The organism is Microbacterium sp. P5_B6, from assembly GCF_056400345.1.
In genome coordinates, this window is record NZ_JBFULL010000001.1 from 1 (window position 1) to 227,680 (window position 227,680).

At 70.2% G+C, this 227,680-nt stretch carries 193 protein-coding genes, 1 pseudogene and 1 riboswitch (1 of these 195 cut by a window edge); of the genes and pseudogenes, 87 read left to right on the forward strand and 107 right to left on the reverse strand.

The window, feature by feature from the left end:
• Nucleotides 1-2,354, forward strand: a 2,354-nt coding sequence (locus AC1DP3_RS00005; RefSeq protein ID WP_477290001.1) for an ATP-binding protein, incomplete at its 5' end; no start/stop codon positions are given.
• Nucleotides 2,351-5,260: an ATP-binding protein gene (locus AC1DP3_RS00010; RefSeq protein ID WP_477290003.1), complete on the forward strand. Its 2,910-nt coding sequence runs from the start codon at nucleotides 2,351-2,353 to the stop codon at nucleotides 5,258-5,260. The genes AC1DP3_RS00005 and AC1DP3_RS00010, both read left to right, overlap by 4 nt.
• Nucleotides 5,261-5,293: 33 nt before the next feature.
• Here AC1DP3_RS00010 and AC1DP3_RS00015 read toward each other — a convergent pair whose 3' ends face one another.
• Complete coding sequence (locus AC1DP3_RS00015; RefSeq protein ID WP_477290005.1) at nucleotides 5,294-6,940, reverse strand: 5-oxoprolinase subunit B/C family protein; 1,647 nt, start codon at nucleotides 6,938-6,940, stop codon at nucleotides 5,294-5,296.
• A 56-nt stretch (nucleotides 6,941-6,996) separates the two neighbouring features.
• Nucleotides 6,997-7,752, reverse strand: coding sequence for a 5-oxoprolinase subunit PxpA (locus AC1DP3_RS00020; RefSeq protein ID WP_477290007.1), 756 nt, complete (start codon nucleotides 7,750-7,752; stop codon nucleotides 6,997-6,999).
• A 634-nt stretch (nucleotides 7,753-8,386) separates the two neighbouring features.
• On the opposite strand from AC1DP3_RS00020, the gene AC1DP3_RS00025 reads away from it, so the two are divergent.
• The 3 genes from AC1DP3_RS00025 (at nucleotide 8,387) to AC1DP3_RS00035 (ending at nucleotide 10,412) form a co-directional block, all read left to right on the forward strand.
• Nucleotides 8,387-9,253: a spermidine synthase gene (locus AC1DP3_RS00025; protein WP_477290009.1), complete on the forward strand. Its 867-nt coding sequence runs from the start codon at nucleotides 8,387-8,389 to the stop codon at nucleotides 9,251-9,253.
• 112 nt (nucleotides 9,254-9,365) lie between these two features.
• Complete coding sequence (locus AC1DP3_RS00030) at nucleotides 9,366-9,890, forward strand: hypothetical protein (RefSeq protein ID WP_477290011.1); 525 nt, start codon at nucleotides 9,366-9,368, stop codon at nucleotides 9,888-9,890.
• Between the two features lie 30 nt (nucleotides 9,891-9,920).
• Nucleotides 9,921-10,412 carry a SprT-like domain-containing protein gene (locus AC1DP3_RS00035; RefSeq protein WP_477290013.1) on the forward strand — a complete coding sequence of 164 codons (492 nt, stop codon included), beginning with the start codon at nucleotides 9,921-9,923 and terminating at the stop codon, nucleotides 10,410-10,412.
• A 30-nt stretch (nucleotides 10,413-10,442) separates the two neighbouring features.
• Here the strand turns inward: AC1DP3_RS00035 and AC1DP3_RS00040 are convergent, their stop codons facing one another.
• A complete protein-coding gene (locus tag AC1DP3_RS00040; protein WP_477290015.1) occupies nucleotides 10,443-11,045 on the reverse strand; it encodes a 2-phosphosulfolactate phosphatase in 603 nt (200 codons plus the stop codon).
• A gap of 76 nt (nucleotides 11,046-11,121) precedes the next feature.
• Here AC1DP3_RS00040 and AC1DP3_RS00045 point away from each other — a divergent pair, with 76 nt between their 5' ends.
• Complete coding sequence (locus AC1DP3_RS00045; RefSeq protein WP_477290017.1) at nucleotides 11,122-11,640, forward strand: hypothetical protein; 519 nt, start codon at nucleotides 11,122-11,124, stop codon at nucleotides 11,638-11,640.
• Nucleotides 11,641-12,026: 386 nt separating this feature from the next.
• On the opposite strand, the gene AC1DP3_RS00050 is transcribed toward AC1DP3_RS00045, so the two are convergent.
• Nucleotides 12,027-13,493, reverse strand: a complete 1,467-nt coding sequence (locus AC1DP3_RS00050) for an ABC transporter permease (RefSeq protein ID WP_477290019.1) — start codon at nucleotides 13,491-13,493, stop codon at nucleotides 12,027-12,029.
• Nucleotides 13,490-14,287 carry an ABC transporter ATP-binding protein gene (locus tag AC1DP3_RS00055; RefSeq protein ID WP_477290021.1) on the reverse strand — a complete coding sequence of 266 codons (798 nt, stop codon included), beginning with the start codon at nucleotides 14,285-14,287 and terminating at the stop codon, nucleotides 13,490-13,492. Before AC1DP3_RS00055 ends, AC1DP3_RS00050 begins: the two co-directional genes overlap by 4 nt.
• Before the next feature lie 313 nt (nucleotides 14,288-14,600).
• Here AC1DP3_RS00055 and AC1DP3_RS00060 point away from each other — a divergent pair, with 313 nt between their 5' ends.
• Nucleotides 14,601-15,290, forward strand: a complete 690-nt coding sequence (locus AC1DP3_RS00060; RefSeq protein ID WP_477290022.1) for a hemerythrin domain-containing protein — start codon at nucleotides 14,601-14,603, stop codon at nucleotides 15,288-15,290.
• 50 nt (nucleotides 15,291-15,340) lie between these two features.
• Here the strand turns inward: AC1DP3_RS00060 and AC1DP3_RS00065 are convergent, their stop codons facing one another.
• From AC1DP3_RS00065 to AC1DP3_RS00080, 4 genes are all read right to left on the reverse strand, one after another.
• Entirely contained in the window at nucleotides 15,341-15,988 is a 648-nt protein-coding gene (locus AC1DP3_RS00065; RefSeq protein WP_477290024.1) for a response regulator, read from the reverse strand.
• The gene (locus AC1DP3_RS00070; protein WP_477290026.1) at nucleotides 15,985-17,133 is read right to left on the reverse strand and encodes a sensor histidine kinase; all 1,149 of its coding nucleotides are present in this window, start codon (nucleotides 17,131-17,133) and stop codon (nucleotides 15,985-15,987) included. Before AC1DP3_RS00070 ends, AC1DP3_RS00065 begins: the two co-directional genes overlap by 4 nt.
• A 230-nt stretch (nucleotides 17,134-17,363) precedes the next feature.
• A complete protein-coding gene (locus AC1DP3_RS00075) occupies nucleotides 17,364-18,344 on the reverse strand; it encodes a diacylglycerol/lipid kinase family protein (RefSeq protein ID WP_477290027.1) in 981 nt (326 codons plus the stop codon).
• A 9-nt stretch (nucleotides 18,345-18,353) separates the two neighbouring features.
• Complete coding sequence (locus AC1DP3_RS00080) at nucleotides 18,354-18,881, reverse strand: Lrp/AsnC family transcriptional regulator (RefSeq protein WP_477290029.1); 528 nt, start codon at nucleotides 18,879-18,881, stop codon at nucleotides 18,354-18,356.
• 126 nt (nucleotides 18,882-19,007) lie between these two features.
• Between AC1DP3_RS00080 and AC1DP3_RS00085 the strand changes: the two genes are divergently transcribed.
• Nucleotides 19,008-20,483, forward strand: a complete 1,476-nt coding sequence (locus AC1DP3_RS00085; RefSeq protein WP_477290031.1) for a DUF6421 family protein — start codon at nucleotides 19,008-19,010, stop codon at nucleotides 20,481-20,483.
• A 26-nt stretch (nucleotides 20,484-20,509) separates the two neighbouring features.
• Here AC1DP3_RS00085 and AC1DP3_RS00090 read toward each other — a convergent pair whose 3' ends face one another.
• Complete coding sequence (locus AC1DP3_RS00090; RefSeq protein ID WP_477290714.1) at nucleotides 20,510-21,820, reverse strand: MFS transporter; 1,311 nt, start codon at nucleotides 21,818-21,820, stop codon at nucleotides 20,510-20,512.
• A gap of 118 nt (nucleotides 21,821-21,938) precedes the next feature.
• On the opposite strand from AC1DP3_RS00090, the gene AC1DP3_RS00095 reads away from it, so the two are divergent.
• The 3 genes from AC1DP3_RS00095 (at nucleotide 21,939) to AC1DP3_RS00105 (ending at nucleotide 24,476) form a co-directional block, all read left to right on the forward strand.
• Nucleotides 21,939-22,610, forward strand: coding sequence for an SDR family NAD(P)-dependent oxidoreductase (locus tag AC1DP3_RS00095; protein WP_477290033.1), 672 nt, complete (start codon nucleotides 21,939-21,941; stop codon nucleotides 22,608-22,610).
• A gap of 132 nt (nucleotides 22,611-22,742) precedes the next feature.
• A complete protein-coding gene (locus tag AC1DP3_RS00100) occupies nucleotides 22,743-23,810 on the forward strand; it encodes a threonine aldolase family protein (protein WP_477290035.1) in 1,068 nt (355 codons plus the stop codon).
• A 102-nt stretch (nucleotides 23,811-23,912) separates the two neighbouring features.
• Entirely contained in the window at nucleotides 23,913-24,476 is a 564-nt protein-coding gene (locus tag AC1DP3_RS00105) for a CHRD domain-containing protein (RefSeq protein WP_477290037.1), read from the forward strand.
• Nucleotides 24,477-24,554: 78 nt separating this feature from the next.
• Here AC1DP3_RS00105 and AC1DP3_RS00110 read toward each other — a convergent pair whose 3' ends face one another.
• Nucleotides 24,555-25,223 carry an NUDIX hydrolase family protein gene (locus AC1DP3_RS00110; RefSeq protein ID WP_477290038.1) on the reverse strand — a complete coding sequence of 223 codons (669 nt, stop codon included), beginning with the start codon at nucleotides 25,221-25,223 and terminating at the stop codon, nucleotides 24,555-24,557.
• Between the two features lie 67 nt (nucleotides 25,224-25,290).
• Here AC1DP3_RS00110 and AC1DP3_RS00115 point away from each other — a divergent pair, with 67 nt between their 5' ends.
• From AC1DP3_RS00115 to AC1DP3_RS00145, 7 genes are all read left to right on the forward strand, one after another.
• Entirely contained in the window at nucleotides 25,291-25,953 is a 663-nt protein-coding gene (locus AC1DP3_RS00115; RefSeq protein ID WP_477290040.1) for an alpha/beta hydrolase, read from the forward strand.
• Nucleotides 25,954-26,237: 284 nt separating this feature from the next.
• Nucleotides 26,238-28,070 carry an ABC-F family ATP-binding cassette domain-containing protein gene (locus tag AC1DP3_RS00120; protein ID WP_477290042.1) on the forward strand — a complete coding sequence of 611 codons (1,833 nt, stop codon included), beginning with the start codon at nucleotides 26,238-26,240 and terminating at the stop codon, nucleotides 28,068-28,070.
• 101 nt (nucleotides 28,071-28,171) lie between these two features.
• A complete protein-coding gene (locus tag AC1DP3_RS00125; protein WP_477290044.1) occupies nucleotides 28,172-28,357 on the forward strand; it encodes a PspC domain-containing protein in 186 nt (61 codons plus the stop codon).
• Nucleotides 28,358-28,403: 46 nt separating this feature from the next.
• Nucleotides 28,404-33,281 carry an Lhr family ATP-dependent helicase gene (locus tag AC1DP3_RS00130; protein WP_477290046.1) on the forward strand — a complete coding sequence of 1,626 codons (4,878 nt, stop codon included), beginning with the start codon at nucleotides 28,404-28,406 and terminating at the stop codon, nucleotides 33,279-33,281.
• A 77-nt stretch (nucleotides 33,282-33,358) separates the two neighbouring features.
• Nucleotides 33,359-34,132, forward strand: a complete 774-nt coding sequence (locus AC1DP3_RS00135; protein ID WP_477290048.1) for a DNA-formamidopyrimidine glycosylase family protein — start codon at nucleotides 33,359-33,361, stop codon at nucleotides 34,130-34,132.
• Nucleotides 34,133-34,244: 112 nt separating this feature from the next.
• A complete protein-coding gene (locus AC1DP3_RS00140) occupies nucleotides 34,245-34,859 on the forward strand; it encodes a hypothetical protein (RefSeq protein WP_477290050.1) in 615 nt (204 codons plus the stop codon).
• Nucleotides 34,860-35,026: 167 nt separating this feature from the next.
• On the forward strand, nucleotides 35,027-35,434 hold the full coding sequence (locus tag AC1DP3_RS00145) for a transferase (RefSeq protein ID WP_477290052.1): 408 nt from the start codon (nucleotides 35,027-35,029) through the stop codon (nucleotides 35,432-35,434).
• Nucleotides 35,435-35,540: 106 nt separating this feature from the next.
• Here the strand turns inward: AC1DP3_RS00145 and AC1DP3_RS00150 are convergent, their stop codons facing one another.
• Nucleotides 35,541-35,939: a DUF1304 domain-containing protein gene (locus AC1DP3_RS00150; protein ID WP_477290054.1), complete on the reverse strand. Its 399-nt coding sequence runs from the start codon at nucleotides 35,937-35,939 to the stop codon at nucleotides 35,541-35,543.
• On the opposite strand from AC1DP3_RS00150, the gene AC1DP3_RS00155 reads away from it, so the two are divergent.
• Complete coding sequence (locus AC1DP3_RS00155; protein WP_477290056.1) at nucleotides 35,938-36,732, forward strand: LysR family substrate-binding domain-containing protein; 795 nt, start codon at nucleotides 35,938-35,940, stop codon at nucleotides 36,730-36,732. The genes AC1DP3_RS00150 and AC1DP3_RS00155 overlap by 2 nt on opposite strands.
• Nucleotides 36,733-36,796: 64 nt before the next feature.
• Nucleotides 36,797-37,537 (forward strand): glutamine amidotransferase-related protein, encoded by a 741-nt coding sequence (locus tag AC1DP3_RS00160; protein ID WP_477290058.1) that lies wholly within the window; start codon nucleotides 36,797-36,799, stop codon nucleotides 37,535-37,537.
• A 108-nt stretch (nucleotides 37,538-37,645) separates the two neighbouring features.
• Here the strand turns inward: AC1DP3_RS00160 and AC1DP3_RS00165 are convergent, their stop codons facing one another.
• The 7 genes from AC1DP3_RS00165 to xylA form a co-directional block, all read right to left on the reverse strand.
• Entirely contained in the window at nucleotides 37,646-38,479 is an 834-nt protein-coding gene (locus AC1DP3_RS00165) for a tryptophan-rich sensory protein (protein WP_477290060.1), read from the reverse strand.
• A gap of 102 nt (nucleotides 38,480-38,581) precedes the next feature.
• On the reverse strand, nucleotides 38,582-39,070 hold the full coding sequence (locus tag AC1DP3_RS00170; protein ID WP_477290062.1) for a glutaminase: 489 nt from the start codon (nucleotides 39,068-39,070) through the stop codon (nucleotides 38,582-38,584).
• Nucleotides 39,067-40,266, reverse strand: coding sequence for a cation:proton antiporter (locus AC1DP3_RS00175; protein ID WP_477290064.1), 1,200 nt, complete (start codon nucleotides 40,264-40,266; stop codon nucleotides 39,067-39,069). The genes AC1DP3_RS00170 and AC1DP3_RS00175 overlap by 4 nt, the downstream gene beginning before the upstream one ends.
• Before the next feature lie 33 nt (nucleotides 40,267-40,299).
• Nucleotides 40,300-41,163, reverse strand: coding sequence for a transposase (locus AC1DP3_RS00180; protein ID WP_477290066.1), 864 nt, complete (start codon nucleotides 41,161-41,163; stop codon nucleotides 40,300-40,302).
• Nucleotides 41,164-41,200: 37 nt separating this feature from the next.
• A complete protein-coding gene (locus AC1DP3_RS00185) occupies nucleotides 41,201-41,881 on the reverse strand; it encodes a GTP pyrophosphokinase (protein WP_477290068.1) in 681 nt (226 codons plus the stop codon).
• A gap of 431 nt (nucleotides 41,882-42,312) precedes the next feature.
• The gene (gene xylB, locus AC1DP3_RS00190) at nucleotides 42,313-43,641 is read right to left on the reverse strand and encodes a xylulokinase (RefSeq protein WP_477290070.1); all 1,329 of its coding nucleotides are present in this window, start codon (nucleotides 43,639-43,641) and stop codon (nucleotides 42,313-42,315) included.
• A gap of 212 nt (nucleotides 43,642-43,853) precedes the next feature.
• Nucleotides 43,854-45,041 (reverse strand): xylose isomerase, encoded by a 1,188-nt coding sequence (gene xylA, locus AC1DP3_RS00195; RefSeq protein ID WP_477290071.1) that lies wholly within the window; start codon nucleotides 45,039-45,041, stop codon nucleotides 43,854-43,856.
• 170 nt (nucleotides 45,042-45,211) lie between these two features.
• Between xylA and AC1DP3_RS00200 the strand changes: the two genes are divergently transcribed.
• Entirely contained in the window at nucleotides 45,212-46,375 is a 1,164-nt protein-coding gene (locus AC1DP3_RS00200) for an ROK family protein (protein WP_477290073.1), read from the forward strand.
• A gap of 16 nt (nucleotides 46,376-46,391) precedes the next feature.
• Here the strand turns inward: AC1DP3_RS00200 and AC1DP3_RS00205 are convergent, their stop codons facing one another.
• A complete protein-coding gene (locus AC1DP3_RS00205) occupies nucleotides 46,392-47,387 on the reverse strand; it encodes a LacI family DNA-binding transcriptional regulator (protein ID WP_477290075.1) in 996 nt (331 codons plus the stop codon).
• A 169-nt stretch (nucleotides 47,388-47,556) separates the two neighbouring features.
• Here AC1DP3_RS00205 and AC1DP3_RS00210 point away from each other — a divergent pair, with 169 nt between their 5' ends.
• The 6 genes from AC1DP3_RS00210 to AC1DP3_RS00235 all read left to right on the forward strand — a co-directional run bounded on the left by AC1DP3_RS00210 (nucleotide 47,557) and on the right by AC1DP3_RS00235 (nucleotide 54,958).
• Nucleotides 47,557-48,846, forward strand: a complete 1,290-nt coding sequence (locus tag AC1DP3_RS00210) for an ABC transporter substrate-binding protein (protein WP_477290077.1) — start codon at nucleotides 47,557-47,559, stop codon at nucleotides 48,844-48,846.
• A gap of 17 nt (nucleotides 48,847-48,863) precedes the next feature.
• Nucleotides 48,864-49,862, forward strand: coding sequence for a carbohydrate ABC transporter permease (locus AC1DP3_RS00215; RefSeq protein ID WP_477290079.1), 999 nt, complete (start codon nucleotides 48,864-48,866; stop codon nucleotides 49,860-49,862).
• Nucleotides 49,863-49,876: 14 nt separating this feature from the next.
• Nucleotides 49,877-50,755, forward strand: coding sequence for a carbohydrate ABC transporter permease (locus tag AC1DP3_RS00220; RefSeq protein ID WP_477290716.1), 879 nt, complete (start codon nucleotides 49,877-49,879; stop codon nucleotides 50,753-50,755).
• The gene (locus tag AC1DP3_RS00225; protein ID WP_477290081.1) at nucleotides 50,752-53,049 is read left to right on the forward strand and encodes a beta-xylosidase/alpha-l-arabinosidase; all 2,298 of its coding nucleotides are present in this window, start codon (nucleotides 50,752-50,754) and stop codon (nucleotides 53,047-53,049) included. Before AC1DP3_RS00220 ends, AC1DP3_RS00225 begins: the two co-directional genes overlap by 4 nt.
• A gap of 64 nt (nucleotides 53,050-53,113) precedes the next feature.
• Nucleotides 53,114-54,523 carry an aspartate aminotransferase family protein gene (locus AC1DP3_RS00230; RefSeq protein WP_477290083.1) on the forward strand — a complete coding sequence of 470 codons (1,410 nt, stop codon included), beginning with the start codon at nucleotides 53,114-53,116 and terminating at the stop codon, nucleotides 54,521-54,523.
• 75 nt (nucleotides 54,524-54,598) lie between these two features.
• Nucleotides 54,599-54,958, forward strand: coding sequence for a DUF7882 family protein (locus tag AC1DP3_RS00235; protein ID WP_477290085.1), 360 nt, complete (start codon nucleotides 54,599-54,601; stop codon nucleotides 54,956-54,958).
• A gap of 4 nt (nucleotides 54,959-54,962) precedes the next feature.
• On the opposite strand, the gene AC1DP3_RS00240 is transcribed toward AC1DP3_RS00235, so the two are convergent.
• The gene (locus AC1DP3_RS00240) at nucleotides 54,963-55,280 is read right to left on the reverse strand and encodes a DUF7882 family protein (protein ID WP_477290087.1); all 318 of its coding nucleotides are present in this window, start codon (nucleotides 55,278-55,280) and stop codon (nucleotides 54,963-54,965) included.
• A gap of 60 nt (nucleotides 55,281-55,340) precedes the next feature.
• Nucleotides 55,341-55,919: a TetR/AcrR family transcriptional regulator gene (locus AC1DP3_RS00245; protein ID WP_477290089.1), complete on the reverse strand. Its 579-nt coding sequence runs from the start codon at nucleotides 55,917-55,919 to the stop codon at nucleotides 55,341-55,343.
• 52 nt (nucleotides 55,920-55,971) lie between these two features.
• Between AC1DP3_RS00245 and AC1DP3_RS00250 the strand changes: the two genes are divergently transcribed.
• A complete protein-coding gene (locus AC1DP3_RS00250; protein WP_477290091.1) occupies nucleotides 55,972-57,039 on the forward strand; it encodes an SDR family NAD(P)-dependent oxidoreductase in 1,068 nt (355 codons plus the stop codon).
• A gap of 114 nt (nucleotides 57,040-57,153) precedes the next feature.
• Here AC1DP3_RS00250 and AC1DP3_RS00255 read toward each other — a convergent pair whose 3' ends face one another.
• Nucleotides 57,154-58,713: an SLC13 family permease gene (locus AC1DP3_RS00255; protein WP_477290093.1), complete on the reverse strand. Its 1,560-nt coding sequence runs from the start codon at nucleotides 58,711-58,713 to the stop codon at nucleotides 57,154-57,156.
• Nucleotides 58,714-58,931: 218 nt separating this feature from the next.
• Here AC1DP3_RS00255 and AC1DP3_RS00260 point away from each other — a divergent pair, with 218 nt between their 5' ends.
• On the forward strand, nucleotides 58,932-59,297 hold the full coding sequence (locus AC1DP3_RS00260) for a PadR family transcriptional regulator (protein ID WP_477290095.1): 366 nt from the start codon (nucleotides 58,932-58,934) through the stop codon (nucleotides 59,295-59,297).
• A gap of 22 nt (nucleotides 59,298-59,319) precedes the next feature.
• Nucleotides 59,320-60,672 carry a permease prefix domain 1-containing protein gene (locus AC1DP3_RS00265; RefSeq protein ID WP_477290097.1) on the forward strand — a complete coding sequence of 451 codons (1,353 nt, stop codon included), beginning with the start codon at nucleotides 59,320-59,322 and terminating at the stop codon, nucleotides 60,670-60,672.
• Here AC1DP3_RS00265 and AC1DP3_RS00270 read toward each other — a convergent pair.
• The 7 genes from AC1DP3_RS00270 to AC1DP3_RS00300 form a co-directional block, all read right to left on the reverse strand.
• Nucleotides 60,669-61,067: a PRC-barrel domain-containing protein gene (locus AC1DP3_RS00270; RefSeq protein ID WP_477290099.1), complete on the reverse strand. Its 399-nt coding sequence runs from the start codon at nucleotides 61,065-61,067 to the stop codon at nucleotides 60,669-60,671. The two genes, AC1DP3_RS00265 and AC1DP3_RS00270, sit on opposite strands and share 4 nt — an antisense overlap.
• A complete protein-coding gene (locus AC1DP3_RS00275; protein ID WP_477290101.1) occupies nucleotides 61,054-61,470 on the reverse strand; it encodes a hypothetical protein in 417 nt (138 codons plus the stop codon). Before AC1DP3_RS00275 ends, AC1DP3_RS00270 begins: the two co-directional genes overlap by 14 nt.
• Entirely contained in the window at nucleotides 61,467-62,696 is a 1,230-nt protein-coding gene (locus tag AC1DP3_RS00280; protein ID WP_477290103.1) for an NRAMP family divalent metal transporter, read from the reverse strand. Before AC1DP3_RS00280 ends, AC1DP3_RS00275 begins: the two co-directional genes overlap by 4 nt.
• Nucleotides 62,693-63,124: a hypothetical protein gene (locus AC1DP3_RS00285; RefSeq protein WP_477290105.1), complete on the reverse strand. Its 432-nt coding sequence runs from the start codon at nucleotides 63,122-63,124 to the stop codon at nucleotides 62,693-62,695. The genes AC1DP3_RS00280 and AC1DP3_RS00285 overlap by 4 nt, the downstream gene beginning before the upstream one ends.
• A gap of 1 nt (nucleotide 63,125) precedes the next feature.
• Nucleotides 63,126-64,007, reverse strand: a complete 882-nt coding sequence (locus tag AC1DP3_RS00290; protein WP_477290107.1) for an SDR family oxidoreductase — start codon at nucleotides 64,005-64,007, stop codon at nucleotides 63,126-63,128.
• A 42-nt stretch (nucleotides 64,008-64,049) separates the two neighbouring features.
• On the reverse strand, nucleotides 64,050-64,442 hold the full coding sequence (locus AC1DP3_RS00295; RefSeq protein ID WP_477290109.1) for a hypothetical protein: 393 nt from the start codon (nucleotides 64,440-64,442) through the stop codon (nucleotides 64,050-64,052).
• A 376-nt stretch (nucleotides 64,443-64,818) separates the two neighbouring features.
• Nucleotides 64,819-65,169: a DUF7882 family protein gene (locus AC1DP3_RS00300; RefSeq protein WP_477290111.1), complete on the reverse strand. Its 351-nt coding sequence runs from the start codon at nucleotides 65,167-65,169 to the stop codon at nucleotides 64,819-64,821.
• A gap of 209 nt (nucleotides 65,170-65,378) precedes the next feature.
• Between AC1DP3_RS00300 and AC1DP3_RS00305 the strand changes: the two genes are divergently transcribed.
• From AC1DP3_RS00305 to AC1DP3_RS00320, 4 genes are read left to right on the forward strand one after another with little or no spacing between them, the layout of a single operon-like run.
• Entirely contained in the window at nucleotides 65,379-66,257 is an 879-nt protein-coding gene (locus AC1DP3_RS00305; RefSeq protein WP_477290113.1) for a hypothetical protein, read from the forward strand.
• Complete coding sequence (locus tag AC1DP3_RS00310; RefSeq protein WP_477290115.1) at nucleotides 66,235-66,696, forward strand: phage holin family protein; 462 nt, start codon at nucleotides 66,235-66,237, stop codon at nucleotides 66,694-66,696. The genes AC1DP3_RS00305 and AC1DP3_RS00310 overlap by 23 nt, the downstream gene beginning before the upstream one ends.
• Complete coding sequence (locus tag AC1DP3_RS00315) at nucleotides 66,693-67,307, forward strand: DUF3618 domain-containing protein (RefSeq protein ID WP_477290117.1); 615 nt, start codon at nucleotides 66,693-66,695, stop codon at nucleotides 67,305-67,307. The genes AC1DP3_RS00310 and AC1DP3_RS00315 overlap by 4 nt, the downstream gene beginning before the upstream one ends.
• A 3-nt stretch (nucleotides 67,308-67,310) precedes the next feature.
• Nucleotides 67,311-67,778: an SRPBCC family protein gene (locus tag AC1DP3_RS00320; RefSeq protein ID WP_477290119.1), complete on the forward strand. Its 468-nt coding sequence runs from the start codon at nucleotides 67,311-67,313 to the stop codon at nucleotides 67,776-67,778.
• 94 nt (nucleotides 67,779-67,872) lie between these two features.
• On the opposite strand, the gene AC1DP3_RS00325 is transcribed toward AC1DP3_RS00320, so the two are convergent.
• The gene (locus tag AC1DP3_RS00325; protein WP_477290121.1) at nucleotides 67,873-68,988 is read right to left on the reverse strand and encodes an ROK family transcriptional regulator; all 1,116 of its coding nucleotides are present in this window, start codon (nucleotides 68,986-68,988) and stop codon (nucleotides 67,873-67,875) included.
• Nucleotides 68,989-69,102: 114 nt separating this feature from the next.
• On the opposite strand from AC1DP3_RS00325, the gene AC1DP3_RS00330 reads away from it, so the two are divergent.
• The 5 genes from AC1DP3_RS00330 (at nucleotide 69,103) to AC1DP3_RS00350 (ending at nucleotide 75,724) form a co-directional block, all read left to right on the forward strand.
• The gene (locus AC1DP3_RS00330) at nucleotides 69,103-71,277 is read left to right on the forward strand and encodes an alpha-galactosidase (protein ID WP_477290123.1); all 2,175 of its coding nucleotides are present in this window, start codon (nucleotides 69,103-69,105) and stop codon (nucleotides 71,275-71,277) included.
• A 30-nt stretch (nucleotides 71,278-71,307) separates the two neighbouring features.
• Entirely contained in the window at nucleotides 71,308-72,597 is a 1,290-nt protein-coding gene (locus AC1DP3_RS00335) for an ABC transporter substrate-binding protein (protein ID WP_477290125.1), read from the forward strand.
• Nucleotide 72,598: 1 nt separating this feature from the next.
• The gene (locus AC1DP3_RS00340) at nucleotides 72,599-73,537 is read left to right on the forward strand and encodes a carbohydrate ABC transporter permease (protein WP_477290127.1); all 939 of its coding nucleotides are present in this window, start codon (nucleotides 72,599-72,601) and stop codon (nucleotides 73,535-73,537) included.
• On the forward strand, nucleotides 73,537-74,445 hold the full coding sequence (locus tag AC1DP3_RS00345) for a carbohydrate ABC transporter permease (protein WP_477290129.1): 909 nt from the start codon (nucleotides 73,537-73,539) through the stop codon (nucleotides 74,443-74,445). The genes AC1DP3_RS00340 and AC1DP3_RS00345 overlap by 1 nt, the downstream gene beginning before the upstream one ends.
• A 115-nt stretch (nucleotides 74,446-74,560) precedes the next feature.
• Nucleotides 74,561-75,724 carry a YihY/virulence factor BrkB family protein gene (locus AC1DP3_RS00350; protein WP_477290131.1) on the forward strand — a complete coding sequence of 388 codons (1,164 nt, stop codon included), beginning with the start codon at nucleotides 74,561-74,563 and terminating at the stop codon, nucleotides 75,722-75,724.
• Nucleotides 75,725-76,387: 663 nt separating this feature from the next.
• Here AC1DP3_RS00350 and AC1DP3_RS00355 read toward each other — a convergent pair.
• From AC1DP3_RS00355 to AC1DP3_RS00370, 4 genes and pseudogenes are all read right to left on the reverse strand, one after another.
• Nucleotides 76,388-77,530: pseudogene (locus AC1DP3_RS00355) on the reverse strand (acyl-CoA dehydrogenase family protein).
• 212 nt (nucleotides 77,531-77,742) lie between these two features.
• Entirely contained in the window at nucleotides 77,743-79,809 is a 2,067-nt protein-coding gene (locus AC1DP3_RS00360) for a cytochrome b/b6 domain-containing protein (RefSeq protein WP_477290133.1), read from the reverse strand.
• 6 nt (nucleotides 79,810-79,815) lie between these two features.
• Complete coding sequence (locus AC1DP3_RS00365) at nucleotides 79,816-80,790, reverse strand: electron transfer flavoprotein subunit alpha/FixB family protein (protein ID WP_477290135.1); 975 nt, start codon at nucleotides 80,788-80,790, stop codon at nucleotides 79,816-79,818.
• 11 nt (nucleotides 80,791-80,801) lie between these two features.
• Nucleotides 80,802-81,578: an electron transfer flavoprotein subunit beta/FixA family protein gene (locus AC1DP3_RS00370; RefSeq protein WP_477290137.1), complete on the reverse strand. Its 777-nt coding sequence runs from the start codon at nucleotides 81,576-81,578 to the stop codon at nucleotides 80,802-80,804.
• Nucleotides 81,579-81,701: 123 nt separating this feature from the next.
• Between AC1DP3_RS00370 and AC1DP3_RS00375 the strand changes: the two genes are divergently transcribed.
• The gene (locus tag AC1DP3_RS00375; RefSeq protein WP_477290139.1) at nucleotides 81,702-82,238 is read left to right on the forward strand and encodes a MarR family winged helix-turn-helix transcriptional regulator; all 537 of its coding nucleotides are present in this window, start codon (nucleotides 81,702-81,704) and stop codon (nucleotides 82,236-82,238) included.
• A 112-nt stretch (nucleotides 82,239-82,350) separates the two neighbouring features.
• Here AC1DP3_RS00375 and AC1DP3_RS00380 read toward each other — a convergent pair whose 3' ends face one another.
• Both AC1DP3_RS00380 and AC1DP3_RS00385 read right to left on the reverse strand, forming a co-directional pair.
• Entirely contained in the window at nucleotides 82,351-83,127 is a 777-nt protein-coding gene (locus AC1DP3_RS00380) for an enoyl-CoA hydratase (RefSeq protein WP_477290141.1), read from the reverse strand.
• Between the two features lie 120 nt (nucleotides 83,128-83,247).
• Nucleotides 83,248-84,420 carry an acyl-CoA dehydrogenase family protein gene (locus AC1DP3_RS00385; protein WP_477290142.1) on the reverse strand — a complete coding sequence of 391 codons (1,173 nt, stop codon included), beginning with the start codon at nucleotides 84,418-84,420 and terminating at the stop codon, nucleotides 83,248-83,250.
• A 180-nt stretch (nucleotides 84,421-84,600) separates the two neighbouring features.
• Here AC1DP3_RS00385 and AC1DP3_RS00390 point away from each other — a divergent pair, with 180 nt between their 5' ends.
• Entirely contained in the window at nucleotides 84,601-86,211 is a 1,611-nt protein-coding gene (locus AC1DP3_RS00390; protein ID WP_477290144.1) for a choice-of-anchor I family protein, read from the forward strand.
• 56 nt (nucleotides 86,212-86,267) lie between these two features.
• Here AC1DP3_RS00390 and pulA read toward each other — a convergent pair whose 3' ends face one another.
• The 4 genes from pulA to AC1DP3_RS00410 form a co-directional block, all read right to left on the reverse strand.
• On the reverse strand, nucleotides 86,268-92,051 hold the full coding sequence (pulA, locus tag AC1DP3_RS00395) for a pullulanase-type alpha-1,6-glucosidase (protein ID WP_477290146.1): 5,784 nt from the start codon (nucleotides 92,049-92,051) through the stop codon (nucleotides 86,268-86,270).
• A gap of 277 nt (nucleotides 92,052-92,328) precedes the next feature.
• Entirely contained in the window at nucleotides 92,329-92,556 is a 228-nt protein-coding gene (locus tag AC1DP3_RS00400) for a hypothetical protein (RefSeq protein WP_477290148.1), read from the reverse strand.
• A gap of 10 nt (nucleotides 92,557-92,566) precedes the next feature.
• A complete protein-coding gene (locus AC1DP3_RS00405; RefSeq protein ID WP_477290150.1) occupies nucleotides 92,567-93,757 on the reverse strand; it encodes a DUF222 domain-containing protein in 1,191 nt (396 codons plus the stop codon).
• A 322-nt stretch (nucleotides 93,758-94,079) separates the two neighbouring features.
• On the reverse strand, nucleotides 94,080-95,261 hold the full coding sequence (locus tag AC1DP3_RS00410) for a thiolase family protein (protein WP_477290152.1): 1,182 nt from the start codon (nucleotides 95,259-95,261) through the stop codon (nucleotides 94,080-94,082).
• Between the two features lie 194 nt (nucleotides 95,262-95,455).
• Here AC1DP3_RS00410 and AC1DP3_RS00415 point away from each other — a divergent pair, with 194 nt between their 5' ends.
• A complete protein-coding gene (locus tag AC1DP3_RS00415) occupies nucleotides 95,456-95,953 on the forward strand; it encodes a type VI secretion system tube protein Hcp (protein WP_477290154.1) in 498 nt (165 codons plus the stop codon).
• A 57-nt stretch (nucleotides 95,954-96,010) separates the two neighbouring features.
• Here the strand turns inward: AC1DP3_RS00415 and AC1DP3_RS00420 are convergent, their stop codons facing one another.
• From AC1DP3_RS00420 to AC1DP3_RS00440, 5 genes are all read right to left on the reverse strand, one after another.
• Nucleotides 96,011-96,469: a hotdog fold thioesterase gene (locus AC1DP3_RS00420; RefSeq protein ID WP_477290156.1), complete on the reverse strand. Its 459-nt coding sequence runs from the start codon at nucleotides 96,467-96,469 to the stop codon at nucleotides 96,011-96,013.
• On the reverse strand, nucleotides 96,466-97,641 hold the full coding sequence (locus AC1DP3_RS00425) for a bifunctional 2-methylcitrate synthase/citrate synthase (protein ID WP_477290158.1): 1,176 nt from the start codon (nucleotides 97,639-97,641) through the stop codon (nucleotides 96,466-96,468). Before AC1DP3_RS00425 ends, AC1DP3_RS00420 begins: the two co-directional genes overlap by 4 nt.
• A gap of 20 nt (nucleotides 97,642-97,661) precedes the next feature.
• Nucleotides 97,662-98,561, reverse strand: coding sequence for a methylisocitrate lyase (gene prpB, locus AC1DP3_RS00430; protein WP_477290160.1), 900 nt, complete (start codon nucleotides 98,559-98,561; stop codon nucleotides 97,662-97,664).
• Nucleotides 98,562-98,691: 130 nt separating this feature from the next.
• Complete coding sequence (locus tag AC1DP3_RS00435; RefSeq protein WP_477290162.1) at nucleotides 98,692-100,218, reverse strand: MmgE/PrpD family protein; 1,527 nt, start codon at nucleotides 100,216-100,218, stop codon at nucleotides 98,692-98,694.
• Nucleotides 100,215-100,910: a GntR family transcriptional regulator gene (locus AC1DP3_RS00440; protein WP_477290164.1), complete on the reverse strand. Its 696-nt coding sequence runs from the start codon at nucleotides 100,908-100,910 to the stop codon at nucleotides 100,215-100,217. The genes AC1DP3_RS00435 and AC1DP3_RS00440 overlap by 4 nt, the downstream gene beginning before the upstream one ends.
• Nucleotides 100,911-101,368: 458 nt before the next feature.
• Between AC1DP3_RS00440 and AC1DP3_RS00445 the strand changes: the two genes are divergently transcribed.
• The 5 genes from AC1DP3_RS00445 (at nucleotide 101,369) to AC1DP3_RS00465 (ending at nucleotide 106,672) form a co-directional block, all read left to right on the forward strand.
• Nucleotides 101,369-102,892, forward strand: a complete 1,524-nt coding sequence (locus AC1DP3_RS00445; protein WP_477290166.1) for a hypothetical protein — start codon at nucleotides 101,369-101,371, stop codon at nucleotides 102,890-102,892.
• Between the two features lie 174 nt (nucleotides 102,893-103,066).
• Nucleotides 103,067-104,005, forward strand: a complete 939-nt coding sequence (locus tag AC1DP3_RS00450) for an ABC transporter ATP-binding protein (RefSeq protein ID WP_477290168.1) — start codon at nucleotides 103,067-103,069, stop codon at nucleotides 104,003-104,005.
• Nucleotides 104,005-105,642: an ABC transporter permease gene (locus AC1DP3_RS00455; RefSeq protein ID WP_477290170.1), complete on the forward strand. Its 1,638-nt coding sequence runs from the start codon at nucleotides 104,005-104,007 to the stop codon at nucleotides 105,640-105,642. Before AC1DP3_RS00450 ends, AC1DP3_RS00455 begins: the two co-directional genes overlap by 1 nt.
• A gap of 2 nt (nucleotides 105,643-105,644) precedes the next feature.
• The gene (locus AC1DP3_RS00460; RefSeq protein WP_477290172.1) at nucleotides 105,645-106,145 is read left to right on the forward strand and encodes a GbsR/MarR family transcriptional regulator; all 501 of its coding nucleotides are present in this window, start codon (nucleotides 105,645-105,647) and stop codon (nucleotides 106,143-106,145) included.
• Complete coding sequence (locus AC1DP3_RS00465) at nucleotides 106,142-106,672, forward strand: ribonuclease H family protein (RefSeq protein WP_477290174.1); 531 nt, start codon at nucleotides 106,142-106,144, stop codon at nucleotides 106,670-106,672. Before AC1DP3_RS00460 ends, AC1DP3_RS00465 begins: the two co-directional genes overlap by 4 nt.
• Before the next feature lie 110 nt (nucleotides 106,673-106,782).
• Here AC1DP3_RS00465 and AC1DP3_RS00470 read toward each other — a convergent pair whose 3' ends face one another.
• The 5 genes from AC1DP3_RS00470 to rlmN form a co-directional block, all read right to left on the reverse strand.
• Entirely contained in the window at nucleotides 106,783-107,145 is a 363-nt protein-coding gene (locus AC1DP3_RS00470; protein WP_477290176.1) for a VOC family protein, read from the reverse strand.
• 74 nt (nucleotides 107,146-107,219) lie between these two features.
• On the reverse strand, nucleotides 107,220-107,699 hold the full coding sequence (locus AC1DP3_RS00475; protein WP_477290178.1) for an NUDIX hydrolase: 480 nt from the start codon (nucleotides 107,697-107,699) through the stop codon (nucleotides 107,220-107,222).
• A 114-nt stretch (nucleotides 107,700-107,813) separates the two neighbouring features.
• Nucleotides 107,814-108,827, reverse strand: a complete 1,014-nt coding sequence (locus AC1DP3_RS00480; RefSeq protein ID WP_477290180.1) for an aldo/keto reductase family protein — start codon at nucleotides 108,825-108,827, stop codon at nucleotides 107,814-107,816.
• A 112-nt stretch (nucleotides 108,828-108,939) separates the two neighbouring features.
• On the reverse strand, nucleotides 108,940-110,523 hold the full coding sequence (locus AC1DP3_RS00485; protein WP_477290182.1) for a DUF4407 domain-containing protein: 1,584 nt from the start codon (nucleotides 110,521-110,523) through the stop codon (nucleotides 108,940-108,942).
• Nucleotides 110,524-110,578: 55 nt separating this feature from the next.
• The gene (rlmN, locus tag AC1DP3_RS00490; RefSeq protein WP_477290184.1) at nucleotides 110,579-111,853 is read right to left on the reverse strand and encodes a dual-specificity RNA methyltransferase RlmN; all 1,275 of its coding nucleotides are present in this window, start codon (nucleotides 111,851-111,853) and stop codon (nucleotides 110,579-110,581) included.
• Between the two features lie 279 nt (nucleotides 111,854-112,132).
• On the opposite strand from rlmN, the gene AC1DP3_RS00495 reads away from it, so the two are divergent.
• The 6 genes from AC1DP3_RS00495 to AC1DP3_RS00520 are packed head-to-tail and all read left to right on the forward strand — an operon-like array spanning nucleotide 112,133 to nucleotide 126,214.
• Nucleotides 112,133-115,828 (forward strand): adenylate/guanylate cyclase domain-containing protein, encoded by a 3,696-nt coding sequence (locus AC1DP3_RS00495; protein WP_477290186.1) that lies wholly within the window; start codon nucleotides 112,133-112,135, stop codon nucleotides 115,826-115,828.
• Nucleotides 115,825-123,534 carry a hypothetical protein gene (locus tag AC1DP3_RS00500; RefSeq protein WP_477290188.1) on the forward strand — a complete coding sequence of 2,570 codons (7,710 nt, stop codon included), beginning with the start codon at nucleotides 115,825-115,827 and terminating at the stop codon, nucleotides 123,532-123,534. The genes AC1DP3_RS00495 and AC1DP3_RS00500 overlap by 4 nt, the downstream gene beginning before the upstream one ends.
• Nucleotides 123,531-124,097 carry a Pycsar system effector family protein gene (locus AC1DP3_RS00505; RefSeq protein WP_477290190.1) on the forward strand — a complete coding sequence of 189 codons (567 nt, stop codon included), beginning with the start codon at nucleotides 123,531-123,533 and terminating at the stop codon, nucleotides 124,095-124,097. The genes AC1DP3_RS00500 and AC1DP3_RS00505 overlap by 4 nt, the downstream gene beginning before the upstream one ends.
• Before the next feature lie 39 nt (nucleotides 124,098-124,136).
• Nucleotides 124,137-124,616, forward strand: coding sequence for a GNAT family N-acetyltransferase (locus tag AC1DP3_RS00510; protein WP_477290192.1), 480 nt, complete (start codon nucleotides 124,137-124,139; stop codon nucleotides 124,614-124,616).
• 12 nt (nucleotides 124,617-124,628) lie between these two features.
• Nucleotides 124,629-125,549 carry a hypothetical protein gene (locus AC1DP3_RS00515; protein ID WP_477290194.1) on the forward strand — a complete coding sequence of 307 codons (921 nt, stop codon included), beginning with the start codon at nucleotides 124,629-124,631 and terminating at the stop codon, nucleotides 125,547-125,549.
• A gap of 26 nt (nucleotides 125,550-125,575) precedes the next feature.
• Nucleotides 125,576-126,214, forward strand: a complete 639-nt coding sequence (locus tag AC1DP3_RS00520; RefSeq protein WP_477290196.1) for a LysE family translocator — start codon at nucleotides 125,576-125,578, stop codon at nucleotides 126,212-126,214.
• Nucleotides 126,215-126,233: 19 nt separating this feature from the next.
• On the opposite strand, the gene AC1DP3_RS00525 is transcribed toward AC1DP3_RS00520, so the two are convergent.
• From AC1DP3_RS00525 to AC1DP3_RS00535, 3 genes are all read right to left on the reverse strand, one after another.
• The gene (locus AC1DP3_RS00525; protein ID WP_477290198.1) at nucleotides 126,234-127,088 is read right to left on the reverse strand and encodes an SDR family oxidoreductase; all 855 of its coding nucleotides are present in this window, start codon (nucleotides 127,086-127,088) and stop codon (nucleotides 126,234-126,236) included.
• 100 nt (nucleotides 127,089-127,188) lie between these two features.
• The gene (locus tag AC1DP3_RS00530) at nucleotides 127,189-127,971 is read right to left on the reverse strand and encodes an enoyl-CoA hydratase/isomerase family protein (RefSeq protein WP_477290200.1); all 783 of its coding nucleotides are present in this window, start codon (nucleotides 127,969-127,971) and stop codon (nucleotides 127,189-127,191) included.
• Between the two features lie 136 nt (nucleotides 127,972-128,107).
• Nucleotides 128,108-128,869: an SDR family NAD(P)-dependent oxidoreductase gene (locus AC1DP3_RS00535; protein ID WP_477290202.1), complete on the reverse strand. Its 762-nt coding sequence runs from the start codon at nucleotides 128,867-128,869 to the stop codon at nucleotides 128,108-128,110.
• Between the two features lie 276 nt (nucleotides 128,870-129,145).
• On the opposite strand from AC1DP3_RS00535, the gene AC1DP3_RS00540 reads away from it, so the two are divergent.
• Nucleotides 129,146-129,658, forward strand: a complete 513-nt coding sequence (locus tag AC1DP3_RS00540; protein WP_477290204.1) for an SRPBCC domain-containing protein — start codon at nucleotides 129,146-129,148, stop codon at nucleotides 129,656-129,658.
• 155 nt (nucleotides 129,659-129,813) lie between these two features.
• On the opposite strand, the gene AC1DP3_RS00545 is transcribed toward AC1DP3_RS00540, so the two are convergent.
• The 3 genes from AC1DP3_RS00545 to AC1DP3_RS00555 form a co-directional block, all read right to left on the reverse strand.
• A complete protein-coding gene (locus AC1DP3_RS00545; protein ID WP_477290206.1) occupies nucleotides 129,814-130,602 on the reverse strand; it encodes an energy-coupling factor transporter transmembrane component T family protein in 789 nt (262 codons plus the stop codon).
• Nucleotides 130,599-132,071: an ABC transporter ATP-binding protein gene (locus AC1DP3_RS00550; RefSeq protein WP_477290208.1), complete on the reverse strand. Its 1,473-nt coding sequence runs from the start codon at nucleotides 132,069-132,071 to the stop codon at nucleotides 130,599-130,601. Before AC1DP3_RS00550 ends, AC1DP3_RS00545 begins: the two co-directional genes overlap by 4 nt.
• A gap of 1 nt (nucleotide 132,072) precedes the next feature.
• Nucleotides 132,073-132,708, reverse strand: a complete 636-nt coding sequence (locus AC1DP3_RS00555) for an ECF transporter S component (RefSeq protein WP_477290210.1) — start codon at nucleotides 132,706-132,708, stop codon at nucleotides 132,073-132,075.
• A riboswitch (TPP riboswitch) is annotated at nucleotides 132,700-132,808 on the reverse strand. It overlaps the preceding gene by 9 nt.
• Nucleotides 132,809-132,844: 36 nt before the next feature.
• On the opposite strand from AC1DP3_RS00555, the gene AC1DP3_RS00560 reads away from it, so the two are divergent.
• Complete coding sequence (locus AC1DP3_RS00560; RefSeq protein ID WP_477290212.1) at nucleotides 132,845-134,362, forward strand: D-alanyl-D-alanine carboxypeptidase family protein; 1,518 nt, start codon at nucleotides 132,845-132,847, stop codon at nucleotides 134,360-134,362.
• A 79-nt stretch (nucleotides 134,363-134,441) separates the two neighbouring features.
• Here AC1DP3_RS00560 and AC1DP3_RS00565 read toward each other — a convergent pair whose 3' ends face one another.
• Both AC1DP3_RS00565 and AC1DP3_RS00570 read right to left on the reverse strand, forming a co-directional pair.
• Nucleotides 134,442-135,371 (reverse strand): J domain-containing protein, encoded by a 930-nt coding sequence (locus AC1DP3_RS00565; protein WP_477290214.1) that lies wholly within the window; start codon nucleotides 135,369-135,371, stop codon nucleotides 134,442-134,444.
• A 13-nt stretch (nucleotides 135,372-135,384) separates the two neighbouring features.
• Nucleotides 135,385-136,455, reverse strand: a complete 1,071-nt coding sequence (locus AC1DP3_RS00570; RefSeq protein WP_477290216.1) for an enoyl-CoA hydratase/isomerase family protein — start codon at nucleotides 136,453-136,455, stop codon at nucleotides 135,385-135,387.
• Between the two features lie 139 nt (nucleotides 136,456-136,594).
• On the opposite strand from AC1DP3_RS00570, the gene AC1DP3_RS00575 reads away from it, so the two are divergent.
• Together AC1DP3_RS00575 and AC1DP3_RS00580 are read left to right on the forward strand one after the other, a co-directional pair.
• A complete protein-coding gene (locus tag AC1DP3_RS00575; RefSeq protein WP_477290218.1) occupies nucleotides 136,595-138,838 on the forward strand; it encodes an ATP-binding cassette domain-containing protein in 2,244 nt (747 codons plus the stop codon).
• The gene (locus AC1DP3_RS00580; RefSeq protein WP_477290220.1) at nucleotides 138,835-139,653 is read left to right on the forward strand and encodes an ABC-2 transporter permease; all 819 of its coding nucleotides are present in this window, start codon (nucleotides 138,835-138,837) and stop codon (nucleotides 139,651-139,653) included. The genes AC1DP3_RS00575 and AC1DP3_RS00580 overlap by 4 nt, the downstream gene beginning before the upstream one ends.
• A 36-nt stretch (nucleotides 139,654-139,689) precedes the next feature.
• Here AC1DP3_RS00580 and AC1DP3_RS00585 read toward each other — a convergent pair whose 3' ends face one another.
• The 6 genes from AC1DP3_RS00585 to AC1DP3_RS00610 all read right to left on the reverse strand — a co-directional run bounded on the left by AC1DP3_RS00585 (nucleotide 139,690) and on the right by AC1DP3_RS00610 (nucleotide 143,869).
• Nucleotides 139,690-140,139, reverse strand: coding sequence for a hypothetical protein (locus AC1DP3_RS00585; protein ID WP_477290222.1), 450 nt, complete (start codon nucleotides 140,137-140,139; stop codon nucleotides 139,690-139,692).
• An 85-nt stretch (nucleotides 140,140-140,224) separates the two neighbouring features.
• Nucleotides 140,225-141,025 (reverse strand): uroporphyrinogen-III synthase, encoded by an 801-nt coding sequence (locus AC1DP3_RS00590; RefSeq protein ID WP_477290224.1) that lies wholly within the window; start codon nucleotides 141,023-141,025, stop codon nucleotides 140,225-140,227.
• Nucleotides 141,026-141,217: 192 nt separating this feature from the next.
• Nucleotides 141,218-141,523, reverse strand: coding sequence for an RNA-binding protein (locus tag AC1DP3_RS00595; protein ID WP_477290226.1), 306 nt, complete (start codon nucleotides 141,521-141,523; stop codon nucleotides 141,218-141,220).
• The gene (locus AC1DP3_RS00600) at nucleotides 141,513-141,914 is read right to left on the reverse strand and encodes a phage holin family protein (RefSeq protein WP_477290229.1); all 402 of its coding nucleotides are present in this window, start codon (nucleotides 141,912-141,914) and stop codon (nucleotides 141,513-141,515) included. Before AC1DP3_RS00600 ends, AC1DP3_RS00595 begins: the two co-directional genes overlap by 11 nt.
• Nucleotide 141,915: 1 nt before the next feature.
• Complete coding sequence (locus AC1DP3_RS00605; protein WP_477290230.1) at nucleotides 141,916-142,305, reverse strand: hypothetical protein; 390 nt, start codon at nucleotides 142,303-142,305, stop codon at nucleotides 141,916-141,918.
• Nucleotides 142,306-142,408: 103 nt separating this feature from the next.
• Nucleotides 142,409-143,869 carry a protoporphyrinogen/coproporphyrinogen oxidase gene (locus AC1DP3_RS00610; protein ID WP_477290232.1) on the reverse strand — a complete coding sequence of 487 codons (1,461 nt, stop codon included), beginning with the start codon at nucleotides 143,867-143,869 and terminating at the stop codon, nucleotides 142,409-142,411.
• Nucleotides 143,870-143,950: 81 nt separating this feature from the next.
• Between AC1DP3_RS00610 and AC1DP3_RS00615 the strand changes: the two genes are divergently transcribed.
• Together AC1DP3_RS00615 and AC1DP3_RS00620 are read left to right on the forward strand one after the other, a co-directional pair.
• Nucleotides 143,951-144,535, forward strand: a complete 585-nt coding sequence (locus AC1DP3_RS00615; RefSeq protein ID WP_477290234.1) for an HhH-GPD-type base excision DNA repair protein — start codon at nucleotides 143,951-143,953, stop codon at nucleotides 144,533-144,535.
• Nucleotides 144,536-144,898: 363 nt separating this feature from the next.
• On the forward strand, nucleotides 144,899-147,781 hold the full coding sequence (locus tag AC1DP3_RS00620; RefSeq protein WP_477290236.1) for an ATP-binding protein: 2,883 nt from the start codon (nucleotides 144,899-144,901) through the stop codon (nucleotides 147,779-147,781).
• A gap of 18 nt (nucleotides 147,782-147,799) precedes the next feature.
• Here the strand turns inward: AC1DP3_RS00620 and AC1DP3_RS00625 are convergent, their stop codons facing one another.
• Complete coding sequence (locus AC1DP3_RS00625) at nucleotides 147,800-148,609, reverse strand: ABC transporter permease (RefSeq protein WP_477290238.1); 810 nt, start codon at nucleotides 148,607-148,609, stop codon at nucleotides 147,800-147,802.
• The gene (locus AC1DP3_RS00630) at nucleotides 148,606-149,607 is read right to left on the reverse strand and encodes an ATP-binding cassette domain-containing protein (protein WP_477290240.1); all 1,002 of its coding nucleotides are present in this window, start codon (nucleotides 149,605-149,607) and stop codon (nucleotides 148,606-148,608) included. Before AC1DP3_RS00630 ends, AC1DP3_RS00625 begins: the two co-directional genes overlap by 4 nt.
• A gap of 190 nt (nucleotides 149,608-149,797) precedes the next feature.
• Between AC1DP3_RS00630 and AC1DP3_RS00635 the strand changes: the two genes are divergently transcribed.
• From AC1DP3_RS00635 to AC1DP3_RS00695, 13 genes are all read left to right on the forward strand, one after another.
• Complete coding sequence (locus tag AC1DP3_RS00635) at nucleotides 149,798-150,565, forward strand: FHA domain-containing protein (RefSeq protein WP_477290242.1); 768 nt, start codon at nucleotides 149,798-149,800, stop codon at nucleotides 150,563-150,565.
• A complete protein-coding gene (locus AC1DP3_RS00640; RefSeq protein ID WP_477290244.1) occupies nucleotides 150,562-151,662 on the forward strand; it encodes a DUF6177 family protein in 1,101 nt (366 codons plus the stop codon). Before AC1DP3_RS00635 ends, AC1DP3_RS00640 begins: the two co-directional genes overlap by 4 nt.
• The gene (locus AC1DP3_RS00645; protein WP_477290246.1) at nucleotides 151,662-151,946 is read left to right on the forward strand and encodes a hypothetical protein; all 285 of its coding nucleotides are present in this window, start codon (nucleotides 151,662-151,664) and stop codon (nucleotides 151,944-151,946) included. Before AC1DP3_RS00640 ends, AC1DP3_RS00645 begins: the two co-directional genes overlap by 1 nt.
• Nucleotides 151,943-153,292 (forward strand): EsaB/YukD family protein, encoded by a 1,350-nt coding sequence (locus AC1DP3_RS00650; RefSeq protein WP_477290248.1) that lies wholly within the window; start codon nucleotides 151,943-151,945, stop codon nucleotides 153,290-153,292. The genes AC1DP3_RS00645 and AC1DP3_RS00650 overlap by 4 nt, the downstream gene beginning before the upstream one ends.
• Nucleotides 153,289-154,080 carry a hypothetical protein gene (locus tag AC1DP3_RS00655; RefSeq protein WP_477290249.1) on the forward strand — a complete coding sequence of 264 codons (792 nt, stop codon included), beginning with the start codon at nucleotides 153,289-153,291 and terminating at the stop codon, nucleotides 154,078-154,080. The genes AC1DP3_RS00650 and AC1DP3_RS00655 overlap by 4 nt, the downstream gene beginning before the upstream one ends.
• On the forward strand, nucleotides 154,077-158,195 hold the full coding sequence (eccCa, locus tag AC1DP3_RS00660; RefSeq protein WP_477290251.1) for a type VII secretion protein EccCa: 4,119 nt from the start codon (nucleotides 154,077-154,079) through the stop codon (nucleotides 158,193-158,195). Before AC1DP3_RS00655 ends, eccCa begins: the two co-directional genes overlap by 4 nt.
• Nucleotides 158,185-158,577, forward strand: coding sequence for a hypothetical protein (locus AC1DP3_RS00665; protein ID WP_477290253.1), 393 nt, complete (start codon nucleotides 158,185-158,187; stop codon nucleotides 158,575-158,577). Before eccCa ends, AC1DP3_RS00665 begins: the two co-directional genes overlap by 11 nt.
• A gap of 159 nt (nucleotides 158,578-158,736) precedes the next feature.
• Complete coding sequence (locus AC1DP3_RS00670; RefSeq protein WP_477290255.1) at nucleotides 158,737-159,072, forward strand: hypothetical protein; 336 nt, start codon at nucleotides 158,737-158,739, stop codon at nucleotides 159,070-159,072.
• Between the two features lie 19 nt (nucleotides 159,073-159,091).
• Nucleotides 159,092-159,403 (forward strand): pore-forming ESAT-6 family protein, encoded by a 312-nt coding sequence (locus AC1DP3_RS00675; RefSeq protein ID WP_477290257.1) that lies wholly within the window; start codon nucleotides 159,092-159,094, stop codon nucleotides 159,401-159,403.
• 16 nt (nucleotides 159,404-159,419) lie between these two features.
• Complete coding sequence (locus AC1DP3_RS00680; RefSeq protein WP_477290259.1) at nucleotides 159,420-159,764, forward strand: DUF6507 family protein; 345 nt, start codon at nucleotides 159,420-159,422, stop codon at nucleotides 159,762-159,764.
• Nucleotides 159,765-162,986, forward strand: coding sequence for a hypothetical protein (locus AC1DP3_RS00685; RefSeq protein WP_477290261.1), 3,222 nt, complete (start codon nucleotides 159,765-159,767; stop codon nucleotides 162,984-162,986).
• Complete coding sequence (locus tag AC1DP3_RS00690; protein WP_477290263.1) at nucleotides 162,986-163,654, forward strand: hypothetical protein; 669 nt, start codon at nucleotides 162,986-162,988, stop codon at nucleotides 163,652-163,654. Before AC1DP3_RS00685 ends, AC1DP3_RS00690 begins: the two co-directional genes overlap by 1 nt.
• Before the next feature lie 302 nt (nucleotides 163,655-163,956).
• Nucleotides 163,957-164,628, forward strand: coding sequence for an Imm61 family immunity protein (locus tag AC1DP3_RS00695; protein ID WP_477290265.1), 672 nt, complete (start codon nucleotides 163,957-163,959; stop codon nucleotides 164,626-164,628).
• 134 nt (nucleotides 164,629-164,762) lie between these two features.
• On the opposite strand, the gene AC1DP3_RS00700 is transcribed toward AC1DP3_RS00695, so the two are convergent.
• From AC1DP3_RS00700 to AC1DP3_RS00740, 9 genes are all read right to left on the reverse strand, one after another.
• The gene (locus AC1DP3_RS00700) at nucleotides 164,763-166,151 is read right to left on the reverse strand and encodes a glycine--tRNA ligase (protein ID WP_477290267.1); all 1,389 of its coding nucleotides are present in this window, start codon (nucleotides 166,149-166,151) and stop codon (nucleotides 164,763-164,765) included.
• Nucleotides 166,152-166,401: 250 nt separating this feature from the next.
• On the reverse strand, nucleotides 166,402-167,439 hold the full coding sequence (locus tag AC1DP3_RS00705) for a hypothetical protein (protein ID WP_477290269.1): 1,038 nt from the start codon (nucleotides 167,437-167,439) through the stop codon (nucleotides 166,402-166,404).
• Between the two features lie 14 nt (nucleotides 167,440-167,453).
• Nucleotides 167,454-169,325 (reverse strand): substrate-binding and vWA domain-containing protein, encoded by a 1,872-nt coding sequence (locus tag AC1DP3_RS00710; RefSeq protein ID WP_477290271.1) that lies wholly within the window; start codon nucleotides 169,323-169,325, stop codon nucleotides 167,454-167,456.
• Nucleotides 169,326-169,382: 57 nt separating this feature from the next.
• Nucleotides 169,383-169,751: a DUF4870 domain-containing protein gene (locus AC1DP3_RS00715; protein WP_477290273.1), complete on the reverse strand. Its 369-nt coding sequence runs from the start codon at nucleotides 169,749-169,751 to the stop codon at nucleotides 169,383-169,385.
• 63 nt (nucleotides 169,752-169,814) lie between these two features.
• A complete protein-coding gene (locus AC1DP3_RS00720) occupies nucleotides 169,815-171,143 on the reverse strand; it encodes an alpha-hydroxy-acid oxidizing protein (RefSeq protein WP_477290275.1) in 1,329 nt (442 codons plus the stop codon).
• A 51-nt stretch (nucleotides 171,144-171,194) separates the two neighbouring features.
• Nucleotides 171,195-172,055, reverse strand: a complete 861-nt coding sequence (locus AC1DP3_RS00725) for a hypothetical protein (protein WP_477290277.1) — start codon at nucleotides 172,053-172,055, stop codon at nucleotides 171,195-171,197.
• An 80-nt stretch (nucleotides 172,056-172,135) separates the two neighbouring features.
• Nucleotides 172,136-173,269 carry an o-succinylbenzoate synthase gene (menC, locus tag AC1DP3_RS00730; RefSeq protein WP_477290278.1) on the reverse strand — a complete coding sequence of 378 codons (1,134 nt, stop codon included), beginning with the start codon at nucleotides 173,267-173,269 and terminating at the stop codon, nucleotides 172,136-172,138.
• A gap of 67 nt (nucleotides 173,270-173,336) precedes the next feature.
• Nucleotides 173,337-174,110, reverse strand: coding sequence for an isocitrate lyase/PEP mutase family protein (locus AC1DP3_RS00735; protein ID WP_477290280.1), 774 nt, complete (start codon nucleotides 174,108-174,110; stop codon nucleotides 173,337-173,339).
• Between the two features lie 65 nt (nucleotides 174,111-174,175).
• Complete coding sequence (locus AC1DP3_RS00740) at nucleotides 174,176-174,571, reverse strand: hypothetical protein (RefSeq protein WP_477290282.1); 396 nt, start codon at nucleotides 174,569-174,571, stop codon at nucleotides 174,176-174,178.
• A 200-nt stretch (nucleotides 174,572-174,771) separates the two neighbouring features.
• On the opposite strand from AC1DP3_RS00740, the gene AC1DP3_RS00745 reads away from it, so the two are divergent.
• Nucleotides 174,772-175,581: an SDR family oxidoreductase gene (locus tag AC1DP3_RS00745; RefSeq protein WP_477290284.1), complete on the forward strand. Its 810-nt coding sequence runs from the start codon at nucleotides 174,772-174,774 to the stop codon at nucleotides 175,579-175,581.
• A gap of 13 nt (nucleotides 175,582-175,594) precedes the next feature.
• Here the strand turns inward: AC1DP3_RS00745 and AC1DP3_RS00750 are convergent, their stop codons facing one another.
• Both AC1DP3_RS00750 and AC1DP3_RS00755 read right to left on the reverse strand, forming a co-directional pair.
• Entirely contained in the window at nucleotides 175,595-176,512 is a 918-nt protein-coding gene (locus tag AC1DP3_RS00750; RefSeq protein WP_477290286.1) for a cyclase family protein, read from the reverse strand.
• 263 nt (nucleotides 176,513-176,775) lie between these two features.
• Complete coding sequence (locus AC1DP3_RS00755; protein ID WP_477290288.1) at nucleotides 176,776-177,507, reverse strand: GNAT family N-acetyltransferase; 732 nt, start codon at nucleotides 177,505-177,507, stop codon at nucleotides 176,776-176,778.
• A 133-nt stretch (nucleotides 177,508-177,640) separates the two neighbouring features.
• Here AC1DP3_RS00755 and AC1DP3_RS00760 point away from each other — a divergent pair, with 133 nt between their 5' ends.
• Together AC1DP3_RS00760 and AC1DP3_RS00765 are read left to right on the forward strand one after the other, a co-directional pair.
• Nucleotides 177,641-179,041, forward strand: coding sequence for an MFS transporter (locus tag AC1DP3_RS00760; protein ID WP_477290718.1), 1,401 nt, complete (start codon nucleotides 177,641-177,643; stop codon nucleotides 179,039-179,041).
• 53 nt (nucleotides 179,042-179,094) lie between these two features.
• A complete protein-coding gene (locus tag AC1DP3_RS00765; RefSeq protein ID WP_477290290.1) occupies nucleotides 179,095-180,714 on the forward strand; it encodes a peptide MFS transporter in 1,620 nt (539 codons plus the stop codon).
• 82 nt (nucleotides 180,715-180,796) lie between these two features.
• Here the strand turns inward: AC1DP3_RS00765 and AC1DP3_RS00770 are convergent, their stop codons facing one another.
• Nucleotides 180,797-182,221 (reverse strand): HNH endonuclease signature motif containing protein, encoded by a 1,425-nt coding sequence (locus AC1DP3_RS00770; protein ID WP_477290292.1) that lies wholly within the window; start codon nucleotides 182,219-182,221, stop codon nucleotides 180,797-180,799.
• A gap of 146 nt (nucleotides 182,222-182,367) precedes the next feature.
• Between AC1DP3_RS00770 and AC1DP3_RS00775 the strand changes: the two genes are divergently transcribed.
• On the forward strand, nucleotides 182,368-182,790 hold the full coding sequence (locus AC1DP3_RS00775; RefSeq protein ID WP_477290294.1) for a DUF222 domain-containing protein: 423 nt from the start codon (nucleotides 182,368-182,370) through the stop codon (nucleotides 182,788-182,790).
• Here the strand turns inward: AC1DP3_RS00775 and AC1DP3_RS00780 are convergent.
• Genes AC1DP3_RS00780 through AC1DP3_RS00800 form a run of 5 tightly spaced genes read right to left on the reverse strand, consistent with a single transcriptional unit; the run spans nucleotide 182,779 to nucleotide 188,845 of the window.
• Nucleotides 182,779-185,499, reverse strand: a complete 2,721-nt coding sequence (locus AC1DP3_RS00780; protein WP_477290296.1) for a family 78 glycoside hydrolase catalytic domain — start codon at nucleotides 185,497-185,499, stop codon at nucleotides 182,779-182,781. The two genes, AC1DP3_RS00775 and AC1DP3_RS00780, sit on opposite strands and share 12 nt — an antisense overlap.
• Nucleotides 185,499-186,353: a fumarylacetoacetate hydrolase family protein gene (locus AC1DP3_RS00785; RefSeq protein WP_477290298.1), complete on the reverse strand. Its 855-nt coding sequence runs from the start codon at nucleotides 186,351-186,353 to the stop codon at nucleotides 185,499-185,501. Before AC1DP3_RS00785 ends, AC1DP3_RS00780 begins: the two co-directional genes overlap by 1 nt.
• The gene (locus tag AC1DP3_RS00790; protein ID WP_477290300.1) at nucleotides 186,350-187,225 is read right to left on the reverse strand and encodes a fumarylacetoacetate hydrolase family protein; all 876 of its coding nucleotides are present in this window, start codon (nucleotides 187,223-187,225) and stop codon (nucleotides 186,350-186,352) included. Before AC1DP3_RS00790 ends, AC1DP3_RS00785 begins: the two co-directional genes overlap by 4 nt.
• A gap of 31 nt (nucleotides 187,226-187,256) precedes the next feature.
• Nucleotides 187,257-188,036 carry an SDR family NAD(P)-dependent oxidoreductase gene (locus AC1DP3_RS00795; protein WP_477290302.1) on the reverse strand — a complete coding sequence of 260 codons (780 nt, stop codon included), beginning with the start codon at nucleotides 188,034-188,036 and terminating at the stop codon, nucleotides 187,257-187,259.
• 26 nt (nucleotides 188,037-188,062) lie between these two features.
• The gene (locus tag AC1DP3_RS00800; protein ID WP_477290304.1) at nucleotides 188,063-188,845 is read right to left on the reverse strand and encodes an SDR family NAD(P)-dependent oxidoreductase; all 783 of its coding nucleotides are present in this window, start codon (nucleotides 188,843-188,845) and stop codon (nucleotides 188,063-188,065) included.
• Nucleotides 188,846-188,937: 92 nt separating this feature from the next.
• Here AC1DP3_RS00800 and AC1DP3_RS00805 point away from each other — a divergent pair, with 92 nt between their 5' ends.
• Nucleotides 188,938-189,495: a carboxymuconolactone decarboxylase family protein gene (locus AC1DP3_RS00805; RefSeq protein ID WP_477290306.1), complete on the forward strand. Its 558-nt coding sequence runs from the start codon at nucleotides 188,938-188,940 to the stop codon at nucleotides 189,493-189,495.
• 40 nt (nucleotides 189,496-189,535) lie between these two features.
• Nucleotides 189,536-190,342 carry an IclR family transcriptional regulator gene (locus tag AC1DP3_RS00810; protein ID WP_477290308.1) on the forward strand — a complete coding sequence of 269 codons (807 nt, stop codon included), beginning with the start codon at nucleotides 189,536-189,538 and terminating at the stop codon, nucleotides 190,340-190,342.
• A 373-nt stretch (nucleotides 190,343-190,715) separates the two neighbouring features.
• Here AC1DP3_RS00810 and AC1DP3_RS00815 read toward each other — a convergent pair whose 3' ends face one another.
• From AC1DP3_RS00815 to AC1DP3_RS00830, 4 genes are read right to left on the reverse strand one after another with little or no spacing between them, the layout of a single operon-like run.
• On the reverse strand, nucleotides 190,716-191,606 hold the full coding sequence (locus AC1DP3_RS00815) for an alpha/beta hydrolase fold domain-containing protein (protein ID WP_477290310.1): 891 nt from the start codon (nucleotides 191,604-191,606) through the stop codon (nucleotides 190,716-190,718).
• Entirely contained in the window at nucleotides 191,603-193,855 is a 2,253-nt protein-coding gene (locus AC1DP3_RS00820) for a family 78 glycoside hydrolase catalytic domain (RefSeq protein ID WP_477290312.1), read from the reverse strand. Before AC1DP3_RS00820 ends, AC1DP3_RS00815 begins: the two co-directional genes overlap by 4 nt.
• Nucleotides 193,856-193,869: 14 nt before the next feature.
• Complete coding sequence (locus AC1DP3_RS00825; RefSeq protein ID WP_477290314.1) at nucleotides 193,870-194,643, reverse strand: alpha/beta hydrolase fold domain-containing protein; 774 nt, start codon at nucleotides 194,641-194,643, stop codon at nucleotides 193,870-193,872.
• 4 nt (nucleotides 194,644-194,647) lie between these two features.
• The gene (locus tag AC1DP3_RS00830; RefSeq protein ID WP_477290316.1) at nucleotides 194,648-195,193 is read right to left on the reverse strand and encodes a quercetin 2,3-dioxygenase; all 546 of its coding nucleotides are present in this window, start codon (nucleotides 195,191-195,193) and stop codon (nucleotides 194,648-194,650) included.
• A gap of 266 nt (nucleotides 195,194-195,459) precedes the next feature.
• Between AC1DP3_RS00830 and AC1DP3_RS00835 the strand changes: the two genes are divergently transcribed.
• On the forward strand, nucleotides 195,460-196,155 hold the full coding sequence (locus AC1DP3_RS00835; RefSeq protein ID WP_477290317.1) for a LysR substrate-binding domain-containing protein: 696 nt from the start codon (nucleotides 195,460-195,462) through the stop codon (nucleotides 196,153-196,155).
• Between the two features lie 10 nt (nucleotides 196,156-196,165).
• Here AC1DP3_RS00835 and AC1DP3_RS00840 read toward each other — a convergent pair whose 3' ends face one another.
• Genes AC1DP3_RS00840 through AC1DP3_RS00855 form a run of 4 tightly spaced genes read right to left on the reverse strand, consistent with a single transcriptional unit; the run spans nucleotide 196,166 to nucleotide 201,704 of the window.
• Entirely contained in the window at nucleotides 196,166-197,032 is an 867-nt protein-coding gene (locus AC1DP3_RS00840; protein ID WP_477290320.1) for an ATP-binding cassette domain-containing protein, read from the reverse strand.
• Nucleotides 197,029-199,134, reverse strand: coding sequence for a dipeptide/oligopeptide/nickel ABC transporter permease/ATP-binding protein (locus AC1DP3_RS00845; RefSeq protein ID WP_477290322.1), 2,106 nt, complete (start codon nucleotides 199,132-199,134; stop codon nucleotides 197,029-197,031). The genes AC1DP3_RS00840 and AC1DP3_RS00845 overlap by 4 nt, the downstream gene beginning before the upstream one ends.
• On the reverse strand, nucleotides 199,131-200,072 hold the full coding sequence (locus AC1DP3_RS00850) for an ABC transporter permease (RefSeq protein WP_477290324.1): 942 nt from the start codon (nucleotides 200,070-200,072) through the stop codon (nucleotides 199,131-199,133). Before AC1DP3_RS00850 ends, AC1DP3_RS00845 begins: the two co-directional genes overlap by 4 nt.
• 57 nt (nucleotides 200,073-200,129) lie before the next feature.
• Nucleotides 200,130-201,704: an ABC transporter substrate-binding protein gene (locus AC1DP3_RS00855; protein WP_477290326.1), complete on the reverse strand. Its 1,575-nt coding sequence runs from the start codon at nucleotides 201,702-201,704 to the stop codon at nucleotides 200,130-200,132.
• 245 nt (nucleotides 201,705-201,949) lie between these two features.
• On the opposite strand from AC1DP3_RS00855, the gene AC1DP3_RS00860 reads away from it, so the two are divergent.
• From AC1DP3_RS00860 to AC1DP3_RS00875, 4 genes are all read left to right on the forward strand, one after another.
• Nucleotides 201,950-202,924: an alpha/beta hydrolase fold domain-containing protein gene (locus AC1DP3_RS00860; RefSeq protein ID WP_477290328.1), complete on the forward strand. Its 975-nt coding sequence runs from the start codon at nucleotides 201,950-201,952 to the stop codon at nucleotides 202,922-202,924.
• Nucleotides 202,921-204,162, forward strand: coding sequence for a glycoside hydrolase family 1 protein (locus AC1DP3_RS00865; RefSeq protein ID WP_477290330.1), 1,242 nt, complete (start codon nucleotides 202,921-202,923; stop codon nucleotides 204,160-204,162). Before AC1DP3_RS00860 ends, AC1DP3_RS00865 begins: the two co-directional genes overlap by 4 nt.
• An 88-nt stretch (nucleotides 204,163-204,250) precedes the next feature.
• On the forward strand, nucleotides 204,251-205,030 hold the full coding sequence (locus AC1DP3_RS00870) for an LLM class flavin-dependent oxidoreductase (protein WP_477290332.1): 780 nt from the start codon (nucleotides 204,251-204,253) through the stop codon (nucleotides 205,028-205,030).
• Nucleotides 205,031-205,185: 155 nt separating this feature from the next.
• Complete coding sequence (locus tag AC1DP3_RS00875; RefSeq protein ID WP_477290335.1) at nucleotides 205,186-205,959, forward strand: SDR family NAD(P)-dependent oxidoreductase; 774 nt, start codon at nucleotides 205,186-205,188, stop codon at nucleotides 205,957-205,959.
• Between the two features lie 296 nt (nucleotides 205,960-206,255).
• Here the strand turns inward: AC1DP3_RS00875 and AC1DP3_RS00880 are convergent, their stop codons facing one another.
• The 12 genes from AC1DP3_RS00880 to AC1DP3_RS00935 form a co-directional block, all read right to left on the reverse strand.
• Entirely contained in the window at nucleotides 206,256-206,666 is a 411-nt protein-coding gene (locus AC1DP3_RS00880) for a hypothetical protein (protein WP_477290337.1), read from the reverse strand.
• 883 nt (nucleotides 206,667-207,549) lie between these two features.
• Nucleotides 207,550-209,139: a GMC oxidoreductase gene (locus tag AC1DP3_RS00885; protein ID WP_477290339.1), complete on the reverse strand. Its 1,590-nt coding sequence runs from the start codon at nucleotides 209,137-209,139 to the stop codon at nucleotides 207,550-207,552.
• 17 nt (nucleotides 209,140-209,156) lie between these two features.
• On the reverse strand, nucleotides 209,157-210,656 hold the full coding sequence (locus AC1DP3_RS00890) for an MFS transporter (RefSeq protein WP_477290341.1): 1,500 nt from the start codon (nucleotides 210,654-210,656) through the stop codon (nucleotides 209,157-209,159).
• 128 nt (nucleotides 210,657-210,784) lie between these two features.
• Nucleotides 210,785-211,702, reverse strand: coding sequence for an oxidoreductase (locus AC1DP3_RS00895; RefSeq protein WP_477290342.1), 918 nt, complete (start codon nucleotides 211,700-211,702; stop codon nucleotides 210,785-210,787).
• A 143-nt stretch (nucleotides 211,703-211,845) separates the two neighbouring features.
• Nucleotides 211,846-212,811 carry a fumarylacetoacetate hydrolase family protein gene (locus tag AC1DP3_RS00900; RefSeq protein WP_477290344.1) on the reverse strand — a complete coding sequence of 322 codons (966 nt, stop codon included), beginning with the start codon at nucleotides 212,809-212,811 and terminating at the stop codon, nucleotides 211,846-211,848.
• On the reverse strand, nucleotides 212,808-213,821 hold the full coding sequence (locus AC1DP3_RS00905) for an amidohydrolase family protein (protein WP_477290346.1): 1,014 nt from the start codon (nucleotides 213,819-213,821) through the stop codon (nucleotides 212,808-212,810). Before AC1DP3_RS00905 ends, AC1DP3_RS00900 begins: the two co-directional genes overlap by 4 nt.
• Nucleotides 213,818-214,951, reverse strand: coding sequence for an FAD-dependent monooxygenase (locus AC1DP3_RS00910; protein ID WP_477290348.1), 1,134 nt, complete (start codon nucleotides 214,949-214,951; stop codon nucleotides 213,818-213,820). Before AC1DP3_RS00910 ends, AC1DP3_RS00905 begins: the two co-directional genes overlap by 4 nt.
• A 35-nt stretch (nucleotides 214,952-214,986) precedes the next feature.
• Complete coding sequence (locus tag AC1DP3_RS00915; RefSeq protein WP_477290350.1) at nucleotides 214,987-215,985, reverse strand: cyclase family protein; 999 nt, start codon at nucleotides 215,983-215,985, stop codon at nucleotides 214,987-214,989.
• Entirely contained in the window at nucleotides 215,982-216,953 is a 972-nt protein-coding gene (locus tag AC1DP3_RS00920; protein ID WP_477290352.1) for a fumarylacetoacetate hydrolase family protein, read from the reverse strand. The genes AC1DP3_RS00915 and AC1DP3_RS00920 overlap by 4 nt, the downstream gene beginning before the upstream one ends.
• Before the next feature lie 81 nt (nucleotides 216,954-217,034).
• On the reverse strand, nucleotides 217,035-218,054 hold the full coding sequence (locus tag AC1DP3_RS00925) for a VOC family protein (RefSeq protein ID WP_477290353.1): 1,020 nt from the start codon (nucleotides 218,052-218,054) through the stop codon (nucleotides 217,035-217,037).
• A 107-nt stretch (nucleotides 218,055-218,161) separates the two neighbouring features.
• Nucleotides 218,162-218,947, reverse strand: a complete 786-nt coding sequence (locus tag AC1DP3_RS00930; protein ID WP_477290355.1) for a hypothetical protein — start codon at nucleotides 218,945-218,947, stop codon at nucleotides 218,162-218,164.
• Nucleotides 218,944-219,975, reverse strand: a complete 1,032-nt coding sequence (locus AC1DP3_RS00935) for a Gfo/Idh/MocA family protein (RefSeq protein WP_477290357.1) — start codon at nucleotides 219,973-219,975, stop codon at nucleotides 218,944-218,946. The genes AC1DP3_RS00930 and AC1DP3_RS00935 overlap by 4 nt, the downstream gene beginning before the upstream one ends.
• Nucleotides 219,976-220,081: 106 nt before the next feature.
• Here AC1DP3_RS00935 and AC1DP3_RS00940 point away from each other — a divergent pair, with 106 nt between their 5' ends.
• From AC1DP3_RS00940 to AC1DP3_RS00955, 4 genes are all read left to right on the forward strand, one after another.
• Entirely contained in the window at nucleotides 220,082-221,359 is a 1,278-nt protein-coding gene (locus tag AC1DP3_RS00940) for an ROK family protein (RefSeq protein ID WP_477290359.1), read from the forward strand.
• Nucleotides 221,360-221,494: 135 nt separating this feature from the next.
• Nucleotides 221,495-222,994 carry a hypothetical protein gene (locus AC1DP3_RS00945; RefSeq protein WP_477290361.1) on the forward strand — a complete coding sequence of 500 codons (1,500 nt, stop codon included), beginning with the start codon at nucleotides 221,495-221,497 and terminating at the stop codon, nucleotides 222,992-222,994.
• Nucleotides 222,991-223,866 carry a ThuA domain-containing protein gene (locus tag AC1DP3_RS00950; RefSeq protein ID WP_477290363.1) on the forward strand — a complete coding sequence of 292 codons (876 nt, stop codon included), beginning with the start codon at nucleotides 222,991-222,993 and terminating at the stop codon, nucleotides 223,864-223,866. The genes AC1DP3_RS00945 and AC1DP3_RS00950 overlap by 4 nt, the downstream gene beginning before the upstream one ends.
• A 25-nt stretch (nucleotides 223,867-223,891) precedes the next feature.
• The gene (locus tag AC1DP3_RS00955; RefSeq protein WP_477290365.1) at nucleotides 223,892-224,332 is read left to right on the forward strand and encodes a sugar ABC transporter ATPase; all 441 of its coding nucleotides are present in this window, start codon (nucleotides 223,892-223,894) and stop codon (nucleotides 224,330-224,332) included.
• A gap of 73 nt (nucleotides 224,333-224,405) precedes the next feature.
• Here AC1DP3_RS00955 and AC1DP3_RS00960 read toward each other — a convergent pair whose 3' ends face one another.
• The 3 genes from AC1DP3_RS00960 to AC1DP3_RS00970 form a co-directional block, all read right to left on the reverse strand.
• On the reverse strand, nucleotides 224,406-225,413 hold the full coding sequence (locus AC1DP3_RS00960) for a sugar phosphate isomerase/epimerase family protein (RefSeq protein ID WP_477290367.1): 1,008 nt from the start codon (nucleotides 225,411-225,413) through the stop codon (nucleotides 224,406-224,408).
• A 10-nt stretch (nucleotides 225,414-225,423) separates the two neighbouring features.
• Complete coding sequence (locus tag AC1DP3_RS00965) at nucleotides 225,424-226,581, reverse strand: Gfo/Idh/MocA family protein (protein WP_477290720.1); 1,158 nt, start codon at nucleotides 226,579-226,581, stop codon at nucleotides 225,424-225,426.
• Nucleotides 226,582-226,674: 93 nt separating this feature from the next.
• Nucleotides 226,675-227,680 carry the 3' portion of a substrate-binding domain-containing protein gene (locus AC1DP3_RS00970; RefSeq protein ID WP_477290369.1) on the reverse strand. The gene runs 38 nt beyond the window's last position, so 1,006 of the gene's 1,044 nt are visible here — the last part of the coding sequence; its start codon lies beyond the right edge, outside the window; its stop codon occupies nucleotides 226,675-226,677.

Sequence of the window (227,680 nt, forward strand, 5' to 3'; positions counted from 1 at the left end):
AATACGACCTCGCCCCCGCCACGATGCCGAAACTCATCTACATCAAGGCATCCGACCACCGCGACGAACGCCTCCAGACCCTCATCACCCGCATCCAGACCGACGACCACGCCGCCTACCTCCCCTTCCACACCGCCGAAGAACTCCAAGAACGCATCACCGACGACCTCGCCACCCTCCTCGCCGAACGATTCGACGAGACCCGGCCCGCGCGTGAGCAGCCGGCCGACGAACCGATCGAATCCTCCGAGCCCGCGGCGGGTCGGGTGCCCCTGCCGTACACGCCCACGATCGGCCGGGAGCAGGACATTGCGGCCGTGCGCGCGCTGCTCGCAGGCAAGGACAGGGTTGTGAGCCTCATCGGTCCGGGCGGGATCGGCAAGAGCCGGCTCGCGATCGAGACGGCGCTCGCCAGCGATGACCTGTTCCCCGACGGGATCTACTTCGTGGCGCTCGAGAATGTCCTCGAGCCGCGGCTGCTGCTCACGACCATCGCGTACTTCCTCGGCATCCGTGACAATGGCGAAGCCGCGATCGAAGAGCGCATCGCGCACTCCCTCGCGAACCGGCGGGTTCTCATCGTGCTCGACAACTTCGAGCAGATCGTCGAGGCGGCCGGCGTCCTGGTGCGTCTGTACGACCTTGCGCCCCTCGCGACGTTCCTCGTCACGAGTCGCATCGTGCTGCGCATCCGGGGTGAGCAGGTGTACGACGTCGCAGCCCTCACCACCCCCGAGGACGCCGCCCAGACGAGCCTCGAGCGCGTGCGGCGCTCGACGGCGTGCACCCTCTTCGTCGACCGGGCCGGCGCCGCCAAGCCGGGCTTCGAGCTCACGGAGGACAACGCCGACGCGGTCGCCACCATCTGCCGACGCCTGGAGGGACTCCCCCTCGCGATCGAGCTCGCCGCGGCCAAGGTGCGGGTGCTCACCGCCAAGGCGATCGCGGAGCGTCTCGAGCAGAGCCTTCCGCTGCTCACAGCCGGTGTCCGGGATCTGCCTGAGCGCCACCGGACCATGCGGGCGACCATCGACTGGAGCGTCAGCCTCCTGCCCGACGAGCAGCGCGACCTCCTCGAGGACCTCGGGGTGTTCGCGCGGCGATTCACCCTCGAATCAGCCGAGGCGCTCGGTGTCGGCCGGTCGTGGGAGGGGCAGGCGATCGACGCTCTCTCGGCGCTCGTGGACGGCTCGCTCGTGAAGGTCTCCGAGATCGACGGGCGCTCCGTGTACTCGCTTCTCACCGTCGTCCGCGAATACTCCCTCGACCGGCTGGAGGCCCGCGGCGACCTCGACCTCATGCGCACGGCGCACGCCGAGCACTATGGCCGGATGGTGGCCCGCCTCGCCCCGCGTCTCCGGGGCCGGGGCCAGGCCGAGGCCGTCGCCGAGTTCGGCCTCGAGCTCCCGAATCTGCGCGCGGCGGTGCGCCACCTCGTGCGCTCCGACCGGCTGGACGACGCGGGAGACTTCGCCTGGAGCCTTCTCATCTACTGGTGGATCGCCGGCTTCTTCGGCGAAGTCCGCGCCTGGATGCTGGAGCTGCTCGACAAGCAGGCCCCTCTGACGCCCCACACCCGTGCGGTCGCCTGGTTCTTCGCGCTGTGGGGCGAGATGTGGCAGCGCCCGAGCGAGGAGGTCGTGGCGGGGCTCGGCGAGTGCGTGCGCCTGTTCACCGAGAGCGGGGACGAGGATGCTGCGGCCATGGCGCTCGCCGCGCGCGCCACCGCGCGCGTGCAGTACTCGAGCCAGGACGTCGAGAAGGCGGAGGGGGAGCTCAGCGAGGCGGTCGTCCGGCTCCGCGAGCTCGGCAACAACTGGGCGGAGGCGATCACACTCGTCTCCCTCGCCCGCATCGCGTGGGTCCGTGGCGACACCGACCGGGCACTGAGCCTCTTCGGCGAGGCTCGTGCCGTCGCCGACCGCAGCGGCGACATCTTCACGAGCTCCGTCGCCGCCAACCTGCGGGGGCGCCTCATCTTCCTCCGCGGGCAGACCGACCGCGCAGAGCCGGAGTTCGTCGAAAGCCTCATCCTGTCGATCCGCCTCCACTACGACGAAGGGGTCGCCTACGGCCTCGAGGGGGTCTGCGCCGTCGCCGCCGCCCGCGGCGAGACGCGCCGGGCGAGCGCCCTCTCGAAGGCGGCCGAGTCGATCCGGCACCGCATCGGCGTGTTCGACGTCGAGGCCTTCACCGTGCACACCCCACACCTCGCGAAGCTGCGCGCGAGCGATCCGGTCGCATTCGCCGCGGGCGAGAAGGACGCGGCCGACCTCTCCATGGCCGAAGCGGTCGAGCTCGCCCTTCCGGACGCCGAGGACCCGCGCCTGCAGGAAGCGATGCGCACCTGGTGAGCACACCGGCCATTCGCACCCCCGACCAGCGGCTGCGGGTCTTCGTGTCCTCGACGCTGCGGGAGCTCGAGAAGGAGCGCATCGCCGCGCGGGGTGCCATCGAGCGCCTGCGGCTCGCTCCCGTCATGTTCGAGCTCGGCGCGCGGCCCCACCCGCCGCGGGAGCTCTACCGCGCCTACCTCGCGCAGAGCGACGTCTTCGTCGGAATCTACGGGGAGCGCTATGGCTGGACCGCGCCCGGCGAGGAGATCTCGGGGCTCGAGGACGAATACCGGCTCGCGCCTGCGGCGCTGCCGAAGCTGATCTACCTGCTCGAGCCCGCCGAGCGCGAGGAGCGCCTCGACCAGCTGATCGGACGGATCCGCGCGGACGACACCGCGTCGTACAAATCCTTCTCCACTCCCGAGGAGCTCGCGGAGCTCATCGAGTCGGATCTGGCCACCCTGCTGGCGGAGCGGTTCGACGCGGCCAGGAGCGAACCCGCCGAAGTGGCCGAGCCGACGCGCTCCTCGCCCCGGCTCCCGGCGTCCTTCACGCCGCTGATCGGCCGCGACCGCGAGGTCGCCGAGGTTCTGGCCCTCCTCGCACAGCCCGGAACCCGCCTGGTGACGCTGCTCGGACCCGGGGGCATCGGCAAGAGCCGGCTCTCGCTCGCGGTCGCAGAGGCGGCATCCGAGGCATTCCCCGACGGCACCCTGTTCGTGCCGCTGGAGAACGTCCTCGAGGCGGGGCTGCTGCTTCCGACCATCGCCTATGCGCTGGGGGTTCGGGACACCGGCGAGGTGCCGCTCGCGGAGCGCCTCACGATCGCGCTCGAGGGTCGCCGGATGCTGCTCGTGCTCGACAATTTCGAGCAGATCGTGGATGCCGCGCCCATCCTCGTCGAGCTGTACACCCTGGCGCCCGACGCGGCCCTGCTCGTGACCAGCAGGATCCTGCTGCGCGTCCGCGGTGAGCGCGTGTACGAGGTGCCTCCCCTGGCGTCGCACGATGCGGCATCCCCCTACTCGGTCGCGAGGGCGCGCACCTCCCCCGCCGTCGAGCTGTTCGTCGAACGCGCCCGGGCGGTGAAGCCCGACTTCGCGGTGACCGATGCCAACGCCGCGGCCGTCGTCGGCATCTGCCGAGCTCTCGAGGGCATGCCCCTCGCGATCGAGCTCGCGGCGGCCCGGATGCGGGTGCTGACCCCCTCGTCGATCCTCGACCGGCTCGACCGGCAGCTGCCGCTGCTGGTGGAGTCCTCCCGCGACCTCCCGGAGCGCCAGCGAACCCTCCGCTCGACGATCGAATGGTCGACGGGACTGCTCACGGCGTCCGAGCGCCGGCTGCTGCACGACCTCTCGGTGTTCTCGCGGGGATTCACGCTGGATTCGGTCGAGGCTCTCGGGGTGCGGCGGGGCTGGGACTTCCCGGCATTCGAGACGCTCGCCAACCTGGTCGACTCATCGCTCGTCGAGCAGGAGGACGTGGACGGCGAGTCCGTGTTCTCCATGCTGGCGACCGTCCGCGAGTACGGCATCGAACGACTCCGCGAGGCCGGTGACGAGATCGCCGCGAGGACGGCGCACGCCGAGGTGTACACCGCCCTCGCCCGCCATCTGGAGGTCGGCCTCGGGACAGACCGGCAGATCGAGGCGATCGCGCGGCTGAATCTCGAGCGAGGCAACCTCCGCGCGGCCGTCCGCCACCTCGTGACGGTCGGCGACGCCGAGGCTGCCACGGACGTCGCGTGGCGCCTCTACATCTACTGGTGGGCGGGCGGCTACCTCATGGAGGTCGCCGGGTGGATGGAGGAGCTCATCACCCGATTCCCCGGCGATGCATCCCCCCACGCGACCGCGATCGCGCAGTTCTACGTGTGCTGGCGCGACATGTGGGACTCCCCCAGCCACGCCCTGCCGCAGACCCTCGTGCGCACATCGGCCCAGTTCGCCTCGGTGCACGACGAGCTCGGTGCCGCCATGTGCCTTGCCACCGCGGGAATCGCCGAGCTGAACACCGGCGACCCCGATCTCGCCGCCGCCTCTCAGTGGCTCGTGCAGGCGGCAGAGCGCTTCCGCGGGACGGGCGCGGGATGGGGCGAGGCGCTGGGGCTGGTGGCACTCGGCAGGCTGGCGGTGCTCCGGGGCGACATCGCCGGTGGTACGGAGATCTTCCGGCGCTCGGTCGAGGCATCCGCGCGCAGCGGCGATCTGTTCGCGAGGACCATCGCCACGCATCATCTCGCGCGCATGCTGCTGTTCGGCGGCGAGGTGGATGCGCCGGAGCGGATGTTCCGGGCCGCCATCGAGGGATCCGTCCGACTGCGTCACGAAGAGGGCGTCGCCTACGGTCTCGAAGGCCTGTGCGCGATCGCGGCGCTGCGCGGCGACGTCGAACGCGCGGGAGTCCTCTCCGGCGCGGCCAGTGCGATGCGCAAGCGGATCGCCACGTTCGACAGCCCCGGCTTCGTCTACCACACGCGCTACGTCGAGGCCCTCGTCACCGCTGCGCCGGACCCCGCCCACGCGGCGGAGATCGCTGCGCGACTGAGTGCGGCCGAGGCGCGCGGTGCCGAGTACGGCGCCTTCGAGGCCGCCGAATACGCCCTCACCGGCATGCCGGGTTCCGCGGACGCGGCGGGCTCGGCGGGCTCGGCGGAGCGGTCCGGCGTGCCGGTCTCGCGGGGCTCGGCGGGCTCGGCGCGTTCCGCGGACGCGGCGGGCTCGGCCGGTTCGGCGGGTTCGACGGAGCCGTCGAGCGTGCCGGTCTCGCCGGGCTCGGGGGGCTCGGCCGGCTCGGCGGGTTCGACGGAGCCGTCGAGCGTGCCGGTCTCGCCGGGCTCGCCGGGCTCGGCCGGTTCGACGGCGCCGTCGGGCTCGACGGAGCCGTCGAGCGTGCCGGTCTCGCCGGGCTCGCCGGGCTAGGGCTCACCGGCTGCAGGCAGCCGACGAAGACATTCACTGTGGGCGCGCATGGCGGAAGCGGATGCGCGTCCCCGGCCGGGCCTGCGCGATCGCGTCGAGCGCAGCATCCGTCGCCACGGCGATCACGGGGTATCCGCCCGTGACGGGACCGTCGGCCAGGAGGATCGTGGGCCTGCCCGAGGGCGGCACCTGAAGGGCTCCGGTGACCATGCCTTCGCTGGGCAGCTCTCCGCCGCCGGCGCGTTCGAGGACCGGCCCGTCCAGTCGCACGCCGACGCGATCGGCGTCGTTCGAGACCGTCCACGCGGCCTCGTAGAGGAGGCGGAGGGCGGAGCTGGTGAACCAGTCGGCGCGAGCACCCGAGGCCAGCTCGATCACGAGCTCGTCGTCGTGTGGTGCGCTCCAGGGAGCGATCGTCGAGGCGGGAATGGGACCAGATGCCTCCTCCCGCACGCCGATCGAGGCCCCGGGGCGCAGCGGCCGCGGACCGAGCCCCGCCATGAGGTCGGTCGCCCGGGAATCGAGCACGGCGCGGCCGTCGAGCCCCCCGCGCACCGCGAGATAGGCCCGCGCACCGTGCGCGAACCAGTCGATGTGCAACTCGGCCCCGCGGGGCCAGCGGTGCGGCTCGTACGGGTCTACTTCGTGCCCGTCGAGGAGGATGGGGCCCCACGCCCCGGTGACGGCGAACCACAGGTCGTCGCCGGCGACAGCGCGAAAGCCGCCCATCGTGACCTCGATGCCTGCGGCATGCTCGGGGTTCCCGACCAGGCGATTCGCGGTGCGCAGGGCGCCGCGGTCGAGAGCCCCGGACGGCGCCACGCCCAGCGAGGCCGCCCCCGTCCTTCCGAGATCCTGGATGGTGGCGAGGAGCCCGGGCTGGACGACGCGAATCTCCGTGCGCCCTCGCCCGCCATCCGGCTGCGCCGGCCCTGCGTCACCGGTGCGAGCGCGGCCGCGCACACCGGCGGGAGCCGGGGCGCTGTCGATCGCCCCACTCGCGAGCGCCGACTCATCGCCCGGCGCGGAGGCTCCGAGCGTCTGGGCTCGCACCGGTCTGAAGGAGACCCGCGCTCCCGGCGCCAGGAGGGCCGGGGAGGCGGCATCCGGATCGAAGAGCGGGGCGGAGGTCGCGCCGATCAGGCGCCAGCCGCCCGGCGTCTCCCGCGGATAGGCGCCGGTGAAGGCGGCAGCAAGGCCGATCGCTCCCGCGGGGACCCTCGTGCGGGGACTGTCGAGTCTCGGCACATCGTGGGGCCAGTCAGCGCTCACGAGGTACCCGAAGCCGGGCGCGAAGCCGGTGAAGGCGACGGTCCACACGGCGGCGGCGTGCTGTGCCGCCAGGCCGCCCGGTGTGACGCCGAGCAGCTCCGCCGTCTCGTCGAGGTCCAGGCCGTCGTAGACGACGTCGAGCTCGACGGGGGCGAGGTCCGAGGGGGCGGGGGCGACAGCATCCGTCGCCCGCGCGGTCTTCTCGATCCAGGCGCGGGCAGCGGCGAGCGAGATGACCCGCGGCTCGACGCGGACGAGGACGGTCCGCGCCGCCGGTACGAGGTCGACGACGCCCGGCGGACGGGACGCGGCGAGCGCGCCGTGAAGCGCGAGCACCTCGTCGAGCGAGGCGACCTCGACGAGCACCCCGCGGTCGCCCATCGGGAGCAGCCGCGCGCCGGTCACCACGGCGCTGTCCTCACGGCGCTGTCCTCACGGCGCTGTCACCCTGGCTGTCGCCTCGGTCACCATGGCGCTCTCACCTCGATCTGCGCGGTGTCGAGCGCCGCCCGGACGGCGCGCGCCATCGCGACGGCGGCGGGCGAGTCGCCGTGGAGGCAGAGGGACGCCGCATCCGCCGTGATGTCCGAGCCGTCGGCCGCGTCGACCAGGCCTGTCTGAGCGAGTCGCACGGCCCGGGCCGCGACGACCGCCGGATCGGCGAGCAGTGCGCCGGGCGCGCCGCGCGCGACGAGGGATCCGTCCGGAAGGTAGCCGCGGTCCAGGAACGCCTCGCGCACGAAGGGCAGGCCGGCCTCGGCGGCTGCGGCAGCGATGGCGCCAGGGAGTCCGAGGATCGGCACCGGTCGGCCGAGCGTGGACGAAAGGTCGCTCGCCGCGGCCACGAGGGCGCGAGCTTCGGCGTCGTCCGCGGTGACCGCGTGGTACAGCGCGCCGTGCGGCTTGACGTACCGGATGTGGGCCCCCGCCTCTGCGAGGGCCTCGAGCTGGTCGGCGATCGATGCCCGCAGCGCGCCCGGGGCGAGCGCCATCCGCGAGCGGCCGAAACCCGCGGGGTCGGGGTAGGACGGGTGCGCCCCGATCGCGACCCCGAACCGGGCGGCGCGCTCGACGGATGCTCGCATGGAGGCGGCATCCCCTGCGTGCCCGCCGCAGGCGACGCTGGCGCTCGAGATCACCGAGAACATCGCGTCGTCGTCGGCCGTCGGAACGCCGGCGACCGTCTCGCCGAGGTCCGCGTTGAGGTCGATCGAGGCCATGCGCCCACGGTAGCGCCGGTGGGGGCTCGGCACGGGGGTGGCACCAACTCAGGCTGAGCGGTCCAATCGGACGTCGTGAGGCCCGGATTCGACGAAGCATCCTGAGTTGGTGCACACGGCGGCACGGTAACCGGGGTTGTTGGCCGGCGCGCGACCAGGCGGCACAGCTACCGGCGTTGTTGGCCGACACGCCGCTGGCCGTGGCACCAACTCAGGCTGAGCGGCCCAATCGGACGTCCTGAGGCACGGGATTCGACGAACCATCCTGAGTTGGTGCACACGGCGGCACGGTAACCGGGGTTGTTGGCCGGCGCGCGACCAGGCGGCACAGCTACCGGCGTTCCTGGCCGACACACGGACGGGCGGTGGCACCAACTCAGGCTGAGCGGCCCAATCGGACGTCCTGAGGCACGGGATTCGACGAACCATCCTGAGTTGGTGCACAGCGCGGCACGGTAACCGGGGTTGTTGGCCGGCGCGCGACCAGGCGGCACAGCTACCGGCGTTCCTGGCCGACACACGGACGGGCGGTGGCACCAACTCAGGCTGAGCGGCCCAATCGGACGTCCTGAGGCACGGGATTCGACGAACCATCCTGAGCTGGTGCACACGGCGGCACCGCTACCGTGGGGTGATGGCCAGAGCGCGACGCGATCCCAGCGAGCAGCCACAGACGCGGCTCTCGGACGGGACCATCGCCCGCGTCGCCCCGTCGGACTTCACGACCGGCTTCGAGCTCATCGTCGACGGAACGCCGCAGTCGCACGTGGACCTCGACGATCCCACGCATCTGCACTTCGAGTACGTGGCGCGGATGGGGGCTGTGATCGACCAGCTCCGGATGCCGCGCCAGCCGCTCACCGCCGTGCACCTCGGAGCCGGCGCCCTCACCATCCCGCGATACGTCGAGGCCACCCGCCCGGGTTCGCGCCAGCAGGTGATCGAGCTGGAGCCGGCCCTCGTCGACCTCGTCCGAGAGCATCTGCCGCTTCCTCGCGGAGCGTCGATCCGTGTGCGCATCGGAGACGCGCGGGAAGGCCTCGGGCGACTGCCTGCGGGCCTCGAGGGCGCCGTCGACCTCCTCGTGTCGGACGTGTACTCAGGGGCGCAGACTCCGGCGCACCTCACGACGATCGAGTTCTACACGGCCGCCGCACGCCTGCTCGCGCCCGAGGGCGTGCTGCTCGTGAACGTCGCGGACGGCGCGGGGCTCGCCTTCGCGCGGCGCCAGGTGGCGACGATCCGCGCGGTGCTGCCGCACGTGGTCGTCCTCGCCGAGGTGCAAACCCTCAAGGGGCGCCGGTTCGGCAATCTCGTGGTGGCGGCATCGGCGGCTCCCCTCCCGACGACCTGGCTGCCGCGACTCATGGCCGCCGGCCCTCATCCCGCCAAGGTCGCGCAGGGCGCAGAGCTCGACGAGCTGGTGCGGGGGGCGGTGCCCGCGACCGACGCCGACGCCGTGCCGTCGCCGAAGCCGTCGGCATCCCTCTTCGAACGCTGACGCCACCGATTTCGCAATCGAGGCATGCGGCGACTCGGCGTGCCGGGATGGGCCTGCGCGCCGACCGAGGCACACTGGAACGGCGAGCCGGATCGCAGGGAGAGGAGTCGATGTGAGCTATATCCGCGGGTACGACCCCGACACGCTGCGTGAGCAGATCGACCCTCGTCAGTGCAAGGAGCGGCTCGACGAGATCGGCGAGCAGCGGAGCCTTCCCGCGCTCCTCGAGCGTGTCTGGCTGCTCAAGATGCTCGACCGGCTCGAGGACTCGCTCGTCCTCTCGGAGCAGTCCGTCCGCCTCGCGCGCATGGCCGGCACGCGCAAGGACCTCCTGCGCGCCCGCATCCTGCATGCCTCGGTCATGCAGCAGCGCGGCGCGTCGGCCGCAGCCGAGCAGGAGCTCACGATGTGCGCCGAAGAGGCAGAAGGTCAGGACTGGGGTGCCATCGCGGCGTTCGCGTACCAGCACCGCGGCCGGGTCCACTACGAGATCGAGGAATTCGAGGCGGCGCGCGTCGACTTCAAGCGGGCGCTGTTCCTGCGGCAGGACTCCGGTGCGACCGACGACCAGCTCGAGGCGGCTCTGCTGGCGATCGATGCGGCGGATCGTCGCCGCGCCCGGTCCGTCGCAAGCTGACTGTCGCAGGTCTGTTCTAGTCTTCCCGGCATGTCGGAACTGCAGCGCGTGCGACGGTGGGCGGATGCCCTCATCGCGTCCCACCTCGACGACTCGTGGACGTTCGCGTTCGACAACGCCAAGCGCCGCGCCGGGCTCTGCGACTACACCCGCAAGCGGATCTCCGTCTCGCGCTATCTCGCGGCGCGCTACGACGACGACACCAACCACCAGACACTGCTCCACGAAGTCGCGCACGCTCTTGCGGGGGCGGATGCCGCGCACGGCCCCCGCTGGAAGGCCGTCGCCCGTGAGCTCGGCTACGTCGGCGGCGTGACCCACCAGGGCGAGACAGCGGTCGACCTCGCGCCGTGGGTCGGCGTGTGCCCTGCCGGCCACACGGCTTATCGCCACCGGCGGCCTACGCGGGCGACCTCCTGCGTCAAGTGCGCGCCCCGCTTCGATGCACGGCACCTCTTCACGTGGACGCGCCGCGAGATCACGCCCGCGGTGCGGCTTGCGGCAATGACTCCCCGGGGCTGACGCAGGCGTTCCCTGCGCGGCCGCCGGCGGTCATGCGGTGAAGGCCTGGCCCGTGAGCACCGGTACCGCCACAGAGGAATCGGCGGCGGCTTCCCTGTGCACCGCCTCCGCGGGGCCCGGGAGCGAGCGGCCCGAGCCGCTCGCGGTCAGCAGATGACGGGACGCGCGACGGAGCCCCCGATAGGACTCGCATGCGGCGGCGGCCTCGGGAGAGGAGTGGTCTATCCCCCGCTCGGCGAGGGCGGCGATGACCGCGCCCGCGCCGAGGAGGTCCTCGACGGCGAACCGCAGCGACGCGTCGCGAGCGTCGCCGGCGGCGACGACGGAGACGCTGGTGCGGGCGGCACGCTGCTCCTGCTCGCCGAGCACGGCAGCGGCGACGGCGCCCGCGTTGCGGATTCCCCCGACCAGCACGACGGCTCCGGTGGATGCCGCGGCCTCGACCAGATCTGCGGCGGCCGGATCGGCATCCGTCCTCAGCGTGTCACCGGACTCGACCGCTTCGATCGCCGCGGACGACAGCCCCAGGACGTCCACGAGCACGACGATGTCGGCAGGAGCAAGCCTCGCGAGGCCCTCCGCCCCCCACTCGAAGCGGACCTGGTAGGTGGACTGATCGAAGGGATTCTGCACCTCGACAGCCTAGGCGGGCAGTGTCAAGCCCCGCCCCGGTCGCTGGTCGGCCAGAAGTGCGGTGCCACACTGAAGCATGCGTGTTCTGCTGAAGCTCGTCATCGACTGCGACGCGGATGCCGCGTGGCGCGCCGTCCACTCGCCCCGGGCGGTGGCGGAGCTGTACGGGCCGCTGCTCGCGCTCGACCCTCTCGTGCCGAACGGGCTGCCGACGTCGTGGTCGCCCGGCGACGATGTGCCGGTGCAGCTCAGCGCCCTCGGGATCCTGCCGGTGGGTCGCCAGCTCATCCATATGAGCGAGCGACGGGCACGCGGACCGCAGGGACCCGTGCGGATCTTTCGCGACAGCGGCATCCCCCTCACCGGCCCCCTCGCGAGCCTCGACGTGTGGGATCACCAGATGGCGATCTCGCCGGCGCCGGGCGATCCGACGAAGACGCTGTGGCGCGACCGGCTCGTCATCGGCGGTCCCAGCGCCGCGGCGCTCTGGCCTCTGCTCTGGGCGACGTGGCAGTGGCGGGGAGCCCGCATCCGTGCTCTTGCACCGACGTGGGCCCATGACCTGCCGGTGGAGGAGGCCGACACCGAGGGCTGAACCGCCCGACTCGCGGCTGTTTGGCGGGCACGGGCATCGGTCTCCTATCCCTCATCTCCCCTCTCCTGTACACACGAGCGGGGATCCTGCACGGCACGCCGCCGCACCGGCCGGGGTGACGGGGTGTCGCGAACGAACCCCGCAGCTGTGTACGCCAGGGATACGGGATGCCGCGGCTGAAGCCGGGCCGCGGCATCCCGGCCTCGTCCCCCGTACACACGAGCGGGGATCCTTCGCGGCACGCCGGCTGACCGGCCGGGTGGACGGGGTGTCGCGAACGAACCCCGCAGCTGTGTACGCCAGGGACACGGGATGCCGCAGCTGAAGCCCGACCGCGGCACCCCTTGCCCGCTCGCCGCTCCCGAGGCGGCGGCACGGGCCTCCTTCTACTCGGCGAGAGCCTCCACCGGCGCGACGCGCGTGGCGAGGCGGGTGGGCACGACGGCCGCGACGAGGGTCAGGACTGCGGTGGCGCCGATCACGACGACCAGCGGCCAGAAGGGGATCCCGGGCCACACCAGAGTCCCCGGGCTCGACGTGGCGCTGGGGTCCATCGGGACGGAGCCGAGGAGTGATTGCGCTCCCGCCCAGCCGTAGGCGATCCCGAGCACCAGGCCCGTGGCCAGGGCCGCGATGGTGATGTGCGCGGCCTCGAGCAGTACGACGCGTCGCACCTGCGCGTTGGAGAGGCCCAGCGCGCGCAGCAGTCCGAGCTCGCGCCGGCGCTGCACGATGCCGAGCGTCAGGAGGTTGACGAGGCCGACCGCCGCGATGACGGCCGACACGGCGACCAGACTCATCATGATCGCGGCGAATCCGTCGAGGAGCGCCCCGAGGTCGGCGGGCAGCTCACCCCCGGAGGAGGCGCGCACGACGCCTTTCACGGATTCGAGCGCCACCGCGAACATCGTGACGAGCGTCACCCCCATCACCACGCCGATCGCCATGCGGCTCGAGCGCTCCGGATAGCGCATCGCATTCTCCGCCGCCAGGCGGGCCGTCGGCGACGACCCGAAGGCGCGGCCCACGAGACGCAGGACGGGCGGCATCACGAGGGTCGCGCCCAGGGCGAGTCCAGTGAACGAGAGGATGCCGCCGACAAAGGCGATCACGACCCCCAGCGGCGTGACCAGGCCCGCCAGGACACCCAGCGCGAGCAGGACGCCTCCGATCCCGAGCAGCACGATCGCTGCCGCATTCCGGCCGCTGCGACGGGCGATCGAACCGTGCGATGCCTCGATCGAGCCGCCGAGCGCCTGCAGCGGAGTCACCGAGAGCACGCGCCGTGACCCCGCCCATGCTGCCGCCCACGTGGTGAGCGCGACGACGCCGGCGGGGATCAGCAGCACTCCCCGGACGACGGGGTACTCGACGCCCTCGATTCCCAGAGCTGCGGTCAGGACGAGCACTCCGGCCGCGGCGATCGCCGTGCCGGCGAGGAGGCCCAGCAGCGCCCCGATCGCTCCGACGATGAGCCCTTGCCTCGCCACCTCGCCGCGCTGGGCGCGTGCGGAGGCGCCGATCAGTCGCAGCAGGGCGATCTGGCGCGTCCGACCCGCGACCACGGTCGAGAAGGTGTTCGCCGTCACGATGGCGGCGACGTACACCGCGACGCCGACGAGGAGCGTCGTCACGATGCTGAGGACCACCGCAAGCGTCGCGCTGTCGCCGATGTAGGGGTCGGCCCGGAGCATCGCGGCGATGAAGCCCGTGGCCGAGAGGAGGACCACGCCGAACGCGCTCGACAGCGCCGCCACGAGGATGCTCGCGCCCATGCCCCGCTCACGCATCCACGGGAGGGGGACGGATGCCGCGGGCCGCGGCATCCGGGATTCCAGAGTGAGCGCGCTCATGCCGTCACCTCGGCGCCGGAGCCCGGCGCAGGAGTCGAGCCGAGCTCGGTGGCGAGCATGTAGGCGGAGATCTCTTCGGCGGTCTGCTTCGACTTGTCGGCGACGATCCGCCCGTCGCCGAGGAAGATCACGCGGTCGGCGTGACTCGCCGCGACCGCGTCGTGCGTGACCATGGCGATGGACTGGCCGTGCTCGCGGCTCGCGATCTGCAGCAGCGCGAGCACTTCGCGGCTCGAGCGCGAATCCAGGTTGCCCGTCGGCTCGTCCGCGAACACCAGATCGGGGGCCGTCGCCAGGGCTCGCGCGATGGCGACGCGCTGCTGCTGGCCGCCCGACAGCTCATGCGGACGATGGGTGAGCCGGGCCGAGAGACCCAGCGTCTGCACGAGCCCGTCGATGCGGGCGCGCTCGAGCGCCGTGGGACGTCTGCCGTCGAGATCGAAGGGCAGGAGGATGTTCGCCATCGCGTCGAGGGTCGGCACGAGGTTGAACGCCTGGAACACGAAGCCGACACGCCGCCGTCGAAGGACCGTCAGATCGAGGTCGCTGAGGCCGGTGATCTCGGTGTCGCCGATCCACGCCCGCCCGCTGGTCGGCGCGTCGAGCCCCGCCATGATGTGCATGAGCGTCGACTTGCCCGACCCGGAAGGGCCCATGATCGCGGTGAACTCGCCGCGGCGGATGCCGACCCCCACTCCATCGAGGGCCCGCACCTCGCCTTCTCCGGCCCCGTAGGACTTGGTCAGCTGCTGGACGCGGGCCGCGAGGCCCAGATCGGTGGAGGAGATGTGCATGCTTCGACGTTAGGAATCGGGTGCGGCACTCCGCGTCCCCCGGGAGAGGCATCTGGCGTACATCGCCAGGATGATCTCACCCGTGGACCGTGTCCCCTCGCAGTACAGTCCGGCACCTCCAGGCCGTGTCCCACTTTCTGTCGCCTGGGCCTGCTCCGAGCGATGGAAAGCGGGACATGGACCCGGCGGCTCGACGCGCCCGAGGGTCGAGCGCGCCGGGTCCGGTCGCTGGGGATCGGACGGACCCGGGGTGGGCCCTTCCGCCGGGGCGCCCACCCCGCTAGCCTCGGCGGCGTCTGCCGAAGGAGGACGAATGCCTGCCACTCCCCTGCCCCCGACCGGCGGTGTCCCCGCCGGCCCCACGATCTGCGACGCGAGCGGCATGGCCGACATCCACCGGATGTACAAGGTCGGGTTCGGCGAGGCTCCGGAGCTCGTGCGGCGCGTGGCCGAGGGCGACGCCGCGCATGCAACGGTGGTCGCCGGGCAGCTCGACCTGCTCTCGGTGGCGCTGCACGCCCACCACGAGGGCGAGGATCAGCGCCTGTGGGCGCCGCTCGTCGAGCGCGCGCCGGCGTGCGCCGTGCATGTCGAGCGGATGAAGCAGCACCATGCCGACCTGCTGGTGCAGCTGAACGCGATGGACGCGGCGATCCCGAGCTGGCGGGCATCGGGAAAGGCGCAGGATGCCGCTCCCGTTCTGGCAGCCCTCGACGGCGTGAACGCCGCGCTCACCGTGCACCTGCCCGACGAAGAGGCGACGATCGTCCCCATCATGGAGAAGGTCATCACCCAGGACGAGGTCGAGTGGTTCTCGGAGCACGGCCGCAAGGCCACCCCCAAGGGTCAGACCTGGAACTCGCTCGGACTCATCCTCGCCTCGCAGCCCGACGGCGGCGACGCCTGGATGCGCAAGACGCTCCCGGGCCCGGTCAGGCTGGTCTGGCGGTGGGTCGGCAAGCCGCGCTACGAGAAGCATCGCGCGGCGCTCGAGGGACGATAGACCGCTCGATCATCGCGCGCGGATCGCTGCCCTCGCGGGCACCGGTTGGCTCAGGCGAGGCCGTGCTCGAAGGCGAATACCACGAGCTGCACGCGGTCCCGGAGGGCCAGTTTGGCGAGGATCCGGCTGATGTGGGTCTTGACCGTCGCCTCCGACAGGAACTCCCGCGCGGCGATCTCGGCGTTCGACAGCCCCCGCGCGGCGAGCGCGAAGATCTCACGCTCGCGCTCCGTGAGGTCTCGGTAGCTCGCCGGAACCGGCCGAGGTGCGGCCTCGGCGAAGTGCGCGAAGAGATCTCGAGTGGCGGATGCCGCGATCACCGCCGAACCGGCGTGCACGGTGCGGATCGCGGCGAGCAGGAACTCGGGGTCGGCGTCCTTCAGCAGGAAGCCGCTCGCGCCCTGCCGGATGGCGCGCGCCGCCGCCTCATCGAGATCGAAGGTCGTGAGCATCACGATGCGCGGGGGATCCTCGTCGCGCAGAAGCTCGGCGGTCGCGGCCAACCCGTCGAGCACCGGCATCCGGATGTCCATCAGCACGACGTCGGGCCGGACGTCACGGATGACCGCGAGCGCCTCGCGGCCGTGGGACGCCTCGCCGATGACCTGGAGATCCGGCTGGGAGTCCACCAGCATCCGGATGCCCGCCCGGAACAGCGCCTGATCGTCGACGAGGACGACGCGGATCGCGGCGCTCACGCGGCCGCCCCGATCGGGATCGTCGCCCGGACGACGAAGTCGCCGTCGACCGCCTCGGCCGACAGGGAGCCGCCCGCGAGCTGAGCGCGCTCCCGCATGCCGATGACGCCGTGTCCTGCATTCGGCGCGGCATCCGTCTTCATCGCGTTGGCGACCTCGAGGTCGACGCGCTCCGGCGTCCACGCGAGTCGCACGCCGACCCTGCCGTCGCCGTGCCGGATGGCGTTCGTGAGCGCCTCCTGCAGGATCCGGTAGACGGCGAGCTGCACGGCACCCGGAGGCTCTGCCTGTGGTGCCGGGTCGACGTCCACCCGCAGCTCGATGCCGGCCGCGCGCACGTGCGCGTACAGCTCCTCAAGGTCGGCGAGGGTCGGCTGAGGACCGTCGCCCTGACTGTGCCGCAGCTGAGTGAGCAGCAGTCGCACATCGGCCAGCGCCGACCGTGCGGTCGACGAGATCGTGCCGAGGGCCGCCGTCGCGGCGCCGGGATCGGATGCCGAGGCATATCGCGCGCCGTCCGCCTGCGCGATCACGACCGCGAGCGAATGCGCGACGACGTCGTGCATGTCGCGGGCGATGCGCACGCGCTCCTGCTCGGCGACCCGCTCGTCCTCGGCGCGGCGCTGTGCCTCGCGATTCTCGCGGGCGCGGAGGGCGGTGCGGACGAGGGCGCCGAGCGTCCAGGCGAGCAGCAGGGCGAAAAGTGCCGCGATGAGCACCGCGACCGCCGTGGTGACCGTGGACCAGTCCCACTGCGCGCTCGCGGTCGGGCCCGCGAAGATGTAGAGCGTGATGACGCCGGCGCCTACGATCGCGGAGGCGAAGCCGCCCCAGAACACCAGTCGCGAGCCGTACGCCGCCGTCACGTAGAGCACGGCGAAGATCGCCACGTCGACGGGGCCGGGCGGACGCCCGAAGCTCATCTGGGCGATCGCCCCCAGCCAGGCCAGCCACAGCGAGAGTCCTGGTGAGAGCCGGCGCACGGCGAGTGCGGAGGCGAAGACCGCCGTCACGACCGCCGTGCTCAGCACGGGTGCGGCGTCGCCCGCGCCGAAGCGCAGTTCCAACGGCGCCGCGATCGCCGCGAACAGCCCGGCGACGATGACGTCGACGATGATCTGGTACGGCTTGAGGGGGCGGAACATCCCTCTCACGTTAGGGGAGGGCGGATGCTGCGGCATCCGTCCCGCGATGTATGCACTGCTGCTGCGGCATCCGTCCCGCGATGTAAGCACAGCTGCTGCGGCATCCGTCCCGCGATGTACGTGGAGCTGCTCCGGCATCCGTCCGCGACGTGTGTGCAGCCGCTCCCGGCATCCGTCCCGACGTCTGTCGGGCCACCGTTCGCCCGGCGGTCCTATCCCCGGGGTCGCCGTCAGTCGGCGGCCACCGGTGCCGGTGCGTAGACCTCGAGCCCCGCCGGAAGAATCGTGCAGCGCAGCGTCCAGTTGCCGGGCCGGGCCTGCTCGAGCTCGCCGTCGTGCACGTAGACCGAGGGGGCGCCCTGGGCCGGCCTCACCCGCAGCTCGAGGTCGCGAGCCAGGATGCGCTCGAGATCGGAGCTTTTCGGCATCACGCGGAGGGCGCGCAGGAAGGCCGTCGATCGGCGGCCGAAGGCGAGCGAGGCGACGGCCCGCAGGCGCGAGCCCCTCGCGTGGTGCAGCCGGATGTCGAGCACCGGATCGTCGATGGTCTGACGCTGCATCGTGGCCACCTGGTCGGGGGTGTTGCGGCCCACGCTCACGAACACCGACCACACCCGGGCGCGGCGGCCGTTGCGCTCGACCGTCACGGGAGTCGCTTCCCGAAGCGCCCGCCACGTGGCCGCGACCCCGCCGAGCCATTTGCCGAAGTCGTCCATACGGTCCTCGCGCTCGGCGATGACGTGAGGATAGGTGCCGATCGAGGCCGCATTGAGCACCGTCACGGGCTCGCCGCCGTCGGCCTGGACCTCGGCGACCGCCACCCGGACGCCGGTTCCGGCGGCCAGGGCGTCGAGTGCGATCTCGACGGAGTCGACCCCGACGGCCCGGGAGAAGTGGTTGAACGTGCCGCCGGGAAGCACGAGGAGCGGCATCCTGTGCCGACGCGCGAGGTGAGCCATGCGCGAGACCGATCCGTCGCCCCCGAGCACGCCGAGCACCGCAGGGGGATGCTCGCCGGCCAGCGCCTGGTCGACCGCATCGTCGAGGGTCTCATCGGTGGCGAGTTCGTGCACGACGGCGTCGGGAAGGCGCTCGGCGATCAGGGCGGACGGATCCCGCCGGATCACGTCCTTGCCCGAGCTCGGGTTGCGGACGATGAGCACGCCCTCACCGGTCGGGCGAGCGGTGAGCCCCGTCTGCGCATCTGCCATTGCCCGAGGCTATCCGCCCGCCGCCCTCGCCGATGCGCGGGACTCGTCGGCGGGTGCGATCGGCCGGTGCTCATAGAAGGTCTGCAGGACGACGGTCGTTCGCGTGTTGACGGATGCCGACTGCCGGATGTCGCGAATCAGCGCCTCAAGATCGCGCGGCGTCGCCACCCGCGCGAAGAGCATGTAGCTCGCGTCACCCGCGATCGAGTGGCACGCCTCGATGGCGGTCAGGTGCTCGAGAAGCTCGGGCGCGTTGTCGGGCTGCGCGGGGTCGAGCGGCGTGATCTCTATGAATGCCGAGAGGGGGCGCCCGATGGCCTCGGCGTCCAGCACCGCCCGGTAGCCGACGATCACGCCTCGGGTCTCGAGCCGGCGGAGCCGCGTCTGCACGGCCGAGACCGACAGACCGACGGCCTTGGAGATCTCCGCGAGGGTCGCCCGCGCATCGCGCGAGACCTCGCGGACGATGGCCGCGTCGACCGGATCGTCGAGGCGCGCCGGGTGGGACTCCGCATCAGTGGCGTCTGTGGCCTGCATAGCGGCGAGGATATCAGTGGCCTGCGTTCTGTCCGGATTGTTTCCGGTCGAAGGTCGATTCCGCCGGAACTCTTCCCGTAGAGTGGGGCCTGCTCGCACGTCTCTCGAACCCGATCGGAGGTTCCCATGCCCATCAGCCATGCCCTGCAGACGACGACTCAGACGATCGCCGGCGAACCCGTACTTCGACAGGCTCAGCAACCGGTCGAGGATGTGGATGCCAGGCGCGCGGGTGATGCGGGGACCGTCGAGACGAGCGCGGCGTGGCTTCGCCTGAAGGATGCGGCGACCGCGCTGCAGCCGCTGCAGACGCAGGACGGCTCCATCCCCGAGACGGCCGATCACGCGGAAGCACGCCCGCTGGTCGAGGTCATCATGGCGTCGATCCGTGATCTGGCGCCGCTCTTCCCGCATGAGGCCGACTACCTCGCCGCCTCGATCAACGACTTCGCGCGGTGGATCGACGGAGGCTTCGGCATCCCGGACTTCCTCGACTCGCTCGTGGCCTTCCAGCCACAGCTGCACCGGGTGGACGGCATCCGTCATCTCGTCGTGTTCCCGATGTACACCCAGAACGGCTCGCGCCGCCGTCATGTGGAGGCGCTCGTGGTCGAGGGGATCTGGCCCGAGTTCATCGCGCAGCTCGAGAGTCAGTACACCAACCGGCTCTTCGTGTCGCTGCGACTCGTCGATTTCACGCCCGGGTACGACACCAACTCCGCGGTGCTGTTCCCCGAGACCGTGGCGATGCGCGAAGTGCCGTCCTTCACCTGGGGAGCCATCTTCCAGGACCGCGAGGCGGCCCGGTATCGCCGCGTCGTGCGCGAAGCCGCGGCGATCACGAAGCTGGAACTGCCCGAATGGGCGGCGGAGATGCTCGATGACCAGGAGCTCACCGAGAAGACGTTCGTGATGTGGGACCTCATCCACGACCGCACCCACATGCGGGGCGACCTGCCGTTCGATCCGTTCATGATCAAGCAGCGGATGCCGTACTTCCTGTACTCGCTCGAAGAGCTGCGCTGCGATCTGACCGCATTCCGCGAGTGCGTCGCGCTCGAACGTGACCTGATGGAGCCCTTCTCGATCGGGGTGCCCCTCACGCCGATCGAGTCCGAGACGCTCAAGCAGGCCCAGCTCGTGCAGTACGCCGTGATCTTCGACCGGATCTTCCGGTTCGCGATCACGGGGACGCGGGTGCGCAACTACGACGCCGTCGGAGGTCAGCTGCTGTTCGCGTGGCTGCATCAGCGGGGAGTGCTGCACTGGACCGACACGTCGCTCGCCTTCGACTGGCAGGACGTGCCCGCCGCGGTCGTCGAGCTGAGCGATGCGATCGACGCCCTCTACTGGCTCTCGATCGATCGGCCCAAGATGGCGCACTGGCTGGCCGCGTACGAACTCGTGCGGTCGACGCTGACGCCCCACCCGGCGTCGACGTGGGCGCGGGGCCTGCCGGATGACGTCCTCGCCGGCATTCCCAAGGGGTACACCGACGCGGTGCTGGACGACGAGTTCCCGCTGTCGATGTTCTTCGAGGCGCTCGAGAAGAAGATGCGGCCCGTCATCGAGTCGACAGCGGGCATCCGCGGCACGGACTGACGCAGGGGCCGCCGCCGCCGGCGCACTCAGTCGGCGGCGACGGGCTCCGCCGTCTCGTACTCGGCAGACAGCGTGCGGTAGGCGCGCGTCGTGAACGCCAGGAGTGCGAGCGCGATGGTCACCAGGCCCCCGAACAGGAACACGAGCGCGATGCCGCGCGCTTCGCCCTCACCGAGGAGCCATCCCCACGTCTCTTGGCCGGCGTCGGAGTTCATGTACGGGATGATCCAGAACTGCGCCAGCGGCGCGATGATGAACGCCGTGATCGGCGCGGCCGAGGCCTCGAAGGCCTGCGCGAAGCCGAAGACGCGCCCCTGCGTCTCGTAGGGAACGACCTTCTGGATCACCGTCTGCTCGGATGCCTCGACGACCGGGATGATGCACATGTAGACCCAGATGCCGGCGGCGTACAGCCACCACCACTCCCGGATCGTGAACAGGCTGCCGACCGCGCCCATCACGATCACGAAGATCAGCATGGTGCGGATGGGGTTTCGGCCGAGACCGAACTTCGCGACCAGCGCGCCGCCGATGATGAAGCCGGTCGCTGTGATCCCGAGGATGATCCCCCACCACTCGACGGGGAAGAGCGTGAGACCGTACGGGTCCATGAGCGCCATGTAGACGCCGCCGATGAGGTTGTTGAGCGTCGAGAAGAGGATCAGCGCGAACAGCCCGCCGACGGCGCGGACGGCCCCGATGCTCCCGCGGAAGTCGATGAACGGCTGCTTCCCCGTGACTGTGGCACGCGCGTTCTCGGGGATGCGGATGAAGAGCAGATGCACGAGCGCGGCAGCGGTGAGAACGAGCGCGATGAGGAGCGTCCACCCCATGCCGAGCAGGCCGATCGCGAGCCCGCTGAAGATGCTCGTGACCATGAACGCCATGCCCTGGACCGTCCCGACGAGGCCATTCGCGTTGGCATGGCGGTCGACGGGGACGAGCAGGGTCACGGTCGTGGACAGAGCGATGTTGCGGAGGTTCTCGACGACCGCTCCGAGCAGGATGATCGTCGAGAAGATCCAGAACCACGGACCGCCGAGATCGACCAGCGCCTCCTCGCCGAGGGCCACGAACATCGCACCGGCGATCAGGAACGCGACCAGCGTGGCGAGCCCGGAGAACACCATGACCCGGTGCTTGCGGTGGCGGTCGACCACGGTGCCGAACAGCATCCCGAACAGAGCGATCAGGAGCATGTACGCGCCGCCGATGAGACCTGTCGCGAGTACCGACCTCGTCTCGAGGTATGCCCAGAACGTCAGCGCGAACCAGAGGAAGCTCGTGGTGACGTTGGCGACGGCGGTGTTGATCAGCACCTGCACGAAGACGCGCATGCCACCCGGTGGGGCGAGCGCTCCCCCGTCGATGGAACCCGACGCGTCGGTGTCTTGGGCCACTCTGCGAGGGTAGCCAGCCCCTCCGACATTCGTAACCCGGTGACAGGATGAAACCATGACGATGACGCTGCAGGGCCGCACGATCCTCCTCGCGGGAGGCACGAGTGCCGCCGGCAGGATCGCGGCGCGGACCGCTGTCGAGCGGGGCGCGCGCGTCGTGGTGGCGGGGCACGACCCTGCCAAGCTTGCGACGATCGAGGAGGAGCTGCCCGGGGTTGTGACGGAGACCTGCGACCTCACCGACGAGACAGCCGTGCAGGCTCTCGCCGAGCGGCTGCGCACGCGCATCGGCCCGGTCGACGGCATCCTGCACCTCGTCGGCGGCTGGCGAGGCGGCGGCGGTCTGGCGGGCCAGAGCGAGGAGGACTACCGCTTCCTGGAGCGCTCCCTCACGGCCCTGCGCCACGTCACCCGCGCGTTCGACGCGGACCTCCGGACATCGGATGCCGGGCGCCTCGCCATCGTCTCGTCCACTGCGCTCGCGCGCCCGCTCGCCGGCGGCGCCAACTACGCGGCGATCAAGGCGGCCTGCGAAGCGTGGACGCGCGCGGTGGCCCAAGGCTTCGCGAAGTCGGCCCGGGATGCCGGCGAACCGTTGGCTGCGGCAGCGGTCGTCTTCCGGGTGACGGCTCTCGACGGCCTCGAGCAGACCCTCGCCGACGCGTTCGCCGACTTGTGGGCGCAGGATGCGGCGGCCGTCAACGACACGGTCGTCACGCTTGCGTGAGGCTGGTCTGCACAACTCCTTCGATCTGCGCGCCGCACTGGCCGGAAATCGGTTCGTGATCCCTCTGAGAACCGAACCGACGGAGTTCTGCAGCCCGGACCGCAGTGCGGCACCGAACTAGGCTGGATCCCCGTGACCACGATCCACGACCCCAACGTCCGGGGCTTCGCGTCCGACAACTACTCCGGCATCCATCCCGAGATCCTCGCGGCGATCACCGCCGCGAACCAGGGACACCAGGTCGCCTACGGCGACGACGTCTACACGGCGCGACTGCAGGAGGTCATGGCGCAGCACTTCGGCGACGCCGTGCAGGCATTCCCGGTCTTCAACGGCACCGGCGCCAACGTCGTGGGCCTCCAGTCGATGCTCCCGCGCTGGGGCGCCGTCGTGGCCGCGACGAGCGCGCACATCAACGTCGACGAGGGCGGCGCCCCCGAGCGGGTCGCCGGCATCAAGATCCTCAACGTGCCGACCGATGACGGCAAGCTGACGCCCGAGCTCATCGACCGGGAGGCCTGGGGCTGGGGCGACGAGCACCGCGCACAGCCGCTCGTGGTCTCGATCACGCAGTCCACCGAACTCGGGACGCTGTACACGCCCGACGAGATCCGCGCGATCGCCGACCACATCCACCCGCTCGGCATGCGGCTGCACCTCGACGGGGCTCGCATCGCCAACGCCGCGGCAACCCTCGACCTGCCCCTGCGCGCCTTCACGCGGGATGCCGGCGTCGACGTCCTCAGCTTCGGCGGCACCAAGAACGGCGCCATGGTGGGCGAGGCGATCGTCGTCCTCGACCCCGACGCCTCGGCGGGGCTCACCTACCTGCGCAAGCTCGACATGCAGCTGTCGTCGAAGATGCGCTTCGTCTCGGCGCAGCTCATCGCGCTGCTCGAGGGCGACCTGTGGCTGCGCAACGCCCGCCACTCCAACGCGATGGCCCAGCGCCTTCGCGCCGGAGTCGAGGCCGGCATCGCCGACGGCTCGATCCGCGGCGTCGCCTTCACCCAGCCGACGCAGGCGAACGGGGTGTTCGCCACCCTCCCCGAGGGGGTCGCCGACCGCCTGCGCGAATCGTTCCGCTTCTACGACTGGGATGCTGCGAAGAGCGAAGTGCGGTGGATGTGCAGCTTCGACACCTCCGAGACCGACATCGACGCATTCATCGCCGCGATCGCCCGGGAGACGTCGGCCTAGCCTCCGGACCCCGACAGCGGAAGAGCCTCTCTTGCGGCCGGCCCGGCCGGCGCGTACCGTGCGATCAACCGGCAGTCCGCACACCCGAAGTGAGGATCCTCCATGCGAGCGAGCTCCCGCACGGCGATCGCCCTGGCCGCGGCGCTCGCCCTCGTCATCGGCGGCACGACCTCGGCCCAGGCCGCGCCTCGCATCCCGCTCACTCCCGGCCAGGAGGTCGGCGACGTCGAGAGCGAGGCGCACGGCTTCTTCACTTATCGCATCACCGGCGACGAGTTCTGCTGGACGCTCGATGTGTCGGGCCTCACGAGCGAGGCCGTCATGGCCCACGTGCACGTCGGCGCGAGGAACGCGAATGGTCCGGTGGTCATCCCGCTGACCGTCGAATCGTCGACCTCATTCGAGTCGGAGGGCTGCGCCACGCCGCCCGAGGATGTGCTGGCAGACCTGGCCGCACACCCCCGCGACTACTACGTCAACGTCCACACCACCCAGTACCCGGGTGGAGAGATCCGCGGCCAGTTGAAGCGGGTGAAGCAGCCGAAGGACACGGGGCAGGGTCAAGGCCAAGGCCAGGGCCAGGGCCAGGGGCAGGGCCAAGGCCAAGGCCAAGGCCAGGGCCAAGGTGCCGGGCAGGGCCACCACGGGGATCACCCGAAGAAGTAGCAGGGCTCAGGTGAGCCGCCACGGGGGCGGGAGGGCGACCGCGAACCCGACCCGCTGTGGTGGCCGGGGCATCGGTCCTCAGCGCAGGGCGCCGACGCTGGCGAGGGCGAGGCGCACGAGGGTGCCGCGTCCGCCTTCCATCTCGGCGGCGAGCGAATCGGATGCCGCCTCCTCAGGCGCCATCCACGTGACCTCGAGCGCATCCTGACGCGGCTCGCACGTGCCCGTCACCGGAACGACGAACGCGAGCGAGACGGCGTGCTGCCGGTCGTCGTGAAAGGGCGTGAGTCCCGGCATCGGGAAGTACTCGGCCACCGTGAAGGGCACGGGCTGCGGCGGCAGCAGAGGGAACGCCATCGGCCCGAGGTCGTTCTCCAGGTGACGGAAGAGGGCATCCCGCACTGTCTCGCCGTACCGCACCCGCCCCGAGACGATCGATCGAGTGATCTCGCCGACGGGGGTCGCGCGCAGCAGGATGCCGACCTGCGTCACCGCTCCCACGCCGTCGGTGCGCACCGGAAGGGCCTCGACGTAGAGGATCGGGAGACGGCGGCGCGCCTCGGCCAGCTCGATGTCGGTGAGCCACCCGGGATTCGCCGAGCTGGCGGGACTCGGCGAGCCGAACGATCCGTCACCCATCCGGTGCCCGCCCGAACCGAAGGAGGCCCCGATGCCGCCGAGGGGATCGCGGGGCGTGCCCTGATCGTCGTTCTCATTGGGGTCGGGATCAGGCGTGCGGACCGGCATCCCTCCTGTATACCCCAACTCGCCTCGGAGCCCCCGCCGTGTCGGTGCGGCCTGGCACGATGGGATCATGACCGACCCGTCGACCGAGACTCCGCACCTCGACCCCGACCTCGTGCTGTGGTCGACCGAGCCTGCGGGCCGTCCGCTCCTCGTGCTGCTGCACGGCTACGGCGCCGACGAGCGCGATCTCTTCGGCCTCGCGCCGTACCTGCCCGACGCCTTCGCCGTGGCCGCCGTCCGCGCTCCCCTCACCCTGCCCTGGCCGTCCCCCGGCTACTCCTGGTACCCGATCGAGGGACTCGAGAGCCGCGACGCGGTGAAGACGACGGATGCCGCGTCCCGCCTCCTGCACTGGCTCGATGCCGTGGCGCCCGCGCCGTCCGTGGTGGGTCTGCTGGGGTTCTCGCAGGGCGCGGCGGTCGCGCTCCAGGCGATGCGGCTCGAGCCTCAGCGGTTCGCGTTCGCCGTCAACCTCTCGGGCTACGCCACGCCCGGCGATCTTCCACGCGATGCCGAGCTGGCCGAGCGTCGTCCGCCCCTCTTCTGGGGACGCGGGACGAACGACGAGGTCATCCCCGAGTTCCTCGTGGCGCACACGGTGGAGTGGCTGCCCCGGCACGTCGAACTGAGCGGACGCGTCTATCCCGGGCTGACCCACAGCGTGTCCGAGCCTGAGCTCGATGACGTGCGCGTCTTCCTGGACAAGCAGCTCGAGGCGCTCGAGGTCTAGCGCGAGGCGGGGGACGGCATCCTTCCCCTTCACCGATCCCGTGGCTAGACTGACCAGGTCTTTGTCCCGAGTGTGAGGAATGACGTTGAAGATCGACGCGAACGCGCTGTGACCACGCGCTGATCCGTCGACCCTCGACCTGCGGCCTCAGCCGCTCTCCGGTGACCGATGCGTCTGCGCCAAGACCCGCGCTGACACGTCGATCCGCCGCCTTCCGGCCTGGGCTCCTGCCTGCGCGCCTTGCGGCCCCGCGCTGTCAGCGCACCCGCACACCGAGGACGCTCATGCACGCACGTACTTCACTCCCCTCCGTCGTCCTGGACGACATCACCTTCACGTGGCCCGACGGCTCGGTGGCGCTGACCGGCGTCTCGGGCGCGTTCGGCACCGCCCGCACCGGGCTCGTCGGACGCAACGGCTCCGGCAAGTCGACGTTGCTCCGGCTCATCGCCGGCGAGCTCCAGCCCGATCGCGGACTCATCGCGACGACCGATGTCGCCTACCTGCCCCAGCAGCTGACGCTCGACGTCGAGAGGCCGGTGGCCGAGCTGCTCGGAGTGGGGGCGGTGCTCGGTGCCGTCCGCGCGATCGAGTCGGGCGACGTGGACGCCGCGCATTTCGACACGGTCGGCTCCGACTGGGACATCGAAGCGCGCGCCCACACTGCCCTCGCCGAGGCCGGACTCGCGCCGGAGATGCTCGACCGGCGCGTGGGCGAGCTGTCGGGCGGCGAGGCGATGCTGACCGCGATCGCCGGGATCAGGCTGCGCGGAGCTGCCGTCACGCTTCTCGACGAGCCCACCAACAACCTCGATCGCGACGCGCGGCGGCGCCTTCACGACATGGTGCGCGGGTGGCGGGGAGCGCTCATCGTCGTGAGCCACGACATCGCGCTCCTCGATCGCATGGATGACACCGCCGAGCTCTATGCCAACGAGCTGTCGGTCTTCGGCGGCCCGTATTCCTCGTGGCGAGCATGGCTGGATGCTGAGCAGGGCGCGGCGCGGCGGGCCGAGCGTTCGGCCGAACAGCTCGTCAGGCGGGAGAAGCGCGAGCGGATCGACGCGGAGTCGAAGCTCGCCAATCGAGCCGCGATGGGCCGGAAGGCCCAGGCCGAGAAGCGCGTTCCGCCCATCGTGGCCGGCAACCTCCAGCGAGCGGCGCAGGTGTCTGCGGGAAAGCTCCGCACCGAGAAGGCCGACCGTGAGGCTGCCGCGCGGGCGGCGCTCGACGTCGCGGAGCGCCGGGTGCGGGACGACGACACGGTGCGCATCGACCTCCCCGACCCCGGCGTCCCGGTGGGGCGGCGGATCGCGACGATCGGCGACACCCAGCGGTCCTGGATCATCCAGGGACCGGAGCGGGTGGCTCTCGTCGGCCTGAACGGGGTGGGAAAGACGACGCTGCTCGAGCGGCTCGTGAGGGCCGAGGCGGCCGCCGGGGAGGCGCCGGGTGGAAAGAACTCAGGATCAGCGGGCGCTTTCGGCCGCGGAACAGCCACGAACGGCGGATTTAGCCTGAGCAGCTTCCGCGCCGAGGTGCAGCAGCAGGGTGGAGAAGCGGCGGCCCCACCGGTGCTGGTGGGGGAGGCGGCCGCCGGCGAGGCGCCGGGTGGAAAGAACTCAGGATCAGCGGACGCTTTCGGCGACGAGACGCGCGGGAACGGCGGATTCAGCCTGAACAGTTTCCGGGCGGAGGCCCACACCGACCGGATCGGCTACCTCCCGCAGCGGGTCGACGGGCTCGATGAGTCCGCTTCGGTGCTCGACAACGTGCGCGGGGCCGCACCGGGGGTCACGATCGGGGAGCTGCGCAACCGGCTCGCGCGCTTCCTCATCCGGGGCGATGCGGTCACCCGGGCGGTCTCCACGCTGTCCGGCGGCGAGCGGTTCCGGGTCGCCCTCGCGCGGCTGCTGCTCGCCGACCCGCCGCCGCAGCTGCTCGTCCTGGATGAGCCGACGAACAACCTCGACATCGACACGGTCGACCAGCTCGTCGACGCGCTCGCCGTATACCGGGGCGCGGTGCTCGTGGTGAGCCACGACGATGCGTTCCTCGAGCGTCTGGGCATCGACCTCACCCTCGAGCTCTCGCCGGATGGCATCCGCGAGCTCTGATGCCCCCGGAGGCCGCGGTGCCGGCCTCCGCCGCCGAGCCGGAAGACCTGCGCATTCGCGGAGGTCTTCCGGCGCAGAGGCGATCGCGCCATGATGGGCGCATGGCCGCCCTTGTTCGTCCCCGCACCGGTCGCGTCATCGGCGGCGTCTGCGCCGCGATCGCCAACCGCTTCGAGATGAGCGCGACGATCATCCGCGTGCTCATGGTCGGCTCCATCCTGTTCTTCGGACTGTCCATCGGGCTCTATCTGATCCTCTGGGTTCTCATCCCGCTCGAGTGTCCGTGAGGCGCCGCCCGGCCCCGATGTCGGCGGTGCGGGTGAAGATATGAGGATGGGCGATCGTTCGTCGGGCACCGCCACGCGCGTGCTCGAGCGGTTCGGTCCTGCGACGCAGGACTGGTTCCGCGGCGCGTTCGCTGCGCCCACGGCCGCGCAGATCGGCGCCTGGGACGCCATCTCGGCCGGCAAGCACGCGCTCGTGGTCGCGCCGACAGGCTCCGGCAAGACGCTGTCCGCGTTCCTCTGGGCGATCGACCGGATCTTCCACGAGCCGTTCGATGCGACGCCTGTGCAGGCGACGCCGGGCTCGAGGAAGCGACCGAAGCCCGATCAGAGTCAGCGCACGCGCGTCCTCTACATCTCGCCCCTCAAGGCGCTCGGCGTCGACGTCGAGCGCAATCTCCGCTCCCCGCTCGTCGGAATCGGCCAGTCCGCCCGGCGCCTCGGCATCGCGCTGCCGGAGGTGTCCGTCGGCGTGCGGTCCGGCGACACGACCTCGAGCGACCGGCGCAAGCTCGTCACGGCGCCCCCCGACATCCTGATCACGACGCCCGAGTCGCTGTACCTCATGCTCACGAGTCAGGCCGGGCAGACGCTCGCCGGCGTGCACACGATCATCATCGACGAGGTGCACGCGGTCGCGGCGACCAAGCGCGGCGCCCACCTCGCCGTGAGCCTCGAGCGGCTCGACTCGCTGCGCGAGTCGCTGAGGCCCGGCTCGGCCCCGGCGCAGCGCATCGGCCTCTCGGCCACGGTGCGGCCGATCGACGAGGTCGCCCGCTTCCTCGGCGGCGCCGCGCCTGTCGAGATCGTCGCGCCGAAATCCTCGAAGGCCTTCGACCTCCGCGTGGTGGTCCCGGTGGACGACATGCTCAACCCGCCGCCGCCACCGGGCGCCGACACCACCGGCGCAGCAGACGAGCCCTCCTCACCGTCCCCGACCGACGACGAGGACTGGTTCGCGGCCCCCCGCCCCATGCCCGAGTCCACAGAGATGACGGGGTCGCTCTGGCCCCACGTCGAAGAGGCGATCGTCGACCGCATCGTGCGGCACCGCTCCACCATCGTGTTCGTGAACTCCAGACGCCTGGGCGAGCGCCTGACCGCTCGCCTGAACGAGATCTACTCGGAGCGGCTGGGTCTCGAGCTCCCGGGGGCGACGGTCCCGGCCGGAATGATGGCACAGGCCGGTGCGACCGCGGGCGCAGGTCCGGTGCTCGCAAAGGCGCACCACGGCTCGGTGTCGAAGGAGCAGCGCGCGCAGGTCGAAGAAGAGCTGAAGTCGGGCGTGCTCCGGTGCGTCGTCGCCACCTCGAGCCTCGAGCTCGGCATCGACATGGGCGCCGTCGACCTGGTGATCCAGGTCGAGGCGCCGCCCTCCGCCGCCTCGGGGCTCCAGCGGATCGGCCGGGCCGGTCACCAGGTCGGCGAAGTGAGCCGGGCGGCCCTCTTCCCCAAGCACCGCGGCGACGTGCTCCACACGGCGATCGTGACCGAGCGGATGCTGGCCGGCCGGATCGAGGCGATCTCGGTGCCGCAGAACCCGCTCGACATCCTCGCGCAGCAGACCGTCGCGGCCTGCGCCACCGGACCCGTCGACGTCGAAGGCTGGTACGAGACGGTCAAGCGCAGCGCGCCGTTCCGCTCGCTCCCCCGCTCGGCCTATGAGGCCACCCTCGATCTGCTCGCCGGGCGGTTCCCGTCCGACGAGTTCGCCGAGCTCCGCCCGCGGGTGGTGTGGGATCGCGACCTCGGCGTGCTCACCGGGCGGCCCGGGGCCCAGCGGATCGCCGTGACGAGCGGCGGCACGATCCCCGACCGCGGACTGTTCGGGGTCTTCGTGGCCGGCGAATCGCAGAACGCCCGGGTCGGCGAGCTCGACGAGGAGATGGTCTACGAGTCGCGCGTCAACGACGTCTTCACGCTCGGCACCACGAGCTGGCGGATCGTCGACATCACCCACGATCGGGTCAATGTGGTGCCGGCCTTCGGACAGCCCGGCAAGGTGCCGTTCTGGCACGGCGACGGCCTCGGCCGGCCCGCTGAGCTCGGCGAAGCTCTCGGGGCCTTCGCCCGCGAGGTCTCGACCGCGAAGCCTGAAACCGCCGACGCGCGCCTCCGCGAGGCGGGTCTCGATGCGAACGCCCGCGGCAATCTCCTCGCCTACCTCGCCGAGCAGCGCGAGGCGACCGGGACACTGCCGACCGACCGCACGCTGACCGTCGAGCGCGGACGCGACGAGGTCGGCGACTGGCGGCTCATCCTGCATTCCCCGTACGGGATGCCCGTCCATGCGCCGTGGGCCCTCGCCGTGAACGCCCGGATCCGTGAGCGGCTCGGGGTCGACGGGTCGGCGGTCGCCAGCGACGACGGCATCATCGCGCGGATTCCGGACGCGACGGCAGAGCCGCCCGGGGCGGAGCTGTTCGTCTTCGACCCCGACGAGCTGGATCAGCTCGTCACCGAAGAGGTCGGCGGCTCGGCGCTGTTCGCGTCGCGGTTCCGCGAGTGCGCGGCACGGGCGCTCCTGCTGCCGCGGCTCAATCCCAACCGGCGCAGCCCCCTCTGGCAGCAGCGACAGCGCTCGGCTCAGCTGCTCGAGGTCGCGCGGCGGTATCCGACCTTCCCGATCATCCTCGAAACACTCCGCGAGGTCCTGCAGGACGTCTACGACGTTCCGGCGCTCCTGCGGATCGCCCGCGGCATCGGCGAGCGCCGCATCCGGCTCGTCGAGACCGAGCCGGCGCAGCCGTCGCCCTATGCCCGCGACCTCCTGTTCGGCTACGTCGGCGCCTTCATGTACGAAGGCGATTCGCCGCTCGCCGAACGCCGGGCCGCCGCCCTGTCGGTCGACCCGGCCCTGCTGTCCGAGCTTCTCGGCAAGGTCGAGATGCGCGAGCTGCTCGACCCCGGCATCATCCTGCAGTTCGAGCGCGAGGCGCAGCGCCTCGACCCCGAGCGGCGCGCGCGCGGGATCGAGGGCGTCGCGGATCTGCTCCGGATGCTGGGACCCCTCGATGCAGAGGAAGTGTCGGCGCGACTGCAGCCCGAGGCCCTCCACGACGAGCAGACCAGCGCGTCCGCGGGACGGCCCGAGGCCGTACCGAACGAGCAGACCACGGGGTTCGCGACACCCGCGGCGATCGTGCCGGACGAGCAGACCACACGGTCCGCGACCCGGGCCGAGGCTCAGGCACACCTCGATGCCCTCATCGCCGCCCGGCGCGCGATCCCGGTCACCATCGGGGGTGTCGTCCGCGTGGCTGCGATCGAAGACGCCGGCCGGCTGCGCGATGCGCTCGGCGCGGCGCTGCCCGTCGGCATCCAGACCGCCTTCCTCGATCCGCTCGCCGACCCGATGGGCGACCTCATCGCCCGGCACGCGCGCACGCACGGCCCCTTCCCGGCGGCACCGGTGGCGGAGCGCTTCGGCATCGGCGTCGCGGTCGTGCGCCAGACGCTCCAGCGCCTCGAATCGCAGGGGCGCATCGCGTCGGGGTTCTTCCTGCCCACTGCGGCCGGCGGCGGGGGCGACGACACGGAGTGGTGCGACAGCGAAGTGCTGCGCCGGCTGCGCATGCGCTCGCTCGCCGCCATCCGCGGAAGCGTCGAGCCCGTCTCGCAGGATGCCTACGCCCGCTTCCTTCCGGTATGGCAGCACATCACGCGACCGCTCGAGGGCATCGACGGCGTGGCGGCGGTCATCGAGCAGCTCGCGGGCGTGCCGATCCCGGCGAGCGCCTGGGAGTCGCTCGTGCTGCCCTCGCGCGTCGCCGATTACACGCCCGGGATGCTCGACGAGCTCACCGCGACCGGCGAGGTCCTCTGGTCGGGCCACGGCTCGCTCCCCGGCCGCGACGGCTGGATCGCCCTCCATCCCGCCGACACGGCATCCCTCGCCCTCCTGCCCGCCGAGGACGAGATCGCCCCCGGCTCGCTCGAAGCACAGCTGGTCGCGGCGCTCGCGACCGGCGGCGCCTACTTCGCCGCCCAGCTGCGGCAGCTGACCGGCGCCGAGAACGAGCAGTCGATCGTCGAGGCGCTCTGGAACCTCACCTGGAGCGGTCGCGTCACCAACGACACCTTCGCCCCGGTCCGCACTCTGCTGACGGGCGGATCCCAGGCGCACCGCGTCACCCGACGCGCCCCCCGAGCGCGGCTCTACCGCGGAGCCGCAGTGCGCGCTGTCGCGGCATCCGTCCCCCCGCGACCGCCGTCGATCGGGGGGCGCTGGTCGCTGCTGCCCGAGCCCGAGCCCGACCCGTCCCTGCGAGCCACCGCGACTGCCAGCCTGCTGCTCGACCGGTACGGAGTCGTGACGCGGGGGTCGGTGCAGTCCGAGGGCGTGCCCGGCGGGTTCGCGCAGGTGTACCGCGTGCTGGCCGGGTTCGAAGAGGCCGGGCACTGCCGCCGGGGGTACGTCGTAGAGAAGCTCGGTGCGGCGCAGTTCGCGGCGTCGGCGACGGTCGACCGCCTGCGCGAGTTCGGGCGATCGGCGGCGGACTCCGACGGAGGATCCGCGCCGCGCACGGTGGTGACGCTCGCCGCCACCGATCCCGCGAATCCGTACGGAGCCGCCCTCGCGTGGCCCGCGCTCGAGGGAGTCGGGCACCGTCCCGGGCGCAAGGCGGGGGCGCTCGTCGTCCTCGTCGACGGGAGCCTGGCGCTCTACCTCGAGCGCGGGGGCAAGACGGCCCTCGCCTTCACGGACGACGCCACGGTGCTGAGCACCGCCACCCGCGACCTCGCCGCCACCGCGCGGGCACGGCGGCTCGACACGCTGACGATCGAGCAGGTCAACGGAGAGTTCGTCTACACCTCGGGTGCCGGGCAGGCGCTGCGAGAGGCCGGCTTCGTCGAATCTCCTCGCGGCCTCACGCTGCGCAAGCTCACGGCCGGCGACGCGGCCCGCGAGGCCGCGCGTGCCTGAGCGATTCACCGAGCCCGGGTGGCGGCATCCGGAATCCGTCCCATGGAGAGCAATCGGGTGTCCACGGAGCATCAGGGATGCCTGAGGGCGACACCGTCTTCCGCACCGCGCGGCGGCTCGACGCCGCGCTGGCCGGGCGCGAGGTCACGCGGTTCGAGCTGCGCGTACCCCAGGTGGCGGCCGCCGACCTGCGCGGTGAGACCATCCACGGAGTCGCCTCCCGAGGCAAGCACCTGCTGCATCGAATCGGCGAGTGGACGCTGCACTCGCACCTGAAGATGGAGGGCGAGTGGCACGTCTATCGGCCGGGCGAGAAGTGGCGGCAGCCCTCGTTCAAGGCGCGGGCCATCGTGAGCACGAGCGAGTGCGAGACCGTGGGCTTCGACCTCGCGGACATCGATGTGGTGCCGACGCGCGACGAGGGACGCCTGGTCGACTACCTCGGCCCCGATCCGCTGGCGGACGACTGGGATGCGGCCGAGGCCGCACGCCGAGTGGGGGTCGATCACCGCCCCGTCCACGTGGCACTGCAGGACCAGCGGAACGTCGCGGGGTTCGGCAACGAGTACGCCAACGAGATCCTCTTCGTGCGCGGCATCCTCCCCACGACACCCGCGGATGAGACCGATGCCGCTGCCCTCGTCGATCTCGGAGCGCGCATGATCCGCGCGAATCGCGAGCGCCGCGACCGCACCTTCACCGGCGACGCGCGTCCTGGCCGCACGACCTGGGTGTACGGGCGCAAGGGCAGGCCCTGCCGACGCTGCGGCACGATCGTCCTCGGCGGCGAGCTCGGGGCCGACCCGACGCGCCGACGCATCGTGTTCTGGTGCCCCAGCTGCCAGCGCTGATCAGGGCCGACGCAAGGAGGGCACTCACACGCGGGAGGCGAGCATCCGGAGGGGTCGGCCGCGGGACCGATAGCGTTCTCTCCAACAGCCGCCTCGCCTGAAGGAGAGCGTCATGCTCGCTCCGCACACGTCCGTACGACGCCTGAGCGCGGTCGCCGTCACCATCGCCGCATCCGCCCTGCTGCTCGCAGGCTGCTTCCTGGGCGACATCGAGATCCCGTCGCCGACCGGCACTCTGCCCTCGCCGACGATCAGCCTGCCGTCGCCCACCTTCACGATGCCCGAGCCCACGCGCACCCTCCCCCAGCCCACGCGCACCGCGCTCCTGCCCACGCGCAGTCCCGAGCCGACTGCCGAGCCCTCTCCCACCGCCCCGCCGGTGCCGACGACCGAGCCCACTGCCCCTGTCGTGCCGCAGCCCACGGTCGCGCCCGAGCCGACGATCACCGCCGAGCCTCTGCCGACCGTCGAGCCCACCCCCACCGAATCCGCCACACCCACGCCCACACCCGCGGCGACGCCGACGCCGACGCCCACGCCGACGCTCACCGAGACTCCTTCGCCGAGCCCGACGTCGGATGCGACCGATCAAGCCACCGAACCCGCCGGGTGGGTGCCCTGGGTCGTGGGACTGGCGCTCGCGGGCCTCGTCGCGGCGATCATCTACCTGATCGCGCGACGCCCCCGGAGCAAGACCCCCGACGGGCCGACGACCCCTCAGGTGTGACCCCGCCTTCATCCTTCTCCCCCGGCTTGGCAACCCCCTTAGCGACCCGATTTTCGCGCGCGCACACTATCTCGCATGCGCGGGAATGAATTCCCGTCGGATGGGGTTATTCCATTACTTGGCGCCTGAGGTGCCGTAGTCAGCGCAAGGCGCTGCAGGAGGGGACAGTGGGCAAGAACTACATCGACATCGAGAACGACCGCGGCGAAACGCTTCGCTACCGCAAGCACGTCAACGGCCGAGGCCTCGTCGCGCACGGAGCGAGGGTTCACCCCACCGCCATCGTGGAGTCGGGAGCCTACGTCGAGCCGGGCGTGCAGATCGCCGCGGGCGCACACGTCGGGCGCGGAGTCTGGGTCGAGAGTGATGCCGTCATCGGTCCCGAAGCGGAGATCGCTCCCCACGCCCACATCGGCTTCGGAGCCGCGATCGGAGCGGGCGCGAAGATCGGCGTGCGCACGCAGGTCGGGCGTGAAGCCCGCGTCGCCGTGGGCTCGCTGATCGGCGACGACGAGACGATCGCCGATGGCGAGCAGGTCGCCACCGATCGTCGAGGACTCCGCCTGGCAGCCTGACCCTTCACCGACCGCGCGACCCCGTCCTCAAGGGAGCAATCGAGGCGTCGTCAGGCGGCCGTCCATGCGCGCGGCCACCGGCACGGGACGGGGCCGGCAGGTCACCTCAGGCGAACAGGAACAGCACGAAGCCGATGAGGGGCAGTGTCCCCTGCAGCAGCGCCGCCCGCAGATACTTCGAGCCGGTCGAGATCAGCACGAGCGCCGCGGCGACCATCGACCCCAGTGTGAACAGCACGAGGGTGCGACCCGCGACCTCCGCCACCGTGCCCGGCCCGCCTGCCCAGAACAGCGCCAGCCCGATGATCGCGCCGGCCGCGAGGAACAGGTTGTAGAAGCCCTGGTTGTAGGCCATCGGCTTGACCGCTTCGGCCGTCGCCTGGTCCGGCACCCCGAATCGCCTCCACACCGCGGGCTGCGTCCATCGGACGCTCTCCATGAGGAAGATGTAGACGTGCAGGACGGCGGCGAGCGCGGCGAAGACCGTCGCGAGGATGGCGAGCATGAAGCGAACGATATCGCCCCGCTACGCTGACGACATGGCGAAGGGCGGCGGTTCTCGGGGCGCGTCCCATCGAGGACGGAAGGATGCCGCTCCCCGACGCCCCGGCGCCGGCTCCGCGAAGCCCGTATCGAAGCGTTCGCCGCAGGGCCCGAAGAAGCCGCCGGTCGTCTTCGATGCCCCGGCGGAAGCCGTCGACCTCCCGTCGGTGTTCGTCCTCGGCGTCGTTCCCGGTGCGACCCCGGGCAAATGGATCGACGCATGGCGGGAGCGGATGCCGGACGTCGGCCTCGAGCTCCGCCCCATCGCCGTGGCCGACGAGCGTCGCGAACTGGACGGCGACCGGATCGACGCCGCCATCGTGCGTCTGCCGCTGGAGAGCGAGGGGCTGCACGTCATCCCGCTCTACGAGGAGCGCGCCGTTGTCGTGGTCGCCAGGGAATCGCACCTGACGGCCGTCGACGAGCTCGCCCTGGCCGATCTCGCGGGAGAAGTCGTCGTCGTGCCCGTCGACGACGTGCTCGCGCTCGAGGTGCCAGACGCGATCCGGCCGCGTTTCGCTGCGCCCGAGACGACCGCCGACGCCATCGCGACCGTTGCCGCGGGCGTGGGCGCGGTCATCGTGCCGATGTCGCTCGCACGACTGCATCAGCGGCGGGATGCGGCATCCGTTCCCCTGCGTGACGGCCCGCTCTCGCCGGTGGCACTGGCATGGCGCAGCGACCGCACGACGCCGCTGGTCGAGGCGTTCGTGGGCATCGTCCGGGGGCGCACCGCCAACTCATCCCGCGGCTGATCGTAGGCGACCTCGCGTGACGTCCGAGAGGCGCCGGGCAAGCCCACCGCCCTAGAATCGCGGCATGACGCGTCCGCTGCTGTATGTGTGCGTGCGGCCTCAGCAGCAGGCGGCTTCGGCGGAGTACGAGTCGTTCCAGCGAGCGACCCACCTGGACGAAGCGCAGCTCGCCCAGCACGATCTGGTCCGTGATCCCCTTCCGGCCGACGCGTTCGACCGGTACAGCGGGTTCCTGATCGGCGGCAGCCCGTTCAACACGACCGATCCGGAATCGAGCAAGACCGACGCGCAGCGCCGCCTCGAGACCGACCTCGCCACCATCGCGGGGAAGGCCGCGGATGAGCAGACGGCTGCGCTGTTCACCTGTTACGGCATCGGCGTGGTGACGCGACTGCTCGGCGGCACGGTCAGTCGCGCCTATCCCGAAGACACCGGACCCACGACCGTCGAGCTCACCGCGGAAGGCAGCGCCGACCCCATCCTGGGCGGGCTCGCGACGCGCTTCGCGGCCCTGACCGCCCACAAGGAGGGCGCCGCCACTCCTCCGCCCACCGGGGTGCTCCTCGCGACGAACGAGGCATGCCCCGTTCAGGCGTACCGGGTGGGCGACCGGCTCTATGCGACCCAGTTCCACCCCGAGCCGACCCCGAAGGCGTTCACCGAGCGGATGGCGGTCTACCGAGACGACGGTTACTTCGCGGCCCGCGACTATGAGCACATCGCCGCGCAGGTGCTCGCGGCATCCGTCACCGAACCGGTGCGGCTGCTGCGCGCCTTCGCGCGGACGTTCCGCGAAGACGGCTGATCGCGCCGGATGCCGGGCCGAGTGAACTCGGCCGGCGCCCGGTTCGGGGCCGCGTGACCCGGCTCGCCGCCGGCGCCCGGCCGCGTGACCCGGCTCGCGGCCGGCGGGCTAGGGCCGGAACCACCGGCCTCCGCGGTCGGTGCGGCGCAGGGTCAGGATGATCGGCGCGGCGATGACGACCACGGCCACCACGATCGCCGCGACGCCGATCGCGGTGCTCGCCGGCTCGCCGCTGAGGCGTCCGACCGCCAGCCACGACAGCCCCCAGGCGATGGCGAGCCCCGGGGCGAACCTGCCGCCGCTCAGCACCGCGAAGGTCACGCCGATGACCGCCACCACGACCAGGACGACGACGCCCCAGACATCGGGAGCCTCGACGTCGAATCCGGATGCCGTGAGCCACGCCGCGGTGTTGGCGACGCTCGCGAGCGTGACCCAACCCAGGTGCAGGCCCGTCGTGCCGTCGATCAGGATGGCATCGACAACGCTCTCGGCGGGCACGGCCACCGTGCGCTGGAACGTCACGGCGAGGGCTGCGGCCAGGGCGAAGATCATGAGGACCGTGAGCGGGAGGGTGCTGAACTGCGCGGTGACGAGCCACAACCCGTTCAGGACCATCGTCAGCGCGACCCACCACCCGATCGCTCGCTGACGGTCGGTCGCGCGCTGTCGCGGGAGGGCCTGCCAGACGGTGTAGGCGATCAGCAGCAGGTAGATCGCACTCCAGATGCCGAACGCCGGACGCGCAGGGGCGAGGAACGAGCCGTCCGCATCGAGGGCTCCATCCTGCAGGTTCTGCACGGACGTTCCGCCGAAGGCACCCGTCCCCACGGCGGCGGCGATGATCATGAAGCACATCGCCGAGATGACGGCGATCTGGCGCACGAGATCCGCGGGGCGGGATGCTGCGGTCACGCGCGACGGCGAGGAGGCGACTGTCATGGGAATGACACTACGAAAGCCCGTCGGCCCCCGCGCGGGCTTGACAAGCGCTGAGCACGGTCGGGCCCAGGTCCATGCCCCGCAGTCTGGTCATCGCCGGGTTCAGCCGGCGCCGAGCGGCGGCTGCGCGAGCAGCGCGATGCGCTCGTCGAGATAGCCCTCGAGCTGAACCCATCCGCCCGCTGCGCTCCAGCGGACACTGGGCACGCCGGCCTGCAGACCGAGCGGACCGGATGCCGCGCCGCCCGCGACGGCGTCGAGATCGATGGTGTGCCAGCCGACGTGCACGGTCTGGCCTTCATCGAATCCACCGCGCCGCGCCGCTCCCGCGAGCACTGCACGCTCGCGCTGCGACTCGGCGGTGAAGCCTCGTGGCGCTTCTGCCCGCGCCCGGATGATCTGGCCCGTCGACAGCACGGCGTCGTCGGTCAGCAGGAGCACGCCGAGGTGCCAAGCCGTGCCGCGGGGCTCGATACGTGTCGCCCGCGAGATGCCGAGGATGCGCCGGGGAACGACCACCTCGCCCAGCGCTTCGCGCGGGAGACCCTCGAGACGCACGCGTGCGCCGTCGAGGATCGTGGTCAGGCTCATGCCAGGTCGTCCTCGAGCGGCGCCGTGGCCGTGACGGGCTCCTGGCGCACGAGCGATCCGATGAGCGGGAACAGCAGCACCGACAGCATCCCGGCCCCCACCAGCACCGAGGCCGTCCCGCTCGTGATGATCTCCTCGTCGACGCCGATCGCGGTCACGGCGACGATGATCGGGAGCGCAGTCGCCCCGAAGAACATCACCGCGACGCGATCTCGGCGGCTGGCGTCCTGTGGCGCGGCGAGCATTGCCGGGAGCCCGCGGATGACCAGCAGCACGACGAGCAGCAGCGGGAGCACGAGCAGCAGGATGGGGTCCGCGAGCAGCGCCGCGAGGTCGAATGTCACGCCCGTGTAGATGAAGAAGACCGGCACGAGGAAGCCGAAGGCGATCGCCTCCACCTTGCTCTCCACCGCCTCACGATCCGCCTCCTTGGCGTCGCGCATGATCAGCTTCCAGACGACTCCCGCCGCGAACGCGCCCAGGAGCATGTCGAGGTCGAGCACCATGCTCACCGCGACGAGTACGGCAAGAGAGAAGAACACGACCCGGATGGCGAACTGGCCCGACGTGTGCAGCGACAGGTTGACGGCCCGGTGCAGCGCCCCCTGCGGCACCCGGAACGCCCACCAGATCGTCGCCCCCACCACGGCGATGAACAGCAGGAGGACGACCGTCGCCACACCCGGCTCGCGCCCGCCGAGGAAGAGCGAGATCGCGATGAGGGGCCCGAACTCTCCCACCGCGCCGATCGCCGAGATGGATCGGCCGAACGGGGTGTGCAGCTGGCCGTCGTCGCGGAGGATCGGCACGAGGGTGCCGAGCGCGGTCGAGCAGAGTGCGACGCCGATGACGACGGCGGCCTCGCCGGGCGCGATGAGCCAGCCCGCGAGCACGCCTGCCGCGAGACTGATGAACCATCCCCCGACGGCCCGGCGACCGGTGCGGCCCTGAAAGGCCCCGAACTCGATCTCGGATCCCGCGACGAAGAACAGCATCGCCAGCCCGAAGTTCGACAGGACGTCGACGAAGGGCGTCTCGTGCGCCCATCCGAGCACGGATGGGCCGATGATGATGCCGAGCACGAGCTCGAACACCACGATGGGCACACGCACCCAGCGGCCGAGCGCCCGGGCCAGAATGGGCGCCACCACCGCGAGGACGAAGATCAGGACGAGGGTGACGTTCTGCGGGCTCACGGGATCAGGCTAGCGATGCCGTGGGACCGCGTGTCACCGCGGGGAGCGTTCGTCGCGCTGGGCGCGGGCTCCTTCTGCCTTCTGCTGCGCCGTGCGGACCACGGATGCCGCTTCCGCTCGCTCCTCGTCCACCCGGTCGACCTCGGCATCCGCCCTCTCCGCGTCGGCTTCGAGGCGCGCCGCTTCGGCCCGCAGCTCGTCGAGCCGCTCGTGGAGGTGGTCGGCGCGCTCGCGAGCCTTGCCCAGTTTCGCCTCGACCCGTGCGAGCGTGCGCTGGGCCTCGGACTCCGCCTGCTCGGCTTCTCGGACGGCCTTCTCCGCCTCCTTGCGCGCACGACGCTCGGCGAGGTCGTCCCGAGAGGGCGCCGGGAGTGCCGGAGTGCCGTCCGGCGCACTGCCGCCCACCGCGTCGGTGAGATCGACGGCGTCGAAGCCGGTCGCCTCCAGGGGTCGGACCAGGCGGCCCGTCATGACAGCGGCGGCGGCTCCGGCATCCATCACCGCAGCGTTGATCGTCTTCTCGATGTCGTCACGCGTCGCGGGACTCACCGTCACACCGCGCTCCCCCGACAGGGCCACCGCCTGCTTGGAGAGCGCCGCCACCAGCGAACGGCGCTGTGCGCCCAGGCGGTTGAGTTCGGCCGCGTCGAGGTCGTCCTGTGCTTCGCGCAGCGCGGCGGCAAGCTCGAGGGCGTCGCCCAGCTGCCCCTCGCGCGCGAGCAGGCTGACGGCCCACGCCGCGACCCCGGGCTTGGGCAGGCGCTTGATGAGCGCCCCCAGGGCGCGCTCGGACGCTCCCGCCCGCGCATTGCGCGCCGCAGTGAACTTTGCGGGGGGCAGGGCGTACAGCTCGACGGCGATCGCGTCGAGGTCATCCTGTGCGGGAGCCTTCGGCATCCCGTTCATTCTGCCCCGCCGCGGGTCGGGTGAGGAGTCAGATCGAGACCATACGAGCCGGGCGCGGTCCGTGCAGCTCGCGGTGCAGCCGCTGCATGCGCTGGTCGAGGGCAGCGGCGGAGTGGGCGGCGTCCTTGAGCTCGGCGAGCAGGCGGGCGGGAACCTCGGTGTCGTACTTGTAGTAGATCTTGTGCTCGAGACTCGCCCAGAAGTCCATCGCGATCGTGCGGAACTGCACCTCGACGGGCACCAGCACGCGGCCGGTCGAGAGGAAGACCGGCACTTCGAGGATCGCGTGCAGGCTCTGGTAGCCGTTCGGCTTGGGCTCGGCGATGTAGTCCTTCACGCGGCGGACGGTGATGTCGTCGTGCTGCACGAGCAGGTCGAAGAGGCGATAGACGTCCGAGACGAAGCTGCAGGTCACCCGCACGCCGGCGATGTCGGTGATCTCGGCCCGGATGGTCTCGAAGTCGGGCTCGATGCCCTTGCGGACGACCTTCTCCACCAGGCTGTCGGGCGACTTCACGCGGCTGGAGACGTGCTCGATGGGATTGTACGAGTGGGTGTGCTCGAATTCCTCGCGGAGAATGCTGAGCTTGGTCTCGATCTCGCGCATCCCGAAGCCGTACTGGAGAAGAAACCGCTCGGTCTCATCGCGGAGCTCACGCAGCTGCGAGGCAGAGACTGTGAGAGACCCGTCGTCCGCGGTGATCGCCATGACGACAACCTACGCAGGCCTCCTATACGCCTGCTGTGAAGCGCCTCTTCGGCGGCAGATCGGACGCTACGGCGGTACGTCAGTGGGAGCGCCTGCAGCACGTCGGCGCGGCCCGGGCGGCACGTCGGCGGGCAGCGCCTGCACAACTCCGTCGATTCCGCGCGAAGCGTCGGGAAAACGGCCCGGAGGCCCCGTTTGCGCGCAGGATCACCGGAGTTGTGCAGACGCCTCAGCCCAGTGGCACGCGCCTCGCCTGCCGCGCGACGCCGACCGCGACGTACTTCCCTGGCTCTGGCGCCTCGACCGGCACGCAGCACCAGAGCCGAACTCCCGGGCAGCGCCTGCACAACTCCGTCGATTCCGCGCGAAGCGCCCGGAAACCGACTCGGAGGCCCGGATTGTCGCCGGATCTCCGGAGTTGTGCAGACGACTCAGGCCAACGCGACCCGCGCGGCCTGCCGGGCGGCGCCCAGCGCCACGTACTCCCCCGGCTCAGGCACCTCGACGGGCACGCCGAGCACCTGCGGTGCGATGAGCCGCACCGCCTCGGACTGCGCGCCGCCTCCCACGAGGAGCGCCCGCTCGAGCGAGACCCCGAGCCCCCGGACGGCTTCGAGGCCGGCGCCGAGCCCTGACAGCATCCCCTCCACCGCTGCCCGCGCGAGGTTCTCGCGAGTCGTCGAGGCGAGGGTCATGCCGAGGAGAGACGCCGTCGCGTCGGGAAGGTTGGGGGTGCGCTCCCCCTCGAAGTAGGGCACCAGCGAGAGTCCCCCCGCACCCGGCTGGGCCGCGAGGGCGAGCCGCGAGAGCTCGGTGTGGTCGACGCCCAGCAGCCGACCGATCGCATCGAGCACGCGTGCGGCGTTCAGCGTCGCGACGAGCGGCAGGAAGTGCCCGTCCGCGTCGGCGAAGCCCGCGACGGTGCCGGTGGGGTCGATCGTGCGCGTCTCGCTCACCGCGAAGACCGTGCCGCTCGTTCCGATCGACACCACGACGTCGCCGGGGCCCGCGCCCAGCCCCAGGGCGGCGCCGGCGTTGTCGCCGGCGCCGGGGCCGACACGGCGGCCATCGGAATCCTCGACCCACTCGAGGGGTCCGAGCACACGGGGAAGCAGGGCGTCATGACCGAGCGCGGCGACGAGCAGGTCGCGGTCGTAGCCACCCGTCTCGGGGTTCCAGTAGCCCGTTCCCGAGGCATCCGATCGATCCGTGACGAGTTCTTCGAGCACCGGGCCCCGCGGCGACTCCGCCGCCGGGCCGAAGCCGCGCAGGCGCCACGTCAGCCAGTCGTGCGGGAGCGCCACCGCGGCGACCCGCGCCGCATTCTCGGGCTCGTGGTCGCGCAGCCAGCGGAGCTTGGTGATCGTGAAGGAGGCGACCGGGACGAGGCCGGTGCGCTCGGCCAGGGACTGGGCACCGAACTCGGCGATGAGGTCGCTCGCGGCACCCGCCGAGCGGGTGTCGTTCCAGAGCAGAGCGGGACGGATGACCCGGCCCTCCTCGTCGAGTGCGACCAGCCCGTGCTGCTGCCCGCCGATCGCCCAGGCCGCCACGTCGTCGAGCGCGCCCGCGCCGTTCGCGAGCCCCCGCGCCGAGTCCCCGAGGGCGGACTGCAGTGCGATCCACCAATGAGCGGGATCGACCTCCGTGCCGTCCGGGTGCGACGCGCGCCCCTGGCGCACGACGGCGCCGGTGGCGGCATCCGTGATCACGACCTTGCAGGACTGGGTCGACGAGTCGACTCCCATGACGAGGACCATGCGTTCTTCTCCCGAGTCGGGGCGACCATGTCCCACTTTCCACCGCACCGAGCAGGCTCAGGCGACAGAAAGTGGGACACGGTACGGAGGGATGCCGGGCGAACCCAACGGTGCAGCAACCATGTCCCACTTTCCACCGCACCGAGCAGGCTCAGGCGACAGAAAGTGGGACACGGTATGCAGGGATGCCGGGCGAACCCGACGGGGTCGGGTCAGCGAGCGCCGAGCAGGTGCTCGGTGGCCAGCTGCTGCAGGCGGACGAAGCCGAAGCCCTTGCCCCCCAGGTACTGGCCGGCGTCGAAGTCCTCGTACGCCGAGCGGTCGGCGAGGAAGTCGTCGTACGTCTCGCCCTCGCTGAGCGTCGGGACCGACAGCTCGGGCACGCGCGCGGCTTCGAGCGCCTCCTGCACCTCGGGGTCGGCGCGGAAGGCCGCGGCGCGCTCCTTGAGCAGCAGGTAGGTCTGCATGTTCGCGGCGGCGGACTCCCACACGCCCTTCTCGTCCTCCGTGCGGCTCGGCTTGTAGTCGAAGTGACGCGGGCCCTCGTAGGCCGGGACGCCGCCGGGGCCGCCGTTCTCGAGCAGGTCCACGAGCGCGAAGGCGTTGTGCAGGTCGCCGTGGCCGAACACCAGGTCCTGGTCGTACTTGATGCCGCGCTGGCCGTTGAGGTCGATGTGGAAGAGCTTGCCGTGATACAGCGCTTGGGCGATTCCCGCGGCGAAGTTGAGGCCTGCCATCTGCTCGTGCCCGACCTCGGGGTTGAGGCCGACGAGCTCAGGGCGCTCGAGCGAGTCGATGAACGCGAGCGCGTGCCCGAGGGTCGGCAGCAGGATGTCGCCGCGGGGCTCGTTCGGCTTCGGCTCGATCGCGAAGCGGATGTCGTAGCCCTTGTCGGTGACGTAGTCGCCGAGCAGGTTCACGGCCTCGCGGTAGCGCTCGAGCGCGGCGCGGATGTCCTTCGCCGAGTCGTACTCCGCGCCCTCACGCCCACCCCACATGACGAACGTCTTGGCGCCCAGCTCGGCACCGAGGTCGAGCTGGCGGAAGACCTTCCGCAGCGCGAAGCGGCGCACCTGGCGGTCGTTGGACGTGAAGCCGCCGTCCTTGAAGACCGGCGCCGAGAAGAGGTTGGTGGTCACCATCGGGATGATGAGGCCGGTGTCGGCGAGCACGCCCTTGAGGCGGTCGATCTGCGTCTGGCGCTCAGCATCCGTCGATCCGAAGGCGAACAGGTCGTCGTCGTGGAACGTCAGCCCGTAGGCGCCGAGCTCGGCGAGCTTCTCGACGGCGTGCACGACGTCGAGCGGGTGGCGCGTGGGGCCGCCGAAAGGATCGGTGCCGTTGTACCCGATGGTCCAGAGACCGAACGAGAACTTGTCGGAGGTGGTGGGGGTGGGCATGACGCTCCTCATTCGACGATGAATTAAATGTTGCGGACGACAACCTATCTCATTCTGGATGCCGAGTCCAGCGATCCGCGCCACGGATTGTTGTCGCACGCAACGTATACTGCTCGCGTGTCCTGTCCCGCCACCTGGCCACCCACACGCGCCACTGTCGCGGCTGTCGCATGAATGAGACGGTCGGCAGCCGGCAAGCGAACCTCGCACGGCTACTGCGCCTCGCGCATCTCGACGGACCCGTCTCGCGCGCGACCCTCACGGTTGCCACGGGACTGAATCGCTCGACGATCGCCGATCTCGTGGGCGACCTCGTCAGCCTCGGTCTGGTGGAGGAGCACGCACCCGACCCCAGCCGCCGCGTGGGAAGGCCCTCACCGCTCGTGGGCGCAGACCCGCGGGTCATCGCGATCGCGGTCAACCCCGAAGTCGACGCGCTCACGATGGGTGCCATCGGGCTGGACCGCACCGTCCGCCGCAGGGAGCGCATCGAGATGTCGGGCCTCATCGGCCCCGAGCAGACAGCCGCCCTGATCGGCGAGCGTGTCGACGCGTGGCGCGCAGAGGAGTTCGCGGACGCCGTCATCGTGGGCGTCGGCGTCGCGGTTCCCGGTCTCGTGCGCTCGTCGGACGGGCTGGTGCGGGATGCGCCCCACCTGGCGTGGAGCGACGTCGCCCTGCGCGAGCTGATCGAATCGGCGACCGGGCTGGCCACCGCTGTCGGCAACGACGCCGCCATGGGGGCGCTGGCCGAGCACCTGTTCGGCGCTGCCCGCGGGATCGATGACATCGTCTACCTCAACGGCGGGGCGAGCGGCATCGGCGGCGGACTGATCGTGCAGGGGATGCCGATCGGCGGCGCCTCGGGGTACTCGGGAGAGTTCGGCCAGAACCGGCCCGGCATCGCCTCTCCCGCCGATCGCCGGGCGGGCGACGGCGTGCTCGAGGACGAGGTGAGTCGCGCACGCCTGCTCGCAGCGCTCGGCCGCAGCAACGTCGACGAGCCCACGCTGGAGCAGCTGCTGCGCACCACCCGCACGCCCGATGTGGACGAGGAGATCGCGCGACAGCGCCGCATCCTGGCCACGGCGCTCGCGAATGCGGTGAACGTGCTGAATCCTGCCGTCGTCGTCCTGGGCGGATTCCTCGGGATGCTGGCCTCTCACGATCTCGAGGGCTTCACGCGCACCGTGGTGAGCCAGACCATGCCCGCGAACGGCGAAGACCTTCAGATCTGCCCGGCGGCCCTCGGGGAGGATCGCCTGCTCTTCGGGGCGGCCGAGGCGGCGTTCGCCGAACTCCTGAGAGACCCCGCGGGCATCACGCTGCGCTGACGCCGCCCACGTCCTTTCAGGCTGGTGCCGCCGTCGTTCCCCGGGGAACGAGGCGGGTCGCCAGCTTCAGATGCGTGGCCTTCAACGTCTCGCCGCGCATGAGCGCGAGCAGCATCCGGGCAGCCTCCGCCCCGAGGGTCTGCATCGGCTGACGGACCGTCGAAAGCCCGGGGCTCGCGGCCGATGCCTCCGGCACGTCGTCGAACCCGATGATCGACAGATCCTGAGGGACATCGAGTCCGAGCTCGGCGGCGACCTTCACGATCTCGAGCGCCGAGATGTCGTTCGCCGCGAAGATGGCAGTGGGGCGCTCCTTGCGTCTCAGCATCTCGAGGGCGGCGACCCGCACGGCGTCCTGACGGTAGCTGCCCGCACCGACCAGGGCGGGATCGAGGGGGATGCCGGCATTCGCCAGCGCCCTCCGGTACCCGGCGTCGCGCGCGATCGATGAGCGCAGGTCGGTCCTGCCCGCGATGAAGCCGATGCGGCGGTGGCCCAGCTCGATGAGGTGGCGCGTCGCCTGCAGCGCCCCGCCGAAGCTGTCGCACTCGACCGTCGGCAGATCGGCCGGGCCGGTGTGCGGGTCGATCGCGACGATCGGAACCTCGGTGCCCACGGTCACCACGGTGGGAGTGACGATGATGGCACCGTCGATGAGCGTGCCGCTGAGCCGTGAGAGGGATCGGCGCTCCCAGCCCTCGGCGGTGCCGTGCGAGCCCGAGTAGGCGAGCAGATCGAAGTGCGAGTCGCTCAGCGCGAGACCGACCCCCTTGAGGATCTCTGCGCTGAACGGCTCGAAATCCGCGACGAGCACGCCGATCACGCCCGTGGTGCGCGACCTCATGCTGCTCGCGATGAGGCTCGACTCGTAGCCGAGGTCCTCGACGACGGCGAGCACGCGGTCCACCGTCTCGGGAGCGACGCCGTAGCGTCCGTTGACGGCTTTCGACACGGTCGCCACCGAGACGCCGGCCGCAGCCGCCACATCCATGATCGTCGGACGTCGCTCCATGATCTCGAAATCATAACGGGTTGAAAAACGTTTTCGAAAACGTTTGACAGATATTTGTTGGCATCGGAGACTTTTCCCGCTCGGACAGCACGCCGAGCGGGCGCAGACGGATCGCGCCCCACCGCACCCCGGAGCAGAGGTGCTCCTCAAAGAAGAGAACGGGAATCACATGACGCGCAACAGGATCCTCGCCGGGTCCGCCGCACTCATCGTCGGCGCTCTGGCGCTCGCCGGCTGCAGTGCAGGCGGCTCGAACGAGAGCAGCGACGGCAAGGTCGAGATGACGCTGTGGCAGAACTCCACGACGGGCCCCGGTCAGCAGTTCTGGAAGGATGCCATCGCCGCGTTCGAGGATGAGAACCCGGACGTCACGATCAAGATGCAGTCGGTCCAGAACGAGGACATGGACGGCAAGCTGCAGACGGCTCTGAACGCGGGCGACGCGCCCGACATCTTCCTGCAGCGCGGCGGCGGCAAGATGACCGCGATGGTCAACGCCGGCCAGCTGAAGGACCTGACCGGCCTCGTCTCGGACGATGTCAAGGGCGAGATCCCCGAGGGCTCGTTCGCCGCGGAGACGTATCAGGACAAGGTGTGGGCGATGCCGCTCTCCGTCCTGCCCGGTGGGTTCTTCTACAGCCAGGACGCCTTCGACAAGGCCGGCATCACGGCGACTCCCGAGACCGTCGACGACCTCAAGGACGCGGTGGCGAGCCTCAAGGAGACCGGCATCGCGCCGATCGCCCTGGGCGCGAAGGCCGCGTGGCCTGCCGCGCACTGGTACTACTTCTTCGCCATCCGCGAGTGCAGCCCGAAGGTCATCGAGGAGACGGGCGACACGAAGGACTTCAGCGACGAGTGCTGGCTTCGCGCCGGCGAGGACCTGGAGGACTTCGCGGCGATCGACCCGTTCAACGAGGGGTTCCTCACCACCGAGCCCCAGCAGGGCGCGGGCAGCTCGGCCGGGCTCATCGCCAATCGCCAGGCCGCCATGGAGCTCATGGGCGCGTGGGACCCGGGCGTGATCGCATCGCTGACGCCCGACGAGAAGCCGCTTCCCGACCTCGCATGGTTCCCCTTCCCCGAGGTCTCGGGTGGTGACGGCGAGCCGGGCTCGATGATGGGCGGCGTCGACGGCTACTCATGCTCGGTCGATGCCCCGGACGAGTGCGCGGACTTCCTGAACTTCGTCGCCAGCGCCGATCAGCAGACCGCGTACTACAAGGCCTTCAACTCGCCGCCGGTCAACACCGTGGCGCAGGAGGCCGTCACCGAGCCGTACCTCCAGCAGATCCTCGAGGCGTTCAACAACGCTCCGTTCGTCTCGCAGTGGCTCGACACGGTGCTCGGCCAGAACGTCGGCAACGCCCTGAACGTGGCGGTCGTCGACATGCTCGCCGGCAACAGCGACCCGCAGAAGCTCGTCGACGCGGTCAACGCGGCAGGCAAGCAGGGCTGATCGTGTCCACCCGCGAGATGTCTTCTGACGCTCGCGGCCTTGCAGAGCACAACGGGGGCGGCACCACGCCGCCCCCGTCGGTGCCGCCAGGCCGCCGGCGCCCGCGAGGCCTGGGATGGGCCGGCCGCCTCGAGGTCATGATCCTGGTGGGGCCGGCCGTGATCTTCTTCGTCGGCTTCGTGATCGTCCCCGTCATCATGGCCGGGTACTACGGGTTCTTCCGCTGGTCCGGCTTCGGCCCGGCGACCGACTTCATCGGCCTGCAGAACTACGTCACGATCTTCACCGACCCGATCTTCCAGCAGGCGCTGGGGCACAACGCCTTCATCGTGGTCGCCTCACTCGTGCTCCAGGGCCCGATCGCGATCCTGCTGGCGCTGCTGCTCAACCGGAAGATGCGCGGTCAGTCCGTGATCCGCATCCTCATCTTCGTTCCGTACGTGATCGCCGAGGTCATCGTCGGCACCGGGTTCAGCCTCATGCTGGCCACGAACGGAGCCGTGAACGGCTTCCTCGAGAGGGTCGGCCTCGGCTGGCTCGCCCAGGACTGGCTCTCCGACCCCCGCATCGCGATCTGGACGCTCATGGCGATCCTCACCTGGAAGTACATCGGCTTCGCCGTCATCCTCTTCCTCGCAGGACTCCAGGGGATTCCCCAGGAGCTGAACGAGGCGGCCGCGATCGACGGCGCGTCCTATTGGCAGATCCAGCGGACCATCACCCTCCCGCTGCTGGGCCCCACGCTGCGCATCTGGGCGTTCCTGTCCATCATCGGCGCGCTCCAGCTCTTCGATCTCGTGTACATCATCTGGGGTCAGTACGTCTCATCCGTCGCCGGCACCAACACGATGGCGATCTACATGGTCGCCACCGGGCGCAACTCGGGCAATTTCGGATACGGCAGCGCCGTCGCCGTCGTCATCTTCGTCATCTCGCTGGTGGTCGCGCTGATCTACCAGCGCACGATCCTGCGCCGTGACACGGCGGGGGCCATCACAGAGAGGGGCGTGAAGTGAGCTCCATCGACTCGATGAGCACCCGCACCATCACCACTCGCGAGACGTCGGCGGGACGCCGGCGCGATGTGAACAAGCTCCCCTGGGGCAGCCCGACGGTCTACTTCATCGCCCTGGTCGTCATCGCGCTGATGCTGGGCCCCGTGCTGTACATCATCATCGGCGGCTTCCGCACGAACTCCGAGATCACCGTCGATCCGTCGGGCCTGCCGGTCAGCTGGAACCCGCAGAACTACGTCGACGTCCTGACGAGCGGGGTGTTCTGGCTCGAAGTACTGAACTCGACGATGGTCGCGGTCGCGACCACCGTCGGCGCGGTGGTGCTCGGACTCATGGCCAGCTATGTGATCGCCAGGTACAGCTTCGCCGGGCGCGGGGCGCTGTACGCGCTGTTCGCCGCGGGCCTGATGTTCCCGATCACCGTGGCGATCACGCCGCTGTACCTCGTGGTGCGCAACCTCGGGCTCATGAACACGCTGCCGGGGGTCTTCCTGCCGCAGATCGCGTTCGCGCTGCCGACCACGATCATCATCCTCGTCCCGTTCCTCAAAGCGATCCCGGACGAGATCCAGGAGGCCGCCTACATCGACGGATGCGGTCGCCTGTCGTTCTTCTGGCGGATGGTGCTCCCGCTCGCGGTGCCCGGTGTCATCACGGTGGCCATCCTCGCCTTCATCGGAAGCTGGAACGGCTACCTGCTGCCGCTGTTCATCCTGAACGACGAGGCGCAGTTCACCCTGCCCCTGGGCGTGCAGGCGTTCTCGTCGCAGTACTCGGTGGACACCGCCAAGGTGCTGGCATTCACCTCGCTCTCGATGATCCCCGCCCTGGCGTTCTTCAGCCTCTTCGAACGGCGGATCGTCGGCGGCCTGACAGGAGCGGTCAAGGGATGAGCGACCTCGGACTCCCGCTGGTATCGGAGCGGGTGCAGTCTCTGCACGCGCAGATGACCCTTGACGAGAAGCTCGGTCAGCTCGTCGGCTACTGGGTCGACCAGGGCGACGAGCTCGTCGCGCCGATGGCTGGCGAGATGGTGACCTCGACGCGGTATGAGGATGCGACCGCGCACGGCATCGGACACCTCACCCGGGTGTACGGCACCCGGCCCGTCGATCCCCTCGAGCGCGCGGCGTGGCTCTGGGCCGAGCAGCGGCGGCTGCGAGAGCAGACGCGCCTCGGCATCCCCGCGATCGTGCACGAGGAGTGCCTCACCGGCCTCGCCGCGTGGAAGGCGGCGACCTTCCCGACTCCGCTGGCGTGGGGGGCGTCCTTCGACCCCGCGCTCGTGGAGGAGATGGGCCGGCTCATCGGCGACTCCATGCGGCAGCTCGGCATCCATCAGGGACTTGCTCCCGTGCTCGACGTCATCCGAGACCCCCGCTGGGGCCGGGTCGACGAGTGCATCTCGGAGGATCCGTACGTCGTGGGCACGATCGGCACCGCCTATGTGCGAGGGCTCCAGGATGCCGGCATCCACGCCACCCTCAAGCACTTCGTCGGCTACTCCGGGTCGCAGGCCGGGCGCAATCACGCTCCCGTGCAGCTGGGCCCGCGGGAGCTCGCCGACGTGCTGCTCCCTCCGTTCGAGATGGCCGTCCGCGACGGCGGCGCCCGCTCGGTCATGAACTCGTATGCCGCGATCGACGGCGTGCCGGTGGCGACCTCGGAGGAGCTCCTGACCGGCATCCTGCGCGAGCGCTGGGGCTTCGACGGGGTCGTGGTCGCCGACTACTTCTCCGTGGCGTTCCTGCACTCGATGCACGGCGTGGCGGCCGACCTCGGCGAAGCCGCCGCTCTCGCGCTGATGGCCGGGATCGACGTCGAGCTCCCCACGGGCGACGCCTTCACCGCTCCGCTCGCGGCAGCCGTGCGCGACGGCCGGGTCGACGAAGCCCTGATCGATCGAGCCGTGCTGCGCGTCCTCGGCGAGAAGGAGGAGCTCGGGCTGCTCGACGAGACCTTCGATGAGGCCCCCGCCGAGATCGACCTGGACACCCCGGCCCACCGCGACCTCGCTCGCCGGCTGGCCGGCGAGTCGGTCGTCCTGCTGTCGAACGACGGGACTCTGCCGCTGCAACCCGCTCTCCAGCGCCGCATCGCGGTGGTCGGCCCGAACGCCGACTCCGCCGAGGCGCTGATGGGCTGCTACTCGTTCGTCAACCATGTGCTGGCACACCACCCGGAGGTCGCTCTCGGTCTCGAGATCCCGAGCTTCGTCGAGGCGCTTCAGGGCGAGCTGCCGGATGCCGCGATCGACGTCGCGTCCGGCTGCGAGGTCACCGGCGACGACACCAGCGGCTTGCAGGCTGCGGTCGACGCCGCACGCGCCGCCGACGTCGCCGTCGTCGTGGTCGGTGATCGCGCAGGGCTGTTCGGGCGTGGCACCGTCGGCGAGGGCAACGACGTCGACGACCTGGAGCTGCCGGGCCTGCAGCGCCGGCTCGTCGAAGAGGTCGTGGCGACGGGCGTTCCGACGATCATGGTGGTGCTGTCAGGTCGTCCCTACGCGATCGGGTGGGCGATCGAAGGGTCCGCTGCTCCTGCCGCCGTCCTCCAGTCCTTCTTCCCCGGAGAGGAGGGCGGCGCGGCGATCTCCGAGATCCTGTCCGGGCGCACGTCGCCCTCGGGGCGCCTGCCCGTCTCGCTCCCCCGTTCCGCAGGGGCGCAGCCCTATACGTACCTCCACCCGATCCTGGGCGGCCCCACCGAGATCACGAGCGCCGACAGCACCCCCGCGCTTCCGTTCGGGCATGGCCTGACTTATACGACGTTCCAGCACCTCGGGCTGACCGTCCAGCCCGAGTCGGAGACCGCGGAGGAGTTCGTCGTCACCCTGGACGTCCTCAACACCGGCCCACGCGCTGGGGTGGATGTCGTCCAGCTGTACGCCCGGGATGTCTACGCCAGCGTCGCCCGTCCCGTGGCACAGCTCCTCGGCTACGCGCGCGTCGCCCTGGAGGCCGGCGAGCGCACGGTCGTGCAGTTCCGGGTACCCTCGGCGCGGCTGTCGTTCACCGACCGCCGGGGAGTGCGGATCGTCGAGCCGGGAGACATCGAGCTCTGGGTCGGCGCCTCCTGCGACGAGCGCGAGACGTCGGCCACCCTGCGACTCACGGGGCGTGTGCACGAAGTGACGGCCGCCGACGCCCGTACCGTCTCCGTGGAAGTCGCCACCGTGCGGGCCTGACCGGGCGCGGGGGAGGCGCGGTATGGTCGGGAAGACGCCCGACGGAAGGCACGATATGCCGGCCATGACCGAACGCCGTGCCCGCACCGAGGCGGAGCTCCAGCAGATGGCGAGCGAGCATCTCTGGATGCATTTCGCCCGTCAGTCCGCGATGACCGAGGGTGACGGCATCCCGATCATCGTGCGCGGCGAAGGCCACCACATCTGGGATGCCGCCGGCAAGCGGTACATCGACGGGCTCTCGGGCCTCTTCGTGGTCAACGCGGGGCACGGCCGCCGGCGCCTCGCCGAAGCAGCCGCGCGGCAGGCCGAGCAGCTCGCGTTCTTCCCGATCTGGTCGTACGCGCACCCGAAGGCGATCGAACTCGCCGAGCGACTGGCCTCCTACGCGCCGGGCGACCTCAACCGGGTCTTCTTCTCGACGGGCGGCGGCGAGGCCGTCGAGACGGCGTTCAAGCTGGCGAAGCAGTACTGGAAGCTCGTGGGCCGGCCCACCAAGCACAAGGTGATCTCGCGCGCCATCGCGTACCACGGCACCACGCAGGGTGCCCTCGCGATCACGGGGCTGCCCGGCATGAAGGAGATGTTCGAGCCCGTCACGCCGGGCGGTTTCCGGGTTCCCAACACCAACTTCTACCGTGCGCCCGACATGGGCTTCGTCGCGAGCGGCTCTCCCGCCGAGGATCTCGAGCGCTTCGGCCGATGGGCTGCCGACCGCATCGAGGAGATGATCCTCTTCGAAGGCCCCGAGACGGTCGCCGCGGTCTTCCTCGAGCCCGTGCAGAACTCGGGCGGATGCTTCCCTCCCCCACCCGGGTACTTCCAGCGCGTGCGGGAGATCTGCGACAGGCACGACGTGCTGCTCGTGAGCGATGAGGTCATCTGCGCGTTCGGGCGCATCGGGGAATGGTTCGCGTGCGACGCGTACGGGTACGTACCCGACATGATCACGTGCGCGAAGGCGATGACGAGCGGGTATTCCCCGCTGGGCGCGACCATCGTGAGCGACCGCATCCACGAGCCCTTCGCCCACGGGCAGGTGAGTTTCCCCCATGGCTACACGTTCGCAGGGCATCCGGTCTCGGCCGCCGTGGCCCTGGAGAACCTCGACATCTTCGAGGAGGAGAAGCTCAACGAGCGCGTGCGTGCGAACTCTCCGGTGTTCCGTGCCACGCTCGAGCGCCTTCTCGACCTGCCGATCGTCGGGGACGTGCGCGGAGACGGATACTTCTTCGGGATCGAGCTCGTGCGCGACAAGGCGACGCGCGAGACGTTCGACGCCGCTGAGTCCGAGCGGCTGCTGCGCGGCTTCCTCTCGAAGGCTCTCTACGACGCCGGCCTGTACTGCCGTGCGGACGACCGCGGCGACCCCGTGATCCAGCTCGCACCGCCTCTCACGACCGGGCCGGCGGAGTTCGACGAGATCGAGCAGATCCTGCGCGGTGTCCTGACGGAAGCCGGCACGCTGCTGTGATGGGCTGTCGAATGGCGGCAGAGGGCCGCGGAATCTATGATGACCACACGATCTCAACTGGCTTAGGGTGAATTCATGGGGACGATCTACTACGGCGGCTCGGCGACGCCGATCCACATCGACGACCGCGCACTCGCGCACCTCAAGGTCGTGATCGCCACCAAGCTGCGCCGCGGCGAGAGCTTCACCGTGTCATGGCAGCACCCCGACGATCAGCCTCGCGGTCGCAGCACGATCTGGGTCAATCCGTCGATCCCGCTGCGCTTCGTCTTCGATGAGCCCGAGACGCCCGACCTGAACCGCCGCTGGATCGAAGATCTGGCGAGCTCAGCGAACTCGTCGGGCGGCATCACGCTCGTCGCCGAGCTCTTCGACGTCGAGCCGGTCGGCGTGGGCGACAACGCCCCGCAGGTGGTCGAGCTGCACGACGACTGAGCCCCTAGCTCGCTTCGGCCGCGTCTTCTTCTGAAGGCTCCGGAATGATCGAGAGGCCGTTGGGTCCGCTCGCGGTCTGCATCAGCTCTTCGACCCACAGGCGGTTGATCCGCGGGCTGCGGCCCCCGAAGAAGTGGAACTGAAGCGGCACCGAGGGGTGGATCCAGAAGCTCCGCCGACCGCTGCCGTCACCGACCTCGACGTCGAACATGAACGCCTCGGATCGGCGCAGCTTGTTCATGACGACGATGCGCAGATGCGCAAGCGCCCGATCGTCGATCTCGACGGACTCACTCGTCGCCCCATAGATGAATCTGCCCATGCGCATCCCTCTTTCCGGGGCCAACGATATCAACCTGCGCTGAGCGACCACCACGAGACGTCAGCGGATCGAACCGGCCGAGCGGAATGCGCTGCGAAGGATGCCGCGGGCGCGGGCTGCGGCATCCGCTCTCCGGCTCGGCGGTGTGCGCGCGATGGTGAAGGCGAGCATCTCGGTGGCGAGAAGGACGTCTTCGACCTCGATGGATGCCGCCTCCCCGAGCGCGTGACGGCGCTCGAGCAGCTGGGCGACGACGTCCTGATAGCGGACTCCCAGGTGCACCACTCGCTGATCCTGAGGGTCGACGGTGAGCAGCTCGATGAAGGCGGTGGAGACGATCGCCTGGTCGGCGACGAGGTCGAGAAGGTCCTCGATGGTGCGGTCGGGCTCTGCGGCGAACCGCTCGAGCTCCACGATGTTGTCTTCGAACACCGCGACGGCGAGCGCCGTGCGATCGGGGAAATGCCGGTAGAGGCTGCCCTGGCCGACCCCCGCCCGCTTGGCCACCTGGCTGAACGGCGCGCCGAGGCCCGCTTCGGCATAGACCTCGCGTGCAGCGGCGATGAGAGCGCGCCTGTTGGAGGGTCCGGCAGCGGGACCGCGGTTTGCCCTGGACTCGGTCTCCGAAGTAGTCGGCACGGGAATACACTATTACCGGACAAGGTTGTCCGGTAATGGAAAGGACCCGAACGTGACCACTGACACCCGAACCGCACTCTCTGCGGATTCCTCCATCTCGACCTGGCTCGCCGACCCGGTGGGAGGCGCGCTGCTGCGCAGCATGCTCGCCGAGAGCGGCCAGAGCCCCGATGTCTTCCGCCCCGTCAGCCGGCTCGCCATCAAGCGCCTGGTGAAGATGAGCCGCGGCGCCTTCTCGCAGGAGCTGCTGGACGAACTCGTCCGTCGGGCCGCCGCGGGTGAGGTGCCCGAGGGCGGTGCGCCCGCCGCCGACGCATCGGCCGAGGCTCCGGCATCCGCCCCCTCCGTTCCCCAGCGCGAGTGGAGCGAGCGCATCGACCAGGGCCGATTCACCGGCAAGACCGTCATCGTCACCGGTGCCGGCTCGGGCATCGGGCGCGCCACCGCATCGCGCATCGCCCGCGAGGGCGGCCGCGTCGTCGCCGTGGACGTCAGCCAGGAGCGCCTGGACGAGTTCGTCGCAGCGCACGCCGCCGCCGACGTCGCCTGCATCGTCGCCGACATCACCAGCGACGACGGCATCGCCCGCATCGTCGAGGCGGCCGGCGGCACGATCGACGCCCTCGCGAACATCGCGGGGATCATGGACGACATGACGCCCGTCGGCGAGCTCACCGACGCCGTCTGGGAGCGCGTCATGAACGTCAACGTGACCGGAACCATGAAGATGATGCGCGCCGTCGTTCCCGCGATGCTCGCGCAGGGCTACGGCTCGATCGTCAACACGGCCTCCGAGGCGGCGCTTCGCGGCTCGGCCGCCGGCGCGGCGTACACGGCGTCCAAGCACGCGGTCGTGGGCCTGACCAAGTCGAGCGCCTTCATGTACGGCCCGAGCGGCATCCGCGTCAACGCGGTCGCTCCCGGCCCCACCATCACGAACATCGAGGCGACCTTCGCGTCTCCCCTGGGCGCCGAGCGCGTGCAGCTTGCGATGACCATCCTCCCGGAGGCAGCGGAGGCCGAGGCCCTCGCGGCATCCATCACCTTCCTCCTGAGCGACGACGGCGTGAACATCAACGGCGTCACCCTCGCGAGCGACGGCGGCTGGTCGGCGGCGTAACGACGAGTCTCCCGCCCGCAGCAGGAGATCTGCCGGGGAGAGGGCCTTTCCGCCCGATTCGCCCTCTCTTCGGCAGATCTCCGCTCTTCGGGCAGACGCTGCGGGCTGCTTTCGTCAGAACGGCCAGATCAGCGGAACGTAGAACACGCCCATCGCGAGGAAGAACACCGACAGCGGCAGGCCCAGCCGCCAGTAGTCGCCGAATCGGTAGCCCGCCGGCTCCATCACCATGAGGTTGGCCGGAGTCGCGACGGGCGTGAGGAACGCCGCCGCGGCCACGACCGCGAGCCCCATGAGGAACGGCTGCACCGAGACGTCCATCGCCGCGGCGAGCGATATCGCGATGGGCGCCAGGATCAGCACCGTCGCGGCATTGCTGATCAGCTGGCTCAGCACCAGGGTGAGGACCCCGAGGGCGGCGAGTGCCACGTAGGGCCCCGAGTCCCCGATCATCGACAGCAGGCCCCCGGCGAGGAGATCCGCAGCCCCCGTCTTGGTGAAGGCCGTCGACAGCGGGATCATCCCGGCGATGAGGACGACGGTGGTCCACGAGATCGACCCGTAGGTCTGCGACACGGTCAGGACGCGGCTGAGCACCAGCGCGCACGCGGCGAGCAGCGCGGCGATGGCGGGGGGCACGATGCCCGTCGCCAGGAGCACGACCATCACCGCGAGGATGATCAGGGTGCGCTTCGCGCCGCGGCCGAGGGGCACCGACCGCCGCAGCAGCTGCGGCGAGTCCACGGCGATGACCCCGGGTTCATCGGCGTGGCTGGCCAGATCTTCCCAGCGTCCCTGCATGAGCAGGGCATCGCCGACCTGGATCGTGACATCGCCCTTGAGCTGGGTGTCGCCCCGGCGAGCGGCGAGCACCACGAGGTCGCCCTGGGGCGTGGCCATGCCGGTGAAGATCCGCGTGCCGATGAGCGGAGAGCGGGGAGCGACGAGGATCTCGGTGATGCCGTTCTTGGGTCCGACGAGCGTCCGGGTGTCGAGGTCGACCGAGTACTGGCCGCGAAGAAGGCGGGCGTGGCGCACGAGATCGAGCGGGATGTGCGACCCCACGCGCACCGGCAGGAGCGGCCTCGAGCAGAACGTCAGGAAGAGCACCGTGCCGATCACGAGCGGGATGCCGACCAGCGCGAACTCGAAGTAGCCGAAGCCGCGTGCGCCCGCGGACTCCGCGAAGTCCGAGACGATGATGTTGACGGGCGTTCCGGTCAGCAGGAGCATCGATCCGGCGCTGGCCGCGAACGCGAGCGGCATCAGCATCTGCGACGGCGGCAGGCCGGCGCGGGCGGCGACCACCACGACGAGCGGCAGGAGCGCGGCGACCGCTCCGTTGACGCTGATCAGGGCCGACACGGCGGCGACGAGCAGGCCGATGATGAGCAGCAGGCTGCGCCGTTTCGTACCGGCGCGGGCGATGACCTTCTGCCCGGCCCAGGTGGTGACCCCCGTGGCATCGAGCGACTCGCTCACGACGAACAGCGCCGCGATGAAGATGACCGTCGGGTCTCCGAAACCCGCGAAGGCCTCGGTGAGGGTGAGGACCCCGGTGAAGTACAGCCCGACCGAGACTCCGATCGCGACGATGCCGAGCGGAATGCGATTGCTGACGAAGGCGATGATCGCGAGGACCAGGATCACGAGCGTTGCGACGATGGGGTCCACGTGGCCCACGTTGCCACGTACGGACGGCTGACGCCACGTTCCGGACTGGCGAACCCATCAGTTCCTTCCGAGCCCATGCACTGTTTCACATGGGCTGGGCAACAACTCATGGGTTCGCGAGTCCACCGCCGCGGTATCCACGGCCGGGGTTGGCCTCGGGCACCGTGCCGTGTACCTTGTACCTCTAGGTACATAGCAGCTCAAGGTATGGAGGCGCGATGCGCATCGGCAAGGATCTGGTCGCGGCGACCGCGACGCCGCTCGTGCTCGGCATCCTCGCCGACGGCGAGTCGTACGGCTACGCGATCCTGCGCCGGATCGGCGAGCTCTCGGGCGGCGAGCTCGAATGGAGCGACGGGATGCTGTATCCCCTGCTCCACCGCCTCGAGCGCCTCGGTCACATCGAGTCGACCTGGGGCGTCTCTCCGAGCGGCCGGCCGCGCAAGCACTACCGGCTGAGCGGCAGCGGCGAAGCCGTCCTCGCAGAGCAGCGCCGACAGTGGGCCGTCGTGAGCCGCACGCTGCAGCAGGTGTGGAACGAGCGCGGCGACACTCGTCCCGCGCTGGCGCTCGGGGGCGCGTGAGATGACCCGGAGGGACGACCGCGTGGAAGACCAGATCGAGCAGTGGCGCAGCTATCTCGTCCACCGCGACGCCATCGCCCCGGCCGACGTGGATGAGCTGGAAGGACACCTGCGCGACCAGATCGACGGGCTCGAGGCATCCGGCCTCTCCGGCGACGAGGCGTTCCTCGTCGCGGTCAGCCGGATGGGCAGGATCGACGAGCTGTCGCGGGAGTTCGCCCGCGAGCACTCCGACCGGCTCTGGAAGCAGCTCGTCGCCGACGACGACGAGGCCGGCACCGCCCGCCGGAACGGCCTCGCTCTCGCGATCGGACTGGGTGTCGCCGCCGCACTCGTGGTCAAGATCCCGGCCCTGTTCGGGCTGACGATCCAGGGCGATCCGGAGTTCTACGCGCGCAACCTGGCGCTCCTCATCCTGCCCTTCCTGGCCGCCTACTTCCTGGTCCGCCACCGGTCGGGGATCGCCACGATCGTCTCGGTCGCCGCCCCGTTCGCCGCGACCGCGCTCGTGCTGAACCTCTACCCCTTCACACCAGAAGGGGCGACGCTTCCGCTGGCGGTGATCCACTCGCTCGTGCTGCTGTGGATCGCGACCGGGATCGCATACGTCGACGGGAAGTGGCGCTCCGACCGCGCGCGGATGGACTTCATCCGGTTCACGGGCGAATGGTTCGTCTACCTGGTGCTCATCGCCCTCGGCGGCGGGGTGCTCGCCGCCCTGACGATGGGGGTGTTCAGCACGATCGGAGTGGATGCTTCGTGGTTCGTCGGCGAGTGGCTCATACCGTGCGGGCTCGCGGGTGCCGTGGTGATCGCGGGATGGCTGGTCGAAGCGAAGCAGAGCGTCATCGAGAACATCGCGCCGGTGCTGACGAAGCTCTTCACCCCGCTGTTCACGGCACTGCTGCTCGCGCTCATCATCGCCGCGATCTTCCAGGCCGCGGTCTTCGGCGCCCAGGAGATCGAGTTCGACCAGCGTGACCTGCTGATCATCTTCGACCTCGTGCTGATCGTGGTGCTCGGGCTGCTGCTTTACTCGCTGTCCGCCCACGATCCCACGCGGCCCCCGGGCTGGTTCGAGCGTCTGCAGCTGCTCCTCGTGGCAGCGGCACTCGTGGTCGATCTCATCGTCCTCATCGCGATGATCAGCCGGATCGGCGAGTACGGCGCGAGCCCGAACAAGCTGGCGTCACTCGGCCTCAACCTGATTCTGCTGGTCAACCTCTCCGGTGCCGCCTGGCTCCAATTCCGCTTCGTCCGCGGGAAGGCCGCCTTCGGGCGGGTCGAGCGCTGGCAGACCGCGTACATCCCCGTCTACCTGGCATGGGCGGCGATCGTCGTGGTCGCCTTCCCGCTGGTCTTCGGGTTCGCCTAGCCTCCGAGGCGACTCGGGTCGCCGGCTTCCGGACCGGCTCCGGCGGAGTGATCGTCGATCGGGAGACGGATGTCGAGCGGGATGACGGGCGGTTCCACGCCCAGCCGCACCTCGCCCTCCGACACGCTCTGGATGCATTCCCAGGGCACGATCCGCGATCCGCGATGCAGGCGCCGGATGATGGCCGCGACCACGGCCGGGCCCTTCACCCGCCCTCGCTCGTAGCCGTAGAAGGACTGGCGGCTGTGCGGGCTCACGATGAGCGCGACGAGCTCGAGCTCGCCCTCCTTCCCGCCCCTGCGCGCGGAGCGACGGAATCGCACGTCGACCACCCGTCCGATCTCACCCGTGCGGGGCGCGAGGACCCGGCATCCGAGAAGCTCACTCAGGAGCATGGCGGCCTCCGGGGATGCGCCCGATGATCCGGTCGCGGACCATGCGCTCGACCCACGACGCGTCGAGATCGTCCGCCTTCACTCGAAGGTGCAGCGCCGCGTCGAGTGTGGACACCATCTCCCACGGCACGCGCTCCCATCGCGATCGCGGTACGTGCCCGCCCACGATGCGAGGGAGCACGGCCGCGCCGATGAGGATCGCCGCCACGACCGGCGCGGCGTCGTGGTCGATCGGCGCATCGCGTTCGAGCCCGGTGAGCTCGACGTCATCCACGGTGCTCACCGGTGCGTCGTCCTGATCCAGGATCTGGCGGTCCAGCAGGTGGAGCCGGGCATCGACGGCACGTCCGTCAGGGTCCCGGTACCAGTCGAGCGGATGCTGGGGCCGGCGCGCGCGGGTCATGAGCCCATCCCCGATGCGATCAGGAGCGGGACGGCAGCGACCGCGGCGATGAGGATGATCCCGAGGAACAGCACGCCGAGCGCATTGCGAATCCGCCCGTTGACGCGGTCGCCCATGTAGTCCGGGTCGTTGGCCACCACGAGGATCGGAAAGTAGGTGAGTGGGAGGGCCACCGCGGAGAAGACGACCGATAGTTCTGTCACGGCGATCGGATCCACCCCTGTCAGCAGGATGCCGCCGCCGACGAGCAGACACACGATCATGGCGAGGTGGAAGCGCGCCGCCTGGACGGGCCGGCGGAACTTGCCCCAGCTCCAGCCGAAGAACTGGGCCAGGGTGTAGCCGCTGGACAGGCTCGTCTCCAGGGCGGCGCCGAAGGTCGCGGCGAGGATCCCGACGATGACGAAGGCGAGGGCGAGTTGCCCACCGCCCTCCGCGACGGGGAGCACGATCTGCGAGAGGGTCTCGACCTCGATCGCCTGCGGGAGCAGCACGACCGCGGCGCAGGCCGCGATGGCGATCGACAGGACGCCGCCGAGGGGGAAGCCGATGAACACATTGGCGCGCTCGACGCCCAGGTCCTTCGTCGTCCACTTCTCCTCGAGCGCGCCGGAGGAGAAGAAGAAGACTTCGTAGGGCGTCATCGCCGCGCCGAAGAGGGCGACCGCGAAGTACCAGTAGGAGAGTGGGCTCTCGGCTCCGATGCGCCAGGGCTGGATCGCGCTCGCACCGAGGCTGCCCCAGTCGGGCTTCAGCAGGAACAGCGCGACGATGAAGACGATGAGCGAGAGGCCCAGGAGGCCTGCGACGTTCTCCATGATGGAGAACTTGACGCGCCACAGCACGATCCATACGGCGAAGAGTGCGACGGGGATCCACATCCCCGGTCCGACGCCGGCCGCGAGCTGGAGCGCGAGCGCGATGCCGCCGATCTCGGCGGTCAGGGTCAGCAGGTTGATGAGGAACGAGGCCGAGAGGTTGGCGAGCCCCGCCCGTGGCCCCAGGCGCTCGCGGATGATCTCGAAGGTGGCGCGGCCGCTGATCGCGGCGACGCGGCCGGCCATGTCGGCGTAGAGGCAGATGCCGGCGACGCCGACCAGGACCACCCACACGAGGCCCAGACCGAAGCGCGAGCCGACGACGGCGTTCGTCACGAGATCGCCGATGTCGACGAACCCGCCGATGGCGGTGAGGATGCCGAGTGCGACGGCGAAGACGCGCTTCATGAGCCGTCGCCCAGCCGGGCAAGCCGCTCCGCAGCGGCATCCAGCTCATCGGCCGCCCCGGCGTCACCCGCGTCAGCGGACTGCACTGCGTCGAGTGCGGCGAGACTCGCGTCGAGCAGCTCGTCGCGATAGGCGGCGTCCTCAGCGTCCGCGGGCTGGTGCAGCGCCGCCTCGCGCGTGACGTCTGCGAGCTTCTCCTCCATCCCGGAGAGGAGCGCCGCCGTGGTCGTGGTGAACAGGCGCCCGTCTCCGCGCAGCTCCTCGCCGAGCTGCGCGGAGCGCGTGAGACTGAGCGCACGCTCCTGCAGGGCGACGAGCTGCGGATCGGGCGACACCACCGGCGCACATCCGGAGAGGATGGCGATGAGGACCGCACCCCCGAGGACGGGGATGCGGGGGAACCGGCTGGGCGAGCGCCGGTGGGACATGTCAGAGGCCTTTACCGCCTGTCACCGGGAGCACGGCTCCCGAGACGTACGATGCGGCTTCGGAGGCGAGGTAGACATAGGCCCCGGCCAGCTCGGCCGGCTGCGCCGCCCGCCCGAGGGGCGTGTCCTGGCCGAACGTCTCGACCTTCTCGGCATCCCACCCGGTCCCCACGATGAGGGGTGTCCACACCGGTCCCGGTGCGACAGCGTTGACCCGGATGCCCTTCTCCCCGAGCTGCTGGGCGAGCGCTTTGACGAACGCGACCTGGGCGGCCTTCGTCATCGCATAGTCGATCAGCCCAGGAGACGGATTGAACGCCTGGATCGACGCCGTGACGATGATCGACGAGCCGGGGTTCAGGTGGGGCACAGCGGCGCGTGCGGAGAAGAGCAGCCCATAGAGGTTCGTCTTGAAGACGCGATCGAACTCTTCGGTCTCGAGCGTCTCGAGGCCCTCGCGATCCTTCTGATAGGCCGCATTGAGGACGAGGATGTCGAGGCCGCCGAGCTCGCTCACCGCGTCGTCGACGATGGAAGTCGCGAAGCGCTCCTCGCGGATGTCGCCGGCGAAGCTCACGCCGAGACGGCCGGCGTCGGCGATGAGCCGCACGGTGTCGTCGGCATCCTCGATCTCCTCGGGCAGGTGCGCGATGGCGACGTCGGCGCCCTCGCGGGCGAATGCGATCGCAACGGCACGTCCGATGCCGGAGTCTCCGCCGGTGATGAGCGCCTTGCGCCCCTGGAGCCGGCCGGCGCCACGGTAGCTGTCCTCGCCGTGGTCCGGCTTCGTGCGCATCTCGTCGGTGCGGGCGGGCTGATCCTGCGCCTCGGGGGCGAACTGGTCGGTGTGCTTCTCACGAGGGTCGGTGGGCTCGCTGCTCATCGCGGTCTCCTTCCGCCGGGGGCCCGGCTTTCGGCAGCGACGCTATTGCCGGCCCGAACTTCCGCCCATCGGGTTGACATCGAACCGCCTGTCCGGCATGGCATGCGCGGCTCGCTGTGGAGCGGCATCCGCCTTGCGCGGCGTGCGCGGCGCGTAGTGGGGAATCTCGATCGGCCGGGTCGAGCGCGGCGCCTGCGCGAGGGAGAGATCCATCGCGGCGGCGCGGAGCACGTCGCTCAGCTCCTCGAAGTGCGTGGAGCCCCCGTGACCTCGGAGCCAGATGACCTCGACGCCCAAGCTGGTCTGCTCGACGTACGCGACGAGGCTGGCGGGGTCGTCGCCTTCCACGCTGTGATCGAACAGCCGCCAGGCTCCGTCCCCCAGTGGGAGGAGCTCGAGCTGGTGCAGCGGCCCTTCGGCCATGGATGTGGACACGTCATTTCACTTTCGTCTGCGCCCCGTCGGGAGGACGTCTGCTGCTCCTCCCGTGCGAGCGGGGGGCCCCTCATTCATGTCGATCGGCGCCGCTCTGACGCCACCTGCCGGCCAGCGTCCATGAGTGCGTCATCCTGGTGCGACCGTCATCCGCCGGCCGGATCGGCTGGGCGCCGGATCCCGTCATCGTGGCCGGATCGACCTTCGCCGGGCGGGCCTGTTCGGTGTGAGACCTCACGTCGCCCATGCCTCGCCTCTTCCACTCGGCGACGCCGTCGACGCCGCTCTGCTGGCTCTCCACGCTCGACTCTGGGCCACCTCGGCGAGAAGAGCGAGGGGGTTGACACGGCGGGGGGAAGGCTCCCCACCGTCACGCTCAGTGCAGGTGCTCCGCGGAATGCTGGGCGTCCGGCGCACCGTGCTCGGCCGGCTGGGGCGGCTCCGGCACGAGGTAGAGGCCAGACGGAGAGTTCGCCGTGTGGGCGAGCGCGTCGATCCACGCCCGGTTGATGGTCGGCCGCCGGCTCCCGTAGTACTTGTACACCAGCGAGGAACGCGGGTGAACCCAGATGGTGGTCCGGCCGTCTCCCACGCTGACGTCATCGCGCCAGCTGAAGTGGAATGCCTCGCCGCGGCGCAGCTTCGAGCCGATCACGATCTGCAGGTGTGCGAGGACGCGGTCGTCGAACTCCACGTGGATGCTGGATTCGTAGGTCAGCTTGCCCACAGCATCATCTCCTCGCGGCGGGCCGGGAGAACGGCCCGTCAGGCGGGGCGTCCTTTCCACGGTACTCCGGTCGGCCGCGGAACGGCAGTCCGAAGTCTCGCGTATGCCACACGCCTTTGCCACGCGCAAGCCCTTCGCCGCGTCACGGAAAGTCACGTTCACTGGACCCACATCGGCCTCCGAGGCCGCCTGAATGGAAGGGAGTGGCGATGTCAGAAACGCGTGACACGCTGCCAACAAGCGGGGACGCATTCCCCGCCGCAACCTCGACGCCCACCGGATCGCTCGGCGCGACCGGATCAGCAGGGCCCACCGGCACGGGAAGCGGAGCGGCCGACACCGCCAAGCGGGAGGCGAGCAACGTCGCCCACACCGCGAAGGACCAAGCCACCGGTGTCGTCGAAACCGCGAAGGAAGAGGCGAAGGGTGTCGGCCGCGAGGCCCGCGCCCAGGCGACACGGCTCTACGACAACGCCCGCCAGGAACTGCGCGGCCAGGCCGCAACCCGTCAGACGAAGCTCGCCGACGGACTGCGCTCGGCCGGTGACGAACTGCGCGGTCTCGCGGAGGGGCGCACCGACGGCAATCGCGGAATGGCGACGGACGTCGTCCGCGACATCTCGAACCGGCTCGACGGAGCGGCCTCCTGGCTCGGCTCGCGCGATCCCAGCGATGTCCTCGACGAGGTGAAGCGCTACGCCCGGCGTCGTCCGGTCGTGTTCCTCACTGTCGCGGCGCTCGCGGGTGTCGTCGTCGGCCGTCTGACACGTGCGGTCGCCGCCGGCTCGCCTGACGACGACATGAGCGGTCGGCAGCTGACAACCGGGTACGGCGAGTACGGCACGCCTGTGTACGACGCAACCGCCTACGGCACAGGTACGTACGGCACCGGCACGACGGCCGGAAACGGCACCACCGGGGTCGGCACCGGAGTGACAGGCGCCGGAACCACGGGCGGCACGTACGACACCGACCTTGCCGCAGGCGGGCTGGGCGGCGCGACGGCCATCGGCGAGACGTCGGGTCTGGGCTCGGCGTCCGGCGACGAGTGGGAGGTGAACCCGGATGACCGACGCGACACGGTCTGAGCGTCCGGCGGCGATATCGACGGAGCGTGAGGCGGAGACACCGTCCGAGCGTCAGGCGGCGAACACGTCGCTCGGTCAGCTCGTCAGCGAGGTCACCAGCGACATGTCGACGCTGATGCGGCAGGAGCTCGCGCTTGCGAAGGCCGAGCTGCGAGAGTCCGCGTCCGAGGCCGCCAAAGGCGTGGCAGAGCTCGGGGCCGGGATCTACGCCGCGATGATGGCGGTCCTGTTCCTCACGATCGCCTTCTGGTGGGCCCTGGGCACGCTGATCGGCAATGGCTGGTCGGGCGTGGTGACGGGTGTCATCTGGGCCATCGTCGCAGCGGTTCTCGTCCCGATGGGCCGCAAGAACATGAAGAACGTCAAGGGTGCGCCCCAGACAGTGGACACCTTGAAGGAGATCCCTGAGGCGCTGAAGAGAAATGAGGAGAACCGATGAGCCAGTCAGCTGAAGAGATCCGGGCCGAGATCGAGTCGACCAGGCGAGAGCTCGGTCAGGACGTCGACGCGCTCGCCGACAAGGTGACCCCGTCGAAGATCGTCGACCGCCAGAAGAACAAGCTCGTCGGGGCGCTCACGTCCGTCAAGGACCGTGTCATGGGAGCAGCCGACGACGCTGCGGGATCCGTCAAGGGTGCCGGGCACGCCGCCGGGTCCAGCATCAAGGACGCCGGCCACACCGTCGCCGATGCGGGACACACGGTTGCGAACAAGGCGCAGGGCAACCCGCTCGCCGCGGGTCTCATCGCCTTCGGCGTCGGCCTGCTCGTGTCGGCCCTGATCCCGCCGTCGGACAAGGAGCGCGAGCTCGCCGCGACGGTCGAAGAGAAGGCCCAGCCCCTCGTGGAGGGCGTCAAGGACGCCGCCCGCGAGGTCGGCGAGAACCTTCGCGAGCCCGCCAAGGAAGCCGTCGAGTCTGTCAAGGGAACGGCGCAGGATGCCGCTCACACCGTGGCCGACGACGCCAAGTCCAGCGGACAGACGGTCGCCGACGAGACGCGTCGCGCAGCATCCCGTGCCCAGTCCGACATGGGATCGGGAGTGAGCTGACGTATGCAGATCATCGAGACCATCGACGTCGACGTCCCCGTGCGCATCGCGTACAACCAGTGGACGCAGTTCGAGAGCTTCCCGCACTTCCTCGAGGAGGTGGAGTCGATCACTCAGCTCGACGACACCCACGTGCGCTGGAAGGTCAACGTGGGCGGGTTCGAGCGGGAGTTCGACACCGAGATCACGGAGCAGCATCCCGATGAGCGGGTGGCGTGGCGCAGCCTCGGCGGCGAAACGGAGCACGCGGGCGTGGTGACGTTCCACCGTCTCGACGAGGACACCACTCGTGTGACAGCTCAGATCGACTGGTCGCCGGAGGGTCTCATCGAGAAGGCGGGTGCCGTTCTGGGCGCGCCGAAGCACGCGGTGAAGAAGGACCTCGAGAACTTCAAGGAGTTCATCGAGGACCGCGGTCGCGAGACCGGCGCGTGGCGTGGCGACGTCGATCGGGGTGGTGTCTCGCTCTGATGCAACCGCCGCAAGGCGGGGAGGTGACATCTGACAAGTGGCCGGTGGTCCGCGGAGACGCGGATGCCGGCCACTTCGTCGTCACCGGCAGGGGTCAATCCAGCCGGAGGCGGTCGAGCGACGCCTGGATGGCGACCGCCGCGGCACCACGGGCCCATGCCGTGAATCCGGAGTCGTCGACGTAAAGTTCGATGGCCTCGGCGCGCGGATCCCGGTCCGCAGCGATCGCCTCGCGGACCCGATCCTCGGCGACGGCGAACAGGCCGATGCCCTCCCCCGCGAGCACGACCGCCGGCTGCAGCGAGAGATTGGCGGCGAGTGCGACGAAGCGCCCGAGAGCATCGGCAGCGGCATCCACGACCGTGCGGGCGGCGGGCTCGCCGTCCGCCGCCAGCGTGAGAGCCTCTTCGTAGTCGACGGGACGCTGCAGCGATGCCGAAACCTGGCCGGCGATCGATCCGGAGCTCAGCATCGCCTCGGCACATCCGCGATGCCCCATGTGGCACACGGGACCATTCGCGTTGAGAGGCAGGTGCCCTCCGAGTCCGAGGCCCGCCTCTCGCGAGCGCACGACCTCCCCGTGGACCACCAGCCCGTAGCCGACTCCGGCCCCGATCGTGATGACAGCGAATCCGGGGATGCCGCGTCCGAAGCCGAACCAGCGCTCGGCCTCGGCCAGGGCGACCACGTCGTTCTCGAGCGCCACGGGAACGCCCATCGCATGGTGGAGGAGCGACGCGAAGGCGACGTTCTCCCACCCGAGGAAGGGCGCGAACTCCACGCTTCCTCCGCGGACCGCTCCGCCGAGAGAGACGCCGATCCCCACCGGCTGTGTCACCCCGAGCTCCCCGACAGCCGCAGCGATCTCGTCCGCCACCTCAGCCGGCACGTGAGAGGGGAGATCCCGGCTGACGGCGCCCAGCAGCGCCGCCCGCACATCGGTCGCCACGACGTGGGCGCTCTCGCCCGTGAGCTTGACGCCGATGAAGGTCCCGATGCCGGGGGATACGTCGAGCGGCCGGACCGGGCGCCCCACCGATCCGTCTGCCGCGTCATCGAGCTCGATCAGCAGTCCCTGGTCCAGAAAGGGCTTCGCGAGGCGGGTGAGACTCGCCGGCGACAGCCCCAGCCGGGTGGTGAGGGCACTGCGCGAGATCGGGCCGTGGATGAGCACCGCACGCGCGAGAGCCTTCTCACTGTCGGTCAGCATCGTCGCGCACCCCCTATTGATTCCATCCTGGCATGAATGGTCGCCGTTGGTGCCCTCCAGTTGGCCCTAGAAGCCTATTGCCTCATTCTTTAATTCCGTGATAGAACTAACTCCATGCACTCCAGGGACCGAGCGCTCGACGTCGAGCAGAATGCCGCGGGCATCGCGGCGGATATCCTCCACCTTCGCCGCGGGGGCACCAGCGTCGTCATCGACGTCGCTGCCTTCGGCGGCCCGGCCATCATCCACTGGGGCGAAGAGCTGACCGGATCGACCGACGAGACCCTGCGATCGCTGGCGATTGCGGCTACGCCGCAGCGCGTCTCGGGCGGCCTCGACGTCACGCCCCGGCTCACGATGCTCGCCACTCCCGCGTCGGGCTGGCTCGGCACACCTGCGCTCGAGGGGCACCGCTCGGGCGCCGGCTTCAGCGCGCTGTTCGAGGTGGCCGGTCTGCAGGCCAACGAGCATCGCGCGGTGCTCGCGCTCGTCGACTCCGAAGCCCGCCTCGCCGCAGAGGTCGAACTGCGGGTGGGGCCGAGCGGTCTCTTCCACCAGCGCGTGAGCCTGCGCAACACCGGCGACACCGCCTACACCCTGCAGGCCCTGCAGCTCGCCTTCCCGGTGCCATGGGATGCGACCGAGCTGCTCGACACCACCGGCCACCATCTGCGCGAACGCACACCCCAGCGCCGTCCCTTCACCTTCGGCACCCACCTCCGCGAAAGCCGTCGCGGCCGCCCGGGCGCCGACGCGACACTGCTCCTGGCCGCCGGCCGGCCCGGCTTCGGCTTCGAGACAGGACGCGTCCACGGCATCCACGTGGCATGGAGCGGCAACCACCGGGCGCTCGCCGAGCGGAGCGTGAACGGAGAAGCGTTCCTCGCCGGCGGCGAGCTGTTCGGTCCGGGCGAGGCGATCCTCGAGCCGGGCAAGTCGCTGTCATCGGCGTGGGTCATCGGCTCGTGGGGCGAGGGGCTCAGCCAGCTCTCACACCGCTTCCATGACGAATGGCGACGCCGGCCGCGGCATCCGCGCCGCCCCCGTCCCGTGACCCTCAACACCTGGGAGGCTGTCTACTTCGACCACTCGCTGGAGCGGCTGACGGCCCTGGCCGACGCGGCGGTGGGTGTTGGGGTCGAGCGGTTCGTCCTCGACGACGGCTGGTTCGCCGGCCGCCGCGACGACACCCAGGGGCTCGGCGACTGGCACGTCGACGAGACCGTCTGGCCGGACGGCCTTCACCCGCTCATCTCGCACGTGCGGGGCCTCGGCATGGAGTTCGGCCTCTGGGTCGAGCCCGAGATGGTCAACCCCGACTCGGAGCTCGCCCGCGCGCATCCGGACTGGATCCTGCGCGGCCGGATGGCGCTGCCGCCGTCCGCCAGGCAGCAGCAGGTGCTCGATCTCGCGCATCCCGAGGCCTACGCGCATATCGCCGCGCGTCTCCACGCGATCCTCGACGAGCATGACATCGCGTACCTCAAGTGGGACCACAATCGCGACCTCGTCGATGCCGGCTCCGGCCCGGAGGGCATCCCCCGGGTACGGGCTCATACCCTCGCCGTCTACCGGCTCCTCGACGAGCTCAAAGCCCGGCATCCCGGACTCGAGATCGAAAGCTGCGCATCGGGTGGAGCGCGCGTCGACCTCGGCATCCTGGAGCGCACCGATCGGATCTGGACCAGCGACAGCCTCGACCCTCTCGAGCGACTCACAAACCAGCGCTATACCGCGCTGGTCGTGCCGCCCGAGCTCATGGGCATGCACCTGACGAGCCCGGTCGTGCATTCCTCGGGCCGTGCCGTGGACCTCGACCTCAGCGCCGCCGTCGCACTGTTCGGCCACTTCGGAGTCGAGTGGGATCTCACGAGCGCCGATGACGAGGTCCGACGACGGGTGGCCTCGTGGATCGCGATCGCCAAGCGCATCCGCCCGCTCATCGCCGGCGGCCGGACAGTCGACGTCGACGGCACCGACCCCGGCGTCGACGTGCGGGGCATCGTCGCCGAGGACGCGGCATCCGCTCTCTTCACGATCACGCAGGTCACCACGAGCATCGCCTACCCGCCGGGGCGGATCCGGATGCCGGGGCTCGATCCCGCCCGCCGCTACCGCGTCGACGTGCTGACCGCCGGAGTCCCGCACAGCGATGCCGGTCAGTCCCCCCTCGAGTGGGCCGTCCAGCCGACGGTCCTCACGGGGCGGGAACTCGCCACCGTGGGGCTGCGTCCCCCCGTCCAGCTCCCCCAGCGCTCGACAGTCGTCGAGCTGACCGCCCTCGCCTGACACTCTCCCCCACGCGCAAGGAGGCGCACGATGAAACAGACAGCCCGCCGATACGGCCGGCCCGCCGCGGCACTGGCCCTCGCAGGATTGGCCGCCGTCATGGGCGGCTGCTCCGCGAATCCCTCGAACGGGGTGACGACGCTCAACTTCTTCCAGTTCAAGGGAGAGGCCCTCGAGGACTTCAACGCCATCATCGACGGCTTCGAGGCCGAGAACCCGGACATCCGCGTCGTGCAGAACCAGGTCGCCGACGCCGACACGCTCATCCGGGCATTGCTCGTGAAGGACAAGGCGCCGGACGTCATCACGCTCAATGCCAACGGAGGCTTCGGCAAGCTCGCTCAGGCTGGCGTCTTCTACGACTTCTCCGACGAGCCGGTGCTGCAGACGATCAACCCCGCCGTGCAGGAGATCCTCGCCGACCTCGGCAACAAGGAGGGGGAGGTCAACAGCCTCGGCTACGTCAACAACGCCAACGGCGTGATCTACAACATGGACATCTTCCAGCAGCAGGGTCTCGAGGTTCCAGAGACCTGGGACGAGTTCATCGCCGTGTGCGACGCCCTCCAAGCTGCCGGCATCACACCGTTCTATGGGACGCTCGCCGACTCATGGACGGGCCTGCCGTCGTTCAACGCGCTCGGCGCGTACCCCTCGCAGGGCGATTTCTGGGACAAGATGCGCGAGGAGGGCGAGAACGTCGGTCCCGACTCGGAGGTGTCGTTCCAGAAGAACTTCGCCGAGGCGATGGACCAGCAATACGAACTGTTCTCCTACATGCAGGACGGGTACCGCGGGAAGACCTACGACGAGGGCAACGCCGCGTTCGCGAACGGCGACGTCGCGATGCTCCTCCAGGGCATCTGGGCGATCAATCCCGTCAAGGCGGTCAACCCTGACATCAAGGCGGCCATCTTCCCGTATCCCGCGACCGATGACCCGGACGATCGGCTGCTCGTCTCCGGCGTCGATGTCACGGTGACGATGGGCAAGAACGGGCCGCACCAGAAGGAGGCGATGCGGTTCATCGACTACCTCTTCGAGAAGGACGTCATCGAGGAGTTCGCCGCCTCGCAGAACATGGTGCCCTCCGTGAAGGGAACCGAGATCAGCGACGATCCGTCGCTGCAGTCGGTCAAGCCGTTCTTCGACGAAGGGAAGATCACGGGCTTCATCGACCACCAGATCCCCCCGAGCATCCCGCTCGCTGCGATCGACCAGCAGTTCCTCTTCACCGGCAACGCCGAGGCGGCGCTGGCAACCCTCGACAGCGAGTGGCGGAAAGTGGCCGCTCGCACGATTCCTGTGACAGGAGAGTGACATGACAACCCTCACCGAGGCCGTGCGCGCCTCGTCGACGAGCGGCGACGTGAAGAAGCGGGCCCGCCGCACCCGGACGGAGGCCAGGAGAGCTCCGGCGGCCTATTACTGGATGGTGTGGCCCGCGGTCATCGCCTTCGCGTTCTTCCACACCCTCCCCGTGCTGATCGGCATCTTCTTCAGCTTCACGAACTATCCGGGCTACGGCGACTGGAACTTCGTCGGCATCTCGAACTACCTCAACCTGTTCAAGGACAGCCGGGTCCTCAACGCCTACGGATTCTCGTTCCTGTTCGCGATCATCGCGACCATCCTCACCAACGTCATCTCGCTCGCCATCGCGATGGGGCTGAACGCCAAGATCAAGGCATCCAACTTCTGGCGCGGGGTCTACTTCGTCCCCTACGTGCTGGCGATCCTCGTGATCGGCTACGTGTTCCAGTTCTTCTTCTCGAACTCGCTGCCGAAGATCCTCTCCGGCATCCCGCTGTTCGCCGACAACATCCTCACGAATGAGACATGGGCGTGGACGGCCATCGTCGCCCTCGCTGTCTGGCAGGCATGCGCCTTCTCGATCATCATCTATCTCTCCGGGCTCCAGACGATCCCGGTGGAGTTGTACGAGGCTGCGGCCATCGACGGGGCCACCTCCTGGCGCCAGTTCCGGTCGATCACGTTCCCGCTCATCAGTGCGTTCTTCACCATCAACATCGTGCTGAGCCTCAAGGGCTTCCTCCAGGTCTTCGACCCGATCGTCGCCCTCACGAACGGCGGACCGGGGACGGCGACCGAGTCGGTCACGCTCCTGATCTTCCGTGGTGGATTCAGCGGAGGCGAATTCGCCTATCAATCCGCGAACGCCGTGATCTTCTTCATTGTGATCACGATCGTGTCGCTCCTGCAGTTCCGGGTCCTTCAGCGCAGAGAGGCCGATTTCTGATGACCAGCATGACCAACACCTCCGTCCAACTCGAAGATGCGACCGCCGCCGTGGAGCGCCGTCCGAGGCGCGGCAGCGCGAACGACGACACCCGCAAGACCAACTGGTGGGCGACCGCGCTGATCGCGGTGTGCTCGCTCACGATCCTGATCCCGATGTATCTGGCGGTCGTGGTCGCTCTGAAGACTCCCGCGCAGCTGACCGAAGGCACGGGCTTCGAATGGCCCAACCCCATCCGGTGGGAGAACTTCGCCGAAGCGTGGGAGCGGACCGACTTCCCGCAGGCGCTGACGAACACGGCGATCATCACCGTCGGCGCGGTGGCGTTCACGCTGCTGACGAGCTCGGTCGTGGCCTACGCGCTGGCGCGGAACATCCACCGGCCCTTCTTCAAGGGCGTGTTCTTCTACCTGCTCGCCGCGCTGTTCATCCCATTCCCGATCATCATGCTCCCGCTCGTGAAGCAGACCGCACTGCTCGGGCTCGACAACCAGGCCGGCATGATCATCCTGTACACCGTGTACGGGCTGTCGCTCAACATCTTCATCTACACCGCGTACATCCGATCGATCCCGATCGAACTCGAGGAGGCGGCGAGGATCGACGGCGCATCGACGTGGCGGGTGTTCCGGTCGGTGATCTTCCCGCTGCTCATGCCGATGAACGCGACGGTGGGCATCCTCACCTGCGTGTGGGCATGGAACGACTTCATCATGCCGCTCGTCGTCCTGACGGCGCCGTCCGCCCGAACGCTCCCGCTCGCACAGTACGTGTTCCAGGGGCAGTTCAACACGGACTACACCGTGGCGTTCGCGTCATACCTCATGGCGATGGCGCCGCTGCTGATCGTCTACATCTTCTCCCAGCGCTGGGTGATCTCCGGGGTCACGCGGGGCTCGATCAAGTAGGGGTTTCCCGGAGCGCAATGCCACACGCGGCGAGCGACGTCAACCCTCGCGCGACGCCCCGCGATCGGGCATAGCGTGGCTCGCCCATGCATTGAACCGCGCCTGAGGGGGCCCCGTGGACGTCAAGCCGAGCCAGCGATCCGACGAGCGTGAAGACACAGCCCCCGCGCCGGACGATGCGCGCAAGCCCGACGAGCTGAGCGACATCACGAAGCCGTCGTGGGGCTATGTCTTCAAGAAGACGCTCCGCGAGTTCTCGGAGGACGAGGCCACCGACCTCGCGGCCGCCCTCACCTACTACGCCGTGCTCGCGGTGTTTCCCGCGCTCCTCGCGGTGGTCTCGATCCTCGGGCTGTTCAGCGATCCCGAGAAGACGACCGACCTCCTGCTCGGCATCCTGTCGGGACTCCTCTCGGCTGACACGGTCGACGCGGTCCGAGGGCCGCTGTCGGGACTCGCGCAGTCGCCCGCAGCCGGATGGACGTTCGTCATCGGCGTCGTGGGCGCCATCTGGTCGGCGTCCGGGTATGTCGTCGCCTTCTCCCGCGCCATGAACCGCGTGTACGAGATCGATGAGGGCCGCCCGTTCTGGAAGCTGCGTCCCGTGATGCTCGGCATCACCGTGATCGGACTGCTCGCCGCGATCATCGGCGCGATTCTGGTGACGGCATCCGGACCGGTCGCGCGTGAGATCGGACAGGCGCTCGGACTGCCGCCGCAGGCTGTCGTGGTGTGGGACATCGCCAAGTGGCTCATCGTCATCGTGCTCGCCGTCGTGATCGTGGCGGTTCTCTACTACGCGACGCCCAACGTCAAGCAGCCGAAGTTCCGCTGGATCAGCGTCGGCGCCCTCGTCGCCCTCTTCGTGTGGGCGCTGGCGAGCCTCGCGTTCGGGTTCTACGTCGTCAACTTCGCCAGCTACAACAAGACGTACGGTGCCATCGGCGGGATCATCGTCTTCCTGCTCTGGCTGTGGATCTCGAACCTCGCGCTGCTGTTCGGTGCCGAACTGGATGCCGAACTCGAACGCGGCCGCCAGCTGCAGGCCGGGATCGAGGCCGAAGAGACCATCCAGCTGCCTCCCCGCGACTCGCGGAAGACCGAGAAGAAGGAGAAGCAGCACGAGAAGGACGTCGAGGAGGGGCGGCGGCTCCGGGAGACCGCGGGGGCGGATGCCGATGCCGACGGTGGCGGTGAAAGTGCGGACGGGGACGACGCCGGCGCCAGCTCCGACGACAAGGCACAGTCCGGTTCTCCGTCCTCTCGGCGCACCCGCTGACCGCGACCCGGCCGTACGCAGCGGCGGGGAATGTGCGCGACGCGCGGGCACGTCGTCGGCGCGTCGGGCGAAATCCCCGCAGTTGTGCACGCCGGATGCCGCAGCCCGCGCGACCGCATCCGCCCCGTGACAGCATCCGGCCCCACCGCCTCAACCGCGCAGGGGCGGGGGCGGCCCCTCACCGCGTGCACAGCCGCGGGGATCCTGCCCGACACGCGACCGGACCACCGGCGCCGCGCGTAACCCCCGCAGTTGTGCACGCCGGATGCCGCAGCCCGCGCGACAGCTCAGCCGCGTGACAGCATCCGGCCCCACCGCCTCAACCACGCACGGGCGGGGGCGGCCCCTCACCCCGTACACAGCCGCGGCGATACTGCCCGACACGCCGCACGACCACCGGCGCGCCGCGCGTAATCCCCGCAGTTATGCACGCCGGATGCCGGAGCCGGCGCAACAGCATGCGCGAGGGCGATCTCGCGCCGCGTCACCGCATCCGCCCCGTCACAGCATCCGGCCCCACCGCCTCAACCGCGCACGGGCGGGCCCATCCCCTCACCCCGTACACAGCCGCGGGGATTCTGCCCAACACGCCGCACTACCACCGGCGCGCCGCCCTAAATCCCCGCAGTTGTGCACGCCGGATGCCGCAGCCCGCGCGACAGCTCAGCCGCGGAAGGCCGAGAGGCCGGTGATCCGCTGGCCGAGGATCAGCGTGTGGACCTCATCGGTGCCCTCGTAGGTGCGGACCGACTCCAGGTTGTTCGCGTGGCGCAGGGGCGAGTAGTCCAGCGTGATGCCGTTGCCTCCGAGCACCGCACGAGCTTCGCGCGCGATCTCGATCGCGATCCGCGTGTTGTTCAGCTTCGCGACCGAGATCATGTGCGGCTCGAGCGTGCCGGCATCCTTCAGGCGGCCCAGCCGCAGGGCGAGCAGCTGCGCCTTCTGGATCTCGAGTGCCCAGTCCACCAGCTTGCGCTGCGTGAGCTGGAACCCGGCGAGCGGCCTGTCGAACTGCCGCCGCTCGAGCGCGTAGGCGAGCGCCTGGTCGAAGCTGTCCCGAGCCGCGCCCACCGCTCCCCACGCGATGCCGTAGCGGGCCTCATTGAGGCACGAGAACGGTCCACGCAGGCCGACCGCCCCCGGAAGGACGGCGTCTTCCGGCAGGCGCACGTCGACCAGCGCGACGTCGCACTGGATGGAGGCGCGCATCGAGAGCTTCTGCGTGATCGGCGTCGCGGTGAAGCCGGGCGTGCTCGTCGGCACCAGGAATCCGCGGACTCCCTCGTCGGTCCGCGCCCAGATGACAGCCACATCGGCGATGGAGGCGAGTCCGATTCAACGCTTCGCGCCGTTGAGCACCCACTCCCCGCCCTCGAGGCGCGCGACGGTGGCCATGCTCAAGGGGTCGGAGCCGGCGGTCGGCTCGGTCAGGCCGAAGCATCCGATCGCCTCACCTCTCGCCATCCGCGGCAGCCAGTCCTGCTTCTGCTGCTCTGACCCGTGCTTCGAGATGGCCGACATCGCGAGTGACCCCTGCACTGACACGAAGGTCCGGATGCCGGAGTCCCCCGCCTCCAGCTCCTGCATGGCCAGTCCGTACTCGACCGAAGAGCTCCCGGCGCAGCCATAGCCGCGCAGATGCATCCCGAGGAGGCCCAGCTCAGCCATTTCGGGCACGAGCTCCGTGGGGAAGACCGCCTCATCGAACCAGCGTGCGATGTTCGGGCGGACGCGGCGGTCGACGAACTCGCGCACGCGCTGACGCACCCCGAGCTCGTCCGCACTGAACTCGTCGTCGATGTTCATGAGGTCGCTCGCTGAGCGCGCGACCTCGCTGGATTCAGCCACGATGACTCCTCGCTTCGCTCCTACTCAATGACCGCATTTCGATACGGGGCTTCGCTCCTACTCAATGACCGTGTTCGGCACAGCGAGCGGCCTAGCGGCCGCTGACCTTCCCGCATTTCGATACGGGGCTTCGCTCCTACTCAATGACCGTGTTCGGCAAAGTGAGCGGCCTAGCGGCCGCTCACTTTGCCGAACAGCCGGGCGATGGGTGCCAGGACGAGCGGCCGCGCCGCGATCCATCCGGCGGCGATCACAAGGAGGGAAGCCGCGAAGATCCAGAAGCCGACCCAGTTCTCGGCATCCTGGGACGCGTACATGTGGTTGAGGTTGCGCAGCGCCCCCGTCGCGAACACCAGCACGACGTGCACGAAGATGAACAGCACGAAGTAGAGCATCACCGGGAAGTGCACGGCGCGCGCCCACTCCACCGGGACGATGCGGCTCAGCGTCTTGGCATCCTTCGGCCACACCCACGACATGCGCACGCCGGTGATGATGGCGAGCGGCGCCGCGATGAAGACGGTCGCGAAGTAGGCCAACTGCTGCAGCGAGTTGTAGTTCACCCACCCGTTCTCGGTCGGCCAGTCGAGCGAGACATACTGCAGCGCGGCCGAGATCGCGTTCGGGAACACCGCCCAGCTCGTCGGGACGATCTTCATCCACTGGCCGGTGACGAACAGCAGGACGACGAAGATCACGCCGTTCACCATCCACAGCACGTCGAGGGCCTGGTGGAACCAGAGGGTCAGGCTCATCTTGCGGCGGCCGTTGCTCTTCGGCGACCAGAAGACGCTCGGCCGCTTCTCGTTCCGGACGGTGAGCCCGCTGCGGATGATCAGGACGATGAGGAAGACATTGAAGAAGTGCTGCCATCCGAGCCACGGCGGCATGCCGACGGGTGCGCCTTCGGGCAGCTCGTACTCGCCGGGGTACGTCACCAGGAAGTCCTGCATGAACTCCAGGCTCAGGAACCAGCGGGTGAACAGGACCGCCATGGCCGCCGCGAACAGCAGCCCGAATCCGCCGACGACGGCCGCACCGAGCCACTGCAGCATCGTGAAGGGACCGATCCGCCGCAGCTCGGCCGTGGGCGCGGGTCGCGTCCGCGCGGCAGCTCCCGGCCACACCGTCCGCGTGAACGGCAGGGGGGCACGGTCGGCGGGGGCGACGGATGCTGCCGCCTGAGGTGTCAGAACGACGGCCGCTGCCTGCGCCGGCACGGGCGTCGCCGACGTGGTGTCCGACCCGGCCGCGGTTCCGACGCTGGTCCCGGTTCCGGCGCCGGCCGCGGTTCCGGTGCTGGTCCCGGTTCCGGTGCTGGTCCCGGTTCCGGTTCCGGTTCCGGTTCCGGTCCCGGTTCCGGCGCTTGCCGCGGGAGCTGCTGCGGCACCGGCCAGCACCGCCGTGCGCGGGAGACCCTCGCGTCGGCGCGGAGTTTCGCGAGACGGCGTCTCGTCCCTCGGCGGCTGCTCAGCAATCTGAGGCCCGCCCTCCGGCGAAGCCGTGACCTCGGGGGCGGCGAGCACTGAAGCCTGACCCACGGAGGCAGCGACCGCGGTTCGGGAGGCGGATGCGGGAGGCCACGCCTCTCCGCCTGCGACGCGCGGGAGCCCTCGGCGCAGGCCGGCGTCGGCCGCGCTCGACGTCCCCGCGTCGGCGGGCTCGTAGACGGAAGCAGTCGCGGCCGCGGCGGCACCGGTCGCAGTCGTGCCATCGCTCCCCGTCGGCGCTGCGACGGTCTCCGTGACCGAGGGGGCGACTGCCGGAACGTCGGCCGCGATGGAAGCCGCGCCCACCAGCACCGCACCCGAGCCGGCCCGCGATGCAGTCGAACGGTCGAGTGCTTCGGCGGCACTGCCCGCCGGCGGCCACGGCTCTCCGCCGGGCACGCGCGGCAGCCCGCGTCGCATCGCTCTTCCCGTTCCCGGGTCCTCAACCCCGTCGGAGGAGGGGACTCCCTCCATGTCGTGATCGTCGGGTGCCGTCGCCTCCGGCGCCGCCACCTCCCGAGCAGGCTCGACGCCGTTGCCGCCCGCGACGGTCGATCCGGCCCGATCCACACCGTTCCCTGCAACCGCCGCAGCAGCGCCGGCCACACCGAACAGCTCAGGCACGCTGTCAGCGCCGGATGGTCCGTCAGCGACACCGATCGCCTCGATGACTCCGCCGGCTGGCCATGCTTCTCCCCCGGCGACGCGCGGAAGGCCGCGACGCACCGACTGTCCGTAGGTCGCCACCGGGCCTCAGGCCTTCTTCGCTTCGAGGGCCGCGATCAGCTGCGGCACCACCGTGAAGATGTCGCCGACGACGCCGAAGTCCGCGATCTCGAAGATCGGGGCATCCCCGTCCTTGTTGATGGCGACGATCGTCTTGGCCGTCTGCATTCCGGCCTTGTGCTGGATCGCACCCGATATTCCGAGTGCGACATACAGCTGCGGCGACACGGACACGCCCGTCTGCCCCACCTGGTACGACTGCGGCACGTAACCTGCGTCGACCGCGGCGCGCGATGCGCCGACCGCGGCGCCCAGGGCGTCGGCGAGCTGGTCGACGAGAGCGAACTTCTCGCCCGAACCGAGGCCACGACCGCCGGAGACGACCTTCGCCGCTCCGCGCAGCTCGGGGCGCGACGAAGCGACGACCGCTTCGTCGACGGCCTGGACCGTTGCGGCGGCGCGCTCCGACGCCGGCACCGACAGCACCTCGACGGAGGGAGTGCGCGCCTCGGCGCGGGCGTCTATCGCGCCCTGACGGATCGTGATGATCGGAGCGCCCCAGGTGACGGCCGCGTCGACGTTGTACGCGCCCCCGTACACGGAGTGGTGCGCCACGACGCCCTCGGCATCCCGCGAGACTCCGACGGCGTCCACGCACAGGCCCGAGCGCGACCTGGCCGCGTAGCGTCCGGCGACCTCGCGACCTTCGATCGAGTTCGAGACGAGGATGGCGTCGGGTCGCACGAGGGCGGCCGCCGCCGCCAGCGCATCGACACGGGGCACGGTCAGCACCGACGAGTCACCGGATGCTGTCAGCACGGTCGCCGCACCGAGCTCACCGGCCTGCCCGGCGAGAGACGAGGCATCCGGCGCCACGATCAGCGCCACGGGCGTGCCCACCTGCGCCGCAGCGCCCAGCAGACCCGCCGAGGACTTGGCGAGCGCGCCGGACGGAGTGACGTCCAGCAGGACGAGGATCGAGTCCTCAGCGAAGTCCGACATCTCTTCCACCCTTACGCGAGCCGGTTCTGGATGAGGAACTCGGCGAGCTTCTCGCCCGCGTCGCCCTCGTCGACGATCTTGACGCCCGCCTGACGTGCCGGCTTCTCGCTCAGTCCGATGATGATCGATCGCGACGCGGAGTGATCCTCGGGCTCGATGGCGAGATCGGCGAGCGAGAGCGTCTCGAACGGCTTCTTCTTCGCCGCCATGATGCCTTTGAAGTTCGGGAAGCGGGCATCCGGAAGAGCCTCGGTGATGGAGACGACTGCCGGAAGCGGCGCGGAGACCGTCATCGTCGCCCCGTCCGACGCACGTTCCCCCGACACCGAGTCTTCGCCGATCGTCACCGAGTTGAGCGAGGTAGCCGAAGGCACTCCGAGCAGCTCCGCGACCATCGCCGGGATGACGCCCCCCGAGCCGTCGGTCGACAGATTGCCCGCGATCACGAGGTCGAATCCGGTGCGCTGCAGCGCCGCCGCGAGCACTTCGGCGGTGAGTCCGAGATCTGCGCCGAGCAGACCCGGGTCGACGACCTGCACGGCAGACGAGGCGCCCATCGCGAGACCCTTGCGCACCGTCGCCGTCGCCGCCTCGGAGGCCATCGAGAGCACCACCACCTCGGTTCCGGCGTGCGCATCCGCGTACGACAGCGCGACCTCGAGGGCCCGCTCGCAGATCTCGTCGATCACGCGGTCGGATGCTCCCCGATCGGCGAGCCCCGTCTCGAGCGACAGCTTGCGATCCCCGTAGGTGTCCGGGACCTCCTTGACCAGGACCACGATCTTCATTCGGCTCCGCTCCTTCGTCTGGTCGAGTCTATTCGGCGGTTGCGACGGCGACCCACCCGCCGCGAGCCCCTGCGAGGTGCGTGCGGAGCGCTACCGTGGGAGCCGCGACGAGGGAGGTTCGGCATGGCCAGGCAATCGCCGCTGCCCGTCGATCCGATCGCGGAGGCGAAGCGGCAGTGGGTCGCGCACGGCTGGACGGATGCCGCCGCCGGAATGTCGGCGGTGACGTCGGTGATCCGCACGCACCAGATCATGCTCGCGCGGATCGACGGCATCCTGCGCCCCTTCGACCTGTCGTTCGCGCGCTTCGAACTGCTGCGCCTGCTGGCGTTCACGCGGCAGGGACGGATGCCGATGGCCAGCGCGATCGCGCGCCTGCAGGTGCACCCGACGAGCGTCACGAACACCGTCGACCGGCTCGCCAAGGACGAGCTGGTGGTGCGGGAGCCGCATCCTGCCGACGGCCGTGCGGCGATGCTCGTCCTCACAGACGCGGGCCGTGACCTCGTGGAGCGCGCTACCGCGGCGCTGAACGCCGAGATGTTCGAGCAGCCGGGTCTCACGCCCGACGACACGGCCGAGCTGGTGCGGATCATCGCCCGCTTCCGCAAGGACGCCGGCGATTTCACCGACCCACGGCCGCTCCCCGAGCCCCTCTGACCCCCTTCCCCCATACGCTGAGCCTCCATCCGACCGACGAGCACGTGGGCGACACCCGCGTTCTCGTCGGTCCAATGGAGGCTCACGGTCCGGATGGCGGCGAGGGGCACGCTCACCGACCGCGGAAGTCGGGCGACCGCTTCTCGCGGAACGCGGCCATGCCCTCCTTCTGGTCGTCGGTGTCGAACAGCGCGGCGAAGGCATGGCGCTCGAACCTGAGACCCTCTGCCAGAGGCGTCTCCATCGCGGCGTCGAGCGCGGCCTTCGCGGAGTACACCGAGGGGAGCGACTTCGCGGCGATCGTCTCGGCGGTCTTCCCCGCCTCGGCGAGCAGGTCGGCGGCCGGTACGACGCGCGACACAAGTCCCGCGCGCTCGGCCTCGACGGCATCCATCATCCGTCCGGTGAGGATCAGCTCTGCCGCCTTGTAGTAGCCGACGGCGCGGATGAGGCGCTGCGAGCCGCCCATCCCCGGCATGACGCCCAGGTTGATCTCGGGCTGGCCGAATTTCGCCGAGTCGGCCGCGATGATGATGTCGCACATCATGGCCAGCTCGCAGCCGCCACCGAGCGCGTAGCCCGAGACGGCGGCGATCACGGGTGTGCGCACCGCGGCGAACGTCGGCCATCCGCCGAAGTGGTCGGCCATGAGCATCTCGCGGCCCGACAGGGATTCCATCTCCTTGATGTCGGCGCCCGCCGCGAAGGCGCGCTCGGACCCCGTGACGACGATCGCCCCGATGCCCTCATCGGCGTCGAAGGCCGTGGCCGCCGCGACGATGTCCTTCATCACCTGGGTGTTGAGGGCGTTGAGCGCCTCGGGGCGGTTGAGCGTGATCCAGCCGACGCGCCCTCGCGTCTCGACCAGGATCGTTTCGTAATCGGTCATGCTGCCCATGCTTTCACTGTCCGCGTCCGCCGAAACCACACCATCTGCGCGAAACCACCGATCCGGAGTCACCGAGACAGGTGGACTCGCGGCGAATGGGTGGTTTCGCGATCACCAGAGTCAGGAGCTCAGCAGCTCGCGGCCGATGATGACCCGCATGATCTCGTTCGTGCCCTCGAGGATCTGGTGCACGCGCAGGTCGCGGACCACCTTCTCGATGCCGTAGTCGGCGAGATAGCCGTAGCCGCCGTGCAGCTGCAGGGCCTCGTTGGCCACCCTGAACCCGGCGTCCGTCGCGAACCGCTTGGCCATCGCGCACCGCATCGCGGCATCCGGAGCCTTCTCGTCCAGGGCGAGCGCGGCATCCCGCACCAGCGCACGCGCCGCGTGCAGCTCCGTCGCCATGTCGGCGAGCGCGAACACCACCGCCTGCTTCTCGGCGAGGGGCTCGCCGAACGTGAAGCGCTCCTGCACGTACTGCACGGCCCGGTCGAGTGCCCACTGGGCGCCGCCGAGCGAGCACGCGGCGATGCTCACGCGGCCCCCGTTGAGCGCCGCCATCGCGATCTTGAAGCCCTGCCCCGGGGCGCCCAGCATGTTGGCCGCCGGCACGCGCACCTCGTCGAGGATCACCTGACGCGTGGGCTGCGCCTTCCAGCCCATCTTCTGCTCCTTGACCCCGAACGACAGGCCCGGGGTTCCGTCGGGCACGAGGAACGCCGTGATCCCACGGGCGCCTGGCTCGCCCGTGCGGGCCATCACCACATAGACGGATGCTTCGCCCCCACCCGAGATGAACTGCTTGACGCCCGTGAGCACGTAGTCCTCACCCGAGCGGATCGCGCTGGTGGTGATGGCGGCGGCATCGGAGCCCGCACCCGGCTCGGTGAGGCAGTACGCGCCGAAGTCGGTCATGGCCGCAAGGCGCGGCAGCCACTCCTGGCGCTGCGCCTCGGTGCCGTAGGTGTCGATCATCCACGCCACCATGTTGTGGATGGTGATGTAGGCGGCGACCGATGGATCGGCCATCGCGAGCTCCTCGACGATGGCGGCGGCATCCAGCCGTGACAGCGCCGAGCCTCCGACGTCTTCACGGATGTAAAGGCCGCCGAGTCCGAGTTCGCCTCCCCGCGCCAGCGCCTCTCGCGGAAGCTCCTGAGCGGCATCCCGCTCGATCGCGAACGGAGCCAGCTCGCTTGCCGCGTACTCGCGCACGACGTCGAGGATCGCCGATCGCTCATCGGCGGTGAGGTGCTGAGCGGTTGACTCTGCAACAGGGGCTTCTCGCGTCATCGTGCATCTTCCTTGTGGGACGGCATTGTCACTGTGTTCAGAATACCTGGAGTTCCTACTATCTGCTAGGTGGCCCAGGAGATACTCGGCGTTCACTCCTGTTCACCGGGCCGACACCCTCACCGGATAGCACGGAGGGGCGTGCGCCCGCGCGCAACCCACCAGCACTCGAGGATCCCCATGCCTTCTGCCCTTCACCGAGCGGCCATGCTCACCGCGGCCGCCACGGCGACCTGCGCGCTCGCGTTCGCGCCGGCCCTCGCCGCCTCAGCCGTGATCGTCTCGGAGCCCGTCACCTACTCCGCCGACGACGCCGCGCTGACGCTCACGCCGGTAGGCAGCTACGACACCGGCTCGTTCGACGAGTCCGCCGCGGAGATCCTCGCCCACTACCAGGACCGGCTCTTCGTCGTGAGCGCCAAGGCGGGCGCCGTCCAGGTGCTCGACTTCGCCGACCCGGGGCAGATCGGCGAGGAGTACGAGATCGCCTCCGAGGGCGTGGCGAACTCCGTGGCGGTGCGCGCGGACGGCCTCGGCATCGCGGCCTTCGAGGCTCCCGTCAAGACCGACCCCGGCCACCTCGTCTTCTTCGATGCCCGGGCCGATGTCCCGACGGTGCTCGGCACCGTGACGGTCGGAGCCCAGCCCGACAACGTCGTCATCACGCCGGACGGACGCTTCGCGCTCACGGCGAACGAGGGCGAGCCGGCCGACGACTTCTCGACCGACCCGGAGGGTTCGGTCTCGATCGTGCGCCTGTCGACAGCCAAGGTCGTCGCGTCGACGCAGAAGGACGTCTCGACCGCCGACTTCCACGCGTATGAGAACGGCGCACTCCCCGACGGCGTCCGCGTCTTCGGCCCGACCCCGAACGGCTCCGACCACCCCGTCTCGCGCAACCTCGAGCCGGAGTACATCTCGGTCGTCGGGAACAACGCGTACGTCGCCCTGCAGGAGGCCAACGCGATCGCGGTCGTGCAGATCCCCTCGGCGCGGGTCACCGGCATCCTTCCGCTCGGCTACAAGGACCACGGCGTGGTCCCGCTCGATCCGAGCGACCGCGACGGCGGGTTCTCGCTGCGCACTTACGCGGGCCTCCACGGCGTCTATATGCCTGACGGCATCAACTCCTACCGCGCCGGTGGCGGCTCCTACTTGGTGACGGCGAACGAGGGCGATGCCCGCGAGTGGGGCTCGTACATCGAGGGTGCGCGTGCGGGATCGCTTCCGATCTGCACCGACAGCCCGCTGAAGGGCAAGACCGGCAACGCCGACCTCGGGCGACTGAACGTCACGAAGGAGCTCGGCTTCGACTCGGCGAGGGGCTGCTACTCCGATCTCTACGCGTTCGGCGCGCGCTCATTCTCGATCTGGACGACGGACGGCCAGCAGGTGTTCGACTCGGGATCGGCGTTCGAGCAGATCACGAACGCGGCGGAGCCGGCCTTCGTGAACTCGAACCACACCGAGGCGAACCGCGAGGGGCGCAGCGACGACAAGGGCCCGGAGCCCGAGAACCTCACGATCGGCGAGATCGACGGCCGCACGTACGCCTTCATCGGCCTCGAGCGCGTGGGCGGGGTCATCGTCTACGACATCACCGTGCCGACGGACGCGTTCTTCGTCACCTACCTGAACAACCGCGACTTCGCAGACAACAGCGGCGACCTCGGTCCGGAGGGACTGTCGTTCATCCCCGCCGCGGAGTCGCCGACGGGAGAGCCGCTCGTCGCCGTCGCGAACGAGGTCTCGGGCTCGACGACGCTTCTCGAGGTGAGCGTCAACCGCTGATCCGGATGCCGGAGGGGCGCCGTCCGATCCCCGGACGACGCCCCTTCTGCCTTCCGTCAGCGCTTGGCCGGCTGCTTCTCGACGAGCACCGCGACTGAGCGGGCCGGGACGGTGACCGTGCCGGTCGAGGCGTTCCACGTCGTCGTCTTCACGACGGGGTCGGAGCCCTTCGCCAGAGCGGGCGTCAGCGCGAACGGGCGGCCCTTCAGCGAGGCGATCGTCTGCGTCGTGGCGTCCGGAGAGGCGTTGAACACCACGAGCGCTCCCTTCAGCTTCGGGTCGACATCCTTGCCGAGCAGGTCGTCGACCAGCATGACGATGACGCCGGGAGCGGCATCCGTCCCGCTGTTCGGGAAGCTGACCTTCTTCTCGATGAGGTCGGCAGAACCGAGCTGCAGCAGGTCGACCTCGTTGCGCACGCGCAGCAGGTCGAGAGCGGATGCCTCGGCGGTCGCCATGTCGGCCGCCTGAGGCTTCAGAGCCGGGTTGGCCAGGAGCGGCTTCAGGATGCTCCAGCGGTCGGCGTTGTCCGCAGCCGTCGGCAGGCCCGAGCCGAACGTGGACTCCTGACCGGTCCAGTCGATGCGGTTGAACCAGTCGCCCGAGTTGAAGCTGTTGTCGTCGAGGGACTTCGAACGCAGCAGCTCGGTGCCGGCGTGCCAGAACGACGGAGACTGCGAGAGGGTCACGGTCGCGAGCTCGAGCGTGTTCATGCGCACGCGCTCGGCCATCGTGGTGTCTTCCGGCAGCTTCAGCACCGACAGGTCGTACAGCGTGTTGTTGTCGTGCGCGTCGACGTAGTTGATCGTCTCGTCCGGCTGGTCGGCGTACCCGGCCGGCGCTCCGTTGTAGTCGATCTCGTCGCCGGCCTTGACGGTGCCGTCGGCGGCCGTGAGCTCGAAGTCCCGGAGGTTGCCCGTCAGGCCGATCTTCACGAGGTCGGTGAGCTGGCCGAGCCGCGCGAGCTGCTGCTCGGGCGTGCCGTCGGCGCCGTGGCCGTTGGGGTCGGTCGCGAGTCCGGTGCCGAAGCCCTGCTCGTACGTCGACTCGCGCACGGGGCTGCCCCCGTGCACGCCGTCGCGGAGGCGGTCGTTGAACGTGCCGATGCCGGTGCCGCCGAGCTGCCCCTGCGTCGCCTGCTCGAAGAGCGCGTTGTTCGCGACCTCGCCGAAGTTCCAGCCCTCGCCGTACAGATAGATCGCCTTTCCGTCGACGCCGTCCTTCTTGAGCGTCAACTCGTCGAGCGCCGCGCGGATCGCGAGCATGTTCGCCTTGGAGTGGTGGCCCATCAGGTCGAAGCGGAAGCCGTCGACCTTGTACTCGCGCGCCCACATGACCAGCGAGTCGACCATGAGCTTCTCGGCGACCTCGTGCTCGGTGGCCACGTTCTGGCAGCACGTGGAGGTCTCGACGTTGCCGGCCGCGTTGAGGCGCTGGTAGTAGCCGGGCACGACCTGGTCGAGCACGGACTTCTCGTCCTCGCCGGACGCTGCCGTGTGGTTGAAGACCTCGTCGAGCACGACCTGCAGACCCATGCCGTGGAGCGCACCGACCATCGTCCGGAACTCCCCGACGCGTGCCCCGCCATCCGGGTTCGTCGCGTACGAGCCCTCGGGGACCGAGTAGTGGTATGGGTCGTAGCCCCAGTTGAAGGCATCAGCGTCCGCGACCGCGGCGATGCACGCCTGCTGCTGATCCGAGTCGGCCGGAAGCGCTGGTAGATCGCACGCCGGCGTCTTCTGGACCGCGGGATCCTCCTCGATCGACGCGATGTCGAACGACGGCAGGAGGTGCACCGTGTTGATGCCCGCACCGGCGAGCTGCTTCAGCTGATCGGTGCCCGCGCTCTTCTTCGCGAACGCGAGATACGTGCCGCGCAGGTCTTCGGGCACCGACTCGTCCGTGGCCGAGAAGTCGCGGATGTGCAGCTCGTAGATCGCGCGATCCACGGGACGCTCGACGATCGGTGCCGTCGTCTTCTCCCAGGTCTTGGGGCGCCACTGCTTGTCGTCCAGGTCGACGGCGACCGACCGCTGCGAGTTCTCGGTGAGCGCGACCGAATACGGGTCGGTGACGGCGTTCGTCTCGATCGCACCGGTGCTGGGGGCGTAGACGGCGACCTCCCAGAGGTACTGGTCGCCCTTGAGCGCCTGCTTTCCCTCGACCGTCCAGGTTCCGGATGCCGCATCCCACGTGGCGTCGTGGCGGACAGGCTCGCCCGAGGCGGACTCCGGGTCCCACGTCAGGAGCGTCGCCTGCTGGGCCGTCGGCGCCCAGAGGCGGAAGGTGGGCTTCTTGCCGGCGAACACGACTCCGAGGTCGAGACCGTCGACCGCATCCGCGTAGAGGGCGTCGAGCACGCCGGGGAGCTGCACTCCGGTGAAGCCCGAGACGGCGCCGTCAGCCGTGCGCTGAGCGACCATGAGCTGCCCCTTCAGCAGCGTGGCGACGGCATCCCGGTCGAGACCCTCGACATGCAGGGCGACGTACGAGGCGAGCGCGGGGAAGCGGGCCTTCTGGTCGTCCGACAGTCCGCCGTCGACGGGCGTCAGCGCGACGGGATCGCCGCCTCCGGTCACCTCGCCCGCGTCGGACAGCGCGAGCGCGGCATCCGGCGATCCGTAGAGCTGCCAGGTCGTCCCCGCGGCCGTGGAGCCGAGGTCGGCGGGCCAGGCGATCGTCTCGGCGTCGATCCAGTGCGCGCGGAGCTCGCCGACCCCGGCGACAGGGGGGTCGGTCGCCTTCACGGTGAGGACGTGCGTCGCGAGCGTGTAGCGGAAGGTCGTCACCTTGCCCGCCGTGGCGGTGAACGAGATGTTCGCGCCGCCGGGCGCGCCGCCCGCACCGTAGTTCTCGTCCCAGCTCAGGTTGTGGGCGACCTTGACCTCGTACGACCCCGTGGGGAGGTCATCGGTCGTGAACTGGAACACGCCGTCGGAGTTCTGGTCGAACATCATGCTGGCGAGGCACTCCGGCTGCCAGTCGCCGGGGCAGCCGAGCTCGCTCTGCAGCGAGCCGGGGAGCGTGATGATCGGCCCGTCGTCCGTGGAGCGGATGTTCTTCGTGCGCGGGTCGAAGTAGAACGTGACCGGGCCGTCGCTCGTGTGCTTCAGCGTGATGTTCGCGCCGTTCGGCACGCCGCCGGCTCCGTAGTTCTCGTCCCACTTCTTCTCGGTGGCGATCTTGTACTCGTACGTCCCGGCGGTGAGCGCGGGCACGGTGAGCGTCCAGATGCCGTCCTTCTTCGTCATCTGCACGGCGTCGCAGTCGGGCTGCCAGTCGCCGGGGCATCCGACCTCGCTGTTGAACGCGCCAGGAACGCTGACCGCCCCGTAGTTCGTCGGCACCTGCGGCTCGGGCTCTTCGGGGTCTTCGGGCTCGACGGGCTCATCGGCGAGGTTCACCCGCAGCCCGACCGACGCGTACGTCGAGGCGGCCGAGCGGTGACCGGCGGCATCCGTCGAGACAGCCCGGTATTCGACCAGGGTGCCCTTCGCGAGTGCGTCGGTGTCGTGGAAGACGCCGGGCGAGGTGTCCTCGGCGGTGCCGAGCGCGTGCCAGTCGTCGGAACCCGCGACGCGCCACGAGAACGTGGTCTCACGCCACGACTGGTCGGCTGTGGCCGAGACGGCGGCAGCGCCGGTGACGGCGGCACCCGCGGCGGGCACCGTGACCGAGAGGTCGGCGGCCTCGGCAGGCGCCGACACGGGACGATCGGCCTTCCAGACGACGGTCGAGAGGGCGGGGACGGTGACGGATGCGGCAGCAGCAGCATCCGTCGTCATTCCGGCGCCGCTGCCGTAGATCGGCGAGTAGGTGGCACCGCCGGTCAGCGTGGTGAGGGAGACGGTCTGGGCGCTCGTCGCGTTGTTCGTCGCGACGAGGTATTCGACCTTCTGCTGGCGGTCGACGCGCGAGAACGCGTAGATGCCCGCGCCGTCGGCGGCGTAGCGCTCGATCTGCGCGCCGGTTGCGAGCGCGGAATTGGCGTCGCGCAGCTGGGAGAGCTCGGCGATGTGGTCGTAGACGGGAGCCGAGGTGCTGTATCGGTCCTGCGATCCGAGCGTCTCGCCCGTCACGAGGGGCTGGTTCTGGTACTCGCCGACCTGGCTGGCGAACAGCGTCTGGCGTGCGGCGCGGTCGCCGCCGTTGCCCGCGAAGCCCTGCTCGTCGCCGTAGTAGACGACCGGCTGGCCGCGCGTGAGGAAGAGCAGGTCGTGTGCAAGGAGGTCGCGGTCGAGAAGGTTGTCCTTGGACTTGAGGAAGTAGCCGATGCGCCCCATGTCGTGGTTGCCGAGGAAGGTCGGCAGCGCCGTGGCAGACGAGTCGGGCGTCGTGTAGCGGTCATCCCCCGCGAACATGGCGCTCAGCCCCTTCGCCGACTGGCCGGCCGAATAGCTCTGCGCGGCCGCCTGGAAGGTGAAGTCCAGCACGGAGTTCATGTCGGTCTTGCGGATGTAGGGAGAGAGCTTCGCGGGATCGGCGTCGTACACCTCGCCGAACATGAAGAAGTCCTCCTTGCCCTTCGCGTGCGCGTAGTCGAGGACCTGCGTGGTCCACTTCTGCCAGAACTCGAAGTTCACGTGCTTCGCCGTGTCGATCCGGAAGCCGTCGATGCCGAGGTCGATCCAGTCGTCGTAGACGTCGACGAAGCCGTCGACGACCTTCGGGTGCTCGGTCATCAGGTCGTCGAGGCCCACGAAGTCGCCGTACGTGGTCGATTCACCCGAGAAGGTCGAGTCCCCGCGGTTGTGGTACAGCGTCACGTCGTTCAGCCACGCGGGAACCTTGACGTCCTTCTCGGCGTCGGCGACGACGGGGGTGTACGGGAACGATACCGCCGGGTCGAGCGCGGGGAAGGTGTCGGTGCCCGCGTAGTCGGTGACGTCGAACTCGTTGCCGGCGGCGTCGCGATACGGCGAGGTCGGGATGTCGATGTACTTCTCACCGCTCCCTTCGGCGTACGAGATGACGTCGGCGGTGTGGTTGGTGATGATGTCGAAGTACACCTTGATGCCCTTGGCGTGGGCTGCGTCGATGAAGTCCTGAAGCTGCTGGTTGGTGCCCAGGTGCGGGTCGATCTGCGTGAAGTCGGTGATCCAGTAGCCGTGGTACCCGGCGCTCACGTTGTCGCCCGTGCCCTGCACCGGCTTGTTCTTGAAGCTCGGCGTGAGCCAGATCGCCGACGTGCCGAGCCCGGCGATGTAGTCCAGGTTGTTCTGCAGGCCCTCGATGTCGCCGCCGTTGTAGAAGCCGGTGCTGGTCGGGTCGTAGCCGGTCGCCAGCCGGTCGCCGCTGAGCCCGCCCTGGTCGTTGGACGGGTCGCCGTTGGCGAACCGGTCGGTCATGACGAAGTAGAACTGCTCGCCGCTGCCGGGCTGACGCACGGGCGCGTCGACGAGGTCGGCGTCGGCATCCGTGTATCCCGCACGCAGCGAGAGGACCTCTACGCCGATGCGGTGCGACGCGTCGTCGTAGGTGAAGCGGAGAGTCGAGGGACCTCCGACGGTGAGCGGGATGTTGTCGCCGCCCCCGTCGAGACCGTACGACTCGTCCCACGAGCCGTTGACAGCCACCTTGTACTCGTACGAGCCCGCGGGCACCTCGAACTCGGCGGCGTAGAGACCGTCCTGGCCGGTCGGCGCGAGTGCGGTCGCGGCGCAGCCTGGCTGCCAGTCGTCGGGGCAGCCCAGCTCGGACTGGAGGCTGCCGACGAGGGCGAAGGTGCGGTCCGCCGCAGCGGCGGGGGCCGCGAGGGCGGTGACGCTGCCGGCGAGCACGAGCGCTGCGGCGGTGAGTGAGGCGAGCACGCGGCGACGTGCAGTGGTCGTCTTCGACACTGGGGCTCCTGGGAGATCGAGAGAGCGCGGCGTCGTGCCCTCCTTGCGGATGCGAGGCTACCCCGGATCGTCGACATTATGCAAGCGCTTACATTGTGAGAGTTCACTCATCCGGCGGGACCAGCCATGTTGCCTACTCCCTCAACTGTCGTCCACGCAATCGCTTGCAGTTCCGCCTTCCATGAGATATTGCGCATCGTGCATCAGTCCGTGTCGACGAGCCGAACTGGTGAGTTGCGGACCGATCACCAGCCTCCGCGCGTCCCACCTCACTCGCTCAGCCTCCGGGGCTCCTCGCCCTCAGCGCCTGGCTCAAGCGAACGGGTGACTTGGTGACGGCACGCCAGCTCATCGACGCATCCCACCAGGAGGGTCCGCGCACTTCGGGCACACCGTTGCGCATTCGGACCTTCCAGCCGCTCGAGTCGAGCGTGCGGTGGTGGTACCAGCAGAGGAGCACGCCGTTGTCGGTGTGCGTCGCCCCACCGACCGAGTGCTCGGTCACGTGGTGAATTTCACACCACGCGGCGGTGACGTGGCAGCCCCGCAATGATGCACCCGCCGTCGCGCAGGCTGATCGCCTTGCGCTGGTGCGACGCAAACACCCGGTCGGGGATCCCGATGGCGAGAATCCTGCCGCCCCGGTCCGTGCTCACGCGCTGGACCGCTCCCGCGCACGCCACCTGACGAGCGACCGCGAGGGGCACCGGCTCTTCGCACCCGTCGATGTGCGCGTGCCCGCGGCCCGACTCGAGATCGGCGGCGGCGACCGACACCACGAGCGTGGGCGCCGCACCGCCGATCGTCGGAAGTTCGCCCGCGCGAGCCGCGACGGCGAGGATCATCGCCAGCGCGTCATGCTGACGCATCGCGCGGGATCGATCGTCCACCGCGGGCACCAGCCCGTTCTCGTCCAGCTCCACGAAGTGCGGACCCGCCGGCGTGTCGGGCCCGTCGCCCTTGGGATTCAGGATGCTGTCGAACAGCCGCTGCATCTGCGCAGCCACCTCGGGCAGCGCGTTTCCGCGAAACGGCACGAGCTCATCGCGGCACACGCCCATCGTGAATCCCCGCTTGCGGAGGGCACGAGCCTCTCGCGGCTCGGCGCCGTCTTGATCGAGATACATCGTCCACACCTGCGCCTGCAGCCGGAGCTCGTCGGGATCAGGGACCGGACCACCGCCCTCGCCGCAGCCGCTCGCCGACGCCGCCAGTTCGCCATCTGCTGCCCACCGAGCCTCGGTCCCGCATGCGGCGGAATCGAGCGAGCCGACAACCGCGACCAGTGCGTCGAGTCCGATCTCTCCGTCCGCGGCCGCCTCGCGCATCGCCGGGTACTGCGCCGGGAGGAGCTGCCCGGTCGCCATCGAGATGGGTTGCCTGATCGCCTTCGCTCCGCGAAGGAGGTCACCAACGGTCCGCCCCGAGGCGCGCGTCGTGCGCTGGATCAGTTCTTTCATCGATCGGCATCCGTAGCGGGTGGTGGGGCGTTCCCCCTGGGGGGCGGCATCCGCTCGCTCCTGCACTTCAGCGACGGTCGCGAGCAGCACCCCCTCGGCCCGCCTCACGATGCCCGCCGCCTCGGCCATCAGCGCCATCACCGATGCATCGTCGAGGTACCGAAGGTCCCCGGAGCGGAAGGCCACACCGACTGCCTCGTCTAGGGCTCGCCTGACCTCCTGAAGAGTGTCGGCGAGGCTTTCCATGACTCCATTCTGCCGAGGGCCACCGACATTCCCGGGCGGATAAGTCCCAGATCACGTGGGGAAAGGAGCCGCTGTGGACAACTTGTCTGGCAGTCCGCGCGGGGAGGAGACGAGGGGCTTCGCCGGGCAGGCGAGGGTGGAGCTCGCGAGACTTCACCTTCAGCGTTGCGCGCATCACGGACTCGTCGCACACGTCCGGCGGGTGAATGACAGCACCGAGCCCGTCAGCGAACACCCGTCCACCTGAACGGGGCGCAAGCGTCCGACTGAAGAGGCGCAGGCGGACGCTTGCTCGAGGCGCGGACATCCGCCGGCGGAGCCCCTAGAGCCGCTCGATGATCGTCGCGTTCGCCATGCCGCCGCCCTCGCACATCGTCTGCAGGCCGTAGCGGCCACCCGTCGCCTCGAGGTACGCCAGCAGCGTGCCGAGCAGCCGCGTTCCCGAGGCTCCCACGGCGTGCCCGAGAGCGATGGCACCGCCCCACGGGTTGAGCTTCGCCGGATCAGCGCCCGTCTCGCGCAGCCACGCCAGCGGCACCGACGCGAAGGCCTCGTTGACCTCGAACGCGTCGATGTCGTCGATCGCGAGACCGCTGCGCTCGAGGATCCGCTTCGTCGCGGGAATCGGCCCCGTCAGCATCATCATCGGGTCGTCGCCCACCACGGCGAACGAGTGGAAGCGCCCACGAGGCCGCAGGCCCAGCTCTGCCGCCTTCTCCTCGCTCATGATCAGGACAGCGGATGCCGCGTCCGTCAGCGGCGATGAGTTCCCGGCCGTGATCCTCCAGTCGAGGTCGGGGAAGCGTGCGGCGAGCTCGTCTGTGTGGAACGCGGGGCTCAGCCCGCCCAGGGCCTCGGCGGTCGTGCCCGCGCGAACCGTCTCGTCCTCCCGTATGGTCGAGCCCTCATCGGTGGGCGTCGGGAGCACCTGGCCGTCGAAACGGCCCTGGGCCCAGGCATCCGCCGCCCTCCGGTGGGACTCGGCCGAGAAGGCATCGAGCTCGTCGCGGCTGAGGTTCCATCTCTGCGCGATGAGCTCGGCCGACACGCCCTGGTTCACGAGCCCCTCCGGATACCGCTTCCGGATGCCGGGCGCCGTCGTGCCGCCCTGCCTCGACGACCCGAGCGGCACTCGGCTCATCGACTCCACCCCGCCCGCGATCACGATGTCGTAGGCGCCGGCCATGACCCCCTGCGCGGCGAAGTGCGCGGCCTGCTGGCTCGACCCGCACTGCCGGTCGATCGTCGTCGCAGGCACTGACTCGTCGAAGCCGGCGGCGAGCACGGCCTGGCGCGCGATGTTGATCGACTGGTCGCCGATCTGGCTGACGCAGCCGAGGATCGCGTCGTCGAGCTGTCGCGAATCGAGCCCGCTGCGGGTGAGCAGGCTCGCCATGACGAAGGCGGCGAGGTCGACGGGATGCTGTCCCGACAGCGCTCCCCCGGGCTTGCCCTTGCCGGACGGCGTGCGGACGGCGTCGACGATGACGGCGGTGCGGGACATCGGATCTCCTTGCGGCTCTCGGGGTGGTTCCAGCGTACGAGCGCGATCGTGCACCGGGGCGGCGAGCGTGGCCGCCGCTGCCTGCGGACTCGTTGGGCGGCGAGCACCGGCGCCTCGAGCCTCTGGCGACCGTTCGCCTCCCGTGCCAGGCTGACGCCGAGACGACCCACCGAAGACCCGGGGAGGACCCGCACATGGCCGCCGACATCTATCTGCAGCTCCCGGGAATCCCCGGCACCTCCACCGTGCGCGGCCACGAGGACTGGATCGAGCTCGCGAGCGCGACGTGGGACGTCGAGCAGTCGCAGGCCGCCGGGCCGAGCGGCGGACCAGGTCGTCCGGGTGCGGGCGGTCGCGGAGGTCGCTCGGCCCAGCATCCGCTCGTCGTCACGGCTCCCACGACGACCGCCACGCCGCTCATCTTCGACGCGGTTGCCCGCGGTGCGCACCTGGCGACCGCGACGGTCGAGGTGGTCAAGGTCTCTGCCGGACGCGACGTCGCGATCCGGTGGGAGTTCGAGGACGTGCACCTGTCGCGGCTCGACGTGACGGGCGCTGCGGCGGGGTTCGACGACGTCTTCGAGATCGTCGCAGAGCGCGCTCGGCTGACGGTCATCGCGGAAGACCCTCGAGGCGCGGCCGGTCACCCGGTCTCTCGCGGGTGGGACTTCGCCCGCCAGCAGCCGTGGTGAGCTGAACCTCCCCCGCCCAGCCCGCGCCGGCGCAGCCGGGCCACGCCTACCGCCCGCTCAGCCCGAGCGATCCCCGGCTGTCGCGTAGGTGCTGCGCTGCTCGATCACCGCGAGGGTGCAGCGCGAGATGCAGGCGAGCTTGCCGGCGTCGTCGACGATCCGGATCTCCCACACCTGGCTGCGGCGCCCGAGCGCGACCGGCGTCGCCGTCGCGGTGACCCAGCCCGAGAAGACGGGCCGGATGTGGTTGGCGTTGATCTCCTGGCCGACCACGTGGAACTTCTCGCGATCGACCGTGAGGAAGCCCGCCCACGACGCGATCGTCTCGGCGAGCGCGACGGACGCCCCGCCGTGCAGCACACCGGCCGGCTGCACGGTGCGGTGATCCACAGGCATCCGTGCGACCAGCGCATCGTCCCGCACCTCGAGCATCTCGATTCCGAGCGCCTCGATGAGGGTCTGACCGGCCATCGCATCGATGTCGGCCACCGACGGCGGGGTGTGCCAGATGCTCACCCGGCGGCCTCTTCGGCCCGCTCGCTCGCCTCGACCTGCGCGGCATCGGCAACATAGCCCTCGATGTGCCGCTCGTCCGGACCGTTGTAGGCCGACAGCGGGCGGATGAGGGCATTGGATGCCGCCTGCTCCGCGATGTGCGCCGTCCAGCCCACGACGCGCGCCGCGACGAACAGCGGGGTGAAGGTCAGGGTGTCGAAGCCCATCAGGTGGTACGCGGGGCCCGAGGGATAGTCGAGGTTCGGGTAGATCCCCTTGCGGCCCACGAACTCGCGCTCGAGCTCGTCGTAGAGGTCGGCGAGGTCCTGCGCGTCGTAGTGCTCCACGAGCGTGTCGAGCGCGGCCTTCATCGTCGGAACCCGCGAGTCGCCTTTCTTGTAGACCCGGTGCCCGAAGCCCATGATCTTGCGCTTCTCGGCGAGCGCGGCATCCAGCCAGGGTCCGACGTTCTCGGCCGATCCGATCTCGTCGAAGATGTGCATGACCGCCTCGTTCGCCCCTCCGTGCAGGGCTCCCTTGAGCGCGCCGATCGCCCCGACGACTGCCGAGTAGAGGTCTGCCATGGTGCTGGTGATAACGCGTGCGGTGAAGGTCGACGCGTTGAACGAGTGCTCGGCGTACATGATCATCGACACGTTGAAGGCGTCGGCGACCACCGGCTCGGGCTCGACCCCGAAGGTCATCCAGAGGAAGTTGTGCGAGTAGTCGAGGTCGTCGCGCGGCTCGATCGCCTGCTGCCCGCGACGCCGCCGCTGGTCGTACGCGACGATCGCCGGAAGCTTGGCGAAGAGCCGCTCCGCCTTGCGGAGGTCGGACTCCGGCGAGGCATCGTAGGCCTCGGGGTCGGACGCGCCGATCACCGAGACGGCCGTGCGGACGACGTCCATCGGGTGCGCCTCGAGCGGGAGCAGGTCGATCGTCTTCGTGATGTTCTCGTCGAGGGCCCGGCTCGAGCGCTCTCGATGGCGGAAGGCTGCGAGCTCGTCATCCGAAGGCAGCTCGCCGTGCCAGAGCAGGTACGCAACGGCCTCGAAGGGCTGCGTCGCGGCGAGTTCGTGCACGGGATACCCGCGATACAGCAGCGAGTTCGAATCGGGATTGACCTTGCTCACCGCCGTGTAGTCGACGGTGACCCCTGCGAGGCCCTTCTTGATCTCGATCGTGTCGGTCATGGGTGCTCCTTTGCCCGCGGTCAGCGGCTGATCTGGAAGTTGAAGACGTCCTGGTCGAAGTGGTTGTAGCCCTCGTAGTCGATGAGCTCATAGAGGTCGGCGCGGTGCTGCATCTCATCGAGCTTGCCAGTGAGATGCCCGTGCTCCGTGAGTGTGTCGAGGGCGCGGGATGCCGCTCCCATCGCCATGCGCAGCAGCGAGACCGGCCAGATCACGATGTTCACGCCGACACCCCGCAGCTGATCGGTCGAGAAGAGCTCGCTCTTCCCGAACTCGGTCATGTTCGCGAGGATCGGCACGTCGATCGCGGCGCGGACGGCGGCGAACTCCTCCAGCGAGCGCATCGCCTCGGGGAAGATCGCGTCGGCTCCGGCATCCACGAGCGCCTTCGCGCGGTCGATGGCGGCATCCATCCCCTCCACGGCCCGGATGTCGGTGCGCGCCATGATGAGGAAGTTCGGGTCGCGGCGGGCATCGGCGGCAGCCCGGATGCGCTTGATCGCGGTGTTCTCGTCGACCACCGCCTTGCCGTCGAGGTGACCGCAGCGCTTGGGGTTGATCTGGTCCTCGATGTGGGTGCCGGCGAGGCCCGCGTCCTCGAGCGTCTGGATCGTGCGGGCGACGTTCATCGGCTCGCCGAACCCTGTGTCGGCGTCGATGATGGCCGGCAGGTCGGTCATGCGGGCGATCTGCTGCCCGCGGCCGGCGACCTCGGTGAGGGTCGTCAGGCCGATGTCGGGAAGACCGAGGTCAGCGCTCAGGACCGCACCCGAGATGTAGACGCCCTCGAAGCCCTTCTCCTCGATGAGCCGTGCGCTCAACGGGTTGAAGGCACCCGGGAAGCGCAGCAGCTCGCCGCTCGCGAGCCGCTCGCGGAACAGGCGCCGCTTCTCGGCGGCCGGGGTGGCGGAGTAGAGCATCAGGCCACTCTCCCTTCACAGAGTTCGCAGATGTGCGCGAAGCTCGCAGGAATTCGCCCATTTTCTGCGCGCTCGGCGTGATTCTGCGAAGTCCGTGAGCGGACAGGCGAGCCAGCGCGCCGCGCCGGCATCAGAACAGCCCCTTCGGCGCCGGCGCACCCGCGAGCACGCCCAGCTGCGCGACGATCGTCAGCTGCTGCACCTCTTCGGGACTCAGCTCGGGCAGGCGCTGGGCGAGATCGAGGAAGCGCTCGATCTCAGCCTCGGCCAGCACAGGCGCCGCGAGCAGGCGGAACTTGCGGACGTAGTCCTCGCGGGCGAAGGGCCGCGCCCCGAGCGGGTGCGCGTCGGCAACCGCGATCTCCTCGACGATCTGCCCGCCGTCGGTGAAAGTGATGACCACGCGGCCGCCGAAGGCCTTCTCGTTCGGATCTTCGGAGTGGTAGCGGCGCGTCCACTCGGCATCCTCCGCGGTCGTCACCTTGTTCCACAGCTCGACGGTGTCGGCACGTCCGGCGCGCTCAGGGGTGTACGAGTCGACATGGTGCCAGCCGCCGTCCTGCAGCGCGACGGCGAAGATGTAGGGGATCGAGTGATCCAGCGTCTCGCGGGATGCCGTCGGGTCGTACTTCTGCGGGTCGTTCGCGCCCGAGCCGATGACGTAGTGCGTGTGATGAGACGTGTGCAGCACGATCGACTCGACGTTCGAGGGCGCAAACGAGTCCGGGTGCTCGCCGTGGAGCTTGCGCGCCAGATCGATCCACGCCTGAGCCTGATACTCGGCCGAGTGCTCCTTCGTGTAGGAGTCCAGGATGCCGCGCTTCGCCTCGCCGGGAGCCGGCAGCGGCACCTGGTACGAGGCATCCGGACCGTCGAGCAGCCACGCGATCACCCCGTCCTCGCCTTCGTAGATCGGGGACGGAGACGTCTCGCCGCGCATCGCGCGGTCGACGGCCTCGACCGCCATCTTCCCGGCGAAGGCCGGCGCGTGCGCCTTCCAGGTCGAGATCTCGCCCTTGCGGGACTGCCGGGTGGCGGTCGTGGTGTGCAGCGCCTGCCCCACGGCCTGGTAGATCGTCTCGGTGGAGAGCCCCAGGAGCGTTCCGATGCCGGCGGCGGCCGACGGGCCGAGGTGGGCGACATGGTCGATCTTGTGCTTGTGCAGGCAGATGGCGCGCACGAGGTCGATCTGGATCTCGTACCCCGTCGCGAGCCCGCGCACGAGCGCCGCGCCATCGGAGCCCACGTGCTGCGCGACCGCGAGGATCGGCGGGATGTTGTCGCCCGGGTGCGAATACTCCGCCGCCAGGAATGTGTCGTGATAGTCGAGCTCACGCACCGCGACGCCGTTCGCCCACGCCGCCCACTCGGGGCTCGTGCGGCGCTCGAGGGCGCAGCCGAAGACGGTGGCGCCCGAGCCTCCGACCGACACCGCGTGGTCGAGCGCCTGCTGGCGGGCTGCGCTGACCGGCGCACGGGTGAGGGATGCCGCAGCCACCGCCGCATTGTCGATCACGCGGTTGATGATCATGTCGACGACATCGGCCTCGACCTCCACGGCGTCGGTCGCGACTTCGGCGATCTTCCATGCGAGCTGCTCCTCGCGGGGAAGGGGCTCTTCGCTGCGGTAGACGCGGACGTGATGCGAGACGGTCATGCTGCTCCCTGATGGATGTGGGTCGTGCGGGTGCGTCCGGACCCGACCGGCGCACCCTCGCTGAGGTCGGCGAGCGACTCGAGGATGCTCGCCAGCGCGTTGTGCAGGTGGACGTGGGTGGCGTGCGCGGCGAGGTCGGCGTCGCCCGCGGCGATGGCCGAGGCGATGAGCCGGTGCTCGGCGACGGAGGCCGCGAGCCGGCTCGGGTTGTCGCGCGCGAGCCGGCGCACGCGCACGAGGTGCGTCCGGATGCCGCGCAGTGCCGAGGCGAGATAGTCGTTGGCGACCGATCCGTCGAGGGCCTCGTCGAATCGCGCGATCAGCCGGTAGTAGTCGTCGGCGGCGGCGGCGCCGTCAAGAGGTGCGCCGGCGAACTCGTCGGCAAGGGTGGCGAAGGTCGCCGCCTCGCCGCGCGCCGCGGCGAGGCGCGCAGCGGTCTCCTCGAGCGCGCGCCGCACCTCGAACAGCTCACGGATGTCGCCCGCGTCGAGATCGCTCACCACGGTGACCCGGGGCGACTGCTGCACGACGAGGCCGTCCGCGGCGAGGCGTCCGAGGGCCTCGCGGAGCGGCGTGCGGCTCACCCCGAGGCGCGCGGCCTGCTCGACCTCGCCCAGGACTGCGCCCGGCGCGAGGCGGCCGGACTGGATCTCGTCGAGGAGCGTGCGGTATGCCCTGTCGCTCGCCCGCATGCGCACCTCCCGATCTGCTGCTCGCTCCCAAGTGTATACATAAGCTTGCCCAAGGCGCCATGCAGCTCGACTATGGGCGCGATTGGTATACATAAGCCGCGCCGATCCGCGCCTCGGACCCTCCTCCCCCAGGCGCTTCCAGGCTCGAGGTGGCGTCGGATTGCAGATGTTCACCGCTTTGGCAAGGGCATGTCGCCAATTGTTCGGCGGTGGCCTACTTGAGCCAGGAACGCCTGGGGATAGGCGGACCCCGCTCGTTCGGGGGGAGAGCCATGGGGGACGCGCACACGGTGCGGGTCCGAAAAGGGGAATCCAGCGTCTGATGGACAGGGCCGCCGCGTCTGGCGATATCAGGGAAGACCGCACGGATGACGTGGGGCGCTCACTGACGGCGTGGGGCAACGTCCGCCCCATTCACACACCCCGGCATGGGGCCGGGTCATGAAAGGAACATTCAGATGAACAATTCATGGAAGGCGCTGGCGAGCGTCGCGGTGGCTGCGGCCCTCGTGATCGCTCCGCTGGGGATGGCCGGCGCCAGCGCCGCTGATGGGGCTGACGACACAGCAGTCGTCGCCGACCCTGCTGCGGTCACCGAGCCTGCGGAAGCCGCGCCCGCCGCGGTCGTCGAGGAGCCCGCGGAGGCAACCGAGGAGCCCGGGCAGCAGATCCAGGAGCCCGCAGCTGAGCCCGAGTCCGAGTCCGCTGCGGTCGAGTCCAACGCGGTCGAGCCCGCCCAGTCCGTGACCGAGACCGAGACCGCCACGATCGCCGACGTCCAGACCATGGCGCCCGAGCCCGAGAAGAAGGTGTTCGTCTGCAAGTACGTCGGCACGCCCGGCGACGACGAGCGCCTGCAGGGGGGCGGCAACCCGATCAACGTCTCGATCAACGCCATTCCCGCCGGCGCATCGGTCGGCGCATTCTTCGCTGATGCACAGGGCCGCTCGTTCGTGCTCGCGTTCGACACGGGTCAGGACGAGTCGTCTCTCACGTGCCCTCCCGGTGATGGTGGCGAGGATCTCGAGGTCATGCTGGCTATGCCCGGTCTCCTGGATCTCTGCGGCACCGAAAACGACCGCTACCAGCTGCCGCTGTCGAGTGCGGGTGTGACCTACACCCTCGGGGTCGATGGTTCGATCGTCGCCACGATTGCGGACGGCTACGTGGTCCTGCACGTTCCGAGCGGCTGGACCGCCAACCCGGACGGCACCTTCACGTATGCGTTCGATGAGGGCGACTTCACCAACGTGCCGTGCGTGCCCGTCCCGGCGCAGTTCAATGCTCCCGTGACGCCGCCGGACTGTGACAGCCCGGGCTCGTTCTCCTTCGGGACCGACCCGACGCCGAATGTGGCGCTCTCGATCAGCCCGGCATACACCGGTCCCGGCACGTACACACTGACAGCGACGGCGCTGAACGGGACGGAGTTCGAGGGTGGCGGAACGATGCGCACCCGCATCATCGTGGTGGAGGGACCCATCGGGTTCCAGAGCACGGACCCGAACGCACCCTGCTACCGGGCCGAACAGCCGCCCATCCAGGTGATGCTCGCAACGCCCACCATCACCGACGTCTGCGGCACCGAGAACGATTCGGCCGAGCTCCCGGCGAGCGTGACCGGCGTCACTTACGCATGGCTCGATGAGGAGGACGACACCGAGCTCGACATCATCGCGGTGTTCGACGAGGGCTACGTGCCCGCATCGCTGCCTGCCGGGTGGGTGGCCACCGACGAAGACGGCGTCTACCTGTTCGTCCAGCCCGACTTCACCGATGTCGCCTGCCCGGTCGTGACGCCCGGCGGAACGCCCGCCGGCGTGACGCCGGGAACGACCCCCACCACCACGATGAGTTCGCCTTCCGGTCTCGCCGTGACGGGTGGAGGCGGCGTCTCGCCCATCGTTCCCATCGGCGCAGCGGTGGCGCTGCTGCTGGGCATCACGGCCGCGGTCTACGCCTCGATGCGTCGACGGGTCTGACCCCCGAGGAAGGGCCGCGCACGTGATGCGCGGCCCTTTCTCATGTCCGACAGCGCTGACCACCGCCTCTCCATGCCCTCGCCGCCCTTTCATCCCCCGCGCTGCCGTCGTGCACGCGTAAGGGTTCCGTTAGGAATATTCACAACTTCGTGAAATGGGCGTAGCGTCGCGCCCATGGCCACCGTCATTCACACCAGAGGGCTCGTCAAGCGCTACGGAAAGGTCCGCGCACTGGACGGGCTCGACCTCGACGTCGAAGCCGGGCAGATCCACGGCTTCCTCGGCCCGAACGGCGCCGGGAAGTCCACCACGATCCGCGTGCTGCTCGGACTCGCCCGCGCCACGTCTGGGGAGGCGACCGTCTTCGGCGGCGATCCCTGGCACGACGCTGTCTCATTGCACCGCCGCATCGCCTCCGTTCCCGGTGATGTCAGCCTCTGGCCGAATCTCTCCGGCGGGGAAGCGATCGACCTTCTCGCACGCCTGCGCGGCAGCGCGCGGCGGGATGCCGTCTACAAGGCCGAGAAGGAACGGCTCATGCACGAGTTCCAGTTCGATCCGCGCAAGAAGGGCCGCGCGTACTCGAAGGGGAACCGCCAGAAGGTCGCGCTGATCTCGGCCCTCTCCGTGCCGGCGGACCTCTACATCTTCGACGAGCCGACGAGCGGGCTCGACCCGCTCATGGAGGTCGTCTTCCGCGCGGAGATCGGCCGACTGCGGGCGGCGGGGGCGACGGTGCTGCTCTCCAGCCACATCCTCTCCGAAGTCGAGCTTCTCTGCGACCGGGTGAGCATCATCCGCGCCGGCAGGATCGTCGAGTCGGGGACGCTCGCAGAGCTGCGGCATCTCACCCGCACCGAGGTGTCCTTCGACGCCACCGCGTCGCCGGATGCCATCACCGGGGCCCACGACCTCACCGTCTTGGAAGGTCGAGCTCGATTCACCGTCGACAGCGACGCCGTGAACGGCATCCTTCCCATCCTCGCCCAGCGCGACGTGCAGGGCCTCCGGATCGAGCCGCCCTCGCTCGAGGAGCTGTTCCTGCGCCACTACGGCGACGACCTGACCGCACTCGATGACGCCGACGCGCTCAAGAAGGTCGCAGCGAAGTGATGAGCGGCCTCCTGCCGCTGCTGCGGCAGCGGATACGGCGCGATGGAAAGCAGCTGCTCATCTGGACGGTGGGCACGGGGCTGTTCGCCTATGCCTCGTACAGCGCGGTCTCGCAGTCCTACGGGGAGCTTCAGGAACGTCAGGCGCTCCTCGTGACCGTGATGGCGAACCCGGTCATCCTGCTCTTCCGCGGTCTGCCTTCGGGGGCTGAGCAGGGCCAGTTGATGGTGTTCCTGATCTTCCCGTGGCTCGCCATGCTCGCGGCCTTCATGAGCACCTTCCTCGCGGTGCGCCACACGCGCATGGACGAGGAGCAGGGACGCGCGGAACTGGTCTCCGCGACGCCCGCAAGCCGGACCACCCCCGTGGTGGCCACGGTGATCCACGGGCTCATCGCGAACTTCGTCCTCGCCGCCCTCACCACGCTCGGGTTCCTCGCGACCGGACTCGAGCTGACCGAGGCGAACATCGCAGGTGCGAAAGTCGCCGGCTTCGCCGTCGGAGCTGTCGGCGTCGCCTTCCTCGGGATCGGACTCATCGCCGGCCAGATCATGCGCACCTCGCGCGGCGCCAACGCCCTCGCGGTCTGGGTGCTGGTCGGCACCTTCGTCCTGGGCGGCATCGGCAATGCGCTCGGCACGCCGAGCGGCGACCTGCAGCGGATGGAGAGCTCGTGGCTCACCTGGCTCTCGCCCTTCGGCTGGGGTGAGAACACCCGCGCCTATGCCGACGACAACCTCTGGCCCGGGGTGCTCGCCCTCGTGTTCGGACTCGTGCTGGCCGGTGTCGCCATCGCGCTCCAATCGGTGCGCGATCTCGGCGAGGGCTTCATTCCGGAGCGGCTCGGGCGCGCCGAGGCTGGACCCCTGCTCTCCACGCCGACGGGACTCGTCTGGCGCCTGACCTGGGGCGCGATCCTCGGCTGGACCATCGGCGGACTGCTCACCGGCATGCTGTCGACCTCCCTCGCCTCGGTGGTGGACCAGGTGAGCGGCGACAACCCCGCAATCGTGGAGATCCTGCAGAAGATCGGCGGCAGCAACGGCAGCCTCGAGCAGGCGACCGTCTCGGTCTTCTTCGTGATGCTCGGCATCTTCGCGGCCTGCGCCGCAGTGCAGATCGTCATCCGCGCCCGCCAGGAGGAGGCGCACGGCACCGCGGAACCCGTGCTGTCCGCAGCTGTGGGTCGCGTGCGCTGGCTGGTCGACTACCTCGTTGTGGCCTTCATCGCCATGATTCTCGTGGTGGTCGCGGGGATACTCGGGGCCACGCTCGGGCTGGGCGCTGTCGACAACGGCTCAGAGCTCATGGAGACGATTCTCGTCACCGCCTTCGGCCAACTGGCCGCGGCATCCGTCTTCCTCGTCCTCACCGCACTCGTCTTCGTCCTGGCACCCCGGGCAACCATCGCGGCAGGATGGACGCTCATCGCCGTCGGCGCGATCTTCGGTCTGTTCGGCCCGCTGTTCGGATTCCCCGAGTGGATGGCGAGCCTCTCACCGCTCGAGGCGGCGCCGAAGGTGACCACGGACGGCGTCCAGCTCAACGGGCTCTGGTGGCTGCTCGCCGTCGCGATCGTCGGAGCGACGGCATCCCTCGCCCTCATGAGACGCCGCGAACTGGCGGCGGGCGCATAGCGATGCCCCCGGAGAACGCGCACCCGGGCATCGAGCCCGCCGAGCAGGCCGCCGCTATGCTCACCGCCGCGGGGATGGCACGCATGCCGGCACGCGTCATGATGGCCCTCGTCGGCTCGCCCGACGAGGGCTACACGGCGGCCGAGCTGTCCGAGCGCCTGGGCGTCTCCGCCGCGGCGGTCTCGGGCGCCGTGAGATACCTCACGTCGATGCGACTCATCCACCGGGTCTCGCGGCCGGGCGACCGGCGCGACCGCTACGACATCATGGGCGACGCCTGGCACGGCATGATGACGGCGAACGCCCCCCTGTACGCGAACCTCGCGGGCTTCATGGACAAGATCGCGGACGAGAACACGGATGCTCCCCTCTCGGTCGAGCAGGCGCGCGAGGTCGCCGACTTCCTGCGCTATCTCGCCATCCGGATGCCGGAGCTCGTCGGCGAGTGGCGGGCCGAGCGCGAGATCGGAGGGCAGCCCCGAGCGGGTAGCGTTGCCGGGTGACTTCCGACGACCGCTACATCGTGGCCACCGACGGCGCCTGCAAGGGCAATCCGGGACCGGCCGGATGGGCGTGGGTGGGCGAGGACGGCCACTGGGCCGCGGGCTCGATTCCCGTGGGCACGAACAACATCGGCGAACTCCTCGGGCTGCTGAAGGCGATCGAGGACCACGCGGACGTGAAGAATCTCGTGGTGCAGGCCGACTCCAAGTACGCGATCGACTCGTACGAGAAGTGGATGGACGGCCATCGGCGCCGCGGCTGGAAGACCTCTGCGGGTGCACCGACCAAGAACCGGGACCTGCTGGAGCGGCTCATCGTCGCGCGGGACGAGCGACGCGCCGCGGGCCTTCCGGATGTCGTGCTCGAGCACGTGCGCGGGCACTCGGGCCATGTGCTCAACGCGTGGGCGGACGAACGCGCGGTGCGCGCCTCGGAGCACGCGGCGAAGGGCATCGAGAGCGCCTGGTCGTCGCTCGGAACCCACCCGAAGCTCGACGTCGCGGCCGCACCGAAGAACGGGCGCTAGGTCGGAGAATCCGGCCCCGGTCGGCGGGATCCCGGCGAATCGTCCGACATGCGGCGGAATCTCCGACGCGGGGAATGGGGCGCACGCGCACGCGCCGACTGCTGCGCGCGTCAGCCCTCGGTCGAGCCCTCGAACAGCCCGATGTGGTTGCCATCCGGGTCGCGGATGACCGCCCACCAGCTCGTCGGGGTGATCTCGGTCTTCTCCATGAGGACTTGCCCGCCCTCCTCAGCGGCCGCAGCCACCGCGTCGTCGATCGAGTCGACCTCCACGTAGGAACGGGGCTGGGTGAAGCCGTCATCGCGCGGCGCGAGGCCGCCCCCCGAGATCTGGTTGGGCGCCCTCCACATGGGGTACCCCTCGAAGCCCGGCCGTTCGGAGACCTGCCATCCGAAGAGGCGGGAGTAGAACGCGCCCGCCCTCCCGAAGTCGCTGACCGGGATGTCGATGTGGGTGATGTCGCCGTGAGCCATGAGCGGTCCTCTCGTGCGTTTCCGACCGCGCCAGTCTTACCCCGCCACGGTCACGCCACAACCCCTGTCGACACTCAGCGAGCAGCCTCGGCGAGGTGACGCTCGAGCGCCTCGAGCGCGGGGCGCTGCCCCTTCACGAGCTTCTCGCGCGCCTCGGCCACCGGCATCCACTCCGCTCGGTCGACCTCGGGGAAGGACTGCATCCGGCCGGATCGCGGCGGCCACTCGAGCTCGAACTCGCCGTACTGCAGCCCCTCGAGCGAGAAACCGGCGCCGTCGGCGACGAAAACGGTGATGCGCTTGCCCGACGAGTAGGTCCAGGTGCCGAGCTCGGCGTACGGACCGGGCGGCGGCTCCACTCCGAGCTCCTCCGTGAACTCGCGGAGCGCGGCATCCAGCGCCGACTCGGTCTCGGGGTCGTGCTCGCCCTTGGGGATCGACCAGGCCGCCTCGTCCTTCGTCGCCCAGTAGGGCCCGCCCATGTGGGCGATGAGCACGGCGGGCTCCGCATCCATCACCCGATAGAGAAGCAGCCCAGCGCTGTGAACCGGCATGTCGGCCCCCTTTCATCCGAACGGCGTCGGAGATCCGGCGCTCGGTCGGAGGATCCACCAGGATTCCTCCGACGTCAGGCCGATTCTCCGACGCCGGGTCGGTGGAGCGGAAGGTCAGGCCGGGCGCGACGCGGGCGAGGACTCGTAGGTCTTCTGCGGGTCGCGCTCGACGACGCCGCTGAGGGCCGCGTCGATCGCCGCGAGCACCTCGGCGTCGAGCTTCACGCCCGAGGCCTTGACGTTGCCCGCGATCTGATCAGGACGGGATGCCCCGACCAGCGCCGAGGCGACGTTCGGGTTCTGCAGCACCCACGCGATCGCGAGCTGAGGCATCGTGAGGCCGGCCTCGGCGGCGACGGGCTTGAGACCCTGCACGGCCTCGAGCACGTCGTCGCGCAGCAGGCGCTGGATGAACATCGCGCCGCTCTTCTCGTCCGTCGCCCGCGAGCCCTCCGGCACAGGCTGGCCTGGAAGGTACTTGCCCGACAGCACGCCCTGCGCCATCGGCGACCAGACGATCTGCGAGATGCCGAGCTCTTCAGACGCCGGGATGACCTTGTCCTCGATGACCCGCCACAGCGCCGAGTACTGGGGCTGGTTGGAGACGAGCTGGAACTTCAGCTCCTTCGCGAGGGCGGCGCCGTCGCGCAGCTGCTCGGCCGTCCACTCGGAGACGCCGATGTAGAGCGCCTTGCCCTGACGCACCACGTCGGCAAAAGCCTGCATCGTCTCTTCGAGGGGCGTCTCGTAGTCGTAGCGGTGCGCCTGGTAGAGGTCGACGTAGTCGACCCCGAGGCGCGAGAGCGACCCGTTGATGCCGTCGAAGATGTGCTTGCGCGAGAGACCCTGATCGTTGGGTCCCTTGGGCCCGATGGGCCAGTAGACCTTGGTGAGGATCTCGAGGCTCTCGCGGCGCCGGCCGGCGAGAGCCTTGCCGAGGATGACCTCGGCTTCGGTGTTGGCGTAGGCGTCGGCGGTGTCGAAGGTGGTGATGCCGGCGTCGAGCGCCGCGTGCACCGTGGCGACGGCGGCGTCGTCGCCGACCTGCGATGCGTGGGTCACCCAGTTGCCGTAGGTGATCTCCGAGACCTTGAAGCCGCTGTTTCCGAGATAGCGATATTCGACCATGCGTGAATTCTCTCCTGAATCGTGCCCGGTGCAGGCGCGCGCCGGGTGGGCATCGAGTGCAACGGCGTGCCGCCGCATCCATTCCCTCAGAAGGAGATCGGATGCCGGAGACCTACGCCTCGGCGCCCTTCGCGATCTCGGCGCGCTCGAACCAGCTGCGGGCCGTCACCCGATCGAGGGCGACCTGACGGCGCAGCCCGTCGGCCTTCTCATAGAGCGAAGGCTCGCCCCAGCTTGTGAGCACCTTCACCAGAACCGGCAGCAGCTCGATCATGAAGAAGAGCACCGCGATCAGCCAGTGGGCCCACATCAGGGTCGGCTCGCGCGCCGACAGCTGCTCGAGGCCCGTGATCTGGCTGAGGAGGCCGACGGCTCCGGCGTTGCCGCTCGCGACCTCGGAGGCCCGGGCGTCGTAGGCGGCGAGCGCCGCCTCGTACTGCTCGCGCGCGGCGGGGAGCTCGTCCTTCGCCTGCTGCTTGTTCTGGGCTTCGGAGGCGCCCGCGTCGGCGGTGCCGGCGGCCTGGGCTGCGGCGAGGTCAGCCTCGGCGCTGCGGAGCTTGGTGGCGAGGTCGTCGTACGACGCCTGGGCCTGCGTGAGCTGGTCGTTCGCGGCGGTCGAGCTCGCACCCTCCCCGGCCACGCCGCTGCAGCCGGCGACGTCGCCCTGACCGGTGAGCTCGCACTGGTAGATGGCGCGCGCCTGGTCGATCACCTGCTGCTGGGCCGCGAGCTTCGCGGTCAGGTCGTCCACCGTCTGCTGGGCCGAGGCCGTCGAGGCGGACGTCGTGTCGGCACCGGCGACGACGCCGCTGGCTGCCTGACTCTCCAGCCCCGCAACGCGCTCGCTCGCAGCATCCAGAGCCCGCTTCTCGGGCCCGTCGGTCACGGCATCCTGATCCGACTGCGCCTGCACGAGGTTCGTCGCGGTCACTTCGCGGGCGATGTCGTTGTGGAACACCTGCAGCACGAGGGGCTCGGCCACCACGATCCCGATCACGGCCGCCATGATCACGCGCGGGATCGCGAGGCCGATGAGCCTCCCGACGCTGTGCGTGGATCGCATCGTGGAGGTGAGGAAGCGGTCCAGGTTGAAGATGATGAGCGCCCAGACGATCGCCAGCGGCAACGCGCCCCAGGCGACGATCCGCACGCCCGTGGTGAGTGCGAAGTACATCGAGATCGCCGAGATCAGCGCGGTGCCGGCGATCACGAAGAACATCTGCACGAACCGGGGCGTCTCGGTGGGCACATGCTCGAGCACCGAGCCGTCGGCACCGCCGAGGATCGCCAGCCGGCGCCACCCCGAGTCGCGCTCACGAACGCGCGCCACGCGCTTGGCCCGGACGGGAGGGACGGATGCCGCGGGGGCGGGCTCCTCTGCGGGCTCCAGCTCGCGCGCCGGTTCGTCCATCGCGCCCCACTCGCCGATCGTCGGCTGCGCGTCGTCGACCGCGGGCTCGGCAGCCGTCGCAACGGGCTGCGTCGGGTTCATCGCCAGAGCGTCCTCGAGCAGGTCCCGCGTCACGGGATACGGGTCGTCGGGACCGTCGGCCTCGGGCTCCCCCTCGCGCCCTTCGGCGTTCTGGGCGGCGCGCACGTCATCGAGGTAGAGGTCCTCCGGCGTCTCGCCGTCGACCTCGAATTCGATGCGGCCATCGGAGCCGAACCGGCCCGGCCGGTGCACGGAGAAAGACATCCGGCCACCCTAGAGCGGGCAACCTGTGCGCCAGGTGAGTCCCGCAGACCCCCGGTCAGTCCTCGAGGGGAGTCTCGGCGGCGACGCGCTCGTCGTCCTCGGTCGCCACGAGCTGGCCGCACGCCCCGTCGATCTCCTTGCCGCGGGTGTCGCGGAGGGTCGTCGGGATGCCCGCGTCATTGAGCCGCCGCACGAACTCGTTCTGCACGTCGACATCGGACGCGGTCCAGATCGAGCCGGGAGTCGGGTTGAGCGGGATGGGGTTCACGTGCACCCAGCCCCGGCCGCGGGCGTTGAGCTTGTCGGCCAGGAGGTCCGCACGCCAGGCGTGGTCGTTCATGTCCTTGATCAGCGCGTATTCGATCGAGACGCGGCGACCGGTCTTCTCGAAGTAGGCACGGGCGGCGTCGAGGGCCTCGTCGACCTTCCAGCGCGAGTTGACCGGGATCAGCTCGTCGCGCAGCTTGTCGTCGGGCGCGTGCAGCGACAGCGCGAAGGTCACCGGGATGTCTTCGTTCGCGAGCTTCGTGATCGCCGGGACGAGCCCCACGGTCGAGACCGTGATGCCCCGCGCGCTCATGCCGATGCCGTGCTTCTTGTCGGTCATCACACGGACCGCCTGCATCACGCGCGCATAGTTCGCCAGCGGCTCGCCCATGCCCATGAAGACGATGTTGGTCACGCGCTCGCCCTTGTGGCCGACCCGGCGCGGGTCGCCGAGGCCGCCGTCGGCGATCAGGCGGTTGGCCCGCACGACCTGCTCGATGATCTCGGCGGCCGACATGTTGCGGGTGAGGCCGGCCTGTCCGGTGGCGCAGAACGGGCAGTTCATTCCGCAGCCCGCCTGCGACGAGACGCACAGCGTGATGCGCCCGGTGTAGCGCATGAGGACGGACTCCACGAGGGCACCGTCGTGCAGCTTCCAGAGGAACTTGATGGTGTCGCCGCGATCGGTCTCGAGCCGTCGCACCTCGGTCAGCAGGGGTGGCAGCATCCCGTGCACGAGGTCCGCGCGGCCCTCCGCCGGAAGGTCGGTCATGTCGGCCGGATCGTGCGTGTAGTGCTCGAAGTAGTGCTTCTCGAGCTGCTTGGCGCGGAAGCCCGGCATCCCGAGCTCCTTGACCTTCTCGACCCGCTGCTCGGGCGTCAGATCGGCCATGTGCACGGGCGGCTTGCCCCGCTTCGGAGACGCGAACTGCAGGAGCGGCCGGCCCTCTGCATCCTTCTTCTGTGTCCAGCCCTCGGTCTTCGGCCTGACCTGCAGCACGGGGGTGTTGACCGGCGGAGTCGCCGGCTGCGCCGGCCGGGCAGGAGGGCGCGTCGAAGTCATGGGTCAAGGGTAGGTGACCGACCTGCACGAAGTCTGGCGCGAACGACCTATACCGCGGAAAATCAAGGAACACGACCCCATAGCGGGAGATGACCTAATCGTGAGAGTCTTCTCATCTACGGCGACCACCCGGTCCGTTCCCCCCGCCCAGGCCGAGCGGGAGCGCCCAAAGGAGGGTTCAGCCTGAACGCGCACGTCACGGCGTCGGCTCTGAGTCCGCGCCTTCTCCACGGTCTGGCCGACGACGCGGACCCCCGGCTCCGCGTCGAGGGCACCGCTGTGGTCGTCGACATCTCGGGGTTCACCACCCTCTCCGAGCAGCTGGCGGCCGCGGGGCGAGAAGGCACGGAGCAGCTCATCGCGACGCTGTCGCGCATCTTCACCGTGCTCCTTCCCTCCACGGACGACGGCGGCGACGTCGTGAAGTTCGCCGGAGATGCGCTCTTCGTGCTCTTCACAGGCCCCGTCCACGCCCGCCACGCCGCTCATGCCGCGTGGAACATGAACCGGGTGCTGACGGCGATCGGCGACATCCACCTGCCGGCGGCGCGCGCGAGGCTCCGCATGTCGGTCGGCGTCCACTCGGGGGTGTTCGAGTTCTTCCTGACGGGCGGCGCCAGCACCTCGGTCGTCCTGACGGGAGGCGACACGTCGCGGGTCATCGCCCTGCAGTCGGCGGCCGAACCGGGCCGGATCCTCGTCAGCGAAGAGACCGCGGCACTTCTGCCCACCGCGCAGGTCTCGAAAGAGGATGGGGGCGCGGCGAAGCCGCTGACGAGCGAAGCGAGTCCTCGCGGGGAATTCCCCGCGATCAAGAAAGAACAGTTGGTGCCGGGAGCCCGGCGGCTCCTGAAGGCCGGGTCCGTCGCGACCGACTCGCTGATGGCGCTGAGCCTCGGACGCACCCAGGCGGCTGAGCGCTTCCTGCCTCGCGCCTTCGCTGAGCGGCCCGATCTGCTCGGCGCCGAGCCCGACCACCGCTGGGCCGCGATCGCGTTCATCCAGGTGTCGGACGTGCCCGACGCTCCCACCGACGAGGACCTCCAGCGCATCGACCGCCTCACGACGCTCGTCGAGGAGGCGGCTGCCGCAGTGGGTGCGACCCTGCTCGACGTCGACCCCGCGATCGGCGGCTACCGGTACTTCCTCACCGCCGGCGCCCCCACCACGGGCGAAGACCCGGAGGGACGCCTGATCAGCGCGGCGCTGCGCATCGTCCACGGCGCGACGGATTACGCCCTGCGCGCCGGAGTCACCTCGGGCCGCGTCTTCGCCGGCTTCGTCGGCGCCACCTACCGGCAGACGTACACGGTCATGGGCGACCCGACCAATCTCGCAGCGCGCCTGGCCTCGCGCGCCGACCCGGGCACGGTCCTCGTCTCACGCGCGGCCCTCGAGCGCACGGCCCGGCCGTTCGAGGCCGAAGACGGCGGCACCATCTCGGTCAAGGGCAAGACGCAGCAGGTCCCGGTGGCCGTCGTCACCGGGCACGGCGGCGCGACCACCCTGTCGGAGCAGCTGACCCCGTTCGTCGGACGGCACGACGAGAAGGAGCGCCTGCGGCAGCTGGTGACGGATGCCGCGGCCGAAGTCGGCGGCGTCCTCACGATCGTCGCCCCCGCCGGCGTGGGGAAGACCCGCCTGCTCGAGCACGTGCTGGACGAGACGCCGCTCCCCTTGCTGCGTGCGTACGGCGATCGGTATGGGGCCGGCATCCCGTATCGAGCCATCCAGACTCTCCTGCGGCCCCTGCTGCGGATTCCGCCCTCCTCGCGCGGGCCCGAGGCCGGGGAGCGTCTGGCCCAGGTCGTCGCCGACCATTTCCCGCGCTTCACCCCGTGGCTCCCCCTGCTCGCCCCCGCGGTCGGCGCCGAAGCCGAGCCGACGCCCGAGACGGATGCCCTCGACGACAGCTTCCGCGCGGAGCGCACCGCCGAGATCGTCTCGGACTTCCTTCTGGAACTGACGACGGGTCCGGGATGCCTCGTCCTCGACGACGCCCAGTGGGTCGATCCGGCGTCCGCGGCGGTGCTCACCGAGCTCATCGAGCGCGACACCCGCCACGCGGTCATCATCGTGCGGCGGCCCGAGCCGGGTGGCCTCGGTCCTCTCGGCGAGGAGCTGCGCCTGCCCGGGCTGGACGACGAGCACATCCGCGACATCGTCGAGGCGGTGACGGGCCGCCGGCTCCTGCCGGCGGACGCCCGCCCGCTCGTCGCGCGCGCCGAAGGCAATCCGCTGTACGCGATCGAGCTCGCGACCGGCCACGCCACGGGCGACGACGCGCTCGGCATCGAGCAGCTCATCGGGGAGCGCATCGACGCACTGAGCGAGAGCGAGCGCACGACCCTCCGCCGCGCGTCGGTGCTCGGCATCCGGATTCCGCTGGGCCTCTATGTGAAGTGCGTCGGAATGCCGCTCATCGTGGGCGGGCTCGGGTCGTTCCTGGAGCTCGGACCCGATGGCGTCACCTTCCGCAGCGAGCTGTTCCGCGACGTCGCCTATGACCAGCTGACGTTCCAGGCCCGTCGCGAGCTGCACCGCCTGGCCGCCGCCACCCTCGAGGCCGACCCTGCCCTCGGGGGGTCGGGACGAGCCGTCATGCTCGCGACGCACTACCGGGCGGCGGGCGATTGGGAGGCCGCGCGGCGGGCGGCCGTCGCCGCGGCCGAAGCCGCTCACAGCGCCTTCGCGCTGGAGGAGGCGGTGCGCAGCTATCGGCTCGCCGTGGAGGCGGCCCGCCGCTCGAGCGACACCGAGGATCTCGCCGCGCTGCTCGAGGCGCTCGGACGGGTGTCGGTCGCCGGCGGCTGGGCGAAGGAGGGGCTCGAGGCCTTCTCGAGCGCCCGCAAGCTGATCACCGACACCGTGGCACGGGCGCGGGTGGACCGCGAGCGGGCCTTCGCCCTCAACATCCTCGGCCGGCACGACGAGGCGGTGCGCGCCCTGCGCTCGACGCGCCGCGCCCTGACCGGGTCCGGTCCCGACGGGCAGCGGGTGCTCGGGGCGGTCGCGGTGACCGAGTCCGGCCTGCGCCTCCGCCAGGCGCGGTGGGCCGACGCGCGACGGCTCGCGAGCGAGGCGATCTCGCTCCTGGAAGGACTGGCCGATGACGACACCGTCAAGCGCGCGCTCGCCGACGCCCTCCGCTACCACGACATCGCGGCCGGTGAGCTCGAAGGCGACGCCGCGATGACGAACCTGCCGCGCGCGCTCGAGCTCTACGACCAGGCAGGCGACGAGCTGTCCAAATCGAAGGTGCTCAACGTCCTCGGAGTCCGCTCGTACTTCCGCGGCGACTGGACGACCGCCGCAGCGCTCTACGACCAGGCGCGCGCCGCCCACGAAGCCGCAGGCAACCCGGTGGGAGCGGCGATCGAATCGGCGAATGCCGCCGAGGTCCTCATCGACCAGGGCCGCATCGCCGAGGCGCGGCCGCTCGTGGCCGAGGCGCTGCGGGTCTTCGAGGCATCCGACAATCCCTACCTCATCGCGTTCGTCACCGGCTTCCGGGGGCGCATCGCGCAGCAGGAGGGCGACTCCGAGGCCGCGCGGGCGGACTTCCGCGCTGCCGCCCACGGCTTCGCCTCGCTGGAGGAGACGGATGCCGCGCTCGACGCGCGCGTGCGGCTGCTCGAGGCGACGATCGACGCGGGCGACCAGACAGCGGCGGCGGACCTCGCCGCCCAGCTCTCGGCCCTCGATGGCGGGCCGCGCCACACGCGCCAGCGGGCTCGGCTGGCCGCTGTGGAGGGCCGCGAGCCCGAGGCCCTCGTCCTCGCACTCGCCGCCGTCGAGCATCCCTCGGCGACGCCGCTCGAGCGTGCGCTCTCACTCGCGCAGCTTCACGTGCTGCAGCCCGACCCGACCGTGCGCGCGGAGGCCGAGCGTCTGCTGGCAGGCCTCGGCGTCGCGGACGTGTCCGCGATCCTGGACCGCTCACCCCTCGTCCCCGAAGCGGAGCCTGCCCGATGAGACCCGCTCGCACACCCCGCGCCCCGATGCGCCTCGGCGCCATCGCGGCGATCGGCGCCCTCCTCGTCTCGGGGCTGGCGGCCGTCTCACCGCCGCTCGCGCCGGCCGCCTCCGCCGCCGGCCCGCTGCCGGCGGGCGCCGAGCTGTTCCGCGTCTCGCAGACCGACGGGGGCTCGTCGACCCAGCCGTACCTCACACCCGACGGCCAGCGCGTCTTCTTCACGTCGTCCGCGGCGGATCTGGTGCCGGACGACCCGAACGGCGTCTCGGACGTGTTCGTCTCGGTCGCGGCGCAGGGCTCGGAAGACCCGTTCTCGGGGGTGCCGACGCTCGTGAGCGTCCCGGACGACGCCCTCGCGGCCGCCGCGGCGAACGGGGCCAGTTCGCAGCCCGTCGCGAGCGCCGATGGTCGCTATGTCGCCTTCATGAGCGCCGCGACGAATCTCGTCGCCGCCGGCGGAACCTCTGGTCGCACGAGCATCTACGTCCGCGACACCCTCCTCGGCAGAACCTTCCGGGTTCAGGGCGCCGGCGAGCCGAACGGCTCGTCGTACGAGCCCGACATCAGCGACAGCGGAACCCAGCTGGTCTTCACGTCCGAGGCGACGGACCTTTCAGCGGGCGACACGAACGCCGCCCCGGACGCGTTCCTCGCCGATCTCGACGTGAACGACGACGGGATCATCGGAGACATCGGGATCACGCGGTTCCTCGGCGCCTCGGCGATGCCGGGCGGCACGGAGCAGGCACGGATCAGCGGCGACGGCTCGGCCGTCGTCTTCACGGCGCACACCGATGCGATCCCGCCGGTCGCGGGCACGACAGGAGACTTCGTCTATCGGGCCGCCACGACGAGCGTCGGCACCTTCGCGAATCTCGTCGGCCGCAACGCCCACGAGCCGACGATCGACGCCACCGGCGACACCTTCGCCTTCGTGGACGAGGACGAGTGCGACGGCATGCCCGCCATCATCGCGGGAACCCTCGACGAGAACTTCTACTACGCAGCCGCCGGGACGATCCTCACCGACCGCAGGGTGGGCTACATCGCCGACCCGGAGATCTCGGCGGACGGCAGCCGCGTCACCTGGACGACGACCGTTCCCGAATACGACTTCGGCACCCCCGCGACCGAGCTGGACGCGCCGGTCGTCCGCACCCAGGAGATCGGCTGGTGGGACTCCCGGCCGACGGTGGACTGCTTCGGGCTGATCCCGGCCTGGTCCGATGTCGCCCAGGGATCCGGGGCATCGGTGTCGGCATCCGCCCGCACGGTCGCCTTCAGCGCACCCGCGCCTGCAGGGTCGACCGTGTTCGCGATCGACACCCATCGCCACGAGGGTCTTTCGGTCTCGAGCACGCAGGGGCAGCTCGTGACCCCCGGCTACATGTCGTCCATCGAGATCGTCGGGATCCCGCTCACCTCGCTACGCGGCTACAGCTCCACCATCGCGAACGCGCCGATCTATCAGCTCCCCATCTACCAGCTGCCCATCTACCAGCTCCCGATCTACCAGCTGCCCATCTACCAGCTGCTCATCTCGGACTCGCCGATCTATCAGCTCCCGATCTACCAGCTGCCCATCTACCAGCTGCCCATCTACCAGCTCGAGTTCCCGGGCGGGTGGCCGCAGGTGCTGGCCGACACGCCCTTCGAAGGGGAGCTGCTCCAGAGCGTCGGCCTGGCCGAGGTCCTCAAATGGGCCGAGCAGACCCTCGCAAGCGGGTCGACCGCGACGGAGGCCGAGCGGGCAGCGGCCGGCCGCATTCAGAGCCTCACCCTCCGAGACGTCGACGTCGACAGCAGCGCGCTGAGCGCGCTGACCCTCGCTTCGTACGTCCTCGGCAACGCCCCCCTCGGCCAGATTCCGCTTGCAGGCGACGGGACGCCCGTCGAGCGCTGGCAGGCTCTCGTCGACGCCCAGGGACTCGGATTCCAGGTCGATCCGGCGTGGCTTCTCTCGGATCTGGATGCCGCAGGTCTCGACATCGCGCGCTCGGGCGTCGACGCCGTCCCGCTGCGGTCCCTGCCCGTGTCACTCACCTCCATGAGCCACCTCGCTCTGAGTTCGCTCTTCCTGGCCGGCACGCCGCTCGGCGGCACGGACGCCTCGAGCTTCGACACGTCCGCACGGATCGCGATGTTCGGAAAGGCCGACGTCACAGGGCCGATCTCGAGTCTGCAGCTCCTTTCATCGGCGACGGTGGCCGACCTCGCCGCGGGTGCACCGCCTTCCGTGACGGTAGGCATCCTGCTGATGTCGATGATCAATCGCGAGAGCTATCCCTGGGAGCAGATCTCCGCCGCATCGATCGACCCCAACCTCATGGAGGCCTCGACGGACCTGAGCGGCTGCGAAGGCAGCGTGCGCTGCCAGCAGGTCGCCCAGTTCCAGTACGCCTTCGACCCGGGGCCGGGCGAGCAGACGCGGTTCGCCGCCCCGACAGCAGCTCTCTCCACCCCGGTGGGCACGTCCCCATACCTGACCTACGTGACCGGATCGGGGCCGGACTCGGCGCTGCTCGCGACGTCGCCGGCGCGCCAGGTCACCGCCGAGCAGACGCGCGTCCCCCTCCCGGAGACTCCCGGCGGCACGGTCATCACCATCCGGAGCTACTACACGGCCACCACGCAGCCCGGAGACACCCGCGCCACGGGAGAGCTGTCGAGCGGGTCGGTTTCCGCATCCGATGAGCTGTCGGGAGGCGCGTCGCTGAGCTCCTTCGACAACCCCACCCACAACCTCGTCGATGGCGTCTGGGAGAGCAATCCGTTCCCGCTCAGCGACGCCGAGGTCTACTACGAGTGGATCTCGCCGCAATGGCGAGCGCTGGACGACGACGGCAACCACGTCCACGGACCAGCGCAGGACGAGGACTACTACCTGGTGAATCCGCCCCCGCCGGGCAAGCGGCTCGTCGTGTCGACGAACGCGTCCGACGGCCAGCTCTCGCTCTCGCTCTACTCCCCCCAGAGCGCGAACGGTCCCCTCGGCATCACCGACGCCGGCGCGGCACCGGGCACGCCGGTCGTGGAGCAGAACGGTCCCGCCGGCCAGCAGGCGCAGTCCGGTCAGGACGCGGGAGTGCCGATCGAGGACCAGGCCCTCGTCGATCAGACGTCCGTGGGCGGCGACGGCGTCGCGCAGGTCGAAGCGGTGCCCGCGGACGCGACGGCCGGCTCTCCGATGCTCGTGCGCGTGACGAGCGGCAACCGCCAGCCCAGTTCGTCGCTCTACTCGCTGCGCGTCCAGTACATCGACGAGGCGCCCGAGGTGCAGTGCACGCCGTGGACTCCTCCCCAGACGGATGACCCCGGCACCCTGGGCGTGAGCGATCCCGTGAGCGCGGTGACCAACACGATCTTCCTCTTCGACGAGCAGCGGTACGGCGACGCGTACGGCGCGGCCGAGGCAGCTCGCGTCCGCGAATCGCTCGTGTCGCTGACGGGCGACGGCCATGTCGGCACGGACCGCGTCGACGGGGCGGTGCTGGCGATCGACACGAGCCCCGCTGTGCGGGCAGCTCGGGCGGCGCTCGACGGGAACCCGTGCTCGATGACAGCCCGCGAGCGGCTGTCGTCGGCGATCAACGACTTCGTGGCGGACGAGCTCGGCGGCGAGCGGTCGCACATCGCCTCGGTCGTCATCGTGGGTGGAGACGACATCATCCCGCTGGCGCCCGTGGCGGAGAACACATCGCAGTTCACCGAAGTCAGTCACGCCGACGACCTCCGGCTGCCGAAGGTCTCCGACACCGAGCCCTGCCCGACATCCGTCATCGTCGACCCGTGCGAGACCCCGCTGTCGGCGGCCGCCCGCACGTCCCACATCCTCACCGACGACCCCTACGGGCTCGCGACCTCGTACGAGACGCTCGGCGGTCACCTGTATATGCCGACGGCTGCGCTCGGCCGCCTCGTCGAGACCCCCGACCAGATCATCTCGACGATCGACCGCTTCCTCGCCGTGGACGGCGTGCTGACGGCCGATTCCACCCTCACCGGCGGCTACGGCGCGTGGAGCGAGCTGCCGCAGCAGGTCACCGAGGCGCTCGCCTGGCGGTCCGCGGTGAACCAGCAGCTCACGACGCCGTGGACGGCGACCGACCTCGAGAGCAGGCTCTTCTCACAGGGGGCCGACACGCCCAAGGTGGTCTCGGTCAACACCCACGCGAACGAGACCGAGATGCTCCCGGGCGTTCCCGGCGCCGAGTCGGGCAGGTTCTCGGCGCAGGACCTCTTCATCGCGAGCGATCATGAGGATGCCTCGTCGCTGGCCGGCTCACTGATCTTCGGCATCGGCTGCCACGCAGGAAACAACCTCCCCACTGCGTATTACGGTCCCGTGACCGACTGGGTGGACGTCTTCTCGCAGGCCGGCGGCTATATCGGGAACACAGGCTACGGTCTGGCCAACAACGTCACGACAGCGCTGGGCGAGCGGCTGCTCGGCCTCTACTCGCAGTGGCTGGGAGTCACTGTCGACGGCAGGCAGGTCTCGTCCGGGGCGGCGCTGACGTATGCGAAGCAGTCCTACCTCGGCGGCCTCGGCCTCTATTCGGGCTACGACGAGAAGGCCCTGATGGAGGCCGTGTACTACGGCCTACCGATGTATTCGCTGGCCGAGCCGTCGAAGACGCAGATGCCGCTTCCCGAGGCCCCCGATCTGACCCCTGCGACGAGCGCGGGGATCACGACCGCCGGGCTGTCGTTCGAACCCCGATTCGACGAGCAGACCACGCCCGACGGCGGCCAGTACTACACGGTGGACGGCAGCGCGCTGGCGGTGCCGACGGCACAGGGCATCCTCCCGAGCATCGTGAGAAGGCTCGAGCCCCAGCCCGGGCTCGTGCCGCGCGGCGCCATCCTCACCGCGCTCACGACCCAGTCGCAGACGGGCACTCCTGCCCTGTCCGCACCCACGATCGGAGTGTCCGAGGCCTCCGAGACGGCGGCGGGGTCGGCCTTCCCATCGAGCTTTGCGACGATCACGCATCAGCAGACGCCCGCAGGCCCGGTCGACCTCCTCGTCGTCACGCCTGCCCGCGTCCAGATGACCCAGGCGGGCCAGGGTACGACCGAGCTGTTCACGACCTTCACGGCCGAGGTCGTCTACGGCCCCGACACCTCGACCGATACGACTCCGCCCGTCATCGACTCGGTCACGCTCCCCGGCGCGGGCTCGAGCGACATCGAGATCCGTGCGACCGACAGCGGTGGACCCATCGCCGCGGTCATCCTGCTGATCCAGCCCGAGGGCAGCGATCAATGGGAACGCAGGGATGCCGCCGAAGTGGTCGTCAAGAACCCGGACGGCACGGTTGCCGAGCGCTACTGGAAGGTGGCGCCCCCCGCCGGCTCGTTCCGCTGGATGGCGCAGGTCATCGACTCGGGCGGGAACGTCACGGTCGACTCGTCGCAGGGACACCTCGACGTCGCGGGAGCCGTGGCCCCCACGCTCGGCGATCCCGGTCCCGCCGTCATGATCCCGCTCGGCGAGCGCATTCAGCGTGCGGTCGAGATCACGGACGGTCTCCCCGGCGAGCGGCTGGTTGGGTCGACGACGGTGACGGACGCCGCAGGCAGCCTCATCTCATCGGCGCCGGCCACCATCCAGACCGGCCGGGACAACTCCATGCGCGCCCTGATCGACCAGCCGATCGTGAGCCCGGGCGCCTCCACCCTGACGCTCAGGGTCTGCCGTGGCGAAGCCTGCTCCACGGCATCCTTCCCCGTCGACACTCCGGCCCTCGATGAGGGGCCCGTCGCGGACGTGACCCTCACATCCGACACCGACCCCGTGCAGCCCTCGAGCATCCTGACCGCTCACGCCACCGCGACCGATCCGGAGGGACAGGCGGTCACTGCCGCCTACTCGTGGATGCGCAACGGCATCGCGATCACAGGGCAGTCCGCCTCGACGCTCGATCTGGCGGGCATGGCGCAGCCGGGTGACATCATCCGCGTGACCGTCGTCCCGAGCGACGGCACGACTCCCGGTCACGCGGCGTCCGACGAGGTGGTCGTGGGTCGCGAGGTGGTCCTCCCGTCCGCCCCGACGATCACCGCGACCCCGACAACGAGCCACGGCGCATACACGGCGGGCGCGTGGAGCACCTCGCCCGTCACTGTGGCATTCGACTGCACGGCGGGGGCGCCGCTCTTCAGCTCGTGCCCCGCATCGCAGACGGTGGCGGCCGACACCGGCGCCGCCGGCACGGTCGTGACCGGCTCGATCACCGACCTCCTCGGCCGCGTCGCGACGACCTCCGTGCTCGTGCGCGTGGATGCCACCGCTCCCGAGCTCTCGCCCGTCGTGGCTCCCCAGACGGTCGAGGTCGGCGGCACCGCGACGGCGACGCCGCATGCGACGGATGCCGGCTCGGGCGTCGCCTCGGAATCCTGCGACGTCCCGGAGACGGGGACGGCGGGCGCGGCATCCGTCACCTGCCGCGCGACCGACGTCGCCGGCAACACCGCCGCGGCCATCGCGTACTACTCAGTCGACGCCCCCGTCCCCGGCGTGCCGGTGCTGACGATCACCGCGACGAACGCGAGCGGCTCATATGGGGAGGGTGCGTGGAGCAGGACGCCCGTGACCGTCACCTTCTCGTGCGCGTCCGGCGCGGCCGTGACGACCTGCCCCGAACCCCGCGTCGTCTCGGCCGACACGCCCGCCGTCGGCCTGCTCATCGCCGGCACGATGCGCGACGCCCTCGACCGGTCCGCCACCGCGCAGATCCTCGTGCGCGTCGACGGGACGCCACCGGTGCTCGCACCGGTGGTCACTCCGCAGCAGGTCGAGGTGGGCGCGACGGCGACTGCTGCGTCACATGCGACGGATGCCGGGTCCGGCGTCGTCGCCGAGTCGTGCGACCCGCCCGACACCACCGCCGAGGGGGAAGCGTCCGTCGAGTGCAGGGCGACAGACGCCGTGGGCAACACCGCGGTGGGGCAGGCCCACTACACCGTCGTCGCGAAGGAGACACCGACCCCCACGCCGACTCCGACGCCCACGCCCACCCCGACGCCGACTCCGACTCCGACTCCGACGCCCACGCCCACGCCCACGCCGACGCCCACGCCGACTCCCACTCCCACTCCCACGCCGACTCCCACTCCGACTCCGACGCCCCGCCCGACTCCCACCCCCACGCCTAACCCCAGCCCGACCCCGACGCCCAGCCACACCCCGTCGCCCGCGCCCAGCCCCACGCAGACCGGATCGCCCGCGCCGAAGCCGGCCCCTCGCCCGCCGACCACATCGGCTCCCTCCGCGCGGCCGCCCCGCACCGGCAGCGACGGCGGATCCGCCGGCACCACGGCACCGCTCCTGCCCGGGGTGGCACTCCCCGACCGTCAGGCGCTCGGCCCCGTCGAGGCCGACGGCTCGAGTGTCTACTCCCGCGGCTCGGCGGTCCCCGTCATCTTCCGGGCGCTGGACGACAACGGAGACGCGATCGGCGCCGAGGACTACGTCACAGGGGTCGTGCTCGTCTCGTCGCAGGACCTTCCGGCGGCGGCCGCGGCATCCGGAGCCAACGAGGCGTACTTCCTGGCCTTCCCCTTCGTCTACGCGAAGGCGGCGGACGTGTGGCTCGGCACCATCCCGACGGCAGAGCTCGAGGCGGGGAAGAAGTACACCTACCGGGTCGAGCTCGCGGACGGCACCTCGTTCACGCTGACGTTCGGGGTGAGCGGATGACCGTCACCGATGGCACCGGGGTGCCCGGCGACGACGCGCCCCCGCTCGGACCGGGTGCCGCGCAGCCCGCAGACGCGGAGCAGACCCATGCCCTCGCCGCCGCCATGCTCGGCGAGGTGATGGTCGAGATCGACCGCGCCGACCAGAAGGCGTCGCTGCTCATCGGCAGCCTCGGCATCGCGTTCAGCATCGTCCTCAGCGGGATGCTCGGCGGAAGCTGGTCGCCCGCTCAACTCGGCCCGGTCGGGGTCACGCTGTGGACTCTCGGGGGCGTCGCCGCAGCGGCCTCGGTGGTCGCCGCCGCCCTCGCCGTGTGGCCCCGGCTCAGCAAGGGCCAGGCCACCGGCGCGATCACCTACTGGGGCCAGGTGCGCGGAATGGCCTCACCGCAGGCCGTCGCCGACGCGCTCGCCGAACGGGGCCTGCAGCCGCCCGCCCGGACCTACCAGCAGCTGCTCGTCCTGTCTGCGGTGGCGCAGCGGAAGTACCGCAACATCCGGCAGTCGATGGTCCTCGCTGGCGTCGCCGGCGCGCTCATCGCCGTCTCGCTCCTGGCTGTCTAGCCCCGCCCCAAACCCTCCCCTCGGGAGTATTTTTGAAGGGTGAGCACTGAGGAGGTCGCCGTGCGCGACATCCGGACCGAGGACGCGGGCGAGGTCCTCACCCTGCAGCGCGCCGCCTTCGTCCAAGAGGCGATCATCTACGGCACGCCCGACATGCCGCCCCTCACCCAGACGCTCGACGAGCTCGTCCACGAGCTGCACGACAACCTCGGCCTGGTCGCGCTCGCGGGCGCCCGGATGGTGGGTGCCGTGCGGGCTCGGCTCGACGGGTCGCTGCTGCTCGTGGGGCGGCTCGCGATCGCGCCCGACCGTCAGGGCGACGGCATCGGCTCGCGACTGCTCGGGGCCGTGGAGGAGCGCGGGCGTCGCGCGGGCGCCGGTGAGGCCGAGCTGTTCACAGGTTCGCTCAGCGAGGCGAATCTCCGCCTCTACGAGCGCGAAGGCTACGTCGAGACCCAGCGCGTGGCGGGCGACGACGGCATCGAGCAGGTCTTCCTGCGCAAGCGTCTGTCGTCCTGATGGGGCGGAGCCATGGATGCTGCGATTCACGCTGAGCTCGCCGAACTGAGGCGACGCGCCTTCGGGTTGCACCCCGACATCGAGGGCGATCCGGTCGCGACGGCGCGCCTGGTCGATCTCGAGCAGCTCGTCCTCGTCGAGCACGCGGCAGCGTTCGCCGCCGAGAGCGGGGGACGCCTCCCCTGGGATGCGCCGGTCGGCGCGGGGACCGACTCGCGCCCGTCGCCCCTTGTCGTCGGGTCCATGGATGCCGAGCGGGGCGAGGCCCCCACCTTCCCGCCGGACGCCAGGCGGGGCGAGACTGCCACCTTTCCGCCGGATGCCGGGCGGGGCGAGACTGCCACCTTCCCGCCGGATGCTTCCGCCCCTCGCCGACCGCGCGCGCGACGCCGCGACGGCTGGGCGGCCGCTGCCGCGGCGGCGGTGGTCGCGACGGCGGTCGTCGTCGCCACTCCTGTCACCCCCTCAGCGCCGGCCGGAGGCGACGTCACGATAGAACCGGCCGGCTCGGCCTACAGCATCACGCGGGATGCCGACGCGCGGGTGCTGCTGGAGATCCCCTTCGGGCCGTGGATCAACACCACCACCTCCGCCGAGGAAGTGCTGTGGCTCTTCCCGACGACCGACGAGATCGAATGGACCGTCCCCCTCGGCGAGTACTACGGCTGGCAGATCTGGATCGGGGGCACCGACGACCAGCCTGAGAAGCAGCAGTGCCTGCTCGCCCTCCATGGCGGGGTGGCGAGGGCGCGGTGCATCCCCGCGGCGCTCCGTCCCTTCAGCGCGCTCGTCGTGACGCTCCCCTACCGCGCCATCGACGCCGACGAGCGGCCGCCGGGCTTCACGCCGGGTGAGCGCATCGGGTTCTGGTGGCGGTCGGAGGACGCGGTCACGGTGCTCCGCGCGCCCGCGAGCACCCAAGACCGAGGGTGAGCCCGGCAGCCCACTATCGTTTCACCGTGGTCCCCCTCGAGAACCTGCTCGCCTTCACGCTGGCGGCTCTCGTGCTCATCGTGATCCCGGGGCCGAGCGTCCTCTTCACGATCGGACGAGCACTCGCCCTCGGACGCACCGGGGGCCTGCTGAGCGTGCTCGGCAATGCGCTGGGCCTCCTCCCGGTGATCCTCGCCGTGGCCCTCGGCGTCGGCGGGATCGTCGCGCAGTCGGTCGTGCTGTTCACGATCGTCAAGATCGCCGGCTCGGTCTACCTCGTCTATCTCGGCATCCAGGCGATCCGCCACCGAGACAGGGCCGCCACGGCGGCGACCGACGGAAGCCCGCCACGGTCGGCGTGGCGGCAGCTGGGCGAGGGGTTCGCGGTCGGCATCACCAACCCGAAGACCATCGCGTTCTTCGTGGCCGTGCTCCCCCAGTTCGTCGATCTCGAGGCGGGGTCGGTGCCGCTGCAGATGATCGAACTGGGACTCGTGTTCTTCGCGATCGCCCTTGTCTCCGACGGGGTGTGGGCACTCGTCGCAGCAGCCGCCCGCGACTGGTTCGGCCGCTCCCCTCGCCGAATCGCGACGCTGTCCGCCATCGGCGGCGGGCTCATGATCATCCTCGGGGTGATCCTGCTGCTCGCCGGCTCCTCCCACTGAGGCCCGCGAGAACCGCGGGTCAGTCGAGGAAGATGTCGGGGAACAGCTCTTCGTCAGGCGTGCCGGGAACCGCCGCGTAGCCGGAGAAGTCGGTGATGCCGGCATCCGTGAGCACGTCCTCGACGATGAGCGTCTGCCCCGTGTACTCGCGGGCGGGCTTGATGAGGACCTCGTACGCCGCGTCGGCATAGATGTCGGCGGTTCGACTCGCCTTCATCATCCGGTCGCCGCCGAGCGCGAACAGTACCGCGGCCGTCGCGATCGTCGTGCGCGGCCAGAGGGTGTTGGCCGCGATGCCGTCCTTCGCGAACTCTGCGGCAAGGCCGAGCGTCGCCATCGTCATGCCGTACTTCGCGAGGGTGTAGCCGGTGTGCGCGCCGAGCCACTTCGGCGAGAGGTTCAGCGGCGGCGACAGCGACAGGATGTGCGGGTTGGCACTGTCGCGCAGGATCGGGACGGCCGCGCGCGAGAGCAGGAAGGTCCCGCGCACGTTGACGCCCTGCATGAGGTCGTACTTCTTCGCGGCGAGCTCCATGGAGCCGGACAGATCGATGACGCTGGCGTTGTTGACGACGATGTCGATGCCGCCGAACTCGCCCTGCGTCTCCAGGACCGCCCGTGTGATGTCATCGTCGTTGCGCACATCGCCGACGATCGGGAGGGCCCGGCCTCCGGCATCCCGGATCTGCTGCGCGGCGGTGTGCACCGTGCCCTCGAGCTTGGGATGCGGGGTGTCGGTCTTCGCGAGCAGGGCGATGTTGGCGCCGTCGCGCGCCGCACGCAGGGCGATCGCCAGGCCGATGCCGCGGCTGCCGCCGGACATGAGGATCGTCTTGCCGGCGAGCGAAGCCGGTCGCGTCAAGGGGTCGGTCATGGTGTGAGCCTTTCGTTGGCGGTGATAGCCCGTGCTGTCACCGAAAGCACCCGCCGCTCGCGCGGATGACGCGGGCTCTCGGTGAGAGCACGGGCTAACGTCAGGATGAGCGCGCGGACTTGGCCGACGCCGCCGCGAACGCGGCGACCCGGGCGCGGGATTCAGCGGTGTCGAAGCGGGCGCCGATCGACGCAGCCTCGTCGGCGAGGTTCGCCTCGAACGGCCGGTCCGCTCCGGTGCGGATCAGCCGCTTGGCCTGCCCGAACGCCCCGGTGGCGTTGTCGAGCCAGAACCGGGCGACCGCCTCGGCGCGCGACGCCACCTCGGCCGCCGGCACGACCTCGGTGACGAGCCCCCAGTCCAGCGCCGTGGCGGCGTCGATCGCGGTGTCCTGCAGCAGCAGCGCAAGCGCGCGGCGCTGGCCGATCGCGGCGGGCAGCAGCGTCGAGACTCCGAGGTCCGGCGTCAGGCCGATGTTGGCGTACCTGCTGACGAACCTCGACGAGTCCGACGCCACGATGTAGTCCGCGGTCAGCATGAGCCCGAGACCCCCGCCCGCCACCGCGCCCTGCACGGCGGCGACGATGGGCTTGTCGGACTGGACGAAGGTGCGGATGCCGTCGTGGATGACGTGCGCCGCCGCAGTGACATCCGCGCCGGTGGCCTGCGAGGTCGCCATCGCGATGACGTCGCCGCCCGCGCAGAAGGCCGGGCCCGCAGCATCCAGGATGATCGCTCCGACCGCGGGATCGGACGTCAGCTCGTGGGCGACATCGCGCCACCGCTCGCCCATCGCGAAGTCCATCGCGTTGAGGGATGCGGGTCGGTTGAAGGTCACGCGAGCGAGTGCACCCTCGCGCGAGATGAGGATCGAGTCGGTCATGCGTAGGTCCTTTCCTGGTGTCCTGCGGCGCAACTCCGTCGATCCGCGTGAGCGGGCACGCGGGCGCCCCGAATTCCCGCGGTCTCCGGGAACGGAGCGTGTCGGCGTGAAGGAGTTCTGCAGGCCCGCGGCGAGGTCATTTCGGCGCCATGCGGATCGCGCCGTCGAGGCGGATCGTCTCGCCGTTGAGATACCCGTTGTCGATGATCGAGAGCACGAGCTTCGCGTACTCGTCGGGTCGCCCGAGGCGCTGCGGGTACGGCACCTGCTCGCCGAGCGAGTCCTGCGCCGCCTGGGGGAGCCCGGCGAGCATGGGGGTCTCCATGATGCCCGGCGCGATCGTCAGCACCCGGATGCCGTAGCGCGCGAGCTCGCGCGCGATGGGCAGCGTCATGGCGTGCACCCCGCCCTTGCTCGCCGAGTAGGCCGGCTGCCCGATCTGGCCGTCGAACGCCGCGACGCTCGCCGTGCTCACGATGACCCCGCGGTCGCCGCCCTCGGTCGGCTCGGTCCTGACGATGGCGGCAGATGCCTGGGCGATGACGTTGTAGGTGCCCACGAGGTTGATCCGCACGATCCGCTCGAAGTCCGCGAGCGGCGACGGATTGCCTTCGCGGTCGAGGACCTTCGCGGGGGGAGCGATGCCCGCGCAGTTGACGACCACACGCAGGGGACCGGCTTCGGATGCCTGCGCCACGGCCGCGGCGACCTGCTCGGGGTCGGTGACATCAGCGGCCGCGAAGGACCCGCCCAGCTCCTCCGCGACGGAGGCTCCGGCTGAGGCAGGCAGGTCGACGATGGTGACCGCGGCTCCCGCTTCTGCCAGCCTTCGCGCCGTCGCGAGTCCCAGTCCGCTGGCCCCGCCCGTCACGAGGGCTGCTGCGCCCGAGATGTCCATACGTTCTCCTTCGAACCGGCTGTTCTGGCATTCAGTTCCAGCATAGGCGGGACTGCGTCTCACCTCAGTGCCGACGACTGCCACCAGGCTAGCCCGGGATGCCCGCCCGGTGGGAGACCGCGCTCGGCGGCGCCGATCGCTGGGCGGATCAGGCGTGGCGACGATGAGCACGGCATGGAACTATGGACCGGGATGGGAGGCCGACCTCCTCGCGGCCTATGGCATCGAGCCTGACCCTGAGCGCATGGACTTCTACCGAAAGCTCTGGAACGCGACATGACTCCGATCCGCACCGGCGACCTCCGCACGATCGACGGCGAGCCGAACCTCGTCATCACGCGCACCTTCGGCTCGCCCGCCGAGTCGGTGTGGCAGACGATGACCGACACGCACTGGCTGCGCGACTGGATCGGCTACTGGGAGGGCGATCCGACCACCGGCCACGTGTCGTTCTTCATGACCGCCGAGAGCGACGACCCCGAGCCGCAGCGGTACACGATCGTCGAATGCGATCGGCCCCGCCGGTTCGCCGGCATCGCCGGCGAGCAGGCCGGCGCGTGGCGGCTGTGGTTCGAACTCGACGAGGTCGCCGCCGTCACGACGCTGAGGTTCGGGCAGATCCTCGCACCCGGCGACGATCTCGGGTCGATCGGCCCGGGGTGGGAGTACTACCTCGACCGCGCCCAGGAGGTCCATGAGGGCCGGGATGCTGCTGCCGTGGCCTGGGATGACTACTTCCCGGCGCTGCGCGACGAGTACGCCGGTCTGTCGCCGCAGCCCGAGGTCTAGCCGCCAGCCTGAAGCCGGCCCCGAGGTCTAGCCGCGAGCCTGAAGCCGGCCCCGAGCCCGAAGCCGGCCCCGAGCCTGAAGCCGGCCCCGAGCCTGAAGCCGGCCCCGAGCCCGATGCCGGCCCCGAGCGCGAAGCAGGCCGCGAGCCGCCGGCTTCACCCCGGCCCGATGATGAAGTTCCACGTGCCCGCCGCGAGCGCTGCGGCGACCGCGACGGTCGAGATCGCGGCAGCGATGGCCATCAGCATCCATTCCCGCCAGCCGAACGCCGACTCGCGAGCCCAGGTGCGTGCGCCCGGCGCGCCGAAGCCGCGCGCCTCCATCGACGTCGCGAGCTTCGATCCGCGCCGGATCGAGAGCACGAGCAGCGCGAACGCCATCCCCAGGAAGCGCCGGATGCGCCCGCGGTCGGCGACCCCGCGTGCGCGCCGCGCGAGCTCGAGCGCCCGCCAGTCGTCCATGAAGAGCCCGACCATGCGCAGCCCGGCGAGCGCGCCGAGCACGAAGCGGGCGGGCAGCCGCAGCACCTGAGCGAGTCCATCGGCCAGATCGGTCGGGTCCACCGTCACGAACAGCACGACCGACGGCAGGGCGATCGCCAGCACACGCAGGAGCGTCGCGACGGCGAGCTCGATCGATCCCTCGCTGATCTGCACGAGGAACCAGTCGACGTAGACCTCACCCGATGTCTGCCCGTAGAGCGCGATGGTCAGCGCGGTGAGCGGTGCGGCGACCCACACCGGCCACGTCCGCAGCCAGAACTCCCGCCATCCGATCCCCGCGAACGGGAAGAGCAGGCACTCCAGCACGAGTGCGACCAGCGCCGAGACCCAGTCGAGCGTCAGCACGAGCGGCAGGGCGATGAGCGTGCTCGCACCGAGCTTCGCCACCGGGTTCAGGCGCGCAACCACTCCGGTGCGAGCGCGCGAATCGAGAAGGGTCATGCGGATGCCGCCATCTCGAGCACACGCGCGCGGAGGGCCTGCACGACATCCAGGTCGTGGGTGATGGTGACGATCGCCGAGCGCTCGTCGCCGTCGAGTCCGTCGCGGAGTCCGGCGAGAAGGGCGACGAGCTCAGCCCACGTGCGCGCGTCCTGGCCGAAGGTCGGCTCATCCAGCACGAGCACGCGGGGCCTCGTGGCGATCGCCGCCGCGACCGTGAGGCGCCGCTTCTCCCCGCCCGAGAGCGTGAAGGGATTCGCCTCCGCCAGGCGGTCGAGACGCAGCCGGACCAGCAGCTCGTCGATGCGCTCCGAGGTCTGCGCCGCGTCGAGCCCGAGGGCGCGCGGCCCCACCTCGAGCTCGTCACGCACGGTCCGAGCGAGGAGCTGGTGCTCGGGGTCCTGGAAGACCGTGCCGATGCGTGTGAGCAGCTGACGCGAGCGCCATCGGATGGGCGTGGCCCCGGCATCCCCTGCTAGTGCGGGGGTCGCAACGAGCTCGCCTGCGGCGGGTTTCAGCAGCCCTGCCAGGGTCAGCCCGAGTGTCGACTTGCCGGCCCCGTTCGGGCCGGTGACCGCCAGCACCTCACCCGGGCGCACGGCGAGATCGATGCCTTCGGCGACGGGATGACCCTGCACCCGCGCGACCGCCAGCCCGCGGGCTGCCAGAAGCGTCTCGCCGGCTGCCGCGGCGGGCGCCGGCGGCACGGCGGGCGGGATGCCGGGCACCCAGACCCCCTGGGCGGCCAGCCGCGCACCCTCGCGGACGAGCACGTCAGCGGGCGCGCCGTCGGCGACCACTCCCCCCTCGCCGAGGACGATCACCCGTGAGACGAGAGGGAGCCAGACATCCACCCGGTGCTCGACCACGACCAGGGTCGCGGGATGCCGCTGCAGCAGACGGTCGACGGCTCCGCGCACTTCGGCTATCCCCGCGGGATCGAGGTTCGCCGTCGGCTCGTCGAGCAGCAGCAGGCCGGGCCGCATGGCGAGAGCGCCCGCGAGCGCGAGGCGCTGCTTCTGGCCGCCCGACAGGGCCTTGGTCGGCCGGTCGAGCGGCACATCGAGCCCCACATCGTCGAGCGCCTCCTGCACTCGCGGCCAGATCTCCGCTCGCGGCACCCCGAGGTTCTCGCAGCCGAAGGCGACGTCGTCGCCCACCCGTGCGAGGACGACCTGGGCGTCAGGGTCCTGCAGGACGAGTCCCGAGATCCCCCGAGCGGATGCCGCGGCCCGGCCGGCCACGAGCAGCTCGCCGGCTGCCTCACCGTCGTCGTCCCCGCCGAGCACTCCGGCGAGGCCCTGCAGCAGCGTCGACTTGCCCGAGCCTGATGCGCCGAGCAGCAGCACCCGCTCGCCCGGTTCGATGCGGAACGAGGCATCCCGGATCGCCCATGCCCTTCTGCTGGCGTGCCGCCATCCCCAGCCCCGCGCCTCGACGGCGGCCGGTGATGCTGCGGACGAGGTCACGCTAGACGCGCACGCGGGACTCGCGACCCGACGCGAAGCGATCGAGGGCTCCGGTCGAGGCGAGCCCCCGGGTGAGCACCCACGGGAGGGCCCCCGCGATGAGCGCACCCGAGATGACGGTGCTGATGAGGTAGGTGACGGTGAAGGCGAGGTCGGCGCCCGCGTACCAGAGCACCAGGTTGTTCAGTCCGCCCGCGAGCGCGGCGGCCGCGCCCGCGAGGATCGCCACGGGGAGGTTCCACAGCCGGTAGGCGAAGATGAGGAAGACGAGCTCGGCGCCGAGGCCCTGGATGAGCCCGGCTTCGATGGTGAGCGCCGCGCCCCAGGTGTTGCCGATGAGGGTGATGGCCGAGACGGCAGCCGCGATGACCTCGGTGTAGATCGCCGCACCCGGCTTGCGGATGATGAGCGCACCCAGCACCCCGGCGAACAGCCACGGGCCGTCCAGGAGCCCCTGGAGTCCCGGGAGGAGGGGCTCGAGCAGCGCGCTCGGACCGCGATACGCGATGTTCCAGAGCAGGAACACGAGGCCCGACGCGACGCCGAGGACACTGGCGACGACGATGTCGACGACCCTCCACCGGAAGTTCCGGGTGGGCGCCGGAGCAGTCTCGACGGCAGACGTGGAAACGTTCATTTCTCTCCTCCCTGCGCTGGCATGATCCAGATCAGGTTCGACGGTCGAAGCGTGGTCGCTTCCTCTCAGCCCGGCACACCGGACTCCCGTGGTTGTAGGAAGATCATAGTCCAGCCCGGCGCGGTATCTTAGGCGAGTGACTCTCGCTGACACGCCTCCGACGCGACGCTCGGCGCGTGCAGAGACGGGTGAGGCGCCGGTGCAGGAGTCTGATCAGCCGCCCTTCGACGAGGGTGCCGCGGCCGCGCTGGGAGAACCCCAGCCCGGGAAGCCGGGCAAGCCCGGCAAAGAGCCCCGCCGCCCCGTGAAGACGCCGCGCATCGCCCTGCAGTGGGTCGATGAGACGACCGTCGCACAGACGGCCCTGGCGCCGCGCGATCTCTCGGCGGCAGCGACCTCCTATGTCGCTGTAGGAGCCGACCTGCTCGCTCGCGCCCCCCGGCGCTCGCCGTTCCGGGCCGGCGTGCTCGTGCCGATCGCGATCATCGCCGCGCTCATCGGCGCCTATTCCGGCACCACGCTGCTCTGGCCGCTTCACGCGGTCGCGCCCGAGATCGAGGCCGTGCAGGTCGACTCCGCGCCCGCCCCCGCCACGGCCATCGCATGGCCGGCCGAAGGATCGGGCGCCGTCGCGGTGACCGGCTTCGACGGCACACTCGCCTCCGCTCAGGATGCCGTCCCCATCGCGAGCATCACGAAGGTCGTCACCGCACTCCTCGTGCTCGAGGAACTCCCGCTCGCGGTCGGCGAGCAGGGGGAGGAATACGCGTTCACGTCGGCCGATCGCTCTCGCTACTGGGGGTACCGCTCGCGTGGGGAGTCGGCCCTCGACGTCCCGGTCGGTGGCACCCTCACGGAGTACCAGCTGCTCGAGGGCATGCTGATCGGTTCCGCCAACAACTACGCCGACAAGCTCGCGGGGCTCCTGTGGCCGAGTGACGCCGTCTACGCCAGCGCGGCGCGCACCTGGCTCGAGGTGCACGGCGTGCCCGGGATCACGGTGGTGGAGCCGACGGGGTTCGACTCCCGCGACCGGGCGAGCGCAGCATCCCTCATCACCCTCGCGCAGAAGGCGCTCGCCAACCCCGTCATCGCCGAGATCGTCGCGAAGACCTCGACCGACCTGCCGGGCGCGGGCCACGTCACGAACACGAACGGCCTGCTCGCCGATGCCGGCGTCATCGGCGTCAAGACCGGGTCGCTCGACGACTTCAACCTGCTGGCCGCCAAGAACATCACCGTCGGCGACACCCCTGTGCGCCTCTACGCCGCGGTGCTCGGCCAGGACGACGACGACGCCCGCGTCGATGCGACCCGTGCGCTGTTCGCGCAGCTCGAGCAGGAGCTGCAGCTGCGGCCCTCGGTCCTGGCCGGGACGACGGTCGGCGTGATCGACACCGCGTGGGGTGAGCACGTCGAGGTGAAGACGGATGCCGACGCCTCCGTCGTGCTGTGGAACGGGGCGACGGGCACCGTCGCCAGCGATCTCTCGCTGGGAGACGACCGCGATGCCGGCGACAGGGTCGGCACCCTGACGGTGACGGGTCCGCTCGGCTCGTCGACGGTCGAGGCGAGTCTCGTCGGCGACATCGATCCACCCTCAGGGTGGTGGCGCCTCGGGCACCCGCTCGAGCTCTTCGGCCTGGCCGACTGACTTGACGGGCGGACTGACCGGGCTGGCCGACTGACCTGACGGGCTGACTGACCTGACGGGCTGACTGACCGACTCGCCGCTAAACGTGTCGCACGGCGTGCTGCAGGCGCGTCCGCACGTCGAAGACCTCGTTGCCGCCGATCTCCCTGGCACCGGTCAGGCCACGGCGCAGCATCGTGGCCAGCGCGCTGCGCGCGATCACAGCGACCGGCACGCCTCGCACGCGGCCGATCTCCTCGATCGGATGCTCCAGGTCGTCGTCGGGAAGCACGACGATCGCTCCGCTGAAGCGGATGCGGGCCGCTCGCGCGACGGCGCGCATGCGCGAGGTCAGGGTCGCCACGGGCGTGCCCTCCACCCCTTCGCCGAAGAGCTCGCCACGGCGGATCCGCACCGGTCCGCCGAAATCCTCGGACAGCACCCCATAGAGGCCACTCGGGCCGAGCACGAGGTGATCGACCTTCTCGTCGGGCTCGCGCCCTGCGGCGACGTCGTGCCACACGGTATAGCCCATGCCGAGGTCCGCCACGATCCGAGCCGTCGCCTCCTCGGCCAGAGCATCCGCGAGCATCCGCCGCAGCTGTCGCGGCGCCCGCCGCACGAGCGCGGGGTCGTACGGGTCGTCGAGCTCCACCCCGCGCCCTACCCATTCCCGCATGAGGACCAGGTAGCGCTCGCGCCGCCAGCCGCCCGGCTGACCATACGAGCGGGCGCGGGGCCGGGTGTCGGCCGGCCGTGACGGGGGACGCCACGCCGGGGCATCGGGGCTGAACGACGGCGCCGCGTGCGCGCCGAAGCCGTGACCGCGGTCGTAGGCCGCTCGCGCTTCGGGGGTTCCGACGAGCTCCCACGCGCGCTGGACCTGGATGAACTGGGCCGCCTCGCCGCCGGTGTCGGGATGGGTCTGGCGCAGTCTCAGCCGGTAGGCCTTGCGCAGCATCTCCTCGTCCACCGTGGGCTCGACGTCGAGCACCTGGTAGGCCGAGGCGGAGAGGGGCGAGTCGAACATGCGGGAGGACCTCTCAGCCCCAGAGCGGGGTCGCCGGCGAGTAGGCGAGAGCGGATGCCGCGGCATCCGGAGCGAGCTCGTCCAGCGTGGCAGGCTGCCAGCGCGGCGACCGGTCCTTGTCGACCAGCTGGGCGCGGATGCCCTCGGCGAGGTCGGGGTGACTCGTGGCGAACCAGAGGACGAGCCCGTACTCCTGGACGAGCACGGAACGGAGGTCGGGAAGCTCGCGCGCACGGCGGATCGCTTCGAGGGTCACCACGAGCGCGGTGGGCGCGAGCTCGGCCAGCACATCCGCCGCGGCGATCGCCTCAGGTTCGGGGCGCGCTCGGAGCCGCTCGACGATCTCGCTCACCGTGTCGGCTTCGAAGGCGTCGTCGATCCAGGCGCGGGCCGACTCGAGCCTCGACGCGGGCGGCGTCTCATCGAAGAGCAGCACGAGCTCCGCAGGATTACTCGGATCCGCGCGGGTCTGGAGCGCCTCGCGCAGCCCGTCGAGGTGCGCCGAGGGGACGAAGTGGTCGGCGAACCCCGCGTAGATCGCATCCGAGGCGTCCATCACCTGACCGGTGAGGCCCAGATACTCGCCGAGCCTGCCCGGAGCCCGGGACAGCAGCCACGTGCCGCCGACGTCCGGCGTGAAGCCGATGCGCGTCTCGGGCATTGCGAGCCGCGAGCGCTCCGTGACGATCCGGACCGATGCGTGGCCCGCGAGGCCGATGCCGCCCCCCATCGTGATGCCGTCCGCGAAGGCGACGAACGGCTTGGGGTACTCCGCGATGCGGGCGTTCAGGGCGTACTCCTCGCGGAAGAACACCGCCGACTCCTCTGCGGCGCCATCGATCGTGCGTTCGTAGAGTCCGCGCACGTCTCCGCCCGCGCAGAGGCCACGTTCGCCCGCGCCGTCGAGCAGCACCGTGTCGATGTCGGTGTCGTGCTCCCAGTCGTCGAGGGCGGCGCTGAGCGACCGGATCATGTCGAGGTCGAGCGCGTTGATGGCCCGTGGCCGGTTGAGCGTGAGCCGCCCGAGCGATCCACTCGCCCGAACGAGCACCTTCTGCTCCGACTCGTCTCCCGGTACGCTCACGGGAGCCACGCTACCGTTCCCCCCGGATCGTGCGCCCCGCCCGCAACGACGCGGACAGGGAGGTGCCGCGTTCCCGCGGTCGGGCACGACTATCCGCCAGGATGGGGGGAACGGCTTCATGACCACGAGAGGGTTCGCCATGCCCGAAGGACAGTTGCTGGAGTTCGCTGCGGTCACCAAGCGCTTCGGCGCGGTCACCGCCGTGGATTCCTTCAGCGCCCGCGTCGAACCAGGACGGGTCACCGGATTCCTCGGCCCCAATGGCGCCGGGAAGACGACCACCCTGCGGATCCTCCTCGGTCTCGTGCGCGCCACGCAGGGCACCGCGACGATCGGCGGTGTGCCCTACGCCCAGCTCAGGCACCCCCTCCAGAACGTCGGAGCGGTGCTCGAGGCATCGAGCTTCCATCCGGGCCGGACCGCCGCCAACCACCTGAAGGTCTACGCGCAGGCCGCGGGCCTGCCGACGTCGCGCGTCGACGACGCTCTCGGCCTGGTGGGGCTCGGCGACGTCGGCGGACGCAAGGTCGGCGGGTACTCCCTGGGCATGCGCCAGCGCCTCGGCCTCGCCTACGCCCTCCTGGGCGATCCCGGAGTGCTCGTGCTCGATGAGCCGGCGAACGGGCTCGATCCTGAGGGCATCAAGTGGATGCGCGGCCTCCTGCGCGACCTCGCCCGCCAGGGACGCACGGTGCTCGTCTCGTCGCACCTGCTCGCCGAGGTGCAGCAGACGGTCGACTCCCTCCTCATCCTCTCGGCCGGGAAGCTCGTGTTCGAAGGCGCGCTGACCGACCTCGCCGACCCTTCCGAGTACGCGACTGTGGCCGATGCCGGGGATCGGGGCGCGCTCTCTGCCGCTCTGCATGCCGCGGGCGTCGACTTCGACGTCCTGCGCTCGGGTCTGACGGTGCGCGGGCTCGAGCCGGCCCAGGTCGGTCAGATCGCCGCCGATGCCGGCGTCGCGCTCTCGGCGCTGCAGCGTCGAGGGCCCGCCCTCGAAGAGATCTTCCTCGACCTCGTCAACGGCACGCGCGTGCACCCGACCACCGCTGAGCCCGCAGGGCAGGCTCCGGATGCCGGCGCCCTGACGGACGGCACCGTCCCCGCCGCGGCCGCAGGCGCTGTCGCAGCGGTCGCTGTCGCCGACGCCGCAGATGCCGCAGATGCCGCAGACGAGAGGGATGCCTCGGCACCCGGCGCTGAGGCGATCCACGGTTCCGACGCCGACGCTGTCATCGACGATGTCGTGGGTGATGACGAGATCGTCCCCGGCGTCGCCGAGCATGCTCCCGGGGATGCGGGTTCCCCTGGTGATGGCGCCTGGGGCGAGGACAGCGGGGACGAGCTCGAGGCTGCGCACTCCGGAGCGAACGAGACTCCGTCACCCGGTGCCGCCGCCTTCGCCGTCGCGAGCACCGGCATCATCGACATCATCCCGCCGGCCGAGGCCGCCGCGGCGGCGGACACCGCCGAAGCGGCTGGCACGACGGCTGGTACGGCCGAGGCCGAGGCCGACCGTCCCGCTGACGAAGCCGGCTCTGAGGACGTGGATGACGCGGACGGCGACGACGGGGGCGTGGACGATCCCGCCGATGCCGACGCGCCCGGCGGTGCCGCTTCGAACGGGGACGCAGACAGCCACGCGGACGAGGGATCCGATTCCGAGTCCGGGCCGGTCGCGCCGGTGCGCCCCGCAGAGCGGGAATGGAAGCCGCCCGCCGGGTGGGCGGAGCCGGTGGAATGGCGGGCTCCCGCCGAGTGGACGGGAGCGATGCCGGTTGCCGCTGCCGTCGCGCGGGAGACCGAAGGCGGGTCTCTGCCCGAGCGCGACGCGGAGCAGGCACCCGACGAAGCCGAAGAGGGCACCTCCGAGGATCTCCAGGGCGAGCCTGCGACGTCGATCCCCGAGGACTCGGATCGGCCTTGGGAGACCTACGTCAAGCTGGAATCCGACGTCGAGGCCGATCGGTTCTTCGGATCCTTCGACGAGGGACTGGATGCCGGTGAGCCGGCGACCCCGACCGGCGGACAGCCTCTGGTGAGTGCGATGGAGACGCCGGCGGCCACCGACCTCGGCGGCTCGTCCCCGCACTGGCATGAGCAGCCCGAGCCGCTCTCCGCGACCGCCGAGAGCCGCGCCACCGGCGACGACAGCGACACCGACACGTCGGATGGCGGCGACGCCCGAGATGCGGACGAGCCGAGTGCACAGCATCCCGATTCCGATCCCCCGGGCGATGCGGACGCGGACAGCGACGACAACCCCGACACCAGCTGGGACGCGGATGCCGGCTCGTCCGGCCCGATCGGCGACCTCTCCCCGGAGTGGGCGGATGCCGAGCGAGGGGACGACGACACGAGCGAAGGGGGCGAGCAGCGATGACGCTCGCAGCGACGACCCGGTCCGAGACGACCAAGCAGTTCACGACGTCGGCATGGTGGGTGCTCGCGGTCGTGCTCTTCGCCTACATCGGATTCACAGCGGCGGTGCTCGCCTTCGTGCTGTCGATGTCGGCCACGGGAGCCCTCGGCGGAGACGCGCCGCAAGCGCCCGAGGACGGCCTCGCCCAGATGCTGTACAGCACGGCGACGTCGGTGGGCTACGTCTTCCCCCTGCTCATCGGCACCCTGATGGTGACGGCCGAGTTCCGCCACAGCACCCTCACCCCCACGTTCCTCGCCACGCCGCGGCGCGGCACGGTGCTGGGGGGCAAGCTCGTCGTGGGCGCTCTGCTGGGTCTCCTCTACGGAGTGATCGGCGTGATCGCCGCCGTTGCTCCCTCCGCCGCGTTCCTCGCCGGATACGGCCTGTCGACTGAGCTCTCGTCGGTCGACACCTGGACGATGTTCGGACGGATGCTGCTCGCCTACGTGCTGTGGGTCTTCATCGGCATCGGCATCGGCGCGCTGGTGCGCAACCAGGTCGGCGCGATCGTCGGCGTGCTCGTCTTCACGCAGTTCATCGAGCCGGTGGCACGGGCGGCGGCATCCTTCGTCGAGGGCCTCCAGCGGGTGGTCGGCTACCTGCCCGGAGCGGCGAGCGATGCACTGGTCGGCGCGAGCGTGTTCACCGGCATGGCACCGGGGGCGATGGACGATGCCCTCGAATGGTGGGTCGGCGGACTCGTCCTCCTGGCCTACGGCGCGGTGCTCGTGCTGCTCGGCTACCTGGCGAGCTGGCGGCGCGACGTCAGCTGAACCGCGCGTCGGGGCCCGGCCTGGCCCAGAGCCGGCTCAGCCCGCAGCCGGGGCCGGCTTGACCGCGGACCGCTTGGGTGCGCGAGCGCGCTTCGCCTCGGCGGCGATGTCGGCGACGTCCGCCGCCTCGTCCGGAACATCGAGACGCAGCGCCTGCACGAGCGCCAGGCCATGACGAGTGGTGAGCACGAGCCGTTCGAACTCGGGATGGCCGTCGAGGTCGATCACGACTCCCGCGCGGTGTCGGCGGATGACCGCGAAATCGGCACCGCCTGTGGACTTCCACGTCCCCATCGCTGCGACGCCCTTCAGGTAGGTGCCGGGGCTCTGCACTCCGCGAAGCCACGTCCACGCGTCATCGGTGAGCTGCACCTTCGAGATGGCCGTGCGCTCGACCGTGACATTCCCCTTGTGGAATGCGAGGAGCCGCTCCGTCGGCGACAGGACGACCTCCAGGCGGGTCGAGTCGAGGAGGAGCGTCACCATGCGACTAGTCTGCCAGCGGCCGAGCGGCCCGAAGGGGTGCGTTTGCTCACAGGACCGCAACGATCCCTTTGTCGGAACCCGAAGATCAGCGGGCGAACTGGTCTGCGGGCTGGGGCAGCGGGAACTTCTCGACCGCATCCAGCAGGGCATCCACCGTCTGCCTGTCGGCCACGATATCGACGGCGAGACCGGCCCGGCGCGCGTCCTTGGCGGTGCGCGGACCGATCGCCGCGATCAGCGTGCCCGCCGGAATCTCGGGAAACTGCGCGTGGACCTGGTCGGCGACCGACCCGCTCGTCACGAGGATGGCGTTGATGCGCCCGTTGCGGACATCTTCGGCGATCCGGTCCGTCACGGGGACCCCGACGGTGCGGTAGGCCACGACGCTGCGCACGCGGTGGCCCGCCTCGGCGAGCATCCGCGTCAGAACAGGCTTCGCGATCTCGCTGCGGAGGGTCAGGATGTCGCGAGGCTCGGCCTCGAGGGCCAGCATCTGCTCGGCGAGCCCCGCCGCGGAGTTGTCCCGGTCGGGCACGAGGTCGACGCGGTAGCCGACGGCGGTGAGTGCGGCTGCGGTCGTCTCTCCGACCGCGGCGACCTTCGTGCGCTCGGGGATCGTCGCGCGATAGGAGTAGAGCACGTCGACAGTCGTCGCACTGGTGAGCGTCAGCCAGTCGAAGCGGCCCGACTGCAGGTCGTCGAGCGCCTGCTCGAGAGTGGCCGGGTCGTTGCTCGGCGCGAAGTTGATCAGCGGGGCGATGACCGGCACCGCGCCGCGACGGCGCAGGGATGCGGCGACGCTGTCACCCCAGGGTCCACCGCGGGGTACGAGCACGCGCCGTCCAGCGAGCGGCTTGGCTGCGGTGTGCTGTGGTGATGCATTCATGGGGTCGACTCCCGTGCGTACTGCTCAGCCAGCCGCCCCGTGTATCGAGCAGCCGACCAGCGAGGTGGAATCACCGAGGGCCGGGATTCTCGCCGTCGGCAGCATCCGCACCATCGCACTGCCTCGTTCCGAGCATACTCCCAGCTTTGCGGGGGCGTCGGCTCGGCCTGCGGACATCATCGGAGTGCCTGGTCAGCGGGAGTACGACCGAACGATCGCCCAGACGATGGCCCCCACCAGCGCCGCGCTCGCGATCACCGCCGCCGTGGCTGTGACCGGCTCGTCCTTCGCGAACACGCGAGCCCGCGCCGCGAAGCGGTCGCTCGCGCGGGAGACACGCCGGGGCACGTTCCCCTTCTCCTCGATGGCAGCCAAAGCGGCCTTGAGCTCGGCGCGGGCGCGCTCCACGGGATCGGTGAGGCCCAGGGGAACGGCCGTGCGCGGAAGCACGACCGCTTCGACTCGCGCCACTTCAGAACCGACGGCTTCAGAACTCATCGCGAACGGCCTCCACATCCTTGACGATCGAATGAACGGGATTCTCGCTCTTGACGACTTTCTTCCACTTCAGGTACCCCAAGAGCCCCATCACGATGGCTGCGACAAGGAGGATACCGAAGACCGTGAGCGCCGCGGCCCACAGCGGCATCCACGATGCCAGCCCGTAGACCATGAACGCCCCGAGCGCGGGGATCGACCAGAAGAGCAGGAAGAGCGCGCCGACGATCCAGCCGGAGCCGATCCCCGCATCCTTCGAGGTGCGTCGCACCCACGCCTTGGCCGCTTCGATCTCGGCGGTGACGAGGTTGCGGACGAGTTCAGGGAGTTCGCCGACGAGGGTGAGCAGACTCTCGTCGGCGCGGTCGCGGAAACCGCGCGGAGTCGTCATATCAGGCGCCGCCGGGACCCGGGGTGGCGATGTCGTCGAGGGCCTCGTCGATCGCGTCTTCGGCTGCCTGTGCGCTGACGTCGGCAGAGCGCTGCACGTCGTCGGCAGAGGTCTTGGCGGCCTTCACCGCTGCGTCGAAGCGTTCCGAGGGCGTCCCCTTGACGGAGGCTGCCTTCGTCACCTTGACGGCGCCGTCCCACAGGGTCGACGGGAGCGCCATGGCGCTGGACTTGGCGAATTCCTTGGCTTTCGTGACCTGCTCCTGCACAGGCTCGAGGTTCCAGACCTTCTCGGCCTGGGCTTTGATCTGCTCGTACCGCTCGCGACCGGCACGCGAGCCGAGCACGTAGCCGGCGGCGAGTCCGATGACGAGTCCTACCTTGCCTTTCATGGGCGTCTCCTCACGCTCGACGGGTGGTGCGTCGTCCCAGGTTAGTCCGGCATGCCGATTCCGGCATCTGCCCTTGACACATCCACCCCCATCGTGGGCGAGGTCAGGCCGACGTCTCACCCCAGAGCGCCTGGCGGCGGGCATCGTCCGCGATTGCGACGGCATCCGGAACCACCTGGGCGAGACCGGATCCCGCGAGCCATCCCCCGACGGCAGAAACCCCTCCCACCGCGTCGATTGCCGCGCGCGCGGCATCGGTCGCCGTCTGGTGCCCGAGCGCGGACGCTGGGCCCGCCGGGTGCAGCCGCACCCGCGCAGACCCGAGCACGTCGGTGAGCGGCGCCTCCAGGAGAGCGGATGCCTCCTCCTGGGCGAGTGTCGTCGCTGCGGCGTCGTCCAGCGCCGGCGTCGCGGCCGGCGAGCCGCCGGCGCCGAACACCACCCTCAGCACGTGAACCCCTGGTCCCGCGGTCGCCGCGAGCCACGGCCACCGTGCAGTGGAGTGGATCAGTCCGGCGGCGCGAGAGGTGCCCGCCACCGGGTAGACGGCTCCGCCGCGCGGTGCACCGTCCAGCCGGGGAGCCCGGACCACGAGGGTCACGACGTCCAGCGGCTCCGTTGGGTGCGCGGTGGGCGGGAGTGCGGGAGCCAGCGGCCCCAGGAGAGCGCGCGCCGCCTCCTCGGGAGTCGCGATGATGACGTGATCGGCGGGATCGACCGGCGGAGCCTCTGCGGCTCGGAGTACCACGGCCCATCGGTCGTCGTCGAGCCTGTCGAGCGAATCGACCGGTGCGCCGACGCGGATGTCTGCGCCCAGTTCGACGAGCCGCGACTCGGCCGCCTGCACCAGGCGCAGCATCCCGCCGTCGATCGTCTCGAGAGTGGGGCCTGGAGCGCGGTCGACCAGCAGGTCTGCCACTGCCCCGCTCAGCGAGCCGGTGCGGGTGAGTGCGGTGCTGAGCCCCGGGGCGACCGCTTCGACGTCGATGTCGTCAGGGTGCGTCCCGTAGATGCCCAGGCTCACCGGCGCGACGAGTCGTTCGAGCACGGCGTCGCCCATGCGCGTGCGGACGAGCGTGCCGAGGCTGCGCTCCTTGCCGATCGTCAGGGGTGGGCGCACACGATCGAGGAAAGCCCGCCACGCGCCGCCCCAGCCGATGATGCGCCGGACGGATTCGTCCCAGGGGTTCTGCGGAATGCCGACGACCGTCTCCGCCGGGAGGGGCGCGGCTCCTGAGCGAAGACCGGAGATCCAGGTCGCGGTGGCTGAAGCCGGGACGATCGAGTCCTCGAGCCCGAGCTCGATGGCGAGCGCTCGCACCGCGCCGGCGCGCGTCGACCAGCCTTCGGCCGCGGCGTCGAGTCGGAGCCCCGCGACGTCGATCGGCGCGAGGGTGCCCCCGAGGCGATCCGATGCCTCCACCAGCGTGACGCGCAGGCCGAACTTCGCGCACTCCAGCGCCGCGACGAGCCCCGCGATGCCGGCGCCGACCACCACGACGTGACGCTCGTGCGCGGCTGCCGCCAGGTCGCCGAGGACGTCCCGCCCACTCGAATCCGCCATTCGCACCTCCTCATCCATCCTCCCATCCGGCTGCTGCAGCCCGTCGTGGCGAGCCCCCCACCCGAGTGCGAGACTGGCGGCATGACGCTTCACATCACGGGAGACGCCGACGCCGACCGGCTGCTGAGCGAGGATCCCCTCGCACTGCTGATCGGGATGCTGCTCGATCAGCAGGTCGCGATGGAGGTCGCCTTCTCCGGGCCGCTCAAGATCGAGCAGCGCGTGGGATCAGTGGATGCCGCCACCCTCGCCTCTTACGACCCGGACGCCCTCGTGGAGGCGTTCCGCCAGACGCCGTCGATCCACCGGTACCCGGGATCCATGGCCGCGAGGGTGCAGAGCCTGTGCACGGCGCTCGAGCAGGACTGGGGCGGCGAGGCGGCCGCGCTGTGGACCCGAGACGACCCCGACGGAGCGGAGGTCCTCCGTCGGCTGAAGAAGCTGCCGGGGTTCGGCGAGCAGAAGGCCAAGATCTTCCTCGCGCTGCTGGGCAAGCAGTACGGTTTCACCGGCGAGGGCTGGCGCGAGGCGTCGGCGCCCTACGGGGAAGACGGTTCGTACCGCAGCGTCGCCGACATCGTCTCGCCGGACTCGCTCGCCAAGGTGCGAGAGCACAAGCGCGAGATGAAGGCTGCCGCGAAGATCGCCGGGGGCGGCGGAGTCTGATCCACTGCGTGTCGGTCTCGCGGGAGGAGAGGGGTAGGCGGGCTTTCGGAGGAAGTGTCGCCGATCGGAGGAGCGAGCCGCGGGATTCATCCTCCGCTAGCCCGCATCTCCTCCGCAGGCCGCACCCCGGATCCCCCACTCCCCGGCTCCGCTGCTCCGCACCTCCGCGGTCCGTGGGTTCCCCACAATCGCGCAGGTCCGCGAAGTGCGGACGGTGGGCGCGGGGCAGTGTGGATCGACGCAGGGTGGGACTCGGGATGCTGTCGCGCCGGCCGGCGGTGGTCGCTCCGGTCACCCTTCTCCGCAAGTCGGGGTTCGGTGAGCGGGCTCTCGAACGGCCTCTCACCCTCATAGGGTTGACGCGTGCGGCTGAGGTTCTTCGGCGGGCTCGCTCTGGAAGGCTCTGGGGGCGAGCCGCTCGTCGTCGCCGGCCGCGGCCAGCAGGCGCTGCTCTACCGGCTCGCGCTCGATGCCGGCACCACGGTCGCGTACCGTCCTCTCGCGCAGGACGTCTGGCCGGATGACGCACCCGGCGACCCCCGAGCGGCACTGCAGTCGCTGGTGTCGCGGCTGCGGAGGGTCCTCGGCACCGAGACGATCGCGTCAGAACCGGGCGGGTACCGGCTCGCCGTCGCTCGCGAAGACGTCGATCTGACGGCGTTCCAAGACCTGGTCGCTGCGGCGAGACGCAACCCGGACACGGCTCGGGCGACCGTGCAGGCGAGGGAGGCGCTCGGCCTGTGGGTGGGCGACCCCTGGACTCCGGGCCTCGATTTTGACTGGGTCGTGCGCGATCTGCTCGAGGATCGGGCGCACGCGGAGCGGATCGTCCGCGAGGCAGCAGGTTCGCGGACCGCTGAGCCGGCGTCACCGCTCGCAACTGCCGCGATCCCGGCCGCACTGACGCCGCTCGTCGGCCGGCACCGCGAGCTGGCGACGATCGGCGCGCAGCTGAGCTCCGAGCGCCTCGTGACGCTCATCGGGCCGGGCGGCGCCGGGAAGACGACGCTCGCGCTCGAGACCGCGCGGGCATGGGGCGATGCGACGATCATCGTCGAGCTCGCTCCGGCGGCTCCCGGAGATGTGTGGGCGGTGGTCGCGGCCGCCGCGAGCCGCGGGATCCGCACCGCAGACACGACATCGCCCGCACCGGCGACGCCGCGGCAGCGCGCCTTGGATGCGCTCTCGGGTCGGGCGGTCCTGATCGTGCTCGACAACTGCGAGCATGTCTCGGCAGAGGCGGCCGACGTCGGGCTGGCGCTCCTGCGGGCGGCACCCGCCGCGCGAGTCCTCGCGACGAGCCGCGAGCCCCTCGGCGTTGCGGGCGAGGCGTTCGTCGACCTCGGCCCACTGCCGGCCGAGGATGCGATCGATCTCTTCTCCAGGCGCGTCCGGGCCGCCCGCGGAGAGGGCGCGGCACCGCACGAGGCCGCCGTCGTGGAGCGGATCGTCCGGCGCCTGGACGGCCTTCCCCTCGCCCTCGAGCTCGCGGCGGCACGCGCCCGCACCCTGACCCTCGACGAGATCGACTCGGGTCTCGATGATCGATTCGCCCTCCTCGCGGCGGGGCCCCGCACATCGGATCCGCGGCACCAGACCCTGCGGGCGCTCGTCGATTGGAGCTGGGAGACGCTCAGCGGAGCGGAGCGCGAGGCGCTGCTGGCGGCATCCGTCTTCCCAGATGGCGTCGCCGCCGTCGACGCGGCTGCCGTGGCGGAGCAGTTCGAGACGGATGCCGCCGCCTTCGACCTGCTCGTCGACCGATCGCTGCTCCGCCGCGGCGACGGGGCGTACCGGATGCTCGAGACCGTCCGGGCGTATGGACTGGATCGCCTGCGCACCGGGGGCGGTGAGACCGACGCCCGTCGTCGTCACGCGGTCGTCATGGCGGAGCTCGCGCGAACCCGCGACGATTCGCTCCGGGGCCCGGACGTGCGGCGCGCGCTCGACTGGTTCGACGCGAACGAGGAGAATCTGTCGGCCGCCCTCCGCGCGTCCGCCGAGCAGCCGGGGCTCCACGAGACGGGCGTCGCGCTCGTCCGGACCTCGATCTGGCAGTGGCTCATGCGCGAGCGCTTCCCGGAGCTCGAAGCGGGGATCCGCCGGTTCTCGTCGGCGGACGGCGCGCTCGACTCCGAGCCCGCCACGGTCGTGAACGGCTTGGCCCTCCTGCTCGCAGCGATGGCGAGCGGTCGACCGGACGGTCGGCTCGCCGAAGAGCTCGGCGACTTCGGACCGCGGAGCGACCGGGTCGTAGAGGCCGCTCGGCGGCACCCGTCCGCGCTCACGCACGTGCTGCGACCGCTCCTGTCAGCCGTAGCCGAGGCGATCGACCGGCACGTGGACGGGGGCCTGTGGGCGCAGAGCTTCCGCATCCCTGACCCCGCGCCTGACGCCCCCTCCTGGTCGTGGGCCTTCGTGAGCATGATGCGCTCGGCGGTCGCGCAGAACATGGGAGATGTCGAGACACTCGGAGTCGAGAGCGAGCGGGCGATGGATGGCTTCCGTCGGCTGGGGGATGTCTGGGGAACGGCCTTCGCGAGCCAGCTGCGCGGCGAGTGGCTCGCGCTCGAGGGGCGCCTCGAGGAGGCACTCGAGGTCGCGGATGCGTCCACCCGGGACTTCACGGGGCTGACGTCGGTCAGCGACCTGCTGCAGCAGCGGTCGCAGAGTCTGGGCATCCTGCTTCGGCTCGGGCGTATAGAAGAAGCGCGCGGACGGCTCGCGGAGATGGAGGTCATCGCCCGGAATGAGGGGTCGGACCGCACCCTCGCCCAGCTTCACATGAGCGCCGCGAGCGTCGAGATCGCCGCCGGCGACGGCGCCGCCGCGCTGACGCAGCTCGACCAGCTGCCGAACGACGCGATCGGGCCCGGCTTCCCGGATCAGATGACCGCGTGGGCCGCGTCCAAGCGCGCTCAGGCGCTCATCCTGCTGAGCAGGCTCGATGAGGCAGCCCGCACCATCGCGGTCGCGCTTCCGCTCGCTCGCCGCACCGGCGACCAGCCGATCCTCGCCGACGTGATCCTGTCGCTCGCGGGCTGGCTCGCCGCGGCAGATCAGCGCACGGCCGCGCACCGCGCCGTGGCTGTCTCCTCCGCGGTGCGAGGGCGGGCAGATGCGACCGATGTCTTCTACCGCCTCGTGCTCCCAGACGGCGATGCGGCGCCGGAGGAGATCCTCCTCGGCGCCGCATCGGACGAGCTGGACGGGCTTGCCGCCCTGCTGCCGCAGCCTTCCGCCTAGGGGAGGCTGCGGCATCCGTCATGCCTTGCGCATGTACGCCCGCACGGTGAGCGGCGCGAACACAGCCACCACGACGACCGCGCCGACGAGGGTCGCGACGATGTCCGCCCCCGCATCCACGCCCAGCGTGAGCGCGCGTGTCGCCGAGACGAGGTGCGTGACCGGATTGATCGACGCGAACCAGGCGAGTGCCGGAGGCAGGGTGTCGATCGGCACGTAGGCGTTCGAGAGGAAGGTCAGCGGGAACAGGATCAGGAACGAGATGCCCTGCACCGACGCCGCCGTGCGGGCGATCACGCCGAAGAACGCGAAGATCCAGCTGAGCGCCCAGGCCGCACCGATCACGAGCAGCCCCGCAGCGAGCACGCCGGCGAGGCCGGCCGCGGGCCGGTAGCCCATGAGGTATCCGGTCGCGAAGGTGAGGATCGTCGCGATGGCGTAGCGGAGCGTGTCGGCGAGCAGTGCCCCCGCCAGTGGCGCCACCCGCGCGATCGGCAGCGACCGGAACCGGTCGAAGACTCCCTTCTCCATGTCTTCGCGCAGCTGCACGCCTGTCACGACGGAGGTCGTGATGACGGTCTGGACGAGGATCCCCGGCAGCAGGAACGGCAGATAGCTCTCGACGCTGCCGGCGATCGCGCCGCCGAAGATGGACGCGAACATCACCGTGAAGATGATCGGCTGGACCGTGACGTCGATGAGCTGTTCGGGTGTGCGCCGCACTTTGAGGAGACCGCGGCCGGCCATCGTGAGCGAGTTGCGGACGGACTGGCCGATGCTCACGTGGTTCTTGAGCGCGGTGGTGGCGGTGAGGGATGAAGTGGTCATGCGCGGCTCCCTTCGAGCGCTGCTTCGGGCTTCTCGGAGTCGACGACTCCGTGGCCGGTCAGGGTGAGGAAGACCTCGTCCAGCGTGGGCTTCTGCACGCTCATCTCCGCGAGCCGGATACCTGACTCGCGGAGCGTCACCAGCAGGTCGGTCACGAGATCCGGGTCCTGCATGGGCGCGGTGAGCCGAGCGGCTTCGGGCGTCACGGCGGCCGCCACGCCGAGCACGCGCTCGACCGCGATGCGGACATCGTCGAGGTCGGCGGGGTCGGCCGGGCGAAGCTGCAGGCTCGATGTTCCGATGGAGCTCTTGAGCTCGTCGGGTGTTCCCTCGGCGACGACCTTGCCGGTGTCGATCACCGCGATGCGGTCGGCGAGCTGGTCGGCCTCGTCGAGGTACTGGGTCGTGAGGAGGACGGTCGAGCCGTCGGCCACGAGGCGGCGGATCGTGTCCCACATCTGTGCGCGGGTGCGCGGGTCCAGGCCCGTGGTCGGCTCGTCGAGGAAGATCAGCGGCGGGTGGGCGATGAGGGATGCCGCCAGGTCGAGGCGCCGCCGCATGCCGCCGGAGAACTTCTTGAGGGGGCGCTTGGCGGCCTCGGTGAGGCCGAACTCCTCGAGCAGCTCCGCCGCCTTCCGGCGGGAGTCGGCGCGCGACAGCCCGAGCAGGCGCGAGAACAGCACGAGGTTCTCCGTGGCCGAGAGCGTCTCGTCGACCGACGCGTACTGGCCGGTCACGCCGACGAGCTGCCGGACGATCTGCGCCTCGCGCTCGACGTCGTGCCCGAAGATCTCGGCACGTCCGCCGTCCGGGCGCAGCAGGGTTGCGAGCATGCTGATGGTCGTGGTCTTCCCGGCGCCGTTGGGGCCCAGGACCCCGTACACGGTTCCGGCCTCGACGCGCAGGTCGACGCCGTCGACGGCACGGTTGTCGCCGAAGACCTTCACGAGGCCCTCAGCCCGCACGGCGAGGGTGCCGGCGGAGATGGATGAAGTCATGGGAATGCCTTTCTCTGAATGGCTTCCCACAGCGTGCCGGTCGGGCGCTGTCATTCCGCTGTCGCGGCGGGGCAGGCACTGTCAGCCCGCTGTCACCGCGCTGTGAGCGCCCCCGGTGCGGCCTCCACGCGGGCGGCGCCGTGGGTCCGTCTAGACTCGGGGGGTTCCCTCGGGGGGAAGCACCTTTGCGATGACCACAGTGGACCAGACGACACCGGGCGACGTTGATCCGCTCGTCCTCACGGCGCCCGCACGCGCGAGCCAGCGCCTCGCCGCGCTGGCACTCGATGTGCTCGTCCCGGTCGCGCTCGCCGTGATCGCGAGCCTCCTTTTCGTGTGGGGATTCGAGTCCGGCGGCTGGATCCTCGCCATCGCGGCGGTCGCGTTCGTCGTCGTGAGCCTCGCGACGCTGGGGCGGTCGGGCCGGACCCTCGGCCGCATCGCCGCCGGGACCCGCACGGTCGAGCGGTCGACCGGCGCGGCGGCCGGGGCATCCGTCCTCTCGAGGCTGGTCGCCGGACGTCTCGGAACCTTCGATGTCCACCGTGGCCGCGACCCGTTCGCGCCTGCACTCTCGCCTTTCGAGTTCCCCGTGCAGCAGCGCCTCGTCGCGACTCCCGCGCGGAGCACGCTCGCCCCCGTCCTGGAACTGGATTCGGGGCAGCGCCTGACGCTGGACGCAGCGCTCGTCCTGGGCCGCAATCCTTCCGCCCCGCCGGATGCCCCCGCCGAGATCTACCGCTGGACCGACCTCTCGCGCACCCTGTCCAAGTCGCACGCACGTCTCGAGTGGGATGGCCGCCTCGTGTGGGTCACCGACCTCTCCTCGACCAACGGCACCTTCGTGCGGACGGCGAGCGCGTCGCAGCCGCTCCTTCCTCACCAGCGCACTCCCCTCAGCGGCGAGACGATCCTCGAGCTCGGCGATCGGCTCGTCACCGTGAGGGTTGCGGCATGAGCGCGGCGACGATCGACCACCCTCTCCTCGACGGCCGCGGATCCGGCTGGGCGGCGACCGAGTCGCGCGCGGACGTGGTGGCGCTCACGGTCGGAATGAGCGACTTCCTCCACCGCGTCGCGACCGCGGGGGACCGGCCGATCGTCGTGTCGGGTGAGCACTCGCGCATGACGCAGCCCCTCGCCGAGGCGCTCTCCGCCGTGCAGGGGCACTGGGTCATCCGCACCACCGACGACGGATGCTACGACGCCCGCACGGGGGCGCCCCTCGCCGAGCCGGAGGCCGTGCTCGAGCTTCCGGCGCACCCCACGCAGGACGGGGTGCATCGCGCCTTCCTTCGGGCCGCGGTGGCGACGAGGCTGCAGATCGTGGTGACCGTGTCGACGCGGCACCGCGTGAGCAGACCCGTACGACTCGGCGGGGTCCTGGAAGCCGCCTCCGAGCGGTTCGCCGGGCGGATTCCGGATGCCTGGGGACCGACCGAGCCGCTCGTCGCACCCTGGGACCGCGACGAGCTGACCGAGCGCACCCGCCGCCGCATCCCGATCGACAGCCGCTGGGCCGCGGTCACCTCGGGCGAGCATCCGGTGCTCGGCACGCTGCACATCGCGCGCACCGCAGAGGGACTCGAAGAGACCACGCGCCTGTGGGCCGACATCGCGGGCCCCGCAGATGACGCGGTCGACGGCCTCGGACTCGCCGCACGCGAGTTCCTCGCCAGGGCCGCCGGGATCGGGATGCCGCTCCTCGGCGTCGCGTTCGCCGCCATCGGGTCACCCGATCTCGCCCGCCGGTCGACCGCCGCGATGCAGCCAGAGCCGCTCGCGCTCCTCGTGGGGCCGCCCGGGGTGCGCGCCTCGGGCATCGATGCCCGCCGCTGGGCGAGCGAGTTCGGCGCGGCGGTCGTCGGCAGTCCCCGCCTTCCCGGGGTGCTGCTGCCGCTCGGCTCGCCCGCGGGCGGCGGCTGGCAGCGCCTGGCCGAGGTGCTCCGGACACTCGATCCCGCTCGCGTCGGTGCGCTCCTCTCGGTCTCGCCTCAGGTCGCGGCGCGCCTGCGGCAGGGAGCCGGCCCCGGCGCGGCAGAAGGAGGTGCCTGATGCCCGATCAGCGCGACACCGTGCTCATCGAGCAGGCGAAGATCCAGCGCATGCGCCTGGGTTCCGCCCTTCTCCACGGCCGGATCGATGAGCGCCGCACCGTGAACGACCACTCCCGCCGGCTCATGGCCTCGCTCATCCTCGCCGCGGTCGCCTGCGCCACCTGCGTCGGCATCTCCTTCGTCCTGCAGCTGCTCGACGATCGCCAGGCGGCCCAGCCGTCACCGACGAGCACGTCCATCTCGGCGCCTTCGTTCGAATCGACCCCCTGGGAAGCATCGTGAGCACCTACACCCGGCTGACCGTCGCCGGCAGCACCCGCCGCGCCGAGGTCGTCGTCTCGAGCGACGAGCCGCTGGGCGCGGTCCTCCCGCGACTTCTCGATCTGCTGGGCGAGACGGGCGGCACTGTGGCGCGGCCGCTGACGCTCGTGGCGTCCGACGGCGAGCAGGTCGACGTCGGGCGCTCTCCGCAGCAGCTCGACCTCGGAGACGGCGCCCTCCTCCGCCTCGTCCGGCTGGACGCGGCCCCGCCCCCTCCTGTCGTGATCGATGTGACGGATGCGGCGGCAGACGTGCATGAGTCCCGCCCCGATCGCTGGGACGGCCGCGCCCGGAGCATCGCCGGGGGAATCGGCATCGCGCTCGCGGCGGCGGCCGCGGGACTCATCGCACCGTACGGGGGAGCCGTGACCGCCTCGTGGGTGCTCCTCGGCATGATCGCCGTGCTCCTCGGGATCGCGACGACGCTCGGCCTCCTTCGCCTGCCCAGCGTCTCGGCCTGCATGACGGCGGCTGCCGCCGGGCTCGTCGTGCCGCTCGGGCTCGCCGCCTTCACCGCGACCGGTGCCCAGGGCTACGAGTCGGCGAGCGCAGGGCTGATCGGCGCGGCCGTCGTCATCGCCGCGGGGTCCGCCGTCGTGCTCCTCGGCGTCGGCGTCGCCCTGCGCCGCCCGGGTGCGGCCGCCGGCGGGGCGGTCGGCGCCGTTCTCGCCACACTGCTCCTCGTGCTGCTCCTGGCGGGAGTCGGCGCGGAGGCATCCGCGGCCGTCGCGGGCACGATCGCCGCCTTCGCAACCGGCCCGCTCCCGTGGATCGCACTCTCCGCCGCCGGTCTCACGCGCCTCGACCAGGGCGTGGCCGAAGGCGAGCGAGTGGAACGTCCGCGGGCGTTCGCGGCGATCGACGACGCCTACTCGGCCCTGACGTGGAGCGTCATCTTCGTCTCCGCCGTACTCGCCGTCTCGGGCGTCGCCCTTGTGCTCGCGTCCGAGCTGTGGAGTGGGCTGCTCGCCCTCACGTTCGCACTGGTGGCGGCTCTCCGGTCCCGGGCATTCCCGCTGCGCGCCCCGGTGTGGGCGCTGTGGGCCGTCGTCGCGGCGATCGCGGGAACGGCCGTGCTCACGCAGCTCACCAGCTTCCTCGCCTGGATCGGCATCGCCGTCTCGGCGGCGTCCGCCGTTCTGATCGCCGTCGCCGTCCTCGCCCGTCCCGCCGCGCACGTCCGGGCACGCCTCCGGGGCGTCGGCAATGTCGTCGAGACACTCGCCGTCGTTGCGCTCCTGCCGCTCCTGCTCGGAGCACTGGGGGTCTACAGCGAGCTCCTCGGCATGTTCGGCGGCGGATCGTGACGGCCATCGCCGCGCGGGATCTTCCGGCCGCGCTGTTCGGCAGCGCTGCCGCCACCCGCACCCGGTTGACGGAGTGGGATGCCGCCATCCGCGGCATCCGTTCCACCTCACGCCGGATCGGGTTCGTGTCGCTCGAGAAGGGCTCTGGTGCCACGACCCTCGCTGAGCAGGTGCTCCGCGTCGTCGCGGCGCGGCGCGCCGAACCGACGCTCGCGATCGACGTCGCCGGCGGTGAGCACGATCTCGGCGCACGACTCGGCGGCGCGCCGATCCCGCCGAGCGAGGCCCGCGCCGGAGCTCGGACGACAGCAGATGCCGTCACGGGGCTTTCCGCCGGAGACGGCTGGTTCACGTTGCGCCCCGGGTCCGCCGAAGGCGCGATCGGACCGTGGCTCGCCGAGGCTGCCCCGATCACGCGCTTCTTCGAGGTGTCGATCACGGACTTCGGCGTCCGGCATCCGCTCGTCGACCTCGCTGGCTGCGCCGCGCTGTGCGACGTCGTATGCGTCGTGAGCAGCGCCCTCCGCTCCCCCGCCGAACTCGCGCGCGCGGTCGTACCCGCCATCGCGGCACTGCCGGAGGGCCCCACTCCGGTGCTGGCCCTGGTGGACCACCGTCGCGAGGGCGGCGCGGTCGCGCGCACCATGATGGCGGATGCTTCGCCGGTGGTCGGCATCCCGTTCGACCGCGGACTCCGAAGCGGCGGGCGAGCGACCGGCCCGGCCCGTCACGCGCTCCTGCAGCTCACCGCAACGCTGCTGTCCGCGCGCAAGGCGGTGGGCTCGTGACGATCCGCGTCGTCCACCGGCCGGCGCGCATCACCCGGCCGCTCCCCGAGCCCGCCGAGCTCGTCCTCGCTCCCCCGCCGCCGATCGGCGAGAGCTCCACGCCGTTCCCGATCCAGTCGCTGCTCCCGATCCTCGGGAGCCTGTCGTCCATCACGATGATCGTGCTGCTGCGCAACAACCCGGTCATGGTGGTGGTGGGCGCCGTCATCCTCGTCGTCGCGCTCGTCGGCGGCCTCGGCATGGCCTTCAGCGCCCGCGGCAATGCTGCCCGGCAGCGCCGCGTCCAGCGCGAGCGCTACCTCGACTATCTGGAGGAGCAGCGCATCGCCGTGCGCGAGATCGCCGATGCGCATCGGGATGCCTCGCTCGCCCTCGATCCCGCTCCCGGGACGCTCATCGAGGTCGGCGCCGAGCCCGCCCGGCGGTGGGAGCGCCGCCCCGGCGACGCCGACTTCCTCCGGATCCGCATCGGCACCGGCGACCTCCGCGCCGTCGAGGTGAGGCTGCCTCCCGAGCAGAACCCCGTGCAGCCCTTCGACCCGGTCATGAAGGGCGCCGCCGCGAGGCTGGTGCAGCTCGCGGGCGTGGTCCAGGGCCTCCCGGCGGTCCTCGACCTCGAGCGCGGCGGCCACGTCTCGATCGTCGGCCCTCGCGAGCATACGGTGGGGATCTGTCGCGCCATCGCGGCGCAGATCGGCAGCCTTCACTCCCCGGATGACGTGCAGCTCGCCGCCGTGATCCCGACATGGGCTCGCGACGAGTGGCGGGGGTTCGACCTGCTGCCCCATGTCTCGGCCACGGCGGTGCCGGCCGGCCAGGTCGCCGCCCGGCGGATCGCGCCGACTCTCGCCGAGCTGGTGTCCCTCCTCGCCGACGAACTGCGGGACCGCGTCGCCTCGGCCGCCGCGACGCGCCGCACCGGGCGCCGCACGAAGCCCGCTCGCCTGGTGATCTTCATCGACGAGGGGACGGATGCCGCGTCGGCTCTCCCCCGCCTCGACCCGGCGCTGGATCTCGCCGACCTCGGGATCACCATCGTGCACGTCGTCGACGACCGTCTGAAGGAGCCCTCCGCCGTCGCGGCACGGGTCACCCTCGCCGATGGCATGGCCGCAATCGAGACACCGGGCACCGGCGAGGAGGCCGTGACCGGCATCCGTCCCGATCCCGTGTCGACCGCGCTGCTCGAGGTCATCGCCCGTCCGCTGGCCGGACTTCGCCTCACGCGCACGAGCGCCGTCGATGCGCAGACGTCGCTCGCGCCCGACGTCACCGAACTGCTCGGCATCGCCGATGTCGACGCGCTCGACCTGCGCGAGGCATGGAAGCCGCGCTCGCCGGGCGACTTCCTGCGTGTGCCGATCGGCGTCGACGACAGCGGGGCGCCGGTGCTGCTCGACCTCAAGGAGTCGGCACAGCTCGGCATGGGCCCGCACGGCATCTGCATCGGCGCGACCGGCTCCGGCAAGAGCGAGCTGCTGCGGACGCTGATCCTTGGTCTTGCCCTCACGCACTCACCGGACGACCTCAGCATGATCCTCGTCGACTACAAGGGCGGGGCGGCGTTCGCGCCCTTCGCCGGGCTCCCCCACGTCGCGGGCATCATCGACAACCTCGCCGACGACCCGCAGCTCACGGAGCGGGCGCGGGCCAGCATCCAGGGCGAGGTCGTGCGCAGGCAGCGACTGCTCAAGGAGGCCGAGAACGCGGCGTCCATCGGGCACTACCGCCGGCTCCGTCGCGAGCGCCCGGAGCTTCCCGCCCTTCCGCACCTCTTCCTCGTGATCGATGAGTTCGGCGAGCTGCTGACGGCCGAGCCGGAGTTCGTCGAGCTGCTGCTCACGATCGGCCGCATCGGGCGGTCGATCGGCGTGCATCTGCTGCTTTCCAGCCAGCGGATCGAGGGTGGTCGCCTGCGCGGCCTCGACACGTACCTCTCCTACCGCATCGGCCTCCGCACGTTCTCGGAATCCGAGTCCGCCGTCGTCCTGGACACCCCCGACGCATTCCACCTCCCGGCGATCCCGGGTTTCGGCTATCTCAAGGTCGACACCTCTGTCTACACGCGCTTCCGCGCGGGATATGTCTCCGGAGCCGTTCCCGCCGCGGCGGAATCCGACCCGTCCCGGTCGGACCTGCCGACCCTCCTCGAGCTGCCGCCCTACGATCGTCCGGCCGTGGACGACGACGACGCGGCTGTCACCCTCTCGCAGCCCGAGGCCCCCGTGACGGGGCGGACCCTCGTGCAGGCGGCGGCATCGCGCCTCACGCGGGGCGTGGTCCGCACGCGTCCGGTGTGGCTGCCGCCCCTGCCGCCGGTGCTCACGCTCGGCGGCGTGCTCTCCACGACCGAGGGCAGCGGCGGGCTCCGCGCGCCCCTGGGGCTCCTCGACGACCCCAGTCGTCAGCAGCAGGCGCCGTGGCTGCTCGACCTCACCCGGTCGGGCGGGCACGTCTCGATCATGGGTGCACCCCAGTCGGGGCGCTCCACGTTCCTCCGCACGCTCGCCGCATCGCTCGCCTTCACCCACTCGCCGCGCGAGGTCAGCGTCTACGGCATGGACCTCACCGGCGGCGGTCTCGCGCGCATCGAGCCGTTCCCGCATGTGGGAGGCGTGGCGACGCGCGGCCATCGCGAGCGGCTCTCACGTCTCCTCGAGGAGCTCACCGGGATGCTGGCCGTGCGGGAGCGGGTCTTCCGCGACCATGGACTCGACTCCCTCCCGGACATGCGGCGCCAGCACGCCGCGGGGCGGCTGCCCGAGCTCCCGAGCGCGGACGTCGTCCTGCTTGTCGACGGCCTCGGGGCGCTCCGCACCGAGTTCGAAGATCTCGAGCCGGCGTTCGGCCAGCTCCTCGAGCGCGGCGGAAGCTTCGGCATCCACATCGTCGTCACCCTCTCGCGCTGGAACGAGCTGCGCCTCAACCTGCAGGGCTTGGTCGGCACACGGCTCGAGCTCAAGCTCAACGACCCGGCCGACTCGCAGATCGCGCGGAAGCTCTCCTCGACCCTCCGGGCCGACGAGCCCGGCCGGGTCGTGACCGATGACAAGCTCTTCGCGCAGGTCGCGCTGCCGCTCCTCGAAGAGGTGGACGATGCCGACATCGGCGATGCGCTCGAGCGCATCGCCGGCGAGAGCGCCGCGCAGTGGGGAGGACCCGGCGCTGCGCCGATCCGCCTCCTTCCCGAGGAGCTGTCGCCGCTCGATCTTCCCGATGCGCTCGACGAGCCCGATCAGATCCCCATGGGCCTGCGCCAGGACACGATGACCCCCTTCACCGTGCACCTCGCCGACCGCGACCCGCACCTTCTCGTGCTCGGCGACTCCCGCTGCGGCAAGACCACCGTGCTGCGGGGCGTTGTGCAGGGCGCCATCGACCGGTACTCGCCGGAGGAGCTGGTCATCGGCCTGATGGACGCCCGCGGCGAGCTGGCCGCCGACATCCCCGACGACTATCTGGGCGGTCACGCCACGTCCGGGCGCCAAGCCCGTCTGCTCGCGGATTCGATCGCCGCGGAGCTCGAGAAGCGCGCTGCCGACCGCAGCGCGGGCGGTCCCCGCATCCTCGTGATCGCCGACGATTTCGACATCCTCGCGGCCGGCGGCGCCGAGCCGCTGCGACCTCTGGTGCCCTACCTCGCGTCGGCGCGCGATCTGCGATTCACGGTCGTGGTGAGCCGGCCCGTCGCCGGTGCGTCGCGCGCGATGTTCGATGTTGCTCTGCAGGGCGTGCGCGACACGGGCGGCACGGCGCTCATCATGTCGGGCGACCGGTCGGAGGGCCAGCTGCTCCCGAAGCTCTACGCCGAGCCGATGGTGGCAGGCCGAGGCCGTCTCGCCCGGCGCGGCGAGCGTCCCGCGCTCGTTCAGATCGCTCAGTTCCAGGCGACGCGGGAGACGGATGCCCCACCCACGGCGCCGGAGTCGCCGATCGAGCCCGCGTCACCCGCCGTCGCTCCGGCTGTGGCCACGCCCTCCGCGAACGGCGACGGGGCCGAGGCGCTTCTCGGCATCGCTCCGGTGCTCGTTGCCGACCCCCCGGCGGTCTCGGACCCCGTCGGAGCCGAAGCGGTGCCGGGCCTTCGCCGGAAAAGGAGACAGGATGCCCCGTAGCAGCGTGCTCCTCAGCCCCGTTCCCGTCGACGCAGAAGCGGTCGCGCGAGCGGCGGGAACTGTCTGGCGTGCCGCTGCAACCCCGACAGCATCCCCCTTCGAGCTGCGTCCCCTCGACGAGGGGGCCGTCCTCCAGGTGCTGGCGGACGACGTCGTCGTCCTCTCCGTCCTGCGCCCGCGGATGCTTCCCCGCCTCAACGAGGTCGGCCGCCTGCTGCCCGGCGTCGAGGCGCCGGAGTCCACCTCCTGGTGGAGCGAGGCCTACACGCCGTGGCGCCCCGAGGGCGCGATCGGGGTGGCGATCCTCGATGCGGTGGCCGCGGCATCCGGGGCCGTCATCGTGCACCAGGGGCTGGCGCCGTCCTGGCGCTCCGCGAGCTGATCGAGCGGCATCACCCTCGCTCGCGGCGGCACAAGGTCGGTGCTTGTCCCCGAAAAGGGGGACATGGGCTTTCGCAGTGATCGGTTAGCCTGAGGGGCAGTCCATGCAAGTCGATCGGGTCGGCGACGTTCCTGCGCCGAAATGAAGGGATGACGACGGATGAAGTTCGCGATGGGTGCGGATACCCTCACCGTGCTGAGCAAGGCCACCTCGGGGTCGAGCGATGACCTCTCGGTCCTGGTCCGGCAGCTGTTCGAAGCGGCCGAGCCGCTCGAGGGCCGGTTCCAGGGCGCCGGGCGTTCGGCGTTCGACCGTTTCAAGGGACGCACGGACGCGATCTCTGCGGAGCTCAAGGCAGCTCTCGACGGCGTGCTCGGCGGCATCGGCGGGATGAACCGCTCGTTCATCGAGGGTGAGTCCGCGATGGTCGACCAGACCCAGAGCCTCGAGGCGGGGTCGTCGTTCGACGCGGCACGCTTCGGCTCGAGCCGCTGATCCGAAGGGACTGAGAGACATGGCGAACCAGAGCGACCGCCGCGACTACGACATCGCGGCATCCCAGAACGCACAGGACAACTTCAACCGCGTCGCCTCGCAGCTCGAGGCGCTGATCGACCAGCGCGACCGCGATGTGCAGGCCGCGATGGCGGACTACGCCGCGGAAGGCGTGTCGGAGGACTACCGCGCCAAGGAGACGCGCTGGAAGAACGCCGCCGCCGAGGTGCGCGGCATCGTCCAGACCCTCCGCTCCTCGCTGGAGCGCAACGACGAGTCCGCGCAGGACGCGCTGCGCAAGGCGCGTGCGGCTGTGGAGTCGATCGGCTGACCGATCGAGCTGATCGATGACGCACTGGAGCATCCAGCCGTCGGGGGTCGTGGCCGTCCTCACGGACGTCAACACGTACGCGACCGCCCTCGGTGAGGCATTGAACGGGTTGAGCCCCGCCATGGAGGGGGCTGTCGTGGCCACGCAGTCCGGCGCGATCTCCGAGGCGATCCAGTCGTACTTCACGCTCGAAGAGGGCCCGCGTCTCCAGGGCATCAACACCCGCATCGGGGCAGCAGCATCCGGAGTCGTGAAAGCCACCGAGGCGTATGTCGCGGGGGATCTCGAGATGGCGGCGAACGCGCAGTCCGCGTCGGTCGCCGCGGTGTATCCGACGCACCTCCCGCCGGGGGTGAGCTGAGTGCCGTCCGCGATCGACCCCACCCAGATCCCGGGCAAGGACATCGACCCGGACGCGATCGAGTCCAACGCCTCCACGATCGACACGATCGGCGGATCGGTCCGTGACAACGGATCGAATGTCCACCTGAAGTGGCAGGGCATGGCCGGCGTGTACGAGGCGCCCGAGGCGGGCACTCTGCTCGGCCTGATGCAGCCCGTGTCGGCGCAGGCGACCACTGCGGGCGACAACCTCGAGGCCGTCGCCGGCGCCCTGAAGCGATTCGCCGCTGACGTGCGGCCGATCAAGGCGGAGCTGGATTCGCTGCGCCTGCAGGCAGAGGCGTTCCGAGGCGAGATCGCCGGGGGCGTGACGGTACAGCAGCTGAACCCGGCGTATCTGAGCACGCAGGGCTACTACGCCACCGCGCCGGCTGCCGGCTCTTCGCCGTACTCGGTCGGTGGCACCACCGCCCCGGCGTCCGACATCCCGAAGTACCAGACGGTCACGAAGGAGTGGCACGAGGTCCAGGAGTACGTCGACCGCAACAACGATCTGATCGGCCAGGTCAACGCGCAGCAGGTCGCTCTCTGGGACGCCGAGCGCACATGCGCGAACACGATCCGGGCCCTGTTCGGCGGTGCTCCGCTGCACGCCTACTCGTCGGAGAACGATCCCCTCGGCTACGGCCTGGACGAGATCCCCGAAGGCACCGAGATGCCCTGGGGTGCGCCGGTGGAGCGGTCGGAGGGCTGCGGTGAGGCGACCGCGAAGTTCGTCTTCAAGGATTTCCTCTGGGAAGGCCTCCTCGTCGGCGGGGTCTGGGGCACCGTCGAGGGCCTCGGCACGCTCGTGCTCGGCTACAACCCCGCCACCGGCGACTGGTTCTCGGGGGACGCCTACGGCGCCGCGTGGGGGAGCCTCGGCCTGCTCGTCGCATCGGGTGCGATGAACTCGGCGATCCTCGGCCCCCTCCTCTGGGCCGACCAGGGCATGGAGTCCTTCGGCGGAGGCGGATTCCTGCCGCAGGAGGTCCGCGACTTCAAAGCCAAAGCCGACGAAGCCGCCGTGAACACCGGCAAGGCCCTCATCGCGTGGGACAAGTGGGCCGACGACCCCGGCACCGCCCTCGGCGAATCGGTGTTCAACGTCGGCACGATCCTCATCCCCGCCGGCGCCGCGATCACCGGCGTGAAGACCGCCGGGACCGCAGCATCCGTGCTGTCCAAGATGGCCCGCGTGGTCGACCTCGTCGACCCGGCATCGCTGGCCGTCAACGGCGCCGTCCGGGTCGGCGGCCTCGGCCTGGGCTCCCTCGACAACCTCATCGGCGGTCTTGACCTCGGCGCCAAGCTCGACCCGCCGCACATCGAGGTCTACACCGCCACGGACGCCGCCTCGGCGGTCAAGGCGCTCGACGACTGGGGCGTGGACCTCAACACCGTCACCGCCCACGCCGACAACGGCATCCCCGTCCTCGAGTTCCCCGGCGGCAAGATCGAACTGCCCGCCGGCTCGTTCGACAACGCCCTCAGCGGGGTGCGCGGGGGCGACGGAGCGGTGGATGCCTCGGTCACGGCGCCCGTCCGGGAGCCGGAGCTCGTGAACGCCGGCGGCGTCCGCGGAGAAACGGGAGCCAGCCCCGTCAACTCCAGCGTCGGCGAAGCACCCGTCCGCACCGAGACCGGTGGCGCAGGCGAGTCGACGATTGTCCGCGACCCCGAGACCACGACGCGCGGCGGCGGGGACACCGTCGACCCGAACACCACGAGCGGTTCCGGAGGGTCGGGCGAGGATTCAGGCAGTGATGCGTCGGGCGGTCACGGCGCCTCCGAGATGCAGGATGACCTCGACGGCGTCGAGGGCACCCGGGACGAGACCACCGGCGACAGCGGATGGGCCGAGCAGGGCGACGGCGCATCCGCGAACGGCGCCTCTGCGGACGGTGGCGACGCCGGCTGGACCAGCTCCGAGGGAGCAGACCTGTCACTGTCGGCGACCGATCGCGCCGCCGTCGACGACTACATGGCAGGGTCTCGGAGTGCCGAGCCCACGATCACCGCCGATATGCAGGATGTTCTGTCCTCCCATCCTGGCGTCCGCCTCGAGGGCCTCGAGTACCGCCTGAAGAGCGACGAGTCGATGTACCGCAAGGTCGCTACCGCGCTCGACGAGCTTCCGGACGGCGCTTCTTCCGCGTCAGTGGTTTCGGGCATCAAGGACAGCGTGCGTTACACGTATGTCGTCCCCGACACCGCTTACACGGCGACGGTCGACGGCATCATGCACGACCTCGTCGCCCGCGGCTACGAACCAACCGGTCGAATCAAGAACTCTTGGGGCACGGATGGCTACCAGGGAATCAACACCAACTGGGTCGACCCGTCCAGCGGACGGATCATCGAGGTCCAGTTCCACACTGATGCCAGCCTCGCGGCCAAGATGGAGGCGCACGGTCTCTACGAGCAGTCACGGCTGCCAGGACTGGACGCCGACACCGGCGCACGATTGGAGGCGGAGCAGCGCGAGATCTTCGGTCACGTGGATGCCCCTGCCGGCGCGAGCGAGATCGACTGGCCCGCTAGGGACGAAGCTGCACCGTCGCAGCCCGACACGACGTCCGCGCGCGGCATCGACGATCAGGCATTCGTCACCGAGGTGCTGGATCGTCACGACACCACCGCGGCGGAGATCAACGACCTGCGGCGGGTCCCAGCCACAGATCTGACCCCTGGGCAGGTCGATCTCCTCCGGGAGCTGCGCGATTCCGTTCCCGACGTATCGGATGGGACGCCGATGTCGAAGGTCATCGCGCTGGACGACGTCGAGAACTACATCGACGGTCGCTATGAGCAGATAGGCGGGTTCATGACCCGTGCGGCCGACTACGACGGCGGGGCGCGCCTGCTGGACGAGGTCGTCGATGAATTGCGCCTCGACTACGCGGACAGCGCGTTCACGCGTCCCGATGCCGAGGGATTCGCCGTGATCGATTTCGTCGCCGGCGCTGACGCTGCGTTCGACGTGCCCTACTCGGAGCGATTCGGCGGCGCAGCGGATTGGCCGGAGCCGTTCACAGGGAACGGATTCACGGCGGCCCGCGCCGACGTCATGGTTCCGGAGTTCGTTTCCCGGGACCGGTTCCTTCCCCCCGAAGGCGCGACGATCTCGATCGTCCGTGATGGCGTCAAGACGCCGGTCGCCGTATACACCGACGGTGCATTCCGCAGGATCGGAGAATGATGAGTGACCCGCTCGAGCGAGACGGTCTCTATGCGACATTTCAGGGGCAGCGGTACTCCGCCAACCGGGACGTCGAAGGGAACCTGGTTATCACGACGTCGGACCCCGCGTCGCGGGCTCTGGGCTTCATCGACCGCTACGGCGTCGGGACATACACGAAGATCCTCGGCCCCGGCGAGGTCACGGACCTCGAACGGACGCGCCACTTCGGTGTGTACCGCGGCGAAGCCGTCGAACTGAGCGTGAACCGGCGCGGCGGCGTGCTGGCCGGAACAGCCGACGAGAAGCTCGCCGGCCGACTCGGACTGCCGCGCGTCGACAAGGTGTGGTGGGAGACCGAGCTGTCGCCCGAAGACCCCGAGCTGGTGATCACGGAGGTCCGGGAGCCGGTGGGAACGACCCCTCCCAGCGACCCGCAGGACGTCGACCGGTACTTCGCGCGATTCGACGCGAATCGCGTTCCGGAGGCGCTTCTCCGACGCCATTTCACGCCGGAAGGTCATGAAGACCAGGTGCTGCGCGACGTCGATCAGTGGAAACCGGACGCGCACGGCAGCGTGTCCCGCGCAATCCTGTTCCCTATCGACTCCGACCTCGAGTCCGTCACCCCTCAGCAAGCGGCGCAGTTCGTTCGCATGGTCGGGGAGCGCCGGTACCGGCCTTTGTGAACCCGACCTGATGACGCAGGAGCGAGTGGCGTTCCTCGATGCCCGGGATGCTCGCGCCGCGCGATACGGCACCCAGCGTCTGTAGGCAACGAGACCATGTGAGCGATCCGGCGTCCTCGTCTCTCGAGTGACTCGGCTTCGGCTTCCCCACGGCGCGCCGCGACGTACCTCTCTGAAGGAGGATGGTGATGGCTGAATCGCGGTTTCCTGCGTCGATGGCGGGGGTGGCCCTCGGGACGGACGAGCGCGAGGCAACTCACCTTCCTTCCCATCGACGAACTCACCGACTTGGAGATCCTCGGATGATCCCGCCCTCGCTCACCGCGGTGACGTCTTGGCTCCAAGGCGCCCTTCGTGCAGTGATGGAGCACGCTGACGGGTTCTCCGTTGTGGATGACGAGGTCACGCTCGACGTCCGCGACCTAGGAGGGAAGTGGGTCGTCTCCAAGACGTGGCGCGACAAGGATCGCGGCGTGGTCTTCGAGGCGCCGTCCACCGGCGATGTCGATCGGTACTTGACGCTCGCGTTCGCGAACGACAAGCGCAACGCGCGAGGCCTGCGCCCACTCGGACATCTCATCACCATCGGTGACGCCGGCAACGCGTTGCCGGTCGACGGCTTCACCCTGACGGGCGACCTCGACCACGGATTCCTCCTCACCGACACGGCGACACGTCGCGCGTGGCGATTCGCGAGCGACGTGGAGGCCGCCCGATTCAGCGGATATGTCGACGTCCCCGTCGAGCGACTGCGGAGCGGAGTCGACCAGGTGTCGCGCGATCTGCTCGACGGTGACGGCCGAGGAGCATCGTGGGCCCGCTTTCGAGGAGACCGGCCCGAAGTTGCACTCCTCTCGACCCCGGTGAGCAGGCCCTTGCCGGCAATGGCCCCTTCGCGATCCCGAAGGCCGGCTCCGAACCGTTCGCTCTGCTCGCCGAGTCGTGCCGACTGCACCAGGAGGACGAACGGCTGATTCAGAAGCCGGGATGGAACCGGGGGACGCCGGTTTGACCGCCGGGCACTGGGGCCGAATCAGCTAGGGTCATCGACGCGCTCATCCGAGAGAGATCCGGGCCCTGACCGAACGCGCGTGAACGCGGCTGCGAGTCAGGCCCCGCGCAGGCGATCCGCGAGGAAGTCGATGAGACCCTCGAGCGGCACGCGCTCCTGGCCCATCGTGTCGCGATCGCGGACGGTGACGGCCTGGTCGTCGAGCGTGTCGAAGTCCACCGTCACGCAGAACGGTGTGCCGATCTCGTCCTGGCGGCGGTAGCGCCGGCCGATGGCGCCGGCGTCGTCGAAGTCGGTGTTCCAGCCGTTCGCGCGCAGGTCGTCGGCGAGCGTGCGTGCGACCGGCGACAGCCGCTCGTTGCGCGACAGCGGAAGCACCGCGACCTTGACCGGAGCGAGGCGAGGATCGAGCTTGAGCACCGTGCGGGTGTCGGTGCCGCCCTTCGCGTTCGGCGCCTCCTCCTCGTGGTACGCGTCGACGAGGAACGCCATCATGGCGCGAGTGAGGCCGAACGACGGCTCGATCACGTAGGGGACGTACTTCTCGCCCGACGCCTGGTCGAAGTAGGTGAGGCTCTGACCCGAGGCCTCGGTGTGGCTGCCGAGGTCGTAGTCGGTGCGGTTGGCGACGCCCATCAGCTCGCCCCACTCCTTGCCCGGGAAGCCGAAGCGGTACTCGACGTCGATGGTGCCGGCAGAGTAGTGCGCTCGGTCCTCTTCGGGGACGTCGAAGCGGCGGATGTTCTCGGCGTCGACGCCGAGGTCCAGGAACCAGTTCCAGCAGGCTTCGACCCAGTGCTCGAACCACTCCTGCGCCTCAGCAGGCGGTACGAAGTACTCGATCTCCATCTGCTCGAACTCGCGGGTGCGGAAGATGAAGTTTCCGGGGGTGATCTCGTTGCGGAACGCCTTGCCGACCTGGCCGATGCCGAACGGCGGCTTCTTGCGCGACGCCGTGAGCACGTTCGAGAAGTTCACGAAGATGCCCTGCGCGGTCTCGGGGCGCAGGAAGTGCAGGCCCGACTCGTCGTCGACGACGCCGAGGTAGGTCTTCACGAGGCCCGAAAACGCCTTCGGCTCGGTGTACTGGCCCTTCGTGCCGCAGTTGGGGCACGGGATGTCGGCGAGGCCGTTCTCGGCCGGGCGGCCCTTGCGCGCCTCGAAGTCCTCGATCAGGTTGTCGGCGCGGTACCGCTTGTGGCACTGCAGGCACTCCACGAGCGGGTCGGTGAAGGTCGCGACGTGGCCGGATGCCTCCCATACGCGCTTCGGCAGGATCACCGACGAGTCGAGGCCCACCATGTCACCCCGGCCGCGAACGAACGTCTGCCACCACTGGCGGCGGATGTTCTCCTTGAGCTCGGTGCCGAGGGGTCCGTAGTCCCACGCCGAACGGGATCCGCCGTAGATCTCGCCCGCCTGGAAGACGAATCCGCGGTGGCGGGCGAGGGCGATCACTTTGTCGAGACGGGACTGCTCGGCCACGGTGGCTCCAATGGTCGGGTGAGGGATTTTCGCGGGATTCCGCGACATGGGGGAGGGATGCCGCGAGAGGCGCGGCATCCGTCAATCCTATCCGGCCCGGATCCGGACTCTCTGAGGGCACTGCGGCTACTCACGGCGCGCCGAGTCCACCAGCTTCGCTCGAATCCACCCCCTTTCGCGCGTGCAAATGGATGGATTCGCGCGGACTGGGTGGTTTCGCCGGTGAGCGATGCGCGTGGTTGACAGTCGACTACGGGGAGGGGGCGCCGGTGGGGCCCTCGTCGGCCGCGTCGTTGAAGGCCCGGTCCCAGTCCTGCAGCTCCTTGCGCCCGCCGATCAGGCCGTCGAGCGACACCTGGAAGTGCAGGCCACGCCGCGCGTTGACCTGCTTGATGTTCTGCAGAAGCTCGGCCGAGACCTCGTGCAGTCCCTCCAGCACCTCCTGGATGCGGTCGTCCGGGTCATCCCAGAGGTGGGGATGGGTCAGGATGTCGAGGAGATAGTCGCGGTTGAGCGCTGCCGTGAGCTTCCGCAGCTTGTCGTCGTACTCGACGGCCGCGATGCTGCGCTGGTCATCCGCGCTGCGTCCATCCAGCCGGGCGAAGAGCTCGGCGGCGTTGTCGGCGAGGACGCCGATCTCCTGCCCCGTCTGCGCGGCGACCTGATTCCCCGATGCGCCGACCGCCGCATATTCGGCGCTGAGGGACTTCAGCGCCGCGATCTGCGTGGTGAGTCCACTCGGGATGTCGTCGTCGGCACCACTCCTCCGACCGCGAGACCGGACCACGCGCACAGCCGCGATGCCGGCGCCCACAAGGACCGCGACCGTGAGGGCCAGGCCGACGATGACTCCGCCGTCGAGGCCGGTCGGATCGGGGTCGGACGGCTGCGAGGAGGTGCTGATCTCGCTCACGGTCTGGGTGAGAGCATCCTCGACGGAGTCGGCGGAGCTCTCGGCCTGGTTCGCGATCAGCATCGCCTCGCCGGTTTCGAGCACCCGCGACCCTGCGGAGAGGTCGTCGCCCACCGCCACGATGATCGTGTCGTAGCCCGTCTGCGACGCGATCTCCGCGACGATCTCGGGACCGGATGCCTCGAGTGACGCGTTGTCCGAGAAGACCGCGACGCCGATCGAGGCATCTCCGATCTGCTGCTCGAGCTGCCCGGCGAGAGCCGTGGCGCCGCTGACCTCGGACGACACATAGACATGGGTGCCGGCGAGCGCGTCGACCGCGTCGTCGATGTAACCGCCGGTCGAGAGCGCGACGGTGATCGGCGGAACGTGCATGGCCCTCCCGCCGGCTAGAAGTTGTTGATGACCGAGGCGAAGACCAGGTCGATCTTGGCCGGATCCGACGCATCGAACCACTGGCCGCCCGTGGCTTCGGCGATGCGCTGCAGTGCGGCGGTGTCGGCGCCTTCACCGTATGCGATCGGGAAGATGCGCACCGGTGCCGCGTCGGCGCCTTCGCGCGACTGGGCGCCGATCTTGGCGATCAGCGAGTCGAGCGAGATCTGGGAGTCGGTGTCCTGACCGTCCGAGAGCACGACGATCGCGTTGATGCGGCCGGGCTCGGCCCGGCTCGTCATCTCTTCGTAGGAGGCGGCGATCGCGTCGTACAGCGGGGTGCCCTGACGGTTGGAGAAGCGGAGGTCCTCGATCGACGACTGCAGCGACTCGAGGTCGGACGCGAGCGGCGAGACGTCCCGCAGCACTGCGAGGTTCTCGCCCGCGGCGGAGGTGATCCCCGTGGTGAAGGCCCACACCCCGACCTCGTCGGTGCGGCGGAAGTGACCGAGAGTCTTCTGGGCGCCCTCGATGGCGCCGTCCAGCTTGGAGCGGCCGTCGCCGATGGGGTCGTCCATCGAGCCCGAGATGTCGATGACCTCGAGCACCGACGACGGCTTGCGGATCTGCGTCCACTGGTCGATCGCCGCCGATACGACCTCGACCGAGGGCTTCGGCAGCGTGACGGCGGGCCCGGCGGGGTCGACGCCGTACGCCTCGGAGAAGAGCTTGCCGAGCGACACGGACTCGTCGAGCGGCCGGAAGCCGTACTCGGGCAGGATCTTCTGGGCATCCTTCGTCTGCAGGAACGCGGCGAACGCGAGACCCGCCTCGCGCTGCTCGGCGGTCACCCAGTCGGCGCCGAGCACCGTGACCGGGTTATCGGACCACATCGAGCCGCCCTCGGGGTACACGGCGACCAGCTTCTCCTTCGGGGGCGTGAGCTTCTCACCGGGCTGAACCGTGTGCGAGTCGGGGTTGCCCTGGTTGTAGTTGAGCAGTGAGGTCTCCTCGACGGCGATCGCCGAGACGTAACCCGAGCCGCTCGACCCCTCCTGCGTCTGGCTGTACAGGCGGGAGAGGACCTTGCCGGTGGTGTCGCCATAGTGGATGACGCACTCCTCGAAGACGCGAGAGAAGTCCGCCGCTGCGGCCACGTCCTCCGCCGTGAGGCCAGACGCCTTGCCGGAGGCCTCATAGGACTGCATGAGGATGGTCGACAGGCCCGTCGTCGAGGTGTTCGGGTTGGTCTTCGAGATCTTGAACGAGCCCCAGAGCTCTTTGCCGACGCTCCCCCAGCCCGCCGGGTCGGAGCACAGTGCGGCGAAGTCGGAGATGCCGATCGCCGCCGAAGGCCATCCCAGCGCGCGCGCCATCGTCTCCGGGACGCCGAACACCACCGGGGTGTGCGTGAACGACGCAGGATCGCCGACCAGGGAGGGGGATGCCGCTGCCGCGACCCGGTCGGTCCACACCGTCGAGGCAGGCGACCACATCGACGGCCAGCGGCGCTCGTTCTCGTCGGGCCAGTCCTCGCCGGACGTGAGGTACCGGGTGGCATCGCCCGACGACACGTTGATGGGATGCACGGTCGCGCAGGTGTCGAGCCCCGCGTGCTCCGGCGAGTCCTTGAAGGCGTCGGCGAGTGCGTCGAGCATGTTGACCTTCTCGGACGACGTCGCCACGACGACGTTCGTGCAGCCGTCGTCCGCGAAATCGCCGTTCACGCCTTCGGCGGTCTCGGGGTCGGAGCCGAAGCATCCCGAGAGCAGGAGGGCTGCCACGAGCGCGAGGGAGGACGCACCGACCAGCCGCGAGGACCCCCTGCGACGTTGCGGGGGCGAGGAGGGTGAACCGGCGAGAGTGCGCCGTGAGCCGGCCATCATGTGGCAAGCATAAGCGGCGGGATGCACGGATGCATCGGCCCTCTCACACGGCGTCGTTCACCGGACGAACGGGATGCTGAGGGGATATGTGAACCACTGACCGCCACCGGCTTTCACCGCCGCGATGATGGGGAACACGATGGCGAGGATCCCGGCGACGACGAGAATCGGGATGCCGATCAGGACGACGGTCAGGATGCCCCCGACGAGGTACGCGATGAGCAGCGTCAGCTGGAAGTTCAGCGCCGTGGCGGTGTGCGCCCTGATGAACGGACCGCGGTCCTTGAGGACGAGGTAGCCGATCAGCGCGGGCACGAAGCTGAAGAGCAGGCCGCCGAGGTTGACGAGGACAGCCCACAGCTTCTCGTCGGAGGGGTTCATGGGAGCGGGGAGTCCGCCGTATGGCGCGGGATTCTGGTACGTCACGGGACAACCCTAGGCGCGGGCACGGCATCCCGCGCGGGGGCTGTCCCCCGCCTTTCCGGGGGTTCACCCCGCGCGGAGTGCGTCCTCTCCGACCTCGGAGATCGAGGTGCGGCCTGAGAGCCCCAGAGTGATGTCGAACTCCGCGAGGATGTTGCGCATCACCTCCCGCACGCCCGTCTCGCCGGCGATCGCGAGCCCGTAGGCGTACGGCCGTCCGAGGGCGACGGCCGTCGCTCCGAGCGCGAGGGCGACGAAGACGTCAGCGCCGCCGCGCACCCCGGAGTCGAAGACGATGGGCATCCGGCCGGCGACGGCGGCGGCGACGCCCGGGAGCGCGTCCAGGGTCGGGACCGACTGATCGATCTGCCGTCCGCCGTGGTTGGACACCCACACCCCGTCGACGCCGGCATCCACCGCCCGTCGCGCGTCGTCGGGGTGCACGATCCCTTTGAGGATGATCGGCAGACTCGTCCACGCACGCGCCTTCACCAGGTCGTCCCAGGTCAGCGCGGGGGTCGAGAAGACGTCGAGAAAGGTCTCGACGGCTGCCCGCGGGAGCGGTGAGCGGAGGTTGGCGCGCACGCCCTCGCCGGTGACGGCGCCGCCCTTCCGTGCGATCGTGACTCCCGCGGCGATCGTCCTGGGCGTCAGGCGAACGGCGGGAGCGGCAGCTGCCGCGGGGTCGGGACCCCGCCGCACGTGCTCGCGGACGAGCTCCTGGAAGACGGGGTCGCTCGTGTACTGCGCGATTCCGAGCCCCCGCGTGAAGGGCAGGTACGCGAGCTCGAGATCGCGCGTGCGCCAGCCGAGCAGGTGCGTGTCGAGGGTCACGACGATGGCTTCGCACCCGGATGCCTCGGCCCGGCGCAGCAGTGACTCGTTCAGCGCATCGGATGCCGACCAGTAGAGCTGGAACAGCCGCGCGCCGGCGGGAGCGGCATCCCGAACCGCCTCCATGGCGAAGGATGCCTGGTTGGAGAGGGTGTACGGCACGCCGAGCGACGCCGCGGCCCGGGAGATGGCGAGGTCGGCCTGCGGGTGAGCCATCTCCATGACGCCGAGCGGCGCGAGCAGGAGAGGGGTCGGCCGGCGCACCCCGAGGAAGTCGATCGAGATGTCGCGGCTCGAGACGTCGCGCAGGGGCCTCGGCCAGACCTGCCATCGCTCGAAGGCGGCCCGGTTCGCGGCGACCGTGCGCTCGGCGCCGGCGCCGCCCGCGATGTAGGCGAAGGCCTCGGCGCTCAGCGCCTTGCGGGCCGCGGCCTCGAGTGCGGCCGGGTCGATCGGCACGCGGGGACGGCTTCCGCTGATCCCCGCCCGGTAGATCTCGGACTGGGTCGCGCGCGCGATGCCGCGTGCGGCGGCGGGGTCATGCGGAGCGACGCTGCTCATCGCGCCAGCCTAAAGGGGGAGACGTCGCGGGGCGGCATGGGACGGGCATCGTCAGCTTCCGAATCCGCACCACTCGGCGACCCAGGTCAGGATGCGGCCGCGCATGTCTGCCGTCGCGGCGATCTCGATGTCGCCCGGTTCTCCCTCGACCTGCACGTCGAGCGTGAAGACGGTGCCCCGCTTGTCCTCCTGCACGGCGTGGGGATCGCAGCGGAGGGGAACGAGCGGCAGGTGGACCTCGATCGCCTGCGTGTCGCCCTCGTGCACCCGGATGTCGATCGGGTACAGCTGGCCCGGCGAGTCCGCCCACGACAGCAGGTTCGTGGTGTGGATGTCGTCCACCACCGCCGCTCCGCTTCCGGTGGGAGCGATGGTCAGGGTGAGATCGGCGGCCGATCCCGCAGCTGACGGCGTGAACGACGAGAACGAGACATCAGCAGCCTCGGCGAGGGCGGCCGCGCGGCACTCCCGGTCGTGGAGCGGCGCGACGAACGACAGCGGATCGGGAAGATCCGTGGTCGCCGAGCCCGAGGCGTCCGCCGTCGACCAGTCGAAGGTCACCTCAGCGTTCGCCTCGTCCGGCGCCGGGCACGTCACCGGCGGAAGCTGCACCGGGATCGAGACCGTCGCGCCGGCGGCGATGCGGCTCGCGCGATCGTGGACCCGCTCGGCGGGACCGTCGAACCTCGGGTCATCGACCGCGATCGTTCCCACGGTCAGCGTCTCCGCTGTGCCGTTCGTCACGGTGACCTGGGCGTGGCGCGTCGCGACGTCTGACCGCAGCTGCCGCAGCTCCACCGTCACACCATCCGGCAGCCCGGTCGGAGACGCCGGGGACGCGGCATCCGTCGCGGCACCCGCGGTGCATCCGGCAAGAGCGAGGCTCGCGAGCACGCCCCAGGACAGGAGCACCGCGCCCTTCGCACGCGATCGCCGAGCCCCTCGGGCCGCTCGAGCCCCTCGGGCCCGTCGATCACACCGGCGAGGCGCGCTCATGCTCGGACGACCACCCGCTCGACCGTGAACTCCTCGAGCGCCTGACGGTCGACCTCGACGCCGAGGCCTGGGCCGGTCGGGACCCGCACGTGCCCGTCGTCGAGCACAGCCGGCTCGGTCACGATGTCACGGTGGTAGAACCGGCTGGACGCCGACACATCGCCGGGCAGGGTGAAGCCCGGGAGAGCCGCGAGCGCCGCGTTGGCCGCACGCCCGATGCCGGTCTCGAGCATGCCTCCGCACCACACCGGGATGCCGGCATCCCGGCACAGATCATGGATGGCGACCGCCTCAAGATACCCCCCGACGCGCCCGGCTTTGATGTTGATGACGGATGCCGCCCCCAGCGCGAGCGCGTCGGTCGCGGCCTTGAGCGACACGACCGACTCATCGAGGCACACGGGCGTCGTGAGGCGCCGGGCCAGGGTCGCATGGTCGACGATGTCGTCCTCCTGGAGCGGCTGCTCGATGAGGAGGAGGTCGAAGCGGTCGAGCTCGGCCAGCGTCTCGATGTCGCCGAGGGTGTACGCGGAGTTGGCGTCGACCTGCAGGGGGATGCCGCCGAAGGCGCTGCGCACAGCGGCGGTGTCGCCCACATCGCGGCCCGGCTTGATCTTGATCTTGATGCGGACGTACCCCTCGTCGAGGTACCGGCCGACGGTCTCGACGAGGGCTGAGGGATCCTGCTGGATGCCGACGCTCACCCCGCTCGGGACTCGATCATGGACGGCTCCGAGGTGCTCACCGAGGGAGCGGCCTTCCGTACGAAGCGCCGCATCGAGGACCGCGAGCTCGAGGCCCGCCTTGGCCATGCGGTGGCCGACGAAGGGATGGAGGATCCCGGCCACGTCGCCCGGCGCCACCGTTCCCCGCCCGAGCAGCGCCGGGATGAGCCAGCGGGTCGCGACGTCCCACGCGCCCTGCGTGTACTCGCTCGAGTACAGCGGCGCGTCCTGCGTGACGATCTCGCCCCAGCCGTCGCCGTCCGAAGTGAGGGCTCTTACGACGATCACCTCGCGCACCGTCTCGGTGCCGAACGACGTGGTGAACGGCGAGACGAGCGGGAGGTGCAGCACGCGCAGCTCGAAGCCTTCGAGGGTGACGGATGCCGCGGGCCGGGCGATGGGCATGCGTTCAGGGTAGTCGGGCCCTCGCACCTGCCGCCCGGCCCGCGATCAGTCGGCGATCAGTCGGCGATCAGTTGAGTGCGCGGGTGCCTTCGGGGATTCCGCCGCCGGCCTGCACGTCGCGCACGAAGTCCTGAAGGGCGGTCAGGGCGACGCGCTGGGAGAAGGGCCCGTACGAGACGCGCGCGACGCCGAGCTCCTCGAGCTTCGCGAGCGGCAGAGAGCCGGGCACGCCGATGACCGAGAGCCGCTGCGGGCCGAAGGCATCCACGAGCGTGCGCACCTGCTGCTCGTCGAGCCGGCCGGGGACGAACACGACGGGCGCTCCGGCTGCGAGGTATGCCTGACCGCGGGTGACGGCATCCTGCAGATTCTCCTCGGGAGTGCGGTCGCCGCCGCGGACGAAGGCATCGGTGCGAGCGTTGAGGACGAAGCGGATGCCCTCCGCCTGGCCTGCCGCCAGCGCGGCCTCGACGCCGCGCACGGCTTCGTCGAGGGGCTTGAGCTGGTCCTCGATGTTGGCGCCCACGACTCCGACCCCGATCGCGCGGCGGATGGTCTCGCCCACGTCGCCGTACCCGGCTTCGAGGTCGGCCGAGACCGGAAGATCGGTCGCCTGTACGATGCGCTGGATGGCCTCGAGGTGCAGACTCAGCGGGATGCGCTCGCCGTCCTCATAGCCGAAGCTGGCGGCGATCGAGTGGCTCGCGGTGGCGAGCGCGGTCGTGCCCGGTTCGGCTGCCACGACCTGGGCCGAGATCGGATCCCACACGTTCACGACGGTCAGCAGAGCCTGGTCTTCGTGGAGCGCGAGCAGTCGGTCGGCGTTTTCCTTCAGTGTCATAGGTCGAGTCAAGCGCCTCAGCGACCCCGAGTCGTCCACTTGACGCCGGATGACGATGGCTCCGCTCAGCCGAAGGGACTCGTGGACGGGTCGCCACGCCGGCGCGGTCGAAGTGTCGCCGGCGCCGGCCAGTCGAGGTGGTGCTTCTGGACCGGGACGTCGATCGCTCCGAAGTCGTCCGTCTGCACGACGACGCGGCCGGGCTCCGCGGCGCCGCCCGGCGTGATCTCCACCAGCTTGACCCGGACAGGTTCACCGACGTCGCGCTCGAGCATCCAGACGTCGGCGAGCCAGGAGAGCCCGCGCTCTTCGAGCACGGCTTCGGCGTCGAGCCAGTCGATCGGTCCCGACGCCTCGCGTCCGAGCAGATCCAGGGCGACCCAGTCCTCGCCCTCGGGACGAATCCACCCGACGAGCTCCCCGTCCTCGCGGCGGTGCGGGGTCCAGTCGGGCGGGATCATGCGGTCCAAGGTACCGGCTCATCTCTGTTCTGGGTTTTGGTCGACAGTGCGCCCTCTCGCCGAGGGAGCGGGTTATCGACGCGAAGAGCATGCTCGCTCGTCGACAGGGCACTCTGTCGAGCAGGCGGCGGGCTACCTGCTCACCGGATGCCTGTAAACCCCCGTCCGCCCACGGTCACCTGCACTTTAGGGTCGACGCCATGACCAAGACGCAGGACTTCTTCGCTCGCCGCGCGATCGTGACCGGCTCGGACTCGGGCATCGGCCGGGCGACGGCGCTTGCCCTCGCCGACGCGGGAATCGACGTCGGCATCACCTGGCACTCCGACGAGGAGGGTGCGCAGCAGACGGCAGACGGCGTGCGCGAACGCGGGCGCCACGCCTTCGTCGCCCGTTTGGATGCCACCGACCTGGCCGGGACCGCCGAGGTGATCGACGGCCTCATCGGCCAGCTCGACGGGCTCGACGTGTTCGTGAACAACGCCGGCGGCGGGTCCGGTGGTCCGATCCTCGACCTGAGCCTCGAGGATTGGCGCTCGGTGGTCGCCCTCAACCTCGACGGCGCCTTCGTGGGCATGCAGACAGCCGCCCGGCACATGGTGAAGGCCGGGGCCGGCGGACGGATCATCGCCGTGACGAGCGTGCACGAGCATCAGCCCCGCGTCGGCTCGTCGCCCTACGTCGCCGCCAAGCACGGGCTCGGCGGGCTCGTCCAGACGATGGCCCTGGAGCTCGGGGCGCACGGCATCACCGTCAACGCCGTCGCCCCCGGCGAGATCGCGACCGAGCTCACCGGCCAGGAGCCCCAGGATGCCGAGGACACTCGTCGCGAGGGCATCCCCCTCGGCCGCCCCGGCAAGCCCGACGAGATCGCGCAGGTGATCGCGTTCCTCGCCTCACCGGCGTCGAGCTACGTCACCGGGGCGAGCTGGACCGTGGACGGCGGGATGCTGCAGATGGGCCCGCAGGCCGGCTCCCACTTGAAGAGCGACGAGTGGCGCGAGGGCTGAGCGAGCCTGCGCCTCAGACGGGGACCTCGGCGAACGCGCGCACGGGGAACGTCCCGAAGCGCTCGACGGCGGGCGGCGCCGCCGTGAAGCGGGCGCCCTGAGGCGGGAGCGCTCCGAGGTTCGTCAGGTGCTCGACGACATGGATGCCCGCGTCGAGCAGGAGCGTGTGCGCGGGGCGCTCGCCCCCGGACTCGGTGTCGTCGATGTTGAGCGAGTCGATGCCGACCAGCACGACGCCGGCGGCGATGAGGTGCCGAGTGGCCGCCTCAGTGAGGAACGGCGCGCCCCTGCCGTACGCGGGCTCGCCGAACAGGCGATCCCAGCCCGTGTGCAGGAGGACGGCGGCACCGCGCACGTCGCGGTCCGCGAGGGTCTCCACCCGGATGCCGCGGCGTTCCAGACTCCAGGCATCCTCGAGGTGGAAGACCTCCGCGCGAAGGCCGACGAGGGTGTCGAGCGAGAGCCCGGCGAGATCAGGTCCCTGGGCGTACCGGTGGAACGGCGAGTCGAGGTAGGTGCCGGTGTTGCCGATCATCGTGATGACGTCCATCGCGAACTCGGTGCCGGGGGCGTACTTCGCCCGCGAGTCCTCACGGGTCAGGTGCGGCGTGATCGTCGGGGCGGGAAGCCCGGGGTAGGTGACGAGTCCGGCGCGGATGGGGTGGCTGAGGTCGACGACCCTCGTGGCGGCGCCGGGCTCCGCGACTCGGGCGACGCCGCGGCTCCCCCGGTGCCGCTCTTCGACGATGCGCAGCCCACGCAGCTCCACCTCGTCGACGAGTGCGAGGCCCAGGTGCTGGACGAGCAGTGTCGCCACGGCGTCGGCATCGGCATCCGGAGTGGGCACGTCCAGGCGGAAGCCGGTGCCGGCCAGCTCTCCTCCGTTGGCGAACGAGAGCTGGAAGTCGAAGTGGGCGCGGTATTCGGGCATGCGCGCCATCCTATGAGCGACGGATGCCGCGCCCCCGCCGCGGTCGGATCAATGAGCGCTCGTCGGAGATTTCGGCAGGATTCGGCCGAACTTCCGGCAATTCTCCGACGTTCGGGCACCCGGACGGCGACGAGCGGGCCGCGGTGCGGCCGGCGCGGTCAGGGCCGGCGGTCTGGGCCGGCGCGGCCAGGGCCGGCGCGGTCAGGGCCGGCCGGCCGTGTTCAGGGCCGGTCTGGGCCCGGCGCGGTCAGGGCCGGCCGTGTTCAGGGCCGGTCTGGCTGGACGAAGAGGTATCCCCGCGCATCGTCGAACCCGCCCACGGCGAGCCCTGAGTCCAGGTGCCCCGAGAACTCGTCGCGGACGCGACGGCGCCAGGCCGCGGCATCCGTCGGCGACTCTCGGCGAAGTGCCTCGATGTCATGCGGCACCTCGACCGAAGCGACCACCTGATCGTCGGGCGGCGTCGGCACCGGCGGCGCGGCGAGAGCCCACGTGACCATGACCCGGTCGGTCTCGTCGCCCCGGTTCACGCCGTCGTCCATGGGACCGTACTGGTTGACGAGGTACTCGGTCACCCTCGCGCCCAGAGTGCGCAGATTGAAGTGCGCGTTGCGCGCCACGAGCGGGTCGAAGGTCCAGGTGATGTGCCCGACATCGCGCGCGAACGCCCACGAACGCTGGTGCTGCTTGAGCACGCGGCCGAGCCCGAGGCTCTGGTACTCGGCGAGCACACCCGTGATGTGCGAATGCATCGAACGCGCCGCCGGTGCGGCGAAGAACGCGACGGAGGCCCCGATCAGGCGATCGCCGTCGTACAGGCCCACGGCGTAGTTGCCGGAGTGCGCGAGCGCGCGCAGCAGGTTGGGTGGCATCCCCGCCTTGTCGCCGCCCCACACCTCAGCGAGCACGTCGGCCGCCGCGAAGACCTCCTCGATGGTCTGCAGCGAGCGGATCTCGATCCCCGGTGGCGTGACCGGTGCGGCGGGGTCGTTCATGCGCCCACGATACGCCCGGCCATCAGCCCGCGAGAGCCGGGGGTGCCGGCATCCGGAGCCCGCTCTATCGACCCGCCGATAGCCTGGAGGGATGGCATCGAAGGATGAGGACGCTCGCAGAAGACTCACCCGGATGCCGCGGCAAGGCGCGATCATCGCGGTTCTGGCCGCCGCGGGACTCGCGTCCTCGTTCATGTTCACGCTCGTCGTGCCGATCCAGGCGAAGCTGCCCGAACTGCTCGACGCGAGCCGCGAGGACACCGCCTGGGTGGTCACCTCGACGCTGCTCGCCGCTGCGATCATCACCCCGATCTCGGGCCGGCTCGGCGACATGTACGGCAAGCGCCGGATCGTGCTGGTGCTGCTTGCGGTCATGGTCGCGGGCTCGGTCATCGCGGCGCTGTCCCCCGGGATCGTCGGCGTCGTCGTCGGGCGCACGCTGCAGGGGGCCATGGTCGGCGTCGTCCCGCTGGGGATCTCGATCCTGCGGGACGTGCTGCACGAGAACCGGGTCGACACGGCGATCGCCCTCATCAGCGCGACCCTCGGCGTCGGCGGCGCGCTCGGCCTGCCGATCAGCGCGTTCATCACCGAGCGCAGCGACTGGCATGCGCTGTTCTGGGTGTCGGCCGCGCTCGGGGTGGTCGTCTTCGCGCTGGTGCTCTGGATCGTGCCGGTGAGCGTGCTGCGCACCGCCGGTCGGTTCGACTACGTCGGCGCAGCCGGGCTCAGCGTCGGCCTGTTCGGCATCCTGCTCGCGGTCTCTCGCGGCAACGTCTGGGGCTGGACGTCGACGCCCGTCCTGCTGTTCGGGCTCGGCGGGCTCGTCGTGCTTCTGCTGTGGGGATGGTTCGAGCTGCGGATCGCCGAGCCGCTGCTCGACCTGCGGGTCGCAGCCCGGCGTCCGGTGCTGCTCACCAACCTCGCGTCGGTCGCGATGGGCTTCTCGCTGTTCGCGTCCAACGTCGCGTATCCGCAGATGCTCGAACTCCCGGTGGCGGCGGGCGGATTCGGGCTGTCGCTGCTGGCGGCGAGCTTCGTGGTCATGCCCGCGGGCATCGTGATGATGGTGCTCTCGCCCTTCTCCGGACGCCTCGCCCGGACGGTGGGGCCGAAGCTGCTTCTGGTCCTCGGCGCGGTCTCGCTCATCGCCGCGTACGGGTTCACGCTGCTGTTCTCCGCGGAGGTGTGGCAGCTGGTCCTCGCGAACTTCCTCATCGGCGCCGGTATCGGCTTCGGCTATGCGGCGATGCCGATGCTCATCATGCGGTCGGTCCCGCAGTCGGAGACGGGCGCCTCCAACGGACTCAACGCCCTGTTCCGCTCGCTCGGCACGAGCGTCGCGGCCGCGGTGATCGGCGCCGTGCTGGCATCCTTCGTGGTCGACGTCGGAGGGACGCCGATGCCGACGCCCGCCGCATTCCAGCTGTCCTTCGTGCTCGGGGGGATCGCGGCGGTCGTGGCCCTCGTGATGGCGCTGTTCATCCCGCGGCGGCATGCCGCGCAGGAGAAGCACCCTTCACTGCGGGAATGACGGAGCGCGTCGCGGCCTGTTGACGCGGCATCCGGTGCCAGTACCCTGACCCCATGAGCGGCGCATCGAGTGGGCCAGACGGCGGGTCGGACGAGGTTCCGGAGCAGGTGTCTGTCGGGCCGCCGGACGGGGCGACGGCTGCTCAGGCGGGCAGCGGCACCCGGGCGGGCGCGAGGGCGGCGGCGACAGCTGCGGCGGAGAGCGGAACCGATGCCGCGGCCACGACCGGCGCCGGCAGCGACGACACCCGCTTCCTGGGGCAGCCGCGCGCTCTCGCGAACATCTTCGGCGTGGAGATGTGGGAGCGGTTCAGCTTCTACGGCATGCAGGGCATCCTGCTCATCTACATGTATTACTCGGTCGCCGAGGGCGGCCTCGGCATCGACCAGGGGATCGCGACCGGCATCGTCGGCGCCTACGGCGGCACGGTCTACCTCTGCACGATCCTGGGGGCCTGGCTCGCCGACCGGCTCTTCGGGTCGGAGCGCGTGCTCTTCTACAGCGCGATCGTCATCATGGCCGGCCACATCGCGCTGGCCGTGCTGCCCAGCCTCTGGGGACTCGGCGTCGGGCTCGTCCTCGTCGCGATCGGCTCGGGAGGCCTGAAGGCCAACGCCACGGCGCTCGTCGGCACGCTCTACCGGGCGGGCGACACCCGACGCGACGCCGGATTCTCGATCTTCTACCTCGGCATCAACCTGGGCGCATTCCTCGGACCCCTGGTGACCGGCTTCTTGCAGAAGCAGTACGGATTCCACTGGGGCTTCGGCATCGCCGCCGTGGGCATGGGCATCGGCCTCATCCAGTATTCGATCGGGCGCAAGAACCTTCCGGCCTCGGCGGGCGTCGTCGCCAACCCGCTCCCCCGGAGCCGGTACGGCGCGGTGGTGGGCATCGGCCTCGCCGGAGTCGCCGCGATCGTCGTGCTCGTGCTGCTCGGCGTCATCAACGCCGCGAATCTCGCCGGCGTCGTCATCATCGCGACGCTGGCCGCGGCCATCGCGTACTTCTTCGTGATCGTCTCGTCGCGCGAGATCACCTCGGACGACCGGTCCCGCGTGTTCGGCTTCCTGCCGCTGTTCATCGTCAATGTCGGCTTCTGGTCGCTCTACCAGCAGCAGTTCACCGTGCTGACGATCTACTCCGACCAGCGCCTCGACCGCTCGCTCGGCGGCTGGGAGATGCCCGTCTCGTGGATCAACTCGATCAACCCCGTGTTCGTCATCATCCTCTCGGGCGTCTTCGCCGCCATCTGGACGAAGCTCGGACCCCGGCAGCCCTCGGCACCGGTGAAGTTCTCGCTCGGCGCGATCATCATGGGCGTCGCGTTCCTGCTGTTCCTCCCCTGGGCCAACGGCGCTCCGAACTCCACGCCCCTTCTCGCGATCGTGATGATCCTCTTCGTCTTCACGATCGCCGAGATGTTCATCTCTCCCCCTGGGCTGTCGGTCACGACCAAGCTCGCCCCGCAGCGCTTCCACACCCAGATGGTGTCGCTGTACTTCCTGTCGGTGGCGCTCGGCACTTCGATCGCCGGCTGGCTCGCGCAGTTCTACGACCCGACGAACGAGGTGCCGTACTTCACGATCCTCGGCTTCATCGCGATCGGCCTCGGCATCGCGCTGCTGTTCGCGGTGAAGCCGGTGCTCGCGCTCATGAAGGGCGTGCGCTGATCCGCAGGATGACGGCGACGCGCGCTTGATGGAGCGCCGAGGATGTGGCTGCGGGCGCGCATCCCGCTCTGCGCGTCGCGATTCACGTCCGCCGCGCAATGGCGTCGCTCCTCCTCGTCGGCGACTTCGTCGCGGGACGCCACTTCATCCGGGCGTCCCACCAGGATGGGCCGCGAACGTGCGGAACGCCGCCGATCATCCGGATCTGCCAGCCGCCGACGTCGATGGTCCGATGATGGAACCAGCAGAGCAGCACGCCGTTGTCGGTATGGGTGGGACCGCCCCGGGAATGCTCCTCGACATGATGGATCTCGCACCACTGCGGAGGAACGTCGCAGCCGGGGATGAGGCATCCGCCGTCACGCAGAGTGATGGCGCGGCGCTGATGGTGGTTGAAGATGCGGTCGAGGGTTTCGATCGACATGATCCGGCCGCTCGCGCGGGTCACGACCCGCTGGACCGCGCCGGTGCAGGCGATGTGCCGGGCAGCAGCAAGTGAGATCGGCTCATCATCGCCAGGAAGATGTGCGAATCCGCGGCCGGCCTGAAGGTCTTCCTCACGCACCGAGACGACCAGCGTGGGTGCCGCTCCGCCGAGGGTCGGCAATGAGCCGGAAGCCGCAGCAACCGTGAGCAGCACCGCCAGGGCGTCGTGTCGCTTCTGCGTGTGCGTCCGCAGATCCGCCGCACTGCTGACAGGTTCGAAAGGATCGCCCGGCTCGGTGTCGACGAAGCACGGCCCCGGGGCGGCGTCGACCTTCGGGTTGAGCACGCTGTCGAACCCCAGTTGCAGCTGTGCCGCGACCTCGGGAAGCAGGTTGCCTCGCACGGGCACCAGCCCGTCGTCGCCGCGCCGCCCCATCGTGAAGCCGCGCCTGCGGAGGGCGCGGGCCTCGGAAGGTTCCGATCCGTCTTGGTCCAGGTACGCCGCCCACACGAGGGCATACGTACGAAGTTCGTCCGCCGAAGCCGGCGGCGCGCTGTGCGCGCCCTCGCCGCGCGCCGCCGCGGCCAGCTCATCGTCGGCCGGGAGGAGCCCGGCGGCGCCGGCCAGGCACCCGCGGAACGCGCCGACGACGCCGGCCACCCCGTCCACGCCGACATCACACGCACGGAGCGCTTCGCGCATCTGCGGGAATTCGGCCGGCAGCAACTCGCCCGTGGACAAGGCGACGTGTCGCCCCACCGCCTTCGCTGTCGCAATCACATCCGCGGCGGCACGACCTGAGATGCGAGTCGCTCGCTGGAGGAGTTCGCTGACGTTGCGGCATCCATGCAGCGTCGTGAGGCGATCGGGGTGAGCTCGCTGATCGTCGCGTTCGAGCACATGAGCGGCCGCTTCGCTCATCACCGCACCGGCTGCACGCTGGAGCCGTCCCGCGGCAGCCAACGCCTCCATCACCTCGTCATCGCCGCGGGCCCGAAGACCATCGTCGGCGAACGCCTCCGCGACGAGCTCTGCCAGGTCGTCGGCGACCCTTTCAAGAGCTGTCGTGATGCTGTTCATACCTCCATCCTGGTGAGGGCCACCGACATTCAAAGGCCAGATCAGCAGCCCAAATCGGCGTCTGTGGAAAGCCCGTGATGAGCGCACCTGGGGAGGAGAGGACGCCGGTCGAAGAGCGTGTCGGACCTCCCTCGTACGGTGCCGCCATGACGAAACAAGAACCCATGGTCGAGGGCGAGCCGGTGCGGCTGATCCTTGAAGCACTCCTGCCCCTGCTGGAGACCAGCGTGACCAAAGACGGTATGACCCGCGTGGCGGGCCCGCTGGTCGGCGACTCGGGAGCCGCTTTGGTGCATGCACTGGGGAGCATCACCGCTGAGCTGCATGCCGCGGACATGCGGAGCTTCCTCCCCGGCGGCAGGCGCAACCGTCGAACCGAGGAGGAGCGGCGCGCTGACGCCCTGTTCGTTCTCGTCCAACGGCTCAGCGGAGCGCTCGGCGACGACAGCCCGATCATTCCCGGTCTGGACCCTTACTCGAGGCCCGGAGCTCTCGGCGACGACAGCCTGATCATTCCCGGTCTGGACCCTTACTCGAGGCCCGGAGCGCTCGACCGGTCACGCCGATGAACGCGCCGCGCGCCTCCCCGCCCCGAGGGCCACCTCGCGCTCGTTGCGTCCGGGCGCCAGTACGACCGACCCTCCCGGCCACGCGAGCTCCGCGGTGACTCCGAACGGGACATCCACGACCACGGATGCCGCATCCCCTGCGCGGCGCCACTCGACGGCCAGGTCGCCGTATGGGGTGCCGACCTGGGACTTCACGTGGTCGACGCCCGCGTCGAAGTCGGGCTCGATCACCGCGGCGCGGAATCCGGGAGAAGTCGAGCGGATGCCGGCGACCCGTCGGTAGAGCCAGTCGTCGACGCTCCCGGGCGCGTAGTGGTTGAACGACATGGCTCGGATCTCCCCGTCGGGCGAGATGGTGTCCCACGCTTCCCAGATGGTGGTCGCGCCACGATCCACCTCGTACAGCCATGACGGCATCTCGGACTGCCAGAGCAGCGCGCGGGCGACGTCCGGGTAGCCGTGGTCGCACAGCACGTCGAGCAGATAGGGGGTCGAGAGGAACCCGGTGTCGAGGCGGTCACCCCGCGCGCGGATGAGCTCGACGAGCCGGGAGGCGGTCCTGTCACGAAGCGCCGCGGGCACCATATCGAACGCGAGCGCGAGGACGTACAGGCCCTGCAGCCGCACCGGCAGGTCGCCGTGCTCATCGACGTACTCCGAGGCGAAGGCCGCACGCACCGCCCTGGCACGGTCGGTGAGAGCTGCGGCATCCCGGTCTCTTCCCAGAACCTCGGCCGAGCGCGACGCGAGCGTGAGGGTGTGCGCCTGGAACATCGGCGCCAGGTACTCGCTCGTCAGCGCCGGCGCGACTGCCAGCGCCTCGTGGATCGGCCGGCCCTCCATCGTGGACGGAGTGAGCCAGTCGCCGAAGTGCTCGCCGGTGTTGAAGAGGAGCGCCTGCGCCGCTCGGCGCTCGGGGGGCAGATCGCCGACCTCGGGAGGCAGCTCCGCTGTCGCCGCCGCACGCTGGTACTCGATCCAGCGCAGCATCGCGTCGTAGTTCTCCTCGAGCACGCGGCGGTCTCCGGTGCGCTCGTAGAGGGCCCACGGCACGATGGCGATCGCGTCGCTCCAGCCTGCGGCCGCGACGATCGACCCGATGCCCCGGGCTGTTGCCGCGGCTTCGGCGTCGAACGGCGAGCGCGGGGAGAAGATCGGGATGCGCCCGTCAGGCAGCTGATCGGCCCGGAGGTTGTCGAGCCAGCGGGAGAGGAACGGAACGACCTGGGCGTTGTTCGTCGCGGCGCCTGCGAAGGCCTGGAGGTCGCCGGTCCAGCCTGCGCGCTCGCGCTGAGGGCAGTCGGTGGGGATCGAGAGGAAGTTGCCGCGCTGGCTCCACACGACGTTTTCGTGCAGGCGGTTGAGGCGAGCATCGGATGAGTGGAAAGACCCGGTCTGCTCGAGGTCGCTCGCGATCACCACGGCGACGATGTCATCGGCGCGGAAACCGCCCGAGAGCCCGCTGATCCGGGCGTACCGGAAGCCGTGGAAGGTGAACTCCGGCTCCCACTCGTCGTCGCCGCCCGCGGAGATGAAGAGGTCGGTCTGCTCCTTGTTGATGCCCACGATGTTCGCGAACCACGAGCCGTCCGCCGCGAGCGTCTCGGTGTGCTCGATGACGATCCGCTGGCCGACCGCCGTGTCGCGGACACGGAGGCGCACGCGGCCGACGAGCACCTGGCCGAAGTCGACGATCACGCCCTCGGCGGTCTCGACGACAGATACCGCGGGCAGTTCGAGCACGCGGCGAATCGGCTCCCCGGTGAAGGGTCGCAGCACAGCGTGATCGCGGCCCACCTCGGCGACCGGCATCCAGTCACCGTCGTCGAAGCCGGGCCGGTCCCAGCCGGCACGGGCGGCGCGTCGGTCGAACTGCTCACCCACGAAGAGGTCGGCATACGTCCACGGGCCGGTCGCACTGCGGACTCCGGTTCCGGATGCCACGACCTGGGTCGCCCCGTCGGCATAGTCGAGCTGCAGCTGCCAGATCGCCGACGTGCGGGTGCCGAACTGCGCGCTCGACCCGGTGAGTCCGAGGCGGCCCGCCCACCAGCCGTCGGCGAGCGCGACGCCCAGCACGTTCTCGCCCTCGGCGAGGAGCGCCGTGATGTCGTAGCACTGCACCGAGATGCGGTGCTCGTAGGCGTCCGAGCCGGGCGCGAGCACCTGGTCGTCGGCGCGCTCGCCGTTGACGAACGCCGAGTACGACCCTCGAGCCGTCGCGTACAGCCGAGCGCGGACGAGCCCCTCCCCCACCGCGAACGACTGCCGCAGCAGCTGCGGGGGCCGCAGCCGCTCCTCGGGCGGGGTCTCGGGACCGAGGCCGCGGATCCAGTCGACGATGCTCCAGCGTTCGACGACGGCGTCCTGCTGGTCGGGCTCGACCCACGCGGCAACCCAGTCCGCGGCATCCATCAGTGCCGTCTCGAAGGTCGACCCAGCCCAGAGCGACCACTCGCCGGCGCTGCGGCTGCGGACATGCCAGGTGTAGTGCGTGTTCGAGGTGAGCGGCTCGCCCCCGTACTCGAGGAGGGACGTCTCGCGGCTCTCGACGGGCCCGCTCGCCCAGACGAGGCGACCGCCCGTGCGCACCTCGAGTTCGTAGGCGTCCTGCGCGTGGTCGACGAGCCACGAGAACCGGGGCACGCGCACGCCGATGCCGATCGGCTCGCGCAGGTACTCGACCCGCAGACCGCGAGCGCCGCTCATCACACGCCCGCGGTGAACCGGGTGGTCAGCGTGCCGATGCCCTCGATCTCGCTCACGAGCACGTCGTCCGGGCCGATGAACCGCTGCGGCGTGCGGCGGTTGCCGATGCCCGAGGGCGTGCCGGAGAAGATGATGTCTCCTGGCAGCAGCGGGCACACCGCCGACAGCCGCACGAGCAGCTCGGGGACGTCGTAGAGCATCATCGACGTGCGGGAGGACTGCATCCCCTCGCCCGACAGGGCGCATGAGATCGCGAGGTCGTCGCGGTCGGCGAACTCGTCGGGCGTCACGAGCCACGGGCCGGTCGGGCCGAACCCGGGGAACGACTTGCCGAGGCTGAACTGCGGGGCCGAGCCCTGCAGCTGCGTGATCCGCTCCGAGAGGTCCTGCCCGATGGTGAGGCCGGCGACGTGGTCCCACGCCGTCTCGCGGGTGGCCTTGTGCGCCTCCCGCCCGATGACGACGACGAGCTCGACCTCCCAGTCGACGTGCCCCTCGGGCAGGGCGACGACCGCGTCGGGTCCGACGATCGACGACGGGAACTTCGTGAACGTCACGGGCATCGAGTCGGGCGGATACCCGGCCTCGGCCGCGTGCTCGGCATAGTTCAGGCCGATCGCGAACACCTGGCGCGGGCACGGGACCGGGGCGCCGAGGTCGGCGACGTCGAAGGGAACGGATGCTTCGGGGGAAGCATCCGGAACCGTCGACGCCCAGTCCGCGAACGCAGTCCAGTCGTCGAACAGCGACTGCGGATCGGGGCCGAAGCGTCCGCCCGAAGCGGTGGCGACGTCGATCGCGCCGTTGTCGCCGAGCACCAAGACCGCTCGGCCGGCGACGTTGCCGATCCTCACCAGTCGACCCGCTGGGGCGCGGGCTCGCCGTAGCGCTCTTCCCAGCTGATGACGCGGTTGCGCAGGATGCCGAGACCCTGGATCTCGGCTTCGACGACGTCGCCGGGCTTCAGGTAGAAGTCGAACGGGTTCTCCTGGATCGCCGCGACCCCGCGGATGGTGCCGGTGCTGATGAGGTCGCCCGCGCTGAAGGTCTGCGGCGAGTGGTACGAGATGAGGTGCGGCAGCGTGACGACCATCTCGTTGGTGTTGCCCTTCTGACGGACATCTCCGTTGACGCGAAGCTCCATCGCGAGGTTCTGGTAGTCCGGCACCTCGTCGATCGTCACGATGTAAGGGCCGATCGGGCAGAACGTGTCGATCGCCTTCGAGAACGAGAAGACGCCCGACTCCATCTCCTTGCGCTGGATGTCGCGCGCGCTGATGTCGTTGAAGATCGTGAACCCGGCGATGTGCTCGACCGCGTCCTCGGGGCTGAAGAACTTGCCCGGCTTGCCGATGACGGCGAGCATCTCGAGCTCGTAGTCCATCTCGCGGGTCAGGTGGTCGGGGTAGACGATCTCGTCGTCCGGGCCGATGATCGCGTCGACGTTCTGGAAGAACACGATCCCCTTGTGCACGGGGTGCGACCAATTGACCTTCTCGAGCTCTTCGTGGTGGGCCGCGAAGTTGCCGGCGGTGTGGAAGAACTTCTTGGGCACGATGGGAGCGCGCAGGCGCACGTCGCTGTAGGCGAGGCGCTCGCCGGTCTCGGCGACCTTGCCCTCGAGTTCGAAGTACGTGCGGGTCGAGGGCACGTCGAGTTCGATGACGAGGTTCTCCTCGAGTTCGAGCCGGCCGACGCGACCGTCGTCGAAGGTGATGAGCTTCATATCTTCTGTCTCCTAGATGTCGGGCAGGCGCTCAGGCGCCGACCATGTTGAAGCCGCCGTCGGCGAGCATGTAGCCGCCGGTCAGGTGCGCCGCCTCGTCGGTCGCGAGCCACAGGCACGCGCCTGCCACGAATTCGGGCGGCGGGATGACGCCCATCGGCGTCTGCGAGAGCAGCACCTCGCGGCGGCCGCTCTTCCAGTCCTCACGGTTCAGGAGCCGCTCGGTCTCCATGAAGCCGGGTGCGAACGTGTTCACGCGCACGGCGGGGGCGAACGCCTTGGCGTAGGACTTGGTGATGCCGAGGATCGCGTACTTGGCGGCCGCGTACTGCGGCGCACGAGCGGAGCCGCGCACGATGACGGTCGAGCCCACCTGCACGATGCTGCCGTGGCCCTGCGCCAGCATCCGCTCGCCGAACTCGTGGGTCATGAGCAGCGTGCCCTTGACGTCGATGTCGATGACCGCGTCGAGCGCCTCCTGCGTGAGCTCGTCCCAGTTCATCTGCTCGCTCGAGACGTCGCCGACGTTGTTGACGAGCACATCGAGCGTGCTGAACGCCGCCCACACTTCATCGGCCATGCGCTTGATCTCAGCCCACGAGCCGATGTCGGCCTGCACCAGGATGCCGTCGCTGCCGGCTTCGCGGATGCGCTCGAGCGTGGCCTCTGCGCCCGCCTTCGACGAGCGGTAGTGCACGGCGACCTTGGCGCCCTCCTGCGCGGCGCGCACGGCGATCTCGGCCCCGAAGCCGGTGCCGGCGCCCGTGACGAGCACGGTCTTGCCCGCGAAGCGGGGGAAGATCTGCGACATGTGTCTCTCCTATCGTCGTTCGAGTCTCAGACCAGAGTCCGGCCACCGTCTATGTACATCACGTGGCCGGTGATGAAGCCGGCGTGGCGTGACGACAGGAACAGCGCGGGACCGGTCAGTTCGTCGGGGGTGCCGAGGCGCCCGGCGGGCACCAGGCTCTCGAGGTCTGCGCGCTTGCCGGGCTTCGCGAGCTCGCCGGCGGTGAGCGGCGTTTCGATGTAGCCGGGAGCCAGGGCGTTCACGGTCACGCCCGAGGAGGCCCATTCGCGTGCCATGACCCGCAGAAGCTGATTGATGCCGCCCTTGGAGGCGGCGTACGGGCCGTGCGAGTGGTGGGCGAGCAGCCCCGAGACGCTCGACAGTGCGAGCACGCGGCCATGCCCCTGGGCGACCATGTGGCGCCCCGCGGACTGGGCGAGACCGAAGAGGGACGAGAGGTTGACCCGCAGGATGTGGTCCCACTCGTCCTCGGTGAATTCGAGGATGGGCCGGCGATCGTTGATGCCGACGGCGTGCAGCAGGACGTCGAGCCCGCCGAGCCGCTCTATGACCTCCGTGACCACGCGGTCGCCCGATCCATGCTCGGTGAGGTCAGCCTGGATGAGCTCGTGCCGTGTGCCGAGAGCAGCCAGTTCATCCCCGATGGCCTCGAGCGCGCGCTGGTCGCGGTCGACGACGGCGACCGAGGCGCCGGCATGGGCGTAGGCGAGGGCGCACGCTCCGCCGATGCCGCCGGCGCCGGCGACGAGCACGCGCGATCCGTCAAGACCGAGCCAGTCGACGCTCGTGCTCAGGGCGGTGTCTGTCATGACGTTTCTCTCGCTCGTTCATTGAATGAAAGTTAGTTTCGTAGGTTGAATGTATGCTGATCTCAGCGATTCGTCAAATGGAGGAGCTATCCATGGCCGCCCGAGTGCATCCGTTCACCCCTGAGGCGCTCACGAGCGCCCAGCGCGACCTGTACGACGCGATCGCCGGCGGCCCACGGGCGCAGGGCCCGCAGCACTTCGCGCTGATACGCGCGGACGGATCGCTGCGCGGACCCTTCAACGCGCTTCTGCTCGCACCCGGGCTCGGCGCCGCCCTTCAAGACGTCGGTGCTGCGATCCGCTACCGCGGGGCGCTCACGGACCGGGCGCGCGAGATCGCGATCCTCCTGGTCGCCACCCGCTGGAACAGCGCGTTCGAGCGTGAGGCGCACGAAGCGGTGGGTGCCGCCGCGGGGCTGACCGACGCCGAGCTCTCGTGCCTGCGCGCCGCCGACGTCACCCCCTTCTCGGGAGACGAAGGCCTCGTGGCACGCGTGACCGGGGCGCTGCTCGACGGCGACCTCGACGACGACCTGTGGGACGAGGCATCCAGCGCGCTCGGCCCCGAGGTGGTCTTCGAGCTCACGGTGCTCGTGGGCTACTACGCGACCCTCGCACTGCAGCTGCGCGTGTTCCGCGTGGAGGGCTGACATTGCACCCGCCCCGCATCCGAAGATACGGTTTCACACAATGAAAACTGACGAGCCGGCCGACGCGGCCGAGAAGACGCCCAGCCGCTACCGGATCGAGGCGCTCGCCAAGGGCCTCGACGTCCTGAGGCTCTTCGACGAGTCGGTGACCTCGCTGAAGCTGCGCGAGATCAGCGATCGGACGGGCATCCCGATGCCCACCGCCTTCCGCGTGGTCGCGACGCTCGAAGAGGGCGGATATCTCGAGCGACTGCCGGATGGCAGCATCCGTCCCGGTGTCGCCGTCCTGCTGCTCGGGTCGGCCGCCCTGCGCGGATCGAGTCTGGTGCAGCTGAGCGAGCAGCCCCTGCGGCACCTCGCGGAGCAGTCGGGCGAGACCGTGAACCTCGGCGTGCTCGTCGGAGACCAGGTGCTCTACCTCGCGCGCCTGCGCAACTCCGATCTCGTGACGGCGAACATCCAGGTCGGCTCGACGCTCCCCGCGGCCTACACCTCGATGGGCAAGCTGCTGCTCGCCTACCTCAGCGACGCCGAGCTGGTGGCGGCGCTCGCGAACCACGATTTCTCGAGGGATGCCGGACCCAACGCCGCCGGATCGCTCGACGCGCTGCGCGAGCGCCTCGCCGTCATCCGGGAGCAGGGCTACTCGCTGCAGGACCAGGAGGTCGCGGCGGGCCTCCGGTCGGTCTCTGTGCCGGTCTTCGGGCGGGATGCTGCGAAGCCGGCCGCCGCGATCAACATCGCCGTCTCGACACAGCGTCACGACCTGGCGTCGCTCCGGGGGCCGATCCTGCAGCGGCTGCGTGCGACGGCCGAGGACATCTCGCGGCTGCTGCGCGCGACCTGATCCGCTGTCGGCCCGTGCCGCGGCGGCCGCCGGGCGGGAGCGGGTGCCCGCGGAAGACGTCAGGGGCGCGGCGTCCCGAGTCGGGGCATCCGGAGTCGCGGCATCCGGATTCGCGGCATCCCAAAGTCGGGCCATCGCACCGAAATCGGAGCGTCGGGCGAGGATGCTCCGAACTTCGCGCGTTCGTCCGAAATTGGTGGCGGCGATAGCCCCGCAGCCCGCCGGTGTGCGGCATCCCGAAGTCGGACAAATGCACGAAAATCGGAGAATTCGACGCGGATGATCCGACATTCCCGCATTCGTCCGAAATTGAGAGTGGCCTCGCCGCGCCTTCCGCACACGACGACGTCGCGTATGCACAGAGCCCCGCTGTCTACCGCGCTGACACGGCGTCCTCGAGGAGTCTCAGGGTGAGCTCCGCCGCCGGATCACCCACCTCGTTGAGGTACCCGTGCATGGCTCCCCGCACGCGTACGATCTGCAGGTCGACGCTGGCGACAGCGAGCTCGCCCGCGAAGGCCTCGCCCGACGCGCGGAGACTGTCGAGCTCGGCGTTGACCATCAGCACCGGGGGAAGCCCGGCGAGATCGTGACCTCCCGCGAACGCGTAGCCGTCCGGGTCGCCGTCGGGGTCGGGCAGGTAGTTGCGGTTGATCGCGGCGCGGTCTGCCTGGGTGAAGATGCGCGAAGGAGGCACGGTCTCCAGCAGTCGCGCCAGCTCGTCGTTCGGCTCCAGGATGCCGTCATGCAGCGAGGGGTAGACCAGAGCGAGCAGGCTGGGCTGCAGAGTCCCCCGGTCGCGCAGCCGCATCGCGGCGCCGGCCGAGAGGTTGGCGCCCGCACTCGCGCCGCCGAGCGCGACTCGCTCGGGGTCGGCGCCATATGTGCCCGCGTTCTGCACCGCCCAGTCGAAGGCGGCCACCGTCTGGAGCCCGGCGACCGGGAACCGCGCGCGTGGACCGGCCGCTTCGGCTTCGGCCCGCATCTGCTCCGGCGACGGGAAATCCGCGTCGGGCTCGGGCGGTTCGAGCCATTCGAGCGCGTCGAGCGGTGCGAGCGTGTAGTCGACACTGATCACCGTGATGCCGGCTGCGCTCAGACGCCGGCCGACCTGATCGGCCTCAGGCATCTCGAGGGTGCCGAACATGAAGGCTCCGCCGTGCAGCCACACCAGGGCCGCTCCGCCCGGCTCGGAGGCCGGATAGACGCGTACGCGGAAGTCGTAGCCGCCGGCTTCCAGCGCGATGTCGTGGGTCTCGCTCATGCCTTCACTCCCTCTGCTGCGGTCCGCCGATGCGTACCTGCACCGATCGTCTCATCAGCCAGTCCAGGGAGCCTCAGAACTGCCTCGGCACCCTCGGGCACGGTCACCTCGACGCGGAGGTCGGCCGCCTCGAGCTCCCAGCGCACGGCGGCGAGTCCGTGCGGCGTCTCGAGGCTCGCCTCGGCCCAGGTCAGCCCGCCGCCGGGCTGAGGGGCGACGAGAATGCGGCGGTAGCCCGCCTCGAGCGGCGCGAGGCCGGCCACCGATCGGTGCATCCAGTCCGCCACGGCACCGAACGCATAGTGATTGAAGGACGTCATCTCGCCGGGGTTGATCGACCCGTCGGGGAGCATCGAGTCCCAGCGCTCCCAGATCGTCGTCGCTCCCATCGTCACCGCGTAGAGCCACGACGGCGCTTCCCGCTGCAGGAGCAGCGCGTAGGCGTCGTCGAGATGTCCGGTCTCGGCGAGCGCATCCGTGACGAACGGGGTCCCCGCGAACCCCGTGCTGATGCGGTGACCCGCTTCACGCACCAGCGCGGCGAGCCGGTCGCCCGCACTCTGCCGGTCGGCCCCTTCGAGCAGTCCGAACGCGATCGCCAGCGCGTAGGCGGTCGCACTGTCGCTCTCGACCAGCCCGTCCCGCACATAGCGCGCCCGGAAGCCGGCGCCGATCAGATCGCGCAGGGCCGCGAACTCCGCCGCGTCATCGTGCTCGCCGAGCACCGTGGCAGCTTCGGTCATCAGCGCCGCCGTGCGGAACGCGCATGCCGTCGCGACGACCTCGGAAGGCGCCTTGGACTTGCCCGGATCGTCGGCGGGGGCATCGGGGTCGAGCCAGTCCCCGAATTGGAAGCCCGTGTCCCACGCACCGTCCGGGGCGAGCACCCGAGCGACGCTGCGCGTGTGCGCGGTCATGAGCGCATACGCATCGCGCAGTGTCTGCTCATGGCCGTAAGCCATCCAGAGCGTCCATGGCACCCAGACGGCGGCATCGCCCCAGACCGCAGTCGCGCCGGGTTCGGGAAATCCGGTGTCGAGGTACTTGAGCGAGTTGGGCACGACGACCGGAACCGTCTGCTGGGGAGTGCCCTGGCGCTCGAGCTCGGCATCCGTCAGCCAGTCCGCGAGGAACGACTCGACGTCGCCCAGGAAGGCGGCCGTCGGTGCGAACACGGCCAGGTCGCCCGTCCAGCCGAGCCGCTCGTCGCGCTGCGGGCAGTCGGTCGGCACGCTCAGGAAGTTGCCCTTCATGCCCCACACCACGTTGGAGTGCAGCTGGTTGAGCAGCGGGTCCGAGCATGCGAACGATCCGATCGGGCGGATGTCGGTCCCCACCACGACCGCGGTGACGGCGTCGGGGTCGAACTCCCCCGGCCAGCCCTCGACCTCTGCATAGCGGAAGCCGTGGAAGGTCAGCGTCGGCTCGAAGACGTCGTCGCCTCCGCTGAGGATGAAGCGGTCGGTCGCCGCGGCGCGGCGCAGCGGCCTGGTGCCGAGCTCCGCGTCTTCGATCACCTCGGCGTGCCGCAGCACGACTTCGGTGCCCGCGGGCCCGGTCACCCGCACCCGGAGGAAGCCGACGAGGTTCTGACCGAAGTCGAGGAGCGTCTTCCCGGACGGCGACGTCCAGACGAGCTCCACGGGACGCTCGCCGAGGCGGCGGACGGGCGGTGATGAGCGCGGGACGAGCCTGGCCCGATCGAACGCCACGGCATGCACGGCATCCCACCCCGCATCATCGAATCCCGGATGCTGCCATGCGTCGTCGCGGAGTCGCGCATCGATCGTCTCGCCGTTGTAGAGGTCGTCGGCCAGCACTTCGCCCGCACTCGCGAGCCACGACTCGTCGGTCACGACGCGCTGGACGTGCCCATCGGCGTACCGGATCTCGAGTTCTGCCCAGCCGGCCCGTTCGTCGCCGTAGACAGCGCGCGCGCCCGTGAATCCGAGGTACCCGCGATACCAGCCGTTGCCGAGGCGAAGCGCGATGACCGTGCGCTCCGCGACCAGCCCCGTGACGTCGTGCTCGATCAGGCGCGTGCGCCACTCATAGCTCGTCCAGCCCGGGGCGAGCAGCTCGTCAGACGAGGGGATGCCGTTCACCCACGACTCGATCACCCCCTGTGCGCTCGTTCGCAGGGTGGCCTGCACGACCGTCCCGTGGCCGGTGTCGAGGGTGAACTCTCGGCGGAGGAGCGGGGCGGCCTCGGTCGGGTTGTCGGGGGCGATCATTGCGGCATCCGTCATGGTGGTCCTCTGAGTCAGCGCGTGGTGTGGCGCGAGATGAAGTCGATGGCCCGGTCGAAGAGCGGGGCGGTGTCGGCGTAACCCTGCCAGAAATGCCTGCCGCCCTCCACCCGGTGGAAGTCCGCCTCGGCACCCGCACGTCGCAGCGCATCTGCCAGCTCCACGCTCTGCGCGAAGGGCACGTGCTCGTCGGCCGTGCCGTGCGCGATGTGGAAGGGCGGGGCGCCGGTGCGCACCTGGTGGACGGGGCTGGCGAGCCGTGCGGTTTCGGGATGCCGGGCGGCAGGACCGCCGATCCACCGGGCTTCGCGCGTGTCCGCCGGCGTCTCCCCGAGATCGTGGTCGGCCATCGTGAACAGGTCGGCCGGGCCGAACCAGTCGACGACCGCGCGCACGTCGTCGCGACGGAGCGCGGTGAGCGCCGCGAGGGTCGCGCCGGCCGAGACTCCCCACAGCGCGATGCGCGAGGCATCGATCCCGTGGTCGGAGGCGTGTGCGTGCAGCCACGAGAGCGCGGCATCCACGTCGTCCAGCTGCGCGGGAAACCGAGCCTCGCCGCTCAGCCGGTATTCGCACGATGCGACCGCGAAGCCGGCGGCCACGATGCGGTCGAACGACTGCGCGTCGCTGATGCCGGGCGTGAAGACCTTGCGGCTCCCGCGCAACCACCCCCCGCCGTGCAGGAACACGACGAGGGGGGCGGATGCGGCATCCGGAGTGCGAAGGTCCAAGGAGAGCGGGCGGTAGCCCTCCGGCTGCGCGAAGTCGATCTCGAGGATCGAAGTCACCACCTCAGTCGCGGAACTGGAACTCGGGCATGAACTGCGTCCAGTACTTCTCACCCGCGGCGCGCATGGTCGGGTAGTCGGGAACGTAGACGCCCTGAGGTGAGGTGAGGTCCGTCTGCTGGCCCATCGCGTGGAAGAACCGCTCGAAGCCGGCCGTGCCGACCCCGAACACCTTCGTGGTGTTGTGGATCTGAAACGCGTGCACGACGTTCGCGGGGATGTACGCGAAGTCGCCCGTGGTCAGCGTCGACTTGGTGTGATAGTCCGCCTGGTCGTCCATCCAGATGCTGATCTCGCCGTCCACGACATAGAAGATCTCGTGCGTCTTGAAGTGCTTGTGCGCGGGGATGCGGTCGCCCTTGGGCCCGACCATCGTGAACGCGCCGTACTGGTCGTCGGTCTCGTCAGCGGACAGCAGGATGTTGAACAGCTGGTCGAACACGAGGGACTTCTCACCCTCGCCGTTGCCGAGGACGAACGGCTTCGGGGCGGCGGGAAGGATGCCGGCGAAGGGCACCTTGTCCGGATCGTCCGTGGGGAAAGTGGTCATGCTTTACCTCCTTGTGAAAGCAGTGGGTGCCGTTAGGCGCAGCTCTCGCCGGACGGGGCCGGCGAATCGCTCTTGGTGCCTCAAGTCTCGCCAGGATCCGCAAGGCAAGGAAGTTCGACATCCCTACCCGGCGTTAGCCTCGGACTAAGATCCGAGCATGGATGTGCCGATACACGTCATCCGCTATTTCTGCGTGCTCGCCGAGGAGCTGCACTTCGGTCGAGCCGCAGAGCGGCTGAGCATCACCCCTCCCCCTCGCCCGTCGCGTGCAGGACGACCACGACCAGCTGCTCGCGTGGGGCCGATCGATCAAGCAGGACCGCGCTGCGCCGGTGCTGCGGGTGGGGGTCGTGGCCGCCGGCGCTGGGACGCTCACGACAGCGGCGATCGCGGCCACCATGCAGGCGATGCCGCAGGCTCGCATCGAGATGCGCCGGCTCGGCTTCTTCGACGTCGCGGAGGAACTGGAGGGCGGGCGCGTGGACGTCGTCTTCGCCCCGTGGCCGATGCGGCTGCCGCCGCGCGTCCGCGCCGAACCGCTGTGGAGAGAGGCGCGTGTGCTGGTGGTGCGCGCGGACCATCCTCTGGCCGTTCGGCAGTCGATCCCGATCCTCGAGACGAACGACGAGATGTTCCTCTCGGTGGCGAACGGGCCGCCTGAGGTCGTGGATTGGTGGATCGTCGACCCGCGCCCGGACGGCACCCGTCCGAAGCGCGGACCCACGGCGGACAGCGTCGAGGGTCTGCTCGAGCTCGTCGCGGCGGGCGCGGGCGTGAACATCGCCGGCCAGTCGGCGAGCAAGCACTACCGCCGCGATGAGCTGGCGTTCATCCCGATCACCGATATCGAGCCCGCGACGATCGTGCTGTGCAGTCTGAGCGACTCGCCCAACCCGATGGTCGGGTCTTTCCGCGAGACCGCCCAGGCACTGTCACCGTTGGTGGACGCCACGTTCCACTGACCGACGTCTTCTACGCCGCCGGCGCGGCCGCCTTCAGCGCCTGCCAGGCCTCCCGGCGACGGGCCTGCTCATCGGGATCGGGCACGGGCGACGCGGCCATGAGCACGCGCGTGTAGTGCTGCTGCGGGTTGCGCACCACCTCGCTCGTGATCCCCTCCTCGACCAGCCGCCCGCGGTTGAGGACGATCACGCGCTGCGCGAGGAACTCGACGACGGCCATGTCGTGAGCGATGAAGAGGTAGCCGAGGTCCTTGCCGGCGCGGAGGTCCGAGAGCAGGTTCAGCACCTGCGCCTGCGTCGAGAGGTCGAGCGCGCTGACCGCCTCGTCGCAGACCACGAGCCGCGGGTCGGTCACCAGGGCGCGCGCGATCGCGATGCGCTGGCGCTGGCCACCGGAGAACTGGCGGGGGAAGCGCGCTTCCGAGCCGGGGGCGAGCCCGACGGCATCCAGCACATCTTTGACCCGCTGATCGCGCTCCGCGCGTGGGACCCCCGCGACGCGCATCGGCTCGGTGATCGCATCCCCGATCGGGCGACGGGGGTTGAGCGACGAGAACGGATCCTGGAAGACAGCGCGCAGGTCACCCTGCAGCGCACGCCGCTGGGGGGCGCTGAGGCTCGTGATATCCCTTCCGTCGAAGAGGATCTGGCCACTGGTGACCGGCTGGAGACCGAGGATGGCGCGGCCGATCGTGGTCTTTCCCGAACCGGACTCTCCGACCAGGCCCAGCGTCTCGCCGCGACCGATCGAGAACGACACGTCGTCGACCGCGGGGGCGCCCTTCTTGCCGAACCGGACGACCAGGTTGCGCACCTCGAGGAGAGGCGCGGCATCCGTGCGCTCCGCTGCGGACGGCACAGTGCTGACGGTGCTCACAGGTCTCCTCCTCCGATGGCGACGGGCTGCCGCCACTCTTCTTGACGTCCGCGCACCTCGTCGCGGCGGATGCAGCGCACGCCGCCCTCGCCTTCCGCGCGCTCCATGAGCGGGATGCCGGTCATGCACTCGTCGCGTGCGAAGCGGCAGCGCTGGGCGAATCGGCATCCCGTCGTCCACGAGCCGGGCAACGGGACCTGGCCGGGGATCGACGCGAGACGCGTCGTGCCCTCGAAGTCGAGGATCGCGTGCGGGTCCGCGGCGAGCAGCGCCATCGTGTACGGATGCTCGGGTCGCACCAGCACGTCGCGCACCGTTCCGGTCTCGACGATCTGGCCCGCGTACATCACCGATACGTCGTCGCAGATGTCGGCGACCACGCCCAGGTCGTGGGTCACCAGGATGATGGACATGCCGCGCGAAGCGACGAGTCCGCGCAGCAGGGCGAGGATCTCGGCCTGGATCGTGACGTCGAGCGCCGTCGTCGGCTCGTCGGCGACCAGCAGGCGGGGCGAGCCGGCCAGCGCCAGGGCGATCGCCACGCGCTGGGCCATGCCGCCGGAGATCTGGTGCGGGTAGCTTCCCAGCACGCGGGGCACGTCGACGATGCCGACATCCTCGAGCAGCTGAGCCGCGATGCCCTTGGCCGCGCTGGACCCGACTCCGCGCAGCCGCTTGATGGCGGCGCCGAGCTGCCACCCGATGGTGAACATCGGGTCGAGGGCGCGGCTGGGCTCCTGGGAGATGAAGGCGATGTCGTGCCCGCGAACCTTCGCGAGGGTCTTCTCGTCGGCCTGCGCGAGGTCGGTGTCGCCCCACTGGATGCGCCCCGAGCGCACGGAGAGCCCGGGCGAGAGCAGGCCGAGGATCGCATAGGACGTCACGCTCTTGCCGCAGCCGGACTCTCCGACGAGCCCCATGACCCGGCCGGGCTGCACGTGCAGCGAGACGCCGGTGACGAGCGCAGGGCCGCCGTCGACGCCGAGGACGAGGTCCTCGATGATGAGCTCGCCGTCCGCCGCCGCTCGCGCGGGGGTGTGGGTGGTGAGGTCGGGAGCGCTCGTCTCGATGTTCTGGGCGGGCAGCGTCGCGACGACCTCCGGAATACTCGGCTCGACGGGGAACAGCACGGTCGCTTCGGCGGGGCCGTCGGATGCAGCGGCGGGCGTGGGAGCGAGGGCGACGACGTACTCGGCATCCGGAGCAGTCTTCTTCTTGCGTCGTCGGATCGCGATGAGGGGCGGCGGGGTGGCGGCGCCCCCGGAGATGACGTCGGCGAGGGCGTTTGCGGCGATGATCGTGAGCGCGAGGACGACGCCGGTCGGCACCATCATCCAGGGCTGCTGGAAGATGAAGCGCGCGGCGGTCTGGATCATGCCGCCCCAGGTGGGCTCGGGCGGCTGCGGCCCGAGGCCGATGAAGGCGAGACCGGCCTGCATCATGATGCCGACGCCGAAGAAGAGCACGAACTGCACGATGACCGTGGTCGACATGTTGGGCAGCACATGGCGGAAGCTCGACGCCGTCGGGCGGACACCGTCGATCGCGGCCGCTTCGACGAACAGCTGCTTCTGCAGGTTCTTGGCCTGACCGAACAGGATCCGGTAGAGGGCGCCGAACAGCAGCACGCCGAACAGAGCCATGACCAGCGGCATGTTGGTGCCGACCGCAGCGATGAAGGCGAGGATGATCACGGTGCCGGGGAGCGACATCACGATCTCGCTGATGCGGTTCATCGTGCCTTCGGCGCGGCGGCTGCGCACGGCCCAGAGTGTGACCGGCACGGTGATCGCGACGGCGACGATCGGCGGGATGAGACCGATGGCGAGCGTCGATGCGGCAGCGGTCACGATGCGCGACAGCAGATCGCGGCCGAGCTCGTCGGTGCCGAGGATGTGCGCGGCCGACGGCCCCTGCAGCACCGCTGTGAGGTCCTGCTCGAGGGGCCCGTAGCGCAGCCACAGCGGCGAGGTGAGCGAGGCGAGCGTGAGTCCGATGAGCCAGATGAGCGACAGGACGGCTGTCGGCGAGCGGAACAGCCGGTTCGCACGCTTGCGCTCCGCGCGGCGGATCGTGAGGATCGCGGTGGTCGAGACGGTCATGAGGTGCGCAGTTTCGGGTCGAGGGTTCGGTTGAGCGTCTCGAGCACGACGTTCACGATCACGACGACGAGCGTCGCGATGAGGACGAGCGCCTGGACGAAGGGCAGATCAGCCGATCCGACGGCGGACTGCATCGCCTGGCCGATGCCGGGGAGGGCGAACAGCACCTCGATCACGGCCGAGCCGCCGAACAGGACGATGAACTGGACAGCCACTGTGGCGAGGATCGGGAGGCTGGCGCTGCGGAGCGCGTGGACGTAGATGATCCGCCAGGTCGGAGTGCCGACGGCGCGAAGGCTGCGCATGTGCTCCTGCGCCAGGGCTTCCGACATCGACGCCCGGGCCTGCCGGGCGATGAAGCCGGCCGAGGTGAGCGCGATCGTGAGCACAGGCAGCACGAGCGACTTGAACCACTTGTCTGGGCTCACCTCGAACGGCACGAACCCGGTCGCCGGCAGGAGGTGCAGCTGCACGGCGAAGAAGTAGACGAGCAGGATGCCGACCCAGAAGGCCGGAAGGGAGAGCATGATGCCCGTGAGCACCGTGATGAACCGGTCGACGGAGCCGCGACGGACGGCGGCCACCACTCCGAGCGAGATGCCGATGATGGCGCTCACCATCGTTCCGCCGACCGCGAGGGCCGCCGTCACCGGCAGCCGCTTGGCGATGTCGGGCCCGATCGGACGCCCGTCGATGAGAGAGACGCCGAGGTTGCCCTGCAGCACCTGCGCCACCCACGCGAAGTACTGCTGGAGCCAGGGGTCGTACCAGCCGATGGACTCGTTGTACGCCGCGACCTGCTCCGGCGTCGCGGACTGCCCGAGGGCGACGCCGCCGGGCGTCGAGCCGGAGAGGTGGACGAGCACGAAGGCGATCCATGACGCGACGAGCAGCGTCAAGAGCGCCCAGGCGACTCGCTTCAGCACGAAGATGAGCATCATCACTCCCTTGCGAGGTCGGTGCCGGCGGCCTCAGCCGCCGGCACCGACATCAGGTTAGGACGCGGGCTGGAGCGACGCGAGGAGCGGGAACGCCTCGGCGCCCGGGAAGGTCGGCTCGGCGAGCTTGGCCGTGTTGTACGCCCACGGCGCCAGCTGCTCGAAGAGCGGGATGAGCCACCCGGAATCCACGATCGCGCGGTTGAGGTCCTGCAGAGCAGTCGCCTGCGCGTCCTCGTCGCCCGAGCCCTGAGCGGCCCCGACTGCGCCGGCCGCCGCCTGGATCTCGGCGTTCTCAGCGCCGTGGAAGTTGGCGAAGCCGAAGAGGGCGCCGAACACCGGGCCGAGCGGGTTGGTCCACTGGAACGGGATGGGTCCACCGAGCGGCTCGGTCTGCACAACCGTGAACAGCTCTTCGGTCGATGCCGCGTTCTTCAGGTTCATCTTCACGCCGATGGCCTCCCAGTAGGGCTGAATGGCCTCCATGTCGCGCTGGCTGCCCTGGCTGATCGTGAAGTCGAACTCGAAGCCGTCGGGGTAGCCGGCCTCCGCGAGGAGATCCTTCGCGGCATCGGGGTCGTACGCGTACTGCTTGTCGAGCTCAGGAAGGTAGCCCGGGTTGTCGGCCGGCAGTGCGTTCGCCGTCGGAACCTCGCCGGGGTGGATCGCGGTCACGAACGCTTCGCGGTCGATGGCCGTGGAGAGCGCCTGATAGACGAGCGGCTCGGCCCACTGCGGCCCGAGGGCCCCCACCTTGTCGAAGGCGATGATGTTCTGGACGGTTCCGCCGTTGGCGACGAGACCGACGCCGGCGGACTCGACCTGGTCCTGTGTCTCGGCGGCGAGCAGGGCGAGGTCAACCTCTCCCGAGATCGCGGCGTTCACGCGCGCCTGGGAGTCGAGGATCGGCTTGAACTCGTAGGAGTCGAAGGGATACGCGTCGGCATCCGCGTCGTCTTCCTTCTTGACCAGCAGGTAGGAGTTGCCCTTCACCGTGGCGTCGGCATCGACCGTCAACGGTCCTGATCCGTCCGGAGTCGCATCGAGGCTCGACCGGTCGGCGACGCCGGCCGGGCCGACGATCATGCCGGTGGGCGAGACGAGGTTCGACTCGAAGCCGGGTTTGGGAGCTGCGAACGTGAGAGTGACGGTGTCGTCGTCGACGACGGCGACATCGGTGATCTCGTTCTGACCACCCGTCGCGAACGAGGAGTAGCCGCTGAGGTCGGGGTTGCCCCGGGCATCGAGGTTCTCCTTCACGAGCTCGGCGCTGAGCGCGGTGCCGTCACTGAAGGTCGCACTCGTGTCGAGGTCGAGCGTGAGCTCGGTCTTGTCCTCGCTGTACTCGAAGTTCGTCACGAGCTGCGGGACGATCTTGCCGTCCTGGTCGAGCACGAACAGCGAGTCGTAGATGCCCTCGAAGAACATCCGCTGGCCGCTGCCGTAGCGGATCGGGTCGTAACCGAAGGCGGCCTGGTCGGAATCCGTGGCGATGATGAGCTTCGCCGTGTCTTCTGCTCCGCCGCTCTCGCTGTCGCCGCTGCCTCCACCGGAGCATGAGGTGAGGGCGAGGGCTGCGACAGCGACGGCGGCGATCACGCCGCCTGCTCGCGCTGTGATGATTCGGGACATCTGATCTCCTGTGATCGGGTGCTGCTGAGGACTTCGGTGTCGAGGGACCGCCGTTGCAAGACCGGCTCCCTCGACCAGAGTGACCGCGTCATGCGCATTTGGCCATTCGGATTCGCAAGCCTTGCCGTTAGCGGGTGCCTAACGTGCCTCTCGGGTTGCTTCTCCCTAGTGAAACATGCTTTCATTGAATGAACAACCGGTGATCGCGGTGGAGAGCTCCGTGACCCGTTCCGCGAGGAGGCGAAATGGTCGATGACCGCACGGTGATCGCAGAGGAATCCGCGGTGCGCATCGGACCTCCCCCGTTCCTTGCTCCCGGGACCGCCGAGCGGCAGCATCCGGTCCGCGCAGTCACCCACCAGTCGTTGACGTACTCCACCCCCGATGGGTACCGGCCTCTGCACATGGATGTCTACGTTCCCGAGGGGCTGGAGGGGCCTGCGGCGTGCGTCGTCTGGATCCACGGCGGCGCCTGGCTGTTCGGCAGCCGGCAGACGCCGCCCGACTACTGGCCCGAGGGCGCGCTCTTCCAGACCGCGATCGATGCCGGGCTCGCCGTGGCGTCCATCGACTACCGGCACTCGCGCGAGGCCTCGTTCCCCGCACAGCTCCACGATGCGAAGGCCGCCGTGCGGTACCTGCGCCGGTTCGCCGACGAGCTGGGCATAGACGGGAGCCGGATCGGCGCGTGGGGAGAATCCGCCGGCGGACACCTCGCCGCACTGCTGGGCCTGGTCGACGACCCCGCGCTCGAGGGCACCGAGGGCGTGCTCGGCGAGAGCAGCGCCGTCGCCGCCGTCGTCGACTTCTACGGGGTGTCGGACGTCGACACGCTCCCCTCGTTCCTCGACACCCTGCCCCCCGAGTGGGTCGAGCAGCTGCTTGCCCAGGGCCCGGCATCCGAAGCCGACCCGACGAGTGTGATCCTGGCCCGCACGCCACTGGACCCCGCGAACGCGCGCCGGCTGCTCTCGCCGGTGCACCACGCCCGGGCAGACGCTCCGCCGTTCCTGCTGGTGCACGGCGACGCCGACGGCCTGGTTCCCCTCTCCCAGAGCGATCAGCTTCTTGAGGCACTGCAGGCTGCGGGAGTCCCCGCCGAGCTGGTGATCGTCGAAGGCGGCGATCACGTCTTCGAGGGCGCCGACCCGCTTCCTCCGATCCGACGGGCCGTCGAGTTCCTCAGCGCCCGACTCGCCGACCCGAAAGGCACTTCATGACCGCCCTCCGCTTTCCCGCCGACTTCCTCTGGGGCGTCGCCACCGCCGGCCACCAGAACGAGGGCGACAACGTCACGAGCGACACCTGGTTCCTCGAGAACGTCACGCCGACGATCTTCAAGGACCGCTCGGGCAAGGCCACGAACGGCTGGGAGCGGTGGGAGTCCGACCTCGACATCGTCGCCGGCATGGGCCTCAATGCCTACCGGTTCTCCGTCGAGTGGGCGCGCATCGAGCCGGTCGAGGGCGAGTTCTCCGAGCAGGCGCTCGATCACTACGAGGCGGTGATCGACGGATGCCTCTCCCGAGGCCTCGCGCCGATCGTCACGTTCAACCACTTCACGTCGCCGCACTGGTTCGCGGGGCGCGGCGCGTGGCTCGATGCCGATGCGCCCGAGCTCTTCGCGCGATTCTGCGGCGTCGTGATGGATCGCTTCGGCGACCGCATCCACCTGGCCGTCACCTTCAACGAGCCGGACCTCCCCGAGATGCTCACGTGGGCCGGGCTCCCGGACTTCGTCCCCGAGCTCGAACGCGCGACGCTCGAGGCCGCCGCGGCCGCCGCCGGCGTGGAACGGTACCGCGCGGGCAACGTGATGCTGCACGAGGACTTCGCCGGCATGCGAGCCGGGATGACCGCGGGCCACAAGGCCGCGAAGGCCGCCATCAAGGCGCGCCGACCCGAACTTCGGGTAGGCCTGTCCCTCGCGATCGTCGACGACACGGCCGTGGCGGGCGGTGAGGAGCTGCGCGACCGCAAGCGCGCCGAGGTCTACGAGCACTGGCTCCTGCTCGCCCGCGACGACGACTTCGTCGGGGTGCAGAACTACGAGCGCATCGTCTACGGCCCCGACGGCCAGGTGCGTCCGGAAGACGGAGCGGTCGTGAACGGGATGGGCACGGCCGTCGAGCCCGACTCGCTCCGCGGGGCCGTCCAGTACGTGTACTCGGTGGCACAGGTGCCCGTGCTCGTCAGCGAACACGGCATCGGGACCGAGGATGACAGCATCCGTGCCGCCTTCATCGAGCCCTCGCTCGCGGGCCTCGCGCAGGCGATCGCCGACGGCGTGCCGGTGCTCGGCTACTGCCACTGGACGCTCATGGACAACTTCGAGTGGATCTTCGGCTACGGCCCCAAGCTCGGGCTGCACTCGGTGGATCGCGAGACGTTCGAGCGGACCGAGAAGCCGAGCGCCGACGTGTACCGCCGGGTGGTGCGCGAGGCGCGGGGGCTCTGAGCGCAGACCGCGGCGCGGCTGGATTCACAGGGGTCGCATGACGCGCGGCGCGGTTGATGGATCCGCGGCGCCAGTGCATCCTGAAGGGGTGACAGGGCGCGGAGTGGTCTCCATCGGACTCGGCGCGACGCTCGGGCCACAGGTGGTCGCGCGGCTCGCGCCCGCCATCGAGGCCGCGGGCTTCCATGCGCTCTGGATGAACGACACTCCCGGCGCTGACGCGCTCGCCGTCCTCGAGGCGGCCGCCGCCGTCACCACTCGTCTCACACTCGCCGTGGGCGTGCTGCCGGTCGATCGGCGGACCGCGGCGTCGATCATCTCGGACGTGCATGCTCGGGATCTGCCGCAGGAACGCCTGATCCTCGGCATCGGCTCGGGTGCGGCATCCGTGGGTGCCCTGGAAAGCGTGCGCACTGCCGCGACCCGATTGCGGGGGGCGCTTCAGGCGAAGATCGTCGTCGGCGCCCTCGGACCCCGGATGCGGCGGCTCGCAGCCGAGCACGCTGATGGTCCGCTGCTGAGCTGGCTGACTCCCGAGATCGCCGCCGCGCAGGCGGCCGAGGCGCGCGCCGCGGCATCCGGCACGCATGTCGCGCTTTACGTGCGCACCGCAGTGCAACCGGCCGCGGCGAAGCGGATGATCACGGAGACCCAGCGCTACGAGGCCGTAGGGGCCTACTCCGCGAACTTCGCGCGTCTCGGCATCGCGAGCACCGAGACGGTGCTGGATGCCGCGACCGGACCGATCGCCCAGCGGCTCGAGGAGTATCGCAATGCCGTCGACGAAGTCGTGCTGCGCGCGATCACGCCGAGAGACGACCTTGAGGACTACGCGCGGTTCATCGCCGCCACGGCAGCGCTTCTCTGAGCGCCGCATGGTGGCGGGCGAACGGCAGCACGCTGAGGAAGCGCTCATGCCATCCATCCGTACGCCGACGGCCCGCTTCGCAGGGTCGATCGCTGATATGCCGCATCAGCAAACGCCCATTCCTTCCGGACGGATGCTGTCGCTAGCGTCGGAGGATGAGCAGCGTGGCTTATCCGGGGCTCGAGGGCCGCACGATCGTCGTGACCGGCGCCGGCGGAGGGCAGGGTGCGTCCGAAGCGCTGCTGCTCGCCTCGGTGGGCGCCGTGGTGATCGCCACGGATGTGGCGGATGCCGCGCCTGCGGTCTTCGCGGGGAGCAGCATCCGGTATCGCCGTCTGGATGTGACCGACCAGTCGGACTGGGCTTCGCTGGCCGAGGAGCTGAGCGGCGGCGACCAGCCGGTGAAGGGGCTCGTCAACAACGCCGGGATCACCCATCGATCCCGGCTCGGCGAGACGGCGCGCGAGGACTGGGACCGAGTCCTCGCCGTCAACCTCACGGGACCGATGCTCGGCATCCAGGCCCTCGCGCCGCTGATGGCGGAGGGATCCGCGATCGTCAATGTGGGCTCATCCGCGGCGCTCAACGGCCACTACCCGGTGGCCTATACGACCTCGAAGTGGGGGCTGCGCGGGCTCACGCATGTCGCGGTCACGGAGCTCGGACCGGCCGGCATCCGGGTCAATATCGTGCATCCCGGCTTCATCGAGACGCCGATGACTGCGGGCGCGCCCGAGGCGATGCGCCAGACGCAGGTCGCCCTCACCCCGCTCGAGCGCCTCGGCCGGTCGGGCGAGGTCGCCGAGGTCGTCGCCTTCCTGCTGTCGGATGCTGCCGCCTACATCTCGGGCGCCGAGATCCCTGTGGATGGCGGCTCGACCTCGTCGGCGGGCGCGAAGCTCATGTCCGACCGGATCGCCGGGCGCTGAGAGTGCGGGCGCTGACCTGCGCGCTCCGCCTGTGCCCGTGGACGCTTTTGCGCGCATAACCGAGGAGATGCGCGTTCCAGAGGGCGGAATCGGCGCCGATGCTCCTCGAAATCGCGGATCTCCTCTCAAACGCGCGGCGGGATGCTGTCACCCACCCGCACCCGCCTCCTTCTGCACGCGCCGCCGATGCCGCCCACGCCGCCCGCACAGCCCAGGAGATTCCCCATTCCAGAGGGGACAGCCACTTCAGATCCTGTGGCCTGGATCGCGAGCGACTGGACCCGAGGACTTGGGAGTCAAAGGGTGTACGGCAGCAGCAGGTACAAGACCATGGGAAGGCTCAGCACTGCGCCGATTGATCCGAGCACGATCGCTGCCGCTCTTCCCGCCCGTCCACGGTGTCGAGATCCGCGCACGATCGACCTGATTCCAAGGACGAAGGCCACGACCAATATCGCACCTAGGAGCACTTGGGTCACGATGCTCGCCGCGGTGTATTGGGCGTTCTCTGTTGGGTCCTTCCAGCTTTGGGTCTCCATCGCGAAGTACAGAAGTGTGAGACCAAGAACCCAATAGAGCACGAATGCGCCCAGCGCCAAGCCAACACTCCACCATCCGAGCTTCGCTGACACCCGCGCGGTTCCTTCACCGCGTGCCTCCGACGGCGCGTCCTCATTGCCGATCGGCGTTGAGGGTGTCGTCGTCATCGCCTCACGGTATTGGCTGTGCGCAGATCGCGCCAGAGGAACTACGGGTCCGAAACACGTCCACCGGATACTGGTCGGCCGAATCGCCGATCCTCCTAGAAATCCGGGTCCTCCCAAATGCGCGGCGCGAGGCTGCCGCGCGGCCACACCGATTACCTCTGCGTCCTCCCGAGCCACCGACGTTTGCGCGCACAGCCGAGGAGATTCGCATTTCAGAGGGCGGAATCAGCGCCGCTCCTCCTCGGAAACGCAGATCTCCTCTGAAGTGCGCGGCGGGATGCTGCGGAGCAGCCACACCGCTTCTCTCCGCAAGCTCTGGCTAATGCCGCCGACGCCCGCGCGCACAGCCGAGGAGATCCGCATTCCAGAGGGCGGAATCGGCCCCGATCCTCCTCGGAAACGCAGATCCCCTCTGAAACGCGCGGCGGGATGCTGCCGTCCGGCCGCAGCGCTTACCTCTGCACGTCCGGCTGACGCCACGCCGGCCGGCGCGCACAGCCGAGGAGATCCGCATTCCAGAGGGCCGAAATGGCGCCGATCCTCCTCGAAATCGCGGATTTCCTCTGAAATGCGCGGCGGGATGCTGTCGCCCAGCCGCACCGCTTACCTCTGCGCGCTTACGCCCATGCGTGCCCCGCGCCGCCCCGCGCGTGCCCCGCGCGGCCCCACGTGCCCCGCGCCGCCCCGCGCGGCGCCGCGCGGCCCCGCGCTCGCTCCTCGAGCGGTCAGAACACGCGCGGGCTTCCACGTCGGCGTGTTTTGGCTGCTCGAGGGGCAGGAAGAGGGAACGAAAGCGGGCCCAGCGCTCATGCAGAGCGGTCGGGCCCAGCGATCAGGCAGAGAGGTCGGGCGGAGCGCCCAGGCCGAGCAATCGAGACAGCGCTCAGGCGGAGACGGATGCCGCGGCCTGCAGCTCCGCGACCGCCCGGCGAGCCCCGCGCACAGCGATCGCGACACTCGTGAGCGTCGGGTTCATCGTGTTCGCCGTCGGGATGAGCGCGTTGCCACCCACGACCAAGCCGGAAACGCCCCACACGCGCGAGTACGGGTCGGCGACCGAGGTGCCGTCGTCGGTCTCGCCCATGCGCATCGTGCCCATGTAGTGCAGGCTCGAGCCGTTCGGCATGAGCCGGGGCTCGGCGACGAACTCGCCCAGCGCCTCGCCGATGCGCCGCAGGTCGGTCGTGGCCGCAGCGATCTCGCGGTGCTCGGCATCCGTCAGCTCGTACTCGATCGTGAAGTTCGGGAACCCGCGATAGTCGCGCTCGTCGTCGGTGAAGGTGAGGCCGTCCTCGAACCGGGGGCGCTTGCGCAGCCCGTTGCCCATGTTGACGAAGCCCCACCGATTGCCCGCGAACCGGCTGCCCTCGGGCAGCGGGAACGGCGTGTTCTCGGAGTACATGACCTGCAACGAGAACGGGTGATCGGGCTCGGAGAACGGGATGCGGTTCACCGCGGCGACGGGGTCCGCCGCGTGCTTCGCCCGCTGCGCGAGCTCGGCATCCAACTGCTCTTCACTGGCGAAGCGGCTCATCTTGCCGGCATCCAGTGCCACCGTCGTGATCACGACAGGGTGCTCGGTGAGGTATCGGCCGAGGGCGGCGGGACGGATGCCGGAGGCCCACAGCAGCTGCGGGGAGCGGAACGCGTCCGCGGCGACCACGACGAGATCGGCGGCCACGAAGGAGGTCTCGTGGGTGCGGAGGTCTTCCACGGTGACCCCCGTCACCCGGTCGCCGTCGAGCTCGACCCGGCGGACCAGTGACAGGTCGCGCAGCTCGAAGCGGTCGGCGACGGGGTTGCCCGGCTCGATGAGCGGACCGAGCACGAAGTCGGTGCCACCCCAGCGCATCGACCCGTCGGGCTGGGGCTCACCCGAGACCGGAAGCGTGCCGACGCCGTAGCCCTCGGGAAGCTCGTCGTCGAACTCCTCCGCGAGCAGCGAGCGGATCGCAGCCCCGACGGCGGAGTCGGCGAATGCGGCATCCTGAACGTGCAGCAGCCCCTTCGCGGCGGCGAGCAGGTCGTCCCATTCGGCATCCGGGATGAACGGGATCTTCTCGCTGAATCCCGGCGACGGGGTGGCGCACGTCCAGTGCGCGCCCTGACCGCCGACGTTGGTCGCACCGGCCGCCGCGGCGAACGTCGGCGCGTGGGCCGAGCCCTCGCCGCCGAAGTCGAAGAGGTGGGTTCCCTGGCGGGCGGTGAACATGCCCTCCACGACCGTGGCCGACGGGATGCCGAGCGACTCGCGGTGATCCCCGGCCTGAGGCCCCTGCGAGAGCTCGCGCGCGCGGGCCTTGGCGTCGGGGTCCTCGATGTTCCGGACGCTCTGGCCCGGCCGCTCGGTCACCTGCGGACCCGCCTCGAACATGATCACGCGGGCGTCGGGGAGTCCCTCGAGCAGCGTCCGCGCGTACGTCGCGCCGATCGGACCGCTGCCGACGACGGCGATGGTGGTGGTGTTCGACATGGGGTGCTCCTCGGGTGTCACGCGGTGACGGTTTCGCTGGATGCTGTGGAGGCGGCCTGCGGGTCCTGCTCGTCCGAGAGCCGACCCGCCGGCAGCAGGACGGCGGCGACGATCCCCACCGCGTACACGATGGCGAGCGCGAGGAAGACGGGCGTGAGCACGCCGCCGTAGAGGTCGGCGACCTGGGACTGGATCGCGGGCGATGCGGAGTGGACGGACTGCGGAGTGAGGGTCGATGCCTCGAGTCCGGTTGGAACCCCCGCCGCCACGCCGACGGCGATCACACCGCCGATCACCGCGGTGGCGACGGTCGAGCCGACCTGGCGCACGAGATTGATCGACGCGGTGATGGCGCCCGTCTCGCTCCGCGGCGCGGCGCTCTGGACGACCGCGACGATGAGGCTCATGAACGCTCCGGTGCCGACGCCCACGACCGCCATGACGATCATCGGCACCCACAGCGGCACGCCGACGGGCAGCAGCGACATCACGAGCAGACCGGCGGCGCTCAGCGCGGTGCCGACGATCGCGAACACGCGGTAGTGGCCGGTGCGGCTGGCCAGGAACCCGGTGGCGAGGTTGCTGACCAGCATCCCGAACACGGTCGCGATCGGGACGAGACCCGAGACCGTCGCGCTCGTCTGGTACGCCATCTGGAAGTAGGTGGGGAGGTACGCGGTCACCGAGAAGAGCCCGATGCCGATGATCGCCGACAGGGCGGTGCCCGCCGATATGGTGCGGTTGCGGAAGAGGCGCAGCGGCACGATCGGCTCGTCGGTGCGCAGCTCGATCAGGAAGAAGGCGGCGAACGCCATGGCCGAGATGACATATGCGACGACGGATGCTGCTGCCATGCCGGCCGAGCCGGTCCAGGTGACCGCGAGCACGAGCGCGACGAGCGCCGCCGTGAACGCGATGGATCCCGCGTAGTCGAAGCGGCGACGCCCGGCCGGCTCGATGTGCGGGATCGCGACGAGGGCGAGGCCCAGGGCCACGAGGCCGAACGGGATGTTGATCCAGAAGACCCAGGACCATCCCCAGTAGTCGGTGATGAGGCCCCCCACGACCGGGCCGATCAGGATGGCGATCGGGAAGGCCGCGCCGATGATCGCGAGGTAGCGCGGACGCTCGCGGGGCGTGGTGACCTGGGCGATGATCGTCTGCGACATCAGCTGCAGACCCGCGGAGCTCATCCCCTGAACGACGCGCGCGACGATGAGCTGAGGCATGTCCTGGGCGAACCCGCACACGAGCGATGCCACGAGGAACACGATGAGCGACGTGAGGAAGATCCAGCGTGGTCCCACCATGTCGCCGAGCTTGCCGAGCACCGGCAGCAGCACGGTGCTCGCCAGCGTGTAGCCGACGACGATCCAGCCCATCTGCTCGAGGGCGCCGAGCTCGCCGGCAACCGTCGCGAGCGAGGTCGAGACGATGGTGTGGTCGAGCGCGCCGAGGAGCGACACGGTCAGGAGCGAGACGACGAGGAGGCGGAGCCTCAGAGGTGTGAGCGGCATTTCCGATTCACCCGAGAGATCGGGCGGTCGACGCGACTCGGTGTGCCCCAGCCGCGACTTCACGGAGGGAACGGACCCGGTGAGGATCCCGACGTCACTGTCGATTATAGGTGGTCTTTAGTCCGATTTCAACTAAAGAGTGGGATGCCCGTCTCCCGCTCGGAGAAGGTCCAGAGGTTGGCGATGGCACGCCGGCGTCCCGGGCGCAGGACGGCGAGCCGCACCGGTCGGCCCGTGTTGACGAACCGCGGTCCGTAGAACTCGCCGCCCTTCGCGGCCGGATCCGTGGCCGCCCGGATCTGGGGCATCGCACCTTCGGGAGGCGCCATCCCGGTCGATTGGGCGGCACGTGCGAAGAACGGTGCGAGCGCGCCGCCACCGCCCTCGCGCACCGTGCGCAGCTGCAGATCGCTGTGCGAGAGCCCGGGGTGCGCGATGAGACTCCGGGCGCGGACCCCTGCCTGGGCGAATCGCTGGTTCAGCCCGAGACCGAAGTGATAGTTGGCGAGCTTCGCGGTGCCGTACGCGAGCCAGGCCTGGTACCGCCCCGGTGGGTACGGCTTCTCCGGGTCGATCGCCCGTCCGAAGTGATGCGCCGTCGAGCTGACGGTGACGACGCGGGCCGCGGGCGCGGCGAGGAGCGACGGGATCAGCAGCGCCGTGAACGTCCAGTGCCCGAGGTGGTCGATGCCGATCTGCGTCTCATAGCCGTCGACCGTTCGCCCCTCGGGCGACGCCATGACACCGGCGTTGTTGACGAGGATGTCGATCACGGGATGCCGGTCGGCGATGTCGCGGGCGGCTCGGGTGGTCGAGGCCTGCGAGCCGAGATCCAGCTCGACGAGCTCGAGCGCGGCATCCGGTGTCTCTTCGCGAATGCGCCTGATCGCGGTCTCGGCCTTCTCCTGGTCGCGGACCGCCAGCACGACGCGGGCGCCCTTCGCCGCGAAAGCCCTGGCCGTCTCGAAGCCCAGCCCGCCGTTCGCGCCGGTGACAACCGCAACCCGACCGCTGAGGTCGGGGATCGAATCCCGCGTGTACGCCATGCTTCTCCTCCGGTCCGGACCCCAGGCTATTCCGCGAGGCGATACGGAACGTGCGAGCCGATACGAATTGCACTGTGCAGATCGTGTCGGCTCGCGCAGTCTGTATCGGCTCGACAGACAGACAGGGATAGGAGGAGCTGCGCTCAGGCCCGCTGCCGCACCCGCGACCGCCGCCGAGCCGCCGGGATCTCGGGCGCCGCCACCGCGGGCCCCACGAAGCCCAGGAGCTCGCCGATCCCCTCGACGGTCATGCGCACCTCGTCGTCCTCCTGCAGGGCGGGGATCATCGAGCCGCGTCCCCACAGCTCGCCGAGGCATCCGCCGTTGCCGACGGTGCCGCTGCCGAGCACGTCGCCCGCAACCACCCGCGCGTTGCGCGAGGCGTAGGCGACGAGGTCGCCGAACGGCCAGCCCATGTTCGAGACGAGGTCTTCGCCGACGAGCTCGCCGTTGATGCGCACCTCGGCACGGATCGCGAGGAAGCCGTCTGCGTCGAGATAGGGCTCGAGCTCGTCGGCCGTGACGATCCAGGGGCCGAGTGTCGTGCCGAAGTCCTTGCCCTTCGCCGGACCCAGGCGCACCTTCATCTCGCGGGACTGGAGGTCGCGCGCCGACCAGTCGTTCATGATCGTGTAGCCGAAGATGCGCCCGGCGCCCTGTTCCGGGGTGAGGTTGGCGCCCGGCTCACCCCCCAGCACTGCGGCGATCTCGAGCTCGAAGTCGAGGCGCTCGGTGACGGGCGGGGCGACCGCGTCGGTGGGCCCCAGGATCGTGTGCGGGTTCGTGAAGTAGAAGGTCGGCGCCTGGTACCACTCGGGCACGACCTCGCTCTTGCCGTCCACGGACGCCGAGACGCCCTCGACGTGCTCTTCGAAAGCCACGAAATCGCGGACGGATGCCGGCACCAGCGGCGCGAGCAGCCGGACCTCGCCGAGGCCGGTGCCCGCGTCACCGCGAACCTTCGCGTACGCGGTGTGCGCAGCATCCAATCCTCCCGAGAGGATGTCGGCGACCGTCTGTCCGTCGGGGAACGCAATCACCTGATCGTCGACGACGAAGCCCTCAGCGACCGCGTCGCTGCCGTCCGGGATCCACCGCGCGATCCTCACGCGCGCACCCGCGTCTCGAGCAGTGCCTCCGCGTTGCCTGCGAGGATGCGTTTTGCGATCTCGTCCGGCAGGCCGGCATCCCGCACGAAAGCGACGGGATCATCCAGCCCCATGTCGAACGGGAAGTCGCTGCCGAGCAGCACCTGCGATTCGCCGGCGACCTCGACCAGGTGGCGGAGCGCGACTGGATCGTGCACCACCGTGTCGAACCACAGCTTGCGCAGGTACGTCGAAGGCGCGTGCTCGCAGCGCCGCGCCTCGGGGCGCACCTGCCAGGCCCGATCGGAGCGGCCGATTGCGAAGGGGAGGTACCCGCCGCCGTGCGCGGCGACGATCTTGAGATCGGGATGCCGGTCCAGAACTCCCGCGAAGATCAGGTGCGACAGAGCCACGGCGTTCTCGGCGGGCTGCCCCACCGTGTTCGAGAGGTAGAACCGGTCGAGACGCTCGTCGAGGCTGCAGCCGAACGGGTGCAGGAAGACGACCGCTCCGAGCTCGGCGGCGCGCGCCCAGAACGGCTCGAGCCGCTCGTCCGACAGCTCCACGTCGCCCGCGAACGACGAGATCTCGACACCCGCGAGACCGCGGCCGAGGATCGCGTCGTCGAGGTACTCCACGATGCGGGACGGATGCTGGAGCGGCACGACGCCGAGCCCCGTCAGCCTGTCGGGAGCCTGGGCCACATGCGCGGCGATGAGGCGGTTCGTCTCCATCGCGACCCAGACCGCGAGGCCCTCGGGCGCCCACGGGTAGAAGTGGTTCGGCGAGACGCTGACCCACTGCCGGTCGATGCCCTGCTCGTCCATGGCGGCCAGTCGCGCGCGCACATCGGTGAGCTTCGGGATGCGCGACCCGATCATCGCGCCCGACGCCTTGAGGCTCTCGACGCCGTTGCGCCGGCGCTCGAGGTCGGCGGCTTCCGCGACGAGCTGCGGGACCCGCCGCTCGACCTCGGCGTGGAGCTCGGGCAGCAGCAGGTGCGCGTGGACGTCGGTGATGAGGGCGCTCATGCCGGCTGCGCCATCTGGTGCGCGGTGCGGAAGATGAGGCCGGCGGCATCGGCATCCCGATCGCCATCGATCTGCCATTGCCCGAGCTGGACCGACGCGTCCACGATGGTCTGCACCCGCGGCAGGCGGCGCGCGTGGAAGATGTCCCACAGGTCCTGGTCGAGCGACTCGAACTGGACGAGCAGCTCCGTCAAGACGAGCGCGTCCTCGAGGCCCTGTGCCGCACCCTGCGCGATCGTGGGCGGGCAGCTGTGTGCGGCGTCGCCGATGACGACGACCCGGCCGCGGTTCCACGATCCCTCGACGAGGTGCTTCGTGAACCACGTGTAGTTCGCGTGGGCGCCGTTCTCGAGCGACCCGCGGATCGCGTTCCACGGACCCTCGTACGCGCGCGACTCGTCGATCATGATGCGGGTGGCGTCCTCGTCGCTCACTCCGAAGCGATCCTGCGCCTTCTCGACGAGGAACGCGTACATCGTGTCCTCGCCGGTGGGCGTGTACCCGGCGATGTAGACGGGGCCGCCGTAGTACAGCTCGGTGCGCTCCACGTCCGCCGGGCGCGCCACGAAGGAGCGCCAGATGCCCATGCCGGTCGGCTGCGGCTTCTCCTCGATGCCGATCATCTCGCGCACCCCCGAGTTGAGCCCGTCGGCTCCGATCACCAGGTCGTAGACGCCGACCGCTTCCTCGTTGACGAACACCTCGACGTGGTCGTCGCCCTGCACGAGCCCCGTCACCGCGGCACCGAAGCGGACCGTCGCACCGGCCTTCGTCGCGTGGTCGAGGAGGATGCGGGCGAGCGCCGCGCGCGGCATCCCCATCTGCGCAGGGAAGTCGGGTCCGCCCGCCTTGACGTCGGGGAGCTCGGCGACGATCGGCGCACCGGGCCCGGGTGCCCGCAGATTGAGCCCCTCGAACGGATAGCCGGCGGCGCGGAGGTCGTCCCATGCTCCCAGAGCGCCGAAGACGCGCAGGGCGTTGCCCTGCAGGGAGATGCCCGACCCGAGCGCGCTGAGCTCGGGCTTGGCCTCGAAGACGTCGACGGTGACGCCCGCCTTCGCGAGCTGGATGGCGGCGGCGAGTCCGGCCACGCCGGCTCCGGCGATGGCGACCTTGCTGACTGCGGTCATGTGAGAACCTCTCTGTTCTTCTGTTCGGGGGGTGTCTAGAGGATGGCGACGGGGTTGATGGGCGAGCCGACCGCCCCGGTGATGCGAAGGGGCGCGGCGGAGAGCAGGAACTCGTACCTGCCCTGCTCCGCGCAGACGGCGGCGAGCTCGTCGAGATCCCACAGCTCGCCGATGGTGAGGCCGAGATTGGGGATCACCACCTGGTGCAGCGGCTGGAACGCCGGCACGTCGAACTCGTTCGGGCGCACCTCGAAGCCCCACGTATCGGTCGCGATCGCGGCGATCTCGGTGCGATGCAGCCAGCCGGCCGTGGTGAGCGAAAGGCCGGGGGCGGGCCCGCCGGCGTAGTCGCCCCAGCCGTCGCGGCGCGTGCGGGCGAGCTGGCCGGTGCGGACGAGCACGATGTCGCCGCGGCCCACGGCGCTCGAGGCGCCCTGGGCGGCGATCGTCGCGTCGAGGTCGGCGGCGGTGATGGCGTAGCCGTCTTCGAGCTCACCCGTCTCGGGGCGCAGGTGACGGGCGACATCGAGCAGCACACCTCGCGACACGATGACGGATGCGGTGTGCTCGATGCCCGTGACGAGGTCGCCCTCGCTCGTGACGACGTCGCCGGCGCGACGACCGTTCCACGCCATGCCGTGGTCGAAGATGTGGCCGAGGCCGTCCCACTGGGTCGAGCACTGCAGCGGCATCGAGATGACGTCGTCCGCGCCGCCGATGCCATGGGGGAACCCCTGGTTGCCGCGCTCGGCATCCGTTCCCGTGTCGGTCATCGTGTGCACGGGGTTCGTGCGGCGGCGCCAGCCCTTCTGCGGGCCGTTGGTGTCGAACGACTGCGAGAGCGACACGACGGTGCCCCGCTGCACGAGCCCAGCCGCCGCGATGCGTTTGGGCTCGTCGATGAGGTTGAGCGTGCCCAGCACGTCGTCCTCACCCCATCGGCCCCAGTTGCGGAAGGCCTCGGCGCGCGCGCCGATCTCCGCCTCGGGGTCGGTGCGGTCGAGGTCGGCCGGGTTGTCGGATGGCCGGGTCATACCGCGGGCCCCTCGGCGATGCAGCGCACGACCTGGGTCCCGAGCCCGGTGATCGACCCCGTCATGACGTCGCCGTCGCGCAGGAACCGCTTCCAGTGCTGGCCGTTGCCGGCCGGGCTCCCCGTCAGCAGCAGATCGCCCGGCAGCAGAACCGTGGTCTGCGACGCGGAGGAGATGAGGGCGGGGATGTCGAACAGCAGGTCGCTGGTCGAGCCGTCCTGCTTGACCTCGTCGTTGAGTTCGAGCCGCACCGTGACGTCTCCGCCGTCGACGAACTCGGCCGGGACGAGGAAAGGACCGGTCGGCAGGAATCCGGGCGCGTTCTTCGCACGGAACCAGTCGGTGCCGATCTCCTTCATGTCCTTGCGGAACACGAGGTCGCGGGTCGTGACGTCGTTCACGATCGTGTAGCCGGCGACGTGGTCGAGGGCCTGCTCGCGGGTGACCCGGAACGCCTCTTTCCCGATGACGACGGCGAGCTCGAGCTCCCAGTCGTGCACCTCGCTGTAGGCGGGGAGCACCAGCGGCACGTCGTCGCCGACCACCACGGTCGGCAGGCCGATGAAGAAGTACGGCTCGCCGTTCGCGGCACGGTCGTCCATCATCTTGGCGGCGAACTCGCGCGCCTCTTCGGGCGTCCGGTCCGAGTTGTTCGTGAGTCCCGCGGCGACGAGCTCGATGACGTGCTGCCGATAGTTGGCACCGGCCTGCAGCACCTGGCGGGGCTCGACCGGTGCCGTGAGGACGACGCCGTCGAGCGGCATCCACTCTCCGTCGCTCGTTGCGAGCGCGGCGAGGCGGCTCCAGTCGGCGTGCGCCAGGAAGGCGTTGAGGTCGGGGGCGCCGAGCTCGTCGGGGCCGAGCGGGCGGATGCGGTCGCCCGCGACGAGGCCGAGACGCACGGCATCGCCGTCGCGGTAGCGGGCGAGGGCGATGGGGGCAGTCAGTCCGGCTGACGTCGTCGTCATGTGATCTCCGAGTCGGAAGGGTGCGAGGGGTGGTGGCCAGACGTGCGGGCGGGCGCTCTTCGAACCCCCGCCCTTGGTCTATCAGCCCTGCCCGTGCTTGGCGTAGGGGTTGAAGAGCGCGTCCTTGATCTCGTCGGGCACGCCCTCTTCGGTCGCGGAGGGGCCGTCGGCCGGCGGGAACGACTCGGTCATCGACATCGGCATGACGCTGTTGCGGTAGAAGTTGTTCGAACCCTGCGAGGGCTTCCAGGTGTTCGCCTCCCAGTCCGGCACGTAGTTGCGGTAGCCGCCCGTGTTCAGCTCGATGCGCAGGCTCGAGGGCTCGCGGTAGTAGAGGAAGTTCTGCTCGCCGATGCCGTGGATCGACGGGCCGTACTCGATCGGGTAGCCGTTCTCGCCGAGCACGTCCGCCGCGATGAGCAGCTCTTCGCGGGTGTCGACCCAGAAGGCGTAGTGGTTCACGCGACCGGCCGTGGTCGAGCCGTCGAGCACCACGCCGAGGTCGTGCGACTTCTCATTCGTCGTGAGCACGGAGAAGACCGAGATGGGCGCCTCGTCGAGCACGGTGCGGGCCATGAAGCGGAAGCCGAGCACGTCGACGTACCACTTGACGAACCCGTCGACATCGCTCGTCGCGATGGTGACGTGGTCGAGCTGGCGGGGAGCGCCGGCGACCTTGCTGCGGCGCGAGGGTCGGTCGGGGTAGATCGACGCGGCGTCGCCCTCGGTGTCCTTGTGGCGCGTGACATCCCAGTGCAGGGTCAGCGTGTGGCCGTAGGGGCCGGTGAAGCGGTAGGCGCGGCCGATCTTGTGGACGTCGACCCACTCGCCCTGGATGCCGGCGGCCTCGACGCGCTTAGCTGCCTCTTCGAGCGCTTCCGGGCTCGAGGTGCGCCAGGCGGCGGTCACGAGCGAGGGCTGGTCGCCCGGCACGACGACGACCGAGTAGGCGTAGTAGTCGCCCCAGCAGCGCAGGTAGACGGCGCCGTCGACGCGGTCGACGACGGTGAGGCCGACCTGGTTGACGTAGAAGTCGACGGACGCCTCGACATCCGGCGAGGTGATCTCGACGTAGGAGAGGTGGGAGAGCAGTTTGATCATCTTCGATCCCTTTCGGATGAGTCTTCGGGGTGATCCCGAGAACTACTTTCGTCCGAGTCGGGCATATCTGGGAACGGCATATCACCAATGGTGAGAATCAGTTCCGTTTATAGAACGGATGCCGCGCCCAGGTCAGCCGCGAGCGCTGCGTCGAGCGCGAGGTCGTCGAGATCCGACGGCCGACCGCCGTCCACCAGCGCGTCGACGGCGCGGCGGAGCACCACGCGCTCGGCGCGCTCGAACCGCGGCGGCGCCGTGCGCCGGGAGGCGGCATCCGTGACGGTGAACTGCAGGTCGGCTTCGTCTCCGTCGAGTTCCAGCAGGGTCGCGCCGAGACCGGTCAGGCGGAGCCGCCCCCGTTCCGGCGCTCCCGGCTGCGCTGCGAAGACGAGCGACACGGGCGCCCCCTCCGCGGTCTCCAGCAGCGCGATCCCCCCTGCGCGCGTCGACTCCGCCGAGCGCAGCACAAGCGGCGAGCGGCCCATCACGCGCGCCCAGCCCAGCGCGTCGCGCTGGGCCGAGTGAAGGGCAAGAGCCGGAGCGTGGCATTCGACGACGAGGGCGGCCGGCGGCGAGAGCTCGGTGATGGCCGCGACGACGAGCCCTGCGGTATCGGCACGCAGGAGGGGGCGCTCGATGATGACCGGCCGGCCCGAGGCCGCTGCGTCGACCGCCCTCAGTCCTTGCGCCGGCGCCGAGTGCGGGCGTGAGATGACGACGGCCGCCGCACCCTCGCTGAAGGCGCCGACGGCGGCATCCCACCAGCCGTCGTCGCCGCCCACCGCGACGATGGCACCCCCGCCATCGCCGGCGAGACGCGTGCCGACCGGAAGCTCGGAGGCCGCGACGCGATAGCGCTCGAGTGCCGAGTGCACGGGGATCGGGTGCGTCATGCCGCCGCCCCGATCAGTGCCGCCGCTTCGTCGGCGAGGCCGAGCGCGAAGCGGGCATCGTCCAGCAGCTCCTCGTACTCCACCGGCATCCCGCTTCTGAGCAGCTCCGCCAGCGCGTGCCATTCGGCGATGTAGCCGTCATCGGCGACGCGTCCGTACGTCGTGTCGTTCCCGCCCGCCGCCAGCACCCGCACGCTTGCGCTGCCCGAGTGGACGAAAGCCGGAGGAAAGGTGACGTCGAGGCGGTCCCGCTCCGTCGTCACCGTCAGCCGCCAGAGCGCGTCGGCACCCTCCGGCAGCATGACGGTCGTCAGCTGGACCGGGATGCCGCTCGCCGTGAAGCCGACCGCGAACCCGATCGGCGGCAGCGCACGCGCAAAGACGACGCGCTCGAAGCGGGGCGCAAGGTCTCGCACGAGGGGCAGGTCGTGGATCGCCAGCCCGGAGATCAGCTGACGGACGACGCCCGCGGCGACCTCCGGCCGGCCGAGGTCTAGTGCGGAGCGGCGACCCGGTGGCAGCGTGAGCTCGGCCACGACGTCGTGATAGCGCCCGTTCGGCGGCAGTGCGAGGGTCACGGAGATCGAGACGACCGGTCCTCCGGTCGCCGTGAGATAGTGCTTCGCCCTGCCCCACGCCGGGTCGAAGTAGTGATTCGTGCCGATGAGCAGCGGGATGCCGGCATCCCGGCACGCTGCAATGGCATGGTGCGCCTCATCCGCGGTCGTGGCGATCGGCTTCTCGCAGAAGATCGCCCGTTTGCCCGCCGCGACGCTCGCGAGGATCTGGGCCGCGTGGTCGCCGGGAGGGCTGCAGATCGCCACCACTTCGACCTCCGGGTCGGCGAGGAGTTGGTCGATCCCGCGGGACGAGCGCGCGCCGAGCTGCTCGGCGATCGCCGTCGACCGGCCGCTGCCGGCATCCGCCACGTGGACGATCCGGAAGTCCCCCTCCAGGCGCGCGAGCGTCGGGACATGAAGGGCTGCCACGCCGGGTCCCGCCCCGATGATGCCCACTCCGTATGCCATTTCATCCTCCGCTACTTCGGCTTGAAGAGTACCTAAGTCAGTGTCTGTTTGACTATAGATGCCTCGAATTGCGGTGTTCGCGTCCTCGGTTATGCAAGAATCGACCATGGCCAGGGAGTCCACACTGCGTTTCGGCGCTCAGACCGACGAGATGACGAGCCTCTTGCGGATCGTCAACATGGTGCGCATCGGCGATGCGGCCACACGGCCCGAGATCGGGCGCGTGACCGGACTCGGGCGCGGCGTCGTCACGCAGCGGGTGGATGTGGCCATCGAGATGGGCTACCTCGTCGATGGGGAGTTCGGCCCGTCCTCCGGTGGTCGAGCACCGCGCACGCTGCGATTCCGCGGCGACGCGGGGCGCATTATCGTGTGCGCGCTCGGCGCACTCCACATCCACGTGGGCGTCGCGCTGCTCGACGGCGACGTGATCGATCAGGAGCACTCACCGTGGGACATCTCCCGCGGACCGGCAGAGACGCTCGAGAAGGCCCAGGGCATGATCGACACCCTCCTCGCCCGGACGCCCGACGTTCCGGTCTGGGGCATCGGCGTCGGAGTGCCGGGACCTGTCGACTTCGATTCGGGCCGGCCCGTGGCGCCGCCCATCATGCCGGGGTGGAACGGGTTCGACGTGCGAAAGCGATTCGAGGAGCGCTACGAGGCTCCGGTCTGGGTCGACAACGACGTCAACCTCCTGACGCTCGGCGAACGGGCACGTCGAGGAGACGATCACCTCGATCTCATCTACTGCAAGATCGGGTCGGGCATCGGAGCCGGGCTCCTCTCGAACGGTCACATCCACCGCGGGGCGAACGGGGCGGCGGGCGACATCGGGCACGTCCGCGTGCGCGACTCGGACGCCCAGTGCCGCTGCGGCAAAGTCGGATGCCTCGAAGCGGTCGCCGGCGGCTGGGCGCTCATCCGCGACGCGCTCGCCGAGATCGATGCCGGTGCCACCGGTGCCCTCGCGACCGTCGTGGCAGAGGGAGCCGAGATGACCCCCGAGCGCATCTCCATCGCGGCCGAGGCGGGCGATGCCCTCGCGATCCGGCTGGTCCAGCGCTCTGCCCGCATCGTCGGCGAGTCGATCGCGGCGCTCGTCAACATGTTCAACCCGTCGACGATCGTCATCGGCGGCGCGGTCGCCGCGGCCGGCGAGCTGTTCCTCGCCGAGGTCCGCCAGCGCGTCTACGAGCTGTCCCTCCCCCTCGCCACGCGCGACCTCGCGATCGTCAACTCGCAGAACGACGTGCGCGAGCCGTTGCGAGGCGGCATCGAGATGGTGCGCGAGCAGCTGTTCGATGCGACCTTCCCCCGCTGGTTCGGCATCGGCCGCCCCACCATCGCCGCGGTTCGAGGGATGGCCGAAGTCCTGGCCTGAAAACCACTTCTTACGAAAAGCGACTAAAGCGTGTAGCTTCCTGTCTGAAGCCGGGGCCCGCTCGGCGACGACACGAGGATGTGCCATGACCGCGCCCCCACGCAAGCGATTCCACCCCTCAGGGGCGGTCGACGCATGAGTCTCCCCCTCCTCGGCGAGGACGCCCTCACGATCACGGCGGCAGGCTTCCACCTCGGCGCGAGTCTCCCGTGGATCCGCTCGCTCCCCCTCGCCAGCGTCACCGACCTCACCGTCTCGATCGACGAAGAGCCAGCCGATGTGCGGGTCATGGTGGACGGGCATCCCATCGATCCAACCGACCTTGCCTCCCAGTCCGGCTGGTGGTTCATCCAAGACCGCCTCGTTCTCGTCGGCGAGCGGATGCTGGACCCCGGCATCCATGAGGTGGCGGTCTCGTTCTCCCTGGTCGTCCCGTACCTGCAGGCGGGGCCCGCGGGCCCGCTCACCCTCCCGTTCGCGCACCTGGCTTCGCTGCAGACGGATGCCGCGGCATCCGTGTCCTCTCCGTCACCTCTCCGAGATCGGACGAATGCACGCATCTCGGATGCCGCGGCCGCTGCGGTCCGAACTCGGGAGAACAATCCGGTTCCGGCGCAGTCGCACACGCCCTGGACGGTCGGCGCGAGCGCCTTCAACTGGACACCCGAGGTGATCCGCGCCGACCGCTCCGCGCACGACATCGTTGCGGGCATCGTGACTGACGGCGTGGCCCAGGTCATCGAACTCGAGCCCGGACAGCTGTGGCGGTCGTACCCGGAGTCCACGGACGCCGAGGTCGACGGGCTGCGTTCGGACCTCGAGGCCGCCGGCGGATCTGTGAGCATCGTGGGAGCGAGCCTGGACGATTGGCTCCCCTCGGGCGAGCGTCGATCCGACGACCAGCGCCTCGCCTTCCTCGTCCCGCAGCTCCACGCCGCGCACCGGGTCGGCGCACAGGGCGTGCGGCTGCCGATCGGGCAGGCCGGCGAGCCCCTGCTGCGCCGCCTGCTCCCGACCCTCCACGAGCTGGACCTGCTGCTGTACGAAGAGATCCAGGGCCAGCAGGAACCCGACTCGCCCGCCGCGTCGGCGGCGATCGACACGATCGCGGCGATCGACGACGAGCACATCCGGCTGCTGGTCGACATCAGCATGCTCATGCCCGCGCTCCCGCTCAGCTATCTCGAGCGACTCCGGGGAGGCGGAGTCGATCCTGCCCTGCTCGACCGGCTCACCTCCGACTGGCGCGAGCGCGGCACCCAGGGTGCGGTGGTCGACTACCTGCGCTCGGGCGCGGTGCCGCCCGCGGTCCACACGCTGTATATGAACCTCCTGATTCGATTCGGACGATCGGATGCTGGGGCCCTGCGCGGCATCCTCCCCCTCGTCGGTGCCATCCATCTGAAGTTCTGGGATCTCGACGACCGCGACGAGCGGGTGTCCGCGCCGATCCGCGAACTCGGCGTCGAGCTGGAGCGCTCCGGCTTCTCGGGTCCGCTCACGAGCGAGTGGGGCGGCCACGAATGGCTCGATTCGGACCCCACGGAAACAACGCGGGCGCACCTCGCGCTCGCGCGCGCGGCCCTCGGCGACGCTGTGCTGCAGGGGGCACCCATGGCAGGAAGGGCGGAATGACCATGAGCGATGTGATGGACGTGCTGATCCTGTCGGGGCACATGACCCGCGAGCACGACAATGAGCACCGCAGCTTCCGCACGCACAACCAGTGGATCACGACGCTGCTCGAAGACACCGGGCGATTCCGGGTGCGCGTCGTCGAGGACCCGCGCGGGCTCGGGGCGGAGATCATCGACAAGTACGACGTGGTGATCGTCGTCTTCGAGGGTCGCGACGGCTATCACGAGAAGGCCGTCGGGTTCGGCGCCGAGACGGATGCCGCGCTGCTGCGCTTCGTGCACGACGAGGGCAAGGGCATCGTGTGGTTCCACGGGTCTGCGGCGCAGGAGGACGACTGGGGCTACCCCGAGGAGTACAACGTCATGCGCGGCGCCAAGCTCAGCGTGCCGACCGGTCTGCGCCCGCGACCGTGGGGCGAGGCGCTCCTGAGCATCGCGGAGCGCGGCCACCCGATCACCGACGGCATCGTCAAGCCGTGGACCGTGACCGGCGACGACATCCTCGTCGGCGTGGAGGTGTACGAGGGTGCGCAGGTGCTGCTCACGACGTTCGACGATCTGGAGTCGTACGAGAAGGCGCCTGTCTGGCCGATGTCGCACTACCCGGTCATGATCCCCGAGCAGGGCCTCGCGGGGATGCCCGGAATCAACACCGACCAGCCCATCGCGTGGATCAACGAGTACGGCGCCGGCCGCTCGTTCACGATCACGATCGGCCATGACATCGACACGTTCCGGCGCATCGAGTTCATCCGCATGTTCCCGCGCGGCGTCGAATGGGCGGCGACGGGCGAAGTGACGCTGCCGGGCCCGGATCGCCGCGGCGAGCGCCGGTTCCTCCCCTGGCCGTACTACAACCGGGAGGGCTGAGACGCTTTCACGGCCCGTGCTGCCGATGCCCCGCCTTGTGTACCGCACCCCCGCGGGTTGTGCAACCGCCTCGGCACGATCCGCGGGCGCGGGCAGGCTGTGGTGCGGAAAGGACCTCACCTATGAACAGCACCCTGAAGCCGGCGGCCCCATCGTCGAGACCGATGACACCGGCATCCAGCCGCTGCGCGACGGCGACACGTCGATGACCGCCGACCCGGCGGACGACCCGGCGCAGGCGGAGTGGGACCGGACGACTCTGCTGGACGAGGGCGCGTCCCCCGACGATCTGGATGGCAGGACGGCCACCGGAGCCGACCCCGACGAGATCGCTTCAGACGACGACGAGATCCCGTTCACCGATCTGCCGGACCCCGAGCTCCAGCCCGAGTCGCAGGGCGAGGATCCGCTGCTGGTCGAGCTGGGCGAGGACGGCGAGGGCGACCTGTCGCCCGAAGACCTGTGACGGCGCACAGCCGAAGCCGGATTCCGGATGCCGCGGCACCCGGAATCGGGCTTCGGTTCGCGCGTCTGAGCGGCTACTCCGTCTTCGTCGAGAACGCCGAGTCGAACGCGGCGGCGGGCGGAGTGATCGCGTTGAGGTTGCGGACGAAGGCGAGGGCCTCGGGTGCGCCGATCAGGCGATCCATGCCGGCATCCTCCCACTCCACACTCGTCGGCCCGTCGTAGCCGATCGCGTTCAGCGCTCGGAACAGCGGCTCCCAGCGCACCGCGCCGTGGCCGGTCGAGACGAACGTCCAGCCGCGCCGCGGGTCGGCCCAGGGCCGGTGCGACCCGAGCACGCCGTTGCGGCCGTCGAGGTTGGTGATCGATTCCTTCACGTGCACGTGGAAGATGTGGTCCGCGAAATCGAGCACGAAGGCCACGTAGTCGAGCTGCTGCCAGACGAAGTGCGACGGGTCGAAGTTGAACCCGAAGCTCTTCCGGTGCCCGATCGCCTCGAGCGTGTCCTTGGCGGTCCAGTAGTCGTAGGCGATCTCGGACGGGTGCACCTCGAGCCCGAACCGCACTCCGACCTCTTCGAACACGTCCAGGATCGGGTTCCACCGGTCGGCGAAGTCCTGATACCCGGCGGCGATCCACTCGTCCGAGGCGGGCGGGAACATCGCCACCGCCTTCCAGATCGACGACCCGGTGAAGCCGTTCACCTGCTTCACACCCAGGCTCCTCGCCATCCGCGCGGTGTTCTTCATGTCCTCCGCGGCGCGCTGACGGACCCCCTCGGGGTCGCCGTCGCCCCACACCCGGTCCGAGAGGATGTCTCGATGGCGCGCGTCGATCGGGTCATCGCAGACCGCCTGACCGGTCAGATGATTCGAGATCGCGTACACCTTCAGGCCGTTGCGCTCCAGGATCTCGAGACGGGACTGGATATACCCCTCGTCATCCCACAGCGACACATCGAGATGATCGCCCCAGCAGGCGATCTCGAGACCGTCATAGCCCCATTCGCCCGCCAGCCGGGCGACCTCCTCGAAGGGAAGATCGGCCCACTGGCCCGTGAACAGCGTGATCGGACGCGACATCATGAATCTCCTATCGGGTGGTGGGCGCGTCGATGGGCACCCAGCGCGAGTCGTTCGCCGAGCTCTGCTCGACGGCGGCCAGGACCCGCTGCACGCTGAGTCCTTCCGCGAAGGTCGGGTGCGGGTCGGTGCCCGCGGCGATGCCCTCGACGAGGTCCTTCGCCTGGTGCACGAATCCGTGCTCGTAGCCGAGCATGTGTCCCGGCGGCCACCAGGCCGACACGTAGGGGTGCGTGGACTCGGTCACGAGGATCTTGGTGAATCCCTGCCGGTCCTCGGGTGCGGTGCGGTCGTAGAACTGCAGGGCGTTCAGATCCTCGAGGTCGAAGAAGAGGGCGCCCTTGTCGCCCGAGATCTCGACGGTGAGCCCGTTCTTGCGACCCGTCGCGAACCGGGTGGCCTCGAACGATGCGAGCGCGCCGCCGTCGAGCCGCCCGGTGAAGATCGCGACGTCGTCGACGGTGACCTCGCCGAAGCCCTCGGCCGCCGTGCCGCTCAGGCCTGATCCCGAGCCGAGGAGAGGGCGCTCTTTGACGATGGTCTCGACGACACCCGACACCGAGGTCACCGACTGCCCGGTGACGAACTGCACCATGTCGATGATGTGCGCGCCGATGTCGCCGAGCGCGCCCGAGCCGGCGTGCTCCTTCTGCAGCCGCCATGCCAGGGGCATCTGCGGGTCGACGAGCCAGTCCTGCCGGTACGCGGCCCGCACCTGCTGAACGCTCCCGACAACCCCTTGCGCGATCAGGTCGCGGAGGAAGGTCACCGCCGGCACCCGCCGGTAGGTGAACCCGACGACCGCCCGCTGCCCGCGCTGATGCGCCTGCTCGGCCGCTGCCAGCATCCGCTCAGCTTCCTCGACGGTGTTGGCGAGGGGCTTCTCGCACAGCACGTGCTTGCCCGCCTCGAGGGCCGCGATCGCGATCTCGGCGTGCGAGTCGCCGGGGGTGACGATGTCGACGATGTCGATGTCGTCGCGCGCGATCACCTCACGCCAGTCGGTAGCCGACTCCGCCCACCCCCACTTGTCAGCGGCGGCGGCGACAGCATCCGGATTCCGACCGACGATCACCGCCATCTCGACCGCGGCGGGCAGATCGAACACCCGCGGGGCCTGACGCCAGCCCACCGAGTGCGCGCCGCCCATGAACCCGTAGCCGATCATGGCGACGCGGAGCGTTTGGGTCACGTGCTTCCTCCTCCAGAGATGATGCCGCGGGGCGCCCGCCGTGTCGACGGGCGCCCCGCGATCCGTCGCTTACTCGAACGCGAGATCGATGTACTGGTCGACGTTGTCCTTCGTCACGACCGGTGCATCCAGCACGATCCGGTTCGGGATGCTGGGCGTGACCAGGTCGCTCATCGTCTTGCTCTGCGCGATGAGGCGCGCGAGCGCCACGCCGTCGGCGGCCTGCGTCGACGGGTAGATGACCGTCGCCTTGAGCACCGTGTTGTCGGCCTTGATGGCTTCCATCGCGGACTTGCTGCCCGCGCCGCCCATCATGAAGAACTCGTCACGGCCGGCCGAGTCGATGGCCGCCAGGACGCCGATGCCCTGGTCGTCGTCGTGGTTCCAGATCGCGTCGATCTTCGGGTTGGCCGACAGCAGCTGGGATGCGGCAGCCTCGCCGCCTGCGACGGTGAAGTCGGCCGCCACCCGGGCGCTGACCTCCAGCCCGCAGTCGTCGAGTGCATCCGCGAAGCCCTCCGAGCGGTCCTGGGTGAGCGGCAGGGAGTCGATGCCGGCGATCTCGGCGACGATCGCGTCGGGGTTGTCGCCGAGCTGGTCGCAGATGTACGTGCCGGCGCTGACGCCCATGCCGTAGTTGTCGCCGAGGATCGTCGCGCGTGCCGCGAACGGGCTCGAGAACTCCCGGTCGACATTGATGACCGGGATGCCGGCCTCCATCGCCTTGATCGCGGCTTCGGTGAGGGCGGCGCCATCCGTCGGGAGGAGCACGATGGCGTCGACACCCTGGTTGACGAAGGTCTCGACCGCGGCGATCTGTGCGATCGGGTCGTTCGTGCCCTCGGCGGTCTGGAGGTCCACGTCGTCGAAGCTGTCGGCTGCTGCCTGGGCGCCCGAGTTGATGGCACCCAGCCAGCCGTGGTCGGCCGCGGGGCCGGAGAACCCGATGACGACGGTGTCGCCCGATGAGGCGTTCTCGTCTTTCGTGGTCCCCTGGTCGACGGTGCTCTCTTCGGCCCCGGATCCGGTGCAGCCGGCCAGCAGTCCGACGGCGGCGATGACCGCGACTCCGGTG

Excerpts from the sequence above, each read along its gene's own strand:
- AC1DP3_RS00020 (WP_477290007.1), bottom strand. The coding sequence starts at position 7,752 with ATGGCCTCGATCGACCTCAACGCGGACCTCGGCGAGACGGTCGCCGGC.
- AC1DP3_RS00025 (WP_477290009.1), top strand. The coding sequence starts at position 8,387 with ATGGCCAGAGCGCGACGCGATCCCAGCGAGCAGCCACAGACGCGGCTC.
- AC1DP3_RS00035 (WP_477290013.1), top strand. The coding sequence starts at position 9,921 with ATGTCGGAACTGCAGCGCGTGCGACGGTGGGCGGATGCCCTCATCGCG.
- AC1DP3_RS00045 (WP_477290017.1), top strand. The coding sequence starts at position 11,122 with ATGCGTGTTCTGCTGAAGCTCGTCATCGACTGCGACGCGGATGCCGCG.
- AC1DP3_RS00050 (WP_477290019.1), bottom strand. The coding sequence starts at position 13,493 with ATGAGCGCGCTCACTCTGGAATCCCGGATGCCGCGGCCCGCGGCATCC.
- AC1DP3_RS00055 (WP_477290021.1), bottom strand. The coding sequence starts at position 14,287 with ATGCACATCTCCTCCACCGATCTGGGCCTCGCGGCCCGCGTCCAGCAG.
- AC1DP3_RS00060 (WP_477290022.1), top strand. The coding sequence starts at position 14,601 with ATGCCTGCCACTCCCCTGCCCCCGACCGGCGGTGTCCCCGCCGGCCCC.
- AC1DP3_RS00070 (WP_477290026.1), bottom strand. The coding sequence starts at position 17,133 with ATGTTCCGCCCCCTCAAGCCGTACCAGATCATCGTCGACGTCATCGTC.
- AC1DP3_RS00075 (WP_477290027.1), bottom strand. The coding sequence starts at position 18,344 with ATGGCAGATGCGCAGACGGGGCTCACCGCTCGCCCGACCGGTGAGGGC.
- AC1DP3_RS00080 (WP_477290029.1), bottom strand. The coding sequence starts at position 18,881 with ATGCAGGCCACAGACGCCACTGATGCGGAGTCCCACCCGGCGCGCCTC.
- AC1DP3_RS00085 (WP_477290031.1), top strand. The coding sequence starts at position 19,008 with ATGCCCATCAGCCATGCCCTGCAGACGACGACTCAGACGATCGCCGGC.
- AC1DP3_RS00090 (WP_477290714.1), bottom strand. The coding sequence starts at position 21,820 with ATGCGCGTCTTCGTGCAGGTGCTGATCAACACCGCCGTCGCCAACGTC.
- AC1DP3_RS00095 (WP_477290033.1), top strand. The coding sequence starts at position 21,939 with ATGACGATGACGCTGCAGGGCCGCACGATCCTCCTCGCGGGAGGCACG.
- AC1DP3_RS00105 (WP_477290037.1), top strand. The coding sequence starts at position 23,913 with ATGCGAGCGAGCTCCCGCACGGCGATCGCCCTGGCCGCGGCGCTCGCC.
- AC1DP3_RS00110 (WP_477290038.1), bottom strand. The coding sequence starts at position 25,223 with ATGCCGGTCCGCACGCCTGATCCCGACCCCAATGAGAACGACGATCAG.
- AC1DP3_RS00115 (WP_477290040.1), top strand. The coding sequence starts at position 25,291 with ATGACCGACCCGTCGACCGAGACTCCGCACCTCGACCCCGACCTCGTG.
- AC1DP3_RS00120 (WP_477290042.1), top strand. The coding sequence starts at position 26,238 with ATGCACGCACGTACTTCACTCCCCTCCGTCGTCCTGGACGACATCACC.
- AC1DP3_RS00125 (WP_477290044.1), top strand. The coding sequence starts at position 28,172 with ATGGCCGCCCTTGTTCGTCCCCGCACCGGTCGCGTCATCGGCGGCGTC.
- AC1DP3_RS00130 (WP_477290046.1), top strand. The coding sequence starts at position 28,404 with ATGGGCGATCGTTCGTCGGGCACCGCCACGCGCGTGCTCGAGCGGTTC.
- AC1DP3_RS00135 (WP_477290048.1), top strand. The coding sequence starts at position 33,359 with ATGCCTGAGGGCGACACCGTCTTCCGCACCGCGCGGCGGCTCGACGCC.
- AC1DP3_RS00140 (WP_477290050.1), top strand. The coding sequence starts at position 34,245 with ATGCTCGCTCCGCACACGTCCGTACGACGCCTGAGCGCGGTCGCCGTC.
- AC1DP3_RS00155 (WP_477290056.1), top strand. The coding sequence starts at position 35,938 with ATGAAGCGAACGATATCGCCCCGCTACGCTGACGACATGGCGAAGGGC.
- AC1DP3_RS00150 (WP_477290054.1), bottom strand. The coding sequence starts at position 35,939 with ATGCTCGCCATCCTCGCGACGGTCTTCGCCGCGCTCGCCGCCGTCCTG.
- AC1DP3_RS00160 (WP_477290058.1), top strand. The coding sequence starts at position 36,797 with ATGACGCGTCCGCTGCTGTATGTGTGCGTGCGGCCTCAGCAGCAGGCG.
- AC1DP3_RS00165 (WP_477290060.1), bottom strand. The coding sequence starts at position 38,479 with ATGACAGTCGCCTCCTCGCCGTCGCGCGTGACCGCAGCATCCCGCCCC.
- AC1DP3_RS00170 (WP_477290062.1), bottom strand. The coding sequence starts at position 39,070 with ATGAGCCTGACCACGATCCTCGACGGCGCACGCGTGCGTCTCGAGGGT.
- AC1DP3_RS00180 (WP_477290066.1), bottom strand. The coding sequence starts at position 41,163 with ATGCCGAAGGCTCCCGCACAGGATGACCTCGACGCGATCGCCGTCGAG.
- AC1DP3_RS00185 (WP_477290068.1), bottom strand. The coding sequence starts at position 41,881 with ATGGCGATCACCGCGGACGACGGGTCTCTCACAGTCTCTGCCTCGCAG.
- xylB (WP_477290070.1), bottom strand. The coding sequence starts at position 43,641 with ATGGTCCTCGTCATGGGAGTCGACTCGTCGACCCAGTCCTGCAAGGTC.
- xylA (WP_477290071.1), bottom strand. The coding sequence starts at position 45,041 with ATGCCCACCCCCACCACCTCCGACAAGTTCTCGTTCGGTCTCTGGACC.
- AC1DP3_RS00200 (WP_477290073.1), top strand. The coding sequence starts at position 45,212 with ATGAATGAGACGGTCGGCAGCCGGCAAGCGAACCTCGCACGGCTACTG.
- AC1DP3_RS00205 (WP_477290075.1), bottom strand. The coding sequence starts at position 47,387 with ATGGAGCGACGTCCGACGATCATGGATGTGGCGGCTGCGGCCGGCGTC.
- AC1DP3_RS00210 (WP_477290077.1), top strand. The coding sequence starts at position 47,557 with ATGACGCGCAACAGGATCCTCGCCGGGTCCGCCGCACTCATCGTCGGC.
- AC1DP3_RS00215 (WP_477290079.1), top strand. The coding sequence starts at position 48,864 with ATGTCTTCTGACGCTCGCGGCCTTGCAGAGCACAACGGGGGCGGCACC.
- AC1DP3_RS00220 (WP_477290716.1), top strand. The coding sequence starts at position 49,877 with ATGAGCACCCGCACCATCACCACTCGCGAGACGTCGGCGGGACGCCGG.
- AC1DP3_RS00225 (WP_477290081.1), top strand. The coding sequence starts at position 50,752 with ATGAGCGACCTCGGACTCCCGCTGGTATCGGAGCGGGTGCAGTCTCTG.
- AC1DP3_RS00230 (WP_477290083.1), top strand. The coding sequence starts at position 53,114 with ATGACCGAACGCCGTGCCCGCACCGAGGCGGAGCTCCAGCAGATGGCG.
- AC1DP3_RS00235 (WP_477290085.1), top strand. The coding sequence starts at position 54,599 with ATGGGGACGATCTACTACGGCGGCTCGGCGACGCCGATCCACATCGAC.
- AC1DP3_RS00240 (WP_477290087.1), bottom strand. The coding sequence starts at position 55,280 with ATGGGCAGATTCATCTATGGGGCGACGAGTGAGTCCGTCGAGATCGAC.
- AC1DP3_RS00260 (WP_477290095.1), top strand. The coding sequence starts at position 58,932 with ATGCGCATCGGCAAGGATCTGGTCGCGGCGACCGCGACGCCGCTCGTG.
- AC1DP3_RS00270 (WP_477290099.1), bottom strand. The coding sequence starts at position 61,067 with ATGCTCCTGAGTGAGCTTCTCGGATGCCGGGTCCTCGCGCCCCGCACG.
- AC1DP3_RS00275 (WP_477290101.1), bottom strand. The coding sequence starts at position 61,470 with ATGACCCGCGCGCGCCGGCCCCAGCATCCGCTCGACTGGTACCGGGAC.
- AC1DP3_RS00280 (WP_477290103.1), bottom strand. The coding sequence starts at position 62,696 with ATGAAGCGCGTCTTCGCCGTCGCACTCGGCATCCTCACCGCCATCGGC.
- AC1DP3_RS00285 (WP_477290105.1), bottom strand. The coding sequence starts at position 63,124 with ATGTCCCACCGGCGCTCGCCCAGCCGGTTCCCCCGCATCCCCGTCCTC.
- AC1DP3_RS00290 (WP_477290107.1), bottom strand. The coding sequence starts at position 64,007 with ATGAGCAGCGAGCCCACCGACCCTCGTGAGAAGCACACCGACCAGTTC.
- AC1DP3_RS00305 (WP_477290113.1), top strand. The coding sequence starts at position 65,379 with ATGTCAGAAACGCGTGACACGCTGCCAACAAGCGGGGACGCATTCCCC.
- AC1DP3_RS00310 (WP_477290115.1), top strand. The coding sequence starts at position 66,235 with ATGACCGACGCGACACGGTCTGAGCGTCCGGCGGCGATATCGACGGAG.
- AC1DP3_RS00315 (WP_477290117.1), top strand. The coding sequence starts at position 66,693 with ATGAGCCAGTCAGCTGAAGAGATCCGGGCCGAGATCGAGTCGACCAGG.
- AC1DP3_RS00320 (WP_477290119.1), top strand. The coding sequence starts at position 67,311 with ATGCAGATCATCGAGACCATCGACGTCGACGTCCCCGTGCGCATCGCG.
- AC1DP3_RS00325 (WP_477290121.1), bottom strand. The coding sequence starts at position 68,988 with ATGCTGACCGACAGTGAGAAGGCTCTCGCGCGTGCGGTGCTCATCCAC.
- AC1DP3_RS00330 (WP_477290123.1), top strand. The coding sequence starts at position 69,103 with ATGCACTCCAGGGACCGAGCGCTCGACGTCGAGCAGAATGCCGCGGGC.
- AC1DP3_RS00335 (WP_477290125.1), top strand. The coding sequence starts at position 71,308 with ATGAAACAGACAGCCCGCCGATACGGCCGGCCCGCCGCGGCACTGGCC.
- AC1DP3_RS00340 (WP_477290127.1), top strand. The coding sequence starts at position 72,599 with ATGACAACCCTCACCGAGGCCGTGCGCGCCTCGTCGACGAGCGGCGAC.
- AC1DP3_RS00345 (WP_477290129.1), top strand. The coding sequence starts at position 73,537 with ATGACCAGCATGACCAACACCTCCGTCCAACTCGAAGATGCGACCGCC.
- AC1DP3_RS00365 (WP_477290135.1), bottom strand. The coding sequence starts at position 80,790 with ATGTCGGACTTCGCTGAGGACTCGATCCTCGTCCTGCTGGACGTCACT.
- AC1DP3_RS00370 (WP_477290137.1), bottom strand. The coding sequence starts at position 81,578 with ATGAAGATCGTGGTCCTGGTCAAGGAGGTCCCGGACACCTACGGGGAT.
- AC1DP3_RS00375 (WP_477290139.1), top strand. The coding sequence starts at position 81,702 with ATGGCCAGGCAATCGCCGCTGCCCGTCGATCCGATCGCGGAGGCGAAG.
- AC1DP3_RS00380 (WP_477290141.1), bottom strand. The coding sequence starts at position 83,127 with ATGACCGATTACGAAACGATCCTGGTCGAGACGCGAGGGCGCGTCGGC.
- AC1DP3_RS00385 (WP_477290142.1), bottom strand. The coding sequence starts at position 84,420 with ATGACGCGAGAAGCCCCTGTTGCAGAGTCAACCGCTCAGCACCTCACC.
- AC1DP3_RS00390 (WP_477290144.1), top strand. The coding sequence starts at position 84,601 with ATGCCTTCTGCCCTTCACCGAGCGGCCATGCTCACCGCGGCCGCCACG.
- AC1DP3_RS00405 (WP_477290150.1), bottom strand. The coding sequence starts at position 93,757 with ATGGAAAGCCTCGCCGACACTCTTCAGGAGGTCAGGCGAGCCCTAGAC.
- AC1DP3_RS00410 (WP_477290152.1), bottom strand. The coding sequence starts at position 95,261 with ATGTCCCGCACCGCCGTCATCGTCGACGCCGTCCGCACGCCGTCCGGC.
- AC1DP3_RS00415 (WP_477290154.1), top strand. The coding sequence starts at position 95,456 with ATGGCCGCCGACATCTATCTGCAGCTCCCGGGAATCCCCGGCACCTCC.
- AC1DP3_RS00425 (WP_477290158.1), bottom strand. The coding sequence starts at position 97,641 with ATGACCGACACGATCGAGATCAAGAAGGGCCTCGCAGGGGTCACCGTC.
- prpB (WP_477290160.1), bottom strand. The coding sequence starts at position 98,561 with ATGCTCTACTCCGCCACCCCGGCCGCCGAGAAGCGGCGCCTGTTCCGC.
- AC1DP3_RS00435 (WP_477290162.1), bottom strand. The coding sequence starts at position 100,218 with ATGACCGTCTCGCATCACGTCCGCGTCTACCGCAGCGAAGAGCCCCTT.
- AC1DP3_RS00440 (WP_477290164.1), bottom strand. The coding sequence starts at position 100,910 with ATGCGGGCGAGCGACAGGGCATACCGCACGCTCCTCGACGAGATCCAG.
- AC1DP3_RS00445 (WP_477290166.1), top strand. The coding sequence starts at position 101,369 with ATGAACAATTCATGGAAGGCGCTGGCGAGCGTCGCGGTGGCTGCGGCC.
- AC1DP3_RS00450 (WP_477290168.1), top strand. The coding sequence starts at position 103,067 with ATGGCCACCGTCATTCACACCAGAGGGCTCGTCAAGCGCTACGGAAAG.
- AC1DP3_RS00455 (WP_477290170.1), top strand. The coding sequence starts at position 104,005 with ATGAGCGGCCTCCTGCCGCTGCTGCGGCAGCGGATACGGCGCGATGGA.
- AC1DP3_RS00460 (WP_477290172.1), top strand. The coding sequence starts at position 105,645 with ATGCCCCCGGAGAACGCGCACCCGGGCATCGAGCCCGCCGAGCAGGCC.
- AC1DP3_RS00470 (WP_477290176.1), bottom strand. The coding sequence starts at position 107,145 with ATGGCTCACGGCGACATCACCCACATCGACATCCCGGTCAGCGACTTC.
- AC1DP3_RS00475 (WP_477290178.1), bottom strand. The coding sequence starts at position 107,699 with ATGCCGGTTCACAGCGCTGGGCTGCTTCTCTATCGGGTGATGGATGCG.
- AC1DP3_RS00480 (WP_477290180.1), bottom strand. The coding sequence starts at position 108,827 with ATGGTCGAATATCGCTATCTCGGAAACAGCGGCTTCAAGGTCTCGGAG.
- AC1DP3_RS00485 (WP_477290182.1), bottom strand. The coding sequence starts at position 110,523 with ATGTCTTTCTCCGTGCACCGGCCGGGCCGGTTCGGCTCCGATGGCCGC.
- rlmN (WP_477290184.1), bottom strand. The coding sequence starts at position 111,853 with ATGACTTCGACGCGCCCTCCTGCCCGGCCGGCGCAGCCGGCGACTCCG.
- AC1DP3_RS00500 (WP_477290188.1), top strand. The coding sequence starts at position 115,825 with ATGAGACCCGCTCGCACACCCCGCGCCCCGATGCGCCTCGGCGCCATC.
- AC1DP3_RS00505 (WP_477290190.1), top strand. The coding sequence starts at position 123,531 with ATGACCGTCACCGATGGCACCGGGGTGCCCGGCGACGACGCGCCCCCG.
- AC1DP3_RS00515 (WP_477290194.1), top strand. The coding sequence starts at position 124,629 with ATGGATGCTGCGATTCACGCTGAGCTCGCCGAACTGAGGCGACGCGCC.
- AC1DP3_RS00525 (WP_477290198.1), bottom strand. The coding sequence starts at position 127,088 with ATGACCGACCCCTTGACGCGACCGGCTTCGCTCGCCGGCAAGACGATC.
- AC1DP3_RS00530 (WP_477290200.1), bottom strand. The coding sequence starts at position 127,971 with ATGACCGACTCGATCCTCATCTCGCGCGAGGGTGCACTCGCTCGCGTG.
- AC1DP3_RS00535 (WP_477290202.1), bottom strand. The coding sequence starts at position 128,869 with ATGGACATCTCGGGCGCAGCAGCCCTCGTGACGGGCGGGGCCAGCGGA.
- AC1DP3_RS00540 (WP_477290204.1), top strand. The coding sequence starts at position 129,146 with ATGACTCCGATCCGCACCGGCGACCTCCGCACGATCGACGGCGAGCCG.
- AC1DP3_RS00545 (WP_477290206.1), bottom strand. The coding sequence starts at position 130,602 with ATGACCCTTCTCGATTCGCGCGCTCGCACCGGAGTGGTTGCGCGCCTG.
- AC1DP3_RS00555 (WP_477290210.1), bottom strand. The coding sequence starts at position 132,708 with ATGAACGTTTCCACGTCTGCCGTCGAGACTGCTCCGGCGCCCACCCGG.
- AC1DP3_RS00565 (WP_477290214.1), bottom strand. The coding sequence starts at position 135,371 with ATGTTCGACTCGCCCCTCTCCGCCTCGGCCTACCAGGTGCTCGACGTC.
- AC1DP3_RS00575 (WP_477290218.1), top strand. The coding sequence starts at position 136,595 with ATGCCCGAAGGACAGTTGCTGGAGTTCGCTGCGGTCACCAAGCGCTTC.
- AC1DP3_RS00580 (WP_477290220.1), top strand. The coding sequence starts at position 138,835 with ATGACGCTCGCAGCGACGACCCGGTCCGAGACGACCAAGCAGTTCACG.
- AC1DP3_RS00585 (WP_477290222.1), bottom strand. The coding sequence starts at position 140,139 with ATGGTGACGCTCCTCCTCGACTCGACCCGCCTGGAGGTCGTCCTGTCG.
- AC1DP3_RS00590 (WP_477290224.1), bottom strand. The coding sequence starts at position 141,025 with ATGAATGCATCACCACAGCACACCGCAGCCAAGCCGCTCGCTGGACGG.
- AC1DP3_RS00595 (WP_477290226.1), bottom strand. The coding sequence starts at position 141,523 with ATGAGTTCTGAAGCCGTCGGTTCTGAAGTGGCGCGAGTCGAAGCGGTC.
- AC1DP3_RS00600 (WP_477290229.1), bottom strand. The coding sequence starts at position 141,914 with ATGACGACTCCGCGCGGTTTCCGCGACCGCGCCGACGAGAGTCTGCTC.
- AC1DP3_RS00605 (WP_477290230.1), bottom strand. The coding sequence starts at position 142,305 with ATGAAAGGCAAGGTAGGACTCGTCATCGGACTCGCCGCCGGCTACGTG.
- AC1DP3_RS00610 (WP_477290232.1), bottom strand. The coding sequence starts at position 143,869 with ATGGCGGATTCGAGTGGGCGGGACGTCCTCGGCGACCTGGCGGCAGCC.
- AC1DP3_RS00615 (WP_477290234.1), top strand. The coding sequence starts at position 143,951 with ATGACGCTTCACATCACGGGAGACGCCGACGCCGACCGGCTGCTGAGC.
- AC1DP3_RS00625 (WP_477290238.1), bottom strand. The coding sequence starts at position 148,609 with ATGACCACTTCATCCCTCACCGCCACCACCGCGCTCAAGAACCACGTG.
- AC1DP3_RS00630 (WP_477290240.1), bottom strand. The coding sequence starts at position 149,607 with ATGACTTCATCCATCTCCGCCGGCACCCTCGCCGTGCGGGCTGAGGGC.
- AC1DP3_RS00635 (WP_477290242.1), top strand. The coding sequence starts at position 149,798 with ATGACCACAGTGGACCAGACGACACCGGGCGACGTTGATCCGCTCGTC.
- AC1DP3_RS00640 (WP_477290244.1), top strand. The coding sequence starts at position 150,562 with ATGAGCGCGGCGACGATCGACCACCCTCTCCTCGACGGCCGCGGATCC.
- AC1DP3_RS00645 (WP_477290246.1), top strand. The coding sequence starts at position 151,662 with ATGCCCGATCAGCGCGACACCGTGCTCATCGAGCAGGCGAAGATCCAG.
- AC1DP3_RS00665 (WP_477290253.1), top strand. The coding sequence starts at position 158,185 with ATGCCCCGTAGCAGCGTGCTCCTCAGCCCCGTTCCCGTCGACGCAGAA.
- AC1DP3_RS00670 (WP_477290255.1), top strand. The coding sequence starts at position 158,737 with ATGAAGTTCGCGATGGGTGCGGATACCCTCACCGTGCTGAGCAAGGCC.
- AC1DP3_RS00675 (WP_477290257.1), top strand. The coding sequence starts at position 159,092 with ATGGCGAACCAGAGCGACCGCCGCGACTACGACATCGCGGCATCCCAG.
- AC1DP3_RS00680 (WP_477290259.1), top strand. The coding sequence starts at position 159,420 with ATGACGCACTGGAGCATCCAGCCGTCGGGGGTCGTGGCCGTCCTCACG.
- AC1DP3_RS00690 (WP_477290263.1), top strand. The coding sequence starts at position 162,986 with ATGAGTGACCCGCTCGAGCGAGACGGTCTCTATGCGACATTTCAGGGG.
- AC1DP3_RS00695 (WP_477290265.1), top strand. The coding sequence starts at position 163,957 with ATGATCCCGCCCTCGCTCACCGCGGTGACGTCTTGGCTCCAAGGCGCC.
- AC1DP3_RS00705 (WP_477290269.1), bottom strand. The coding sequence starts at position 167,439 with ATGCACGTTCCGCCGATCACCGTCGCGCTCTCGACCGGCGGTTACATC.
- AC1DP3_RS00710 (WP_477290271.1), bottom strand. The coding sequence starts at position 169,325 with ATGATGGCCGGCTCACGGCGCACTCTCGCCGGTTCACCCTCCTCGCCC.
- AC1DP3_RS00720 (WP_477290275.1), bottom strand. The coding sequence starts at position 171,143 with ATGAGCAGCGTCGCTCCGCATGACCCCGCCGCCGCACGCGGCATCGCG.
- menC (WP_477290278.1), bottom strand. The coding sequence starts at position 173,269 with ATGCCCATCGCCCGGCCCGCGGCATCCGTCACCCTCGAAGGCTTCGAG.
- AC1DP3_RS00735 (WP_477290280.1), bottom strand. The coding sequence starts at position 174,110 with ATGACACTGAAGGAAAACGCCGACCGACTGCTCGCGCTCCACGAAGAC.
- AC1DP3_RS00740 (WP_477290282.1), bottom strand. The coding sequence starts at position 174,571 with ATGATCCCGCCCGACTGGACCCCGCACCGCCGCGAGGACGGGGAGCTC.
- AC1DP3_RS00745 (WP_477290284.1), top strand. The coding sequence starts at position 174,772 with ATGACCAAGACGCAGGACTTCTTCGCTCGCCGCGCGATCGTGACCGGC.
- AC1DP3_RS00750 (WP_477290286.1), bottom strand. The coding sequence starts at position 176,512 with ATGCCCGAATACCGCGCCCACTTCGACTTCCAGCTCTCGTTCGCCAAC.
- AC1DP3_RS00755 (WP_477290288.1), bottom strand. The coding sequence starts at position 177,507 with ATGAACGACCCCGCCGCACCGGTCACGCCACCGGGGATCGAGATCCGC.
- AC1DP3_RS00760 (WP_477290718.1), top strand. The coding sequence starts at position 177,641 with ATGCCGCGGCAAGGCGCGATCATCGCGGTTCTGGCCGCCGCGGGACTC.
- AC1DP3_RS00765 (WP_477290290.1), top strand. The coding sequence starts at position 179,095 with ATGAGCGGCGCATCGAGTGGGCCAGACGGCGGGTCGGACGAGGTTCCG.
- AC1DP3_RS00770 (WP_477290292.1), bottom strand. The coding sequence starts at position 182,221 with ATGAACAGCATCACGACAGCTCTTGAAAGGGTCGCCGACGACCTGGCA.
- AC1DP3_RS00775 (WP_477290294.1), top strand. The coding sequence starts at position 182,368 with ATGACGAAACAAGAACCCATGGTCGAGGGCGAGCCGGTGCGGCTGATC.
- AC1DP3_RS00780 (WP_477290296.1), bottom strand. The coding sequence starts at position 185,499 with ATGAGCGGCGCTCGCGGTCTGCGGGTCGAGTACCTGCGCGAGCCGATC.
- AC1DP3_RS00790 (WP_477290300.1), bottom strand. The coding sequence starts at position 187,225 with ATGAAGCTCATCACCTTCGACGACGGTCGCGTCGGCCGGCTCGAACTC.
- AC1DP3_RS00795 (WP_477290302.1), bottom strand. The coding sequence starts at position 188,036 with ATGTCGCAGATCTTCCCCCGCTTCGCGGGCAAGACCGTGCTCGTCACG.
- AC1DP3_RS00800 (WP_477290304.1), bottom strand. The coding sequence starts at position 188,845 with ATGACAGACACCGCCCTGAGCACGAGCGTCGACTGGCTCGGTCTTGAC.
- AC1DP3_RS00805 (WP_477290306.1), top strand. The coding sequence starts at position 188,938 with ATGGCCGCCCGAGTGCATCCGTTCACCCCTGAGGCGCTCACGAGCGCC.
- AC1DP3_RS00810 (WP_477290308.1), top strand. The coding sequence starts at position 189,536 with ATGAAAACTGACGAGCCGGCCGACGCGGCCGAGAAGACGCCCAGCCGC.
- AC1DP3_RS00815 (WP_477290310.1), bottom strand. The coding sequence starts at position 191,606 with ATGAGCGAGACCCACGACATCGCGCTGGAAGCCGGCGGCTACGACTTC.
- AC1DP3_RS00820 (WP_477290312.1), bottom strand. The coding sequence starts at position 193,855 with ATGACGGATGCCGCAATGATCGCCCCCGACAACCCGACCGAGGCCGCC.
- AC1DP3_RS00830 (WP_477290316.1), bottom strand. The coding sequence starts at position 195,193 with ATGACCACTTTCCCCACGGACGATCCGGACAAGGTGCCCTTCGCCGGC.
- AC1DP3_RS00845 (WP_477290322.1), bottom strand. The coding sequence starts at position 199,134 with ATGACCGTCTCGACCACCGCGATCCTCACGATCCGCCGCGCGGAGCGC.
- AC1DP3_RS00850 (WP_477290324.1), bottom strand. The coding sequence starts at position 200,072 with ATGCTCATCTTCGTGCTGAAGCGAGTCGCCTGGGCGCTCTTGACGCTG.
- AC1DP3_RS00855 (WP_477290326.1), bottom strand. The coding sequence starts at position 201,704 with ATGTCCCGAATCATCACAGCGCGAGCAGGCGGCGTGATCGCCGCCGTC.
- AC1DP3_RS00860 (WP_477290328.1), top strand. The coding sequence starts at position 201,950 with ATGGTCGATGACCGCACGGTGATCGCAGAGGAATCCGCGGTGCGCATC.
- AC1DP3_RS00865 (WP_477290330.1), top strand. The coding sequence starts at position 202,921 with ATGACCGCCCTCCGCTTTCCCGCCGACTTCCTCTGGGGCGTCGCCACC.
- AC1DP3_RS00875 (WP_477290335.1), top strand. The coding sequence starts at position 205,186 with ATGAGCAGCGTGGCTTATCCGGGGCTCGAGGGCCGCACGATCGTCGTG.
- AC1DP3_RS00880 (WP_477290337.1), bottom strand. The coding sequence starts at position 206,666 with ATGACGACGACACCCTCAACGCCGATCGGCAATGAGGACGCGCCGTCG.
- AC1DP3_RS00885 (WP_477290339.1), bottom strand. The coding sequence starts at position 209,139 with ATGTCGAACACCACCACCATCGCCGTCGTCGGCAGCGGTCCGATCGGC.
- AC1DP3_RS00890 (WP_477290341.1), bottom strand. The coding sequence starts at position 210,656 with ATGCCGCTCACACCTCTGAGGCTCCGCCTCCTCGTCGTCTCGCTCCTG.
- AC1DP3_RS00895 (WP_477290342.1), bottom strand. The coding sequence starts at position 211,702 with ATGGCGTACACGCGGGATTCGATCCCCGACCTCAGCGGTCGGGTTGCG.
- AC1DP3_RS00905 (WP_477290346.1), bottom strand. The coding sequence starts at position 213,821 with ATGAGCGCCCTCATCACCGACGTCCACGCGCACCTGCTGCTGCCCGAG.
- AC1DP3_RS00910 (WP_477290348.1), bottom strand. The coding sequence starts at position 214,951 with ATGACCGCAGTCAGCAAGGTCGCCATCGCCGGAGCCGGCGTGGCCGGA.
- AC1DP3_RS00915 (WP_477290350.1), bottom strand. The coding sequence starts at position 215,985 with ATGACCCGGCCATCCGACAACCCGGCCGACCTCGACCGCACCGACCCC.
- AC1DP3_RS00920 (WP_477290352.1), bottom strand. The coding sequence starts at position 216,953 with ATGACGACGACGTCAGCCGGACTGACTGCCCCCATCGCCCTCGCCCGC.
- AC1DP3_RS00925 (WP_477290353.1), bottom strand. The coding sequence starts at position 218,054 with ATGATCAAACTGCTCTCCCACCTCTCCTACGTCGAGATCACCTCGCCG.
- AC1DP3_RS00930 (WP_477290355.1), bottom strand. The coding sequence starts at position 218,947 with ATGACGCACCCGATCCCCGTGCACTCGGCACTCGAGCGCTATCGCGTC.
- AC1DP3_RS00935 (WP_477290357.1), bottom strand. The coding sequence starts at position 219,975 with ATGGCATACGGAGTGGGCATCATCGGGGCGGGACCCGGCGTGGCAGCC.
- AC1DP3_RS00940 (WP_477290359.1), top strand. The coding sequence starts at position 220,082 with ATGGCCAGGGAGTCCACACTGCGTTTCGGCGCTCAGACCGACGAGATG.
- AC1DP3_RS00945 (WP_477290361.1), top strand. The coding sequence starts at position 221,495 with ATGAGTCTCCCCCTCCTCGGCGAGGACGCCCTCACGATCACGGCGGCA.
- AC1DP3_RS00950 (WP_477290363.1), top strand. The coding sequence starts at position 222,991 with ATGACCATGAGCGATGTGATGGACGTGCTGATCCTGTCGGGGCACATG.
- AC1DP3_RS00955 (WP_477290365.1), top strand. The coding sequence starts at position 223,892 with ATGCCCCGCCTTGTGTACCGCACCCCCGCGGGTTGTGCAACCGCCTCG.
- AC1DP3_RS00960 (WP_477290367.1), bottom strand. The coding sequence starts at position 225,413 with ATGTCGCGTCCGATCACGCTGTTCACGGGCCAGTGGGCCGATCTTCCC.
- AC1DP3_RS00965 (WP_477290720.1), bottom strand. The coding sequence starts at position 226,581 with ATGATCGGCTACGGGTTCATGGGCGGCGCGCACTCGGTGGGCTGGCGT.